Origin of the sequence: Chryseobacterium sp. WX (assembly GCF_029542485.1) — a bacterium.
GTDB classification, from domain to species: Bacteria; Bacteroidota; Bacteroidia; order Flavobacteriales; family Weeksellaceae; genus Chryseobacterium; species Chryseobacterium cucumeris.
On the sequence record NZ_CP120710.1, the window covers coordinates 2,478,123 to 2,708,808 of the forward strand.

Annotated in this window: 199 protein-coding genes, 9 tRNA genes, 1 other RNA gene, 1 pseudogene and 1 riboswitch (2 of these 211 only partly in view); of the genes and pseudogenes, 97 read left to right on the top strand and 113 right to left on the bottom strand. The window is 35.7% G+C overall.

Translation table 11 applies throughout. The annotated features are described in order from the left end of the window. Positions 1-354, top strand: the final stretch of a protein-coding gene (locus tag PZ898_RS11155) for a mechanosensitive ion channel family protein (RefSeq protein WP_062676268.1). Its footprint begins 531 nt before the window's first position; 354 of the gene's 885 nt are visible here — the last part of the coding sequence; its start codon lies beyond the left edge, outside the window; its stop codon occupies positions 352-354. A gap of 55 nt (positions 355-409) precedes the next feature. Here PZ898_RS11155 and PZ898_RS11160 read toward each other — a convergent pair whose 3' ends face one another. Then, entirely contained in the window at positions 410-2,611 is a 2,202-nt protein-coding gene (locus PZ898_RS11160) for a reprolysin-like metallopeptidase (protein WP_277695516.1), read from the bottom strand. Positions 2,612-2,992: 381 nt separating this feature from the next. Continuing rightward, entirely contained in the window at positions 2,993-4,183 is a 1,191-nt protein-coding gene (gene sucC / locus PZ898_RS11165; RefSeq protein WP_062676270.1) for an ADP-forming succinate--CoA ligase subunit beta, read from the bottom strand. 456 nt (positions 4,184-4,639) lie between these two features. On the opposite strand from sucC, the gene PZ898_RS11170 reads away from it, so the two are divergent. From PZ898_RS11170 to PZ898_RS11180, 3 genes are read left to right on the top strand one after another with little or no spacing between them, the layout of a single operon-like run. Beyond that, positions 4,640-6,310, top strand: a complete 1,671-nt coding sequence (locus PZ898_RS11170; RefSeq protein ID WP_277695517.1) for an ABC transporter ATP-binding protein — start codon at positions 4,640-4,642, stop codon at positions 6,308-6,310. Positions 6,311-6,314: 4 nt separating this feature from the next. After that, positions 6,315-7,628: an HlyD family efflux transporter periplasmic adaptor subunit gene (locus PZ898_RS11175; RefSeq protein ID WP_277695518.1), complete on the top strand. Its 1,314-nt coding sequence runs from the start codon at positions 6,315-6,317 to the stop codon at positions 7,626-7,628. After that, positions 7,612-9,015 (top strand): TolC family protein, encoded by a 1,404-nt coding sequence (locus PZ898_RS11180; protein ID WP_277695519.1) that lies wholly within the window; start codon positions 7,612-7,614, stop codon positions 9,013-9,015. The genes PZ898_RS11175 and PZ898_RS11180 overlap by 17 nt, the downstream gene beginning before the upstream one ends. A 221-nt stretch (positions 9,016-9,236) precedes the next feature. On the opposite strand, the gene PZ898_RS11185 is transcribed toward PZ898_RS11180, so the two are convergent. The 3 genes from PZ898_RS11185 to PZ898_RS11195 all read right to left on the bottom strand — a co-directional run bounded on the left by PZ898_RS11185 (position 9,237) and on the right by PZ898_RS11195 (position 12,190). Further along, the gene (locus PZ898_RS11185) at positions 9,237-9,623 is read right to left on the bottom strand and encodes a DUF423 domain-containing protein (RefSeq protein ID WP_277695520.1); all 387 of its coding nucleotides are present in this window, start codon (positions 9,621-9,623) and stop codon (positions 9,237-9,239) included. A gap of 1 nt (position 9,624) precedes the next feature. After that, a complete protein-coding gene (locus PZ898_RS11190) occupies positions 9,625-10,632 on the bottom strand; it encodes a hypothetical protein (protein ID WP_277695521.1) in 1,008 nt (335 codons plus the stop codon). A gap of 229 nt (positions 10,633-10,861) precedes the next feature. After that, positions 10,862-12,190 (bottom strand): hydroxymethylglutaryl-CoA reductase, degradative, encoded by a 1,329-nt coding sequence (locus PZ898_RS11195; protein ID WP_062676276.1) that lies wholly within the window; start codon positions 12,188-12,190, stop codon positions 10,862-10,864. Positions 12,191-12,346: 156 nt separating this feature from the next. Here PZ898_RS11195 and PZ898_RS11200 point away from each other — a divergent pair, with 156 nt between their 5' ends. Continuing rightward, a complete protein-coding gene (locus PZ898_RS11200) occupies positions 12,347-13,606 on the top strand; it encodes a putative DNA modification/repair radical SAM protein (RefSeq protein WP_277695522.1) in 1,260 nt (419 codons plus the stop codon). Positions 13,607-13,758: 152 nt separating this feature from the next. Beyond that, on the top strand, positions 13,759-14,517 hold the full coding sequence (locus tag PZ898_RS11205) for a TIGR03915 family putative DNA repair protein (protein WP_120232870.1): 759 nt from the start codon (positions 13,759-13,761) through the stop codon (positions 14,515-14,517). A 323-nt stretch (positions 14,518-14,840) separates the two neighbouring features. Here PZ898_RS11205 and PZ898_RS11210 read toward each other — a convergent pair whose 3' ends face one another. Beyond that, entirely contained in the window at positions 14,841-15,641 is an 801-nt protein-coding gene (locus tag PZ898_RS11210) for a DNA alkylation repair protein (RefSeq protein WP_277695523.1), read from the bottom strand. Positions 15,642-15,735: 94 nt separating this feature from the next. Between PZ898_RS11210 and PZ898_RS11215 the strand changes: the two genes are divergently transcribed. The 4 genes from PZ898_RS11215 to gap all read left to right on the top strand — a co-directional run bounded on the left by PZ898_RS11215 (position 15,736) and on the right by gap (position 19,134). After that, positions 15,736-16,086, top strand: coding sequence for a helix-turn-helix domain-containing protein (locus PZ898_RS11215; protein WP_277695524.1), 351 nt, complete (start codon positions 15,736-15,738; stop codon positions 16,084-16,086). Between the two features lie 62 nt (positions 16,087-16,148). After that, positions 16,149-17,027, top strand: a complete 879-nt coding sequence (locus PZ898_RS11220) for a DUF4846 domain-containing protein (RefSeq protein ID WP_277695525.1) — start codon at positions 16,149-16,151, stop codon at positions 17,025-17,027. An 83-nt stretch (positions 17,028-17,110) separates the two neighbouring features. Next, entirely contained in the window at positions 17,111-18,097 is a 987-nt protein-coding gene (gene pfkA / locus PZ898_RS11225; protein ID WP_120232866.1) for a 6-phosphofructokinase, read from the top strand. A gap of 32 nt (positions 18,098-18,129) precedes the next feature. Then, on the top strand, positions 18,130-19,134 hold the full coding sequence (gap, locus tag PZ898_RS11230) for a type I glyceraldehyde-3-phosphate dehydrogenase (protein WP_047096698.1): 1,005 nt from the start codon (positions 18,130-18,132) through the stop codon (positions 19,132-19,134). Between the two features lie 59 nt (positions 19,135-19,193). On the opposite strand, the gene PZ898_RS11235 is transcribed toward gap, so the two are convergent. After that, positions 19,194-20,513, bottom strand: coding sequence for a hypothetical protein (locus PZ898_RS11235; protein WP_120232865.1), 1,320 nt, complete (start codon positions 20,511-20,513; stop codon positions 19,194-19,196). Positions 20,514-20,664: 151 nt separating this feature from the next. Between PZ898_RS11235 and PZ898_RS11240 the strand changes: the two genes are divergently transcribed. Continuing rightward, a complete protein-coding gene (locus PZ898_RS11240; protein WP_277695526.1) occupies positions 20,665-21,855 on the top strand; it encodes an oxygenase MpaB family protein in 1,191 nt (396 codons plus the stop codon). 497 nt (positions 21,856-22,352) lie between these two features. After that, on the top strand, positions 22,353-23,354 hold the full coding sequence (gene recA, locus PZ898_RS11245; protein ID WP_062676286.1) for a recombinase RecA: 1,002 nt from the start codon (positions 22,353-22,355) through the stop codon (positions 23,352-23,354). Positions 23,355-23,662: 308 nt separating this feature from the next. Here the strand turns inward: recA and PZ898_RS11250 are convergent, their stop codons facing one another. Both PZ898_RS11250 and PZ898_RS11255 read right to left on the bottom strand, forming a co-directional pair. Further along, positions 23,663-25,096 carry a hypothetical protein gene (locus PZ898_RS11250; protein WP_277695527.1) on the bottom strand — a complete coding sequence of 478 codons (1,434 nt, stop codon included), beginning with the start codon at positions 25,094-25,096 and terminating at the stop codon, positions 23,663-23,665. Positions 25,097-25,237: 141 nt separating this feature from the next. Further along, positions 25,238-28,132: a prolyl oligopeptidase family serine peptidase gene (locus tag PZ898_RS11255; RefSeq protein ID WP_277695528.1), complete on the bottom strand. Its 2,895-nt coding sequence runs from the start codon at positions 28,130-28,132 to the stop codon at positions 25,238-25,240. 158 nt (positions 28,133-28,290) lie between these two features. On the opposite strand from PZ898_RS11255, the gene htpG reads away from it, so the two are divergent. Together htpG and PZ898_RS11265 are read left to right on the top strand one after the other, a co-directional pair. Then, complete coding sequence (htpG, locus tag PZ898_RS11260; RefSeq protein ID WP_123279527.1) at positions 28,291-30,183, top strand: molecular chaperone HtpG; 1,893 nt, start codon at positions 28,291-28,293, stop codon at positions 30,181-30,183. Positions 30,184-30,575: 392 nt separating this feature from the next. Beyond that, positions 30,576-30,968: a helix-turn-helix transcriptional regulator gene (locus PZ898_RS11265; protein WP_062676291.1), complete on the top strand. Its 393-nt coding sequence runs from the start codon at positions 30,576-30,578 to the stop codon at positions 30,966-30,968. 89 nt (positions 30,969-31,057) lie between these two features. On the opposite strand, the gene PZ898_RS11270 is transcribed toward PZ898_RS11265, so the two are convergent. Continuing rightward, the gene (locus PZ898_RS11270; RefSeq protein ID WP_062676292.1) at positions 31,058-31,354 is read right to left on the bottom strand and encodes a methylated-DNA--[protein]-cysteine S-methyltransferase; all 297 of its coding nucleotides are present in this window, start codon (positions 31,352-31,354) and stop codon (positions 31,058-31,060) included. A gap of 73 nt (positions 31,355-31,427) precedes the next feature. Here PZ898_RS11270 and PZ898_RS11275 point away from each other — a divergent pair, with 73 nt between their 5' ends. Continuing rightward, positions 31,428-31,574, top strand: coding sequence for a hypothetical protein (locus tag PZ898_RS11275; RefSeq protein WP_183037440.1), 147 nt, complete (start codon positions 31,428-31,430; stop codon positions 31,572-31,574). Positions 31,575-31,722: 148 nt separating this feature from the next. Here PZ898_RS11275 and PZ898_RS11280 read toward each other — a convergent pair whose 3' ends face one another. From PZ898_RS11280 to PZ898_RS11300, 5 genes are all read right to left on the bottom strand, one after another. Continuing rightward, entirely contained in the window at positions 31,723-32,697 is a 975-nt protein-coding gene (locus PZ898_RS11280; protein WP_047097747.1) for a deoxyhypusine synthase family protein, read from the bottom strand. 307 nt (positions 32,698-33,004) lie between these two features. Further along, positions 33,005-33,385, bottom strand: a complete 381-nt coding sequence (locus PZ898_RS11285) for a GreA/GreB family elongation factor (protein ID WP_123279149.1) — start codon at positions 33,383-33,385, stop codon at positions 33,005-33,007. A 296-nt stretch (positions 33,386-33,681) separates the two neighbouring features. Next, on the bottom strand, positions 33,682-34,323 hold the full coding sequence (locus PZ898_RS11290) for an outer membrane beta-barrel protein (RefSeq protein WP_147367615.1): 642 nt from the start codon (positions 34,321-34,323) through the stop codon (positions 33,682-33,684). 48 nt (positions 34,324-34,371) lie between these two features. After that, positions 34,372-34,764, bottom strand: a complete 393-nt coding sequence (arfB, locus tag PZ898_RS11295) for an alternative ribosome rescue aminoacyl-tRNA hydrolase ArfB (protein WP_120232933.1) — start codon at positions 34,762-34,764, stop codon at positions 34,372-34,374. 30 nt (positions 34,765-34,794) lie between these two features. Next, entirely contained in the window at positions 34,795-35,823 is a 1,029-nt protein-coding gene (locus PZ898_RS11300) for an AMP-binding protein (RefSeq protein ID WP_277695529.1), read from the bottom strand. Positions 35,824-35,923: 100 nt separating this feature from the next. Here PZ898_RS11300 and PZ898_RS11305 point away from each other — a divergent pair. Continuing rightward, positions 35,924-35,994, top strand: a tRNA-Gln gene (locus PZ898_RS11305). 314 nt (positions 35,995-36,308) lie between these two features. On the opposite strand, the gene PZ898_RS11310 is transcribed toward PZ898_RS11305, so the two are convergent. The 9 genes from PZ898_RS11310 to PZ898_RS11350 all read right to left on the bottom strand — a co-directional run bounded on the left by PZ898_RS11310 (position 36,309) and on the right by PZ898_RS11350 (position 52,540). Further along, a complete protein-coding gene (locus tag PZ898_RS11310; RefSeq protein ID WP_062672529.1) occupies positions 36,309-36,800 on the bottom strand; it encodes a hypothetical protein in 492 nt (163 codons plus the stop codon). Between the two features lie 4 nt (positions 36,801-36,804). Then, positions 36,805-43,659, bottom strand: coding sequence for an RHS repeat-associated core domain-containing protein (locus PZ898_RS11315; protein WP_277695530.1), 6,855 nt, complete (start codon positions 43,657-43,659; stop codon positions 36,805-36,807). Between the two features lie 96 nt (positions 43,660-43,755). After that, positions 43,756-44,241 (bottom strand): hypothetical protein, encoded by a 486-nt coding sequence (locus PZ898_RS11320; protein ID WP_277695531.1) that lies wholly within the window; start codon positions 44,239-44,241, stop codon positions 43,756-43,758. 4 nt (positions 44,242-44,245) lie between these two features. After that, a complete protein-coding gene (locus tag PZ898_RS11325; protein ID WP_062672535.1) occupies positions 44,246-45,232 on the bottom strand; it encodes a hypothetical protein in 987 nt (328 codons plus the stop codon). Positions 45,233-45,718: 486 nt separating this feature from the next. Then, positions 45,719-46,351, bottom strand: coding sequence for a DUF308 domain-containing protein (locus tag PZ898_RS11330; protein WP_062672539.1), 633 nt, complete (start codon positions 46,349-46,351; stop codon positions 45,719-45,721). A gap of 225 nt (positions 46,352-46,576) precedes the next feature. Continuing rightward, positions 46,577-47,995 carry an amino acid permease gene (locus tag PZ898_RS11335; protein ID WP_034696101.1) on the bottom strand — a complete coding sequence of 473 codons (1,419 nt, stop codon included), beginning with the start codon at positions 47,993-47,995 and terminating at the stop codon, positions 46,577-46,579. A gap of 386 nt (positions 47,996-48,381) precedes the next feature. Further along, positions 48,382-48,996 (bottom strand): response regulator transcription factor, encoded by a 615-nt coding sequence (locus PZ898_RS11340; protein WP_062672558.1) that lies wholly within the window; start codon positions 48,994-48,996, stop codon positions 48,382-48,384. After that, entirely contained in the window at positions 48,993-51,959 is a 2,967-nt protein-coding gene (locus PZ898_RS11345; protein WP_277695532.1) for an ATP-binding protein, read from the bottom strand. Before PZ898_RS11345 ends, PZ898_RS11340 begins: the two co-directional genes overlap by 4 nt. A 287-nt stretch (positions 51,960-52,246) precedes the next feature. Further along, positions 52,247-52,540: a helix-turn-helix transcriptional regulator gene (locus PZ898_RS11350; RefSeq protein ID WP_123279143.1), complete on the bottom strand. Its 294-nt coding sequence runs from the start codon at positions 52,538-52,540 to the stop codon at positions 52,247-52,249. A gap of 184 nt (positions 52,541-52,724) precedes the next feature. Here PZ898_RS11350 and ccoN point away from each other — a divergent pair, with 184 nt between their 5' ends. From ccoN to PZ898_RS11375, 5 genes are all read left to right on the top strand, one after another. Next, positions 52,725-55,004 carry a cytochrome-c oxidase, cbb3-type subunit I gene (gene ccoN / locus PZ898_RS11355; RefSeq protein WP_216443869.1) on the top strand — a complete coding sequence of 760 codons (2,280 nt, stop codon included), beginning with the start codon at positions 52,725-52,727 and terminating at the stop codon, positions 55,002-55,004. Positions 55,005-55,023: 19 nt separating this feature from the next. Beyond that, a complete protein-coding gene (locus PZ898_RS11360) occupies positions 55,024-55,911 on the top strand; it encodes a cbb3-type cytochrome c oxidase N-terminal domain-containing protein (RefSeq protein WP_062672552.1) in 888 nt (295 codons plus the stop codon). A gap of 290 nt (positions 55,912-56,201) precedes the next feature. Then, positions 56,202-61,235 (top strand): translocation/assembly module TamB, encoded by a 5,034-nt coding sequence (locus PZ898_RS11365; RefSeq protein WP_277695533.1) that lies wholly within the window; start codon positions 56,202-56,204, stop codon positions 61,233-61,235. Further along, complete coding sequence (locus tag PZ898_RS11370) at positions 61,235-63,562, top strand: BamA/TamA family outer membrane protein (RefSeq protein ID WP_123279141.1); 2,328 nt, start codon at positions 61,235-61,237, stop codon at positions 63,560-63,562. Before PZ898_RS11365 ends, PZ898_RS11370 begins: the two co-directional genes overlap by 1 nt. Position 63,563: 1 nt before the next feature. After that, positions 63,564-64,505 carry a YihY/virulence factor BrkB family protein gene (locus PZ898_RS11375; RefSeq protein WP_277695534.1) on the top strand — a complete coding sequence of 314 codons (942 nt, stop codon included), beginning with the start codon at positions 63,564-63,566 and terminating at the stop codon, positions 64,503-64,505. A 96-nt stretch (positions 64,506-64,601) separates the two neighbouring features. Here PZ898_RS11375 and argS read toward each other — a convergent pair whose 3' ends face one another. The 6 genes from argS to PZ898_RS11405 form a co-directional block, all read right to left on the bottom strand. Further along, positions 64,602-66,359 (bottom strand): arginine--tRNA ligase, encoded by a 1,758-nt coding sequence (argS, locus tag PZ898_RS11380; RefSeq protein WP_062672545.1) that lies wholly within the window; start codon positions 66,357-66,359, stop codon positions 64,602-64,604. Positions 66,360-66,487: 128 nt separating this feature from the next. Next, positions 66,488-67,852, bottom strand: a complete 1,365-nt coding sequence (locus PZ898_RS11385) for a SusD/RagB family nutrient-binding outer membrane lipoprotein (RefSeq protein WP_277695535.1) — start codon at positions 67,850-67,852, stop codon at positions 66,488-66,490. A 2-nt stretch (positions 67,853-67,854) separates the two neighbouring features. Continuing rightward, on the bottom strand, positions 67,855-70,773 hold the full coding sequence (locus tag PZ898_RS11390) for a SusC/RagA family TonB-linked outer membrane protein (protein ID WP_082798743.1): 2,919 nt from the start codon (positions 70,771-70,773) through the stop codon (positions 67,855-67,857). Positions 70,774-71,104: 331 nt separating this feature from the next. Continuing rightward, positions 71,105-71,554, bottom strand: a complete 450-nt coding sequence (locus PZ898_RS11395; RefSeq protein WP_062675907.1) for a lipocalin family protein — start codon at positions 71,552-71,554, stop codon at positions 71,105-71,107. 57 nt (positions 71,555-71,611) lie between these two features. Then, on the bottom strand, positions 71,612-73,072 hold the full coding sequence (locus tag PZ898_RS11400; RefSeq protein ID WP_062675906.1) for a SusD/RagB family nutrient-binding outer membrane lipoprotein: 1,461 nt from the start codon (positions 73,070-73,072) through the stop codon (positions 71,612-71,614). Positions 73,073-73,075: 3 nt separating this feature from the next. Then, positions 73,076-76,033 (bottom strand): SusC/RagA family TonB-linked outer membrane protein, encoded by a 2,958-nt coding sequence (locus PZ898_RS11405; RefSeq protein ID WP_062675905.1) that lies wholly within the window; start codon positions 76,031-76,033, stop codon positions 73,076-73,078. Positions 76,034-76,733: 700 nt separating this feature from the next. Between PZ898_RS11405 and PZ898_RS11410 the strand changes: the two genes are divergently transcribed. Continuing rightward, positions 76,734-77,318, top strand: a complete 585-nt coding sequence (locus PZ898_RS11410; protein WP_120232847.1) for a ribonuclease HII — start codon at positions 76,734-76,736, stop codon at positions 77,316-77,318. A 135-nt stretch (positions 77,319-77,453) separates the two neighbouring features. Here PZ898_RS11410 and yidC read toward each other — a convergent pair whose 3' ends face one another. The 3 genes from yidC to PZ898_RS11425 form a co-directional block, all read right to left on the bottom strand. Next, positions 77,454-79,253: a membrane protein insertase YidC gene (gene yidC, locus PZ898_RS11415; protein ID WP_062675903.1), complete on the bottom strand. Its 1,800-nt coding sequence runs from the start codon at positions 79,251-79,253 to the stop codon at positions 77,454-77,456. A gap of 178 nt (positions 79,254-79,431) precedes the next feature. Continuing rightward, positions 79,432-81,039, bottom strand: coding sequence for a CTP synthase (locus PZ898_RS11420; protein WP_110008139.1), 1,608 nt, complete (start codon positions 81,037-81,039; stop codon positions 79,432-79,434). Positions 81,040-81,263: 224 nt separating this feature from the next. After that, on the bottom strand, positions 81,264-81,833 hold the full coding sequence (locus PZ898_RS11425; RefSeq protein ID WP_062675901.1) for a YceI family protein: 570 nt from the start codon (positions 81,831-81,833) through the stop codon (positions 81,264-81,266). Between the two features lie 138 nt (positions 81,834-81,971). On the opposite strand from PZ898_RS11425, the gene radA reads away from it, so the two are divergent. Continuing rightward, positions 81,972-83,321 (top strand): DNA repair protein RadA, encoded by a 1,350-nt coding sequence (gene radA, locus PZ898_RS11430; protein ID WP_062675900.1) that lies wholly within the window; start codon positions 81,972-81,974, stop codon positions 83,319-83,321. A 122-nt stretch (positions 83,322-83,443) separates the two neighbouring features. Then, a complete protein-coding gene (locus PZ898_RS11435; protein ID WP_062675899.1) occupies positions 83,444-84,037 on the top strand; it encodes an ACP phosphodiesterase in 594 nt (197 codons plus the stop codon). A 5-nt stretch (positions 84,038-84,042) separates the two neighbouring features. On the opposite strand, the gene PZ898_RS11440 is transcribed toward PZ898_RS11435, so the two are convergent. Continuing rightward, positions 84,043-84,558, bottom strand: a complete 516-nt coding sequence (locus PZ898_RS11440; protein WP_277695536.1) for a DUF6702 family protein — start codon at positions 84,556-84,558, stop codon at positions 84,043-84,045. An 80-nt stretch (positions 84,559-84,638) separates the two neighbouring features. After that, a complete protein-coding gene (locus tag PZ898_RS11445) occupies positions 84,639-87,854 on the bottom strand; it encodes a S8/S53 family peptidase (protein ID WP_277695537.1) in 3,216 nt (1,071 codons plus the stop codon). Positions 87,855-88,005: 151 nt separating this feature from the next. Between PZ898_RS11445 and PZ898_RS11450 the strand changes: the two genes are divergently transcribed. The 4 genes from PZ898_RS11450 to PZ898_RS11465 all read left to right on the top strand — a co-directional run bounded on the left by PZ898_RS11450 (position 88,006) and on the right by PZ898_RS11465 (position 91,833). Next, positions 88,006-88,584 carry a HupE/UreJ family protein gene (locus tag PZ898_RS11450; RefSeq protein ID WP_120232843.1) on the top strand — a complete coding sequence of 193 codons (579 nt, stop codon included), beginning with the start codon at positions 88,006-88,008 and terminating at the stop codon, positions 88,582-88,584. 67 nt (positions 88,585-88,651) lie between these two features. Next, a complete protein-coding gene (locus PZ898_RS11455) occupies positions 88,652-91,039 on the top strand; it encodes a M1 family metallopeptidase (protein ID WP_277695538.1) in 2,388 nt (795 codons plus the stop codon). Positions 91,040-91,325: 286 nt separating this feature from the next. Continuing rightward, the gene (locus PZ898_RS11460; RefSeq protein ID WP_167348788.1) at positions 91,326-91,463 is read left to right on the top strand and encodes a hypothetical protein; all 138 of its coding nucleotides are present in this window, start codon (positions 91,326-91,328) and stop codon (positions 91,461-91,463) included. Between the two features lie 235 nt (positions 91,464-91,698). Continuing rightward, a complete protein-coding gene (locus PZ898_RS11465; protein WP_262486832.1) occupies positions 91,699-91,833 on the top strand; it encodes a hypothetical protein in 135 nt (44 codons plus the stop codon). 56 nt (positions 91,834-91,889) lie between these two features. Here PZ898_RS11465 and PZ898_RS11470 read toward each other — a convergent pair whose 3' ends face one another. After that, positions 91,890-92,588, bottom strand: a complete 699-nt coding sequence (locus PZ898_RS11470; RefSeq protein WP_062675894.1) for a LytTR family DNA-binding domain-containing protein — start codon at positions 92,586-92,588, stop codon at positions 91,890-91,892. Further along, positions 92,581-93,549 (bottom strand): histidine kinase, encoded by a 969-nt coding sequence (locus PZ898_RS11475; protein WP_277695539.1) that lies wholly within the window; start codon positions 93,547-93,549, stop codon positions 92,581-92,583. Before PZ898_RS11475 ends, PZ898_RS11470 begins: the two co-directional genes overlap by 8 nt. Positions 93,550-93,845: 296 nt before the next feature. On the opposite strand from PZ898_RS11475, the gene PZ898_RS11480 reads away from it, so the two are divergent. The 18 genes and pseudogenes from PZ898_RS11480 (at position 93,846) to PZ898_RS11565 (ending at position 108,676) form a co-directional block, all read left to right on the top strand. Then, positions 93,846-94,538: a DUF2490 domain-containing protein gene (locus tag PZ898_RS11480; RefSeq protein ID WP_120232840.1), complete on the top strand. Its 693-nt coding sequence runs from the start codon at positions 93,846-93,848 to the stop codon at positions 94,536-94,538. A gap of 75 nt (positions 94,539-94,613) precedes the next feature. Continuing rightward, entirely contained in the window at positions 94,614-95,849 is a 1,236-nt protein-coding gene (locus PZ898_RS11485) for a citrate:proton symporter (RefSeq protein WP_277695540.1), read from the top strand. A gap of 46 nt (positions 95,850-95,895) precedes the next feature. Next, a complete protein-coding gene (locus tag PZ898_RS11490; RefSeq protein ID WP_277695541.1) occupies positions 95,896-97,107 on the top strand; it encodes a cation:dicarboxylase symporter family transporter in 1,212 nt (403 codons plus the stop codon). Further along, positions 97,094-97,885 (top strand): TerC family protein, encoded by a 792-nt coding sequence (locus PZ898_RS11495; RefSeq protein WP_277695542.1) that lies wholly within the window; start codon positions 97,094-97,096, stop codon positions 97,883-97,885. Before PZ898_RS11490 ends, PZ898_RS11495 begins: the two co-directional genes overlap by 14 nt. Before the next feature lie 116 nt (positions 97,886-98,001). Then, positions 98,002-98,280: a co-chaperone GroES gene (locus tag PZ898_RS11500; protein WP_002976538.1), complete on the top strand. Its 279-nt coding sequence runs from the start codon at positions 98,002-98,004 to the stop codon at positions 98,278-98,280. A gap of 103 nt (positions 98,281-98,383) precedes the next feature. Beyond that, the gene (gene groL / locus PZ898_RS11505; protein ID WP_062675889.1) at positions 98,384-100,009 is read left to right on the top strand and encodes a chaperonin GroEL; all 1,626 of its coding nucleotides are present in this window, start codon (positions 98,384-98,386) and stop codon (positions 100,007-100,009) included. Between the two features lie 198 nt (positions 100,010-100,207). Next, positions 100,208-100,822, top strand: coding sequence for a hypothetical protein (locus PZ898_RS11510; RefSeq protein ID WP_277695543.1), 615 nt, complete (start codon positions 100,208-100,210; stop codon positions 100,820-100,822). Between the two features lie 68 nt (positions 100,823-100,890). After that, positions 100,891-101,091: pseudogene (locus PZ898_RS11515) on the top strand (TCP-1/cpn60 chaperonin family protein); the annotation flags it as partial. Positions 101,092-101,295: 204 nt separating this feature from the next. After that, positions 101,296-102,231 (top strand): restriction endonuclease, encoded by a 936-nt coding sequence (locus PZ898_RS11520; RefSeq protein ID WP_277695544.1) that lies wholly within the window; start codon positions 101,296-101,298, stop codon positions 102,229-102,231. 521 nt (positions 102,232-102,752) lie between these two features. Beyond that, a complete protein-coding gene (locus tag PZ898_RS11525; protein ID WP_277695545.1) occupies positions 102,753-104,111 on the top strand; it encodes an ATP-binding protein in 1,359 nt (452 codons plus the stop codon). Continuing rightward, positions 104,104-104,742: an HNH endonuclease gene (locus PZ898_RS11530; RefSeq protein WP_277695546.1), complete on the top strand. Its 639-nt coding sequence runs from the start codon at positions 104,104-104,106 to the stop codon at positions 104,740-104,742. The genes PZ898_RS11525 and PZ898_RS11530 overlap by 8 nt, the downstream gene beginning before the upstream one ends. A gap of 105 nt (positions 104,743-104,847) precedes the next feature. After that, positions 104,848-105,102, top strand: a complete 255-nt coding sequence (locus PZ898_RS11535) for a hypothetical protein (RefSeq protein WP_277695547.1) — start codon at positions 104,848-104,850, stop codon at positions 105,100-105,102. A 501-nt stretch (positions 105,103-105,603) separates the two neighbouring features. Then, positions 105,604-106,014: a helix-turn-helix transcriptional regulator gene (locus tag PZ898_RS11540; RefSeq protein ID WP_088584448.1), complete on the top strand. Its 411-nt coding sequence runs from the start codon at positions 105,604-105,606 to the stop codon at positions 106,012-106,014. A gap of 27 nt (positions 106,015-106,041) precedes the next feature. Beyond that, positions 106,042-106,209, top strand: coding sequence for a hypothetical protein (locus PZ898_RS11545; RefSeq protein WP_277695548.1), 168 nt, complete (start codon positions 106,042-106,044; stop codon positions 106,207-106,209). After that, entirely contained in the window at positions 106,206-106,490 is a 285-nt protein-coding gene (locus tag PZ898_RS11550; RefSeq protein ID WP_277695549.1) for a hypothetical protein, read from the top strand. Before PZ898_RS11545 ends, PZ898_RS11550 begins: the two co-directional genes overlap by 4 nt. 75 nt (positions 106,491-106,565) lie before the next feature. Next, positions 106,566-107,261 carry a hypothetical protein gene (locus tag PZ898_RS11555; protein ID WP_277695550.1) on the top strand — a complete coding sequence of 232 codons (696 nt, stop codon included), beginning with the start codon at positions 106,566-106,568 and terminating at the stop codon, positions 107,259-107,261. 82 nt (positions 107,262-107,343) lie between these two features. Next, a complete protein-coding gene (locus PZ898_RS11560) occupies positions 107,344-108,018 on the top strand; it encodes a tetratricopeptide repeat protein (protein WP_277695551.1) in 675 nt (224 codons plus the stop codon). A 151-nt stretch (positions 108,019-108,169) separates the two neighbouring features. After that, complete coding sequence (locus PZ898_RS11565; protein WP_123279126.1) at positions 108,170-108,676, top strand: hypothetical protein; 507 nt, start codon at positions 108,170-108,172, stop codon at positions 108,674-108,676. A gap of 183 nt (positions 108,677-108,859) precedes the next feature. Here the strand turns inward: PZ898_RS11565 and PZ898_RS11570 are convergent, their stop codons facing one another. Continuing rightward, a complete protein-coding gene (locus PZ898_RS11570) occupies positions 108,860-109,288 on the bottom strand; it encodes a CBS domain-containing protein (protein ID WP_277695552.1) in 429 nt (142 codons plus the stop codon). Between the two features lie 451 nt (positions 109,289-109,739). On the opposite strand from PZ898_RS11570, the gene PZ898_RS11575 reads away from it, so the two are divergent. From PZ898_RS11575 to PZ898_RS11695, 25 genes are all read left to right on the top strand, one after another. Beyond that, on the top strand, positions 109,740-110,096 hold the full coding sequence (locus PZ898_RS11575; protein WP_277695553.1) for an SMI1/KNR4 family protein: 357 nt from the start codon (positions 109,740-109,742) through the stop codon (positions 110,094-110,096). Positions 110,097-110,355: 259 nt separating this feature from the next. Next, on the top strand, positions 110,356-111,288 hold the full coding sequence (locus PZ898_RS11580; RefSeq protein ID WP_277695554.1) for a kelch repeat-containing protein: 933 nt from the start codon (positions 110,356-110,358) through the stop codon (positions 111,286-111,288). 146 nt (positions 111,289-111,434) lie between these two features. Beyond that, the gene (locus PZ898_RS11585) at positions 111,435-112,367 is read left to right on the top strand and encodes a kelch repeat-containing protein (RefSeq protein WP_277695555.1); all 933 of its coding nucleotides are present in this window, start codon (positions 111,435-111,437) and stop codon (positions 112,365-112,367) included. 31 nt (positions 112,368-112,398) lie between these two features. Continuing rightward, positions 112,399-112,947 (top strand): hypothetical protein, encoded by a 549-nt coding sequence (locus PZ898_RS11590; protein WP_277695556.1) that lies wholly within the window; start codon positions 112,399-112,401, stop codon positions 112,945-112,947. An 89-nt stretch (positions 112,948-113,036) separates the two neighbouring features. Beyond that, on the top strand, positions 113,037-113,687 hold the full coding sequence (locus PZ898_RS11595) for a DUF4919 domain-containing protein (protein WP_216443849.1): 651 nt from the start codon (positions 113,037-113,039) through the stop codon (positions 113,685-113,687). 156 nt (positions 113,688-113,843) lie between these two features. Beyond that, positions 113,844-114,518: a hypothetical protein gene (locus PZ898_RS11600; RefSeq protein ID WP_277695557.1), complete on the top strand. Its 675-nt coding sequence runs from the start codon at positions 113,844-113,846 to the stop codon at positions 114,516-114,518. A gap of 35 nt (positions 114,519-114,553) precedes the next feature. After that, the gene (locus tag PZ898_RS11605) at positions 114,554-115,150 is read left to right on the top strand and encodes an SMI1/KNR4 family protein (protein WP_277695558.1); all 597 of its coding nucleotides are present in this window, start codon (positions 114,554-114,556) and stop codon (positions 115,148-115,150) included. A gap of 97 nt (positions 115,151-115,247) precedes the next feature. Then, the gene (locus PZ898_RS11610) at positions 115,248-115,907 is read left to right on the top strand and encodes a DUF2461 domain-containing protein (RefSeq protein ID WP_123279114.1); all 660 of its coding nucleotides are present in this window, start codon (positions 115,248-115,250) and stop codon (positions 115,905-115,907) included. 97 nt (positions 115,908-116,004) lie between these two features. Next, complete coding sequence (locus PZ898_RS11615) at positions 116,005-116,517, top strand: hypothetical protein (protein ID WP_277695559.1); 513 nt, start codon at positions 116,005-116,007, stop codon at positions 116,515-116,517. Positions 116,518-116,549: 32 nt separating this feature from the next. Then, positions 116,550-117,098 (top strand): hypothetical protein, encoded by a 549-nt coding sequence (locus PZ898_RS11620; protein ID WP_120232823.1) that lies wholly within the window; start codon positions 116,550-116,552, stop codon positions 117,096-117,098. A gap of 104 nt (positions 117,099-117,202) precedes the next feature. Then, positions 117,203-117,844: a hypothetical protein gene (locus PZ898_RS11625; RefSeq protein WP_277695560.1), complete on the top strand. Its 642-nt coding sequence runs from the start codon at positions 117,203-117,205 to the stop codon at positions 117,842-117,844. Between the two features lie 73 nt (positions 117,845-117,917). Beyond that, positions 117,918-118,676: a hypothetical protein gene (locus PZ898_RS11630; RefSeq protein WP_277695561.1), complete on the top strand. Its 759-nt coding sequence runs from the start codon at positions 117,918-117,920 to the stop codon at positions 118,674-118,676. A gap of 29 nt (positions 118,677-118,705) precedes the next feature. After that, on the top strand, positions 118,706-119,359 hold the full coding sequence (locus PZ898_RS11635; RefSeq protein WP_062675866.1) for a hypothetical protein: 654 nt from the start codon (positions 118,706-118,708) through the stop codon (positions 119,357-119,359). Positions 119,360-119,547: 188 nt separating this feature from the next. After that, the gene (locus PZ898_RS11640; protein ID WP_277695562.1) at positions 119,548-120,171 is read left to right on the top strand and encodes a phosphodiester glycosidase family protein; all 624 of its coding nucleotides are present in this window, start codon (positions 119,548-119,550) and stop codon (positions 120,169-120,171) included. Between the two features lie 91 nt (positions 120,172-120,262). Beyond that, a complete protein-coding gene (locus PZ898_RS11645; protein ID WP_062675865.1) occupies positions 120,263-120,802 on the top strand; it encodes a dihydrofolate reductase family protein in 540 nt (179 codons plus the stop codon). A 21-nt stretch (positions 120,803-120,823) separates the two neighbouring features. Then, a complete protein-coding gene (locus PZ898_RS11650) occupies positions 120,824-121,615 on the top strand; it encodes a hypothetical protein (protein ID WP_147367608.1) in 792 nt (263 codons plus the stop codon). A gap of 124 nt (positions 121,616-121,739) precedes the next feature. After that, positions 121,740-123,350, top strand: coding sequence for a serine hydrolase (locus tag PZ898_RS11655; protein WP_277695563.1), 1,611 nt, complete (start codon positions 121,740-121,742; stop codon positions 123,348-123,350). A gap of 131 nt (positions 123,351-123,481) precedes the next feature. After that, entirely contained in the window at positions 123,482-123,865 is a 384-nt protein-coding gene (locus PZ898_RS11660; RefSeq protein ID WP_277695564.1) for a 5-carboxymethyl-2-hydroxymuconate Delta-isomerase, read from the top strand. A 36-nt stretch (positions 123,866-123,901) separates the two neighbouring features. Beyond that, on the top strand, positions 123,902-124,405 hold the full coding sequence (locus PZ898_RS11665; RefSeq protein ID WP_123279107.1) for a DinB family protein: 504 nt from the start codon (positions 123,902-123,904) through the stop codon (positions 124,403-124,405). Between the two features lie 57 nt (positions 124,406-124,462). Then, positions 124,463-125,236, top strand: a complete 774-nt coding sequence (locus tag PZ898_RS11670) for a hypothetical protein (RefSeq protein WP_123279106.1) — start codon at positions 124,463-124,465, stop codon at positions 125,234-125,236. A 623-nt stretch (positions 125,237-125,859) separates the two neighbouring features. Continuing rightward, positions 125,860-126,690, top strand: coding sequence for a hypothetical protein (locus tag PZ898_RS11675; RefSeq protein WP_277695565.1), 831 nt, complete (start codon positions 125,860-125,862; stop codon positions 126,688-126,690). A 130-nt stretch (positions 126,691-126,820) separates the two neighbouring features. Next, entirely contained in the window at positions 126,821-127,597 is a 777-nt protein-coding gene (locus PZ898_RS11680; RefSeq protein WP_277695566.1) for an alpha/beta hydrolase, read from the top strand. Positions 127,598-127,606: 9 nt separating this feature from the next. Next, complete coding sequence (locus PZ898_RS11685) at positions 127,607-127,960, top strand: DUF2200 domain-containing protein (RefSeq protein WP_062675857.1); 354 nt, start codon at positions 127,607-127,609, stop codon at positions 127,958-127,960. A 147-nt stretch (positions 127,961-128,107) separates the two neighbouring features. Next, a riboswitch (FMN riboswitch) is annotated at positions 128,108-128,234 on the top strand. Between the two features lie 92 nt (positions 128,235-128,326). Beyond that, positions 128,327-128,974, top strand: a complete 648-nt coding sequence (gene ribB, locus PZ898_RS11690; RefSeq protein ID WP_277695567.1) for a 3,4-dihydroxy-2-butanone-4-phosphate synthase — start codon at positions 128,327-128,329, stop codon at positions 128,972-128,974. A gap of 134 nt (positions 128,975-129,108) precedes the next feature. Then, a complete protein-coding gene (locus PZ898_RS11695; protein WP_062675855.1) occupies positions 129,109-130,107 on the top strand; it encodes a T9SS type A sorting domain-containing protein in 999 nt (332 codons plus the stop codon). 116 nt (positions 130,108-130,223) lie between these two features. On the opposite strand, the gene PZ898_RS11700 is transcribed toward PZ898_RS11695, so the two are convergent. After that, positions 130,224-132,308, bottom strand: a complete 2,085-nt coding sequence (locus PZ898_RS11700) for an outer membrane beta-barrel protein (RefSeq protein WP_277695568.1) — start codon at positions 132,306-132,308, stop codon at positions 130,224-130,226. A 170-nt stretch (positions 132,309-132,478) separates the two neighbouring features. On the opposite strand from PZ898_RS11700, the gene PZ898_RS11705 reads away from it, so the two are divergent. Both PZ898_RS11705 and PZ898_RS11710 read left to right on the top strand, forming a co-directional pair. After that, a complete protein-coding gene (locus tag PZ898_RS11705) occupies positions 132,479-133,231 on the top strand; it encodes a DUF3575 domain-containing protein (protein ID WP_277695569.1) in 753 nt (250 codons plus the stop codon). Between the two features lie 112 nt (positions 133,232-133,343). Continuing rightward, the gene (locus PZ898_RS11710) at positions 133,344-134,636 is read left to right on the top strand and encodes an MFS transporter (RefSeq protein ID WP_277695570.1); all 1,293 of its coding nucleotides are present in this window, start codon (positions 133,344-133,346) and stop codon (positions 134,634-134,636) included. Between the two features lie 59 nt (positions 134,637-134,695). On the opposite strand, the gene PZ898_RS11715 is transcribed toward PZ898_RS11710, so the two are convergent. After that, entirely contained in the window at positions 134,696-134,911 is a 216-nt protein-coding gene (locus PZ898_RS11715) for a hypothetical protein (RefSeq protein WP_034696179.1), read from the bottom strand. A gap of 218 nt (positions 134,912-135,129) precedes the next feature. On the opposite strand from PZ898_RS11715, the gene PZ898_RS11720 reads away from it, so the two are divergent. From PZ898_RS11720 to PZ898_RS11740, 5 genes are all read left to right on the top strand, one after another. Further along, entirely contained in the window at positions 135,130-135,804 is a 675-nt protein-coding gene (locus PZ898_RS11720; RefSeq protein WP_062675853.1) for a DUF4919 domain-containing protein, read from the top strand. A gap of 216 nt (positions 135,805-136,020) precedes the next feature. Then, the gene (locus tag PZ898_RS11725) at positions 136,021-136,872 is read left to right on the top strand and encodes an alpha/beta hydrolase (protein ID WP_277695571.1); all 852 of its coding nucleotides are present in this window, start codon (positions 136,021-136,023) and stop codon (positions 136,870-136,872) included. Beyond that, complete coding sequence (locus PZ898_RS11730) at positions 136,872-137,342, top strand: sigma-70 family RNA polymerase sigma factor (RefSeq protein ID WP_123279098.1); 471 nt, start codon at positions 136,872-136,874, stop codon at positions 137,340-137,342. Before PZ898_RS11725 ends, PZ898_RS11730 begins: the two co-directional genes overlap by 1 nt. Further along, complete coding sequence (locus tag PZ898_RS11735) at positions 137,332-137,925, top strand: hypothetical protein (RefSeq protein WP_277695572.1); 594 nt, start codon at positions 137,332-137,334, stop codon at positions 137,923-137,925. The genes PZ898_RS11730 and PZ898_RS11735 overlap by 11 nt, the downstream gene beginning before the upstream one ends. Beyond that, on the top strand, positions 137,922-138,536 hold the full coding sequence (locus tag PZ898_RS11740; RefSeq protein ID WP_062675849.1) for a class I SAM-dependent methyltransferase: 615 nt from the start codon (positions 137,922-137,924) through the stop codon (positions 138,534-138,536). Before PZ898_RS11735 ends, PZ898_RS11740 begins: the two co-directional genes overlap by 4 nt. A gap of 93 nt (positions 138,537-138,629) precedes the next feature. On the opposite strand, the gene PZ898_RS11745 is transcribed toward PZ898_RS11740, so the two are convergent. From PZ898_RS11745 to truA, 5 genes are all read right to left on the bottom strand, one after another. Further along, positions 138,630-140,387: an ABC transporter ATP-binding protein gene (locus tag PZ898_RS11745; protein WP_277695573.1), complete on the bottom strand. Its 1,758-nt coding sequence runs from the start codon at positions 140,385-140,387 to the stop codon at positions 138,630-138,632. A gap of 131 nt (positions 140,388-140,518) precedes the next feature. Further along, positions 140,519-141,289 (bottom strand): alpha/beta hydrolase, encoded by a 771-nt coding sequence (locus tag PZ898_RS11750; RefSeq protein WP_277695574.1) that lies wholly within the window; start codon positions 141,287-141,289, stop codon positions 140,519-140,521. Positions 141,290-141,375: 86 nt separating this feature from the next. Then, positions 141,376-141,963 carry a Crp/Fnr family transcriptional regulator gene (locus PZ898_RS11755; RefSeq protein ID WP_110008193.1) on the bottom strand — a complete coding sequence of 196 codons (588 nt, stop codon included), beginning with the start codon at positions 141,961-141,963 and terminating at the stop codon, positions 141,376-141,378. 69 nt (positions 141,964-142,032) lie between these two features. Beyond that, complete coding sequence (locus tag PZ898_RS11760; RefSeq protein ID WP_277695575.1) at positions 142,033-142,374, bottom strand: hypothetical protein; 342 nt, start codon at positions 142,372-142,374, stop codon at positions 142,033-142,035. 29 nt (positions 142,375-142,403) lie between these two features. Further along, a complete protein-coding gene (gene truA, locus PZ898_RS11765) occupies positions 142,404-143,135 on the bottom strand; it encodes a tRNA pseudouridine(38-40) synthase TruA (protein WP_277695576.1) in 732 nt (243 codons plus the stop codon). A gap of 108 nt (positions 143,136-143,243) precedes the next feature. Here truA and lpxK point away from each other — a divergent pair, with 108 nt between their 5' ends. The 6 genes from lpxK to PZ898_RS11795 all read left to right on the top strand — a co-directional run bounded on the left by lpxK (position 143,244) and on the right by PZ898_RS11795 (position 149,161). Then, positions 143,244-144,269 (top strand): tetraacyldisaccharide 4'-kinase, encoded by a 1,026-nt coding sequence (lpxK, locus tag PZ898_RS11770; protein ID WP_062675845.1) that lies wholly within the window; start codon positions 143,244-143,246, stop codon positions 144,267-144,269. Further along, positions 144,253-145,068 (top strand): purine-nucleoside phosphorylase, encoded by an 816-nt coding sequence (locus tag PZ898_RS11775; RefSeq protein WP_277695577.1) that lies wholly within the window; start codon positions 144,253-144,255, stop codon positions 145,066-145,068. Before lpxK ends, PZ898_RS11775 begins: the two co-directional genes overlap by 17 nt. 216 nt (positions 145,069-145,284) lie before the next feature. Further along, on the top strand, positions 145,285-145,800 hold the full coding sequence (locus PZ898_RS11780) for a thioredoxin-like domain-containing protein (RefSeq protein ID WP_277695578.1): 516 nt from the start codon (positions 145,285-145,287) through the stop codon (positions 145,798-145,800). Between the two features lie 88 nt (positions 145,801-145,888). Further along, positions 145,889-146,344, top strand: a complete 456-nt coding sequence (locus tag PZ898_RS11785; RefSeq protein WP_277695579.1) for a GNAT family N-acetyltransferase — start codon at positions 145,889-145,891, stop codon at positions 146,342-146,344. A gap of 202 nt (positions 146,345-146,546) precedes the next feature. After that, a complete protein-coding gene (gene dinB, locus PZ898_RS11790) occupies positions 146,547-147,644 on the top strand; it encodes a DNA polymerase IV (protein ID WP_062675841.1) in 1,098 nt (365 codons plus the stop codon). A gap of 44 nt (positions 147,645-147,688) precedes the next feature. Beyond that, positions 147,689-149,161, top strand: coding sequence for an alpha-amylase (locus tag PZ898_RS11795; RefSeq protein ID WP_277695580.1), 1,473 nt, complete (start codon positions 147,689-147,691; stop codon positions 149,159-149,161). Positions 149,162-149,219: 58 nt separating this feature from the next. Here PZ898_RS11795 and PZ898_RS11800 read toward each other — a convergent pair whose 3' ends face one another. The 3 genes from PZ898_RS11800 to PZ898_RS11810 form a co-directional block, all read right to left on the bottom strand. Next, complete coding sequence (locus PZ898_RS11800; RefSeq protein ID WP_157885789.1) at positions 149,220-149,387, bottom strand: hypothetical protein; 168 nt, start codon at positions 149,385-149,387, stop codon at positions 149,220-149,222. 240 nt (positions 149,388-149,627) lie between these two features. Continuing rightward, complete coding sequence (locus PZ898_RS11805) at positions 149,628-150,968, bottom strand: carboxylesterase family protein (protein ID WP_277695581.1); 1,341 nt, start codon at positions 150,966-150,968, stop codon at positions 149,628-149,630. Positions 150,969-151,098: 130 nt separating this feature from the next. Continuing rightward, positions 151,099-152,001: a helix-turn-helix transcriptional regulator gene (locus PZ898_RS11810; protein WP_216443832.1), complete on the bottom strand. Its 903-nt coding sequence runs from the start codon at positions 151,999-152,001 to the stop codon at positions 151,099-151,101. 257 nt (positions 152,002-152,258) lie between these two features. Between PZ898_RS11810 and PZ898_RS11815 the strand changes: the two genes are divergently transcribed. Further along, positions 152,259-153,314 carry an NAD(P)-dependent alcohol dehydrogenase gene (locus PZ898_RS11815; RefSeq protein WP_082798841.1) on the top strand — a complete coding sequence of 352 codons (1,056 nt, stop codon included), beginning with the start codon at positions 152,259-152,261 and terminating at the stop codon, positions 153,312-153,314. Positions 153,315-153,366: 52 nt separating this feature from the next. On the opposite strand, the gene PZ898_RS11820 is transcribed toward PZ898_RS11815, so the two are convergent. After that, positions 153,367-153,795, bottom strand: coding sequence for a helix-turn-helix domain-containing protein (locus PZ898_RS11820; protein WP_082798840.1), 429 nt, complete (start codon positions 153,793-153,795; stop codon positions 153,367-153,369). A gap of 82 nt (positions 153,796-153,877) precedes the next feature. Here PZ898_RS11820 and PZ898_RS11825 point away from each other — a divergent pair, with 82 nt between their 5' ends. Continuing rightward, positions 153,878-154,756, top strand: coding sequence for an NAD(P)H-binding protein (locus PZ898_RS11825; protein ID WP_277695582.1), 879 nt, complete (start codon positions 153,878-153,880; stop codon positions 154,754-154,756). Positions 154,757-155,000: 244 nt separating this feature from the next. Here the strand turns inward: PZ898_RS11825 and PZ898_RS11830 are convergent, their stop codons facing one another. The 30 genes from PZ898_RS11830 to tuf form a co-directional block, all read right to left on the bottom strand. Then, positions 155,001-156,284 carry an ectonucleotide pyrophosphatase/phosphodiesterase gene (locus PZ898_RS11830; RefSeq protein ID WP_277695584.1) on the bottom strand — a complete coding sequence of 428 codons (1,284 nt, stop codon included), beginning with the start codon at positions 156,282-156,284 and terminating at the stop codon, positions 155,001-155,003. Positions 156,285-156,394: 110 nt separating this feature from the next. After that, the gene (locus PZ898_RS11835; RefSeq protein WP_277695585.1) at positions 156,395-157,240 is read right to left on the bottom strand and encodes a GNAT family N-acetyltransferase; all 846 of its coding nucleotides are present in this window, start codon (positions 157,238-157,240) and stop codon (positions 156,395-156,397) included. Between the two features lie 175 nt (positions 157,241-157,415). Then, positions 157,416-158,165: a T9SS type A sorting domain-containing protein gene (locus tag PZ898_RS11840; RefSeq protein WP_277695586.1), complete on the bottom strand. Its 750-nt coding sequence runs from the start codon at positions 158,163-158,165 to the stop codon at positions 157,416-157,418. A gap of 1 nt (position 158,166) precedes the next feature. Beyond that, positions 158,167-158,691: an ankyrin repeat domain-containing protein gene (locus PZ898_RS11845; RefSeq protein ID WP_062675833.1), complete on the bottom strand. Its 525-nt coding sequence runs from the start codon at positions 158,689-158,691 to the stop codon at positions 158,167-158,169. Next, complete coding sequence (locus tag PZ898_RS11850) at positions 158,688-159,233, bottom strand: YceI family protein (protein ID WP_062675921.1); 546 nt, start codon at positions 159,231-159,233, stop codon at positions 158,688-158,690. The genes PZ898_RS11845 and PZ898_RS11850 overlap by 4 nt, the downstream gene beginning before the upstream one ends. A 10-nt stretch (positions 159,234-159,243) precedes the next feature. Continuing rightward, entirely contained in the window at positions 159,244-159,591 is a 348-nt protein-coding gene (locus PZ898_RS11855; RefSeq protein ID WP_277695587.1) for a hypothetical protein, read from the bottom strand. Between the two features lies 1 nt (position 159,592). Further along, positions 159,593-160,435: a DUF5777 family beta-barrel protein gene (locus PZ898_RS11860; RefSeq protein ID WP_120232794.1), complete on the bottom strand. Its 843-nt coding sequence runs from the start codon at positions 160,433-160,435 to the stop codon at positions 159,593-159,595. Between the two features lie 125 nt (positions 160,436-160,560). Beyond that, on the bottom strand, positions 160,561-161,211 hold the full coding sequence (locus tag PZ898_RS11865) for a Crp/Fnr family transcriptional regulator (protein WP_277695588.1): 651 nt from the start codon (positions 161,209-161,211) through the stop codon (positions 160,561-160,563). A gap of 193 nt (positions 161,212-161,404) precedes the next feature. Continuing rightward, positions 161,405-163,591: a TonB-dependent receptor gene (locus PZ898_RS11870; protein WP_277695589.1), complete on the bottom strand. Its 2,187-nt coding sequence runs from the start codon at positions 163,589-163,591 to the stop codon at positions 161,405-161,407. A 23-nt stretch (positions 163,592-163,614) separates the two neighbouring features. After that, entirely contained in the window at positions 163,615-164,178 is a 564-nt protein-coding gene (locus tag PZ898_RS11875) for a hypothetical protein (protein WP_277695590.1), read from the bottom strand. A 13-nt stretch (positions 164,179-164,191) separates the two neighbouring features. Beyond that, entirely contained in the window at positions 164,192-164,662 is a 471-nt protein-coding gene (locus PZ898_RS11880; protein ID WP_277695591.1) for a hypothetical protein, read from the bottom strand. A gap of 3 nt (positions 164,663-164,665) precedes the next feature. Then, complete coding sequence (locus tag PZ898_RS11885; protein ID WP_277695592.1) at positions 164,666-166,372, bottom strand: T9SS type A sorting domain-containing protein; 1,707 nt, start codon at positions 166,370-166,372, stop codon at positions 164,666-164,668. Positions 166,373-166,534: 162 nt separating this feature from the next. Beyond that, the gene (locus tag PZ898_RS11890; RefSeq protein WP_277695593.1) at positions 166,535-167,503 is read right to left on the bottom strand and encodes a hypothetical protein; all 969 of its coding nucleotides are present in this window, start codon (positions 167,501-167,503) and stop codon (positions 166,535-166,537) included. A 261-nt stretch (positions 167,504-167,764) separates the two neighbouring features. Then, positions 167,765-168,070 carry a DUF3467 domain-containing protein gene (locus PZ898_RS11895; protein WP_027375539.1) on the bottom strand — a complete coding sequence of 102 codons (306 nt, stop codon included), beginning with the start codon at positions 168,068-168,070 and terminating at the stop codon, positions 167,765-167,767. An 87-nt stretch (positions 168,071-168,157) separates the two neighbouring features. Next, the gene (rpoC, locus tag PZ898_RS11900) at positions 168,158-172,423 is read right to left on the bottom strand and encodes a DNA-directed RNA polymerase subunit beta' (RefSeq protein WP_120232790.1); all 4,266 of its coding nucleotides are present in this window, start codon (positions 172,421-172,423) and stop codon (positions 168,158-168,160) included. A 122-nt stretch (positions 172,424-172,545) separates the two neighbouring features. Then, positions 172,546-176,367 (bottom strand): DNA-directed RNA polymerase subunit beta, encoded by a 3,822-nt coding sequence (gene rpoB / locus PZ898_RS11905; protein WP_062675824.1) that lies wholly within the window; start codon positions 176,365-176,367, stop codon positions 172,546-172,548. Between the two features lie 441 nt (positions 176,368-176,808). Continuing rightward, entirely contained in the window at positions 176,809-179,403 is a 2,595-nt protein-coding gene (locus PZ898_RS11910; RefSeq protein WP_277693429.1) for a T9SS type A sorting domain-containing protein, read from the bottom strand. A gap of 34 nt (positions 179,404-179,437) precedes the next feature. Then, the gene (locus PZ898_RS11915) at positions 179,438-180,571 is read right to left on the bottom strand and encodes a hypothetical protein (protein WP_123279080.1); all 1,134 of its coding nucleotides are present in this window, start codon (positions 180,569-180,571) and stop codon (positions 179,438-179,440) included. Positions 180,572-180,700: 129 nt separating this feature from the next. Then, positions 180,701-181,171, bottom strand: coding sequence for a hypothetical protein (locus PZ898_RS11920; RefSeq protein ID WP_277693430.1), 471 nt, complete (start codon positions 181,169-181,171; stop codon positions 180,701-180,703). A 273-nt stretch (positions 181,172-181,444) separates the two neighbouring features. Continuing rightward, positions 181,445-181,813: a 50S ribosomal protein L7/L12 gene (rplL, locus tag PZ898_RS11925; protein WP_062675820.1), complete on the bottom strand. Its 369-nt coding sequence runs from the start codon at positions 181,811-181,813 to the stop codon at positions 181,445-181,447. A gap of 46 nt (positions 181,814-181,859) precedes the next feature. Beyond that, positions 181,860-182,447, bottom strand: a complete 588-nt coding sequence (gene rplJ / locus PZ898_RS11930) for a 50S ribosomal protein L10 (RefSeq protein WP_062675819.1) — start codon at positions 182,445-182,447, stop codon at positions 181,860-181,862. Positions 182,448-182,464: 17 nt separating this feature from the next. Beyond that, positions 182,465-183,157 (bottom strand): 50S ribosomal protein L1, encoded by a 693-nt coding sequence (rplA, locus tag PZ898_RS11935; RefSeq protein WP_002976422.1) that lies wholly within the window; start codon positions 183,155-183,157, stop codon positions 182,465-182,467. Between the two features lie 11 nt (positions 183,158-183,168). Beyond that, the gene (gene rplK, locus PZ898_RS11940; protein WP_047435399.1) at positions 183,169-183,612 is read right to left on the bottom strand and encodes a 50S ribosomal protein L11; all 444 of its coding nucleotides are present in this window, start codon (positions 183,610-183,612) and stop codon (positions 183,169-183,171) included. 265 nt (positions 183,613-183,877) lie between these two features. Beyond that, complete coding sequence (locus PZ898_RS11945; protein ID WP_123279079.1) at positions 183,878-184,546, bottom strand: hypothetical protein; 669 nt, start codon at positions 184,544-184,546, stop codon at positions 183,878-183,880. A gap of 7 nt (positions 184,547-184,553) precedes the next feature. Further along, the gene (locus PZ898_RS11950; protein WP_062675817.1) at positions 184,554-185,201 is read right to left on the bottom strand and encodes a hypothetical protein; all 648 of its coding nucleotides are present in this window, start codon (positions 185,199-185,201) and stop codon (positions 184,554-184,556) included. 13 nt (positions 185,202-185,214) lie between these two features. Beyond that, entirely contained in the window at positions 185,215-185,835 is a 621-nt protein-coding gene (locus tag PZ898_RS11955) for a hypothetical protein (RefSeq protein WP_062675816.1), read from the bottom strand. 494 nt (positions 185,836-186,329) lie between these two features. Then, a complete protein-coding gene (gene nusG, locus PZ898_RS11960) occupies positions 186,330-186,872 on the bottom strand; it encodes a transcription termination/antitermination protein NusG (protein WP_002976412.1) in 543 nt (180 codons plus the stop codon). Between the two features lie 19 nt (positions 186,873-186,891). Continuing rightward, complete coding sequence (gene secE / locus PZ898_RS11965) at positions 186,892-187,098, bottom strand: preprotein translocase subunit SecE (RefSeq protein ID WP_002976410.1); 207 nt, start codon at positions 187,096-187,098, stop codon at positions 186,892-186,894. Positions 187,099-187,110: 12 nt separating this feature from the next. Further along, a tRNA-Trp gene (locus PZ898_RS11970) sits at positions 187,111-187,181 on the bottom strand. A gap of 63 nt (positions 187,182-187,244) precedes the next feature. Continuing rightward, positions 187,245-188,432, bottom strand: coding sequence for an elongation factor Tu (gene tuf, locus PZ898_RS11975; protein ID WP_062675815.1), 1,188 nt, complete (start codon positions 188,430-188,432; stop codon positions 187,245-187,247). Between the two features lie 327 nt (positions 188,433-188,759). Here tuf and PZ898_RS11980 point away from each other — a divergent pair, with 327 nt between their 5' ends. Continuing rightward, positions 188,760-190,259, top strand: coding sequence for a DUF4394 domain-containing protein (locus PZ898_RS11980; protein ID WP_277693431.1), 1,500 nt, complete (start codon positions 188,760-188,762; stop codon positions 190,257-190,259). An 80-nt stretch (positions 190,260-190,339) separates the two neighbouring features. On the opposite strand, the gene PZ898_RS11985 is transcribed toward PZ898_RS11980, so the two are convergent. From PZ898_RS11985 to rpsU, 15 genes are all read right to left on the bottom strand, one after another. Then, positions 190,340-193,438 carry a CusA/CzcA family heavy metal efflux RND transporter gene (locus tag PZ898_RS11985; protein WP_277693432.1) on the bottom strand — a complete coding sequence of 1,033 codons (3,099 nt, stop codon included), beginning with the start codon at positions 193,436-193,438 and terminating at the stop codon, positions 190,340-190,342. A gap of 69 nt (positions 193,439-193,507) precedes the next feature. Continuing rightward, positions 193,508-194,593 carry an efflux RND transporter periplasmic adaptor subunit gene (locus PZ898_RS11990; RefSeq protein ID WP_062675920.1) on the bottom strand — a complete coding sequence of 362 codons (1,086 nt, stop codon included), beginning with the start codon at positions 194,591-194,593 and terminating at the stop codon, positions 193,508-193,510. A 4-nt stretch (positions 194,594-194,597) separates the two neighbouring features. Then, entirely contained in the window at positions 194,598-195,839 is a 1,242-nt protein-coding gene (locus tag PZ898_RS11995) for a TolC family protein (protein ID WP_277693433.1), read from the bottom strand. A 220-nt stretch (positions 195,840-196,059) separates the two neighbouring features. After that, positions 196,060-197,424 (bottom strand): ATP-binding protein, encoded by a 1,365-nt coding sequence (locus PZ898_RS12000; RefSeq protein ID WP_277693434.1) that lies wholly within the window; start codon positions 197,422-197,424, stop codon positions 196,060-196,062. Beyond that, positions 197,425-198,105, bottom strand: coding sequence for a response regulator transcription factor (locus PZ898_RS12005; RefSeq protein ID WP_047435426.1), 681 nt, complete (start codon positions 198,103-198,105; stop codon positions 197,425-197,427). It lies immediately after the preceding gene. Between the two features lie 231 nt (positions 198,106-198,336). Continuing rightward, positions 198,337-198,408: transfer RNA gene (locus tag PZ898_RS12010), tRNA-Thr, on the bottom strand. A gap of 42 nt (positions 198,409-198,450) precedes the next feature. Continuing rightward, positions 198,451-198,523 (bottom strand) — tRNA-Gly (locus PZ898_RS12015). Positions 198,524-198,608: 85 nt separating this feature from the next. Further along, positions 198,609-198,689 (bottom strand) — tRNA-Tyr (locus PZ898_RS12020). Positions 198,690-198,707: 18 nt separating this feature from the next. Continuing rightward, positions 198,708-198,784, bottom strand: a tRNA-Thr gene (locus PZ898_RS12025). 87 nt (positions 198,785-198,871) lie between these two features. Continuing rightward, positions 198,872-198,944: transfer RNA gene (locus PZ898_RS12030), tRNA-Gly, on the bottom strand. An 88-nt stretch (positions 198,945-199,032) separates the two neighbouring features. Next, a tRNA-Tyr gene (locus PZ898_RS12035) sits at positions 199,033-199,113 on the bottom strand. Between the two features lie 18 nt (positions 199,114-199,131). Beyond that, positions 199,132-199,205, bottom strand: a tRNA-Thr gene (locus PZ898_RS12040). A gap of 109 nt (positions 199,206-199,314) precedes the next feature. Continuing rightward, on the bottom strand, positions 199,315-199,605 hold the full coding sequence (locus PZ898_RS12045) for an HPF/RaiA family ribosome-associated protein (RefSeq protein ID WP_047435429.1): 291 nt from the start codon (positions 199,603-199,605) through the stop codon (positions 199,315-199,317). Further along, the gene (locus tag PZ898_RS12050) at positions 199,602-200,489 is read right to left on the bottom strand and encodes a tyrosine-type recombinase/integrase (RefSeq protein WP_277695604.1); all 888 of its coding nucleotides are present in this window, start codon (positions 200,487-200,489) and stop codon (positions 199,602-199,604) included. The genes PZ898_RS12045 and PZ898_RS12050 overlap by 4 nt, the downstream gene beginning before the upstream one ends. A 78-nt stretch (positions 200,490-200,567) precedes the next feature. After that, on the bottom strand, positions 200,568-200,765 hold the full coding sequence (rpsU, locus tag PZ898_RS12055; RefSeq protein ID WP_034693154.1) for a 30S ribosomal protein S21: 198 nt from the start codon (positions 200,763-200,765) through the stop codon (positions 200,568-200,570). A gap of 270 nt (positions 200,766-201,035) precedes the next feature. Between rpsU and ssrA the strand changes: the two genes are divergently transcribed. The 8 genes from ssrA (at position 201,036) to PZ898_RS12095 (ending at position 209,370) form a co-directional block, all read left to right on the top strand. Continuing rightward, positions 201,036-201,437: a transfer-messenger RNA gene (gene ssrA, locus PZ898_RS12060) on the top strand. Positions 201,438-201,721: 284 nt separating this feature from the next. Beyond that, a complete protein-coding gene (locus PZ898_RS12065) occupies positions 201,722-201,904 on the top strand; it encodes a hypothetical protein (protein ID WP_056012959.1) in 183 nt (60 codons plus the stop codon). A 226-nt stretch (positions 201,905-202,130) separates the two neighbouring features. Beyond that, entirely contained in the window at positions 202,131-203,000 is an 870-nt protein-coding gene (locus tag PZ898_RS12070; protein ID WP_174514427.1) for a DUF3347 domain-containing protein, read from the top strand. Positions 203,001-203,012: 12 nt separating this feature from the next. Further along, complete coding sequence (locus PZ898_RS12075; RefSeq protein WP_056012966.1) at positions 203,013-203,534, top strand: DUF305 domain-containing protein; 522 nt, start codon at positions 203,013-203,015, stop codon at positions 203,532-203,534. Between the two features lie 39 nt (positions 203,535-203,573). Further along, a complete protein-coding gene (locus PZ898_RS12080; protein WP_056012968.1) occupies positions 203,574-204,233 on the top strand; it encodes a DUF3347 domain-containing protein in 660 nt (219 codons plus the stop codon). Position 204,234: 1 nt separating this feature from the next. Continuing rightward, the gene (locus PZ898_RS12085) at positions 204,235-204,705 is read left to right on the top strand and encodes a heme-binding domain-containing protein (protein WP_056012971.1); all 471 of its coding nucleotides are present in this window, start codon (positions 204,235-204,237) and stop codon (positions 204,703-204,705) included. An 85-nt stretch (positions 204,706-204,790) separates the two neighbouring features. Further along, on the top strand, positions 204,791-206,830 hold the full coding sequence (locus PZ898_RS12090; protein WP_056012974.1) for a copper-translocating P-type ATPase: 2,040 nt from the start codon (positions 204,791-204,793) through the stop codon (positions 206,828-206,830). Between the two features lie 2 nt (positions 206,831-206,832). Beyond that, a complete protein-coding gene (locus tag PZ898_RS12095; RefSeq protein ID WP_117590171.1) occupies positions 206,833-209,370 on the top strand; it encodes a multicopper oxidase domain-containing protein in 2,538 nt (845 codons plus the stop codon). Positions 209,371-209,643: 273 nt separating this feature from the next. Here the strand turns inward: PZ898_RS12095 and PZ898_RS12100 are convergent, their stop codons facing one another. Beyond that, on the bottom strand, positions 209,644-209,877 hold the full coding sequence (locus tag PZ898_RS12100) for a helix-turn-helix domain-containing protein (RefSeq protein ID WP_056012977.1): 234 nt from the start codon (positions 209,875-209,877) through the stop codon (positions 209,644-209,646). Positions 209,878-210,254: 377 nt separating this feature from the next. Here PZ898_RS12100 and PZ898_RS12105 point away from each other — a divergent pair, with 377 nt between their 5' ends. Continuing rightward, on the top strand, positions 210,255-211,070 hold the full coding sequence (locus PZ898_RS12105) for a sigma-70 family RNA polymerase sigma factor (RefSeq protein WP_056012979.1): 816 nt from the start codon (positions 210,255-210,257) through the stop codon (positions 211,068-211,070). Position 211,071: 1 nt separating this feature from the next. Continuing rightward, positions 211,072-212,166 carry a hypothetical protein gene (locus PZ898_RS12110; RefSeq protein ID WP_056075237.1) on the top strand — a complete coding sequence of 365 codons (1,095 nt, stop codon included), beginning with the start codon at positions 211,072-211,074 and terminating at the stop codon, positions 212,164-212,166. Between the two features lie 263 nt (positions 212,167-212,429). Here the strand turns inward: PZ898_RS12110 and PZ898_RS12115 are convergent, their stop codons facing one another. The 18 genes from PZ898_RS12115 to PZ898_RS12195 all read right to left on the bottom strand — a co-directional run. Continuing rightward, positions 212,430-214,481 (bottom strand): heavy metal translocating P-type ATPase, encoded by a 2,052-nt coding sequence (locus PZ898_RS12115; protein WP_056013324.1) that lies wholly within the window; start codon positions 214,479-214,481, stop codon positions 212,430-212,432. Between the two features lie 17 nt (positions 214,482-214,498). Beyond that, positions 214,499-215,755 (bottom strand): efflux RND transporter periplasmic adaptor subunit, encoded by a 1,257-nt coding sequence (locus PZ898_RS12120; RefSeq protein ID WP_056013321.1) that lies wholly within the window; start codon positions 215,753-215,755, stop codon positions 214,499-214,501. A gap of 1 nt (position 215,756) precedes the next feature. Continuing rightward, the gene (locus PZ898_RS12125; protein WP_082474556.1) at positions 215,757-220,121 is read right to left on the bottom strand and encodes a CusA/CzcA family heavy metal efflux RND transporter; all 4,365 of its coding nucleotides are present in this window, start codon (positions 220,119-220,121) and stop codon (positions 215,757-215,759) included. Positions 220,122-220,263: 142 nt separating this feature from the next. Then, positions 220,264-220,539: a DUF6660 family protein gene (locus PZ898_RS24345; protein ID WP_347176659.1), complete on the bottom strand. Its 276-nt coding sequence runs from the start codon at positions 220,537-220,539 to the stop codon at positions 220,264-220,266. Between the two features lie 225 nt (positions 220,540-220,764). Further along, positions 220,765-221,790 carry an ACR3 family arsenite efflux transporter gene (gene arsB, locus PZ898_RS12130; protein WP_056013313.1) on the bottom strand — a complete coding sequence of 342 codons (1,026 nt, stop codon included), beginning with the start codon at positions 221,788-221,790 and terminating at the stop codon, positions 220,765-220,767. Positions 221,791-221,793: 3 nt separating this feature from the next. Then, entirely contained in the window at positions 221,794-222,171 is a 378-nt protein-coding gene (gene gcvH / locus PZ898_RS12135; RefSeq protein ID WP_056013310.1) for a glycine cleavage system protein GcvH, read from the bottom strand. An 18-nt stretch (positions 222,172-222,189) separates the two neighbouring features. Then, entirely contained in the window at positions 222,190-222,963 is a 774-nt protein-coding gene (locus PZ898_RS12140) for a metallophosphoesterase family protein (RefSeq protein WP_056013307.1), read from the bottom strand. 27 nt (positions 222,964-222,990) lie between these two features. Next, positions 222,991-223,482 carry a GNAT family N-acetyltransferase gene (locus tag PZ898_RS12145; RefSeq protein ID WP_056013483.1) on the bottom strand — a complete coding sequence of 164 codons (492 nt, stop codon included), beginning with the start codon at positions 223,480-223,482 and terminating at the stop codon, positions 222,991-222,993. Between the two features lie 10 nt (positions 223,483-223,492). Continuing rightward, positions 223,493-223,966, bottom strand: coding sequence for a DUF6428 family protein (locus PZ898_RS12150; protein WP_027377091.1), 474 nt, complete (start codon positions 223,964-223,966; stop codon positions 223,493-223,495). A gap of 55 nt (positions 223,967-224,021) precedes the next feature. Continuing rightward, on the bottom strand, positions 224,022-224,348 hold the full coding sequence (locus tag PZ898_RS12155) for a metalloregulator ArsR/SmtB family transcription factor (RefSeq protein ID WP_002981116.1): 327 nt from the start codon (positions 224,346-224,348) through the stop codon (positions 224,022-224,024). Between the two features lie 190 nt (positions 224,349-224,538). Further along, on the bottom strand, positions 224,539-225,150 hold the full coding sequence (locus tag PZ898_RS12160; protein ID WP_056013305.1) for a hypothetical protein: 612 nt from the start codon (positions 225,148-225,150) through the stop codon (positions 224,539-224,541). A gap of 22 nt (positions 225,151-225,172) precedes the next feature. Beyond that, entirely contained in the window at positions 225,173-226,321 is a 1,149-nt protein-coding gene (locus tag PZ898_RS12165) for a relaxase/mobilization nuclease domain-containing protein (protein ID WP_277693435.1), read from the bottom strand. Further along, complete coding sequence (locus PZ898_RS12170) at positions 226,314-226,763, bottom strand: hypothetical protein (RefSeq protein WP_056075232.1); 450 nt, start codon at positions 226,761-226,763, stop codon at positions 226,314-226,316. The genes PZ898_RS12165 and PZ898_RS12170 overlap by 8 nt, the downstream gene beginning before the upstream one ends. Positions 226,764-226,911: 148 nt before the next feature. After that, on the bottom strand, positions 226,912-227,790 hold the full coding sequence (locus PZ898_RS12175) for a toprim domain-containing protein (RefSeq protein ID WP_056074846.1): 879 nt from the start codon (positions 227,788-227,790) through the stop codon (positions 226,912-226,914). A 265-nt stretch (positions 227,791-228,055) separates the two neighbouring features. Beyond that, a complete protein-coding gene (locus tag PZ898_RS12180; protein ID WP_056074844.1) occupies positions 228,056-229,294 on the bottom strand; it encodes a primase-helicase family protein in 1,239 nt (412 codons plus the stop codon). 74 nt (positions 229,295-229,368) lie between these two features. Next, on the bottom strand, positions 229,369-229,647 hold the full coding sequence (locus tag PZ898_RS12185; RefSeq protein ID WP_002976362.1) for a helix-turn-helix domain-containing protein: 279 nt from the start codon (positions 229,645-229,647) through the stop codon (positions 229,369-229,371). Positions 229,648-229,725: 78 nt separating this feature from the next. Further along, positions 229,726-230,460, bottom strand: coding sequence for a hypothetical protein (locus PZ898_RS12190; RefSeq protein WP_056013291.1), 735 nt, complete (start codon positions 230,458-230,460; stop codon positions 229,726-229,728). 14 nt (positions 230,461-230,474) lie between these two features. Then, positions 230,475-230,686, bottom strand: the 3' portion of a protein-coding gene (locus PZ898_RS12195) for a tyrosine-type recombinase/integrase (protein WP_277693436.1). It continues 1,030 nt past the right edge of the window; only the last 212 of its 1,242 coding nucleotides appear in the window; its start codon lies beyond the right edge, outside the window; the stop codon is at positions 230,475-230,477.

Here is a 230,686-nt window from a genome sequence, read left to right on the forward strand (position 1 = left end):
CCGTTTTATAATATTACGGCCTCTCCACAGCGAAGGATAATTTTAAACTTTGAAATTCCGGCTGATGAAGATATCACTAAAGCTCAGAAAGGAATTCTTGATGTGGTTAAAAACCTTGATAATGTGGATAAGCTTGACACTGTAGAAGTGATTTTTACAGATTTGAAGCAAGGTGCATTTAACCTCCAGGTAAAATTCTGGATAAAAGTAGGGGCTAATCTTGCGCAGGTAAGAAGCCAGGCTTATTTAGGGATTAAAGAACGCTTTGATACGGATAAAATTCAGCTGGTAACGCCAACGAGTATCAGTATTACCAATGGCGAGACTAACTTGCCGGAAAATCTCGACAAATAAAAGGTCGGAAGAATTTTTCCTCCGACCATGACACTTCCAGAAAGAAGTTTTCATTTTATTTATTGATAATAAGTTTCTCTGTATATTTCTTACCGTTTGTTGTATTGACAGTTACAAAATAAGTTCCTGCAGCAAAATCATGAACCAGAATTTTTGCGTAACCTTTCAGATTTCCTTTTTTCACAATCCTTCCTGAACTATCCATCAGGCTGTACAGAGCTTCACTATTTTCATCATCTAGTCTGATATTCACTTCATCATGAGAAGGATTAGGATAAACAGCAAAACGATTTGTCTTTATTTCTTTTTTAACCTGCGAAGCTGTTTTCGCTATGGAAAAATTAGTTGTATTCACAGCAAAATAAATATTTCCCACGGCTTTCACCATAATTCTTGCTGTTCCAATATTTTCATTAGGAAAATTAACTACAGCAGAGCCATTGTTAGGAACATTGGCTGCAAGAACAGTATCAAAATGATAGCCTCCATCTTTGGAAAGAAGAATGGTAACATACTTTGTGTTTACAGCTCCTGTATCCGTTCCTGCCACATTCCACTTTATGGTATGGGTACCCGGACTATATGAGTTTCCTGTATGCGAGGTTACTTTAAATGGTCCGGCATTCGTTACGGTTACTACCATAGCATCATGAGCCGTTTGATTTCCCGTTGCTCTATTATCATTAACAAGCAATGAAAAATTCAAAGTTCTTGCAACGTTAGGAGTAACTTCCCACATAGGAGTTAAGTTATTAGATAAAACAGCTGACAAATGCGGGAAATATCTCATATTCTCAGTTTTTGGTAATCTCGATCGGTATACGGGGCCTTGGACATTAGAAGGAAGTGGCGGCTGTATGTTATTCTTGTTGTCATATTGTTCCCATAAATAGGTAAGCGGATCATTATCCGGATCTGTTCCCTGACCTGTCAGTACAAATGCAGTTCCTTTAGGAATAGAATAATCCAGGCCTGCGTTAGCAGTAGGAACCCTGTTAACCATTCGTCTTTTAGCAGAGCAATCGATATCCCTTGATATAGTATAATACATTTCTTTTACGCTGGCAGCATGGAAATAAGCATCACTATGCGGCTGAATACTATTCCCTCCGCATATTCCTGCATATCCCATAATAGTACTGGCACTTCCCGGCTCATACGCTGTTCTGTTATTTACATTTCCTTTACAAGCTACGGTATTAGCCCTGAAGGTATGATTGGCTCCAAACTGATGTCCCATTTCATGGGCAACATAATCTATATCAAAAGGATCATTAATGGGAGTACCGGAACCTGTAACCCCCTGTGCTTTCAATTTAGAACATATAACCCTCAACCCTGCAACTCCGCCACTGTTGACTCCAAAAACATGACCTATATTGTAATGTGCAAATCCTATCACATTATTGATGTTTTTTACATTCTCATTAAGCATCTTATCCTCATCCCCATTGGTATAGGGGTCAGTTGCCGGATTTCTGTAAATAAGAAGATGGTTATTAGCCACCATCACCATGGTAACGGCTATCGTTTTTTCATATACTCCGTTTACTCTTGTCATTGTGGTAGCCATTGCGGCCATTGCACCATGAATTGTTCCGCCGTGATATTTGGTATACTCTCCCGTAGCTGCCAATGCCAGCTTATACGTTCTGAATACCCCGTCCGAAACCATAGGCCTGCCGGAAACAAAATTATCTGACAGCTGATCATTACCCAATAGCTGATCGGCATCTTCCTGTATGCTGCATCTGAAAGGCGTAGGATTTTCCGGTAAATCTTCTCTTTTATAATAGATAAAAGAAGTATTATCCTTGGTATAGGCATCCAGATAGCTGATGTTCCATCCATTGAAATACATTATACTGATTCCTGTTTCCGGACTGGTACTGAAACGTATTGTATTTTCCGGATGATTTTCTTCCCACCCGGTGTAAGAACGGATATCGGAGAATCTTTCCTGAAGCTCAGGTTCCATTATTGAAGCTTCCTGTACAATATAATCATGAAACTCTCCATCAGCATCCGGAAATTTCAGAACAAGGCTATGGTCATCAGAAAAGCGTTCGGGAGCTTTTTTCAGTTCTTCCTTAATCTTATCAAGGTCAAGATTATACAGGGAAAATGTTTTCGGCATTACATTTCTGGGAGCAAGCTCTTTTTCTTTCTCCCCATCCGTCTTTTTCCAATAGTTTTGTTGTCCAAAAGTTAATACTGCACCCAATAAACCGAAAAAAATAAATGTTTTGTTTTTCATAGATTTTCATTATTTGTGTTAAACATTGATATGCTCCGCAATAGAATTCAATACAAAATGAACCTCCTTTTTGCGTATCATAACTTCCCATAAATACAACATTTATTAAAAATAAAAGCAATTAAGAATAAAAAACTTTTTTTTCAAAAAATTGATTTAATTACACAATACATTTTTCTTTTTCTATTTTTATTTTTACAATAACATTTAATTATGATAAATTTAAAAATAGCTTAAAAACTACCCAATTTCCAGTTTTTATCCCCAAAAACAGTTATCAGCTCCTCATTTTTACATTGATTGCTGGAATTATAATAGATAAACACAAAAAAACCGCTCCAAAAAATGGAACGGTTTTCTTATTTTATTTAAAATTTTAGGTTACGCTAAAACTTCTTTTACTTTGTTTGCCGCTTCTTCTAAAGTAATTGCAGAGTGTACCGGAAGACCAGACTCGTCAATTAATTTTTTAGCTTCTACAGCGTTAGTTCCCTGTAATCTTACGATCAATGGAACAGGAAGGCTACCCATAGCTTTGTAAGCATCTACAACCCCCTGAGCAACTCTGTCACATCTTACAATACCTCCGAAGATGTTAATCAAAATAGCTTTTACGTTTGGATCTCTTAAGATGATTCCGAAAGCTGTCTGTACTCTCTGAGCATCTGCAGTACCACCTACGTCAAGGAAGTTTGCAGGGTTACCACCAGATAATTTGATGATATCCATAGTCGCCATTGCAAGACCAGCTCCGTTTACCATACAAGCAACGTTACCATCAAGTTTTACGAAGTTAAGACCTGCTTCACCAGCTTCTACATCCATTGGATCTTCTTCTCTTGTATCTCTCAATTCTGCTAAGTCTTTGTGACGGAACAATGAGTTGTCATCTAAAGTTACTTTAGCATCTACAGCGATAATTTTGTTATCGGAAGTTTTTAATACAGGGTTGATTTCGAAAAGAGATGCATCAATACCTGTGTAAGCATTATAAAGAGAACCGATGAATTTTACAAATTCTTTGAAAGCATTTCCTTCAAGGCCTAGGTTGAAAGCAATTTTTCTAGCCTGGAATCCCTGAAGACCTAAAGCAGGATCAATGATTTCTTTGTGGATCAAATGAGGAGTTACTTCAGCAACGTGCTCAATATCCATACCACCTTCAGTAGAATATACGATTGTATTTTTACCTTCAGCTCTGTCTAATAGAATAGAAACATAAAATTCTTTAGTTTCTGACTCACCTGGATAATATACATCCTCTGCAACCAAAACAGAATTTACTTTTTTACCTTCAGCAGAAGTTTGTGGAGTAATCAACTGCATTCCGATGATGTTCTGAGCGTTTTCTTTAAGCTTATCCATGTTTGGAGAGAACTTTACACCACCACCTTTACCACGACCACCTGCGTGGATCTGAGCTTTTACTACCCACCCTTGAGCGCCAGTTTCAGCAGTTAGTTTTTCAGCAGCAGCTACAGCTTCATCTACGTTGTTTGCAACGAAACCACGTTGGATAGCTACTCCATACTTTGATAAAATCTCTTTTGATTGATACTCGTGAAGATTCATATTATTTTTATTATTTTATTTTAATATTTAAAGGTTGACAAATTTACTAAAAATGAATAAGGTTAAAAAGAAAATTATAGAACTTTTAACGCATTCTGTAAGTTTATATGCGATCTTATCAGATTCAAAGCGGTGAATCTATGAATAATATGATAATGATCATAAAAAAACTAAATCTCACGATCATATTCTAATGACATTTTAATGTCATTCTAATGTAGATAAGAATATTAACAAATCCCATCTATTATCTTTGAAGCCCGGAAATAAAACATACCTATTTCATGAATTTTCAGATGAAATTCAATTCAGGTAAAAGTCCTTATTTCAGAAAAAGTGATCACCAAATCCTATCAATTTCCTGGAAAACAAAAGCTGTTTCCAGTGACAACAGATGATATTCAAAGGAAAATTCACAACTTAAAAAAACAGTTAATCTTTTACTAAAGAAGAAAAATGGAAATACCAGCTAATGAACAGGGAAAAAGGCTCATCCGCTACATTACAAAAGAAAAAAAAGATGTTACCAATATTTATTTCTATGCTATTCTGAATGGTTTAGTCTTGCTGAGCGTACCTTTAGGAATACAGTCTATTGTAAGCTTTGTGATGGGAGCTACAATGACAACTTCCATTTATATCCTCATATTTTTTGTCGTAATCGGAACCTGGCTTGCCGGATATTTCAGATTAAAAGTGATCCAGATAATTGAAAAGATACAGCAGAAAATATTTGTAGAATTTTCCATCGCCATAGCAGACAAAATCCCCAAAGCAGATCTTTCCTACACCAGAAAATACTACCTTCCGGAACTTGTCAACCGATTCTTTGATATTCAGAATCTTCAGAAAGGAATTTCAAAAATATTACTGGAAATTCCTACTGCTTTAATACAGATTGTTTTTGGGATTCTCTTGCTCTCTTTTTATCATCCTTGGTTTTTAGCATTCGGAGGTCTGGTTATTCTCTCTGTTGTAATTATTTTCAGATATACAATGGAAAGCGGAATCAAATCCAGCATTGAAGAGAGCAACAAAAAATACGATACAGCAGCATGGATAGAGGATATCGCCGGTTCTGTAAAAACATTTAAAATGCATTCTGAAGATGATTCTCATTTAAAAGGAACCGATGAAAGAGTGATAGAATATCTTAAGCACAGAACAGCTCATTTTAAAGTACTCGTTTTTCAGTATAAAACAATTATTGCTTTTAAAGTCATCATTACTTTAGCAATGCTGGCCATTGGAACCTATCTTCTGATTAATCAAAAGCTGAATATCGGAGCATTCATTGCCACAGAAATTGTTGTTCTAAGCATCATGTCTGCTGTAGAAAAGCTTATTGTAAGCCTTGAAAGTTATTATGATCTGATTGCGTCTTTTGCCAAACTCTCTAAAATCACTGAACTTAAAGAGGAACCCAACGGAGAAATCACATTATCTCAGAAAGAAAAAGGGACAGAAATTGAATTTAAAAATGTAAGCTTTTCATTTAATGATAATACTCCCATCCTTTCGGACCTTAATTTCAAAATCAAAGAAAACAGTCTGAACATTCTAACAGGAAAACTGGGAGCGGGAAAAACCCTTCTGCTTAATATGATCACAGGATTCTTCGAGCCCAGCTCAGGAGCAATTCTGATTGATAAAATTCCATTAAAAAATATAGAGAAAAAACACTGGAGAAATAATGTTGGACTTTATCTGGAAAATATGAAGATCATTCAGGGAACCGTTAAAGAAAACATCCTATTAGGAAGCAGCCAGAGCCACACAGAAGATATTCTTGAGCTTTCTGAAAATATGGGTATAGAAAATATTTCAAGTATGTTCAGTAGCGGATTCTTTACAGAAGTAAGTGAAACTGATCCTGAAATCACATTCAGTTCAAAGAAAAAAATACTGCTGCTTCGTGCTCTCCTCGGTAACAAAAAACTTATCATTCTGGAAAATCCTTTTGCAGGAATCCGTGAAGAATATCAGGACAAAATGATAAAATATCTCCAGAAAATCAAGGAAAACACAACTATTATTATTGTTTCTCAGGATACAGAACTGCTACAATATGCCGATCAGCATTTTCATCTGGAAGGAGGAACATTAAAAACACTTCAAAACAATTAGTAAAATGAAACTACAGTCGTTTGACAATATCTATCATATTCATAAAAAGTCACGGGTAAAAAGATGGTTTCTGTTTATCTTCATAGGCGGTATAATTACCTTATTTCTCCCTTGGACACAGAATATTAAAGTGAAAGGAAATGTAACCTCTCTTTATCAGGAACAGCGTCCACAGCAACTTCACTCTCCTATCCCGGGAAAAATCATCAAATGGTATGTTAAAAACGGAGATTATGTAAAAAAAGGAGATACTTTACTGCAGCTTTCCGAAATAAAAGATGATTATTTAGATCCGCTTTTGGTACAGAGAACACAGGAACAGGTAAATGCTAAAAAGGGAGTAAGAAATTTCTATGAAGCAAAAGCAGGAACAGTGAAAACCCAGCTTGAAGCCTTACATTCAGCCAGAAACTTAAAACTGAATCAGCTCAAAATAAAAATAAGCCAGCTTAATAATAAACTTACCGGTGAAGAAGCAGAACTCACCGCAGCCACTAATGAACTTAAGCTTTCAGAAGACCAGTTTGCGCGGCAGAAAAAAATGTATGAGGAAGGTTTGGTTTCTCTTACCCAGTTTCAACAGAGAAGTATTTCTTATCAAAATGCTGTTGCCAAAAAAACAACATCAGAAAATAAAGTGGCTCAAACCCGTCAGGAAATTATCAATATAGGAATTGAACAGAATTCTGTGATTCAGGATTACACAGAGAAACTCAGTAAAATAGAAGGAGACCGTTTTCAAAACATGGGGCAGATTGAGGGCAGTGAAGGTGAAATTGCCAAGCTCGAAAATCAAGTGGCCAATTACAAAGCAAGACAGGGCTTATATTTCATTATTGCCTCACAGGACGGTCAGATTGTACAGCTTAATAAAACAGGAATTGGTGAAGTTTTAAAAGATGGTGAAAATATTGGGACAATTGTTCCCACAGCAGTAGATTATGCAGTTGAGATTTATATAAAACCTGTGGATCTCCCGCTTGTGAAAGAAGGTCAGCGTGTGATGTGCATTTTTGATGGATTTCCTGCCATTGTATTCTCGGGATGGCCCAATTCCAGCTACGGAACATTTGCAGGCAAGGTGGTTGCCGTGGAAAGCAATATCAGTGCAAACGGACTTTTTAAAGCATTGATTATTGAAGATAAAAAGGAAAAAAGATGGCCTCCAAAAATTAAAATGGGAGGAGGTGTACAGGGAATTGCCATTCTTAATGATGTTCCTATCTGGTATGAACTATGGAGAAATATCAACGGTTTTCCACCAGATTATTATGAAGTAAAAAATGATCAAACTGCTAAGTATGAGAAAACAAAGTAAACTTCTTTTTATATTGATCTTTCTTTTTTTCCAGTATCATAAAGCACAGGATTCTCTCATGATTTCAGCAAATGAATTTCTAGCGGTGGTAAAAAATTATCATCCAATGGCATTGAAATATCAACTGCAAAACAAAATTGCGCAATCTGAGATTACTAAAGCAAGAGGAAATTTTGATCCTATTTTAGGAGGAAAACTGGGCGAAAAGAACATTGACGGTGTACAATATTACAGACAAAAAAATATTGAACTGGGTATTCCTACCTGGTACGGAATTGATCTTACGGCAGGATATCAATATCTGGATGGTGAAAAACTCAACTCCAGTGAAACCAAAGGTGGCATTTACAGCATGGGAATTACTGTTCCTTTAGCTAAAAATCTTTTGTATGATAAACGAAGAGCAGCATTGGATCAGGCGAAATTTGCTTCGAAAATGACGGAAGCTGAACAGACTGTACTTACCAATGAACTTCTTCTTGAAGCAGAAAACACCTATTGGGAATGGGTACAAAGTTTCGAAATTTACAAGCTGCAAAACAAAGCGGTTGAGGTCAGCAAAAAACGTCTGCAGCTCACCCGGAAAACTTTTGAATATGGAGAAAGAGCAGCTATCGATACTGTTGAAGCAGCTTCTCAGCTACAGAGCTTTGAACTTCAGCAGAAAGAAGCTTATTTAAATTTTGTTAAAAACACCCAGCAGCTGCAGTTATTTTTATGGAAAGAGAATCGTGAAATTTATGAAATCTCACAACTTATTTATCCTGCAGATCATCTTTCAGATCATACCGCCTACTCAGATTTTGAATTTCTTCTGCAGGAAATTAAAACAAAAGAAACCACCAACCATTGGTCTGTACAGTATTATACTCAGAAACATCATATTTTAGAAAGTGAACGGAAGCTGAAATGGCAGAGCTTTCTTCCCAAGTTTGATTTTACTTATAATTTCTTCAACAAAGAGAATTATCAGTCAGATTACCTTCCTCTTTTTGACAATAATTTTCAATATGGATTAAAACTTGAAATACCGGTATTTCAAAGGGAAGCCAAAGCCAGTTATCAAATGGCCAAAATTAAAATAGAACAAAATAAACTTGATACTGAATTCAAGAAAAGAGAGCTTACCACGAAAATTGAAACCTATAAAAACGAACTTTTAAATTACCATACCCAGATAGCCCTTTCACAAAATAATCTTGTGAATTACCAGCAACTTCTTACTGCAGAAGAAATAAAGTATGCGAACGGTGAGAGTTCTCTTTTCCTGATCAATTCAAGGGAAAATAAAATGATTGAAGCACAGGAAAAATTCATTTCCATCAAAGCGAAATTTCTTAAAAGCTTTAATAAACTTAAATGGATGAATGAAAATTTCTCTTTATAAAACCAAAAAAGTTCAGGAAACTCCCTGAACTTTTTTATTGATATTCTGGTCTAAAAATACACCAGAAATTGTTTTATAAGTCAATATTACTATTACCGCCCACCAGACCAGTCACAGCCCACATAAAAAAGTGCGGCTGAATACAAACGGATTGAATCTGATAGGTTGATCTCAGAGATTGAATGTTCGTATTAACCGTCTTCTTCTGTTAATCTTCATTCTTATATTCTGTTTTTAACAAAATATAAGATCAGCATTCCCCAGCTTAAGATCATCATCAGACCTCCAAGCGGAGTGATGGGGCCTAAGAATTTAAGATTCATTCCCAGATAATCCTGCATGCTCAGGAAGTAAATGCTTACTGAGAATAAAAGAGTACCTGCAATCATTAAAATGGAAGTCCATTTTTCAGCTGAGGTTTCAAATTTTAAGATATACCCGATGATCAGCAGGAAAAAAGCTGCATACATCTGGTATCTTACGCCTGTTTCAAAACTTTCCAGTCTTTCCACAGCTAATATTTTCTTTAAAGCGTGCGCTCCGAATGCACCCAGGATTACAGAAACCATTCCGTAAACTGCTCCAAAAACTAAAGTAATTGTTTTCATTTTATAACTCTTCTAATTCTAGGGTTAAATATTTTTTTGTTTTCTCATCCTGCCAGGTTCCTATAATTTTTCTGCCTTGCAGATCTGCTTCCACCAAGGCTTTGAAAATCCATTGGTTGGTTTCTTCACTATAATAATCGTTTTCTATGATGGAGATATGATTACCTTTTATCTTTCCGTTCCACTCAATCAGTTTTTTATTTTTATCATACCAGTATTTTGCAGAAAATGAACCATCATCATATACCTCATTGATCAAAACAGTAATAGAATACTTTCCATCGATCTTTCCCTTATACAATTTATTAGTAAGACTGGTCATCTCTGTTTTTTCAGAATCGGAAATTAAATTTCTCGCATAAGGACTCCAGTATTTTTCCAGCTCTTTGTAGGAAAATTCTATTTCATGACTGCCCAGGTCGTCCAAAGCTCTCATGGCATGGTTGGAACATCTTCCGGCAACAAAAGTCAGCTTGTCTTTCCCAAAGAAATATCGGATACCGTCCAAAGTATGTTCCGTAAAACAGTCTTCATACATAGCGATCTGATCTTGAGTTTCCTCTGCCGGGTTTTTCTCAGCTTTCAGTGTAACAAGAAAATCAGAAATTCTTTTCTTTACTCTTTTCTGAATAATTCCCTCAACAGTTTTCACTGAACCCGGTTGAAATAAATCTTTGGCATTGATAAAGTTTCCTGTTCTCAGATCAAAATTCTTCCAGATCAGAAAACCCTCCGGATAAGCGCCCGAAGCTTCACCATCTATGGCAATACTCAGAATATTCTTAGGCGTTTCAATCTTATCCCAACTATAAAAATAAAGATAGTTTGAATAGGAATTGGTGGCTGTAGAAGCCAGTTTAAAAGGATTTCCGCCAGATCCGGGAACATATTCCAGCTGATCTACCTGAAGAAACGTATTGATTTTATTTTCTACCCGAGGATTTTCAGAATAAGAAACAACCGGAAAAACGGTATCTTCAGTTTTAGGCTGCAGATTACTTATTTTCACTTTTTGCTGTTGTGAAAAACTTAACCCCGAAATCAATAAAAAAAATACAATATTCCTTTTCACCATTTTGATTTTAAGTACATTAAAATGAACTTGGCCACCAATGTAGAAATCCCCAGTATGATAAACATATTGGCAAATCTCTTGGAACTTCTGAAACCTTCATGGTTTGTTTTCTTTAGAAAAAATCCAAAAAGAAGAAATACTATGGGCAAAATGATCTGTAACATTAGTTTCCTCTCATTCTGTTAAACTCGTTGATCACCTCATGGTGGCTCACCGTTTTATCTTTAAAATATGTGACAAAATGCTGTTTTTCTTCTTCAGTGGCTCCCAATTGATTCAGAATGTTCAATAAGTGCATTTTCATATGTCCTTTCTGAATTCCAGTGGTTACCAGAGAACGTAAAGCTCCAAAGTTTTGTGCAAGACCGGAAACAGCAAGAATACTCATCAGCTCCTGTGCAGAAGGTTTTCCAAGAAGAGCCAGAGAGAATTTTACCAAAGGGTGAAGATTGGTAAGCCCTCCTACTACTCCTACAGAAATAGGAAGATCAATCCAGAATCTGAAAATACCGTTATCTGTTGTACAGTGTGTTAAAGATCTGTATTGTCCGTCTCTTGCAGCATACGCATGTGCACAGGCTTCTGTAGCTCGGAAATCATTTCCGGTAGCGATTACAACAGCATCTACTCCGTTCATTACTCCTTTATTATGAGTTGTCGCACGGTAAGGTTCTATTTCTGCAATGGTAACGGCCTGTTTGAATTTAGAAGCAAATTCTTCAGGAGAAATTCCACTGTCATCTTTTAAATCTTCCATTTTACACGAAACCTCAGCTCTTACGATACAGTCAGGCGTAAAGTTGGAAAGAATATTCATTACAATCTGTAGTGAATTCTTTTCTTCCTGAGTAAAATCTTCACTGGTAGCAACTTCCTGTCTCAAAGTCTTTCCGAACTGCTCAAGACATGAATTGATAAAGTTCGCTCCCATTGAATCTACGGTATCGAAGCTTGCTTTCAGCTGGTAATAATTCGGCATTTCTGCTGTTTTATCCACTAGGCTGATATTTAAAATACCTCCACCACGTTTTCTCATATTCGCCGTGATATCTTCTGTAGCTTCAAATAGTTTTTTCTTTAAACTGAAATTAAAGAAATGCAATAATTTGTGCGGTTCTACATTAAAAATAAAGTGGGTATGTCCCAGCTTTTCTGTATTGATAATGGTTGTTTTAAAACCTCCTTTGTCGATCCAGAATTTTGCGGCTTTAGAAGCTGCAGCAACTACAGAACTTTCTTCAACTGCCATTGGAAGCGCCAACAGTTTTCCATCGATTAAAAAGTTTGGAGCAATTCCGTACGGCATATAAAAATTGGAGATGGTATTTTCAGAAAATTCTTCGTGAAGCTTCTGAAGATCTGCATCATCATTCCAGTATTGTTTTAATATATTTTGATATTCCTGGTTTCCTTCAAGATATTCGTTTACGAGCCATTCGATTTTCCCCTGCTTTGGAAGCTTGGAAAAACCTTCGATTGGTTTATGATTCATGATATAAACTTTAATGAGCCGTAAATATAATGATTTTGAGACTCTTTTTTGTTGATAACTTATATGAAAAAAGATTGACTTTTATCAATTTTGGAACTAAATTTGAACAAAATTAAATTACATTTTTGATACAAAACAGATCAAATCTATTAAAATATGAATTTTGACCGTCTTAAAGAAAAGCTGGAAATCCTTGCTGATGCAGCGAAATATGATGTTTCCTGTTCATCAAGCGGAGGTACAAGAAAAAATAAAAAAGGAGCATTAGGAGATAGTTCTGCAAGCGGGATCTGTCATACCTATACAGAAGACGGCAGATGTGTTTCTTTGCTTAAAATCTTAGTGACCAATCACTGTATTTATGATTGTGCTTACTGTGTTTCCAGAAGTTCCAATGATATCAAAAGAGCTGCTTTTACGGTAGAAGAAGTGGTAGATCTTACCATCAATTTTTACCGTCGAAATTATATTGAAGGGTTATTTCTAAGCTCAGGAATTTTCAAAAATGCAGACACAACCATGGAAAGGCTTGTAAGAGTTGCCAAAAAGCTACGTTTGGAAGAGAACTTTAACGGGTATATTCATTTGAAATCTATTCCCGGGGCAAGTGATGATCTGATGCAGGAAGCCGCGTTGTATGCAGATCGGTTATCCGTAAATATTGAAATTCCTACAGAAAGTGGATTAAAATTGCTGGCCCCTGAAAAAAACAGACAGGATATGATCAGCCCGATGCGATATATCCAAAAAGGAATTATTCAGTATAAGGATGAAAAGAAAATTCTGAAAAAAGTTCCCAAGTTTGCTCCTGCCGGACAATCTACACAGATGATTGTAGGGGCAACTAATGAAAACGACCTTCAGATCATTAAAGTTGCTGATCATTTTTATAAAAATTTTAATCTGAAAAGGGTGTATTATTCCGGATATGTTCCGGTGTTGGAAGATCAGAGACTGCCTTCTTTAACGACGGAAGTTCCAATGCTTCGGGAAAACCGACTGTATCAGTCGGACTGGCTGATGAGATTTTATGGCTTTAAAGCGGAAGAAATTTTAGATCCGAATGTTCCTTTTCTTGATCTGGAAATGGATCCTAAATTAAGCTGGGCATTGCGGAATCTGGATCAGTTCCCGGTGAATCTCCAGACTGCCGAATACCGGATGATTTTAAGAATTCCCGGAATCGGAGTGAAAACAGCTCAGAAAATTGTGAGTGCAAGACGTTTTCAGATTTTGACCATGGATCATTTGAAAAAACTCGGAGCAGCTGTGAACCGGGCAAAATATTTTATTGATTTTACTGCGGGAAATGCCTACCTGAAATATTTGACGGATAAAAATTTCAGAAAGCTGCTCATAGGCGGAAGCTCATCCAAATTTCATAACCAGTTTTCGCAACAGCTGACTTTGTTTTGATTTTAAACACAAATGACACCAATATTTTCACAAATGGACACTAATTTATAATACAGCACGACTGTCATTCTGACGAAGGAAGAATCTCTAGATTCTTCACTTCATTTTATTTCGTTCAGAATGACAAGCACATGCAAATTTTAATTCAACACATGACAACCCTACTCTACGATGGAAGTTTCGATGGTCTTTTCACTGCAATATTTGAAGTTTTCGAATACCGTTATAAAGATGTGGAGATTGCAAGCAGTGAAAGATTTCATCAGGAAAACATTTTTGCAGAAATTCACGAAGTAATTACTCAACCAGACAAGTCTGAAAGGGTTTTGAATAAACTGGAGCAGAATATTGGTAAACAGGGCGTTTACAAACTTTTAAAAGTTTTTTTATCTGAAGATCCGGATCTGGAAAACCTCATCTTATCCGCAGTAAGGCAGTCGGTGAAAAAACCTGAAATTAATATTCTTGAAAACTTTGCCGATTCTGATGTTTTAAAAATTTCAAAAATCTGCAAATCGGTAGACAGGGAAAGGCATAGGATGACTGCATTTGTCCGCTTTGAAAAAATGCAGGATGGTGTTTTTTTCTCCAAAATAGATCCCGATTTCAATGTTCTTCCTTTAATCAGAAAACATTTTAAAGACCGATATCAGGATCAGAAATGGATGATCTACGATCTTCGAAGAAACTATGGCCTTTTATATAATCTGAACGATTGTGAATTTTTCTACCCTGATGAAAAACTTGATCTTAACCATTATCAACAGAAGTTCCATGATGAGGAAAAGAGCTATCAGCTACTTTGGCAGCGTTATTTCACGAAAACCAATATTGTGGAAAGAAAAAATATGAAACTGCATATTCAGCATGTTCCGAAAAGGTACTGGAAATATCTGACTGAAAAATGGTAAGTAAAATCCCACATTGTGGATAACTTTTTTTTCAGCGAAGAAAAGACTGTAATTCCAGCTTCTATTTTTTAATTTTTATGTAAATCATTATTTTACTGCAAGATAGAATCCACATTAATTGAAAACTCATATTGTGGATAACTTTTTCCAGTTAACATATAGTTAACATTGAAAATATATCAGTGTTCTTTTTCATACAGAAATTAAGCAAATAAAGACACTTCCCGGGAAAAAAGGAATATATAAATATGACATAAAGCCATGTAAATCTGTGACCTATATAATCAAAAACTAAATCAACATTTTTATTTTGTGGATAACTCTTACTTTTTAAGGGTTCGCAGAGCTTTCTTTACGATATACTGTGTTTCTTTTGTCGGACTTTCCCGAAGCCATTCATCGCAGATTTCCACTACAAATTCGGGTTGAGATTTGCTGGCATCATTCAGCCAGTTGCCAACACTATCCTGTACATATCTGGAGGAATCAGATCGTAAAGATTCCAGTATTCCCAGTCCAAGCCCTGGATTCTGTTTTAAAGCATCAATATGTTCACACCACACACCTCTTGGCCTTGTGGATTCGCTGGCAAAACGTCTTACATTCTCATTATCATGCGCGGTCCACTTTGTTAATATAGATAAACTTTCGTCCAGGTTTTTGGAAATATCCGGACGCACCGTCATCCAGCAGATTTCCCTCACTCCAAAATGAGAGTCAGAAGCAAATGGCTGAATTTTGTTTAATTTTTCCTTAAGTTGTAAATCGTTATTTCTTCCAATCGTATAAGCTGCCCAGCAACGTACCAGATCTGCGGGATGAACTGACAATTTCAAAAGAAATTCGTTATCCTTATTTTTCACAGCCAGATTAAGTAAGCCAATTCCTATTGTTTCATTAATGGTATTGACAGTTTGCTTTTTCAGCTGGTTTACATTTTCTAAAACGGGTGTCATATATTCCGTACGATCATTCTGTAAAAGCAGATTTTCCAACAGCAGCCTTTGATCTACTGCCAACCATTCCGTAAGATTGGCGGTTTCAATTTCTCCTCTGTTCAGCTGTTCCAAAATATCCGTTGGAATATCTTTGATGGAGCGGGCTCCTTTTCGTTTTTCTGTCATACTATTTAATGATTACCTTTACAAAAGTCTGAAAGTGGGCGGAGAAAAACAATACCGCACATTTTTCCCCCATTGGGATAAAAAAGTCAATTTTATGGAAACAAAGGAAAGAGCTGAAGAAAATAAAATATGTCCGTTGGAAGTTGCTGTCAATACCATCAGTGGAAAATGGAAAATTCCCATTGTCTGGCAGATCAATGAAGGGAAAAAACGTCCCAGTGAATTTTTGAGAGGTATTGCTAAAGTGGACCGCAGGGTTCTCAATCAGCAGCTGAGTGAAATGGTGGAAGGTGGTATTTTAACGAAACAGTCTTTCAATGAACTTCCTCCAAGAGTAGAATATACTTTGACAGAACTTGGGGAAAAACTGGTGAAAATCCTCTGGCAGCTGAATGATTGGGGGAAATTGTTGATTCCTGGAAAAGAGGAGTCGTTGAACCGATAAATTTTCAAATAAGATATTGGCGGATAGGTGAAAAAAAATGATATTTGTGCTCACTAAAACGCATGAAAAAAGTTATCACAGGAATCATTGTTATTCTCATTTACATAGGCTGTACAAAAGAAAAAGTATCAGACCGTTTATTACCTGAACCAGATAAAAATGAGCATTTAATTGCTGAAAATGCTTTAAAAATCAATAAAGGTAAAAATACCATCAGGGAAAGATTTTCACCTCCGGAAGGTTATGAGTGGATGGAAGAAAAACCTGGCTCTTTCGGGCATTTCATTGAGAATTTCAAACTCAAACCTTACGGCAGCCAGATTGTAAAATATGACGGAACACCTATTTCTACCCAACATCTTCATGAAGCAGTTTTTGATATTGATACCGGAAATAAAGATTTGCAGCAATGTGCTGATGCCGCCATCCGAATGAGAGCTGAATATCTTTATAAGGCAAAAAAATTTAACGAAATTAAATTTCATTTTACAAGCGGTGATCTTTTCAGCTGGAATGATTATAAAAACGGAACGAGAGCTTTTGTAAGCGGAAATTCAGTCAGCTTTAGAAAAACCATGCCTTTTGATGATTCTTACCAAAGTTTCAGAAATTATCTGGACCTGATTTTCAATTATGCAGGAACAATTTCATTAAATAAGGAAACCAAACCGGTCACAAAAAATTCAGATCTGAAAACAGGAGATATTTTAATCACACCGGGAAGTCCCGGACACATTGTTTTTATTTCCGGTGTCTGCCGGAATAAGGAAGGAAAAAGATTATTCTTATTAAGTGAAGGATTCACCCCGGCGCAATCGGTTCATGTACTTTCAAATCCGTTTAATCCCTATTTTACACCCTGGTACGACCTTGATATCCATGCTGAGGAGACGAAAACTGCACGATATTTTTTTAAACCCACAAACTTCAGAAGCTTTTAATAATTTATATTCAAAACTATTGGAAACTTACTACGATAATCTGAACTTGTTTTTGTAAATTTGTGTTCGAAATTTTTTACTTGATGAAAGAGAGTGCTGTAAAAAAAATTGCAGTTCTTACTTCAGGAGGTGACTCTCCGGGTATGAATGCGGCATTAAGAGCGGTAGTAAGAACCGCCAATTATTATAATATCGAATGCTACGGAGTAAGAGAAGGCTACAATGGTCTTATCAACAATGATTTCCTGAAAATGGGAGCTCGTTCCGTAAAAAATATAATCAACCAGGGTGGAACCATTCTAAAGTCTGCCAGATCTGCTGAGTTCAGAACTAAAGAAGGCCGTCAGAAAGCTTACGACAACTGTATAAAGCTGGGAATTGACGGATTGGTATGTATCGGAGGTGACGGAACATTTACTGGTGCCAAAATCTTTAATGAAGAGTTCGGAATCAGAGTAATCGGTATCCCGGGAACTATTGATAACGATATTTTCGGTACAGACAATACCATAGGTTACGACACTGCTTTGAATACTGCAATGGATGCCATTGACAAAATCCGTGACACAGCAACTTCCCACAACAGGGTTTTCTTTGTGGAAGTAATGGGTCGTGATGCTGGTTTTATTGCTTTAAACAGCGGATTGGCAACAGGAGCTCTGGATATCTTAATTCCTGAGAAAAAAGACAGTATTGATGAGCTTTTCACAAAATTCAGGGATGCTGAAAAAACCGGAAAGGCATCAAGTATTGTGGTGGTTGCAGAAGGTGAAAAACTAGCCAACGTTTATGAGCTTGCAGAAAAAACCAAACAAACCTTCCCTGATTATGACATTCGTGTAGCGATTTTGGGACATATGCAGAGAGGAGGTTCTCCAAGCTGTGCAGACAGAGTTTTGGCCAGCAGACTAGGTTATGGTGCTGTAACCGGATTAATGGAAGGACAAACCAATGTAATGGCAGGAATGCGTTCCAACGATCTGACGTATACGCCAATTGAAGAAGCCATAAAAAAACATAACGAAATCAATAAAGATCTTTTACTGATTTCAGAAATTTTAGCAATCTAATTATTTTTATAATCTAATAAAAACAAACTATTATGTCAACAATTAAAGTAGGTATCAACGGTTTTGGTAGAATTGGACGTCTTGTTTTCAGAGCAATGACTGAAAGAGACAACATTGAAGTTGTAGGAATCAATGACCTAATCAATGCAGAATACATGGCTTACATGTTAAAATATGACTCTGTACACGGTATTTTCCCAGGTGAAGTTTCTGTAGAAGGAAATGATCTTGTAGTAAACGGAAAAAAAATCAGAGTAACTGCTGAAAAAGATCCAAGCAACCTAAAGTGGAATGAAATCGGTGCAGATTACGTAGTAGAATCTACTGGTTTATTCTTAGATAAAGAAAGCGCTGCAAAACACATTACTGCAGGTGCTAAGAAAGTAATCCTTTCTGCTCCGTCTAAAGATGATACTCCAATGTTCGTAATGGGTGTAAACCACAAGGAACTTACTGATGATATCAAAATCTTATCAAATGCTTCTTGTACTACAAACTGTTTAGCTCCTTTAGCTAAAGTAATCCACGATAACTTCGGAATCGTAGAAGGTCTAATGACCACTGTACACGCTACAACAGCTACTCAGAAAACTGTTGACGGTCCTTCAATGAAAGACTGGAGAGGTGGTAGAGCTGCTCTGAATAACATCATCCCTTCTTCTACAGGTGCTGCTAAAGCAGTAGGAAAAGTAATTCCTTCATTAAACGGAAAATTAACCGGTATGTCTTTCAGAGTACCAACTGTTGACGTTTCTGTAGTAGATTTAACAGTGAGAATTGAAAAGGCTGCTTCTTATGAAGAAATCTGTTCAGTAATCAAAGCTGCTTCTGAAGGTGAATTGAAAGGTATCCTAGGATATACTGAAGAGGCAGTAGTATCTCAGGACTTTGTAGGAGATAAGAGAACTTCTATCTTCGACAAAGATGCAGGTATCATGCTTTCTCCTAACTTCGTAAAACTTGTTTCATGGTATGATAACGAAATGGGTTACTCTAACAAGTTAGTTGATATGCTTGTACACGCGGCTTCTTTATAATAAGTAATAAGCGATAAATAATATAAAACCTTCCCGATGGGAAGGTTTTTTTGTTATCTTTAAAATAATTGGTTAAGCGGAACTCCAAATTTTACACCCCAAAAACTTTCATCTAGTCCTGTATCATAATTATCAAAAGATGTTGATCTCCAAAAAGGTTCAATATTTATAGTAGTTTTACCTTCTTTATCTCTTAATGGGAACATAATTCCAACACTATAAATATTTTTATTACTTGTAAAAGTTTTAGTGCCTGGAGTGATAAATTCTTTATTTTGATATGCTAAATCTAAACCTACTAAATTTCTTTGACCTATAGGAACAAAACATAACATTTGTATTGATACATCTTTTTTATATTGTTTTTCAAATTTAGTAAGATCTGCAATATAAACACTCTGTTCCCCTATATCATAATACACTGTATTATTTGTTCCACTACCATATTGAATCTTATTCCAATCTACTGTTGAAAAGATCTCTGACAGAGAAGTTTTTCTTGAATATGAAAGTTGGGCGTTCAAGTAAAATCCCCATCCATTTCTCAAACCATAAAAAACACTTCCTGACAATGAGAAATAACCACCTCTAATATTTTTATTAATAGGTTCTAAAACTGAATTTTGAATATTAATGCTATCTATTATTTTTAATTTATCTTCAGCATATCCAACATCAAGTTTCGTCCAAGCAAGAAACTTTGCACTCCATACATTTTTATATGCTTCTAACTCATATCTCTCAACTTCTTGGTGATATAATTCCTCATAACTTTTAATATCTATTGTACTACTCTCAATTTTTAGTCCGTTAATATTATTAACTTTCTTCATGACATTTGCTTTCGCTAAATCATAAATTTTTGAATACTTTTCTTGTTTGCGTGGGAATGTATGGTAGTATTTTGAAAACCAAAGAGCAGTCCAACTCCCTCCTACTTGTAATTTTTTTCTATTTGAAAAATCAAAAAAGCCATCATTATTAAGTTTTCCACTTGTGTTTATCCCTAACATATGCTTAAATTTCTTTGTACCATCATTTCCATTGATAATATAATTAATTGGACTAAATGAAAAGCTTTGTTCTTCCTTATCTACAGAAAGAGCTGCATAATTTCCAACTTGAGCATTTTCCGAAGATCCCGTAATTAGCATAGAAAAATCTTTCTTGACAAGTTGAGTAAATGTATAAGAGCTTACTAAAGCTCCTCTATCATTATTAGCATCATTTAATCTTTCCTTTGTATATTCTTTATCTATTCTTATTAATTCATCTAATCGTTCAGATAGTTTTTCTAAATCTGTTTTAACAATATTTTTCTGCCCAGTTACCATTCCCACACACCCAAGCAGAAACAGTAGTAATAAATAAGTTTTCATGGTTATTAGTTTTGTTTTACACAAAGTTTCAAATTATATAGACACAAGTAAATTACCCGTTTGTGGTATTTTTCATAAAAGTTTTCCTGAATAGCTGATAAATCTCACCGAAGAACTTCAGCATAAAACTTGTACTTTTATAGGTAAAGGAATGAACATGATACAACCCCGTTTTAAAGACGCCCCCCATTTCAGAGACTTTTGGGAACATGGTAACGGAAAGCAGCTTATTGAATTTTCCGGAGCTAAAGTGAGCTTTGAAAAATTTGAAAAATTTGCGCCGTATTTTTATCATACGGATGAAACGGGAGATGAGGTAGTAAAAGATGTTTATTTTACTAAAAAATTTCATGAGGCTTCAAGAGAGATTGAACACTATATCAGAAATGGAGTTTCGGAAAATGATGATGTTCCTGAAAGTGTAAAAAAATTGTTCAGCCAAACTCAAAAAGTTCCTGATTGGCTCGATTATAAACTTCTTAAAAGCGGTGCTGAACTTTGTATGAGAAGCAATTTGGATTCTCTGATCTCCCTGAGAGACTATTGTCTGATTGGCGGCTATGATTATGCCTACCTCAACAAACCCCTTATTGTCACAGAAGCACTGAAAAAAGGTGCAGTGAAGCGTCTTTCGGAAACATTGGATTTCTGGGTAAATGCAACCCGATACAGTGCGCTGGAAGTTCATGCAAAAGGATATGAATTTGCGATAAAAACCCGTCTGATCCATTCCTACGCAAGACTTTCCATTAAAAAACATTATAAAGACTGGGATACAGAAAACTGGGGAGAGCCTATCAATTCATGGGATATGATGGCAACGTATATCGGGTTCAGTCTGGTATTTCTTCATAGTCTTCAGAAATTAGGAAATCGTTTTTCTGTTGAAGAAGAACAAGGAATTTTTCATCTCTGGAAATACGTAGGTTATCTTTTGGGAATTCCGGAGCAGCTTCTTCCTGACGATAAAAAACAGGCAACGGAATATTTTTATTTATGGACTTCTGTTCAGTCCCCTTCAGATAAAGATTCTGTTCTTCTGGCTCATTCTCTCCTGGATGAATCACTGGAAAATCCCATTTTAAAATTTGAATTCCAAAGAAAAAACTTAAGATATCTGCACATCTGCTGTACCTGGTTTCTTTTAGATGATGAAGTTTGCAAAAGATTACAAATTCCGGAAGTTCCTTACAGAAATCTGTTTCCAAAATCAAAAATACTTTTCAATACAATTTATGATCAACTGGTCAGTCGAGAATCGAGAATAAAAAGAGGAAACAAGCACCAGATGAAAGTACTGGAAGATTATCTTGCAATTACCAAAGGTTCAAATTTTCATTAAAATGTTATTTGGTTTGAAAGCGCAAATAGTGCAAAGAGTTTTCATGTACTATAGAAATTTTTAAGGCACAAAAACATTTCGACTCACTCAATATTATATTTTCAGGAAGGAGAAAGTTCATTTTTTTTTTAGAATATTCTCGCAGATCAAACAGATAGTGCAGATTTTTATGAGTATCTGCGTAATCAGCAAAATCAGCGTGAGGTAAAAAACATATACACTACTCAATTTTATCGGGGATAAAATCCTTGCGCCTTAAAGCATAATCTATATTAAAAGAATGGCGCCTTTGCGATTTCAAATAAAAACAACTTCTCTTACTTAAGTAAAAAACATTTAAAAACACTTTAGATATTACATTCCGCATGTGCTTCGTTATGAATGAGATCAGCCGTAAAAATTTATCATTTTTTAACTCTAAAAACAGCTTTCAGGAATAAATAATATTAGCTTTTGATATATAAATTATGTATTTTTGAGAAATTATTTTAATAGAGATGAGTAACATTGATGATAAGAAAAAAGCACTCGCTTTAGTGCTTGACAAGCTAGATAAAACATATGGAAAGGGAACAGTAATGACTTTAGGTGATGAATCTATAGACAATACTATCGAAGTAATTCCTTCCGGTTCTTTAGGTTTAGATATTGCTTTAGGAATAGGCGGATACCCAAAAGGGAGAATCATAGAGATATATGGTCCGGAATCTTCAGGTAAAACAACGTTGACCCTTCATGCTATTGCTGAGGCTCAAAAAGCAGGTGGTATTGCAGCATTCATTGATGCTGAACACGCTTTCGACAGAACATATGCTGCGAAATTAGGAATTGATCTTGAAAACCTGATCATTTCTCAGCCGGACAACGGTGAGCAGGCTTTGGAAATTGCAGATAACTTAATCCGTTCAGGAGCTATTGATATCGTTGTAATTGACTCTGTTGCTGCTCTTACACCAAAAGCAGAGATTGAAGGTGAAATGGGGGATTCCAAAATGGGTCTTCATGCAAGATTGATGTCTCAGGCATTAAGAAAGCTTACCGCTACGATTTCAAGAACAAAATGTACCGTAATCTTCATCAACCAGTTGAGAGAAAAAATCGGTGTTATGTTTGGAAACCCTGAAACGACTACCGGAGGTAACGCCCTTAAGTTCTACGCTTCTGTAAGAATTGATATCAGAAAAGCAAGCGCACCTATCAAACAAGGTGATGAAGCTATCGGTAGCCGTGTGAAAGTGAAAATTGTGAAAAACAAAGTAGCACCTCCTTTCAAGCAGGCAGAATTCGATATCATGTATGGAGAAGGAGTTTCTAAAGTAGGAGAAATTCTTGATACTGCTGTAGATATGGGAATTGTGAAGAAAAGCGGATCATGGTTCAGCTACGAAGAGACTAAATTGGGTCAGGGACGTGATGCTGTAAAAGATGTTTTAAGAGACAATCCGGATCTTGCTGAAGAATTGGAAGCTAAGATCAAGGAAGAAATGAAAAACAAATAATTTTTCATAAAATATAGAAAAGGCAGTCTTCGGATTGCCTTTTTTGTTTTCAAAATAATGATTTTTTAACGCAAAGGTTTCATCTGTATGCTGTTGTAATACTTTTAGGGGAGCAAAGAGTAGAATCAATTTCATTGATTCGAACTAAGCAAACGCCTCACTCCTTTAGCAACAAAGTCGCAATCTTTTGATCCCCTATAATCAGCTTTTGAATCATATACTCTTGGTGATTAAATTAAATGAAGGATCAGAAAATAAAAAAGAGGTTATTCCGTAGAACAACCTCTTGAATTTTATCTTTTTTAAAATTATCCAGCAATTTTACCCTGAAGCTGAAGGGCTCCGGTAACCTTCATTCCTTTTGTAAGCGTTTCCATTCTCATGTTCTCTTTGTTCACAAAAGCATCAATGGTGAAGAAATCTTCATTCTCTTCATTGGTGATCAGCTTCAACTTCAAAATATATCCTTTAACACTTCTATCTTCAAGCAATTCAGTTTCCTTAAAGTCTACCACCTGACCAATAAAATCAAAACATGCATAATTAGGAAGATCCTGACTTGGTGCATAGGTTGTGAAATCTTCACTCATTTTCGTCCCGTCAGGTAAATCTGTATTGGTATGAATATCAAGGATGAAAACAATTCCACTGATATTTACCTTCAGATGAGGCTGTGTCATGTAGGTATTTTTGTTTTCAGCATAATCTGTCGCAAAGAACCAAACACCAAAGGTTTCTCTGGCAGGTCCTGCTACAATCGCCTGTAAATTCAAGGCATTTTCCCATTCCCTGATTGATCTTGTTTCAAAATCCAATGTATAATCCGTTGTTACTTCCGGAATAATAATGCTTAATTCCTCCGTTAAAGTAGTTTTAAATGTTACCCCATCAAATTCTGTTTTGCTCTTAATATCCACTGGTGGATCAGAAGATTCAGACTGTGTAAGAATAGCATTCAGATACTGACCGTAATCTTTAGTCTGGAAATTCTGATGACCAAAAATTCCACTCCATGTATTCATCATGTTATGAACGTTCGATTTTCTGATAATGATTCCTGCTTCATTCGTCATTTCAGGAGCTGCAATTCCTTCTGTATTCTGGAAATAATTTTGTCCCTCAATCAACTGATGATTCATGATTGCATTATTTTCTTCATGAGAAAACTCTGCAAAACCTTTGTAAGTAATATTCTGGTTTTCGAAAATATAAGGCAACCCTGTTTTCTTCTTTTCCTCACCAGCAAAGTGATACGCAAGTGAAATTCCCTTGAACTCCCCTTCCTGAATGGCCGGAGTGTGATTACCGTTATGATCAAACTGAGAATGATACAGGATTACATAAGATTTAATCTTTCCTTCCTGAAGTTCACTTTCGAACTTTTCTTCCATTTGTGCAATCGCCTGTTGTGGAGAAAGTGCATAAGCATCTTCAGTAACCATATAGGCAAAACCTTCTACCTCCCCGTTTTCTTTTTCAAAAGCAGAAATAGGCGTATACTCTCCTCTTAGCTGAAGGGCAATAGAATACACGATATAATCATTATAAATCCTGATTTTTTCATATTCTTCATTTACTTTCGGTTCTTCTACCGGCTGCGAAGAGACTTCCGGTATTGTTTGCACAACTTCTTCCACCACTTCCTCTACTACTTTTTCTTCCGGCATTTCCATTTCCTGAACCGGAGTACTTACATTTTCCTGACTGTTATTTTTCTTCTTAAAAAAATCAAAGATTCCCATACTGTTATTTATAATTGGCGGTAAATATAATAAAAGTGCTCAACAGACCCAACATAAAAAAAATGCCATTGTGTCAGTGTGCTCTTTATTGTTTTGAGAATAAAAAATTCCGGCGGAGCCTTTGGCTCCGCCGGAATTTTATTAATTAGGTTTATCATCTGTAAGCTCAAATCCCCAATCTTTTCCTTTTTGGGTTGCCGGGATTCCTTTTGTCATCCAGACCGGAGCTTTAGCACCTTTAAGATAGTAATCAAAAAACTGCTGTTCCCGGATTTGAATATCTTTTCTGTTCTGGCGTTTCATAAGGTTATGATCATCACCATTATAATTCAGAAGCCATACCGGTTTTCCGAGACGGCGTAGTGCGGTAAACATTTCAATCCCCTGATACCATGGCACAGCTCCATCTTTATCATTACTCATAATAACTACCGGAGTCTGAACTTTATCAATGGTAAAAAGCGGTGAATTTTTAATATAAAGATCCGGTGCTTCCCATAAGTTTTTGCCCAATCTGCTTTGTGATTTCTCATACTGGAACTGTCTGTTCATTCCTGAAGTCCATCGGATTCCTCCATAGGCAGAAGTCATGTTAACAACAGGAGCCCCACTCCATGCAGCCGCATACATATTGGTGTGAGCAATAAGATAGGCTACCTGATAACCTCCCCAGCTTTGTCCCTGTATTCCGATTTTAGTACCATCTACCCAGGAATTTTGCTTTAGCGTTTCAACTCCTGAATTAATGTATTCCATCGCAGATTCTCCAGGAAAACCATCTGTATATGAAATATCAGGTGTGAAAACCAGATATCCGTTGCTCACAAAATAAGAAATATTTAATCTTGAAGGCGTGGGAGCTGGTGCAACATAACGGTTCAAATTGTCCGAAAGTTTTTCGTAGAAATAAACAATCATCGGATATTTTTTATTCGGATTGAAATCTTCCGGCTTGTATAAAACTCCTGTGGAAGTATTTCCTTTTGGTGTTGTCCAGTTTACCAATTCATCTGTTCCCCAGTTATATTGATTTTGCTGAGGATTAGTATTGCTTAGTTTTTGTTGTTCTGAGAAATCTGATGTTGCAAAAATATTGGGAGAATCTGTGTACGATTCTTTTACCAAAATATATTCCTCAGCATTTTTTGCTTTTTGAAGGGTTCTGTATCCCCAGACATTTTCCATCTGAATTTTTACAGGATCAGAATTCTTCCGAATGGATGTTTTAAAAATACCGTTCGCCTTAGTTGTATTATCAAACGCTGATAAATAAATAGTCGATTTTCGGTTTAAGCTTTTAATATCTTTATCCAAATCGTAAGTATCGAATGTTATTTTATTCTTACGTCCAAATCCATTGGTAATATTTCTTGGCTTTTTTGAACCATCCAGGAAAAATTCCCAAAGATCATAACGGTCTCTGATAATTACAGATTCATCATTATCTGTCCAGGATGCAATCCCGTAAGAATTTGGAAAATCCGGCATATCAAATTCTTCATCAACGAAGGAAACAGATAGGCCTGTATTCAATGGCAGGGTTTGTTTTGTCTTCACATTATAGCTCAACCATTTCCCTTTTTCTCTGTCAAAGATCACAACAAATTTACCAAGCGGAGATACAGCTGCTGTTCCATTCAGGTTTTGAATAATTTCGGTTCTGTCTCCCGTTTTATTATCGATCAGAAAATACGTTTTCTTTGTTGCCCCTTCCCATTGTGAAGAAATCCGGTTGTTGATACTGGTAATTCCCAATGCAAATTCTGCATTTCCTTCATTCACCAATCGTAAAGTATCTAAGTCTTCACCATCAATATTTCTGAAGAAATCCGGTTTTTCTGTTTGCATTACTGCTGCATATGATTTCTTCAGATCATTTTTTAATTCTTTTAGCTGTACTGTTTGCAAATAGTCATCTCTATAGTTCCAGACATCTACTACAGCATGGTCATTCGCAATCAATGCCGTATCTTTTGTAACAGGTTTTGGAGCAACACCAAAATACAGCTGTTTTCCATTTTTACTGAATAGAGGTAATCGATTTTCAGAAATCACCCAATTCTTTTTCATCTGAGCATTCTCATTGGTGACAATTTCTTTTTTGTTTCCTTTAAAATTAAAGTAATACAACTGATACAATTTCACCAAATCATTCTGTGCAGAAGAAGTACCTACATAGGCCAACTGATTTCCATCTTCGTCAAAAGATAACTGGGAAAAGTCACCTTCCATTTCAGAAATTTTATTTACAGTTCCTTTTTGCAGATCTACTACCTGTACGGTTTGCAATGCATATTTCTTCGGCTTTGATTTGTCAGTATCTTTTTTATCCGCAGATTTTTCATCTGTTGATTCTTTTCCTTCTTTTTTATCCTTTTTTTCGTCTGGCTTTTTTGTCACAAAAACAAGCTGCTTTCCATTTTTACTGAACTCGTAGCGTACAACATTATCATAGGTTGTACTTTTTCCATCCAATAGATTTCGCACTACAAGCTGTAAAGGTTTTACATTTTTGTCTTCGTCTTTATTTTCGTCTCCGTCTTCTTTATCAGAAGCATCATCCGAAGATTTGTCTTTTATATTTTCCAAAAGATAAGCAACATAAGAACCCGCTTTTTCGGGAATTTTAAATCCCTTTACATTAGGAATTTTCTCTGTTTTATCATTGATGAAATCAACAATAGCCAGACTGTCTTTCGTTAATTTATTTTTCTTTAATTTTTTATCTTTTACCGCTTTTATATCTTTATACTGAGGTCTGATTTGAAACACAGCAAACCTGGAATCATTGGTAAAATCTACTTTTGTAGCTCTTTCAAACTTCTTTGTTGTTTTATTTTTTACAGAAAATAAAGAAAGGATAGAATTTCCTTCCTGAGCATCCACAGAATAGGCAACCCATTTACCATCATTTGAGATTTTTCTCGAGCCGATATTTTGCCAACTGTCATAAACAGAATGGTCTAAAGGCTTTTTCTGCGCATACACGAAACAAGTCATGATGAGCAGAATAAAAACTGTACATTTCAACTTCATTTTTAAAATATTTTAAGAATTAAAAATAAGGTATTTCTTTGAAAAATCCATAGGATATCCCTATTGGGCTATAAATTGGAAAAAATGTCAATCTGTCACATTCCTCCGGATGGTATTTTTTTTGAGAAATATTTGAAAATTAAAAATTATAAAATATGATGACTAAAGGAAATATTAATGTATCTGTGGAAAACATTTTCCCGCTTATTAAAAAATTTCTTTACAGTGACCACGAAATATTCTTAAGAGAATTAATCTCTAACGCAACGGATGCTACTCTAAAACTGAAGCATTTAACAAGCATTGGGGAAGCAAAAGTGGAATATGGAAATCCAAAACTTGAAGTTAAAATTGATAAAGACCAGAAAACTCTACGCATCATCGACCAGGGAATTGGTATGACGGCTGAAGAAGTTGAAAAATATATCAACCAGGTTGCTTTCTCAGGTGCTGAAGAGTTCCTTGAAAAATATAAAGATTCTGCTAAAGATTCGGGGATTATCGGACATTTTGGTCTTGGATTTTACTCTGCATTTATGGTGGCAGAAAAGGTAGAAATTCTTACAAAGTCTTACAAAGATGAACCGGCAGTACGTTGGATCTGCGATGGAAGCCCGGAATTTACTCTTGAAGAAACAACAGATAAAACAGACAGAGGAACGGAAATCATTCTTCATATTGCAGAAGATTCTGTAGAATTTTTAGAAGAAGCAAAAATCCGTGAATTGTTATTAAAATATAACAAGTTTATGCCTGTTCCGATTAAATTCGGGACTAAAACCCATACACTTCCATTACCTGAAGATGCTCCTGAAGATGCTGTGGCTGAAACAGAAGAAGTAGACAATATCATTAACAATCCGGTACCGGCATGGACGATTGCTCCAAGCGAACTGACCAATGAGGATTATATGAAGTTCTACCACGAGCTTTATCCGATGCAGTTTGAAGAACCCTTATTCAACATCCACCTGAATGTTGATTACCCTTTCAACCTTACCGGAATTTTATTCTTCCCGAAACTGAGCAACAATTTGAATATTGATAAGGATAAAATTCAATTATATCAAAACCAGGTATTTGTAACGGATGAAGTAAAAGGGATTGTTCCAGACTTCCTGATGTTGCTGAGAGGTGTAATTGATTCTCCGGATATCCCATTGAACGTTTCCCGTTCTTATCTTCAGGCAGACGGTGCTGTAAAGAAAATTTCATCTTACATCACGAAAAAAGTAGCCGATAAAATGGCTTCTCTGATTAACGAAAACCGTGAAGATTATGAACAAAAATGGAACGACATCAAGGTAGTTATTGAATATGGAATCGTTACTGAAGAAAAATTTGCTGAAAAGGCAGACAAATTCACATTGTATCCTACCACAGATGGCAAATATTTCCTTTGGGACGAATTGGTAGAGAAAATCAAACCTAGCCAAACCGATAAGGATAACAAACTGGTTGTACTGTACGCTACCAATGCAGACGAACAGCATAGCTACATCCAGTCTGCGAGAGATAAAGGATATGAAGTTCTGTTATTAGATTCTCCTATTATTTCACATGTGATTCAGAAACTGGAAACTTCAAAAGAAAATATTTCGTTTGCAAGAGTAGATGCTGATCATGTTAATAATTTGATCAAAAAAGACGAGCCGGTAATTTCAAAATTGAATGAAACGGAAAAAGAATCATTGAAAAAGAATGTAGAAGAAGCTATTCAGGATTCAAAATTTACGGTACAGCTTGAAGATCTTGACAGCAATGATGCTCCGTTCACTATTACCCAGCCTGAATTCATGAGAAGAATGAAGGAAATGCAGGCTACAGGCGGAGGCGGTATGTTCGGAATGGGAGGTTTCCCGGAGATGTACAATCTTGTGGTGAACTCCAACAGTGAGCTTTCCAGTCAGATCTTAAAGACTGAGAATGCTGAAGAGAAGGAAAGTTTAATCAAATATGCTCTGGATCTTGCCAAGCTTTCACAAAACTTACTGAAAGGAAAAGACCTGACAGATTTTATACAGAGAAGCTATAAGCAACTTGAAAAATAATTTACAAGAGACTGTTTCATTTTGAAGCAGTCTTTTTTTATCTGAAGAAAGATTGGAAAAATGCAAGGGTGCTGGTTTTTTGAATACTAAATATTTTAGCACGTAAGGATTTTGTTTTTGACAAAATTGTGTGCTGCTAATCCAAAACTTATTGGATTTAGAAACCTATAAGGTTTAAATACCAACTCTTACCCATAATCTTTAATTAATCGGAAGTTATTGTGAAATAAACGGCTAGCACTAAGAAAATTTTCAACAATTACATCAGATAATATTGGTCTTTTTAAGTCTGGTTTCCTTTTATCGTTAATCTTATTCTTTATCACATATTTTTTTCTACTTTCTATTGTATAGCTTCTGCTTTTTTGCCATTTTTGTATAAAATGTCGGTCATGCAAAAAGAAAAATTACGCGTCATCAGAAAGCAAAAAGGCTATACTCAGCAACAGGTAGCTGACTTTATCGCAACAGATGTTTCCAATTATAGCAGAAAAGAAAGCGGTGATGTAAGAATTGTAAAAGATGAATGGGACAAACTTGCCCGTTTTCTGGATGTACCATTTGAGGACATTTATGAAGAGGATGAACCTGCAGTAATTATCAATAATGATCATCCTGTATTTAATGACAGATCATCTTCTGCGGGAGTAATTACTAACCAGAATAATTATGATAATATTCCGGGAGCGATTATTGAAAATCTTCAAGGCTATATCACTTTGCTAAAAGAGGAAAATGAAAGACTGAAAGAAGAACTGAAAGGTCTCCCAAGAGGAAGAAAATAATACAGTTTCAAACTGTAGAAAATATTGATGTCACTTCATATTAATGTATGGAGTGACATTTTTTTATAATGAGATTAAATTTCATCAAATTACAATTCCTCCAATGGATCCCAGAACAGTTTTTTGAAATTTTTTATTCTGAGATTTTCCACAGTGATCCCTTCAGCTTCCAGCTTAGACTGAAATTCCGGAACAGACAGAACTCCTGAACTGGAAATTACCCGGTGAGCTGGAACATCCTTCGGACATCCTCCCATAGCTTTTCCTACATGTCTGGAATGATTAGGGTAGCCAACAGCCTTTGCTATAGCGCCATAAGTGGATATTCTTCCTTTGGGAATAAGTCTTGCCACTTCGTAGACCTGTTGTTTAAAAATCTCGTCCATATTTGTTTTCTATATTTTTGCATCATTTTTGAATTCTATCAAACTCGATGATGTTTCATTAAAAGATAAAGATATGAAAAAATCATTTTTCAGGCTGTTGAATGCAGTTAATAAAAAAGTTCTTCCAAAACTGAGTCATAAAGATCCTAATCATCTGACTAAGATGGAAAAGGGAATTCTGGCGTATCGTTATTTTGTACTGGTGAATTCATTAGATTGACTTATTTTTATGCAGATTCCACAGATTTCCACAAATAATCTTAATTGTTTTTAGTTTTTAAAACATATCTATGTTTCACTTCTAAAATAAAAAAGCGCTCCAATAAATTGAAGCGCTGATATTGTAATCTCTTAGGAGATGTTTATTCTTAAGCGTTTTCTAAGATATAAGAGAACATCAATGGTGCACAGATGGTAGCATCACTTTCAACGATAAATTTCGGTGTAGTGATATCCAGTTTACCCCAAGTGATTTTTTCATTTGGAACAGCTCCTGAATATGAACCGTAAGATGTAGTAGAGTCAGAAATCTGGCAGAAATAAGACCAGAAAGGAATGTCATGCATTTCCATATCCTGATACAACATCGGAACTACACAAATTGGGAAATCACCTGCAATACCTCCACCAATCTGGAAGAATCCAACTCCTTTTCCTCCTGAGTTTTTAGTATACCAGTCAGCAAGGTAAGTCATATATTCGATTCCTGATTTCATTGTAGTAGCTTTAAGCTCTCCTTTGATACAGTAAGAAGCGAAGATATTACCCATTGTAGAATCTTCCCATCCCGGAACTACGATTGGTAAGTTAGCTTCTGCAGCTGCAATCATCCAGGAGTTTTCTCTAGGAATTTCATAGTACTGCTCCAATACTCCTGAAAGGATCATTTTGTACATGAATTCGTGAGGAAAATATCTTTCTCCTTTAGCTTCTGCATCTTTCCAGATTTCTACGATATGTTTTTGTAATCTTCTGAAAGCTTCTTCTTCAGGGATACAAGTATCTGTAACTCTGTTAAGACCTCTTTCCAAAAGATCCCACTCATCCTGAGCTGTTAAATCTCTATAATGAGGAACTCTTTCATAGTGAGAGTGTGCTACAAGATTCATTAAATCTTCTTCAAGGTTAGCACCTGTACAAGAGATAAAATCTACTTTTCCCTGACGGATCATTTCAGCAAGAATCTTCCCTAATTCAGCAGTAGACATTGCTCCAGCCAAAGTAATCATCATTTTTCCGCCATCTTTAAGATGTGCAACATATCCTTTAGAAGCATCCACCAATGCAGCTGCGTTGAAGTGCAGGTAATACTTTTCTATGAATTCAGTTATCGGTTTGCTCATTTTTTAAATTTTTGCAAAGATAAAACTTAAAAACGGAATGTAATCAAAGCACTTGAAGAAAGTGTGATAGAGGAGTCTTTTTTATCATTTGTTAAATCCTAAAGCTGTTTTGTTGGATACATAAATGCGCAAGAGCATTCAAATTCGAGCAGTATTAAATGTTCAGCAAGGATGAAGTTTAATTTTTATTGAAATATTCCCGCAGATCAAATATTTGCTCCTTATAACATATAGTATTCAAAAAAATGCGCAGCCCAAATTGAGCCACGCTTTCATTATCATTGAACTTAATAATATTCACAGAGATTTATCCTTCCCAGCGTTCCACTTTCAGGATCTCAATTTTTCTTTCTCCGTCTTTGAAAGGCCAGTTGATAATATCTCCTACTTTATACCCTACTACTGCAAGCGCAATATCCGACAGGATGGAATGTTTATTTTTTTTAAGCTTTTCTTTGGTAGATGCCACAAAAATATATTCGTGCTCAAAATCTAATGTATGATCTTTTAATGTTACTTTTCTTTCAACCGTTACAATATCGGCAGGAAGATCTCTTCTCAGCACTTGTTTTGCCTTTCTAAGCTCTTCAGCTAATCTTTTCTCTTCTCCGATACTCACTTTTTTTCTTCTGAGTGTATCTTTTATAGCATCATAAATTCCGGTAGTTACAATAATATGATTGGACATTTTTCATTATTTTTTTAAATTAAAATGCAGTTATTCTCTGACGATCCAATGTAGAATACAGACGTATGACAGCCTTCTTCTCTAGAAAACTGCAAAAAAGTGATATATAAAATCCGGATTGATTCCCTGTCTTGGATCCTGACAGGGCTTAGATAATGAAGTCCTTAGAACTTTTCAGAAAAGAATCTTTATGAAGGTAAAGTAAAGACAGCAGCAATCCTGGCCGGCGGTGTTCTGCAGATAAAAAGATTGTTGCTGTCATTATCAATTATTATTAATTCAAACAAAGATACAGCTTAAAAACGGAATGTAGCGGCTGCACTTAAAGAAACCCTATGTAAACCTTCTTTTTGGTCATCATCAAATTTGTAGGTTACTCCGTTAAACTTCATTTTGTTCAGAGTACCACCACTTAAACCAACTTTTGGTCCAATAAGGAAATTTTTACTGATCTGATATCGGTAACCAAAATCAATTTCTGCCCCGAAAGTACTTCCTGTGCCTTTTACATCTCCAGTTTTGGTAGTATAAGAAAGTACTCCCAATGCAATATCTGCAAATACTTTATGTCTGGTAGTCGAATTATCATTTGAAATAAGTCCGGAAACTCCAAAAAATGTAATATTATCCTTTGTAGTCACAGGAACAGATACAGGCATTCCATTTACATAGCCAAGCAAAAACCCGTCACTGGATGCACTATAATGAGAGTATTTTAACCCAAGTCCAAAACCGTTATTTACCTCATAATGGGCAGCTATATCAAAGTTCAGTCCGTTTTTAAGGCCTTTTACATAGTCTTTTTCTTCCTTGCTAAGTCCGGAAATTGTTTTTGCTGTTCTCCATGCATATCCTACGGAAGGTCTGATAGAAAATTTCTGAGCGAAAGACATGGCGGAGATTGAGAACACTCCAGCTACGATTAATTTTTTTATCATGGTTTTAAAGTTTTCAGCAAAAATAAAATTTTCTACAGAAGAAACCAATTAAAACCTGAAACGTCTGTTTTCTTTTTTGTCAGAAAGTTTTTTCTTATTATCCAGTCTTTTTTGTTTCTGCCCTTTTGAAGGCTTGGTCGCTGTTCTTTTTTTCGGAACAATGAGTGCTTTGTTTACCATTTCAAGTATTTTTTCAATGGCTTTATTTTTGTTCATCAGTTGTGTTCTGCTTTCAGATACTGAGAGGAATAAAAAACCGTCTGCATTGATCCTGTTTTTCAGTTTAAGCTGAATCAATACTTTTTCGTCTTCATTAAAAAATTCTGATGCATCTACTTTCCAAAGTACGGTAACGGCAGTCTCGACTTTATTGACGTTTTGTCCTCCTGCACCGCTGCTGCGTGAAGTTTTGAAACTGAGCTCTTTTGAAAAGTCTTTCATTTTTTTAAGATTTTGAGATACCGGAATCAACTAGAGATCTCTATTTAAATTTTTATACAAATCCAATCTGTTTACCTTCCCGTTGGGAGTTCTCGGAATTTCCCTGATGAAAATAATATCTTTCGGCCTGTGGAAATTTTTCTCAAATGGTACTTCTGAAACTTTCCTTTTCACCTCATCAGATTCATCTCCTTCTATAATCAATATCAATTTCTGACCCAAACTTTCATCCGGAAGCCCTACAAATATGGCTTCGTTCGGGAGTTCTTTTTTTACCAAAGCTTCAAGGGCTTCAGGAAAAATCTTTGCACCACCGGAATTAATCACATTGTCAATTCTTCCGAGAAATTTAAACTGTTTTTCATTCTTAATGTTAACTAAGTCATTAGTTTGCAATTCTTCAGCATTTATATTCGGAGCAAAGATCTTCAGACAACCTCTCTCATCCAAAGAAATAGATACATTTTCAAAAACGGTAAAATAATCTTCCTGCTCAGGCATCAATTGTTTCAAACCAATATGAGAAAGGGTTTCAGACATTCCATAGGTTTCAAAAATCCGGTTGGAAGGACTAAGGTTCATCTGCAGAATTTTACTTTTCAGGCTTTCTGAAACGGCGGCACCACCAATAATCAGGTTTTTAATCAGGTGAAGTTTTTCCAGTGAGTTTTCTACCTGAAGAGGCGTCATGGCACAAAAGTCTATTTCTTCTTCCAGATTTTCAACAGGGTTTAGAGAAGGATTGGTAATTATTAATTTTAATTTTCTTTCTATAGAACGGACAACCATCATTTTACCGGAAATGTATTCTACAGGCAGGCAAAGCAATGCCGTATCTCCTTCTTTTAATCCTAAAAAATTACAGGTCATCACTGCTGAATTGACCATTTTCTTTTTTTCAATTTCAAAAATTTTCGGCACTCCTGTAGAACCAGATGTCTGGACATTTACTCCTGTTTTTTCTGAAAACCATCCTTCCAGAAAAATTTTCACTTTCTTTTCAAATTCAGTATCGAATGATAATTGATTAATATTGAGATTATTGAAGTCTATCAGCATGTTTTCCGTGAATAAATTCTACAGTAAATTTAAAAAAAAATTCAAAAAGTTCTTGTATGTAAAGAAAAAAGCTGTAAATTTGCACCACTAAAACAAACACAGACTCATGGTGTAGCGGTAACACTACTGATTTTGGTTCAGTCATCTGGGGTTCGAATCCCTGTGAGTCTACAAACCACTCTTTTTTAAGGGTGGTTTTTGTTTTTTTAAATCAATCGCAAAAGCTGGAGGTTAAACAAAAAGTTTAACTGATCTGAAAAGAAAAATGTTCCGTCTTTCACCTCTTCTGAACTAGATCGCATCGGAAAGCGTTTTCTAGTTTAATAATCTATCTTTTAAATTAAGATTATAAAGTTGAAATTTCATTTTCAGTAGGCAAAAAAGCTATAAAATAAAAAAAATAAGAGTGGAATTTCTTCCACTCTTATATAATTTGATGAAAAAAGTCTATGTGTAATACATGGTAGGACAACTTACCTTTTCTTCTAGGAATTTGAATATTTTTTACTAATAATCAATAATATAATACCACTAATAATTGCAATAAAAATATATTTATAATTAAAAAAACTATGAAATATCGTACTTCCTATTTCTAATTTTTGTATTTCTACATCTTTATAATTTTTAAATTCATCGTTATCAACCCAAATTTTTATTTTAGTTCCTTTTAAAATATTATCCTTGATATTATTCAAATAAGAACTGTCATTATCATTTCCTACATTTTCATATATATAAAATCTTTTACTGATTGATTTCAGTTCAATATACAGGTATAAAACATTTAAATTTGTTTCACCATATTTGAATTCACCTTTTTGTTTCTCTTTCTCAATATAAACATTTTGACTGCTATCAGTTATTATACTAATATTTTTAAACTTATAAATATTATAAAATATTAAACTAATTGATCCTACAATTAAAAATGTTCCCAATGTAGAAATTTTATTTTTAAAAAGAAATTGCATCATTAGACTATCTCGCAAATTTAAGTTGATTACTAAAATTATTCACCTTTTGTTGCATAACTGGTTTAACATATTGATTAAACTGATCGTATAGTAATTCCGCTGTCCCAAATATTCCACCTACAACTGCACCTGCTGCAGAACCGTATCCAGGAAATATAGAACCTACTTCTGCTCCAACTACTATCGAGGTCCCTACGCCTACAGATCTATATGATAAACGCTGACCACTTATATCTCCATTTGAATATTCCATTACATTTGATGTTGTTTCTAATACCGGGAATGCTTTACCTGCGGACTTACCAGTCAATTTTAATAGTTTTCCACCTCCTGGCATATCACCTACAACATCAATTACAGTTGCTACTTGTGCAGCTTTTTTCACTAACGGCTGTATATTCTTTGTTGTAGCTGCCTTTTTTTTCACATTATTCTTAGATTTGGGATCATCTCCAGGACCATATGAAGCATGTGCTAAATGATTTAATCCTGCAACAACTCCCCCAATCACTGCACCTTGCCAGAAGTTTCCTCCAGCAAATTCAGCTCCAATACCTCCTGAAAGAGATCCTAAAACTAAAGTTCCTATTACTCTAGGGGTACCCGTTTTTACAATCTCTCCAAAAGCGGCAGCTCCTAAGCTACCAAAGAAGCCTCCTGCTGCCCCACTTAAGAAAGTATCTCCTTGTACTACACTCAATATTCCTTGAGATATAGCATGAGTACCCGCCTGTACTACTGCCAAGCCAAATCCTCCTACAGCTTCTTTAATACTATTACCAAGAGCAGTTAAAGTTGTCGCTGCTTGTCCAGCCACAGTAAACAAACTTCCTATCCCAAAAGTAACAGCTCCTGAAACAGCACCTGTAAAGGTTGCTTTAAAGGCTCCCAATAAATTCCACTGGTCAAAATTACCCGTTACTGCCAGACTTAATGTATAAGCAGCTAATCCTACAGCAGCACCAATAATTACAGCTTTTACAAGAGCAGCTACAGTAATAGCAGCTAATGTAAAAGGTTCCTCTCCAGTTGGATCATTAAACATGAGAGGGTTATTCATCACATACCCATATTTATTATAATTCTGAGTATTTGTAGGATCCGGAATATTTTCATCTGCATTTAAAAATCTTCTTAGTAGTGGATCATATAATCTTCCATTCATATGAATAATTCCTACTTCTGCAAAATGTTCATGGCTGGTATATCCTCTTTCTAATAGTAATGCGGTGCTGTTAATACTATTTTTATCTGTAATAATTTGCCCGCTGCCAATCTGAAGATGTGTAAAGTTACCCCACGCATCAAAATGCCTTTGCTCCAGTTTATTTCCTGCTTCATCGCTAATAGCTAAGATACTGCTTAAATAATCCTTGTGCAAGAACTTATATGAACCTCCAGATTCTTCATAGTTCTTTATATAAACAATATTACTTTCATATGGAGATCCGCCTATATAAAGAACATGTTTCTCCTTACCAGATGTATTATCTTTTATAATTTCAAAACTTCCGTCTTCACTATAAAACTTTGTGAATTTCCCTTCTTTATCAGCATCAAAATTTCCACCATAGGTAACTTTCTGCCTCATGCTTGTCAATCCATACTGGAAAGCCACATCTCCTTTTTCACCATCAATAAAGACAGGATCGTTATTCTCATTATAAGTAATGCTTTGAATAAGATCGTTATTATAGTTTTGAGTTCCTGCAGCATTCAGGGTCATACCTGTAGGCTGATAGATCTTAGATGAGTTTTCATATTTTATGGTTCCCACCTGATCATTTTGTATTATTCTTCCCTTAGCATCATAAACGTTTCTATTAGGAGGAGTAATACCTGTAACAGGATCTGTCCAGCTTACAAGCCTATTATTATCGTCATAATTAAATGATTCTAAAATATTAAAGTCTCCTGAAGTTCTTCTGCTTTTCAGCTCATTCTTCACTCCATCAAAACTGTAGCCCAGATCCAAAATCCCGGATTTAACTTGTGATGAATGATTAACACTCATTAGAAATCCGTTACCATCATAGGCATTAGTAATATTAGCAGCTCCAAGTTTGGAACTAAGAACCTGTCCTCTTGCATTAATATCTTTTATTTCCCATAATACTTTACCGGAATTCTTATCTTTTATCTGGGATAACGTTCCATTCCAGTCATTATAAACATTTTCGATGTTTACTTTTGTAAATACACCTAATGAGTAAAGACTTTTTTCATAAGTAATAACTCTTCCTTTATCATCATAGGTAATTCCTTTCTGAATAAAATATTTACCATTACTGCTTTCTGAAGACGACAGTACTCTTCCCTGCTGGTCAAAAGAAATATTTGAGCTATAAGGTTTTCCTTTTGAAGTTCCGTTTTTGGCGATTACTCTTCCCTTATTATCATAAGTATAGGTAATTGTTTTATCAGTGGCCTGACCATTATCTACAGTTGAAATTTCTTTCTGGCTAATCAGTTGGCCTAAATTATTGTAAACAAACTCTTTTGTTCCTTTAGGGCTGATTGTTTTCTTTGGCTGGCCAAATCCGTTATATTCATATTTATATAATCCATTGGACGGATCGTTAAACTCTGATTTTCGTCCCCAACTATCATATTTAGTAGTAACAATATTCTCTGCATATTGCGCTTTCACCTGTTCACCTGAAGCATTATATGAAAAAGATATGTTTCCGCCCTTATCTGAGGTGGAAATAACATTTCCTAATGCATCAGTTGTTTTGGTGGTAGTTCTTCCATAGCCGTTTACTTCCACTACAGAGGTAATATTACCTGAAACAGAAGATTCCATTTTTTTCCCTGTAAAAGAGGTAATAAGCCCTTGGGTACTAATTTTCGCCAATCCTGTAGTGGTTACTTTAGCAGGGAAAACCGTATCATCATAAGTATTAACATTCCACTGGAGATCACCTGGTATTTCTTCAGAAGCCTGCTCAAAATAAGGTTCACTCTCGCGGATTTTTCGCCCTAATATATCATATACAGAATATACTGTAACATATTTACCTTGTCCAAGGCTTTTGGTTGCTTTCTTATATTCCTGACCTATTTTATTAGTATATTTTTTTGAAATATTTCCATCAGCATCGTATTGAATCAAAGTTATATTAGAATCAATATCTCTTAAATACTGGTACGTTGTAGTACCTCCTAAATTTGTTTTTGATTTTAAGAGTTTACCCCAACCGTCATAAATATTTTCAAGGGTGTTCCCTAAAGGATCGGTCTGGAGTTTTATTTGTCCCCAATCATTATAGTCAATATTGGTTTCAAGTCCCAGATTATCTGTTTTCTTTACTACAAATCTTCCTTTCAGATCATATTTAGCTATTTGTGTTTGTGTTAATGCATCTACACTATTACTGGTGACTGTTTTTGTTACATTCCCAAATCCATCATAATCATAAGTTTCTAATAAATAACCTGAATTGTCTCTATTCCATGTTTTCACAGTTTTAGTTAAGTTACCATCATAGGAATATTCAACTTTTGCAGACTTCACATCACCATACGCCTGTACTGTATTGGTTTGCGATTTTAATCGGCCAATAAAATAATCAGAACCAGAAGCTGTAGGATTATGATTATAATCAAAGGAGGATGTTGTTATTGCATAATCATTATTAACATTAGATATTGTTTGCGCGAGAAGATAATACGCTCCGTAAACAATACTATCTGCTGTAAGTGTATTGGTTAAAAAATCTTTTGTGATTGTAGATTTTGGCAGCAGAGCCGTTACAATTTTTGATTTATCTACTCCTGCAGTATTGGTAATTACCTGTCCATTTAAAAGTTGATCTTTCTGATAATTTATAGATTTATAATTTAAAAGTTCGTTATTATTTTCAGAAATAGTTGCCGGAAATATCTTATTCTCATCATTGGTTTTGATAGACCATTCTTTAAGAGTTACTCCTTCATTTAAGGGATCTATTTCAGCTCCTGACCATATTTTTGTATTTTCAAAACCATCTGCATACCATGTAGAACGGGCAGCTTGCCTGTACCCCATAACTCCTTTACCATGAAGGTTAACAATCAGATCTCTGTATTTGAAATCCTGTTTTCTTCCTTCTTCTTTAAGCTGAGTAACAATAAAGCTTTGAGGCATATGCTCTACCTGAACATATGGATAAGTCTGAATCGTAGTTGGTTTATAAAACTTAGCTGTAGTCGCATCATTGGCATCTATTTCATTATATACAATTTCGGTTTTTATTCCTCCTTGATTAATTGCATAGATTCTCTCTCTGTTTTTTATATCATAGTAGGTATAACGAAATAAATGATTTTCAACTTTTACAAAAAAGATATTCTCTTCTTTATTGATACGAAGTGAAACATTCATTGGAATCCAATGAGCACCAATCTGAGAAATCATGCTCCATGGATCTTCATCATATTTTGTCTCAAATTTGATATTTCCATTAATATCCACTCCCGCTGATTCAAGAACCTTGAATCCTCTTCTTGAGTCCAAATCCTTGCAACATTTATGAGCTTGAAAAAGTTGTGATTCGAAACGAATCAAATCACTTTTACCATCACCATTCAAGTCTTTAGCAAAATGTGAGATAGCTACTGTTCTATTGTAAGTTTTATCAACAAGTACAGGCTCTTTAGTATAATATGAAAAATTATCAAAATTCTGAACTGTAAAGGAAAGATTATCATTTCCCGAAACAGGTGTTTTACCAGAATTCATATATAATTTCCAATTGGACGTCTCCGTCCCTTGAGGAACCATGAAGTCCATTTTTCCATCTCCATTAAAGTCTCCAAAAACCATTCCTGTCTTTTCTCCGTAGTAAAGTACAGAATTTGATTTCATTACGTATTTCCCAGCATCATTAATTACGAAAGAGTTGCTGCTAACCCAATCTTTCAAAACCTCAACAAGATTCTCTTTTCCATCTCCATCAAAGTCCATTGCTATTCCTTCTTTCAAAAGATCTCTTACACCAGATCCTACCCAATACGCATCGTTTTGTGATGTGTTTGGATTCACAATATAATAATCAAAACTGCTATATGATTCTACAGGTCTGTGGATGGGTACAGTAGGATCACCCACTATTACTTCAGGATCATCAATCGGACCATTGTATGGATAAATTGTAGTAATATTTTCTACTGAAAACAACACCTCTGAAAGCCCGTCTCCATTTGCGTCTATGTCTCTGAACTCCCTTACATAAGATCTGATCGTTATACGGTCAGATTGAGGATTATCGCTAGGAGAATCATATTTTTTATCATACAATGATGATGGTACTGTTTTGGACTGATTAAGAACATATTGTTCATTTTCCAATACATACTTATCAAACTTTATCTGATTAGATTCTGCTTTATGAGTATACAAGGATTTTACAGGTCTCATTTTGTCATTAACCAATGTTGCATTGATTGCCAAAGCACCTGTTAAATTAATATCAGAAACCCTTACCTTTTTTGCCCCAAAGAAGTTGTTATAGGTAATATAGGTACCCGCTACCGTAGGCTGTATATAATCTCCTTCCCTCTCACAATGCCCATAATCATCATATTGCACACATTCATAATAACCGTCTGCCGAAGTTTGATAAGTTAAAAGGTCCAAATATCCATCTCCATCAAAGTCTGCAATATTTTTACTATCTAAGTTTAAGTTATTGGAGATTTCAGAACTTTTAATTGTTGAACTATCTGCTTTTCTATCAAATTTTATAGGATTTGCAGATTCTCCATTTGCATTAATTTCAGTAATAGTATCAACAAACTGATAACTTGTATTATTATTGGTATATTCTATCTTATAACTTTTAAAAGCACTTGAGTTGGCTTTAACAACAATTTCATTAAGAAGTTTATCCTGATTATAGTAATACCCCTGATGATAAGAGAGTTCTTTTACAGTTCTCTCAACATTATAGTTAAACTGAATTTCATTAAAATGAGGTTTACTCAATTTTTCATTTCCTCCCCATTTAATTAATTTAATTTTACTTACTTCTCCTGCAATAGTTGTCTGCGATGTTATATTGGCATTTTTTTCATACTCATAAGTAATATAATTCCCCTGAACATCCATCCATTTTACAATATTGTATTCCATAGAGGTTCTGCCTGCACTTGCATGCCCAGGATCGTCATGTACTGTATCTCCATACCATGCCTGAGAGCCATCTTCAAATGTGACATGAAAAAGCATTGGCCCCTGAATTCCATTTCTGGAGCCTAAAGACTTGATTTTAAGATTTGAATATTTTTCGGTTACATATTCTGCTCCGTTTTTACCATATTCACCAGATTTTAAAATCAATCTTTGCCCATTAAAGCTATAATAATCGGAATAATCCATCATTATTTCTTTTGCTTCCTTATCCTTATCTATGTTTCGTCCCATTCTGGAAATGGAAGTAATACCCGTTAAATTCCATCCGTATCCGGCAATCCCATTACCAGCACCACTTGTGTAAACCAGGTTGATCTGAGGAGCAACTGTTCTTATTCCTGGAGGTAAGGCAATAGGTAAGGTAAACTGTAACTGTCCACCTCCATTGACCTCCATTTTTCCTTTTGTATCATGAAAACTCTGTTTATCTGGAGCTGTTGCTCCACTTGGATTACTTTCTCCCGCATTTGAATTAGCAGGACCACCTCCAGAGTTTTCCGTAGCAGGACCAATTTTTGCCACAAAGGAATTTGAAACTCCTGCTTTAGCATGGAATCCCTGAGCCATTACCACTGTTTGTGGATCCTGAACCGTCCGGGATACCGTTTCTGTCTGATACAGTATGGTTTGTGAAAAAACCAATACTGAACACAAAGACAGTATTAATGATGAAAAAAATTTCATTTTAGTGTTTATAATAATGTTTTAATAAATTAGATATAATATCCTGAGCACAGAATAATAATTCCGTACTCTTATCTTTGAGAATTTTCTGTAAGTCTATCTTTTTGTAACATTTCTACCGAAGACTCTTCCGTCTTTTAAAGTGAAACGGAGAATATAAACGCCCCAATCATATCCGGTCATATTGATTCTAACTTGACGATTTAGTTCTGGAATATTCTGTTGCTGAAATTTCCAATGAACAGTACTGTGCTGGTAGAGAGAAACGGATTCTATAAGCCCATCTACTTCTTCAGTCCAGTCAATGGTTAAAAAATCATTTACCGGAACCGGATAAAGTCTTATCTGTTTCCAGAATGTTTTTTCATCCATAGCAGGTATTTGTTGAACTGCAGCGGCTGTTCTTGCTTGCTCCTGTAGGTTAGTTTCATTCAAAGCTGTTTCTTCAACCTTTTTTCCTGCTATATCAGTTCCTCTGTATCTCTGGTTTCCTGCCTCATCATATTTAAAGTAAACTTCAGTTTGTGAAAAACCTAAAAAACCAATTAACAGAGAAAATATAGAAAGTAATTTTCTTTTCATTATTTTATTTTTTCATGTTTAAAAGCATTTGAACCTGTTTTTTCAGTTCTTGAATTTCTTCTGATTGAGATTTCAAAATTTTATTTTCTTGCTGAAGTGCTTTTAGTTGTTTGTTTTGTTCGATCGAGTAAAGGGTAAGTTCTTCTATTTTCTGTAAAAGTTTTATTTGAAATTCACCAACATTTACCCCTTCTTTTTCCATTACTTTAGCAGAAGCTATTTCAGGAAGGTGTTTTTTCTCTTTGATATGTTTTTCAATATCTTCTAATTTTGGGAGATCATAATTTTCGGCAAAGACAAAATCAGCAGTAGGACTTAAAGTCACTTTTATTTCTTTAGCTTCAAATTTACCCTGTAATAAAGCATTTCCTGAAGCCGAAACCTTCAGGATTTCAGGCATCGTTACAGGCGAGTCTATTGCTACTTTCTGAGAAGACGAGGCAAGCAGTCTGAAACCTCCATCATCAAGCGTAATTGCTGTTTTTACAAAGCTGGTATCTCCACTGCTAGAAAGCCACCCTGCATTTGTACCACTGGCTTTGACCCCATAACTCATATAAGAAGAACCAGTACTTCGAAGCGATCCCCAGTTACATATTGAGCCATTAGCATATGGTATAGAAAATGCATTTACTCCCGTTACAGAGTCACCTGCTCCTGCCATAATAGTTCCCGCAACATGTAGTTTACTTAAAGGGCCAACTGTTCCTATTCCAACATTTCCGTTTTCATTAATAAGAAATTTGGCATCATTATGATCTCCTTTGGAAACCACCCAATAGGTTCCATACAAATCTCCAAAAAACCAGCCATTTCCTCCATTTTGGTACTGGGTTTGAATTCCTCGGATAAATCCTCCGTCATTAACACTCCTTTTTAAATACAAAAGAGGAGAATAGTTTTGTATAGTAACTTCAGAAAATGTCTGTGCCTGCTGTGAAAAGACAAATGATGAAGCCAATAAGGCCATCGATAATAATTTTGTTTTCATATTTTTTAAGTTAATTTTTTTAAATTGAGCCGATAGACTATATCTTTTTTAGATTTTTATTATTGATTTAGATTGATGATAAAAGAGTCTTTTAAATTCACGATAGTAACCTCCGAAATTCTAAAACATATTTTTATGTTTCATAAATTTCATGAAATTGTTTTCTTTAAAATATTTTTGTTGGCAATATCCTCTTTAAACAGTACGTTCTATGGCAACGAAAAAGGTACTTTGGGAATTAATTTTTCTCTTCACGATTTGAGTTTTCAGATGCAAATTTAACATTTACTAACATACATTAAAACTATATTAATAATCATTAACATGAATTTTATCACTTGTATACAAAGATATTGGTACAAAACGACAGGACTTGTCGTAATAAAATTCAGGCGGATATAATTATAATTATTTAATCACTCTTTTAAAATAGTAAACAAAAAAGACCTTTTTCAAGGTCTTCTATATTTAAAATACTGCTATTCTTTATTTTTTTAGCTCATCAATTTCTTCCTGTATAGATTTGATCCTGTCTCTCAATTCCTGACTTATTTTTCCCGGAATCTTTTTGACTTTTCTTAAATCTAAGGCCAGCATAATAGAAGCAATTCCCATGAAGATAAAAGCAACACCGGTAAGGGTAACCAGTGAGAATCCTGTAAATACCGGATTAAATATCAGCAGTAGAGAAAAGATAATTCCTCCGACACTGGCAAGGGCAACATTTCCCCAGCTCATTATTCTCATACTTTTCAGGTCAAAGGCAAAACCTAATAGCTGAAAAGAACGGAACAGCAAGGTAAATCCGATTACAAACGGAAGTACCGCCATGGAAATCTGAGGATTTGCGATAAGATAAATTCCTATTGCAGTGGTTAATAATCCACTCACAAGAAACCAGCCCCAGCCCTGCAGGGATTTACTGTTTTGTAAAGAAAAGAATATCTCTGTAATTCCTGAAAATAAAAAGGAAACACTGAAAAAAATGGAAAGTGTAACATACGTTGCCAGTGGTACGCTGAATACGTAAAAACCACAGATAAGGAAAAGAATTCCAAAGATTAATGGAATATACCAATGTTTTACGGTATTGGTAAGGGTTTGAAATAAATTGGCCATAGGTGTCTTTTTTGATAATGCCTACTTTTTTATAACGGTTTTCGGCTTCTCCGCAGGTATTGCAAACAGATTGTAATTCTCACCTTAATTTGAAATATAACCTCTTACTAATATACGAAAAATAAGCGGAAATCTAAAGCATCTATCCTATGAAGAAACAAAAAAAGGTGAAAACCATTTGATTTTCACCTTTCCAAAACATGTTGAAATATGTTTTTAATATTGTTACTTCGGTTTGTACAATTTGTACATCACGAACAAAAATCCAATCCATATAGGAATCAGAATCACCTGAATCTCCATTCCTGTAATGCTCATCAATCCTAAGATCAGGATTAAGAATGCAATACAGATATAGTTGGATATCGGATAAAATATAGACGGGAATTTTGATTGAATTCCTTCTGCATTAATTGATTTTTTAAACTTTAAATGGGTGTAGCATATCATCAGCCAGTTGATGATCAGTGTGGATACTACTAAAGCCATCAGATATTCAAAAGCTTTTTCCGGAACTAATTTATTGATGATAATACAGATCCCTGCAAAGCATGAAGATATAATGATTGCATTGGTAGGCACTGAGTTTTTATTCAGTTTTTTGAGAAATTTTGGAGCATTTCCCTGCTGAGCCAATCCGAAAAGCATTCTACTGTTACTGTAAACACTACTGTTGTACACTGATAAAGCAGCTGTTAAAACAATCAGGTTAAGCACATTTGCGATCAATGTATTGAACTGAATGACTTTACCAAAAAGGCTGAATTCAAGACCATTCAGATTTTGAAATACCATTACAAACGGGCTTGATCCTTCCGTAATATCTCTCCAGGGACTTAATGAAAATAGAATAACCAAAGCTCCTACATAGAAAATAAGGATTCTGTAGATTACCTGGTTGGTTGCCTGTGGAATCGTTTTCTCTGGATTTTTTGCTTCTGCAGCTGTTATTCCGATAAGCTCAAGGCCTCCGAATGAGAACATGATCATTGCCATGGCTGCAAATAGTCCTGAATATCCGTTTTCTGTTTTGTTAAATAATCCTTTTGGAAAAAAACCTCCGTCATTCCAAAGATTAGTAATTGTCGCTTTTTCTCCTCCTGTACCACTTATCAAAAGATAGACTCCGAAAATAATCATGGCAATAATAGCAACTACCTTGATGATGGAAAACCAGAATTCTGTTTCTCCGTAAACCTTTACAGAAGCCAGGTTAAGTGCATTAATGACTATAAAGAAGAATAAACTGGAAACCCAGAGTGGTATTTCCGGCCACCAAAAATGAATATAATGTCCGATAGCGGTAAGTTCCGCCATACTTACCAGAATATAGAGAATCCAGTAATTCCAGCCAGAAGCAAATCCTGGAAAATTCCCCCAATATTTGTAGGCGAAGTAGCTAAAACTTCCCGAAACAGGTTCCTGAACCACCATTTCACCCAGCTGACGCATAATAAAAAAGGCAATAATTCCTGCCAAAGCATAGCCTAAGATTACAGAGGGTCCTGCCAGTACCGCAGCGGGTCCAATTCCCAGAAACAACCCTGTTCCTATGGCACCACCAAGCGCAATTAATTGTATATGTCGATTTGTTAATCCTCTAACTAAAGTCTCGTTTTGTCCTGTTTTATTTTCGTTGCTCATTGAATGAATTATTCGGTCGCTAAATATATAAAAACTTTTCAGAGAAATTCACATTCCATGGGGTAAATTGAGAATCTGCTATTAAGCAGACAAGAAAAAACCTTAACAATTTGCTAAGGCTTTTTTTGCACATAAATAATAAAATCATTGTTCTACTTCTGGAAGAGCTTTTAAATCAGTATCAATTGTTTAGTTTGTTGGTACTGCATAAATGATATTTTCTGAATTGTTATCTTAGTTTGAAAAGTACTTTTCTATTAGCTTCTTCTGTTTAACAGAAGTTAATGAGATGCTAACTTACCGCTCAAAACAACTACTTAACGAACATATGCTGTAGGTATTTTTCCACAGCATTGTAATGATGTTATGACTTTAAAGAGACGGTATTAATGAATTTCACTGTAGATCTCCAGCAGTTCAACCAAATTGGTAATTTTTAATTTCTGATAAACCCTTCTTTTATAAGTTCCTACGGTAGACTCCTCAATGTCAAGAGCATTTGCAATCTCAAGGTTTCCATTTCCTTTTGCCAGAAGATTAAAAACCTGCAGCTCTCTCTCGGATAGATTTTCAATTGCTTTTCGCTTTTTATTTCCTTTGAGCAATTCATTCATGATCTCCGGTGTGTAATAATGGCCGTCTTTGAAAAGAGCTTCCACCACTTTGACAAAATTTTTGGGATCACTCTGCTTATTCAGAAACCCATTGGCTCCTTCTTCAATGTATTGCAGTGCAATATTTTCTTTGTAAGAAGTGAATATGAGGATAAGAGTATCCTCAGAGATTCCTTTGATCTCTTTGACCATTGATTTGAAAAGACTTCCCGGAAGTTCAATATCAAGAATGACCAGATCATATTTTTCGGATTCAATTTTCTGTTTTGCTTCGCTATAAGTTTCTGCAAAATCAACTTCAAGGTGAGTAAAGTTTTTCTCCAGAATCATAGCTGTTCCGATTCTTACCACATGATGGTCATCTGCAATGAGTATTTTTTTTGTCATATTTTAATAAGGATTTTAATGAGGGTTCCATGCGGAGTATTTTGATGAAAAGTCATTTCGGAATTCATCTTTATGAGCAGCTGAACAACCATATGAAGACCTAAACCATAATTTTTAAAAATCATATGCTCATTCTCTTTTTTCTTAAATAACCCGGAATAATACATCATCTGTTCATCGGACATTCCGGTACCGGTATCAGCAATATGGATTTCTACATGTGATCCTGTAAAAGCTGATGTGATGGTAATTTCTCCATTTGAAGTATTCTTTACTGCATTATCTATGATGTTGTGGAAAACTGCGAGGAGAACATTCTTATTAAGTTTAATCTTAAGTTGATGGTCACAAAAATTGTAGATAAATGTATTTTTCTGAGCTGCAATTTCTTCGAATAATAATCTTTTGGTTTCAATAAGATCATAAATGGAATACTCTTCTTCCGCACTATTTTGTTGTTTGTATAATTCTGTATATTCTTTAAGACTCAATGTAAATTTATACAGCTGTTCTGAAGTTTTATAAATGCTGTCAAAATATTTTTTCTGAGTTTTGGGATCTTCAGACTGATTGAGTTCCTGTGAAAGAAGGGCAATAAATTTTACAGGGGTGGTAATGTCATGGCTGATGCTTTCGACCAGCTTTTTTTGATAATCGGATTCATTTTTCAGTTTATTATTAGTTTCAAGCAGTTCTTTATCTTTATGATCAAGGGTATTTTTCAGGACTTTATTTTTTAGTCTTAAAAAATTTGTCCTCATCTGAACAATCACCAGAATAATAAAAATGATACTCCCTGTAATCAGGATTTTAAAGAATAAAGTTTGATAGAAATAGGCTTCCACTTCTACAGGGAATGTTTTATAAACGAATTTCCCGGTTTCGGAAGATAAAAATCTAACGAGAAGATTATAAGTACCAGGTTCAATAGTAGCTATTCGGAATGTTTTATCATTTTTGATATTTACCCATGAACTGTCTTCAGTATCAAGTTTAGCCTGTAAATAGACATTTTCCAGATCTGAATAGTAAGGAATGTCTATATAAACTTCTGCGTTTTTATAACCGCATTCAAGAAACAGACTATTTTTCAGCTGAATCATCTTCCCTTTTACTCTTGCCCTTTCCAGATAAAAATCCTCACTTCCGGGATAATAGGTTTTGATATTTTCAGGATTAAAAAACACAAAACCTTCCATGGAAGGAAATACAAGCTGCCCATCTTTCAGCTCATGAGCAGAGGGATTCGCACTTCCGTTGAACTCATTATTCGACAGTCCCTGCTTTTTGGTGTAACGGTAATAACTAATGTCTCCTTTCGGAGTTTTCATGTGTTGCAAAAGAATATTTTTATTGACTTTAAATAACCCATTATTGGAAGAAATCCATAAATTGGAATTCCTATCCTCCATCAAAAAGTGAGCATTCGCCAGAAAATCATTTTTATCGGATGGAACTCTGACCGCTTTTTGATCTTTTATCAAGTAAAGTCCTCTGTTGTATGTTGTAAACCAGATATTCCCATCTTTGGTCCGGATGATTTGTTTTACAGGAAGGCCTTTCCCAATCAGTTTCTCTGTTTTATTTCCGATAAGAGAATAAACATAGATTCCGCCGCTGCTTCCCAGGTAAAGCAGATCTTTGTTATATCTTAAAACAGAATCAATATTATCTTTACAAGGAATAATTCGTTCGATTTCTTTAAAACGATCCTGCTTAAACATATAGAGATAAGATTCTTTTCCACTGACCAGTGATGCCATATACAGCCCTCCACTTTTATACAGGCCATCAATTTCCTTATTTTGAAAAGAAATGGAATCGTACTTTGTAAATCCTGTATTCTTATACCTTATATGAATGGTATTATTCTCCCGATAAATCAGATTTCCGGTGTTATCCTGCAAAATGTAGCGCTTATCATAAGATTGAGAAGCCGGAAATATTCTTTCTGAAGTATTGGAATAGTATCTGATCCCTTCCTGAGTCAGAACGGAATTACCACCATAAGAAATCCCTGCATAACAGACCTCATCCTGATACGGTAATTTTTTCCTGGAAACAGAGAAATCGGACAGACTTAAGATTTTAAGACCATTAATAGAACTCCCGAGGTATAATTTGTTCATTGCTTCATCATAAAACATCGCTCCGGAAATTTCTTTATCAATATCCTTATAATCCAACAGGTAAGTAAGCTTTAACTTTTTATCTAAAAACTCACTTCTGTATATTTTGCCATGACTGATTATGAATACCTGTCCGGTGATCTGCTGCCAATAGATTTTAGTATCAGCATCAGTATACATTGACGGAGTACTGATATAGGAATATTTTCCTTGATACAACTGAAGTATTTTTTTATTCTCAGCATCAGCAACAAAAACGTAATCTCCATGAATGAATAACCTTCTTAGTTTACTACGGGGAAAATTCAGATTAATTTTCTTACTTTTCTTACTTTTCTTATCAACATAAGTAATTCCGTTATCTTCAAAATAGTAAGAGCCACTTTTCATCCTGATAAAATAAGAATCGACGTAAGAAATAAATCTTACAGTAAAATTATTTTTAACAAGTTGTTTATAGACTTTCTGATTGGCTGTTCCCCCAGGCTTAGTAATCTGAACGGATGATACTGCCATCGGTTTTCTTTGAGAAACCAGAAGAAGATCTTTTTCGGAAGCATTAAAAACGGCAATACTATCCTTTTTTATATTTCCGAAAAAATCACCGAAGCTTAAATTTTTAAGTTTGAAATTATTATACTGAACAAAGTTGCTTCCATCATACCGTACAATTCTACCTTCCATAGAAAGCCAGATGAATCCATATTTATCTTTTACAATATCCTTGATACTGTTTTGAGGAAGGCCATTATCCGTGTTATACCATTGGGTAGTATAGTTTTGCCCGTTGACACTTAGAAAAAACAGAAATGAAATAAAGTAGAGAAGCTTCATTCAGTAGGGCAGCGTTATATTTAAGGCAAATATATTATAGAAAATTAAATTTATTGTAAACATTTATCCACAATTATGTGAATTTTTTTCTACATAATTAGATATGAATAATGTATTCATTATAATAAATTTGAAAAACCAAACATTTGTTCCCTCATCAATGTCATGGTCATCAGGCATACTGAAAACACAGTCTTTTTTGTTCACAAAAAAATGATCTCCTTCTGTCCGGGGAGATCATTATTCTATGATAGTTAATATGTAAGTAAAAGTGAAATTCTTATAGGCTATAAAAATTCTTTCGGAACAGAAATATTATTCTTTTTCATGTATTCCAAAAGGTTTTGGTATTTATCTTCATATTCATCATTTCCACACTTATGCGAAATACTACAGATGTCTGATGGTTTGATGTCTAAAATATCGGATATTTTAGTCAGTATCTCCAGGTTGATCTTCACCTTGGAATTCTCAATATCGGAATATGCCTTTTGGGAAATGCCCATTTCAAAGGCCATGTACTCCTGCGTAAGATCTCTGCTCCTACGTATTTTCCTGATATTTTGTCCACATACTTTCATCGTTTTTGTTTTAGTAGTTTTCGGTATATTTTAGAAGATTAGCTATTAGCCTCTAACAAAGTTAATAAATACCTTTGGCAAAACATTACACACGTTACATGATATTTATTTTCAGCATAAAAAAGACTTAAAAATACGCCTTTTTTCAGAGAAAATATCACTTCGGTAAACACTATTGGAATTTATGGAGACGCAAAAATTTAATTATGACAATAATATTGTCAGAGCATTCCTCTATGCGACTATCGCATTCGGACTTGTAGGATTTCTGCTGGGGCTTACAGCTGCATTGATGCTTTTTTATCCTGAATTACCTGAATTTTTATTCGGTACGGATGATACAACTATTAAAAGCTTAGCTTCGGGTAATATTCAGGGGCTGATCAATACTCAGGGAGCCATGGGCTTCGGAAGAATCAGAATGCTTCATACCAGCGCTGTAATTTTTGCTTTCGTATGTAACTCTTTTTTCTGCGGTGCTTACTACAGTATGCAGAGACTTCTTAAAACCAGAATGTACAGTGATACCCTTTCATGGATTCACTTCTGGTCATGGCAGTTGATGATTGTGAGCGTTGTTATTACTTTCCTTATGGGAATCAATACTTCTAAAGAATATGCCGAACATGAATGGCCAATCGATATCTTAATTGCATTCTCATGGATCATTTTCGGAATCAATATGTTCGGAACTATTGCTAAGAGAAGAGTAAGACATTTATATGTGGCGATCTGGTTCTATCTGGCAACCTGGATTGCTGTGGCAATGCTTCACATCTTCAATAATCTTGAAGTTCCGTTATCTTTCACAAGCTGGAAATCTTATTCTGTATATGCAGGTGTAAAAGATGCATTAGTACAATGGTGGTATGGGCACAATGCGGTAGCATTCGTATTAACCACCCCTGTATTAGGTCTGATGTATTACTTTATGCCAAAAGCAGCTCAACGACCGGTCTTCTCATACAAATTATCCATTATTCACTTCTGGTCGTTGATCTTCGTATATCTTTGGGCCGGGCCTCACCACCTGCAATATACAGCTTTACCGGCATGGGCTCAGGCGGTAGGAACAGGATTCTCTATAATGCTGATAGCTCCATCATGGGGAGGAATGCTGAATGGTCTTCTAACATTAAGAGGAGCCTGGGATAAAGTAAGAGAAAATCCGATTCTTAAATTCTTTGTAGTAGCAGTTACATGTTATGGTATGGCTACTTTCGAAGGACCTTTATTAGCAACAAAATCATTAAATAAAATAGGTCACTATACCGACTGGGTTATCGGCCACGTACACTTAGGAGCTCTTGGATGGAATGGTTTCATGGCATTCGGAGTGGTATATTATCTGGTTCCGATCATGTGGAGAACATCCCTTTGGTCTAAAAAATTAGCCAACTGGCACTTCTGGTTAGGAACTTTAGGGATCATCTTCTATGCAGTACCTATGTATATTTCAGGATTTACACAGGGATTAATGTGGAAGCAATTCAATCCAGACGGAACTTTATTATGGAAAAACTGGCTGGATACAGTAACTGCAATTATTCCATACTTTAAAATGAGATTCCTTGGAGGTGTTCTTTATTTATCTGGGGCAATTTTAATGGTAGTTAATGTTATCAAAACAATTAAAGCTGGTTCATTCCAGAAAAACGTTCCTGCAGAAGCACCGGCATTAGCCAACATTGGAAGCACAAGAAAAGAAGGCGAAGGCGTACACCTTTGGTTGGAAAGAACGCCTACTCTCCTTTCTGTATTAGCTTTCATCACTATAGCAATTGGTGGATTGGTGGAAATTGTTCCTACCCTGTCACTGAAGCAGAGTGTTCCGACAATTACCGCAGTAAAACCTTATACACCATTAGAACTGGAAGGAAGAGATTTATATATCCGCGAGGGATGTAACTCATGCCACTCACAAATGATCAGACCGTTCCGTGATGAGGTTGTAAGATTTGAAGGAAAAAACGGACAGTATTCCAAAGCGGGAGAATTCGTATACGACAGACCATTCTTATGGGGATCTAAAAGAACAGGACCGGATCTTCACAGAGAAGGAGGAAGAAACCCGGATTCATGGCACTTCAAACATATGTATAACCCAAGAATTACTTCTGCAGGTTCTATTATGCCTCGTTTCCCATGGTTAATCACCAATAAGCTGGACAAAACCCAAATGGTGGACAAAATGAAACTGATGAAAAATGCCTTCGGTGTCCCTTATACAAAAGCTCAGATTGATTCTGCTAACCAATGGGCGGATAACCAGTCAAAAGCAATTGTACAGAGAATTTACGCAGAAGCAACAGATGTAAAAGATCAGATGGTAAAAGAAAAAACAGCAAAAGGATCCACCTATGTACCACTTGAACAAAGAGAAATTGTGGCAATGATTGCTTACCTGCAAAGATTAGGTACAGACATTAAAACAACACAGGTACAAACCGCAAGCGTAGAGTAACATTTAAAATTAAACTGCAATGAAAACGAGAACCCCCATTTCAATATATATCGCAACTACGATAGGTTTAACGATCATGGCCTTTGAAATGTTCGCCGGAGATTCAGGATATTTTTCTTCTCCTTTTTTCTGGGCGCTGATATTAATTGCCACTATCCTATTGCTGATTATGAACTCTATTGGAGACCTGGTAGAAAATGAAAGTTTCAACAGATTATCCGAGGAAGAAAAGAAACAATATCTGGAAGAAAAGAAAGTTCCTTATTACCAGAAATTATGGAATTCAGCCTTCAAAAAACAAACCGCTACGGAAGAAAAAGATATTCTTATCGACCATGGTTTTGATGGCATTACAGAACTTGACAACTCCCTTCCGAAATGGTGGATCGGTCTGTTCTGGTTCGGATGTATTTTCTGTGCCGTGTACCTGTTTGCTTTTTCTTTCACAGATTATGCTCATCCGGAAGCAGAATACACCAAAGAGACAAAAACGATGTTAGCTTCCATTGCTGAGTATGAGAAAACTGCACCTCAGATCAATCTGGAATCTGCGAAATACAGTGCTGATAATATTGCAGAAGGACAAGAATTGTTTAAAACAAATTGCGTTACATGCCACGGTGACGGAGGAAAAGGTGGTATAGGTCCTAACCTTACCGATACCCACTGGATTAATATTAAAGAAAAAAGCTTATTTAAAAATGTATTCTGGATGCTTGAAAACGGCTCACCAAATAACCCTACCATGAGACCTTTCATCAAGGAAGGAACCATTACCGGAAGAGATGCTGAAAAGATTGCCGCTTATATTTATCACATCAACCAGGAAACTGCTCCTATCACTACAGCACAAGGCGGTGCCGCTCCTCAGGGGGAAGAAGTGAAATGGGAAAACGGAAACAACTAAATTATTATTATCTATCATATAAACCATGCCACGCCCCCTTCAACACTACTAACATTTGAATTTCATTTTTGCTAACTAACCTTTTCAACATTAAAAAAATGATAAAAGGGGGCGTTTTTTACAAATAACAATCCTAACTTTGGCTGTCTTACTCAACTATTCACTTGACAACTACAAACTAGAAATTCCATAAAAAGACAGCCAAGGCAGGATTTTTGCATTCGCAAAGGGTACCACAACAAAGACCAAATAAAATAGTATTATTATCTTTGTTAGAAACCTCATCGCATTTGAAACTGAAAATCAACACCACCAAACTTTTAAGGCGTATTGCAATAACCTTTATTTCAATATTGGTTCTTCTTACCCTGTTGATCCTAAGCTTAAGGCTTCCTGCCGTCCAAAATTTCATCAAAGACAAGCTCATTGTTTATCTGGAGAAAAAAATCAAAACTCCTGTAAGCCTTGAAAGGGTTTACATAGGATTTCCCAACAGCCTTGTCATGGAAAACCTCTACCTCAAAGGACAGGATGTAGACACTCTTCTGGCCGTCAAAAAGCTGGATGTAGGACTGCACATGATGAAGCTTCTTAATTCTACAGCAGATATTACTTCAGTCAATATGGAAGGTGCACGTGCTAATGTAGTACGGAAACCGGATGGTAAATTCAATTTTGATTATATTATTGATGCTTTTGCGTCCAGTGATAAGGAAGAAAGTCCTTCTAAGCCATTTATCATTTCTCTTGATAAAATCAATTTAAAAGATGTTGGGGTAACATTTAACGACCAGCAATCTAAGAATGATATTCAACTTTATTTTAAATCGTTTGATACCAGAGTCAAAACTTTTGATCTCAGCAAAAACAAATATGCCGTTAATGATATCAACCTTGACGGATTAAAATTAAAGTTAAAGCAGGGACTGGTAGAAGAAGTTGCAGAAAAGGTAGAGAAAAAAGTAGATTCCCTCAATGAAAAGAAGCCTATGAATATTGGCTTAAGAGGAATAAAACTTACTCATTTCGACATTGATTACGGTGATGAAAATACCAAAACATTTGCAAAAGTTATCTTCAAAGAACTGAGTACAAAGGTCAATAAACTGGATCTTGAAAACAATGCTTACAATGTAGCCAATGTATTCCTTTCCGGCGCAGATATTAATGCCAACCTTTATCTTCCGGCTCAGAATGCCAATCCTAAAACAACAAAAGAACCTGAAGTTTCCAAAACCTCTGATAAGGATAAAGCCATGAAACTTCTCTTAGGAAAACTTGTTTTGAACGATGTAAAAGTCAATTATAACAATACTGCCATTGCTCCAACTAAACAGGGAATGGACTTCAATCACCTCAATTTTTCAAAAATGAATGTTGAGGTAAGAAGCTTCAAAATGGAGAACAATACCTTTGCAGGAACCGTGAATTCGGCAGAAATCAAAGAAGGCAAAGGACTGGATATCCAGAAATTCAATACGGATTTTGTGTACGCAGAAAAAGAAGCCTATCTCAAAGATCTTTATCTTCAAACTCCTAAAACGCTATTGCGTGATGAGGTTATTTTAAACTATAACTCCATTGATCAACTTAGCAAAAACTTAGGTGCAGTCAAGATTTCAGCCAATATTAAAGATTCAAAAATAGGGTTTTCTGACATTCTGAATCTGGCTCCGACTTTAAAAAATACGGTTCCGTTCAACAAATATCCGAACGCTATTCTCAATGTCAATGCAAATGTAAAAGGAAGTGTTAATGATCTTCTAATTCAGGATCTTAAAGTTTCCGGGCTTGATCAGCTAAGGGTAATGGCTTCTGGAAAGATCAAAAATGCAATGAACCCAGATCAGTTGTATTATGATCTGAGAATCGGGGAATTTTCTTCCAATGCCAAAACGATATTTAATCTTATCCCTAAAAATACAATTCCTTCCAATATTTCCCTTCCTTCCCATTTCAGCATTAAAGGAAATGCGAAAGGAACAACGAAAGTAGTGAATACAGATCTCAACCTCTACTCTACTTTGGGGAACGCTGCGATCATCGCACAGGTAGACATGCGAAGAAAAAATCATGAATTGTATGATGTAAAAGCCAATCTTCAGGGTATACAGGTTGGAAAAATTATTCAGAATAAAGATATTGGTCCTCTCACAGCCCAAATTGCTGCGAAAGGAGAAAGCTTTGATTTTAAAAATGCCAATGCAGACTTAAAAGGTCATGTTGCTTCCGCAGTTTACAAAGGATATCGTTATCAAAATATGAACCTTACCGGAAAGATCAAAAAAGGAGCTTATCATGTGATTTTGGATTCAAAAGACCCGAATGCCAGTTTACAATTGACCGCTTCGGGCGTTTATGATGAAAAAAATCCTACGGTAAAAGTGAATGGAGAAGTTATCAAACTGGATGTCAACAAACTTGGCATCTATGAAAAACCGATGATTATTGCCGGAAAAATTGATGGAGATTTCACCAGCTTAGATCCCAATAATCTGAATGGATATTTAAACCTTCAAGATTTTGCTTTCTCAGATACCAAAGAGGTTTATCCCGTACAGGAAGTCAATCTGAAAGCTTCCTCTACTACAGATTCTACTCAGATCATTTTCAATTCTCAGATTGCAGATGTGGAGTTGAAAGGCAAATATAAATTGACTCAGATTTTTGGTGCTTTAACGAAAACCGTGAATCAGTATTACCAGTTCCAGAAACCGGATAAAAAACAGAAAATTGATCCTGGGCAATATTTTACTTTTACAGCAAAAATTAAAAATGATGATCTGATCAGAAAGTTTGTGCCGGATCTGAAAGATTTTGAAACCATCAATATTGTCGGGAATTATGATGCAGATTCTCAGAAAATTGAAATTGACGGACAAATTCCACGATTATTATATGGTGAAAATACCATTGAAAAAGGGGCTTTAAAAGTAACGAATGAAAATCAGGCATTACAATACAGCCTGAATGTTGCTGCCTTGAAAAGCTCAAGTTTTTCTTTAAACAAAATCAATATTGACGGGGATGTTGCAGACAATACCATCCGATACAACGTCACCACAAAAGACGAAAAAGATGCTACCCAGTTCCTGATTGCAGGAAGTGCAAAATCGTTGAATGATATTACTGAAATATCTCTGAACCCGAACGGATTGAAACTGAATTATACAGATTGGAATGTTGCAGAGAATAATAAAATCCAGCTCAGCAACAAAGGTATTCTGGCAGATAACTTCATTCTCTCCAATGGAAACAGCCAAATTGCGGTTCAGTCTGAAAGCAGTAATCCAAGCAGTCCTTTGAATATTTCGTTGAAAGATTTTAAAATCGAAACCATTACGGAACTGATTAAAAAAGATACGGTTCTGGCAAGAGGAACCATTAACGGAACAGCGCAGCTTCGTGATGTTACTAGAAATATGACATTCACTTCCGACCTGAATATTTCGGACTTAATTGTGTATGGAAGTCCTGTCGGAAATCTTGCGGTAAAAGTGAATAATGCCTCACCGAAGATTTTAAATGCAGATATTGCTCTTTCCGGAAATAACAATGACGTAAAAATCCTTGGAGATTACAATACTTCGTCCAGTACTTTCGACCTGAATATGGCGATCAACCAGCTTCAGATGAAGAGTATCCAAGGGTTTTCTATGAATGCCATTACCAATACGGAAGGTTATCTATCAGGAAACTTAAAGATCACCGGAACTACAGATAAACCAAATATTTTAGGAAAAGTAAAATTCAATGATGCAGGGCTGGAAATTGCCAAAACAGGAAGTGATTTCAGACATCTGAGTGATGAAATAGATTTTACCAGCCGTGGAATTGAGTTTGATCAATTCAAGGTCAAAGATAAAGACGGAAATGCTCTTGTTGTGGACGGGCAGGTTCTTACCCAAACGTACAGAGATTTCGCTTTTAATCTGGATGTAAATGCCAAAGACTTTAAAGTTGTCAATTCAGAAAAGACCAATGACGCGATGATGTATGGTATTCTGGCTATTGATGCCGGCCTTCATATCCGTGGAAATCTGGATCTCCCTAAAGTAGACGGAAAACTGAATGTGGCAGACAACACAGACTTCACGTTCGTACTTCCTCAATCTTCCCCATCTTTACAGGAAAGAGATGGAATTGTAGAATTTGTGGATCAGGATCAGGTAGTTTTAAATAAAACAATTAAAGCAGATTCTCTTGACTCCAAAAGCCGCATCAAAGGAATGGATGTGAATGTCAACATTGAAGTCAGCAGAGAAGCCAAACTTTCTATTATTATTGATAAAGTAAACGGTGATTTTGTCAAACTTCAGGGAGAAGCAGAATTGACCGGTGGAATTGATCCTTCAGGAAAAATGACATTAGTAGGCGTTTATGAAGTTGAAAAAGGAAGCTACGATCTTTCTGTAAGTTTGCTTAAACGTAAATTCGATATTCAGAAAGGCAGTACGATCACCTGGACTGGTGAGCCAACGATGGCCCAAATGGATATTACAGCAGTTTATAAAACGGAAGCAGCACCTATTGATCTTGTAGAACAACAGGTGGGCACAGATAATGGCGGAACTTCTCTCATGAATCAATTTAAACAGAGAATACCATTCAATGCTTTATTGAAAATGAAAGGAGAGCTTCTGAAACCTCAGCTTACGTTTGACATTACTACGGAAGAAAAGAATAATTCCGTATCCACGAATGTAAAAGATGTTGTCGATCAGAAACTTGCCCAGCTCAGAACCCAGGAGTCTGAAATGAACAAACAGGTATTTGCCTTATTGCTTCTGAACCGTTTTATCGGGGAAAATCCATTTGAAAGCGGTGCCGGAATGTCTGCGGAGACTATGGCAAGACAGAGTGTAAGTAAAATTCTTTCTCAACAGCTGAATAACCTTGCTTCCGGACTGATTAAAGGAGTAGATCTTAACTTCGGTCTTGATTCTACGGAAGATTATTCCACTGGAGAGAAAAATACCAGAACCGATCTGAATGTAGATATCAGCAAAAAATTATTGAACGATCGCCTGAAAGTGACGGTAGGAAGTAATTTCGGACTGGAAGGCCAGGCTCGTCAGAATGAAAACATGACGAATATTGCAGGGAATGTTTCTGTAGATTACAGCCTTTCCAAAGACGGAAGGTATATGCTTCGTGCTTACCGTAAAGATGAATATCAGGTAGCTCTTCAAGGACAGATCATAGAGACCGGCGTCGGATTTATTATTACATTGGATTATGACAAGTTCCGGGAGATTTTTCAGAAATCTAAAGAGAAGAAACCGAAAAAAAATCAAAATAACCAAGTGGTAGAATTTAAATAATGAGTAATAAGTTCCATATATATTGTAAGTATCTGTTGGTTTCCGGAATGGCATCCACAGTAGTCTCGTGTAGCAATACCAGGTTTTTGAAAGAAGGCCAGATGCTCTACACAGGCGCCAAAGTAAAGATTGAAAACGACACAATTTCCAAAAAAGAAAAAAAAGATCTTCAGACGGCACTGGAAGAGAGCCTTACGCCAAAACCCAATTCTACATTTTTGGGGATGCGTCCTAAACTTTATTTTTATAATATTGCTAAAGAGCCTAAAAAGGATAAAGGTTTTAACTACTGGCTTAAATATAAGATAGGTGAAAAACCCGTATTGTTAGGTGATGTAGACCGTGAGTTCAACAAAAATATCATTGAAAATTATTCTGAAAACAAAGGCTATTTCAATGCTAAGGCTTCTTATGATACGGTTTCAAAAAATAAAAAAGCTCAGGTTATTTATACCTTAAGACCTGGTTCCAGATATCTGATTGACGGTGTAAAGTTTCAGAAGGATTCTACATTGGTGAACCAGGAAATTCAGGGTCTAACAAAAAGAACGTTACTTAAAAACGGAAGACCATTTGATCTTGATGTCATCAAAGCAGAAAGAGAAAGAATTGATAATGGTTTAAAGGAAAGAGGTTTTTATTACTTCCATCCTGATAATATTATCGTGCAGGCAGACAGTACAGTAAGCAAAGATCATAAGGTAGAGCTTAACGTAAAACTGAAAGACAATACTCCGGATTTAGCAACGCAGCAATTCAGCATTAATAACGTTATTGTATTTCCTAATTATAATATCCAGGATGTAAAAGAGGGAAAATACAGTATCCCAATGGATAAAGATTCTCTTTCCAAATATGCTTTTGATGATATTTACGTTATTGATCCTCAGCATAAATTCAAACCGAAAATTTTTGACAGAGCATTATATTTCAAAAAAGGTGATCTGTACAACCGTTCCAATCACAATCTTACGCTAAACCGACTGATCAGCCTTGGTGTTTTCAAGTTTGTAAAAAATGAATTCATTGTATCGGATTCGTTAAGTCATAAGTTTGATGCGTATTATTTATTAACGCCAAGACAAATCCAGTCGCTTCGTCTGGAAGCATTGGGAAGAACCAATTCTGCCAACTATGCAGGTAGTGAGCTGAATCTGAACTGGACCCACCGAAACTTCTTCAGAGGCGCAGAACAATTCAAAGCAGCGATCTTCGGAGCTTTTGATTTCCAGATGGGAGGTGCTCAGGATGCCAATAATATTTTCCGTGCTGGAGCGAATGCACAACTTTCCATTCCAAGAATTGTGGCACCTTTCCGTTTTCATTCTTCAAGTGAGTTTGTTCCGAGAACGAATATTACTTTGGGCTATGAATTCCAGAACAGAACAAAATATTATACCTTAAATAACTTCACCGGATCATTCGGATATCTATGGAAAGAAAATGCGAGAAAAGAACATGATCTGAAAGTGATTGATATTACATTGGTATCTCCGGCAAATGTTACAGATGAATATAAAGTTAAATCTTCCAAAAATCCAGCTATGCAGCGAATTGTTGATAAACAGCTAATTTTTGGACCAACGTATTCTTATACCTATACCAATACCATGCTGCCAAAGACCAATACCATTTATTATAAAGGGACGCTTGATCTTGCAGGAAATATTACAGGTTTGGTAACAGGAGCAGATGTAAAAAAAGATAAGGAAAAGAAAATATTTGGTATTCCTTTCAGCCAGTATGTAAAGATGGAAAATGATTTCAGATTCTATCATAAGTTCACTGAAAAATCTTCATTGGCTACAAGATTTATCGGAGGAATCGCCTATCCATACGGAAATTCAGAATTTGTTCCTTTCTCTAAACAATTTTTCTCAGGAGGAAGCAACAGTATCAGAGCATTCCGCGCAAGAACATTAGGCCCGGGAAGTTTTGATCCGAGAACTCTGGAGCCTGGTACTTATTTTGACCAGTCTGGAGATATCAAATTGGAATTAAATGCTGAGTACAGAGCCAATCTTTATAAATTTTTAAATGCTGCCGTTTTTGTAGACGCCGGAAATATCTGGCTGCTTCACGATGACAAAGACAGACCGGGCGCTAAATTTTCAAAAGACTTTTTAAATGAAATTGCGGTGGGTGCCGGAGTAGGTCTGAGACTGGATTTTTCAATCCTGATTCTAAGACTGGATCTTGCAATGCCACTGAGAGTTCCTTACTATCAGAAAGGAGACAGATGGGCCTTCGATAAAATCAATTTCGGAGACTCAAGCTGGAGAAAAGATAATCTTGTTTTAAATATTGCCATCGGATATCCATTTTAATATGATCAATACTGTTAAATTTTTCTGGGAAGTTCTGAAAGACACATTCACTGAATGGAACAATTCTACTGCATCAAAAGATTCAGCAAGTCTTGCGTATTATGCCATCTTTTCTATCCCGGGATTATTGATCATTATTATCTGGGTTCTTGGAAATTTCTTTGGGGAAGAAGCTATTCGTGGGCAAATCAGTAGCCAGATCAGTGGTATTATGGGACCGGATGTAGCGAAAAGCATTGAAGGTATGCTCGCTGGTGCTCTTATTGATAAAAAGAATATTTTTATGAAGGCGGTTGGAGTCGGATCATTGGTTTTCGGTTCTACTACGCTCTTCTTTCAGCTTCAGCATTCATTAAATACACTTTGGGAAGTAGAAGCTGCACCCAAAAAAGCATTACTCAAATTTTTACTGGACAGAGCCAATTCTTTAGGGATGATTCTTATCCTGGGATTTCTTCTGATGATTACCATGATTTTATCTTCTCTGATCAGTCTGTTTAATGCGATTATCACCCAATATTTTGGTTTTGAAACCTATATGTTGGTAGAAACCGTGAATTTCGCTGTAGGCTTTGGACTTGTCATGCTCTTATTTGCTTTAATGTTTAAAGTTCTGCCTGATATTTTGGTCAGCTGGAAACCGGTATGGAAAGGAGCTTTTCTAACTACTGTTTTATTTACCCTTGGAAAATTTTTATTAAGTCTTTATTTCAATCAGGTAAAACCTACTTCAGCCTTTGGTGCTGCCGGAACAGTTATTCTGATCATGATGTGGATCAATTATTCCTGTATGCTAATATTCTTCGGCGCAGAATTTACTAAAGTATATACTTACAAAAAGGGATATAAAGTAGTTCTTTCCAAACATGCACGTTGGACTCCTGCTAAGTTGTATGCGGATAGTTTGAAACAGATGCACGGTGAAAGTAATGATAAAAAGTAGATTCGGGTTGCGGGCTTCGAGATTTTTGAGATATTCCTGATACGTGATTATTGATATAAAAAAACCTCCTGGAAAAATTCAGGAGGCTTTCTATTTTTACATTCTGTTTACGGTTCCGATTCCCAGCAATTCTAAAGATTTTTTGATCGTCTTTGCTGTGATATCTGAAATATTCAAACGGAATTGTTTTACATTTTCATCTTCCTGATTCAGGATTGGATTATTCTGATAGAAAGAGTTGTATGCTTTCACAAGGTCATAAACATAGTTGGCAACTAAAGCAGGGCTTAATGTTTCCGCTGATTTAGCCACTACAGTTTTAAAGTTGGTCAACTGCATAATCAATTCTTTTTCAGATTGATTCAATTCAATATCAGCAGTTTCAGACTGTAAAGCACCTGCTTTTGACAATAATGACTGAATACGTGCATAGGTATACTGAATAAACGGACCTGTATTTCCATTGAAATCAATACTTTCTGCAGGGTTGAAAAGCATTTTTTTCTTAGGATCTACTTTAAGCATGAAATATTTCAATGCTCCTAGTCCTACCGTTTCATAAGATACTTCTTTATCTTCTTCCGAAAGGTTTTCTAGTTTTCCTAATTCCTGAGCTTTAGATTTTGCTGTTTCATACATTTCCTGCATCAGGTCGTCTGCATCTACTACAGTTCCTTCACGGGATTTCATTTTACCTTCAGGCAATTCAACCATTCCGTAAGAAAGGTGGAACAACTGATCTGCCCATTCATATCCTAATTTTTTCAGGATTTTAAATAAAACCTGAAAATGATAATCCTGCTCGTTTCCTACAGTATAGATCAGTTTCTGAATATCATTTTGCTTAAAACGCTCAACTGCCGTTCCAAGATCCTGAGTCATATAGACTGAAGTACCGTCTGAACGAAGTAACAGCTTCTGATCAAGCCCTTCATCTGTAAGGTCACACCAAACAGAACCGTCTTCTTTCTGATACAGAACGCCTTTATCCAACCCAGCCTGAATAAGATCTTTTCCTAAAATATAAGTATTGCTTTCATACTGAACCTGGTCAAAGTCAACACCTAATCTCTTATACGTTTCATTGAATCCTTTGTAAACCCATGAGTTCATTTCTGCCCAAAGTGCTCTTACTGTTTCATCTCCATTTTCCCAATCCAACAGCATCTTCTGAGCTTCCTTCATTACCGGAGCGTCCTTTTTAGCCTGCTCTTCTCCTACCCCTTGTTCTACAAGCTCTGCAATTTCTTTTTTATAGTTTTTGTCAAATTCTACATAGTAGTTTCCAACAAATTTGTCTCCTTTTGTATTGGTAGTTTCAGGAGTTTCTCCTTTCCCGAATTTCTCCCAAGCCAGCATAGACTTACAGATATGAATACCTCTATCATTGATGATCTGAGTTTTGATTACATCATATCCAGCTTCTTTTAAAATTTGAGCAACTGAAAATCCTAATAAATTATTTCTTATATGTCCCAAGTGCAATGGTTTGTTGGTATTCGGTGAAGAATATTCTACCATTACCGTAGCATTTTTCTTTTCTATAGTGGAGAAATTCTTGCTTACAGATCTGAAGTTATCCACAAACAATTGATTTTTCACCTTCACATTAAGGAAGCCTTTTACTACGTTAAAGCTTTCAAAAAGATCCGTTTCTGTCAAAGCTTCACCTAATTCAACCCCAATGCTTTCAGGGTTTTTCTTCAATTGTTTTACCAACGGAAAAGTAACAATGGTAAAATCACCCTCAAATTCCGTTTTATTTTCCTGAACTTCCAGCTTGATGTCTTTTAACTGATATACATTTAAAATGACCTCCGAAAGTTTTTGTTCTATAATATCTTTAATATTCATGTTTCTAAATTCTCTTTTTAATGCTTATCGCTGAAACATTTTTACAGTGTGTTTCAGCTCAAAATCTGAGTTACAAATATACGGAAATAAAAAAACCGCCCGAAGGCGGTTTAAAAATTTAAATGGTCCTAGTTATCCCACCAAACGGGTATACTTACATCACTCACGACTGCTGCGTTATTATTTAATGTTCTTTCAGCTTTAGGAGTTATTAACCTCAAAGGTATCTTTTTAGATTGGCTATTCTGATTAGGCGTTAATACAGGGAAGCCTGTACGTCTCCAATCATTATAAGGTTCCATTGTAGTAAACAGGGAAGAATATTTTTGAGTAATAATATTCTGTAATGTTACTGCAGCTGAAGCTGTAGTAGCAAAGACAGGATTATCAGTACCAGTAACATCTATCAAAGATGCACTTACAGCAGTTTTCAGGGCAGCTTGAGCACCTACAGTATTTCCCAGTCTGAATTGTGCTTCTGCTTCTATGAATTTAATTTCACTATAGCTAAATATTATATTCGATGTACTTGCACTTCCTGCAAAGTAACTCCCAAAAGGAGAAGCATCTGTGTTACTATCTTCCGGAGCTGACCCAGAATATCCCCCGGATGCATCTAATCCTGCATAATGAGGTAGCCTTGGATCACTACTATTCTTTAACAGATCTATAAAATATTTTCCCATAGACATATAACCTGATCTTTGATTATTAAATGCAAACCAAAGATTTTGATTATTTCCTCCATCAAACCGAGCCACCAAGTTATCTGAACTGGAAGTAAACGAGTTTTGCAAGTAGTTTAAAGCCTTCTGAGCTGCTACAGTACTTCCTTCTCTTTGAGTTAGTCTTAATGCATATCTTGCTTTAATGGCATAGGCTAATTTTTTCCATTTATCTATATTTCCTGCATAAAAGATATCATCACCTGCCGGTAACCCTAAATTAGCATTTTCAGGTTTTGATAAATCTATTATTGCACTATCCAAATAACTTTGAATCTGAGAAATGACATTTTGCTGAGAATCATACTTTGGAGAGAAATTATTGACTCCTTGAAACGCTTCTGAAAAAGGTACATCACCCCATGTATCAGTAGCATACCCCATATTTAAGGCTAATAAAATCTTAGCCATACCTGAATAATAAGGATATTTATCCCCAAACTGAGTGATAATCTGATGAAGATTTACTCCAGTCTTATAAATATTAGACCAATCTGTTTCATTATCCAATTCTGTTAAAAAATAATTGGTATAATCTAATGACTGAAACAGATTACCATTGGTTTGCTGAGTCAACAAACTTATTTGTCTTGTCAAGTTACCTGTTGAATTATTAATTGTTCCTACTGCTGCACCGGTAAATAAAGTTTTAGGAGATGTAACTTGTGTAGGACTATTGGGATTTTCATTAAATGTATCTAGCTCATGCTGACAAGAATTGAGAAATGATCCGGCAATAATTATAGGTATGTATATTATTTTTTTCATAATTAAAAAGTAAATTTAAATGATAGTGTATAACTTCTTGTCCCTGGATTATTGAAATAGTCAAATCCATTAGTATTTGAATTTGCACCGGCAATAGATGTTTCCGGGTCTACACCTTTGTAGTTAGTAATTAAAAATAAGTTTCTAGCAGAAAAAGTAATCTGAGCATCTCTTATAAAAGATAGAGTTTGAGTATTAGATAGCATTTTACCAAAATTGTATGATAAACTTACATCTCTTAGCCTAAGCCAATTTATATCTCTTTCCATCTGTTGTTCATTTGCACTACCAGATCCATCTCCTAAAAAGCTTGAATAATACAGTTTGTTATCAATTGCTTTCGTATTAGAAACACCAGTTTCAGTAACGCCAGGTATTGTATACATAGCTGATCTGTCGTCAGCAGAAGCTTGTGTCATCCCTAATCTATTTAATCTTGCTAATGTTCCGTTCCAAATGTCTCCACCTTTACGTACATCTAACAAAAAGCTTAATGACAAGTTTTTATAACTGAAATTATTTCTGATTCCTCCTAACCAGTCCGGATTAGGATTTCCAATAATTTGAGATTCTGCAGAAACTAATGGTAAACCATCAGATCCTATAATTAAGTTCCCAGCCGAATCTCTTTTCCAAGCTGTACCATAAAACACTCCTAAAGGTTCACCTTTAATGATGGCAGGAACTACATTTCCTGAAAAGAAATCACCTCCCTCACTGGAGAAATTTAAATTGTCTTGTATTTCAACGACCTTATTTACGTTTTTAGCCCAGTTAAGATTTATACTCCAATTAAAGTTTTGATTTTTAAGAATATCATATCCTAATTCTACTTCTATACCTTTATTTTCAACTGTAGGACCGTTGGTAAAATAATTCTGAAATCCCGAAGATGGTGCAACAGGAGCTTGGATAAGCAGGTCATAGTTGGTTGATTTGTAAGCACTCGCATTTAAGTGTAACCTTTTAAATAATTCTAATTCTAAACCGACTTCAAATTCGTCATTTCGCTCAGGCTTTAAATTTGGATTTTTCGCAATGGTAGTTAGCCCATAGGCTCCAACTCCCAAATATGGAGAAGTTAATTGTGGACCAAATGTATCAAAATAGTTTGGAGTTCCATAAGTGTTAACAATATTGTATGGATTAGCAGATGCAAAAGTTTTTGCATAAGCTACTCTTACTTTTCCTAAGTTAACCCAGTTTGGTAAATTTAATGTCTTATTAAACAGCCAAGATCCTGAAACTGAAGGATAGAAATAGGAACTATTCTGTTTAGGCAATGTACTGCTCCAATCATTTCTACCTGTTAATGTTAAATAAAACTGATCATAAAATCCGAATTCTGCCGAAGCTAATATCCCTCTTTTAATTTGTTTGAAATCTGTATTATTGGAAACAAAAGTCGTAAAATTAGAAAGGTTGAATTGATTAGGTTCCAACATTGTAGATCCTTGAGTATATTGATCATTTCCAAATTTAGAAATTATCTGCCCCCCAAAACTATAATTCAAATTAATATTATCAGTAAAGTTAACTAACCCACTAAAGATTAAATCTAAATTATATTGACTTTGAGTATAAGTGTCTACAACGACCTGTCCTGTTCGGTCAGCTGTTGAATTACCATTACTTGAGAATGAATAATTCTGCTGAGCATGAGTTGTATAGGTATCAACCCCCGCTCTCAACAGTATATTCAAGGCTTTATTATAATTATAAGTTAAATAACCACTAATAATGGATCTGTTTGTCTCGTCTTTATATGGATTATTGTATACTGTATAATATGGATTGTCATATGCTGCAAAATAATTTTTATTATATCCTTGTACAGTCTGATAATCTCTAAGGTCATAGGTTGCTGGTGTTCTCAATAAAGACAACATGACTCCTGCAATATTACTCCCTTTCTGAGCTCTTAACCCATTTGTATTTGAAAACTTCACATCAGCTCCAGCTTTTAGCTTATCGGTTAACTTAAATTCAGAATTCACTCCAAAACTTGTCTTTTTAAGCGATGTATTTGGAATAATCCCCGTTTGATCAATATGTCCAAATGAAGCTCTGAAATTACCATAATCCCCACCTCCTGAAAAAGCCAGATTATAATTTTGTGTAACACCTGTTTCAAAGAAGTTTTTAGTATTATCATAAGCCTTCAAACCAGTTACGCTTGAAATTAATGGTCCCCAACTTTGATTGGTTCCTGATGTGGTAGCAAAACCATCAGAGCCATATTGAGCAGGTGCAATATAGGTAGCTCCGTTAGTTCCAGCGGCATAGGTTTTTTGAAGTTTTGGTAAACGAGTAATCATATCAAAAGATACAGCTGTAGAAAAATCAATTCCAATTCCTTTTCTTTTTCGCCCTTTCTTACTTGTATAAATAATTACACCATTTCTAGCATTTTCTCCATATAACGCTGCTGCTGCACCACCTTTCAAAATTGATACACTTTCAATATCATCAGGATTTATATCAATAGCTCTGTTCGAGTCATCTACTCCAGCCAAATTACTGCCCTGCCCCGCATTATTATTAACAGAGTTATCAATAATCTGCCCATCTAAAACTATAATAGGTTGGCTTGATAAATTAATCGACTTTTGCCCTCTAATCAGAATTTTACTTGAAGCTCCTGGCGTACCAGAAGAGCCTGTAACTTGAATTCCCGCAGCTTTTCCTGCTAAACCTTGAATAATATTTGCTTCCCCTGATTTTTTTAAATCATCTCCATTGACTTGTGAAGTAGCATATCCTATTGTCTTTTTCTCTTTTTTAATCCCAAGTGCAGTTACTACTACACCTTCAATCTCTTTTGTCTGTGTAATGGTATCTTTTTTCTTCTGTTGAGCGTTTACAATAGCCACAGAAGAAGTTAATACCACAACAAGCAGACTCATTGTTAGTTTCTTCATATCAAAATTAATTTTTACTCAACAAAATTGTAATTTTATTAACAATTCAACAAGCGAAACTTAAAAAAAACAACAAAAGAGTAATAAATAGAAGTAAAAACAAATAAAATAATTAATAAAATACATTAAAAATTAAATATTTAATAAAAAAAATAACATCAATTTTCTAATTGATATCATTTAAAATCACTTTTCAACACGACAGATAAAACACTGATTATAAGATCAATATAAACAATAAAGCCAGTTTTAATTCACAAAATCCTATATAAAAATGATTACAAATAAAAAAAACCGCCAAATGGCGGTTTTTTAGATAAATAAGAAATATTTATTCTTTTCTGAAAACAAGGATAGCTTCGTCATTTCCAGGCGTATTATCCAGGTTTTTACTATTGTCATTAATTCTGAGCTCAGTATTGGAATAGGAATCAATTTCTTTTTTCATTGTTTTGGAAACTCCAGCTTCTGTATAGGTAAGGGTTAATGTTTGATACATTTTATCAAAGGCCCATTTTCCTCCAAAAGAATCAAAAAGATTACAGTTTCCGGAAGAAGAAGACAAATCATATCTTTCATAAGATCCCGAGAAATCAGGATTTATAAATATAACTCCTTTCTTTTCACAGTCACTCAACATGACATCTTTACCTCTAAACTCATATTTATATGGTTTCCAAGTCCCATTAATACTTACACTTTCATTTTCAACTGCACGGTCGTCATCATTGGAACATGATGCAACACTTATTAAAAGAACAATTCCTATAAAAAATCTCATATAAATGTTTTTATATTCCTCAAACCTACTCCTAGGTTTGAGGAATTATTATTTAATTTAAAATTTATCCCAAAATATTTTTGTGGATACTTTGTCACCTCCAATCTTTGAAGCTGCAGCATTCACATTCTTAGCGTTAAGAAGATATTCCTGATCAGAATATTTCATTCTTACTGGTACAGATTCTACTACAGATCCCCCAGGATTTACAAATACAGGGAAGTCCAGTCTTCTTGCAAAATTCCATGCTTGGAACCCTTTATTGAACATTGCTATCCAAGCTTGCTCACCAACAGATTTTTTCCAGTTGGCAGCATTATATGGATTGGCAGCTATAAAAGTATTTGCAGTAGCTTCAGTAATACCATACTCAGCCATTGATGCTTTAATTGCAGATTGATATAGATTAGCGGCAGTATCACCAACACTAAATCCTCTTGCAGCGGCTTCAGTTCTTAAAAACTGAATTTCAGAAAAATCTAATAAAAAGCCTTGTGCATTTTCACCTGAAATAAGATTTGTAAAGTGAGAATAACTACTAAAGATGTTCTGATCACCATATACCCCACCAACATAATTACCATTAACAGTTGTAAACCATGCAGCTCTTCTTGGATCAGATGTATTATTCATAAAGTCCACAAGAACATCCGAAGGAATAAAGTCATTCCTACCTGATTGAATTACATCCTGATACACTGGATTAGACAATAATCCTGAAGGAAATGTCTGAAGGCCGAAATTATCTAACTTGTCAGTAAATAGCCCCGCATTATATGCTGCTTCAGCATAAGTTTTAGCCAATGCAGGATCACTATCTGCCAATGTTACCGCCATTCTAAACTTCAAAGAATTACCCATTTTTTTCCATTTAGTCATATCTCCTTTGTAGATCAAATCCTTGTCATATCCACTACCAGAAGTATTAATCATAGCAACAGCGGCATCAATTCTTTTGATAAGATCCAGATACACTGTTTTTGCATCATCATAAGGAATTTCCGCACTTCCCGGATTTTCAGCGGTAGCTTTCAATGCTCCGAAATAAGGGATATCACCATATGTGTCAACCAAATTAGCCCATGCGTAAACATTTACTAATTCAATCATAGCAATATTGTTATTTTTAGTAACGGGATCTAATCCTTCGCTCTCAAGAAACCTCCTGGCATCTCTTAATGCAGATAATACTCCCGGAGAATTAATTGTAGCTGATGCAGATGCCATCATACGGTTATAATGATTCCTTGGAATTGGTCTCGTCACCATATCATAGTTCGTCTCATCAGTATAAGTAGTTTCTGACCACTGTTGGGTAAAAAACCTGGTAATGTTACGGTTTACATTGGCAGACAATAGCTGGTCAAGAAGTGCATGTTCAGCACTGGCAAAAAGTACTCCTGAAGGGACTTCAGTTGGGTGTTTAGGGTCTTCGTTCAGTGACGTGATGTCTCTTTCACATGATGTAAAAGTTAACGATAATGAAGCTAAACCTATAATTAAAAATATTTTTTTCATTTTCTAGAATTTTAAAGTTATATCAATTCCAATGTCACGAGTAGTAGGGAGTACTCCAATAGAATTACCTTTAGATGCTAAACCATTTCCTGTACCCGCTTCCGGATCTGCATAAGGTAAGTTTTTGTGGATAATCCAAAGATTTCTCCCAACAATTGAAATTTTTGCATCACGAATAGCTGTATTAGCCAAAACAGATTTAGGAAGGTTATAACCTATACTTGCTTCTCTAAGTTTCACATAAGATGCATCATAAACGAATCTTTTATTTGGCATTCTTCTATATCCATCTACGTTACCAAATGATCCCGGATTAATAGTAGGCGTTGTATTTACATTACCATTTGGATTAACACCCGGATGTACGAATCCACCTTCTCTATAGTCAGCAGTTTCTGCATAAAGACCAGTTGCTAATCCGTAATACATATCAGTGGAGAATACATCTCCTCCTTTTTTCACATCAATAAGGAAACTTACTGAGAAATCTTTATAACGGAAGCTGTTTCTGATACCACCTACCCAATCTGGTGTAATATTTCCAATAACCTGATTATTATTTCTTAAATAACGGCCTGTAGCTGGATCAATTACTTTATCTCCGTTTGCATTATATACATAATCTGATCCTACCAAAGCGCCAAAAGATTCTCCCACACGTGCGTTAAGAGAAACCCCACCTTGATAACTCGCCATTAAGTAATTCTGGGAATCACCATTTAATGCAATAACTTTATTCTCATTTTTAGACCAATTCACGTTTACATCCCATGTAAAATTATTTGTTTTAAATGGAGTACCGTTTAACTGTACTTCGATACCTTTATTATCAATCTGTCCTGCATTTACAAGGAATGTTCTATATCCTGTTGCAGAAGAGACTGGTAAATTGATAATCTGATCAAATGTTCTGGTTTTATAAATTGCAACATCAAAACCTAATCTGTTTTTGAAGAATTGTGCTTCCATACCGAATTCAGTTTCCTTAGATCTCTGAGGTTTCAAGTTTGGATTAGCAAGGAAATAAGGTTGATCAAACAGACCTTCACCTCTAGCTTTGAAAGTATTTACCAATCTGTAATTGTTAGTAGAAGAACCTACTTCAGCGTAGTTTGCTCTCAATTTCCAGAAACTTAACCATGGTTGTTTTACAAACTCTGATAGAATAACAGCTCCTGTAACTGAAGGATATCCATAGCTATTATTACCTTTTGGTAAGTTAGACGATTGGTCTACACGGTAAGTTCCATCAACAAACAAGAAGTTTTTATATCCAAATGATGCTGTTGCATATAAACTGGAAGTAACCCATTTTGCATAATTCTCATCTGGCGGAAGTATCGTTCTTATAGAGTTGGATATAGCAAAAAGCCCAGGTTTAGATAAACCACCTTCTGTACTCATAAAAATGTTATCCACAAGATTTCTTCTAACATTCCCACCTGCAATACCGCTAACACTTAGGTCTGAAGTAATATCAACCTTGTAGTTAGCAAATAAATCAAAGTTGATCTCAGTATTTTTCACATTGGTTCTTGCATATCCCGAACTTACATTAAGTCCGGATGCACCAAATGCCTGAGGAAGTGATCCATTCATTAATCTCTCTTCTACAACCATTTGCAAATCATCATAAGATAATTTACCGGTAATTCCAAAATTTTTGGAAACATCATATTTTAACTGTGCATAACTGAATATCCTAGTCCTGTCATCAGACTGATAATTCTGATATCTCTGGAAATATGGATTGTTCCAATATTGAGGAGTTCCATCAGCCGCTGTAGATCTGTTCCAAGAAAAGTTGCTATTTCCATTGTTAGCATAAGCATCTCTTAATGCCAATACATCTACGTTGGTCTGCCACCACTGTCTGAAGCCAGTAACTACGTTATCAGAATATCCTGTTTCATTACGTCCTTTTGTGTCTTGCAGAGTTAAAGTTGTAAAAACAGAAGCATGTAATTTATCCGTAAAATCGTGATTAAATTTCGCTGAAATTGTATTCTTTTTAAGTTCAGAGTTAGGCATCAAACCATTAGAAAGCATATTGGAATATGATAAGGAAAGATTCGAAGTCTTGTTTCCTTTTTCAATGGTAATCGTATTAATATATGTGACTGGTGTTTCAAAGAATTTAATAGGGCCGTTTTTCGCAGCAACCCAAGGTGTAGCTTTTCCATAATTTGGAGAAGAAGGATCAAATGAATCCCATTGGTAAACCAATTGGTTGGGATTAAATGCAGGTCCGTAAGATGCGTCATCTACAAAGTTAGCATAATTGTAACCTCCAGGTCCCGGATCTTCGTTCCATGACTGGCCACCGTATCCTGCTCCATACTTTTTCTGATAGGTAGGGAAAGTAGATTTATCAATGAATCCAGCTGTAATTCCTGAGTTTAAAGTAACCCCCCAGCTTCCGTCATTATTTCCTCTTCCACTTTTTGTTACAATAAGGATTACACCATCACTTCCTCTTTCACCATATAAAGCTGATGCAGCAGCACCTTTCAATACGTTGACAGATTCAATATCTTCCTGATTGATATCCGAAAGGAAGTTACCATAATCGAATGTAGATCCGGTTACCGTATTATTGTTAACTGGTGAACCATCAATTACAATAAGTGGAGAACCTCCTGACAAAGATTTATATCCTCTGATCAAAAGGTTTGCAGATCCGCCAAAGTTGTTATTAGTATTTACCTGTAGTCCGGCTACCTTACCTGAAAGAAGAGATGCTACGTTTCCGGTATTAGTAGTTCCACCAGTTAATTCCGCAGCTTTAACTTCTTCAGAAGCATAACCAAGAGATTTTTTCTCTCTTTTAATCCCGAGTGCGGTTACAACCACCCCCTCAATTTCTTTTGTTTTAATAGTGTCATTCTTTTGCTGGGCGTTAGCGACAGCTATCGAAGAAGACATTACTAGAACAAGAAGACTTGCTGTTAGTTTCTTCATATCAAATTAATTTTTGTGACCTTACAAATTTGTAAAACTTTCTTAATATCACAAAGCAAAATGTGAAAAAATTACAACTTATTCAATATTTTCAAAAAAAACAAGACAATAAATTATTAAAATAAGTTAAAAACAAAACATTTAACAAAAACGCAACATTTAAAACTTATTTTTTTTTAAGAAATAATAACAATCGATTAAATTGATATAATCTATATTACAAATTTAATTATGAATAAAAATAAATTGAATATCAATAAATTAAAGATTTAAGATATAGAAATGAAAGAAGATCAATAAACGATACTATGCAAAGCATATTTCTACAAGTGAAGAAATATTTCATTTTTTAAACAAAAAAAATGCATAAAAGCGATAAAATGTATTAAAGTTTCTTTACCAGAGCTAGATAAATTTTTCTGTTTCAAAATAAGATTGAGTTCCAAATTGAAAAAATAAACCTAAACCCAATTTAGCCAATATCAATTCGAATCCACTTTTCTCCTCATCCTAATAATTAAACCTAAACTTCTAAAAATCATCCTATATATAGTATATCGGTTATTTAAAGCAGACTACAGTCTTCTCTGTACATTCTACATAATCACAATATTATCTTTTGTTGAAGTAAGAATAAAATAAAAAACATCCAAAACCTCTTCCTTCAAAATTTTATATTTTTGCAGTATAGATACAATTCATGGAGCTAATAAAAAACTGGTCAAATCTTTATATTGAGGCCGGATGTGATGAAGTAGGAAGAGGATGTTTAAGTGGTCCGGTGGTAGCTGCAGCGGTAATTTTAGATGATGACTTCAAACAAAACCTGGTGAATGATTCCAAAAAATTAACGTTCAAAACGCGTATGGAACTGGATAGTTACATCAAAGATAATGTGAAAAACTATGCTATCGCAGAATTACCACCTTCCTTTATTGACGAACATAATATTCTTAATGCAAGTATTCATGCAATGCACCGTGCTTTGGATCAACTGACAATAACTCCTGAGCTTATTTTGGTGGATGGAAATAAATTTCATCCTTATAACTACATCCCGCATCAATGCATTATCAAAGGAGACTCCAAGGTTTTATCTATTGCTGCAGCCTCTATTCTTGCCAAAAATTATAGAGACAAGTTGATGATTCAACTTCATCAAGAACATCCTGAATATGGTTGGGACACCAATTTTGGCTATGCCACAAAAAAACATCAGGAAGCGCTTATTAAACATGGACCGACCCGATATCACAGACAGTCTTTCAGACTTAAATATGATTGAAAAACATCTATTTTCAATTATTAAATGAGCAGATGTCGGATAGAAATTGAAAATCTTTCTAAAAATAATTTCAAATAAAAAAAAAGAGAAGCAATTATTAAAATTGCTTCTCTTTTTTAGCTTATAGCTTAAGAATTATTTCTTCTTATTTCTTTGTTGTTCCTGAGCTTTTTGCTGCTCCTGAGCCTTCTCCATCATTTCTCTCATTCTCTTCTGGAATTTGCCTTCTGCTTTCGGTTTTTCCTTATTAGACTGAATCTGGGCATGGATTTTCTTTTCATCCAGGATCAAATACTTAATAACAAGGATGATTAGGATGTTAATCGCATTCGATACAAAATAATACCATGAAAGTCCTGAAGCCGAAGTATTAAGGAAGAACAGGAATGTAATCGGGAAGATATACATTAACACCTTCATATTTGGCATTCCTTCCTGTTGAGGCTGTTGCATATTTCCTGAAGTCATAACAGTATAGATTAAAATAACAACTGTACAGGCTAAAGCGAAAATACTTAAGTGGTCTCCAAGGAAAGGAACTTTAAACGGAAGCTTGATCAAATCATCATACGCTGTCAAATCTTTGGCAAACCAGAACCCTTGGCCTCTAAGATCAATAAAGTTCGGGAAGAAACGGAACAAAGCATAGAAGATAGGAATCTGAACTAATGCCGGTAAACATCCAGCCATCTGATTCACTCCGGCTTTTCTGTACACTTCCATTGTGGCCTGCTGTTTCTTCATTGGATCTGCATCCTTAAATTTGGCATTCACTTCGTCAATTTCCGGACGGATCACCTTCATCATTGCACTTAGCTTGTGCTGCTTATACATAATTGGTGAAAGGATCAGTTTCACAATGATCGTCATTACAAAAATTACCCAACCTGCTGATAATCCCCATGCAGCAATAATGCTATATAACCACATGAAGAAATAACGGTTCATTGCTCCGATAAATGACCAGCCTAAAGGAAGAATTTCATCAAAATTCTTATCGTAAGATTTAAGCAATGGCAAATCCAATGGCATAAAATACCATGTGAAATCCTGGTTCAGCTCACTTCCAGTCATCTGAACGAAACCTTCATAGTTGAATTTCTTCAAATACTCTCCTTCTTCAACATTTTCCTGGTTTCCTTTACTTTGGGTAAATCCGTTTTTAGCTTCGATTACTGAAGAGAAAAACTGCTGCTTTACACCAATCCAGTTAAGGGTTTCTTTTTCTTCTTCCATTGTGGTTCTCCCATCATAATCATAATCTTTATAATTATTGAAAGCATAAGAAAATTCTGAGTGAGACTGCTCCTGAGCTCTACCTTTTTCCAGATTTCTTACATTATAATCCCAGATAAAATCTGCTTTATTATCAGAAGTAATTTTAGAAAGCCCCTGAGTTCTTACTTTAAAATCCAGAGTATATTTGGGTAATAGCGTGTAAATGAATTGAATGACAGCACCATTGTAATCTGCAGTTAAGGTTACCGCATTTCCATTAACAGCTGGTGAGAAAACTAAATCTTTAGTATTAACGATTTTTCCTGTTTTATCTTTAAACTGAAAACCGTAGTTTGAGTTATTCTTAGTGATCAGATAAAGCGGCTGATCTGCATTGTCTGTTTTGTGGTTGTAGGCTTTATAATTTAAAAGTTCTACTTTGGAAACCTGTCCTCCTAAGCTTGAAAATTCAAGTTTTAATTCGTTATTTCCAAGACTTGCTGTCTGGATTGCATTAGGAGTTACATTTGGATTGATATTGCTTGCCTGAGTTTGCTTTACGGCATTTTTTGCCTGTTCCGTTTTCTGCTCCTGAGCTTTCAACTCCGCTTCTTTTGTTTGTTTGTTCTGGAAATAGAACATAAAACCGAAGAGAACAAGGCATAAAACCGCGAAACTAATCATTTGCTTCTTATCGATTCCGTTGTTTTGTTGCATTTTATTTTATATTAAAATTTTAAATTTAAAATGTACGTATGGGTGTACATAATTTGAGCTGACAAAAATACTGTTTTTTTATCAAAACTCTATGCTTTACGTTGTTACTATATAATAAACTCAAGCTGAGAATAATCAGCCTGAGTTTATGGGTAGACGTTTATGATAAAATTTTACCTTATTTCTTTTCGCAAGCTTTGATGAAAGCTCTGAATAGCGGATGCGGTGTTGCTACCGTACTCTTATATTCCGGGTGATACTGAACTCCCACATAGAATGGATGATCAGGTAGTTCCAGCGCTTCTACCAAACCTGTTTCAGGGTTGGTACCTGTAGCAAGGAAACCATTCTTTTCAAATTCCTGAAGATAATCACTATTGAATTCATAACGGTGACGGTGTCTTTCAGAGATATTTTTGTTTCCGTAGATATCGTATAATTTAGAACCGTTTTTCAATGAGCACTTCCATGCTCCAAGACGCATTGTTCCTCCTTTATCTACTACATTTTTCTGTTCTTCCATCAAAGAAATTACAGGATCAGGAGTAGCGGTATCAAATTCCATAGAGTTTGCTTTGGTATGTCCTAAAACATTTCTTGCAAATTCAATCGTCATAATCTGCATTCCTAAACAGATTCCCAACATTGGAATTTTATTTTCTCTTGCATATTTTGCAGTAAGAACTTTTCCTTCAATTCCTCTGTCTCCAAAACCTGGAGCTACAAGAATACCATTCACACCTTTCAGTGTATCTTTGATATTTTCTTCCGTAATATCTCCACTGTATACCCATCTTACTTTTACTTCAGTTTCAAGGTCAGCACCTGCATGTTTGAATGCTTCAGCAATAGAGATATAAGAATCCTGAAGGGAAACATATTTTCCAACCAATGCAATTTCAACAGTTTTCTTAGGGTTCTGGAATTTTTTAAGGAAACTCTTCCAGTCTTTAAGATCAGCATCTTTATCACTTTTCAGATCCAGTTCTTTCAAAACTACATCATCGAAATTCTGCTTCTGAAGATACATTGGAACTTCATAGATCGTTTCAAGATCTTTACATTCGATAACGTTATCTAAAGGAACGTTACAGAACTGAGCTAATTTTGCTCTCTGATCTTTAGGAATTTTATGTTCTGTTCTACAAACTAAAACATCTGCCATAATTCCGCTTTCCATCAACTGACGAACGGAGTGCTGGGATGGTTTTGTTTTCAATTCTCCACTTGAAGCCAGATAAGGCAGTAAAGTAAGGTGAATCACCATAGAATTGCTCTCTCCCAATTCCCACTTCAACTGACGAACAGTTTCAATGTATGGCAAAGATTCGATATCCCCTACAGTTCCTCCGATCTCAGTAATAATGATATCGTAGTTCTGTTTTGAAAGGATTTTAATTCTACGTTTGATTTCGTTAGTAATATGAGGAATTACCTGAACTGTTTTTCCAAGGAAGTCTCCTTTTCTTTCTTTTTCAATTACAGTCTGGTAAATTTTTCCTGTAGTAACGTTATTGTTTTGGGATGTAGGAGCATCAAGGTAACGCTCATAGTGGCCTAAATCCAGATCCGTCTCTGCACCATCTTCAGTCACATAACACTCTCCGTGCTCATAAGGATTCAAAGTTCCTGGGTCGATATTGATATAAGGATCTAATTTTTGGATCGTTACATTAAAGCCGCGTGATTTTAGTAGAAGTCCCAGAGAAGCAGAAACGATTCCCTTTCCCAAAGATGAAGTTACACCTCCTGTCACAAAGATGTACTTTGTATTCTTTTTACTCATTAGATTAGGTTTGTGCAAAGTTAGGGGAAAAAGAAATACAAAGCAATCTTTTACATTTTGAAAATGATAAAACATCCCTCAAACAACTATAAAACCAGATAAAAATTTTTATTAAGATTGATATAAACAAATGAAACAAAGCCATAACCAAAAGGATTTCATCTATCAGCAAAAAAGGTTTTCCACTCACATGGAAAACCTTTTATATTTTATACGTTGAAATATTATTGCTTTACAAGCTCAAAATAAGCAGTTACCTCAACATCTTTCGCGATACCTGCTCCTGATGGGTCATATTTGATTCCATAATCCAGACGGTTTACTGTAAATTTCGTCTGAATTCCCATGACCTCTTTTCCATCTTTATTTTTTGTAATCCCACCCAATGTAACCGGAGCAGTGATTTCTTTCTCTACTCCCTTCATGGTTAGTTTCCCTTTAACGATATAGTTGTTGTTTTTATCTTTTGTAACGGAAGAGCTCTTAAATTCAATCGTAGGATATTTGGCAACATCGAAAAACTCTTCGCTGATAAGATGTCTGTCTCTCATATCCACTCCGGTATTAATACTAGGAACACTGATAGAAAAGTTTAAATCAGCATTATCCAGATTAGCACCACCAGTGGCTGCTTTTCCGTCAAATTTATCAAACCTTCCCTGTACAAAACTAATCCCCATATGCTTGATATTAAAGTTAACCGATGAATGCATCTGGTCTACCTGCCAGGTTCCCTGTGCAAAAGCTACAACACTTAACAGCACAAACACGAAAGATAAAAATACTTTTTTCATTGTAATGATATTTTACATTAATATTTTAATTGAATCAGGCTAAGATATGAAAGATATTTCTATCGCAGACGTATTAGTTTTTTTATATTAAACTCATTTACATTCTGAAAAAAAAAAGCTTTTTTATAACTTCGCAGTATGGCAAAACTGAAAACAGCATATTTCTGTCAAAACTGCGGAACCCAGTATCCTCAATGGCTGGGACAATGTAAAAACTGTGGAGAATGGAACACTTTAGTAGAAGAGGTTGTAGAGAAACCTTCTCATAAAACTCCTCCTTTTTCAAAAACGAAACAACATGTTATCAATATTGTTGAAGTAGAAACCAGCGAAGAACCTAGGATAAAAACCCCTTCTGAAGAACTGAACCGTGTTTTAGGAGGCGGCATCGTTTTGGGGTCTGTAACTTTGATTGGTGGCGAACCGGGCATCGGAAAATCTACCCTTCTGCTTCAGCTTGCTTTGAAAATGAAGAAAAAAGTTTTCTATGTTTCTGGTGAAGAAAGTGCTTCTCAGATCAAAATGAGAGCAGACAGGCTTACGGATATTCAAAATCCGAACTGTTTCCTTTTCACAGAAACATCATTGGAAAAAATCCTTCATGAGGCCAAAAAACTGGAGCCGGATTTCATGATTATTGATTCCATTCAAACGCTGCAGTCTCAATTGATAGAAAGTTCCCCGGGAACCGTATCCCAAATCCGGGAATGCTCCAATGAGATCATCAAATATGCCAAAGAAAACAATACGCCTGTCTTTCTTGTAGGACATATTACCAAAGACGGCCAAATTGCCGGACCAAAAGTACTGGAGCACATGGTAGATGTTGTTCTGAATTTTGATGGAGACCGAAATCATCTGTTCAGATTATTGAGAGCTAATAAAAACCGTTTTGGTTCTACCTCCGAAATTGGAATTTATGAAATGATTTCTCAGGGATTAAAAGAAATTAAAAACCCTTCGGAAATACTGATTACCAAGAAGTTTGAGGAACTTTCAGGAAACTCTGTTGCGGTAACTCTGGAAGGAAACAGGCCGATGCTTCTTGAAATACAGGCATTGGTAAGTACTGCCGTTTATGGTACTCCTCAAAGAAGCAGCACCGGTTTTGATTCCAAAAGGCTGAATATGCTTTTGGCCGTACTGGAAAAAAGAGCTGGTTTTCAATTGGGAGCAAAAGACGTTTTCCTGAATATTACCGGAGGAATAAAAACAGATGATCCGGCACTGGATCTGGCGGTCATTGCTTCTGTTCTTTCTTCCAATGAAGATATTGCTATTTCTGAACATTACTGTTTTGCCGGAGAAATCGGATTAAGTGGCGAAATTCGTCCGGTAGCACAGATTGAGCAGAGAATTACTGAGGCTGAAAAATTGGGGTATGAGAAAATATTTGTATCCAATCTTAATAAAATCCCGAAAAGAAAATTTGGAATCAAGATTGAAGAAGTGAGTAAAATTGAGGATTTTCATGAGAGACTGTTCTAGAGTGAATGGTCAATTTTGCTTCGCAAGTCAATGGTCAATTAATATCACGATAAAAAATTCACAAGCGAAGCGAATTCACTTTTCACCTTTCACTATCCACATTTAATTCATACCTTTAAATTATGAATTATCTGGCTCATTCTTTTCTTTCTTTTACTGACGGGCAGATCGTGGGGCAATTTCTCGAAGATTTCATCCGCAACAGAGATCGTTTTTCTTTCCCGAAGGAAATTCAGGACGGAATTACCCTGCACAGAGCTATTGATACTTACACTGATTCTCATCCTGCCATTCATGAAGCCAAAAAGGTATTCGCTCCATTGGTAAGGCTGTATGCAGGTGCGTTTGTAGATGTCTCGATGGATCATTTTGTAGCCAAGGATCTTTCTCTGAATTCTCTTCCGGAATGGAAAGCGCATTCCCTTAAAGTTTATCGTGTTTTAAATGCCTATGAACAATGGCTTCCTGAAAATTTCAAAAAGATGCTTGTAAAAATGGAGCATGATGACTGGCTTTATAATTACCGTGAAGACTGGGGAATTAAATTCAGCATTCAGAATGTTTTGAATAAAGCAAAGTACCTCGATAAGGATATTCCCGTTTTTGAAGCTTTTTTAAAGAACAAAGATCATCTTCAGCAGTGTTACGATGATTTTTTTCCTGATCTGCTGGCCCACGCAAAAGGAATTAATACGTTGCTTCAGCTGGAAAATTAATATTCTCAGAACTGTTTATACAGATAGCGGTTAGGATAGGTAAGTTTTTCACTGTTTCTTTGTCCGTTTACAATAATATGAACAATATTGATCTGATCATCAAAAAGATTATACAGAAAACTTACGGCAGTTTCTACTTTTTTAGGAGTAGCTACAGGTTCTGACTCAAGAAAGATATCTACAGATTCCTGATCTTCTTCATAACCGATATAATTTACTTTTAAAAATTTATTATCAGCCTTTAGCCTGAAATATTCTGAACAGTATTTCTGCAGGGCATCATTCAGTTTCGCCTTATATTTTTCGTCATTAAAATGAAAAGCACCTCCATATTTTTTCCCCAGGCCATTTTCCATGTCATCAAGAAAGAATCTTCCGGTTACTTCAAAGGTTCTGGATTTTGAATTATAATTAATTTCAACAGATCCTACGTGATAGGGGTGAAAAGTCCCACCCTCCGTAAAACTTTGAAAAGTCATTGTTAATAATAAAAGAAAACTCCAAAAAAACTTACCTGACATGAATCTTATTTTACAGCAAATATAAAAAAAGCAGCAATTATAAAAACTGCTGCTTTTCATTGAATATCATAGATGAAGATTTATTGCTTCATTACTTTTTTTGTGATTTTTGTGTTATCCTCCAATGTAATGGTAAACAGGTATGTTCCTCTTACAAATTCAGAAACATCAATTCTACCGGAGTTCTTATCTACATTAACGGTTTTAATCAGTTTCCCAGAAACATCATAAACACTTACTGCACCTTTAGAATATCTGCCTAACGACACGTTTACAAAATCTTTTGCAGGATTCGGAGTGATGTTCACTTCTGAATTTATTTTAACATCCGCTGTCCCTAATGTTGTTCCTGTTTTAACAAAATATCCGCCAAAACCAGTCGTCTGAAAACTCACTTCCCAGTATTGGTAGGTATCATTCCAGATAATATCTGCTATATCAGGAGTAATAACTGTGGCGGTTCCTCCAAAAGAAGCTACGGTTCCTGTAGTACTTGTTCCGCTATATTTTTCAATAAGAAGATTGGCTTTGTTAGCAACATCAGTGGGTGAAGTAGGTAATTTCACTCCATTAGTCAGATTATAAGCATCAAAATCACTCTGTTTGAAATATAAGGTTACTTTACCGGTTGCTGTGGTAGTGTTTGCATCCGAATTGATTTCATATCTTCTTGCTACATAGTTGGGCTGTGCATTATCAACCCACACTTTGGCTGTTACATTTCCTGTTACGGTACTGGCTGTTTCTTTTTCTAGCCTTGAGATAAGCTGGCAGGAATTTGTAAAGTAGTTATAGCCATTCGCCACCGTACTGGTTTTCGTCTGGTTAGAAGTTGCTAAATTCTTTACTTCAGCAACATTTTCATAGATTACCGCTCTCATTTTAAGATCAAATGTTCTTGAAGTCCATGTAGTACCGTCAGTAGAAGTTTTAGATCTGCTATTCAGTACAGCATTCTCTGCTTTCATGGCAATTCTTCCTCCTAATCCATTAACAACAATATAAAATTCTTTTCCGGTTACCATCTGTACATTCAAATCTGAAAGATTGATGTAATTCCAGGTATATCTCTGAATATTATTAAGCCATGAAGTAATGGTTTTAGTAGCAATAATATCTCCGGGATTTCCGTTAGCATCTACCTTTCTGATCTGAATATCCACCGGGATATCTGAAGGAATTGAAGACCCTGATACAAATGAGAACCCTCCCAGTTTCCCTGTTAATGTAGGCGTATATCTTACCGCAAGAGCCATATTATCAAAATAATAATTAAATTCTGTATTGGCTACAATGTATGGCTCATCGTAACTTACTGTTTCAAAATTGGATTTCACACATCCTATTTCATCAGTAACAGCTTTATAGATATCCAATTTACCATATCCCCATCTCATATTCGGAACGACACCGGTGGCACCATCCATTCTTGCATTAGCTGTAAGACGGGCTTTCACCTGTGCTGCCGTCAATGAAGGATTAGCCTGCAGTAATAACCCTACTGCTCCAGCTACTCCCGGTGAAGACATACTTGTCCCCTGGTTTTTCACGTAATAATTGGTGCCTGAAATAATGTCTGTTGCTGCGGGAGCAGAATTGCTGGATCTTGATGAAATAACATTCTGGCCTGAACCTGCGATATCCGGCTTTTGAACCCCATCCACTCTTGGTCCCTGTGAACTGAATGAAGAGATAGATTCCTGTGGGGTTGTGGTAGAATAAGCTCCCGTACTATACCAACTTGGTCTTCCCATATAAGAAGCTACCGTGATGGCGTTGGAAGCATTCCCCGGGCTTCCTACAATATATTCATTATCTCCGTTTTGTAAGGTGGTTTGCACTCCCTGACTATACAGCCAGCCGTGGGCTGTGATCTGCTGGGTTCCGTTGTTGGTAATTTCCAATGAATAATTCCCTTGGACATTGGTGGTTCCGGAGGTTCTGGTCACTACCAACTGTACATATCTTTTATTGTTGTCGTTACTCCAATAATTATACATAGTTGCGGTAAGACCTCCTCCTAATATAGTATGAGCGGTGTTTGTACTGATATTCTGCGTATACTGCTGTCCGTCCGGAGTGGTTAATTTTGCAGTAACGGGAGTATTGTCATTGGCATACATAATGAATGAGAATACTGAAGCTGCGGAAGTGTTGCTTGCTACAGTAAAGTTATATGTCTGTGCCGCACCGGCTGCAATATCAACTTTTCTGTGAAGATTAGCTCCGTAATCATTACCTGCTGAAATCACAACAACTCTTCCCGCTCCTGAAGTGGTAAAGCTATTAACCGCTACTTCATGGCTTGAAGTTCCATCATGAGCACTACTCTGGCCACCAATACTCATATTGACAACAATAGGTTTATTAAGTGCCGTTGCCACATTTTTAAAATAGGTTAAAGCATTAATGGTATTTGTTGTAGGAAAAGATCCGTTTCCTCCTTTCACAAAAACAATATCTGCATCCGATGAAAATCCTTTATGTCTTTTATCGGTAAAAGCAGAACCATTTCCAGCTGCTGTACCTGAAACATGGGTTCCATGGCCGTTGGTATCATTTTCACGAACAAACCCCGTGGGTGTCCCATCCAGTTCATCTTCGATCTGTGCTTTCGTATATTCTACGCCAGTAGCAAACCCTGCCGGGGCAGTTTCTCCCGCCTGGGCAGTTAAAGTCTGATCCCAAATGGAAACAATTCTGCTCTTGGTCTGATCATCAGATTTTCTGAAATCCGGATGTTTCCAGTCTATTCCACTGTCATAAATTCCTACCAACACTCCTGTTCCATTATAAGCTGTGTTATTGAAAACACCATCCTGCAAAAGACTTGCTCCGGACTGAGCTCGGCTCACATCATTATGAAGTGCATCAAACTCCGGTCCCATTACAGAGGTTACATACGGAAGCTGAGTCAGTCTTTCAATATCTTCAATGGTAACCAAAGCTGTGGAAAAAGCAGGAAATTGGCTTTGTATAAGAAATCCGTCTGCTTTTAATTTTTCAGGCTCTTTAGTATAAACTATACATGAATACATAGTCTGTGCTCCTTTTGAAGTCACCACCAGGTGCTGATCAAGTTTCATATCAGGACGTTCCAGTTCTTTTACAGCTCTTCCGTTAGCAATACTTTCTTTATTTTTCAATAAAAGATCAAACCGGGAATCCAGTTTCTGTACCTGCCCGTAAAAAGCGTAGGAATACAATCCCAAAAAGGCTGCTGTAGCATTTCTAAGAAGCTTCGCTCCTCCACGTGAAATGTTTACATTTGTAAAAAATAATTTTTTGATATCCATATTTCATTTTTAAGCAATACAATTATACAATTTTTATTTAAAACATAAATAATGCAAAATATCAATAAAGATTAAGTGTAAAAATTAAATCAAATAATAAAATTAACAATATTTTAACAATATATTCAAAATATAAAATTTTTTAATCAAAATGCAGGATTTCATTTTTTATTTAAACCTTGGATGGGAACATATTATTTCTCTGGATGCACTGGATCACCAGCTTTTTGTTTTAGCTTTGATAGCTGTGTACTCTTACAGTGACTGGAAAAAAATCCTGATTCTTGTTACCGCATTTACAATCGGGCATTCTATTACCTTAGCTTTAAGCATTCTGGATGTTTTCAGAGTTCCTTCTGACTGGGTGGAGTTTTTAATTCCTTTAACGATTGTTCTTACTTCCATGGATAATATTATCATGAAAAATCAGAAACAGACTTTGATGCGGGCTAATTATTATCTTGCACTGATCTTCGGCCTGGTTCATGGAATGGGATTCGCCAACACAGCAAGAGTAATGATTGCTAAAAGCCAAAGTATTGCGTTACCTCTCCTTGGGTTTAATATTGGTTTGGAGCTTGGCCAGATTGTAATTGTTGCTGCAATTTTAATCATCCTGTTCATTTCACTCAATCTTTTTAAAGTGAATAAAAAAGACTGGATACTCTTTGTTTCTTCCGGAGTATTTGCTTTATCCTTAAAAATGACTTTGGAAAGAATTCCTTTTTAAAAGTTAAATATTCTCATTAATTCAACAGGTAATTACTATCTTTGATCATTAAAAAATCATTTCGGTTATGAAACTAAAAGTTGTTATACTTTCACTTTCTGTATTTGCATATACAGGTTTCACCGCACAAAATATTCAGAATAACCCGGGCAGCAATCACGGCAATAAGTTTGAGCAGCTGGGAACTATTCTGCCAACACCCAACATCTACAGAACAGCTTCAGGAGCTCCCGGTCACGGATACTGGCAGAACAGAGCCGATTACAACATCACTGCTTATCTGGATGAAGATAAAAGAAATCTGAAAGGTTCAGAAACGGTGACTTACTACAATAATTCTCCCGATGAGTTGGATTATATCTGGCTGCAGCTTGATGAAAACGAACACTCAAGCATCAGAAATGCAGGATATGACACTTCATCTGTACTTCGTTCTTCCACTACGGACCAGCAGCTTAAAGTTTCTGAACTTCCTGTAAAAGATAACGGTTATGGTGTAAGTCTTGAAAAAGTAACAGATGCTTCAGGGAATCCATTGAAGTATACGGTGAACAAAACGATGATGCGTATTGATCTTCCAAAAGTTTTGAAAAAGGGAGAGAAATTCGTTTTCAAAGTAGACTGGAACTACAATATCTCTGACAGAATTAAAATGGGAGGCCGAGGAGGTTTTGAAAACTTCCCTGAAGATGGCAATGACCTGTATACTATGGCACAATGGTACCCAAGAATGTGCGTGTATAGTGACTTCCAGGGCTGGCAAAACCACCAGTTTACAGGAAGAGGTGAATTTGCCTTGGTCTTTGGAGACTTTAAGGTTTCCATGAATGTACCTGCCGATCATATTGTTGGCGGAACAGGAGAATGTAAAAATTATGATCAGGTATTAACTTCTGATCAGCTTTCAAGATACAGAAAAGCAGAAAATGCTTCTGAACCTATAGAAATTGTAACGTTAGACGAAGCTAAAAAAGCGGAGAAAAATCATTCAAAACAAAGAAAAACATGGGTTTTCGAAGCGAAAGATGTTCGTGATTTTGCATGGACTTCTTCCAGAAAGTTTGTCTGGGACGGAATGCGTGTAACGATTCCTGAAAACAACAATAAAGTAATGGCTATGAGTTTCTATCCAAAAGAATCTTACGGCCTTTACAGAAAGTTTTCTACAAAAGCGGTAGCTCATACCATTAAAACGTACTCAGAATTTACGATTCCTTATCCATATCCTGTAGCACAATCCGTAGAAGCAGCCAACGGAATGGAATACCCGATGATCTGTTTCAATTTTGGCAGAACCGAAAAAGACGGAACCTATTCTGAAGGAACCAAAAACGGAATGCTCGGAGTAATTATTCATGAAGTTGGACACAACTTCTTCCCAATGATCATCAATTCTGATGAAAGACAATGGGCATGGATGGACGAAGGCCTGAATACCTTCACAGAATATCTTACAGAAGAAAAGTGGGATAATAAATTCCCATCCAAAAGAGGACCGGCATGGACGATCGTAGATTATATGAAACTTCCGAAAGATCAGCTGGAACCTATCATGAGTAACTCTGAAAATATTGTTCAGTATGGTCCGAACGCCTATTCAAAACCTGCTACAGGGCTGAATATTCTTCGTGAAACAATCATGGGAAGGGAACTTTTCGACAAAGCATTTAAAACCTATGCCAAAAGATGGGCATTCAAGCATCCTGAACCCGCAGATTTATTCCGTACCATGGAAGATGCCAGTGGTGAAGACCTTGACTGGTTCTGGAGAGGCTGGTTCTACGGTACAGATCCTGTAGATATTGCTATTGATAAAGTAACGGTTGCTGTTCCTAATCTTGAGAGTGATCCAAAAGCTGCTGCTGAAGTACAATATCAGGTTGAAAAACCATTGGTAAACAGTTTTGAGGATCTTTCAAAAATCAGAAACAGAGAAGATAAGAATATCAAATTCTATGTAGATGGTGATAAAGATGTTCAGGATTTCTATTACAAATATGACAGAGGTCAGGAAAAGATTGATAATAATAAGCAATACACCATCAAAACAGAGGCAGGTCTTCCTTTAGATGCAAAGGATAAAGAGAAATTCAAAAATATTACAGGATATCAGATCGATTTTGTGAACAAAGGTGGTCTGGTAATGCCAATCATTCTTGAATTCACGTTTGAAGACGGATCAAAAGTATATGACAAATCTGCAGCACAGATCTGGAGACTGAATGAACAAAAAGTTTCCAAGACGTATTATTTTGATAAGAAATTAAAATCTATTCAGCTGGATCCAATGAGAGAAACTGCTGATATTGATACAACCAATAATTTCTGGAGCAGCACCGGAACGGGTACTGAAACTTCAAAATTCCAACTTTTCAAACAAAAACAGGGAAGAGGTTCTGTAAGAGGAGGTTCAACCGGAAAGGTTAATCCAATGCAGGCCGCAGGAAAAAGTTAAAATCAAAAGGTTGTAACTTTTAAGTAATACAGCACTACTTCATATTAAAAGGGCAAAGAATACTTCTTATAACCTTTTTAATATGAAGTATTTTTTTGTTTAAACCTTTTCATCCCAAGTTCATTCATCCATTGAACTACCTTACAATACCAACACCTTTCTTTCGTCTATAAAAAATATAACAACCTGACTTAAAAAGTTTTATATTTGAATCACCATAACACCAAATGTCAAAAACCTGATTGACAATAAATGCTCAGGGTTCAAAAAAAACAAAATATTACTTATGAAAAATGCCAAATTACTAAGCAGAGATGCTCAGAAAACCATCAATGGCGGGCTTGCTGCCAGACTCGTATGCTGCGAACGCGACGACAACGGAAAATGTACTTTATGGATCGGACCTGGACAAAACTGTCCTTAGTTCTGTCATCTGATAACAATTTTTATAAAGCCGGAAATTTCCGGCTTTATCTTTTTTCTTATCATATATTTTACTTACAACCTGATAATCAAAATTTTATTATAAAAAAAATCAACTATAATATATCACACAATAAAGAAAAATACTATCTTTGATTCACTTCTTTTACACCAAATGTCAAAATCCTGATTGACTTTAAATGTTCAGGGATATACAAACCAAAATATTATTAACTATGAAAAACGCTAAATTATTAAGCAGAGATGCTCAGAAATCAGTCAATGGCGGAGCAGCAGGACGTATTTGCTGTGAGTACAATTACAAAGGACAATGTATCCTGTGGATAGGACCGGGACAATATTGCCCATAGTTCCAATCCTTAGATAACAATTTAAGATAAAGCTGGAAATATTCCGGCTTTATTTTTTAACTTAAATGTTCTTTTACATTCTTTTTATAAGTTCTCCCTAACGGAAGCTCATCGCCGTTTTTCAAAAAAACATGGCTGGAATTATACGAATTGATATGTTCTGATAACACAATATAAGACTTGTGAATTCTGATAAAACCGAAATGTTGAAACTTCTCTTCAAAATTGGACATTCTCTCCAGAATCATATACTTTTTCAACGGCGTCATCAGGACAATATATTCTCCGAATCCCTGTATCCAGAGAATATCTTTTAGAAAAACTTTATTCATCACATAATTGGATTTGAACATAATAAAGTCTTCCTGCTGCTGACTGCTGGCTGAGCTTTTAAACTGAACAAAATCCCTTGCTTTATGGACTGCTTTTTTAAATGTTTCAAAATCCACAGGTTTGATAAGGTAATGAACAACATCCAGCTCAAAGGCTTTCACTGCATATTTTGTTTCCAGGGTAAGAAAAATACATAGTGGCGGATCAGGAAGCTGCTGCAAAAGCTCTACTCCATTAATACCAGGCATATTGATATCGAAAACAACAAGATCTACTTTATTGGTTTTCAGAAATGCCAGCGCTTCTTCCGGTTTCTGAAATGAAGCCAGCAGTTCAACCTCTTCAAGCTGATCGCAATATTGTTTTACAAGCTGCAATGCAGGATATTCATCATCTACATTTACGATAGTCAGATTAGCCATTGATAGTAATTGTTAAAGCTATTTTATATTGATCATTTTCTTTCGGGCCGGAATAAAACTCATACTGATCCGGATAAAATTTTTCCAATATATGAATAATTGCTTCGTTACCCAATCCGTGATAATCAGATTCAGCGACAAGAGTTCTATCTTTCCCGACAGAATTTATAATTTCAAAATACAGTTCGGAGCGCTCAATATGACAGAATAATTTTATAAAAGCGTGAGCATCTTCTCCTATTGCTGAATGTTTTAAAGCGTTTTCAAATAAAGTCAAAAGTATAGCAGACGGGATTTCCGCAATGTCAAATTCTTCCTGGTCTTCAATATCCATGACAATATCAAGCTGATTATTATATTTAAGCTGATACAACGTAGCAAGTGCTTTTAATGAAGAAAATTCCTGAGAAACGGTTACTTTTTCTTTCCCGCTGTCATAAATAATATATTTCAAAAGCTTGCTCAACTGCAAAATAGAATCAGATGTTTTCTCTGAATGGGTAAAACTGTTGGCATATATATTATTAAGGGTATTCAGCAAAAAATGAGGGTTCAATTTAGACTTCAACAAATCAAGATAAAGCTGATCTTTTTCTTCTCCAAGGCTGATCACATCCTGTTCTATTAAAAATTTGTCTTTGGTAATTCCCAAAAAAGAGCCCACCAGAATGATGATTCCCTGTGAGATATACACGTTATATAAAAAACCAACGTGGTAGCCTTTTCCAATGAAATCCATCTGAAAAACGGCAGGTTCCCAAAGAATTCTGAAAAGACTGGACCCCAGAAAGAGGATCAAAGCATAGAGGATAAACTCCGGGTATTTATTGGACAAATAGAACCGGGGAACCAGATAATAGTACACCAGATAGTAAATTCCCACATTGAAAATGGTGTTCAAAATAATACTTATCACCAACTGATTTGAATCCAGGAAGTAGTTTTCGGTGAAATAAGTCATCAAAATGAAGATAAAAAGGAAAAAAATGTGCTGAAACCTCAACAAAAATTTCCAACGGTATTTCATAAGACTTTCCAGAATCTTACCACTAAATAAAATTCTGATAATCAATAATATAATAATAAAATTAATGATTAAAAACATAGTCTATACCTTATTTTGAAACGCCTCAAATATAAATATCTTTTTGCCTCAAAATGCAGTTCGTTGAGAAAAACTGTCATTGATTGAAAAATTACAGAGCCGCTCTTTCTAATAAATATATTTGAAAAAGTACAATATTAACCCAATATTATATGAAAATCAATATAAAATTAACCCTTATTTTATCATTATGTTTATTCAACGGACTTTATAGTCAGAGTAAAGATAATTACAATATGTGGTTTCAGTACCTAATGTCGGCAAAGCTTACCGATAAAAGTACTTTAACTGCACTTACCCAGTACCGTTCCTTCGATCTGGCTTATGACACAAGACTTTTTCTGGTAAATGCTTATGTAGATTATGAAGTAGCTGAAAATATAAGACCTGCCGCAGGAGCCATGTTTCTGATCCTCGAATCTTATAATGCCGACGATTCTAAAAAGATAAGATATGAAAAAAGACCTTTCCAGCAGGTAACTGCGGAGTATTTCATCGGGAGAACCTCCATCTCTAACCGCCTTAGAGTGGAAGAACGTTTCCTCAGCAATCCCGATGAATTTGAGGTAAGAATCCGGTATCTGATTTCTGTGAGAATTCCTTTCAATAAAAAAGGAGAAAAAGAAAAACTCTATGGTATTCTTAAAAATGAAATAAGAATGAATGTGGATAAAACAGAGCCTTTCGACAGTAATCGTATTACCGCAGGCCTTGGAATAAAAGTGGGAAAAAATTCTGCTCTGGAACTGGCCTTTATCAATCAGATGGAAACCGGAAAAACAAGTAACTACGGATTTATAGGCTTCAGAAACAGTTTTGACTGGAGAAAAAAGAAACAACAATAACCTCATTAATATTTATAGATAACTATGCTAACATTTCTTGGTTTTTTAATGATTTTCATCTTCATGATTCTCATCATGAACAAAAAGATGACTCCTCTCACCGCTTTGGTCATTGTGCCGGTAACCATAGCCCTTTTTGCAGGCTTTGGTCCTCAGTTGGGAGACATGATGAAAAACGGTGTCAAAGAAATAGCTCTGACCGGTGTTATGCTGATCTTTGCGATCCTTTATTTCAGTTTAATGATAGATACGGGACTTTTTGAACCGCTAGTGAATATAATTTTAAAAGCAGTTGGAGACAATCCCATCAAAACAACAATAGGAACTGCTGTTCTTACAGCATTGGTTTCATTGGATGGTGATGGTTCATCTACCTATTTAATTGTCGTGGCTGCTATGCTTCCGTTGTATAAAAAACAAGGGATGAATCCGCTGATTCTTACCTGTATTATTATGCTTGCCGGGCAGATTATGAATATTCTTCCCTGGGGAGGACCAACAGCAAGGGTAATGAGTTCCCTGAAGCTTGGCCACACTGAAATATTTGTGCCTATGATTCCTATTATGGCTATAGGTATCCTGTGGGTTATATTTGTTGCCTATATTTTGGGCAGAAGAGAAAAAATACGAATTGCAAAACATGGTAAGTTTACAAACTACAACAGCAATGATATTATTGGTGAAGCAGATCCTTCACTCCGCCGCCCGAAACTGATTCTAATCAATCTTGCTCTTACCATAACCCTTTTGGTAGTCATGATTCTTGATATTGTTCCTTTAGGGATTGCCTTTATGATTGCTTTCTGTATCGCTTCCATCATCAATTATCCCAAATTAAAGGACCAGCAGAAAATCATTTCCAAACATGCAGGAAATGCCCTATCAGTGGCCGGAATGATCTTTGGGGCCGGAATTTTTACAGGAATCCTGAACGGATCGGGTATTATGCAGGCAATGGGAAACAGTATGATAGAAATAGTTCCTAAGAGCTGGGGCGGTTATATGAATATTGTGACAGCCTTATTCAGTATCCCGTTTACTTTTTTCCTGTCTAATGATGCCTACTACTTTGGAATATTGCCTATTATCGTTGCTACCGGTCACCAATTGGGAATTTCACCGGAAATATTGGGAAGAGCAAGTCTTATCGGGCAGGGTTCTCACCTTCTCAGTCCATTGGTTCCGTCTACTTATCTGTTGGTATCGCTGGCGGGTGTGGAGTTTTCAGATCATTTGAAATATACATTAAAGTGGGCCTTGGGATCATCAGTCATCATGTTGCTGAGTGCATTGGTTCTTGGTATTATATAAGGTTATATCTTTGAATTTCGTAATCTTATTATCTATAAAAAAGTGAATGATGAAAACTGTTAAGCAAAAAACATTTACAGACTCCTACTTAAGGAACCTTACGCTTTACGTGTTCACGGCGATTATCTGTGGCGCATTAACGGGTTATTATTTTCCGGAAGTCGGTAAACAGCTGGAAACGGTAAGCAGTTACTTTTTTATGCTTCTTGAAGTGTTGATCATTCCTGTTATTTTCATTGCGGTGACCTATGGCGTAAGCTATATTTTCAGCACTAAAAATGCTTTTAAAATTGTAATCCAGATGGTTCTGTATTTTTTAATCATCACTTCCATAAGCATTGTATTGGGAATCGGGTCCGGTCTTCTTTTAAAGCCGGGAGCCAACACGGGAATTATTATTTCTTCGCACAAGGCACTTCCGGAAAGATTTTTAACAACGGCCAGCAACCCACTGCATATCAGCAACTATGTGCTTTTTCTTTTCATATCCATATCTGCGGGAGTTGTGATTGGTATTTCGAAGAAGAGAAATAACATCTTTAAAGCTTTAGACGCAGGAAGAAATCTGTTTTTCAGGCTCATCAAATATGTGTATCTGTTTCTACCAATAGTCATTTTCTGTAACATCGCTTATGGCATTTCGGTATATGGAATCAATACTTTGCTGCCCTTAAGTAAAATTGTGGCCACAGTGTATCTTACCAGTGTATTTTTTATTTTCGGGATATTAGGCGTTATAACAGCTTACTTTAAAATTAATCTCTGGGATTTTCTGATCAGCATCAAAGAAGAAATCATTCTTGTAGTGGCCACTTCTTCTTCGAAAACTGCCTTCCCAATGATCTTTGACAAAATGGAATCACAGGGCTATGACCGGAAAATTCTTCGTCTTATTATTCCTCTTGGATATAATTTCAATCTGGCAGGAGCTTGTATTTATCTTTCTATTTCATGTATTTTCCTCGTTCAGCTTTACAATATTCCCCTTACACCAATGGATTATTTCTGGCTTTTTATCACCATTTCCATTGCTTCCAAAACGGCTTCGGGAGTACCGGGATCAGGCTTTCTTGCGCTGATGTTTACCCTAAGCAGGTTTGGAAAAATTCCCACCACGGATCTTGCGCTTTTATATAGCATAGACCGCTTTATGAACGAAGCGAGATCGGTTACCAATTTCATCGGCATTTCAGTTTCTGCTGCCATTATTTCAAAACTTAATCAAAATTCTATTCCTTTAAAAAATGATATTTCCTGATTTTACACACCTTTTCAATGACATCGTAGAAAACCCGGCAAAATCCATTGCTATTATCGGCAATCTTATTCTGATCGAAAGCCTTCTTTCTGTAGACAATGCAGCAGTACTGGCCACCATCGTCATGGATCTGCCCGAAAACCAAAGAAAAAAAGCCCTGAAATACGGAATCCTTGGAGCTTATGTATTTCGCGGGCTTGCTCTTATTTTTGCTTCCGTCCTGATTTCCGTATGGTGGCTGAAACCATTGGGAGGATTCTATCTGATTTATATTTCCTTTGACTGGTTCATCAAAAAAATTAAAAACACAAATGATGAAGAAAATCCTGAGGAAAGCCCGAACAAAGAATCCAGCTGGCTGTATAAAAATTCCATCGGATTGCTGGGTCAATTCTGGGCAACGGTTGCTATTGTGGAAGTGATGGATCTTGCTTTTTCTATAGATAATGTTTTTGCAGCAGTGGCTTTTTCAGATAATTTACTTCTGATTACGTTTGGGGTTTTTATTGGAATTTTAGCGATGAGATTTATTGCGCAGTGGTTTGTCCGTTTGATGCAGGTATTTCCTTTCCTGGAAACGGCAGCTTTTATTGTCATTGCCATTTTAGGAATTAAATTAAGTCTGTCCTTATACGAGCACTTCTACCCTGCTACGGCATTCGCTCATTTCTTAGGCAGTCATACCATGGAAATTTTAGTTTCCGCCCTTACCGTTCTGTTGTTTGTAGTACCGGTAACAACCAGTTATCTTTTGGGATTTCCGGCCCGAAAAAAATAATTTTTCTGCCAAATTTTCACATTCAAAAATAAAAATCTGCCATTTCAGCCATCAGCGTCTCATGGCATACATTTAGAGACTTACAACACAGAAATAATTAAAAAATTAAATATATTATGTCAGTAAACTTTAAACCATTGGCAGACAGAGTTCTGGTAGAGCCAATCGCAGCAGAAACTAAAACAGCTTCAGGAATCATTATCCCGGACACTGCAAAGGAAAAGCCGCAAGAAGGTACTGTAGTAGCAGTAGGTCCTGGTAAAAAAGACGAGCCTACAACGGTTCAGGTAGGTGACAAAGTACTTTATGGTAAATATTCAGGTTCTGAATTGAAGTTGGAAGGTAAAGATTATTTGATCGTAAGAGAAGCTGATTTATTGGGAATTATTGGCTAAGATTTCAGATCACAGACATCAGATTTCAGATTAAAAATCAAATTAAAAAAACTTTTGTTAGTTGTCTAATATCTGACATCTAACATCTAATATCTAATCAAAAATGGCAAAAGAAATAAAATTCGATATTGAATCAAGAGACGCTCTAAAAAGAGGGGTTGATGCATTAGCAAATGCAGTAAAAGTAACTTTAGGTCCTAAAGGGAGAAACGTAGTAATCGAAAAATCTTTCGGTGCTCCACATGTAACTAAGGATGGTGTTTCTGTAGCAAAAGAAATCGAACTTGAAGATAAGGTAGAAAACATGGGAGCTCAGATGGTAAAAGAAGTAGCTTCCAAAACCAACGATATCGCAGGAGACGGTACTACTACCGCTACTGTATTGGCACAGGCTATCGTAAGAGAAGGTCTTAAGAACGTAGCTGCAGGTGCTAACCCTATGGATCTTAAAAGAGGGATCGACAAAGCAGTAACTGCTGTTGTGGAAAACCTTAAATCTCAATCTCAGGAGGTTGGAGATTCTTCAGAAAAAATCAAGCAGGTTGCTTCTATCTCTGCCAACAACGATGATACCATCGGTTCTTTAATCGCTGAAGCGTTCGGAAAAGTAGGTAAAGAAGGAGTAATCACTGTAGAAGAAGCTAAAGGTACTGATACAACCGTAGACGTTGTAGAAGGTATGCAGTTCGACAGAGGATACCAGTCACCTTACTTCGTGACGAACCCTGAGAAAATGTTAGCTGAACTTGAAAACCCATATATCCTTTTAGTAGAGAAGAAAATTTCTTCCATGAAAGAATTGTTACCTGTTCTTGAGCCAATTGCACAAGGTGGTAAGTCTCTATTAATTATCTCTGAAGAAGTTGAAGGAGAAGCTTTAGCTACTTTGGTAGTCAACAAACTAAGAGGTTCTCTTAAAATTGCTGCTGTAAAAGCTCCAGGATTCGGAGACAGAAGAAAAGCTATGCTAGAAGATATCGCTATCCTTACAGGTGGACAGGTGATCTCTGAAGAGCAAGGTTTCACTATGGAAAACATCTCTTTAGATATGCTTGGAACTGCTGAGAAAGTAACGATCGACAAAGACAACACAACTGTTGTAAACGGTGGTGGTGACGAAGCGAAAATCAAAGGAAGAGTAGCTCAGATCAAAGCTCAGATGGAAACTACAACTTCTGACTACGACAGAGAAAAACTTCAGGAAAGATTAGCTAAGTTAGCTGGTGGTGTTGCTGTACTTTATGTAGGTGCTGCTTCTGAAGTAGAAATGAAAGAGAAAAAAGACAGAGTGGATGATGCCCTACACGCTACAAGAGCAGCTGTTGAAGAAGGTATCGTTGCAGGTGGTGGTGTTGCTTTGGTAAGAGCCATCTCTGCACTTGACAATCTTTCAGGATCTAACGCTGACGAAACTACAGGGATCAAAATCGTGAAAAGAGCAATCGAAGAGCCATTAAGACAAATCGTTGCGAACGCAGGTGGTGAAGGTTCTGTAATCGTTGCTAAAGTAGCAGAAGGTTCAGGAGACTTCGGATACAACGCGAAAACTGACGAGTATGTTCACATGCTTGAAGCAGGAATCATTGACCCAACTAAAGTAACAAGAGTTGCCCTTGAAAACGCAGCTTCTGTATCTGGAATGCTTCTAACAACAGAATGTGTTATCACTGAAGTGAAGAGCGCTGAACCAGCTATGCCAATGGGTGGTGGAATGCCAGGAATGATGTAACAGCGTGTCGCTGAGACAAATTAATATACTAACCGCTTTGCTTTTGTAGGGCGGTTTTTTTATACAGAAAATCCAATGGACTTTCTACTTGAAATTTTATTTGTAATTGCACACATTATATATGGGCGTAATACGTAAATTTGAATGTTATCGGCAATCCGATAAACTAATGATATACAAAATTTAATAAAGAATTGAATGACAAAAAAAATAGTAGTTTTGATAATAACCTGGTTAGTTTTTGTTTTTGCTGACTACTTTTGTCTCCCCTATTTTGTTCAACCATTTTCTTGGCTTTTAGTGTGTATAATCTTGCTAATTTTAACCGTAAGACAAGTCATAAAATTAATTAAAGAAAAGAAAAACATAAAGGCAAACAGAATAATAAATCTTTCAGTAACATTGAGTTTATTTGTTCTAACGTTTTACAATTTCAACAAAATCCCCAACTCCATTATTGAAAAAATTGACTGGAGTATTTCTTACAATAAGCGCAATCAAATAGTAAAAGATGTTTTAACAGAAAAATTGAAACCCAATACAAAAATGAATAATGGCATTTGTAAACTTTCATGTGACTTCCCCATTATTTCAAATGGCGGAAATGATATTTGGGTTTATCAAAATAAAACAGAAGGTACGAAAACTATCAAATTCTGGATTTCTCGGGGCTTTTTCGAAGCACCACAAACCTATTTTATATTCACAAATGATAATGAGACACAAAAACAATATGAAGAACTAATAAAAGTAAAACCTGAAAATAATTGGAAGTTAGAGAAAAATTGGTACCGGATAATGGAACGAGATTAAAATTTCTTTAATCAGAACTATCTCACTCGACAAAGCTGCTAAACTACAACATTAAAGTAAATCAATACTTCGGGTACAACGCGAAAACTGACGAGTATGTTCAAATGCTTGAAGCAGGAATCATTGACCCAACTAAAGTAACAAGAGTTGCCCTTGAAAATGCAGCTTCTGTATCTGGAATGCTTCTTACAACAGAATGTGTTATCACTGAAGTGAAGAGCGCTGAACCAGCTATGCCAATGGGTGGTGGAATGCCAGGAATGATGTAATAGCGTGTCGCTGAGACAAATTATATAGACCGCTCTGCTTTTGTAGGGCGGTTTTTTAGTGCAATATGGTTTCCCGTAAGAAATGTTATTTAAAAAACTTAAATTAGTAAACATTAATAAATCTATAAAAGTATTCATATAATTAAATTCTTATGATATTAATAATATGACTATTAGTATTGTACAATACACTAAATCAAATTTATGATAGAAAGACAGCCAGAAAAAAATGAGAAAGATGCATTAGAAATCTTATCTAAACAATTATCACAAATTGGTTTTAATGTAAAATTTAGCGACAATGTACAAAGGCTTAGAGGTCCTGACTTTATCGCAAATAAAAGAATTAATGGGATAGAATATAAAATTGCAATTGAATTAAAAAGTAATAAACAAATTACGGAAGCGATAAGAAATGGCATAAATACCTTAAAAGAAGTCAATAAAAAAAATCATTTCGATAAACTATTGCTACTTCTCTTAAATAAAAATAGTAAAAATTTTAACAATGCTAATTTAATAAAATATCAAAATGAAAATCCTACAAATCTTGAAATAATTAATCTTGATGACCTAGAAAAATGGTCACAAAATCTGTCTGATGAAATATCACCAAAAGAACAAAATGAAGTATTCTTCTACATCAGACAAATAAGTAAAAAGTTTATAGAATTAGTGGGTAAGGATATTGAAAATCTTAAAGACTTAGAATGGCGCGATTTAGAAAGAATGGTCTCAGAACTTTTTGAAGGAATTGGATTTAAAACAACATTAACACCAAGTAGCAAAGATGGTGGAAAAGACATAATCTTAGAATGTTTAATTAATGATATACAAAAGACTTTTATTATTGAAATAAAACATTGGAGAAGTGCTACAAAGGTTGGGCAAGCTGCAGTTAAAGAATTTACTCAAGTAATAATAAATGAAAAAAGAGATAAAGGGCTATTCCTTTCAACTTATGGATTTACAAATAATTATTATGAAAGTCTTAGTGAAAAACAGAAATCAATAGTACATTTTGGAGAAAAAGAAAAAATAGTAGAGCTATGTAAAATTTATGAAAAAATAAATAATGGCATCTGGAATCCCATTTATACTTTAGAAGATATTTTATTTGAAAATACAACTGGGATTTAGATTTATAATATACCCCGTTACCGCGCGATTGCATTGTGTGACTTTGTAACCACGAAAGGATTCGTGCAGTAGCAGGGAATGAATTTATAAGTCTATTTGACGATCAAAATAGAAAAATCGCAACGTTAAAAGTAAACATATATTCTAATTTACCTGAATTTTTAGAACTTTACATTGTGAACATACTGGATATGAATTAACCTCTCTACAAACTGTAATTGAGAAGATTAAAAAACTTTACAAATACATAAAAAATCATTCAATATCAATTATGCCTCTTACAACAGAATGTGTTATAACTGAAGTAAAGAGCACTGAACCAACTATGCCAATGGGTGGTGGAATGCCAGGAATGATGTAACAACGTGTCGTTGAGACAATTTAATATACTAACCGCTCTGCTTTCGTGGAGCGTTTTTTTGTAGAATATGGTTTCCCGTAAGATATTTCTTTCACAATGTTTTAATTTTATTAATAAATTTCAAATAAAAAATATTTAATCTAAGAAGTAAAATTTAAAAATGATATTTAAATACACAAAAGGAAGTAAATCATTCAATTTCTATGATTCAAAAATAGACAACAATCATAACATTTTTACAGTGATAGTTGGAAAAAATGGTACGGGAAAAAGTCGCTTATTAAATGACATTATCAGTAAATTTGTCCCAATTAGCCAAGTAAATACTACAACTTTTATCAGTCAAAATTATCGAAAAATAAATACAGATATTGATTTAGAAATATCAGAAAATCCTAATAAAGTAATAGCAGTCTCCACAAGCCCATATGATAAATTTCCTCTTCCAAGATTTCATTTAAGTAAATATAATATTGATAAATTTTATTCATATGTTGGTATTCGGGATCTAAGAACAACTAATTTTTCATTAGGGTTTATGTCCAAAATAATAGGACAATTATTGATGATAAGAAGCCAAAATAAAGATCAATTTGCTAAAATAATCAACGTCTTAAACTATTTGGGATATTCTGATGAATTTCATATAGCTTTTGAGTATAGAATACTGAGTTCTGAGCTAGAAGCTCTATTAAAGAGTAAACAAGCTGAAGAAACATTTTTTGAAATATTTTCTCAAAGGAATATTAATCGTCCACATCTTCATTTCTTTAGAACTGAGGATGACAAATTGGATATTGATAAGTTCAATAAATTAAAAAATATCTTAGAACAAATTAAAAACAGAAGACGGATCATATATAACTTAGTACTTGATTCAAATACTATTGATTCTGAAATTGATATTGAAAATATTTCATTTTTGATAGAAGCAGGAGTTGCTAGATTACGTGATGTTGGTCTACGTAAATTAGCTAATAATAAAATTTTTAAAATTAGTGATGCTAGTTCTGGTGAGCAATGTATTTTTACAACTCTTGTTGGTATAAGCTGTAACATAACTGATAATGCACTAATTCTAATTGATGAACCAGAAATTTCTCTTCATCCTGAATGGCAAGAGAAATATATTCAACTTTTAATTGAAACTTTTAAAAAGTTTAAAAATTGTCACTTTATAATTGCTACGCATTCGCCTCAATTAATTTCTAAATTGTCAACCGAAAATTGCTACATATTACAGATGGATAATAAAGAACTTATGAATGCTAAATATTATGCCAACAATTCTATTGATTTCCAACTAGCGAATGTTTTTAATCATCCAGGTTTTAAAAATGAATACCTCCTTCGTATTGCTATGAATATCTTTTCTAATATTTCTAAAAATAAAAAATTCAAAAAGAATGATCTTGAAAATTTAAAAATCTTAGAAGATCAATCAAATTATTTAAGACAGAATGATCCTGTATACGATTTATATAAAACAATAGCTCAATTAAGGAAAATTTATGAGTAAAATTATGAATGCCTACAATTATAGTGAGGAAGAAAAAAAATTAATCAAATCTATCTCAAAAGAAAGCGATATTTGGAGTCTTGATGAAATAATAGATTTGAAAAAGGAAATCAGAAACTTTTATAGAAAGGAACAAAAAATTCTCTGCGCTTATTGCAGAAATCCGGTATCATTAGTTTATCCAGACAATTGTCATGTTGAACATATAGCCCCTAAATCTTTATATCCAGAATATATTTTTGTGTCTAAAAATTTATGTGTAATATGTGCGGATTGTAATAAAATAAAAAGGAATCAAGAAACAATAGATAAAGTACCTGATACTATCAAGAAAAAATTAAAAACAAAATACCCTGATAAATCAGAGCACTTTAATATTGTACATCCACATTTTGATAATTATGATGACCATATACATATTGAAAATGGCTTTTATATAGATAAGGCATCAAAAAAAGGGAACTTTACTATTGGGGCATGTTTATTAAATAGAAAGTTTTTATTTATGGGATGGGAGCCGCAAACAGTGAACAATACTGAAATGATTAATAAAATTACGAAAATATATAAAGAACCAAAACAGGATAAAAGAGATGATATGTTACAGAAAATAATTAAAGAACTATCATAAAAATATCTCATGCTAAGCAAAATTTACGACTTCGGAAAATAAGCACAAGTAAGTAATGTTGCTACGCGAAGACACTATTGGTTTTATCTAACTATTAAAAACTAAATGAAAACTGAAATAAGTAAAATTATAAAAGACAACAATCTTAGAGATTTAATGACTGACATTAATGAAGTTGTTTTAGACTCATTTTTAGAAGATGGAATAGTAAAAGATATACCAATTTTAGGACTAGTCTCCAAAGCAATTAACTTTGGTAACACAATTCAAGAAAGACTTTATACAAAGAAATTATTAACATTTTTAAAGCAACTTGAAAATACTAAGCAAGAGGATAGAGAAAAGAAATTAATGAAATAGATGAGAATAAAAACTATAAAACTAAAGTTGGTGAAAAACTACTATACATAATAAACGAAGCTGATGATTGTGAAAAAGCAGGATACATTGGAATTTTATTCAAACATTTTTTAGAACAAACACTTTCTTATGTAGATTTTATTAGATGTGTAGATTGTATCAATAAAACTAACATTATTGATCTAAACTTTTTTATTAAGGAAAGCTTTCTTGAAAGCTATATCAATTCTAACGTTGAAAATTATTTGAATAGCGGCTTAATCACACAAGAATATAAAAATCCTTTGAATGAAGATTATAAAAAGGGAAGTTTTTATGGAAAGGCACATATAAAGTATAATATTTCTAGAGCTGGAATGTATATTAGAAGATATTTGAGATAAAACAAAATCCGAAGTCTCTCACTTCGGATTCTTTATATCCCATCATCTAAAATACCCCAACTCCCCATTTCCTATCCCCCAACTTTTACTTATATTTGTTTCTATAACGTACACAAATATGCAAAACAAAAAAATACATCAGGGGAGAAATATCAAGCGTTTTCGGGAGATGTTGGGCATCAAGCAGGAGGCTTTGGCTTTTGATCTTGGGGAAGACTGGAACCAGAAGAAGATTTCGCTTTTGGAGCAGAAGGAAACTGTAGAAGAGGATATTTTAGAAAGGATTTCCCAGATTCTGAAAGTTCCCGTGGAAGCTATTGAGAATATGGATGAAGAACAAGCAGTTAATATTATTGCTAATACTTTTCATGATTCTTCTGCTTTTGCTTATACCGCAAATATAAAACCTACTTTTCATCCACTTGAACAAGTATTAGAACTACATAAAGAAAAAATGGAGTTGTACGAAAGAATGCTGAAAGAAAAAGATGAAATGATGGCCAGACTGGAACAGTTGATTCAGAAATAAAAAAACAAAACTAATAACCAACCCTTCATGAAACTCTATACTTTCATAGCAGTATTATTCTTGCTGTCCTTCAGCTGTGCAAAAAAAGACCAATACAGTGTCGGCCAGCAATGGAACTACAAAACCCGTCCTACGGAAAAAAGCTCAACACTTACCATATTAAAGATTGAGGAATACCCTGAAACCGGAAAGTGATTCATATTTCTGTCAGCGGTTTGAAGATGAAAAACCCTGCCAGCCCTACTGGATATGCAGAAAACCTCAGCCATCTTCCCATATCAGAAGAAGCTTTAAACAAAAGTATAACCACCCTGAAAAACGAAACCGGCAAAAAGCCGGATTCTCTTGAACTCGACGGATATTCTTACTGGAAAAAAGAATTCGATAAAGGAAATGCCGGGATATTTACGATTCCTGTTTCTGAGATTGTAAGTACAATGGAAAAATCTATTGTTGCAGGGGATTATATTAAGTAAAACTTTATATATTTTCATCCCCTCTAGCACGATTGTATGCTCCCTATTTAAATTTGAACATATAGATGTTCTCAAATGTTAATTGAATATCTAAATTTGGATGTTTGTAACAAAAAAAACAAATTAAGAATGAAAATGAATTGCAACAAATGTAAAAATGAAGTTATTATTCTAAACTTTTCTGAAGAACAAAAGCTTGATCTTTATATTTTGATGCAAAACGATTTAAAAGTATTTGCTGAAAAAAAATTAATTGACGAATTCAATTTGGACAAAAATGAAGCAAGAATTATTATTCAACATGTAAACAATAGAAATGGCAGATGTGCAGAATGTGAGTTTGAAAAATTGAATGGAGAATATACTGAATGTCCCAATTGTGGTGCTTTTAATTATAATCTTAGTGAACCAGTGTTTAATTTAGAATTTTGCAGTCATTTAGAATGGTCTCTGGATTTTAAAAACATTGAAAATGAAAAGATAAAATATTATGCTAAGAGTTTTTGGTGTGATGGTATACATCATTTACCCGAGGACACAAAATCTTTACTTTATCATAATATTGAAAACAACAAGCAAATAATAACAAAAGCCTGGATTGGATATGGTGGCAATGAAATTTATGAAATGAAAATCAAGTTTGGGGAAAAAGCTATAGAAAATTATAAAAATAATAAAAGTTTAACCGAATGCATTCCAGGAAATAATGAAGTTCCGAATTGGATAAAGTTATTTATGGAAGATAAAAAGATTGAAATTCAATTAAAATAATAACTGTTGCTAACCTGAGTTTACACCCGCTCCGCAAAATCTCAGATACGACGGACAATTTATTGTGATTAAGAATATTGTTATGAACAGAAGAACATTGATAAAAATAAAGCTATACATGAAAAAAAAATTACTCTTAGGAATATTGTTCTCTGTTTCAATTTCTTTTCACATTAAAGCTCAGGATTTTCCACAAAAATTTGAAAAGGAGTTTTGCACTTGTTTATCTGGTAAAACAAATTATACTGATGAAACATTTAAAATTTGTTCCTATGAAGTAATGTCAAAACTTCAGAAAGATTTTGAAAACTTCCATAACAGCACAGCTAACAAAAACAGAAATGATTTCATGAAAGACCTTATGATCAGATTAATAAATAATTGTGATCCTTTCTATATTCATATGGCTGGTGTAAAGAAAACAGGAATGGACAAGTTTAGAAATGATTACAAAGAAATAAGTATCGATTCTCTAAAAAATAAATTTACTGAAACAAAGCTTTTAGCTGATTATTGGGAAATAGCCAACTGGTATTTTGCACATAATGAAAATGAACAGGCTGAAAGGATGTATAAAGAAATTTTAAAAAATGAACCTGATCAAATAGAAGCTGCTTATATGTTAGGAGCACTTTATGATGAATTGGGAAAGTACCAAGAGGCAAAGGTATTATATGACAAAGTGTATGAAAGTACAGGAAATATACAATATAGATTATATTCGGAAATGGACTTGAAAAAGGTAAATAATAATTAAATTCATCAGAAATAAAACGCAGACCTTTTCATTTTCCTTATAAATTCGGATAGAATCATAATATATTACTGGATAATTTGAATGCTTTACAAGAATTTATATTAAATTCTTTTTTGATATTTTCGTAGCAATCAATACAATCACAACATATATGGGAATAACAATTCATTTTGAAGGACGACTTAAAAATGAAGAAAGCTACAATACATTAGTAAAAAAAGTAATTGAGTTTTCATCATTTCAAGAATGGGATCATTTTCAATTTGAAAATGAATCTGTAACTCTGAAAAGAGTAAAAGACGAAGAAAATGTAAACTATGAAGGTCCTACCAAAGGTGTTCATATACAACCTCACGAAAATTCAGAACCCTTAATTTTCGAGTTTGATAAAGATTTGTACATTCAGGAATTCTGCAAAACCCAATTTGCATCCACTGAAATACACATAAAAATAATTGAATTACTTGAGATTTTAAAAGAATATTTCGAATGTCTCAATGTTGTTGATGAAGGAGAGTATTGGGAAACAAAAAATTATGATCAACTAGAAGAACATTGGGAAAACTTCTATATAGCTATGGATAGAACAATTCAGGAAAATAACAGTTTGCAGGGGCCATTCAAACTTAAAAGTGGCAGAATCATTGACCTGATGTAACCCAATATTATAAGCACAGAAGGATTCTTGCAGCAACGGGGATATTCAGCAGCCTCTAAAAAAATAAAGAAACCCGAAGTCTGGACTTCGGGTTTCTTATACGTATATAATCTCCAATTACTCTGAATTTGGAAATATAAGGTATTCAGTATAAATGGGCATTTAAAGTGAATACTGGGCCGTTTAATACTGCTGCAATAAATACTTTAAAATATCTGTAGTAGTCACAATACCTTTTAGCTCACCATTTTCGACCACCGGAACAGAATGAAAACTGTGTTCGGATAAAATCTCTGCCACTTCTTTTATGGTAGTCTCAGGATTTACTGTGAGAGGAGCTTTTGTCATCACCTGCGAAATAGTAAATACGTCGTATACCACTGCTGATACAGGAACATCTTCCGCATCATCCGATTGTTCTACATCCGCATAGCTGATTTTCAATAAATCACTATAACTTAATACGCCTAATAACTTTTGATTTTCGACAACCGGAATATGCCTGATTTTATTTTTTTTAAATAAATTTTCAGCCTCATACAATGATTGTGTAAGATTGAGTGTAATCAGGTCTTTAGTCATAATTTGGGAAATTGGAACTCTTTGTTTCATAGCATTTTTGTTTAGATTATTGTGAAAATTAACAATGAAAAACGAACCATAAATTCCTTTTTCATACTCAAAGTTAGCGAAGAAACACCCGCCTCATCATACTATTACAGCTGATATTTATCAATTTTCTCCGCTGTATGATATGTTAAATATCATGGTTTCATTTTTGTATTTTTTCAAAGAAACTTCTAACTTTAGTATTTAATTTTCAATAACTTACCAAAAAAACAACTTATCTTTTGCAGACAGACAAGCAGATAATAATTTTGTAGAAAAATATCTTTGCTTAACTAAAAGCATTTTAGAAATTCTCCCTGTTCCCCAAACTCTCCCGACTTTGGGGAAATAAAACAAAATCCACCCACACTCTAATTTTTATCCCCAAACTTTCTCTTATCTTTGTTTCAATAACGATCTGAACAATGCTGACGATGTAACACCAAAACAAAATATGGCAACAAAAGAAGAATTCTGGGATAGGAAAAAGAAATTAAATGATGATTTCTTCGTGATGGGCTCTGTGGCCAAACCTGCGACCGAAGAACAAATTAAAAAATATGAAGAAAACACAGGGTTTACCTTCAGTGAAGATGTTAAGGATTTTCTGACCTCATTTGGTTCCTTACTTTTTGAAGTCAAGGAAGAGATCTGGAAACGTCCTCAGGAGTTTGATGTTCTTCCAAGCTGGAAATTCGGGTATGGCTTTTTTGTGTACGGACTTTCGCAGGATGAAGAGATGCCTTCATGGATGGGGTTTGAAGAAACACATCAGGAAGCCCTTGAATATAAGCAAAAGCCACTGGGATAACTATTTTTTAAACGCAGTGGAAACCTCTACAGAGCCTATACCGACAACGGAATCATAAAAATTGAGTATGACAAATACGATGAGGAAGATTATGAAGTATTTGAAGGAAATATTTACGATTTTCTAATTGAAGAAATTAATAATTTAGAACAGGATTATCTGGAATATATCAACGAAGGAAAATCCTGATGAGTTTTACACAAGTTTATACCTCCTGATTTTAAGCCTATAAAACAAAAACACTAAAAACTTACTACCCTTGAAAACAACATTATTATTCCTGTTATTTTTGGGTTCATTGCTGGCCCATGCACAAAAGCTTCATTTCCAAAAACTCGCCGGTATGTCAGCAGGCAGAGGGGCCATAGCAAGTGTAATAGTGAATGATAATATTTATGTGTCTAATGGCTATACAGCAGATAAAGAAGCCAATTATATTGAGAAATATAATATTACCGATGACAGCTGGAGTATTTTCAATGCTACTCTAAGTCCCAAAAGATTTGCTAATTCTGAGGCTTACCATAATAAGATCTATATTTTTAACGGTTTGGGGAACTGTCATCTTGAAATTTTAGATCTTGCAACCAATACCGTAACCGAAGGAGCCATTAATCCTTATTATGCCGGCGGTTCCGGTTCTGCTATATATAATGGGAAAATATATGTGTTTGGAGGCAGCGGATTAAACGGCGCGCCTATATATTCTGATAAATTTCAGTATTACGACATTGCTTCAGATACATGGCATCCATTACCGGATATGCCTATAGCCAAAGAAACAAAAGGTAAAATTGTTAATAATAAACTGTATGTCATTGGTGGTTTTAACGAAGCTTCTTCTAATCTGATCGATGTTTACGACCTTACTACGAATCGTTGGACCGATCAGTATAAAATGCCTGTTGGGATATCCGGCCACTCATTGGCAGTAGCCGATAATAAGATTTTCATTGTAGGTGATTATAATAATCAGGATTTTCTGGCCTATTTTGATACTACCACCCATAAATTCTACCAGCTATCATCCAATATGAGTCCCCGAAGACACGCAGCTGCAGAAGTATATAACAACAGATTATACATCATTGGAGGAAATACAAGTACCCTTCCATCATCCTCTATTAAAAGTACACAAGTTGCAGAGATTAACGAAATAATGTTCAATCTGAATATCCCGTTATCTCCATAGACGACAAAACTATCAGTACCCAGCTCCGCAAAGTCGGGAGACCTGACGCCATCAAAAAATAAAATTCGAATCTCCCACTTCAGATTCAGCTTTTACATATATTTGTTTCTATAAATAGGTAAAACAAACACGAAATCTTACTACCATTGAAAACAAAATTATTATTCCTTTCATTTTTGGGTTCACTGCTCACCTATGCACAAACGCTTCAGTTTAAAACTCTCGCTAATATGTCTGCAGGCAGAGGTGCCATAACAAGTGTCATCGTGGATGATAATATATATGTGAGCAATGGATATCAGCAAAACGGAGGCAACGCCAATTTTATTGAAAAATATAATATTACCGATAATAAATGGAGTGTTCTCAATGCGACTCTAAGTCCCAAAAAATTTGCGAATTCGGAGACGTACGATCATAAGATTTATATTTTTAACGGCTGGGGAAACAGCCATCTTGAAATTGTAGACCTTAAAACCCAGAAAGTAACGAAGGGAGCTGTTAACCGTTCCTATACTGGAAATGCTGGTTCGGCTATCCATAACGGAAAAATATATGTGTTCGGTGGCAGCGGACTCAACAATGCTGCAACCACTGTATTTTCTAACAGATTTCAATATTATGATATTGCTTCCAATACCTGGCATCCACTACCGGATATGCCCAACGCCAGAGAAGCAAAAGGTAAAATTGTGAATGATAAATTGTATGTCATTGGCGGTTTTAACGGTACTTCATCCCGTCTGATCAATGTTTTCGATCTCAATACTAATCGCTGGACCGATCAGTTTATAATGCCTGCCGGAATATCCGGACATTCATTAGCGGTATCCGGTGATAAGATTTTTATGGCAGGAGGTTATAATAATCAGGCTTTTCTGGCTTATTTTGATACGACAACCAACAAATTCCATCAGTTATCCTCCAATATGATCCCAAGAAGACATGCAGCAGCAGAGGTATATAACAATAAATTATACATCATCGGAGGAAGTACAACGTCATCCACCAAATCAGCTATTAAAAGCTTACAAGCAGCTGATATTACTGAAAGTGCACAGGATACAAAAGAAAATTAAGTACACAACATTCTCAAAATAAAAACACTTGATGATAGACGAAATTTTAGTACAAAAAATGATTGAAGATGAAATTCATCCTGATTATACCATCTTCAAATATTATGAAACAGAGCCTTATATTTTTATTTTCTGGAAGCATAAAAAATATGATAAAGATGATGAAAGAGGAAAGTTAATTGGAGTCGGACCTATTGTTTTTGATAAATCACAAAAGAATTATACCATTTTGGGTTCCGGATCAAACAATGCGCATTATTACAAACATTTGCCGGACAATCTGTTTGATGAATACAGAATCATCAATACTTTTGAAAGCATTAAAGCCGGAATTGTAAGGAGAAAGTATGTAAATACTGATGATGTTGACAGATTATGCCAAATTATAACTAATGGTTGGGCCAGTGTTGATTTTGACATGTATTATTCTAAAGACTATGATGTAGAAATTCATATTATAGCTGTTTTGAAAAACAAAGAACAACAAGATATCATCATCAACTTCTGGAATGAAATAGATTATCAATATAAAGTATTGAATGATACGGAAATACTACTTTGGAAAACAAAAGACGAATAAAAAATTAAAAATCAGAAAAGATGGAATTCCTTATGATAAACAAAAACAATAACTAACACAGGCTGACAATCAAATTTAAATAAAAAACAATGAGAAAACATATTATTTCAGGGATTCTAATTCTAATATTCCAGGCATTATCTGCACAGATAAACACTGACCTTATTAAAAAGAATGTCTCTGAAAACCCGCAGGAAAATTTTTATAAACTTTTAGACGTATTCAAAGTAAATCCTTCTGAACTGACGCAGGAGCAGTTGAATCAATTGTATTACGGAAGTAAATTCATAAAAAATGATTACACCATTGGAAATTATAACAGTGAATCCGGAACATTCTGGAAACCTGCCCAAAAAAGACTGTCAAAAAGTAAAGCAGAAAAAATGGTGGCTGAAGCAGAATCAAAATACGCCATCAATCCTCTCAACAAAGATTTACTGGATGATATGATGAATATTTATAGTGCACTTGATGACCATAAAAAAAGAGAATTATGTGCCAAGCAAAAAGATCTCATCATTCAAACGATAGAAAAAAGTGGTGATGGGAAAAGTGAAGAAACAGCAATTTGTGTGTTAACTCCTGGAGAAGTTTTACAACAACTTGAAAATCTCGTTACCGAAGGACCGAGAGCAGACTTTAGTCAAAAAATGAGACAACTTTCAGACGGAAGCATTCTAACCATTTATAAAATTGGAGACAGAGAAGTATTTGTAAAATTGGTTGGCGGATATTTTTAATAACTTCCAATGATGTAAAAATAGGCAGCAATTACATACTTTTCTGCAACATCCCTTCCTATCAATTCACATACTAATGTACCATATTAAGGTAAGCTGCATGGCATGGATAAGATATTATGCTAATTCGTAGATTTGAAAACCAATAACCATACTATGAACGCTCAGGAACTTCAAACATTACTCACCGAAAGAGCAGAAAAATTTCATCTCAAAAATGAAGCGTTTCACACGCTCCAAAAAATACTTTCAGAAGATCCTGAAGAATTGATAGGAGGCTTTGCCCGCCATGAAATTACTTTTGTATTTGAGGGATACCAATATCTGATTGAACAGCGATACCAGGAACCCATTATCCGGGCAAGAATAAGTCTTTGTGTGGAAAAGGAAACGTATGTTGAAAATTTAGAACCCATCGGGTATTATGATCTTGAAATGGATTTTGATGGCGAAATAGTGGACGACTGGTTTGTAATTGAGAAGGAAAAATACCTGAAAGATATTGGAATCATATCCTATTTTCAGGAGATGAATAAAAAGATGCCTCCTCAATATTTACGTAGAAACCACAGTGAATATAAATTTGTTTCTTACATCTCTCTGATTGGAACACTCTTCATCAGCAAAGAATTTGAAGGGGCCGGAGTATTTATCAACAGAGCGAACACTTATTTAAATGACATCGATAATGTTTTACCGGATAAAGATTATTTAAAGAAATGCCGGTATTTTCTGAAAATGATGACCCACTACTTACTAGAAAACAATTTATTATCTGAAAGTTTAAAACAAAGATTGATCGATAATAAGAATAATAACCCACGGCTCTAAACCCCGGACCTTGTATCAATATTAGAAGAAATGTTATGAAAAAAAGACAATTTAAAAAACTTGACAATTCAATTTCAAGCTTTCAATGGATAAAAAAGAAAAGTGAAAGATATTGGCAGAAAGTAGATATGATGGAATGCTGGGGATTCCAGATTCAGGAAGGAAGCAAATGGAAAAAAGGATTGTCAGAGCCTGAATTAGAAGATTTCCAGAAACAACTGAACATCACCTTTCCGGAGTCATTAAAAAACTATTACAGAACGATGAATGGTCTTGATAAACCGGGAATAGATAATAATGGTGGTGAAGGAGAAATTGATTTTGGTCCTATATTTTATTCCTATCCTGATGACATTCCCATCATAAAAGCAAGAATTAAACTGACCTTGGAAGCCAACCGCGTGACTGAAGATATTATGAAGAACCAAAATGTACCTCCAATTATCCCCTATTTAGGACATCGGTTTTTAATACTGGATCATGAAGAAACTGTTCTTTCAATGTTTGGTGATGATATTATATTCTGGGGTGGCAATTTATCAAAAGGAATTGCACAAGATATTTTTCCAATTCGTCATGCTGAAAAAAAGAAAATTGATACAAGCTCATTCTGGAACAAAAAAATAGGATAATTTAACTCAATCGTTCTACTTAGCTACTCCAATCATTACATTACAAGAAGCTGGAAAATTTCTGTAAATATTCAGAAGTAAAAAACATCTATACAACATGAAAAAAGCATTTGAATTTCTCACCCATTTAAAAGAAAATAACAACCGGGAATGGTTTACTCAGCATAAATCTGAATATGATATCATTGTAAAAGAAAATAAAGTTTTTTTTAATCAGATCTATCAGGAACTTCAGGAGTATGATCAGCTTAAAGGAATTCACATTTTTAGAATTTACAATGACGTACGTTTTTCCAAAAACAAAACGCCTTATAAAACCAATTTTGGCGTTGGATATTCCCGCTCGAAGCCCATGTTGAGAGGCGGATATTATATTCAGCTGGAACCGGGCAACAGTTTTGTAGGTGGTGGATTCTGGGGGCCTGAAGCCAAAGATTTACTTCGCATCCGTAAAGAATTTGAAATCAGCAGCACAGAAATTGAAAAAATTATTGCTGATAAAACTTTTATACAATATTTCGGAGAACTTAAAGGAGACTCTGTAAAAACAGCACCGCGGGGTTTTGATAAAAATCATCCGGCTATTGATCTGATCAGGAAAAAACAATTCCTTGTGATGCGGAAATTTACAGATACGGAGGTTTTATCAGACAATTTTCAAAAAGAAGTCCTCCTGACTTTACTCGCCATGCGGCCTTTTTTTGATTATATGAGTGAAATTCTGACCACGGATATGAATGGGGAGCCTTTATTTTAAAACCGGAAGTTTTTTATGTACTCTTTATAAGAACAGGAAAATTCAGTATCTCATTCTGAACCTAACAGTCCAATAAAAAGTAATATTATCTTTAAAAATGAAACGAATCCTGCAAATTTTAATTTTATCCATCATTGATTTTCTACTCATCTGGATCTGGTTCTACGATATTGATCCTGATCCCAGTATTTCTATTGCTGTTGTAATAATGTATCCTTTATTATTTTTTATTAATCTGCTGGCCGGAGGTATTTTGTGGATAACAAAGAAAAAAAATTTATCTAGGTTGTTTATCATCAATTCTGTTGTTTCTGTTGCGATCGCCAGTTTTCTTTGGCCAAATGCTATCAGAAGACACCAAAATCAAATTTGGATCAGCTATAGCTTTCATCACAATGCAAAAAATTACAATATTAGTATTCACAAACCCGATCATACATTTATGATGACAGAATCTGTAAATCCAGGAAGTTCGACTTCATTTCTGGAAGGAGTTTGCAACTATGAAAACGGAAAAATAATTTTAAAAACAGATTCTACCCGATATAGTATTGAACACAATGTATTAATAGGATTTACAAAAAATAAAATACCGCTAAAAAAGGAATAACAACCCTTTATAAAACATGTTCCAATAAAGCTATGAAAAAAGCATCTTTATTCATTTTCGCTTCATTTATACTATTGAGCTGTTCCGAGAATTCAATACGGTCACTAGATTTTGGTGATTTTAGATTAAAGGCTCCAGGAAGTTGGAAAAAATTGAAACCGGAAGCTTGTGATAGTAATGCCGGAATTATCATCACGAAAAATAATGATTCGATTTTCTACGATTACGGACCTTATTCCTATTCATTAGAAGAAAATGTAACGATTATTAACAGAAAAGATCTCAACGAACTTCTAACCGTGAATCCAAAGGCTGATACAACAGAATTTATTGTCATTGATAAAAATGCTAGTAGAGAAGATTTCATCAAAAGTAAAATATCCTATAAAAAAATTGATGGATATAAAGCAAAAATAGTAGAGCCCAAACAAGTAGGCAAAGGAATGACAGGAGTTTATATCGACAGCCTTAAAACTGAATCAATAGGAAATATCAAGTTCAATTTATATGGCATTAATCTGAAGAAAGAAAGTCAGGTAGAACTTTTAAAGGCAATTCAGACATTACAATTTAGAAAATAATATAACTGAGAATTATTTTCTATGGTATTGAATAAAATCTCTCTAATAAGGATTTCCCATTAAGTTTTTTATATTTTTGCTCTGCCAAAAAATTAACAACACCCATGAAACTGTATATTTTATTTGTTCTTCTTTTTATTTCCGGCATAGTAGCTGCACAAGAAAAAGAATATCCATCCATCAAAAAAGGAGATTTTCCGGAAGGCATTTATATGACTCTGGAGGATGTTTTAAATAAAAAACCATCTTCAACCGAAGAGGTCTATTTCAAAGCCTGTGAAAAATGTGATTCTCTTACCATGCCGGAAAAAGCATTCTTTTATTTCAAACAAAAAAATAAGAGGGTAAAAGTTCCATTAGCTGTTTCGCATAAAGGAGAAATGTATTTTCAGACCTATCGAAAATATACCAATAAGAAAGACAATGGATATGATCCTGACCAGTATTCGAGATTTTGCAAAGTTTTGAACTATGGAAGATTCATTTATTTTGAAGAAAACATGAAAGGCTTATGGTCGAAGGCACTCTTAGGAGCATTAACTCCTCTAGCCTACTCTATCAATGGAAAAACCAAAGGAATTGTTTTAGATTTAGACAATAAAGAATTCAATATTCTGCAAAACTGTGATGATTTAAATGACTTTCTATCCAAACATGACCTTCCTGAATTTCAATGTAATTCAGAAACCTTCACTATTGGAGATTTGAGAACAAAAATTGAAGAAATTAATCTGCCTTATCGCTAAGCTGATGTTGACAATATATTGAAAGCCGTTCCGTTGTAAGAACGGCTTTATTCCTTTATAAAACTTTTAACCGATGAAAAAATATATCACAGTGTATCTAATTCTTTTCTCCTGTCTGCTATGGTCACAGGAAATGATTTATCCTAAATATATTTACGAAAAAGATTTAAATAACATTACCATAGAACAAACGGAAGACATCAATCTTTTTAGATATAAACAAATACAGTACATAGGACAGCCTGAAAAAAAAATCACACTCAGCTATACGGATAATGAATGGTATAGTGAAATTTTAAAAAAAAATTATCGGAACAAGGATTTTATTGCTCTTAATCAAGAATTTAATAAACGTCAGTATAAGGATCTCCGAATTTTTGTGGATACATCTCAAAAAACACCCTTAATTAAAACATATACTGACACTACAAAAATATCAAATCTAGACTATGATATCAAAATGGATAGTTTAGCTGCTGGTTTAAAATTATCAAAAGAGATTCCATTCATTATAACGTATTACGATGGATTTCCTGTTACCATTTATAATATGGAAGAAAGAGAGCGCATAATCGGTTTTGGCAATAATGTGATACTAGAACTTGAAGGTTTAGATAAAAATCATCAATGGAAAAAAATAGATAGCTTCAGAAGATATACTTGCGGAGTTGGTATTAAGTTTTTCGTTTTAGAACCCAAAGAAATTGCAACTGTATTTGAGCCTCGTTTAACCGGTAATTTTAAAACAAAATTCAGATATAGATTGGGAAATATCCTTTCTAATGAATTTGACGGAAGCATCAATGATAAATATTTTGAACAATTAGACTAATTTCTTCAATCAAGAAAAAAACAAGCCTCATGACATTCAGGATTTTCTTACTCTTTCTTTTATTTTCTGCGAAAATTGCTGCCTGTAAATGCAATGGTACTCCTACTTTAAAATCTTCTTTTGAAAATGCTGATTTTGTTTTTATTGGGGAAGTATATGATATTACAGAAGTTCCATCTGGGTTTAAAACGGTCCAGAATATTCTAAGTAAAGTAAAAATCAATAAGACCTACAAATCGGATTCCTATGATGGATTTTATACACACAATGCTACCCTTTTCGGATCTCCGCTGCATTCCTGTGATGTTCTTTTTACCCAGAAAGGGGAATATCTGATTTTTGCATATGATGAAAAAGATACCGGATTTCTCTACTCTGACCAATGTTTTATTCAAAAAAAACTGGATGAGCTTTCTCCGGAAGAATTAAAAGAACTGGAATCTTTAAGTTCTCAGTATAAAAAATTATCTGAAAACTCTGATACATCCAGTAATCCTGAACTTACAGATTTGATTGTGGATGATTTCAACCATTCCGATAGAAAGGTCAATGAGCAAAAAATAGAAATATCATCACTCAACCAACAAAATAATAGATATAAAATCATTATTTATATTTCTATTTTTGTGATCGTTATGTTTCTTATAACTCTAATCTTCCTGCGCAGAAAAACACAGCATTGAAATCAATAAGAAGAAAGCAATATATTTGTTCTGAAAACTACATCATGATTAATATTTTCTTTCCCAAAATAAAAAGCCCACGCAGTAGTTTAAAAACAATCTGGTATTTTCTTCTTTTCATTTTGCTCTTCTGCAGTTTTTGCTGTAAAGAAAAAGTAAAGGATAGCAGTCGTTTTATAACCTATCAGGTGAATCCTCAGAAAAAAAACACACAGCTGTATTGGAAAAGTGACAAAGGTGAGCTCCTGAAAAGTCTGGATCATCTGATTACTGATGTTCAGTATAAAAATAAAAAATTAGTATTCGCTATGAACGGAGGAATGTTTGAACCCGACAACTCTCCAAAAGGTCTTTATATTGAAGATTTTAAAATACTAAAATCCATAGATACATTGCAGGGCAGCGGGAACTTTTATCTTAAGCCTAATGGAATATTTTATTTAACCCGAAATAACCGGGCAGGAATCGTAGAAACTAAAAAATACGTACAAAATAAAGAGGTCAGATATGCCACACAATCTGGCCCCATGCTTATAACAAATGGAAAAATCAACTCGATCTTTCAGGAAAATTCTAAAAATCTGAATATCAGAAACGGCGTAGGAATTCTGAAAAATGGGGATCTCCTTTTTGTGATGTCTAAAAAAGAAATCAATTTTTATAATCTGGCAGAGTTTTTCAAAAATTCGGGTTGTAAAGACGCTCTATATCTTGATGGATATGTTTCAAGAACTTATCTTCCGGAAAAAAAATGGATCCAGAAAGATGGAAACTTCGGTATAATGATAGGAGTCACGGAATCTAAAAAATAAAAGTTATCCTCATTTCATAATGAAGAGGTAAAATATACCTATCTTTCCTCTCATTTTAAGAAACTCAACGCCTAAATCAATCTTATTCAACATGAAAAAAATAATACTAGACCTTGCCACTACATTAGACGGATTTATTGAAGGACCCAACGGAGAAACCGACTGGTGTATCATGGATGATGATATGGATTTTGATGGGTTTCTTTCCGGCATAGACACTATTTTCTACGGAAGAGTAAGTTATGACGCTTGGGGAAATTATCAACCGGAAGAAAATGCAGGTTTAGAAGAGCAAAAACTTTGGGAAGCAGTTCACTCAAAGAATAAATTTGTCTTTTCCAGTCAGAACCGAGAAGATGAGAATGCCGTTTTTATCAGTTCTGATATTGTGGAAAAAGTTTCAGAAATAAAAAAACAGGGAGGAAAAGACATCTGGTTGTATGGAGGAGCAAGTCTTATTAAAACATTTATTCAGGAGAATCTTATTGATACCTACAGAATATCTGTTCACCCAATTGCTCTGGGAAAAGGAAAGCCTCTTTTTGAAGATTTAAAAGAAAGACTGAATCTAAAATTGGTCAAAACCAATGTTTTCAAATCCGGTGTAGTACAGCTTATTTATGAGGTTTAAATAAAAATAATCAAACAAATCATGAAAAAAATAATAGGAATCTTTTTTTGTCTGGTGACTTCCTGTACGATGTCCGGACAAAATATTTCTGTCATTGAAAAAAAACTTAACCGTTCTTTTCAAAGGATTCAATACTGGTATGATACAAGCCGCAAGAATATCCTCACCGAGGACTCTCTTTACGCAGCCAATAGAAAGTTTGAAAAATTATTACATCACTATACATCATCCAATCCTCAAACCCTAAAGCATGATTTTAAATCACTTACGAAAAATGGGTTATCTATCAGTTCCTCGGAAGATGGTAAATTTAGAATCTATTCGTGGAATACGCTAACCGGAGGAACAATGCGTTTTTACAGAAGTGTTTTCCAGTATGAATCCGGTAAAAAAGTACAGAGTGAAACGTTGAAAAGCGATATGGAGCAGAATGCAGAATCCAATTATTATCAGATTAATGATATTGTATCACAGAATAAAAAATACTATCTGGCTCAAAACATTTCTGTATACAGCACTGCCCTTTATTACTATAGAGTAAAAGTTTTTTCTATTGACAATGGCAAGTTAAACAGCAATGCTAAACTTATAAAAACCGCTTCCGGAATCCAGAATGAGCTAAGTTATGAATTAGATTTTACCGCTTCTTCTAACACCAGTAATTCAATCAAAACCAAAACATTTGAAAACCTGGATATTCAATATGATCCTAAAAAGAAAATCATCAGTATTCCTTTAATTCTTGATGATTCTAAGATTACAGAAAAGAAAATCCGTTATCAGTTCAAAGGGAAGTACTTTGAAAAAATATAATAGATTTATGGTGTTAAGACATTAATTCAAATTAAATAATCCTCTACCCTTCTTCAATAAAAACATTTTTTAAACACCATGTAATATTATCACACTCAAAAGTGTCTTATTTAAAAAAAATTACATGAAATCTATTCTCACCTGTATCGCTTTAATGTTTGCGATGCATCCTCTTCTTTCACAAAAATCCCAAAAACTGGAACAGTTATTTTCAACGTATGAAAAAGCAGGATTGTTCAGTGGTTCTGTTTTGATTGCCGAAAAAGGAAAAATTATTTTTGAAAATAGCTACGGCTATAGAAATGCTCCTAAAAAAGAGAAAAATACCAATAATAGTCTTTACAGAGTTTTCTCCACTACAAAAATGTTCACGGCAACTGTTATTTTTCAGTTGGAAGAACAGGGAAAATTATCTCTGAATGACAAACTTTCCAAATACTATCCTGACTTTCCGAAAGGTGACAGCATTACCATTGCCCAGCTGCTTTCCCATACTTCAGGAATTCCCAATGATACCAACTCTGAATACACTCTAAATGAAGAAACATTTTTAAAATATATTGCTGCAAAACCTTTGAATTTCTCCCCTGGTAAAGATTGGGATTACTCCAATTCAGGGTATTATATTCTCGGTTATATCATTAAGAAAGTTACAGGCCTGAATTATGATCAGGTCATAGAAAATAATATCCTGAAACCTCTGAAAATGAATCACAGCGGATTCAACTTCAATAATGTAACGGATGAAAACAAGGCATTTGGATATGAATTTTTATCAGCTAAAAGGTCGAACGAAGCGTTGCGTTTCAAAACCGATCATCCTTTTGCTGCGGGAGCGATGTACTCTACGGTGGAAGATATTTTTAAATTTAATGAAGCGTTAAAAAACTATACCCTTCTTAAAAAAGAGACCACAGACAAAGCTTTTACACCTTATCTTAAAGATCATTATGGCTTAGGTTTCCAGATCTCTATGGATTTTGATAAAAAAAGGATTGGCCATGATGGTGGCGGACCTGGCTACAGAAGCCGATATTACAGAGTTCTGGATGATGATATTTGTGTGATTCTAATTTCCAATTCAGAGCTTTCTCACTCCGATTTTATTATTCCTCAAGTAGAAAAAATACTGTACAATAAACCTTATAGCATTCCGTCCATTGCAAAAGTGAGTGCAGAGGATTTAAAAAAGCTGGAAGGTGTTTACTCTACAGAAAATTCAAATTTTTATATCACCAGTAACGATGGACAACTTGTTTTCAAAGAAGGAAGCTATCCAAGAAATGCGTTGTTACCAAAAAGCAAAACATCTTTCCAGCTGGATGAAAAATTCACCTGTACATTTCAACGGGATCAAGACGGAAAAATAAATACTCTTGTCATTCATTTCTGGGATGGAACTGTAAAAACAGCAAAAAGAAAGACCAATACTCTTGCGTGGGGAATTATTGGAAATGCTACTCCGAATGGTTGGGACGGAAAAGATATACTGCTACAAACAGATCCTAAAAATCCGAATATTTATTTTCTGAAAAACTATACATTAAAAAAAGGTAATTTAAAATTCAGGTTTAATAATGACTGGGGATACAACCTCGGTCTGAATAATGACAATAAAAGTATTGCCTTCGATGCTTATGATTTCCCAATCCATGAAGATGGAATTTATGATATTGTTCTTGACATGACCAACGCTGTACAACCACAATACAGCATTAAAAAATCAAATCTATAAAACCAGTATTCACAAAGTAAAAAATACATATTTTAAAGCCGTTTTGTTTTCAAAACGGTTTTTATTTTTAATTTCCATTACTATTTTTTATTATTTTTATCTCACACAAAATCAAACACAAAATAGAATCTATGCCCCATTTTATAATAGATTGTTCACAGGATATTCTTCAGCAGAGAACACCCGATGAATTGATGGATGCCGTTTATGAAGCGGCAGACGGAACAGGACTGTTTGCTCCAAATGACATCAAAGTAAGACTTCAACCCTATCAGTATTACAAATTAGGCACAGGTAAGAAAAATTTTCTACATGTGTTTGGGTATATCATGCAGGGGCGCAATACAGAACAAAAAGCAGATCTTTCGAAGCAGATCTGTAACCAGATTTCAGAATTGCTGCCTGATATTTCTTTTCTTTCTGTCAATATCAATGATTTCGAAGCAGCGACATACAGCAACAAAGCACTCATTAATCCTGAAAATTCAGACCAGGACAGGCATTTTGGTTTATAACATTCACCTTTACACACACAACTAAACATTAATAATATGAGCTTAAAAACATTAGTCAGCAAAAGTGCGCAGTACAACAATTGGGTAGTCAATAAATATATCGACTGGTTATCCACAAAGTCTGATGAGCAGCTTAACCAGGAAACTATTTCCAGTTTTCCGACTATTTTAAAAACACTACACCACATCTGGCAAACTCAGGAATATTGGTGGAGCCACATTTCAGAAAAAGATGATTTTGATTTTGTAAAAACAGCAGAAACTACCAGCAAAGAGGATGTTTTCAATGCCATAAAAAACAATTCGCAGAAACTTGTAGATTATGTGGAAAATTTATCTGAAGAAGATCTTTCAAAAAATGTAAAGATAGAATCCCAATGGTTTCAGTGTGATTTTTCGAAATACGAGTATATCCAGCATGCTATTCTTCACGGAACGTATCACAGAGGACAGATCGTAACAATGGGAAGAAATATAGGAATCACTGATGCTCCTATGACGGATTTTAATTTCTGGAATATTTATAAAGACAAACAATAAAGCTATATCTTTTCTGTCACTTAAAAAGATAAAAATGTATAGTTTGACCCCATCATTATGACCACTACAACCATAGAACTCGATTTATTTCAGGAGAACATCAAACACCTTTCAACTAATGAGATCGGAAATTTTATTGCTATCACCTCCAGGAACAGAGTTATAATCTCTGGCGCAGAAACACCATTAGAGCCAGGAGTTGATATCTTAATGGCTAGAATCATTGATGAAGAAAAAATTTTAATTGTACTTGATCGTCCAACCTCTATAGAAAATGCTTTAATCATTGATTATACAGGGAAGCCTTTTGTAAAATTTAATATTGGAACTTCAATTAACGATATTAAGATAAATGGTAAAAAAATAATAGTCTCGTATTTTGATGAAGGTGTTTTACAAGGTGATAAACCTGACTGTGATGCATTGGCTGTATTTAATCTTAATGGGAAACAGGTTTTTGGTTTTAATTCAAGTAATTTACAAGACCAGCTTATCGATTGCTATTGTGTTGCCAATTTGGGAAATGGGAAAATAGTTTTTAATGGTTATGGAAATTTTTCTTTGCAGGAATTGGATGTAGGCACTTTCAATCTTGTCAGTTATGAAATTCCATCTGCTTGCAGAGGTGCTCAATCTGTATCTGCAAAAGCGGACAATATTGTATTTCATTCAACCTATAAAGACAAAACTAGTTTTCTTGTCTGGAATCTACACTCGGGGGAGCTCAGTCAAATAAGTTCTGAATTTAAAAATGCTCAGCCTACTGAAAATGGATGTTTTTACCAAGTCTATAAAAAATCATTTATAATCATTAATCCATTGGAATTTTAAATTTTGTGGATAAGTCTTATACTGTATTTCAGAGAATCCACAGAACAACTATTAAATTATTGATTTTAAATAATTTAAAATAATATCATTCAGTTATCCACATCTTTAAATAGTTGTGGATAACTTTTAACAATCCAATTTACCCTTGTGGATAAAGTATGGATAAGTTTTTTCAGCTAGTAAAAAAAGCTTATAACTATCTATATCTCTATAATTTACAATACTTATTTATTTTTTAGGGGTTTCCAGAATAGAAAACCATGTGGATAAGTTCTGTGGATAAGTTATCCACAATTTTTAGGTCTTACTTTTCATTAATTCCATCTCAATAATTCTAAATAACAAATATTTATTCATCAATTATTATGAATATTTTTTTATAAATTGCATTATAAACAAATCACCAATGAAAGAAATAATTTACATAAGTGAATTAAATTCAGTAAATTAAAAACATATTTACAAAAAACAACATTAATGTAATGAAAATATAATCTACCATTTCTGAATGCTCACTTAAAAATCAACAAACACAAAAAGTATAAACCTGAAAATAGTATTATACATCATGATGAAAAAGTTATCCACAATGAAAAATACAATAACCCAATACCCTCATTCAAATGACAACAACAGACATCATGGAAAACATCATCCCTTACCTTGGGGAAGCAGCACCGTACATTTCAATTCCTGAAAACTGTATTTTCAGAAATCATAAGATCGAGACAGAAATAAGTGAATGGAATTTTGAGAATGAAAATTATGCCCAACTGATCAAATTATTATTTTCATTAGGAAGTCTCAGCCTGTATAAAGCTCTTAATGATGAGAGTAAAGAAAAAATTTATTTCCTTGGCGAAAAAATCAGGATCAGAAAATTATCATATGATGAACCAAAATCAGTAATTATCGCCAGCGAAAGCATTCTTGAATCTGATAGAAAAGGCAAATCTCACATTCATATAAGAGACAACTATTCCAAAGAGCTGCTTTATTCTGCAGAGCTGGATTACTATATTATCACCCGTGAAGCATTCGAACTTTTTTATAAAGATCTGCTTAGTACGGTTCCGGTAGAATATCATGACAAAAATCTTCCCGAGAGTAAAATAATCAATACAGAAAAGCCTCATCATTTTACGATTTTAACAGAACCTTTTACTCCTAATCAATGCAAAGGGCATTTTGAAAATCATCCCATTGTACCATTTGTGTTTATAACTCAATGTATTTTAAATGAAATATTTAATTTTCTAGGTAAGGAAATGTCATACGAAATAGAAAGTTTTGAAGGGTACGCCTCTAATGCACTACCAACAGGAATCATTTTCCTGACCGAAGTCTTTCACCAACGATATTTAAAAAATCTTTTTTATTTCAAATGTGAGGTCAGCGACACTTCCGGAAATCCGTATGGAGTGGTTATTTTTACTATCAAATCGAAAAAATAAACTATCAGGTAAAACTGCATCATGGTAGTGTTTACTTATTCGTCGTTTATGACTGATAAAAACATTGTCTTTATAAGCCTTTTCGTACATTAGACTTTACAATACAATAGACCAATACACTCAATTTCATATGGAAAAATACACAATATCATCGGACGCTCAGAAAATTCACTATAAAGAATCCGGAAGTGGAAGTACTACGTTAATTTTCATCCACGGATGGCTCGGGAATACAGAATGGTGGGCAGGCCAGCAAAAATATTTCAGCAGTCAATATCATATTGTACAATTGGATCTTGCGGGGCATGGAAAATCAGATGCTTCAAGGCAGGAATGGACAAGTGAAAGATATGCTGATGATATTAAAGCGGTCGCTGATGCTGTTAACACACAGGAAATAATTCTTGTAGGACATTCTATGTCCGGAGCTTATGTTCTGGAAGCTTCATTAAAAATATCAAAAGTAAAAGCTATAATTCTGATCGATACATTGAAAAACCTGGACGAATCCTTTACCAAGGAACAAACCGAAGAGGTACTTTCCCAATACAGAAAGGATTTCAAATACACTGTTGAAAACTTTTTGCCTCAATTTTTGTTTGCTGAAGGAACACCTCGTACTGTAAAAGAAAGGGTACAGCATGAATTTCTTCATAACGAACCTGAATTGGCAATCAATGCGCTCCGGCCTTTATATAAAACAGACTTCAAGGCTTTCGCAAAACAGGTTCAAGTGCCCGTTATAGCCATCAATTCTGATGCTTCTCCTACTGATATTGAAGCTAACCGCAAATATTTAAAAGACTATGATTATGTTACCATTGAAGGTGTTGGACATTATCCTATGCTGGAAAAACCTGATGAATTCAATACTATTCTTAATGGAGTTATCCAAAAACTAATATAATATTTAAAGATGCAGAATACCAGAATCTTTACAACAGCATTCTCCAGTGTTTATCCCCATTACATTCAAAAAGCCGAAAAAAAAGGACGTACCAAAGAAGAGGTACATGAAATCATATTCTGGCTGACCGGATATAATGAAAATAAGCTGCAAGAAATATTAGATCATAAAACTGATTTTAAAACTTTCTTTGAGCAGGCTCCACAGATCAACCCCAATGTAGCTTTGATAAAAGGTGTCATTTGTGGATATCGTGTGGAAGAAATAGAGAACGAACTAATGCGAAATATCCGTTATCTGGATAAGCTGATCGATGAATTAGCAAAAGGGAAGAAGATGGAAAAAATACTAAGAACAACCTAAAGATATCAATTCAAAAAGAATCATTTTATAAATATGACTGAAACACTTCCCCATTTCAAAAAACTTCCCGAAATTAGCGGTCTGTGCGTTAAATACTATTCAATGAAATAAAAATTTAAATTACAACATACAGTAAAACTTAGTATAAGTTTTCTTCGGGGCAGGGTGAAATTCCCTACCGGCGGTTACAGTCCGCGACTCCTTTCTTATGAAAAGGACTGATCTGGTGAAATTCCGGAACCGACAGTTAAAGTCTGGATGGGAGAAGAAAATGAGATGACCAATAAGATTCCTTATGGACTCTTGTTGTGTTGTATTTCATTTCCATGTACCGAAGAGTATTTTAACTTTTAAAAGTAAAATAACATGGAAAAATTATTAGAACAATTCGGAGCTACCTCCAGAGAACGTGTAGAAAAAGCACTTCAGACATTACAACAGGGAAAAGGTATTCTTTTAGTAGACGACGAAAATCGCGAAAACGAAGGCGATATCATCTTTCCCGCTTCCACTATTACAGAACAGGACATGGCACTGCTGATCCGCGAATGCAGCGGTATTGTATGCTTGTGTATTTCTGAGGAAAAAAGCCGACACCTCAACCTTCGTCCGATGGTGGAAAACAACAATTCAAAAAATCAAACTGCATTCACCATTTCTATTGAAGCCAGAGAAGGTGTGGAATCAGGTGTTTCTGCAAAAGATCGTGTAACAACAATCAGAACAGCTGTAGCATCAGGTGCACAGGCAGAGCATATTGCAAGCCCCGGACATGTTTTCCCACTGATTGCAAGAGAAGGTGGAGTATTTGAAAGACGCGGCCATACTGAAGGCAGCGTAGACCTTGTAAAAATGGCCAACCTGGGTGACGATGCTGTACTTTGTGAACTGACGAATGAAGACGGTTCTATGGCAAGACTTCCGGAGATTGTTGATTTTGCCATCAAAAAAGAGATGAGTGTAGTGACTATCGAAGATATTTACGCTTACCGTAAAATGGCAATAAGCAATTAAACATAAACTTTTTTAACGCACAGACCGCCTGTTGATCCGATCAACAGGCGTTTTTGTTAAAAATTTAACTAAAAACTCATTAATTTGATAATTGAATACTATTTTTTATTTACTTTTAACAAAAAATTTTGACTATGAAAAAATCTTTATTCCTTTTATTAGGAGCATCTGCGATGTTTTCTGCGCAGATCACACTTACAAAAACAGCCAATGACCCTATTTCAGGAAACGTTGTCAATTATAATAACACAGCTGGCACCGTAGACAACTCTGCAACAGGACCAAACACAACATTTTCAAATGGAGGTCTTACGATGGGAGCAGCATCACAAACAACCTATTCAACTCCTACTGCCACTGAAATAGCAACTTTCCCGGGTTCTACTCTTAAAATGGTAGATGGCGCAACAACAGTTTACTATAAAGCCTCTTCAGCTAAACTGGAAATCACAGGAATGGTAAATCCACAGGCAACTTTAAACTTTAGTGTGGACAACGGTACTCATATTAATTACCCAACAACTTACGGACCGGCTCAAAACGATACTGCCAAAGGTACTTTCTCCTCATCTTCTGCGAGTGGACTGTTTAGCGGTACAATGACTGCCATTGCTGATGCATACGGAACTTTAATTATAGGTAATCAAACATACAGCAATGTTCTTAGAGTAAAATTCACACAGAATCTTAATCTATATTCATCACTGGATGTTACTTATTCTAACCCTATCGGAGCAATAGTCAATACAGCCTATTCTTATTACGATGCTTCTCACAGATATGCACTGCTTAATTCTACAAGTGGAAACATCAGCATTCCACTATTAAGCATCAACCAGAATGTAAAAACTACATTTGCATTAAGTGAAACATTCCTGGCCGTGAACAATGCAGTGAAAAAAGAAAACTTAGTGGTGTATCCAAACCCTGCTCAGGATTTTATCGGTTTCAAAGGAAATACGGATAATTATTCTAAAGCAAACATTTACAGTCTGGATGGCAAATTGGTTAAAACTTCAGATGTAAAATCTGGAAACATACAGATCTCAGATCTTCCTCCAGCATCTTATTTCATTGAGATCAGTGGAAAAAATGCCGCAGAAACAAAGAATACAAAATTCATCAAGAAATAATACAAACAAATCCCCGCTCCAATGAGCGGGGATTTGTTTTGTAAGGAAGCAGGAGGATGGAGGTTGGATATATACTCCCATCCTCCTGCTTCCCTCTTTCCACCTAAAACCAACTCTTAAAAAGTAGCTGCGGGAGCAGTTTCGTTATTAAGCTTCCGTTGAATTTCTGTCTTTTTTCCTTTTGAGAAATCATAACTCAGCCCTAATACAAACATCGACTTATTGTTCATAATCTGTGTATGAATTTTATAGTCTACCAGACTTTCCGGCAAACTTTTCGTTTTGTATTCTGAAGGCATTCCTATCCAGTACATTCCTGTCGAAAATGTCCAGTTTTTATGTTTATAGCTTACAAAAATATTATTCTGATTTTCATTCGTATTAAGGAATGCGCCATTGAGACTATATACCGGGATATTGAACTGATACTGAACGGAAAAAGATTTGTATTCTGAAGAAAGCGAGAAATAATTTCCTAAATAATTATTTTTTATCAAAGCACCTTTACTTGTTCTTACAGTTTCAGAAGTAGGTGTGATCACTGCTTTTATGACCAATAAACTGCTCCCAAAAGGTTTATAAGAACCGGTAAGCTGTACTCCATATCGCTGTCCGTTTTTTCCATTTTCATAAGTAAGTGCATATCCATTCAATGCCTCATCCTGAACGTAATACTGGTTGATTACCCTGTTGGTATATCGGTAAAATAAACCTGCATTAAAATCAAAATACTTATTATTAAAAGAATAGGTCAGATTATTAGAAAAGATTTGTTGGGATTTTAAAAAGGGATTTCCCCGTTGAACAATATTAGGAGCCAATTGCACCACATTACTACTTAAAGCGTTACTCCAGGGACTTACAGGATTATAACTTGCTGTAAAACGAACGTTCTGATTATTTTTAATCTGATAAGCTAAAATAACCTTTGGAGTAAAAGTCCATTCATCAAAAGTATTTTCTGCACTTTTGTTGTGAATATTGGTAAGACCTGCGCCAATACGATAGCTTAATTTGTCTGCTTTCCCTGCAAATTCGGTGTAAAAATACTGTTCCAGATAACTGACACTGTATTGGGAATATCCGGCAAGGTTATTCAGATCATTGGAAATAGAAGACCTTGAAATTCGGTATCCCGATGAAAGTTTTCCTGCAGTAAAATCATGAGCATGTGCCAGTTCTCCTACCAGACTCGTCTGCTTGGCTTTCAATACCATATCATTATCATATACCGATAATCCTGAACCTACAATCCATTCTCTGGCCGTTTCTGTAGTATTGGCAGTATAATGAGAGCCTACAACATTAATACTCAACTCATCTTTTTCCCCAATCTTTTTAGAATAATAAAGATCCAGCTTAGGAATCACATAATCTGAACCATTATTTTTGAACATATTGTGCTCTTCCTTCAGATTATCCTCAGTAAAAACACTCTGCCCCACGCCTTTTGAAAACCTGTTGAAGACATCCATATTCAGTTTAGCCTGAAAAGCGTAATCATCAGCAACAAGTCTGGTATATCGTAACGCAATATTCTGGAAAGTATATCCGAAATGATCTTTTCTATTTTCATCAGACCGGTAATGCTTCCCGTTCAGCTGATAATCATAGATACTATTGACCCTTCTGTCATTATAATCTCTAAGATTCAGGGAATATTCCAGTCCGAAATTATTCTTTCCCTTTGTATAATCCGCATAGGCAGAACCATTCACAAATCCTGTATTCAAAGCTGTGGAAACATCAGCTCCGAACACATACCCTGTTTCTGTAGACCTTGTCAGAATATTCACTACCGTATCTGCTCTTGTTGCCCATCTTGCAGGTGGAATATCATAATACTCTACCTTTACAACCTCACTGGGTGCAATACTTCGGATCTGCATATCAGTAGCTTCAATCCCGTTGATAAGAAATAGCGTAGTTCCCCCTTTCGTACTGGTAATGGTATTAGCTACCGGATCCAGTTGTAATTCCGGAAGGGTACGGAGCAAGTCTTTTGCGTATCGTGCTTTTTCCAGTGCTTCTTTATCAAAGGTATAAACAGCTTTATCTGCAAACTGTTTTTTACGTTGTGATTTCAGAATAACTTCCTGAATCTCTCTAATAGCCACTGCATCAACTGTATCATTTTTCTTCTCCTGTGAAAACATAAAGACGCCGCAAAGAAAGAAGATGGTATATATAGTTTTTTTCATATCTGAAGATGAATTATACAATTAAAACAATCAATTCTCAATGTTTGTTACATTTGTAATGGCAAACCGATCAAAAAATGATCAATCTGTTTTCTTTAAAAAACTTTAATTATTATGTTAAATTCAGCCCGTTTTTTGCTGGTATTTCTTACATCACAAAATATAGAGTTATGAAAAAAGCAGTCCTATTAATTCCATGCTTCCTGTTTTCTTTTCTGAGAGCTCAGGAAATTCAGAGCAGCCAGGCAGAAAAGATGAATATCATCAAGACCAATGTCACGGCTTATGCATTCAGAAATATCAATCTGTCTTATGAAAGAGCTATCAACCAATGGTTTTCTGTGAACATTGGCTTTGGAACGATGACAGAAGGAAAAGTACCTTTTATCAATGCTTTTCTGAAAGATGAAGATGAAAAAAGATTCCAGAATATAAGAGTAAAAGCGACTAATTTTACCATAGAGCCAAGGTTTTATATTGGACAAGGTTATGGAAAAGGTTTTTATTTTGCTCCTTATTACCGGTATTCAAGTGTGACGTCCAATACTTTTGATTTTTATTATGATTATAATGGTCCGAATGGAGTGACTTATCCAATCCCACTTAAAGGACATGGAGATACCAAAGGAAATAGTGGAGGTTTAATGGTTGGTGTACAGTTCTTTCTGACCAGAAGCAAGAATCTTGTATTGGATTTCTGGATCGCAGGCGCCCACTACGGAAGCGGAAAAGGAGATTTTACCATGACCTCAGATTATGTATTAACCCCGGATATGCAGGCACAGCTTAAAAAAGAAATTGAAAATCTGGATATTCCTTTTGTAAAATATACGGTAGAAACCAATGCCAATGGCGCCAGAATAAAAGTAGACGGACCTTGGGCAGGCTTCAGAAGCGGGCTTTCGATTGGATATAGATTTTAAAGACTCACTTTTATACACTATGAAACCGCTCTTTTCCAGAGCGGTTTGCTTTTTCCTGAAATTTGTATCTTGGATCCCATTATTAAAAAACTTTTCAGGAAAACAACATTGTATGGACTCAACAGCTATTACCACAGGTCAAAGAATCAAAGCCATTATAGGTGGATCTATCGGAAATCTTGTTGAATGGTATGACTGGTATGCATATGCAGCGTTTGCCATTTATTTCTCCCATTCATTTTTTCCGGATTCTGATTTGAATGCACAACTGATGAATACCGCAGGAATATTTGCTGTAGGATTTCTTATGCGTCCTATCGGCGGATGGCTGTTCGGAAGTATTGCAGATAAAATAGGAAGAAAAAAAGCTATGACACTTTCTGTTTTGTTGATGTCTTTCGGATCTTTACTGATTGCTCTTACTCCTACCTATCAATCCATAGGTATTCTTGCTCCTTTATTGCTTTTACTGGCAAGATTACTTCAGGGATTAAGTGTGGGTGGTGAATATGGAGTTTCCGCAACTTACCTCAGCGAAATGGCGACTCAGGACAGAAGAGGATTTTATTCAAGTTTTCAATATGTCACTTTGATTGGCGGACAGCTTATAGCATTAGGAATTCAGCTTATTTTACAAAAACTATTACTCACAGAAGCTCAGCTGGAAGAATGGGGCTGGAGAATTCCTTTTGTAATTGGGGCACTCCTTTCTATTATTGCATTATATCTTCGGGCGAATCTTCACGAAACAGAAGCTTTTGAAAATAAAAAGACAGTCAGCGAAAAGAAAAAAGGAACCGTAAAAGAACTTCTGAAACATCCAAAAGCTCTACTTACCGTTGTGGGGCTGACTTTAGGAGGAACGCTGGCATTTTACACCTATACAACTTATATGCAGAAATTTCTGGTGAATACGGTACATCTTACCAAGGAAGAGTCTACTTTAGTTTCTTTCATTTCGTTATTTATTTTCGCCTGCCTTCAGCCTGTATTTGGTGGATTATCCGACAAGATCGGAAGAAGGCCGCTTCTTTTAGGTTTTGGTATTCTGGGAACCTTATGCACCGTTCCGCTTCTTACAGCATTGAGTGCAACGACGTCCATTTGGACTGCATTTTTCCTGATTATGGCAGCATTAATTATTGTCAGCGGCTATACATCCATTAATGCCGTCGTAAAAGCTGAGCTGTTTCCTTCCGAAATCAGAGCACTGGGTGTAGGTTTACCTTATGCCATTACCGTAGCTGTATTTGGAGGAACTGCAGAATATATTGCACTTTGGTTTAAAAAGATTGGTTCTGAAGAATATTTTTACTGGTACATTACCGGTTGTATTCTTTTTTCTCTGGTTGTTTATGTTGGAATGAAAGACACCAAGAAAACTTCTACACTGGATAAAGACTAATATCAGAAATACTATAAAAATCGAGCGCCACAGAAAATCTGTGGCGCTCGTTCTATTTTTTAATGATAGGCCTGTTTAAATTTTTCAATCATACTATCCAGATTGTGACGCTGGACGTAGATACTTTTTACCTCTTCATACCTCGGTGATTTGTAGAAAACCTCGTGGAAATCCATACTACCGTTTCCTACTTTTACAACTTTCTGTACTTCGATATTCAACTTTCTTAATTCGTCTTTGAAGACTTTAAATTCATCTTGGATACTACTGCTCATTAATATTTATAGTTTTTTAGTTAAAAATTCCATTCACCCCTTCAAATGTTAGGGGTAACCTCTCAAATTCCGAATAAAGTTAGTAAATTTATTGACACAAAGTAACACTTTGATAATATTTTATTATTTTTTTTACAAATAGTAAGTCGATATTATTCGATTGATGCATATTTCGTATTTTTAACTTCAAAAAAAATTGTAACAACCTTATACAAACCATGAATAATAAAGCATTTTTCTCTTTATTCTTTTTACTACTGCTTACTTTCCTGCATGGTCAGAAAATGGAATTTAAAGCACCGGATTATGTGGAAATTCAAAAAAATATTGAGGATAAAAATTCAGAATTTTATTATCCGAAACTTTTAAAGAGGTTAAAACAGAACGATACCCTTCTTACCAGCAATCAATATCGTCATCTTTACTTCGGATATACCTTCCAAAAAGAGTATCAGCCTTATAAAACGGGAAAGAAGTCTGAAGAAGTTGCCAAATATTATCGTGGAGAAGGTATTTCACAAAAAGATCTTTCGAAGGGAATCCAGTTATTTTTGGGCGCGCTAGATGAAAATCCGCTGGATCTTAGGGCCATGAATTATCTCGCCTATTTGTATCATTTAAACAATGATGACGCCACTGCTGAAAAAATTGCAGGAAATTTCCACGGATTATTAAATGCCATTCTTACCTCGGGTGATGGATTGACCTGTGAAACAGGCTTTCATGTAATTGCCGTAACAGATGAATATGTCCTTTTAAACAGATTTCAAATGGAAACAAAATCACAAAGTCTGAAAGGAAAATGTGACTATCAGGAATTTGAAAAGGGCAAATACAAAGTTCCTGGATTTTATTTTGACATCAGCAGATTCTATGGAAGGATATTAGATTAATAATTTCCTGATATTGTATTCATTATTTCATCACGTTTTACTATTCAAAAATAATCGATATCAATTTTTATAAAAATAAATTTCATATGATTTTACCCTAAACAAAAGGGGTTGGAAGGAGGAGAAATATTTTTTTCAAAAAAAATTTAAATCTTGTGTAACATTTTTTTAAGGTTCGTCTCTAAAAGACAAATAAACTTTAAAACTTTAGAAATCATGAAAAAATTCACATTCCTTTTGATTATCATGTTATTTTTTTTAGCAGTATGCAATATATTCGGTCAACAAACAACTTATTCTTTTGAAGTAAAGAAAACCGGAAAAGGAAATCAATCTTTACTATTCATTCCGGGATTTGCATCTTCGGGAGATGTTTGGAATGAAACCACTGCAAAGTTTGAAAAAGATTTCACCTGTTATACTTTAACGATGGCTGGATTTGCCGGAACAAAACCACAGGCAGATGCCAGCTTTAAAGACTGGGAAAAAGAAATAGCTGCTTACATCAAAAATAATAAAATAGACAAACCTATTCTCATCGGACACAGTATGGGAGGCGGTCTTGCCTTAGCTATAGCAGCCGACTATCCCGAACTTGTAGGCAAAATTATTATTGTAGACACACTACCCTGCCTGGCAGCCTTATCTGATCCTAATTTTACTTCTAAAGAAAAAAATGACTGCTCGGCTACTATAACTCAGTTAACAGCTATGAATGATGAACAGTTCCGAAAAATGCAGGCTCAGGCTATGCCACGTCTCTTAGCAGATACTTCGATGCAGGAAACCGTGATCAATTGGAGCATGAAATCTGACCGAAAAACATTTGCTAAAATGTACTGCGATTTTTACAATACCGATCTCAGAGAAAAAATAAAAACCATCCAATGTCCTTCTCTTATTCTTCTGGAATCCTTTTTTGTTAACCTTAAACCCACTATTGAAGGGCAATACAAAAATTTAAAGAATGCCAATATGCAGTATGCTTCAAAAGGATTACATTTCATTATGTACGATGATAAGGATTGGTATTTTAGCCAGCTTAACAACTTTTTATCTGCGAAATAATGGTTTTCGAAGAGATATACGAACTCTACTGGCAAAGGATATTCCGGTTATGTATGGGATATGTGAATGATACTGAACTCGCTCAGGATCTTGCCCAGGAGACATTTATTATAGTCTGGCAGCAGCTCCCGAAATTTAGGAATGAATCCAGCATAGGGACATGGATTTTCAGAATAGCTTCTAACAACTGTCTCCGGCAGATTGAAAAGGAAAAGAAATTTGCCAAAACAGATTTACCCATCAACCTGGAAGAAAAAAAACAGGAATCTATGGAACCTCAGATTCAAATGCTCTATCAGTTTATTTCAGAGTTGCCTGAAACAGACAGAATTATTATTTCATTGGAACTGGAAGAGATAAGACAGGCTGAAATAGCCCATATCGTAGGACTTTCAGAGTCTAATATCAGAGTAAAGATTCACAGGATAAAAGAAAAACTAACGCAAAAGTTTAAAGACAATGGATACTAATATCGATTTCAAAAATATATGGAAGCAGCAAACTTCAAACAAACCCAATCTGGAAGAACTTCTCGGAAAACTGAAAAAATTCAGAAACCAGAACCTTCGCAAATTGATTCTCGCCAATGTAGCTTTAATCACCACCTCCATATTAATTGCTTTTATCTGGTACATTTACCAGCCTCAGATGATCACTACAAAAATTGGAATTGTACTTGTTATTCTGGCTATGGTCATCTTTCTTCTGGCCTATAACAAAATGTTTATGATATTTTATAAGATTGATCAGACCCAAACGAACAGTGAATATCTTCAAAGTTTATACGTGGTAAAAAGCAAACAGAAATGGATAGAGACTACGATACTCAATCTGTATTTTATGATGCTCTTTCTGGGAATTTGTTTATATATGTATGAATACACATCGAGGATGTCCTTTGGTTTTGGTATTCTAACCTATGTTATAACATGTGCATGGATCGCTTTCAACTGGTTTTACCTGAGGCCACGAACCATAAAGAAACAGCAGAGAAAACTTAACGAATTAATTAATAAATTTGAAGAGATCAATAATCAATTAAAAGAATCATGATTTCTTCTGACAACAAAAACCACTGGGAAAATGTATATGAAACCAAAAATCCTGATCAGGTAAGCTGGACCCAGAAAAAACCACAGACCTCGCTTGACTTTATTCTTTCTTCAGGATTGGGAAAAGATGCCAGCATTATTGATATTGGTGGTGGAGACAGTAACCTTGTTGATTTTCTTCTTGAAGAAGGATACGAAAATATTACAGTGCTTGATATCTCTGCCAAATCTCTGGAAAAAGCAAAGAAAAGACTGGGAGATGCAGCCGGTAAAGTAAAATGGATTGTCACAGATATTACGGCCTTCGAACCTACAGAAACCTATGACATATGGCATGACAGAGCTGCTTTTCACTTCCTGACAACTTCGGAGCAGGTCTCAAAATACATCGATATTGCAGAAAAGAATGTGAATAACTTTATGATCCTCGGAACTTTTTCGAAAAACGGTCCTACGAAATGCAGTGGATTGGATATTCAGCAGTATGATGAAGAATCATTATCCGAAAAATTTGAAAAAAGTTTTAAAAAAGTAAACTGTATTACTGAAGATCACACCACTCCTTTTGACACTGTTCAAAATTTTGTATTCTGCAGTTTTAAAAAGCAGTAATGAATTGTATATAGTTAATTAAATAAAAAAAAGAGAGTCATTTCTGGCTCTCTTTTTTGTTTATCTCATTTCAAAGGAATGGTTTCTCTCTGATTATGACTCTTTTTCTTCTTGCATTTCCACTTCATGGCGAAGCTGAGCTTTGTAAAGCGTCGCATAATATCCGTTCTTATCCAGAAGTTCAAGATGCTTCCCTTCTTCTACGATTTTACCATGTTCCATTACAATAATCTTATCAGCTTTTTCAATGGTAGAAAGTCTGTGGGCAATAATAATGGAAGTTCTGTTTTTGGTAATTTTTTCCGTTGCTCTCTGAATAAGCTTTTCACTTTCATGATCAATGGAAGACGTAGCTTCATCCAGAATTAAAATTTTCGGATCTGATAAATAGGCTCTCAGAAAAGACAAGAGTTGTCTCTGTCCTAAAGAAATAGACGAACCTCTCTCGCTCACTACATAATCATATCCGCCAGGAAGCTGCTGAATGAAATCATCAACTTCAATTTCTCTGGCTCCTGCTTTTATTTTCTCCAAGGTAATACTGTCGTCCCCAAAAGCAAGGTTTTCAAAAATACTTCCGTGGAAGAGGAATACATCCTGCAATACTACTCCGATATGACTTCTGAGATTATAAAGCTCATAATCTTTTAAATCCACATCATCAATCAGAATATTTCCGGAGTTGATATCATATAATCTTGTAATCAAACTGATAATAGTAGATTTTCCGGCACCTGTTGCTCCTACAATCGCTATAGTTTCTCCCGGGTTTACTTTGAAATCAATTCCTTTCAGCACCTCCTGCTTTTCATCATATGCAAAGTGTACTTTCTGGAATTCAATTTTTCCGGCAAAATGATCTTTCTTCACCGTTCCGTTATTAGGCATTGAGTTTTCCTCATCCATTAATCCCAATACTCTTTCTGCTCCTACAATTCCTCGCTGGATATTATTAAAACGGTCTGCAATCTGTCTCAAAGGACGGATCAGCATTGAAATATACTGGATAAAGGCAATCACCACACCGGCACTGATCGTAATATAGCCTCCGTAGAAAAGGATAAAACCGATGAATAGTGAAGAAATAAGTTCTACTACAGGAAAGAACAGTGAGAAAATAAACACAGTTCTCAGCAATGCTCCCTTCAGCGTAATATTAATATCATCGAACTTTTTGAACTCAGATTCCTGTCTGTTGAAGACCTGAATGATCGACATCCCTGCCAGTCTTTCCTGAACAAATGAGTTTTGATTGGCCGTCCAGTTTCTTTCATCGCCGAAAGCTTTTTTCAGTCTTTTCTGAAAGAATCTTGTAATTACCACCATTAAAGGTAAAATAGCTAACGTAATATAACTCAGGTGAACATTGGTGCTGAACATCATCACCAATACAAACAGAATTCTCAGAATATCTCCGAATACCATCAGGAAACCGTCTGTATATACTGTTGCAATGGTTTCCACATCTCCTACGGCACGCGTCACCAACTGCCCGATAGGTGTTTTGTCAAAAAATGAAGTTTTGAAATAAATCAGTTTAGCATATAAACGCTCTCTGATATCCCTGATCACATTTTGCGAGATAAAATTTGAAAAATAAACCAGGAAAAAGTTTAATACAGTTTCAGCAAACACCAATCCCACAAGGAAGTAGATGTGTTTCATCATCAAAGCTTTATCGTGCAGCTTTGTAATATCATTATCCACCACCTGCATGGTAAGATAAGGTCTGTAAGTAGAAACGATGGAAAGGAATATGGAAATGATAAGGGTAAGGATGAACCAAGAACGAAATTTCATTCCGATAAAGAACAGCCTTTTTATAATTCCCCAGGTATCTTGTTTTTTCATTGTACGAATCGAAAGAAAGAATTAAAATAAAATTCTATGCAAAAATAAGACATTATAATCGGACTGCCTTTACAACTTTTGCAAATCGTCATAGAAAATATCAGATACTTACCATTTACAATATGAATAGATTAAGTATTCTTTTGTATCCAGCCTAAAACATATTCTGCTACTTCTTCCCAATTTTCCTCTCCACAGATGAAATGACTTCTCCCTGCAAACTCTTTAAAATCTACAATGCTTCCCGGATCTTTGTAAGCCCCTGCTATTTTCTTTGAAAATGCTGCCGGGAAAATATGATCATTAGAGCCTGCAATGAACAGCAGCGGTTGATGGGGTTTCTTTAAATCTAATTTTGCAGAAGCTTTAAACAAAGGATCTTTTGCCAATTTTCTACTTTCAGGAACTGCTACTGTCTCGTAAAGCCTGTCACTTTCTTCCTTTGAATAATTATTGAAAAAAGCTTTGTGATACCATTCTTTTGTTCCCATATATGGACTGTTTCCTTTGAAGAAATTCACTACAGGCCAAACAATTTTAATGGTAGAAAAAGGAGCCATGATATTTTTCGGAGGAGCACCGTCAATACTTATACCAGCTGCTGCTTTTCCCATGTCAATCAGCTTCTGAACCATAAGTCCTCCAAAAGAATGTCCGATAACAATAGGCTTTTCGGGAAGACTGTCAATCAGTTTCACAAGATTGTCCACGGTATCGTCAAAACCGACATGTCTTAATTCTCCGGGAATATTATTTTTTAAGTATACGGGATCCCCTCCATGTCCCGGATTTGAGGGTGTATGTACAGTATATCCCTGCGCTTCAAAATAAGTTTTCCATTCTTTCCAGCTTGTATTATTCACAAATAACCCATGAATGAATACGATCGTTTTTGTTTTCATAATTTTCACTTTTTTGTTTTGTTAAATTGATGAAACAAATTTCTGCAGATAAAATGACGAAAACTTTAACCCAGGTTAAAATCGTACTATTTGCCTGAAATTCTTTTTCTTATCCTGCTCAGAGAAGGTCCCTGAATCCCTAGATAAGAAGAAATATGATACAGCGGAACATTACTGAAAATATCCGGATGCTCTTTCATCAGATCCAGATAACGTTCTTCCGGAGACTTTAATAAAAATCCTTCTACCCTTGTCATGGTAACGTTAAATGCTGCCTGTGCCAGAAGTCTCCCAAATTTTTCCCATTGATGCGACTGCTGGTAAAGAGAAATAAGATCTGCATGCCGGATAAAAATAATAGAAGCATTCGTAAGGGCCTGTGTAAAATAATCACATGGGATCTGATTGAGAAAACTTTTAAAAGAAACTACAAAACCATTGGCCGAATAAAGAAAAACATTCTTTTCTTCACCCGTATCTCCATTGATGACATAAGAACGAAAAACTCCATCGACAATAAATCCTAAATAAGAACAGACGTTTCCCTGAAGATTATAAAATTCTCCTTTTTTATATTCTTTTGGAAACCAAAAATTTTCAGACAGTCTGAAATCTTCTTCTGAAAGTCCAGCAAAATGATATAATGCGAAGGCTAATTTATCAATTTCAGTCATGGCTATTTTTTTAGTATTTCTTACAGTATTTAAAAATAATCTTAATTTCCGATACTAAAAAAAGAAATCTTACTGATCAATAGTCTTCCCTATTTCTTCAATTTCGATGGTTTTTGCCGGTCTTTCTTTTATAAACTTATTTTCAAGGAATTTATAAACTCCCCAAACGGCAACAATAGAGATGAGCCAACCTACAATATTCACTCCGGAAAAGCCTGTATAATTTACATTATCTACGGACTCAGGATCTGTTATTCCCAAATACACACCGTAACCCATACCTAATACAATCTGGGTTCCCAGATAAATTCCAATAGCTAAAACACCGTATTGCCATTTTGTTTTTCCAAATCTTTCTGCCAGCTGGGCATAATATCGATAGGCACCGATAAGAATAAAAATTGATAACATGATTATTATTTTGTTTTTAGTTTTTTTATTTAAAATTCATACCCTACATCTACCAGATACAGCCCGTGTCCCGGCGCTGAGGTACCTGCAGCATTGCGGTTTTTGTCTTCAATTACTTTACGAAGATCTTCCGGTTTCAGTTTTCCTGTTCCTATTTCTACCATCGTTCCGACAATTGCGCGAACCATATTCCTCAGAAAACGATTGGCAGAAACGGTAAATTTCAATTCCGTTCCGTTCTGTTCCCACTCTGCTTTATAAATTTTACAGATATTGGTCTTGTTGTCTGTTTTTAACTTGGCAAAACTGGTGAAATCTTCATATTCAAAAAGAATCTTACAGGCCTCATTCATTGCATCCACATCCAGACTTCTTTTCCAGTGCTGCCATGCAGATTCCTGAGTGAAGGGATTTTTTTCCAATGAGATAAAATATTCGTAGGTTCTGTACGTGGCATCAAAACGGGCATGAAAATCATCTTTTACCGGAAAAATTTTTTTAATGGAAATATCAGGAGGAAGAAAACTGTTCAGTCTTCTTACAAGCTGATCATCCAATTCTTTTTCCGTATCAAAATGGGCAAATATTTTTTTAGCATGAACGCCTGTATCCGTTCTTCCTGCTCCTGTAGTTTTTATCTCTTCGCGCAAAATGGTAGACAGCGCTTTTTCCAGTTCTTCCTGCACAGAAATGGCATCCGGCTGTATCTGATAGCCGAAATAATTCTTTCCGTTGTAAGAAAATTCAATAAAGTATCTCAATGTATTGTAATAACTCCACAAAAATACTTTAATTTAACGAAATATTTGTCGAAAAGTCTTCGAGAATATTACATCAATGCTTATGAAAATTCCTATTTTTGCAATCGTATGAAAAGATGGTACCTTTATCCTTTTTCCCTCGGTTATCATTTGGTAACGGGTATCCGGAACACAATGTATGATCTGGGAGTTTTTAAGTCGACAAAATTCAAGACACCGATAATCAATGTCGGAAACCTTTCTGTGGGCGGAAGCGGGAAGTCACCCATGGTGATGTATCTTGCTCAATTCTTATCCAAACATTACAGAACAGGAGTACTTTCACGTGGTTACGGAAGGCTTACCAAAGGTTATGAAGTAACAAATTACGAAAGCAACTACAAAATGGTGGGTGATGAAGCAATGCAGCTTTTTGAACGTTTTAAAAACCGTTTCGTAATTGCCGTTTCCGAAGAACGTGTTCCCGGAGCCAAAAAAGTAATTGACGATATGGATCTTGAAGTTCTTGTATTGGATGATGCCATGCAGCACAGAGCCATCAAAGCCGGATTCAATATTCTGATGACCGATTTCAGTGATCCTTTTTTCAAGGATTATCTTCTTCCTGCCGGAGATCTTAGAGAATCAAGAGCCGGATATAAAAGGGCCGACATCATCATGGTCAGCAAATGCCCTGATGAACTGACGGAGGAAACAAAAAGGTATTATATATCAAGAATACGACCTTCTTACGGACAGAAAGTATTCTTTTCATCCATCGGTTATGACGAAAATGTATACGGAAAAGATAAAATGCTTCCGGATAACAACCTGAATTATTATGATATTTTACTGATCACCGGAATTGCCAATCCTAAACCGCTTCTGGAACATCTGGCTAAATTCTCAAAAAGAGTAAAGCATTTAAAATTCAGAGATCATCACAATTTCACGGATGATGATATTAAAAAAATCCTTGCCGAGTATAAAAAATTAGGGGAATATAAACTGATATTAACCACAGAGAAAGACTATGTACGTCTGAAAACTTTTGACTATCTTAGAGAAATTGTTTACTACTGGCCTATCAATGTATTGATTGATAAGAAAGAAGAATTCAATCAAATCATCTTAGATTATGTTAGAAAAAATTAAAGAAACTGCAGATTTTATTAAAAATATTATTCAGCAAACCCCTGATTTTGCAGTTGTTTTAGGATCCGGACTTGGTAAATTACAAAATGAAATAGAACCGATCCATGTTTTAGAGTACAAAGACATTCCTCATTTTCCACAGACTACAGTGGCCGGACATACCGGAAAACTGATTTACGGAATTCTGGAAGGGAAAAAAGTACTGATGATGAGCGGACGTTTCCACTATTATGAGGGACATTCTATGGAAACGGTGACATTCCCCATAAGAGTTTTTCATTTGCTGGGAATTCAAAACCTTATTCTTTCCAATGCCTGTGGTGGTGTAAACCCAGCTTACAATGTTGCAGACATCGTTATTCTGAAAGATCATATCAACATGATGCCTGAGCATCCTTTACGTGGAAAAAATATAGATGAGCTCGGGCCACGTTTTGTGGATATGAGCGAGCCTTACAACAAAAAAATGATTGCCACAGCGGAAAAGGCTGCTGCCGACCACCAGATTAAAATTCATCAGGGAGTTTATGTAGCGCTACAAGGACCAACTTTTGAAACTCCTGCCGAATATGGAATGATTAAAGCCATCGGCGGTGATATGGTAGGAATGAGTACCGTTCCCGAAGTTATTGTTGCCAGACATATGGAAATGGATGTTTTCTGTATCTCTGTGATCACGGATCTTGGCGGGCCGGATGTAGCTTTTGCCGTTTCTCACGAAGAGGTTCTGAATGCAGCCAACAAAGCAATGCCCAACGTAATTGCCGTTGTGAAAGGCTTGGTTAAAAACTATCATTAAAAAACTTCAATCAGAAATATTACAACTGAAGGCGTAACATTCCCCTCCCACGCAGGGTTGGCAAAAATTTAAAGAATTTTTGACGGGGTGGTTTTCATACTCCCACTCTCCCATCCCATAGAATCCATCAATATTATAAATTTTTCCTAATTCCAGGAGAAATCAATATCAGATTGCAATTCATTGTTTAGATTTGTACAAATGAAATTGTACGAGATGAGAAAGTTGATACTAATTTTTATGATAGGTATTTTTGGAATAAGCTATTCACAAAAAGTGCCTGCCGTCCTTAAAACGGGATTTTCAAAAGAAGCTTTACAGCAGAAACTGAAAGATGAAAATGGAAAAACCATTACCATCAAACAGATTTTGGCTCAGCATAAAGGAAAAGTTTTAGTGATTGATTTTTGGGCAGGATGGTGTAGAGATTGCTTAAATGCACTTCCAAAAGCCAAAGAATTAGAAGAAAATAATAAGAATATTGATTTTGTATTTCTGTCATTGGACCGTTCAAAAGAAGGGTTTGAAAAAAGTCTGGAAAGATTTGATATGAAAGACAAAGAAAACTATTGGTTTTCTACAGGCTGGAAGAACGATTTCAATAATTATGTAGATCTAAACTGGATCCCGAGATATATGGTGATTGATCAGAAATCTTCCATTGCAAAATATTATGCAATATCTCCTGAAGACCCTGAACTTCAACAAACCATAGACAAGCTTTTAAAATAATTATTATTTATCTAATCCGAAAAAACATAAAAAACTCATTGAAAACCAAAAACTTTCAGTGGGTTTCAAATTTTATACCCATAGCACCATGATTACAAGAGAAGCCACAGAACAGGATTTAGCAATCCTTTTAGAATTTGAACAGGGAGTTGTTACTGCCGAAAGACCGTTCAACAGTACATTGATTGAAGGAGAGATTCATTATTACGATTTAAAACATCTGATACAATCTCCCGAAGCAACCGTAATTGTTGCCGAAGAAAATAATGAAATCATTGCATCAGGATATGCTCTGATTAAGAAAGCGGCAAAAGATTATTATCAGTTTAAAGAATATGCCTATCTCGGTTTTATGTATGTAAAGCCAGAACACAGGGGAAAAGGAATCAATAAAGTCATTACTGACGAACTCATTTCCTGGTCAAAATCAAAGGGAATCAATGAGGTAAGACTTGATGTGTATGCACAAAATGAATCTGCCATAAAAGCGTATGAAAAGGCAGGTTTTGAACCTCATCTTCTTACCATGAGACTGAAGGCTTAAAAGGCGGAAGAAAGAAGATGGGAGATGGAAGTAATCTTAGTACGTTGAATAATCTGTTATTTTTTTAAATTAATTTTCAATAAACAGGTCATCAATTTCCATATCATACTTATTAACCTCCGGCCTCCTGCTACAAACTTTTATAAAAAACTTACCTTCTACAAAAAATTTACCGTCAATAAAGGAATCCATATCTTTGTATATGGATTTTTCTTTGCCTCTTCGTAAAATTATTCATGTGGATATGGATGCATTCTATGCTTCTGTGGAGCAACATGATAATCCCACACTGAAAGGCAAGCCCATCGCCGTAGGAGGACAACACCGTGGTGTAGTGGCAGCCGCAAGCTATGAAGCCAGAAAATTTGGTGTTCGTTCTGCAATGCCCAGCAAAACAGCCAAAGAAAAATGTCCGCAGCTTATTTTTGTTCCTCCCCGATTTGCCCGATACAAAGAGATCTCCAAAAAAATCCGGGAAATTTTCTATGAATATACTGATCTGGTAGAACCTCTGTCTCTGGATGAAGCTTATCTGGATGTCACCGAAAATAAAAAAGGTATGGAATCTGCGAATCTGATCGCCAAAGAAATCCGTCAGAAAATTTTTGAACAGACCGGATTAACAGCTTCTGCAGGAATTTCCGTCAATAAGTTTTTAGCTAAAGTAGCTTCCGACATTAATAAACCGAACGGCCAGAAAACCATTCATCCTGATAAAATGGAGCATTTTCTGGAAGAGCTGCCTGTAGAAAAATTTTACGGCGTTGGAAAGGTTACGGCTAACAAAATGTTTAGTTTAGGAATTTACAAAGGAAAAGATTTAAAAAAGAGATCACTTGAAGATCTGATAAGACTTTTTGGAAAATCCGGCCAGCACTATTATAATGTGGTTCGCGGAATTCATACTTCTGAAGTAAAACCTCATCGGATTCAGAAAAGTGTGGCTGTAGAAAGAACTTTTTTTGAAGATCTACTGGATGAACAACAGATCAATGAAAAACTGGAAAGTCTTGCAGAAGAAATTCATCAAAGGCTACAGAAAAATAATATTCTGGGTAGAACTTTAACGTTAAAAATAAAATACAAAGATTTCTCTCTTTTCACAAGAAGTATCACAAAGGAAGATTATTTTTCATCACCGGAACAGTATTATAACACCGGAAAAAAACTTTGGGAACTTCGTCCTTTTGATAAAGCTGTTCGTTTGCTCGGATTATCTCTCTCTCACCTGAATACAGAAGAAAAAAAGCAGGTTTCGGTTCAACTAAAAATTCCGTTTGAGGAATTTGAAAATGATTAAATCATATTTTTTTGCTACCTTGTATCAACCAAATCAGCAAATTTATGAACCCAACCATGATCCAGTTTTTCCACTGGTATTCTGAAGGAGACGGAAAATTGTGGAAAGAAGCCGAAAAACAGGCCGGATATTTAGCAAAACTTGGAATTACTTCTGTATGGTTTCCTCCTGCCTACAAAGGGACAAATGGCGGCTATTCCATCGGTTATGATCCCTACGACCTGTATGATCTCGGAGAATTTGATCAAAAGGGAACTCTTCCTACCAAATATGGTACTAAAAAAGATTACACAAAAGCCATTAAAGCCTTAAAGAAGCAAAATATACAGATCATTGTAGATATTGTTCTGGGACATAAAGCCGGAGGTGATGAGCTGGAGAAATTCAAGGTTGTCAAAGTAGATGAGGAAAACAGGGAAAAGGTGATTTCCGAAGTGATCGAAATAGAATCTTACACGAAATTTACCTTTCCGGGAAGAGGAAAAAAATATTCAGATTTTGAATGGAATTTCACCTGTTTCAGTGGTGTAGATTATGCTGAAGGGATGGATTCCCATATCTTCAAAATACAGTCAGAATACGGAAACGACTGGGAGGAAATGATTGATGATGAAAAAGGGAATTACGACTACCTGATGTATAATGACATTGAGCACCGGAATCCTTTTGTACGGGAAGAACTTAACACCTGGGCAAAATGGTATTTTGATCAGACCGATTTTGATGGGGTAAGGCTTGATGCTTTAAAACATATTTCTTTTGATTTTTATAAAGAATGGCTCACACTGCTCCGTTCCAATTCCGGAAAAGATATTTTTGCTGTAGGAGAATACTGGGCTCCGGGATATCTTCATCTTCTTCAAAAGTATATTGAGGTCACGGAAGGCTGCATGAGTCTTTTCGACAGTTCTTTGCAAAATAACTTTCATACAGCTTCCAGAGAAGGTGATTCTTATGATCTCCGAAGAATTTTCGATGAAACTCTTACTCAGGCAGATCCTATGCATTCTGTAAGTTTAGTAGCCAATCATGATACTCAGCCATTACAGGATCTTGAAGCTCCCGTAGAACCTTGGTTCAAGCCAATTGCCTATGCCCTTATTTTATTGAGAAAAGACGGTTATCCCTGTGTATTTTACCCCGATCTTTATGGTGCTCATTATGTGGACAAAGACAGAGAAGGTAATGATCAGGAAATATTTATGCCAAAAGTAGATGGTATTGAAGAGCTATTAAAAGCGAGGAAGGATCATGCTTACGGTGAGCAGCATGATTATTTTGAAGATGCCAACTGTCTTGGCTGGGTACGTACAGGAGATGATGAACATACCGGATGTGTCGTAGTTTTAAGTAATAAGGATGCTTACAATAAGCCTATGGAAGTGGGAACGCTTTACGCTGGGAAAAAATTTAAAGATATTTTGAAACGATTCAAAGAGAAAGTAATGATTGATGAAAACGGCTGGGGAGATTTTCCTGCTCCGGCAGGAAATGTGAGTGTCTGGATTCCTGAATAAGATTAATTTATCAGAAACCCCTGTCAAGGCTTGGAACGTTGACAGGGGTCTTTAAGATTTAGCAGTAAATATATCTACAATTCCAAACATCTATAGCCCATTCACAGCATTGTCCATCTTCGTTGGAAGTACAGCATACTTTTCCCCAATTTAAATCTCCGGCTTTTAAACTCTTTAATTCCTGACGGTTCAATTTTTTTACTTTGATTTCTTTGTACGTTTTCATAATTGTTATTTTTTATGGTTTAGTTATTAAATATACATTAAAAATCACAATTATGAATAAACATTCAATACCAACTACTTGATTAAGTATATATAATATTAATTATTAAAGATAAATTTTGAGAATATGATGAAACACCCCGGCAAAAGATCAAAGAATTTTTGCCACCATTCCAAGGGAGCCGAATTCTTACGTCTTTAGTTGGGATATTTGTTAAGATTAGATGAGCTTGATCTCTACTTACATTTTTCGGAGTTCAAGGATTTCCGGTCTTTCGGAGGTATCTGATATTTTTCCGGTGCGGGCAAATTCAGCCCAGAGCGCTCTCAGTTTTTTACCATTTTCATGAATACGGCTCCATGGAATATCTTTCAGCAATTCGGAAGATTTCCAGGCTGATTCATTCCCGAAAATTAAAGGAAGATCAATACAATGCGGTGCTCCGATATGGTTGTCTTTCAGTTTTGAATGAATTCTGAATAGATAGACATTTCCACCGGCATCCGCCAGATTCCGGGCAAACTGTCTTGCCGGATTTCCATAGATCAATGCTGTAGTTTTTTCAACCGTTTTATCCATGATTTTTAAACCTAATCCTTTTCCGAAATATTTATTTAAAGCTTCTGAGGTTTTAAGATAGAATGCCGTTTCATCATTATTTAAACCAATCAGGACATCAAATTTCTGAGCATTTTTTTTCCACATTTCCACAGAATCTTCTTCTTTACACAAAGGAAAATGTCCGTATTGAGTTCCGAAAGGCATCGCAGCTTTCAAACCGTATTTTATTACGGAAGGCACAAATGCTTTGTACTCATCCATCATTTTTAAAACATCGGTTTCCTCTTTCAGCACTTCTGTTTTTTTCAGAAATTCTGCAGACATTTTTTGTCTTTTATGACGTAATCCTAATGGAGCACTCTGGATGATCAAGCGCTGGAACAAATCCTCCACTCCTTCTGATATCATTAAATGGGCAATAGCATCACCTCCTGAAGACTGCCCGAGAAGGGTGATATTTTTTTCATCACCTCCCAGATCTGCAACATTGTTTTTAATCCACTTTAAGGCTTCAATGATATCCAGCAATCCAAGATTGGCAGGCCTTTTTTCATCACCACCTAAAAAACCAAATAATCCTAAGCGATAGGAAACGGTAACTACAATAATATGTTGCTCTTTCACCCATTCTGCAGGATCAGCAGTGGCCAGATCTCCACAGCCTATTTCATGAGAGCCTCCATGGATCCAGACAACAACAGGGAGTTTTTCATTTTCAGATATAATTTGCGGCCGGGTTATGGAAAGATACTGGGTAGATTCATCTGCTTCAAAACTTTCAACAGGTGTCGCTCCGATCATTTTTTCCACAAGCGGACTTAAAGCCTGCGGGCACACCGGAGTTTTTCCCGGAGAAATAATGATTGAAGATAAAGAAGCTTCTACGGCGACTGGTTTTTTAAATCTTTCAGAATGGGCGTACCGGATACTTTTAATCCTTATAATTCCTTGTTCATTTAGTGCTGTAATTCTCCCGAATCTGGTATTAAAAACAGTAGTGTCTTGGTGATTTGGTGTCATCTTAAAACTGTGAAAACTTTTCTCTTTAAATTTAATTATTTAAACACTAATTCCACAAATGAGTACATAAATATTCACTATTAATTATGGTATCATTGGTGAAAAGATTAGTGTTATTCGTGTTAAAAAACTAGTTGAGGGTTTTATATTCGCTGGGAGAAATTCCTACTTTGGTTTTGAACAGCCTTGTAAAATGCTGTGGATATTTAAAGCCCAGATCATAAGAAATTTCACTGATTGTTTTTGCCTGATCCAGAATCTGTTCTTTGGCAATATCAATAAGTTTATTGTGGATAAATTCCTGTGCGGAAATTCCCAGTTCTTTTTTTATCAGATCTCCGAAATAATTGGCAGAAAGATTTAGCTTTTCCGCAAAATAGTTCACCATAGGAAAACCTATATTCTTCGGATTTTCAGATTTTAAATAATCATCTACCAGATTTTCAAATTTACCTATGACACCCTGATTGATATGATCTCTTGTAATAAACTGACGGTCATAGAAACGCATACAGTAGTTCAGAAAGAGTTCAATATTATTAACAATTAAAGATTTACTGTGTTTATCAATAGACTGTTCCAGTTCCAGTTTAATATTTTTAAAGCAATCCAATACTACTTCTCTTTCTTTTTCTGACAGGTGAAGGGCTTCATGTACATCATAGGAGAAAAAAGAATAATCTTTCATATTCTTTCCTAGATTGGTTCCTTTTATTAAATCCGGATGAAAAATCAGGGCAAAACCTGCAGGCTGAACAAATCTGTCTTTATTATAAATTCCATAGGTCTGGCCGGGAGCAATAAAAACTAATGTTCCTTCCTGATAATCGTAGCTGTGTTTTCCGTATTGCATATCACCACACATGACGTCTTTCAGAAAAACGGTATAAAATCCAAATTTTCTTCTATACTGACAAATAGGATCAGACTTGGAAAAATCAATGATACTTACCAGCGGATGCAGGGTTTCATGATTCGCCATTTTATTATACTCTGAGACCGTGTTATAAATTTCAACCTCCTGATTTTCCATGAAGTATATTTTTATTGCTATTCAAAATTACCACTTTCATTTGTAACTGAAATGGTGCCTGTAAAATTGGTAAGTAATTCGGTAATCTGTATAAGTTTTGTTTACAGGAAAGTTTCGACTTTTGTATCGCTATAGAAACTTTTAATACGGACATTCCTCAAAAAGGGAAAAGCTTTTTCAGATGAGTTCTCTTAAGGAACAGCATAGGTTCATATTGAATATCATAATTTATAACCCTAAATAAACTAAATATAAAAATGAGTACAATCACAGTAAAAGCTTATGGTGCAGCGTCTACCACAGCAGATCTGAAAGAAATGAATATTGAAAGAAGAGAGGTAACCGCAAAAGATGTAGAGATTGAAATTCTATACTGCGGAGTGTGCCACTCTGACCTTCATACCGCAAGAAACGACTGGGGTGGATCTTTGTATCCTGTAGTTCCGGGACATGAAATTGTAGGAAGAATTACCAAAGTAGGAAGTGAGGTTTCCAAATTTAAAGCGGGAGATCTGGCAGCAGTAGGATGCATGGTGGATTCATGCGGACATTGTGACAGTTGTCAGCACGATCTGGAGCAATATTGCCAGAATGGATTTACAGGGACTTATAACGGAAAAGATAAGCACCTTGGAGGTCATACTTTTGGAGGATATTCTCAAAAAGTAGTTGTTGATGAACATTTTGTTTTAAGTGTTCCTGAAAATTTAGATCTGGCAGCAGTAGCACCCCTTCTGTGCGCAGGAATTACCACATGGTCACCGTTAAGACACTGGAACACTGGTCCGGGTTCAAAAGTAGCCGTTGTAGGATTAGGCGGTTTAGGTCATATGGCTATTAAACTAGCAAAAGGACTGGGAGCAGAAGTTACTTTATTCTCAAGAACTCCGGGAAAAACGGATGATGCGAAACAACTTGGAGCAGATCACGTTGTAATCTCTACGGATGATTCCCAAATGGATGCTGTAAAAGGTAAATTTGACCTTATCATTGATACGGTACCTTACGAACATGATATCAATCCTTATATGCAGACTCTTTCTCTGAACGGAACTCTGGTTCTTGTAGGATTCGTTGGTGAATTCCAGGAAACGCAGGTAAGTACAAGACCTATGATCTTCCAACGCCGTTCTGTAGCAGGATCTTTGATCGGAGGTATTGCAGAAACCCAGGAACTGTTAGATTTCTGTGGAAAACATAATATCGTATCTGATATCGAGCTGATTAAAATGCAGGATATCAACAATGCATATGAAAGAATGCTTAAAAGCGATGTAAAATACCGTTTCGTTATTGATATGCAGTCTTTATAATTCTTCTATAAAATAGTAACAGAAACAGGTTCTTCAGATTGAAGAGCCTGTTTTATTTTTTCAGGTTTTGGCTAAAAGCATTTTGATCCTGATTCGTTATATATCTGTTTCCTTCAGCACATTTATTATCATTTCTTTCCATATCCTGAAAAGCCCATGCTGCCATGGCATCAATCACGGGAGCCAGTTCATTCCCTGCTTCACTCAGTTTATAGGTCACATGAGGTGGCACTACAGGTTTTGCTGTTCTGATAATGAGTCCGTCTGTTTCAAGCTGTTTCAAATGCTGAATAAGCATTTTTTCTGTTACGGCAGGAATTGCTTTTTTCAATTCACTGTATCTTTTTTCTCCTGTGGAAAGATTGAACAGGATAATCGGTTTCCAGAATCCTCCAATTCTTTCCATAACGTACATTACAGGACAATCCTGCACTGTTTTTTTATTCTCCTGAATGGTTGAACTTTCTTTAATCGCTGTCATATCTACATACTTTAGGGTAAGTACTTGTATAAAAGTAAGTACAAATATAACTTTGTTCTCAGAAATAAAAAAATATTTACATATGAAAATTATAATCACAGGATCACTAGGAAATGTAGCTAAACCATTAGCACAAAAGTTAATTGCCGACGGGCACAATATTACCATAGTAAGCAGCAGCGATGCCAGAAAACAGGATATTGAATCTCTGGGTGCAACTCCGGCCATTGGGTCTATCACAGACGTTGATTTTTTAACGCAAACATTTGATGGAGCGGATGCAGTTTTTGTGATGACCCCTCCAGCGATCAGCCCGGATAAAATTGTGGAAAACACGACCAATGCAGGAAAAAATTATGCTGAAGCTTTGAAAAATACGAATGTAAAAAGAGCCGTCATGTTAAGCAGTGTAGGTGCAGAATCTCCGGTAGAAAACGGTCCTATTGCGGGTCTTCACAATATTGAAAAAATATACAATGAAGTAGAAAACACTTCTTTTACTTTTTTAAGAGCCGGATATTTTTACAATAATTTTTTCAATGATATTCCTTTAATTCAAAATGCAGGAATCATTGGAGGAAATTATCCTGCAGATATTGAAGTACCTGTAGTACATCCCAATGATATCGCCAAAGCTGCCGCTGAAGAATTGGTAAAAGATGAAAAAGCCAACAACATCAGATATATTGTAAGTGATGTAAGAAAAGCTTCTGACTTTGCAAAGGTTCTGGGAACATCTGTTAATAAACCTGAACTTCCATGGGTAGAGTTCTCTGATGAAGATTCTTTAAACGGAATGCTTCAGGCGGGATTACCTGAAGATATGGCTAATTTGTATGTTGAAATGGGAAGAGGAATAAGAACCGGTGTTGTACAGAAAGATTTTATTGATCATGGTTCCCCGGTTACAGGAAGTGTTAAATTAGAAGATTTTGCAAAGGAGTTTGCTTCTCAATTTTAATTTCTTTTGTCTTGAAACAAAAGAAACAAAAGTTCAAGACTGGAATTAAAATGCTAAAAATAATTTTTGTTCTCTAAAAATTCTAAACTCGCGCGGTTTCACTATTAATTTAGTATCGAATTTAATTCCCGCGCTTCAAACAGTAGAATTTTCTTAACGATTTTAATTGCTAAGTCAATTTATAAACAAGATTCGGCGCACCAAAGGTGCGCCGAATCTTGTTTATAATATCTTTAATTCAATACTATTTTTTGTTTTTTAAAGTTCTTTTTAAAACTTTCAGTTTCCCGTCAATAGGCTGATCAATTTTTAATCCTAAAACCTCAGCCACCAAAGGATAAACATTGATGTTCGCAAATTCATCAATCACCAGATTGTTTTTAAATTCCGGTCCCCAGGCAAAGAAAGTAGCTTTCATTTCCGGTACCACTTTAGGATTATAACCATGTTTCCCCACTGATGTTTTCTTACCTTTTTCCAGGAAAATCTTTGGTGCTTTCGGAATCAGAAGAATCTGCCCTATTCTGTTGTACTGGTCATCTCTTGTAGCGAAATGCAGGTATCTGGGAAGTTTTTTATCAAGATATACTTCGTAGTCGTCTGTTTTATTGGCTTTCAGTTGTTTATAAACCGCTTTTACTTCATCAGGGTTTTTAACATAAACTCTTAATAAAGTCTGAGAATTGTAAAAATCAAATCTGTTTTTATCAAAAAGAAGAGCCGGAATTTCCAACGGTGTACCTCCATCTACTTTAATCATTCCGTGATCGGAAACAAAAACAAAGTTGACATTTTTTAATCCTAAACCATTTACTTTCTGAACAAGATCACCAATAGCCTGATCTATAAGATGAACAGCAGTTTCCGTTTCTTTGGTATCCGGACCATAATGATGTCCGCTTCCATCTACTTCCGGGAAATATAATGAAATGAAGTGTGGTCTTTTATCTTCCGGTAATTTCAGCCAGTTGACTACTTTTTCTACTTTTTCTGAAGGGGTAAATTTTTCGTGATAAGGATAATAATAAGTAGGTCGCATTCCTCCGGCGTCACTCGCAGATCCTACCCACATTAAAGAGGCAGATACCATTCCTTGTTTTTCAGCAAGCCCCCAAAACGGAGTTCCTCCATACCAGCTTCCGTCCTCAGCATTTTTCTTACTGCTCATCGCATAGCCTTCTTTTCTCTTGTAATCGTAGAAAAAGTTATCAATCAAACCATGATGAGAAGGATAAAGCCCGGTAATTAAACTCCAGTGGTTTGGAAAGGTAATACTTGGATAGCTTGGAATCATGGCTTCAGCCTTTACACCACTATTAGCTAGTTTCAAAAGGTTTTCAGCATTGTATTTCTGAGCATAATCATAACGGAAACCATCCGTTGATATCATAATCACATAAGGTTTCGACTGTGCTTCAGTACTGTTTTGTCTTCCTGGTATTACAACCTGGGCAGTATCAATATTGGCCTGCTGGGCAAAAGCCGTAAAGGAAATGAGCAGCAGTAAAAAATGGATTCCTCGCTTCATTATTTTAAAAATTTTCGGCAAAGTTACATCCTATCCTTCTCCCTGAAAAGTTTAAGAGATTAAAAGTATATTAAAACCTCTTATTTTGTTTGAATCAAAATTAATCGCTGTTAAATAGACCTTTTCATTTCAAACTGTGACAACCAGTTGTTCAGTCCTACTCTTTCGCTAAGAAACTTATCTGTACTTTCTGAAGAATCATCCACATTGTTTAACGCTATCGCCTGCCCGTGATTTTTTTCTCTGATAGCATTAAAGAGCTTTGTACCAATTCCCTTATTTCTGTAATTCTTATCTACAGCAAACTGGTATACTTTTTTCGATGCAGGACCATAAACAATATATCCGACGAGCTTTTCCCCTTCATAAGCCCCTAAAGTCACATAATTTTCAGGCATCGGTTCCAATACGTAAACAGATCCCTGCCATGAAGGTTCAATATCCCAGAAAGAACATAACAACTCCCATTGAAAGTCTTTCAAATCTCGTATGGATACTTCAGTATTTCCTTTTTCCTGTTTAATATTCCCATTAAAGCAAAGCAGTCTTCTGACAATTGTAAAACCTAAATTTTCATAAGCCCTGATAGCAGGCTGATTTCCTTCGATAACTTCTAGCAACAGTGTATTTGCATTTCTTTCTTTTAAAACAGGAATGATAAAATCATACATTTTTCTTACCAAGCCTTTACCTCTGCTTTTCGGAACTACTCCTGTACCGCCATTGTAAATAATTTTCTCCCCGTTTTCAATTTTTTCGGACTGAAGGATAAAGCCAACCAGTTTCCCCTCTTCAAATGCTCCCGCAGACAAACTCAGATCTAATTTTTCTGCTGCAATTTTTGAAACAAGCACTTCTTTTGTCAAGTGAAAAGGAACAACATAATCAGAAAATGAGTAATTGAATACTGATAAAAGTTCATCTATTGTGATATCAGCTAAGGTTTTGAATTCCATAGGATCGTAAAAATTATAAGGTCAAAAAATTTTCCTTTATTAAGAATCAGGATACATACAAATATAAGAATTTTAAAGCAATCACCCTGAAATTGGGACTTTAAGAAAAAATGATACCCCTGAAAAATCAGAGGTATCTGTTTAAAAAATATTGAGGTGTGTTTTTTCTGAAAAATTATTCTTTGATCAGTTTTTCATAAGATGTACTTCCGTCTTTAAGCTGAATTTCAATATAGTAACTTCCTGATTTCAGATTTTCAATACTGATGCTTTCTCCATCCGGTTTTACTGACAGTACTTTTCTGCCCGTTGCTTCGTAGATATCAACGGATTTTATTTTGTCAGAATTTTTGAAATTAACGGTTGATTTTGCCGGATTAGGATATAGGTTTACCTTATTGCTATTGGCTGTAATTTCACTGGTAGATAAAGAGGCAGCTGTCATCGTCAATGTTGCATATCCTCTTCCTGCATCATGGTATCCTAAAGAAGTTCCTCCACTTTTACGGGCATAGAAGATATTGATTGTTCCAGCTGCATTGGCAATAGCAAAATCTCCTGTTCCACCTGTAAGTGACCTTGTTGCTACTACAGTTCTTGTAGATCCGGATACGGTGTTCGAAGTTTCTGTCCAGTCCTGAGATGCATCGGCCGAAGGTGCATTAGGAACATTACTGAACGAATAGTCTCTATTGGCAGAAGAGTTATAAATAAATCCGTCTGATCCAGCAGCCATCCCGGTAGTTCCAAAACCTATTCCCATCATAGAGTTGCTGTCACCTGTTACCGTAATCGTTACTCCTGAAGGAGTTGTATCTAATTTCACCGTCATGGAAGTTGCCGGTAAGTTTACCGTTCCTGACGAAAACTGTGCCAATGCGAAATTGGCAAGAAGTACGCTTAGCGCTAGTAGAGTTTTTTTCATATCAATTTTTTAAAAGATTAATAATTTCCTTGTTATTGGTTTGTAATGCATATTCAAAAGGGGTCATTCCCATTGAATCTTTCTTTGTTTTATCTGCTTTATACTTCAGCAGCTGTTCTACCAGATCTTTATTTCCGGATTTTACAGCCCAGAATAAAGGGGTGTATCCTGTTTCATCTGCAATATTGGGATCTGCTTTTTTCTTAAGCAGATGTTCTACAAGATCTTTGTTGTATTTAATCGCAAGACCTGCCAATGCCGTTCCTTCACGGCTTTTGTAATTGACATCTTTTACATTTTCAATCAGAAAATCGGCAACGTCTGTATTTCCTCTATAACATGCTAAAATAAGGGGTGAAAATCCGTGTTCATTGGTCTGATTAATCACATCCGGATTTTGCTTCATCAACTCCTGTACTTCAGTTACAGTCCCATTTCTTGCAATATCAAATATTGATTTCGCTTTTTCCTGAGCAGATACTACTGAACTCAGGAACAGTCCTAATATTAAGATGAAATGTCTCATTGTTTTATCATTACATAGTTGTATTCAATATTGACATTTTCAGCCACTTTCTTGGTAACCATTTTCGGAATAGTCACTTTATAATCTACAGGTCTTGCTACAAAACCTCCCTGCATATAGATTTTACCGTCTTTGGCATATAAAGTGGCAGCAGAGGTAACGGCTTTATCTACTCCATGAAAGTTTAATGTTCCCTGCACCGTATATTTCTGAGGACTTGTGGTAAGCTTTGTTTTATCAAAGTTGACAATCTTTCCTTTGAAAGTGGTTTTCGGATATTTTGCAGATTCAGCATAGCTTTCATTGAAATGCTCTTCCATTAATTTTGTTTTAAAATGAAAGTTTTTGACATTTGAAACTGACGCCATTTCACCATTGTCTGCATTGAGAATGACAACATTGTTGTCATCCTGAGCAAAAATATCATCAAACAGTGGTACCGAAGCTTCAAAAGTTACTTTCCCTGTTTTGGAGCTATATTTTTGTGCTGAAGCGTACCCTGCAGAAAGAAGTAATACGCTTAATAATGCTAATTTTTTCATATCATTTTTTTTAATTTTCATTTAGTCCGTCAGCTTTCCATTTGATAAACATATTGATTTGAGCTGCGGACATAGATCCTCCCTTTGGCATTTTCTCCGGATCACCATTAGGTCTCTGGATACGATCCAGAATTCCGTCAATATTACTTTTTACCTGATCATATGTAACTAAAGGTTTAAAACTTCCTGCAGAATGACAGCCTGCGCAGCTGTTATCCATAATGGGTTTTACATCTGCTGTATATTTTACAGATGCCGTTATCGGTGTGTTATCAGAAATCTCTTCATACGTTCTGCTGTCACAAGCCGTCAGTATGATTGCTGACGACAATATCAATAAGGATGTTAGCTTTTTCATATTAAAAAACTCTATAAAGATTAAACCCAAAGAAAATATGTCCCTTTCCCCATGCTCCTGTGGCATTGGTAAGATATCCGATATCAGAATTGATCTGGGAGTTTGTGAGTAAAAGCTGGAACACGTGTCCTCCTGTTTCTATATCTACGCCCAATGATAAAGGGTTTTTATAAAAACTGTGATCGTCAAAATTCACAAAGTATTCTGCATTTAAAGAAACTCTTTTTGAGATTTTATAGCGTCCTCCCAAACCTGCCAGAAACTGATTTTTGTTTTCAATGGTCGGTTCGTAAAGGTTTTTATGAACAAAGGAAGGTGTAAGCTGTACTGAAAGCTTATCACTGAATCTTCTTGAGATCAATGCCTGGGTAAGATAAGAAAGCCTGTCACTGAATGTAAGGTGTGGATAAGTATCTTTATCCAGTTCAGTATTAGCCCCCATTACATTATACCCCACAATATCCACCGGAAAGTTTTCACTTTGTTTTACCAGCCTGTACTTCACTGCTCCTTCAAAGGTTTTCATATTTGTTTCTCTGGACAGGCTTACCGAAACAGCATCTGAAATACCATAGATAGCACCTAATTTGGTTGAGGCATTATCCAGTCCGAAGAAATCTTTAAATCCTGCACTTATGTCACCAAATCTGTGGGCAACAATCATGTACCATTCTTTTTTGGCGGCTAGTTTCGTAGATTGTCCTGTTACAATCTGAAGGGCCTTGAAGGCCGGTTGTGAGGTTTCTGTATTGGTTTTAACAGTGTCAATATCTTTCAGCAGATCTTCCTGTGCAAAGACAAGACCTGAAGAAAACATTGACAAAAATAAGAGAGTTTTTGTCATATACAATTTGAATTAAATTATGATACAACAAACTTATTGAGTTCTCAATTCAAAAATAGGTGATAAAAGTCACCAGTCAAATTGTTTTTATCAATGACAGAAATAAACTTTTCAAACAATTGAAATTAGACAATTCTAACATTTTCATTTACAGGAACTTTTATTCCCTCTTTAGTCTGAACAATTTCACCTTCACTTTCAATTTTTTTTAAAACTCTGCTCACCACTTCTCTGGAAGTTCCCAAACTATTGGCAATTTCACGATGGGTAATCTTAATAGGATTGTTTCCTGTGGATGAAATCTGTTGTTTAATATAGTTCAGAACCCTCTTATCCAGCCTGTGGAAAACAGCATCATTAACCATGTTCATCACTTCTGAAAATCTTCGGTCATATTCATGGTAAAAGAGTTTATTAATCTCCGGAAATCTGGTAAGCCATTCGTGCATAATAGAAACGGGAATAAGAATCGCTTCCGAATCTTCTTCTGCAACGGCATATACCCTGCTGATATAATCTGTCAGAATAGATGAAAAGGTCATCAGACAACTATCTTTCGGTTTAATATAATAGTAGATAAGTTCTCTTCCATCATTAAGGGTAAAAACCTTGATAGAACCTTTTATTAAGAAAGGAACAAATTTATTTTTCTGTCCTTCTCTAATGATTTCAGTCTTTGCTTTTATATCAATAGCAACAGCATGTTTTTCAAGCTCAGATAAAAATTCAGCACCTAAAAAACCAAATTTATTTACAGCGAACGAGTTATCAATCATATCTTATATTTTCTGCTTTTTCTTAAACAAAGATATAAAATTGATATATCGTTACTATATATTTTCATGTTATTAAATAAAATTAACAATTAATCCATATTAACATCTTTCTTTACATTCATCCAAGAAAAAGACCCTGGCAAAAACCAAGGTATTTTATTATCAAACAAGCTTGTAGAGTAAGCTTTTGAATTTAGAATCTGTACTTAACATTGAATCCGTAAAAGAAATATGCTTTTCCTGGTCCCGGATTAAGATCTGTACTTACTCCTTTGGGATAACCATTTCCTGTATCAGAATCATTGATGCTGTTTCCTAAGAACAGGAAGGTATAATTGATCTGATTGGTAAGGTTATTTCCCATCACATATAAATCAAGATCAAAATTATTGAAAGATTTTTTAAATCCTAGCTTGGAATTAAGAAGTCCGAATCCTTTTACGAGATTTGTATTATTAAAATCAGAATATACATTTCCAAGATAATTATAGGTATTTACAAGATAGAACCCCGGTTTGGTAAAGATATCCAATCCAACAGCGTACTTATTTCTTGGCACTCCTACTACTGTCTTATGGTCGTACACCATTAGTTTTCCTACAGTTTTCCCTGTAACAGGGTCTTGATATTTAGGATCATAGATTGAAAAATCTTTATATTTTGTATCGTAATAAGAAAGATTTACAAAAGGAACAATTCTCTCAATAAATGAGTTCTCTGTTCTGTACTGATATCCTACACTAAACTCAAGTCCTGTATTTTTCTGACTTCCGGTATTAGCCCAGTACGTTTGCCCGCTTGTATTACCTGGTAAAAGCAGCTGTGTAAGTTTATTGGAATAGTCTATTCTGAATGCAGAAATACGGTAATCCAGCTTTGTATTCAGTAAAAGGCCATGTACACTGAAATCAAACATTTTTGCACGTTCAGGTTTTAAATCATCATTCGTTGTATTTGTAGCTGTAATAAATGAAGAAGCTGCCGTAGGAGAATTATAGCCTTCACTGTAGCTTAGATTAAAGATCTGATGCTTCCATTCTTTTTGCAAGGCAAAGTGAGGAGTATAGGCCATGTCATATTTCTTATTGAAAGACTGGTCCTTACGTCCCGCTACCAATCCTGGCAAAGCAAAAAGATCTTTCCTGTCATAGTTGGTTCTGTTACTACTTATTCCGGCTAATAATGTAAGTCCCCAAGGTTTATAAGAAAGATAATCGATCACAAAATAGGTGGATTGATTATTATTATATTTAAAATATGAGGCACCGCTCATGCCTGTTGTCTGCAAAGGTTCTGTTTCTGAGCCTGTAAACCTGTAACTTGAAGTAGTGGAAACAGAGTTTTGTATTTCTGCTCCAAAATCCAATCGGTTTTCAAAATCATTAAACTCGTTCTTTAAGGTAAAAGTGGAACGCAACCCTACATTCGGAGAACTTGTAATTCCATAAGCTCCTGCTGAAACACTTTCTGTATTTGCATTGTAATAAAACAGGGTTGTATAGTTTCTTAGGTTTGAAGTAAGACTTACTGTATTACTCAATCCTACTCTTGTTGATTTTATTTTTGTTCCTGAATTTTTACGGATATATGCTGGGTTTCCGTTATCTATGCCTGCATAATAATCGTCATATGAAATTTGTCCTGAAGTGTGCTCGTACGAGTAAGCCTGGCTTGCAAAGAAACTTAATTGATCTTTTTTGCTTAATTTCACGGTACCATTTACATTGAAGAAATTTTTCAGTCCTCCTCCATTAGGCCTGTATCCGTCTGTTTCAAGATGTCCATACGCTGCACTTATCGAGTAATTATCATCTGCAACATTCAACTGTGTTCTGGACTGGAAGGTTTTGAAAGCCCCAAACATCGCATTTTCTGAAACCGATGCTCCTTTTGTAAAATCCGGACGGGTATAAAAGCGGACTGCTCCACCTACGCCTCCACCGTACATAGTAGCTGCTGGACCTTTGATCACCTCAACATTGGTTACATAAGCAAAATCCACATCATCCAGTACAGTAATCCCTTCAGCGTTTGTTAAAGGTATATTATTCCAATACGCTTTTACTCCCCAATTATTAAATTTCTGATCATTCCCGTATCCTCTCAACACAAGTCTCTGCCCTCCGAAATTTGTTCGTTTATCCACCTGAAGTCCTGGCATGGTAGATAACGTCTGATCTATTGCCGCAGGGTTATTTCTATTAAGATCTTCTTCAGAAAGAGTTTCTACAGATTGTGCATGCCTTTTGAATTCTGCCCGTTCCTGTTTAATTTTTTTTCTGCCAAGGATATTCACCTCATCAATTGATCCTTCCTGTGTCTGCTGAGCATGTGCAATAGTACAGCCTAGCAAAGCTGCAATGCATATATATTTTTTCATTATTTATTTTTTTTCCATTAATACTATATTCTTTTTATCGCAAAGCTCATTTCCGGTGGAGGAAAAATAATGGCTAAATAATGAGTGTTTTTTTGTTGATTGTAATATTTTGAAATGGTTTCTAAGAAATGATTTGAAAAAAAACTGAATTCTTTTTCATCAAAAACGGCAAAGGAACCTGGTATCTTAAGTATATTTTTGTTGTGACCGGGAAGATCAATCTGTAGTTTTAAGTATTTTTTTTTGAATGCAAATTTTTTCGAAAAGCTCAACAAAGAATTGATGATAATATCTTTTTTATCAATATAACATAAAAAATATTTTTCACCATTAACCATACTTATTTTGATAATGTCATAAGAAGCTCCGTGAAGGCTAAATTCGTTTACTTCTTTCCATTCTGCTTCTGCCAGGTCTCTTTCAGTAAAACATATGGTTTCGTACTTTCTGAAATGATTTTGCGCAATACAGTATTGCGTCTTCTTATATAATTCTTTTTTAACATGAGCAACTACAGAATACATCACATTACTGAATAATATGATTACCGGAATACATAGAAAAATAAAAAGTAGTTTTTTGTTCAAAAAATGGAAAAATTTAAGGGGCAGGTTCTTCTGAAGACACCACAAAGGTAAATTTTGAAATATTAATTTTATACGGTACCTGAGATCCCTGGACAGTATACTCTATCCAATTGTCTTTTGGATTTAATTTTTGCGGAACAGAATTTTCTACAGGTACTCCAGCCTGCATTTGATCAGCAGTCTTTGTATCTACACCATTTTTGTAAGGAAGATTTCCTCTTATTATGATCGTACTGCCTGAATTATTCTGTACAAACGGAATGGTATTTCCTTCCGCTCTAAAAGCTTTTACAGTGATGACACTGTTATTGTTCTTCTTCAGTTTAACAATATATACAGCTCCTCTTACTCCTGCTCTTCCTCCTATCCATTCTGATTTTTCAGCAGAGATCACAGATATTTTCTTATCCTGGTATAAAGAGGATACCGGCGTCCCGCAGGAAGCCAGCATCCAAAATAATATTAAATACAATTGATTATTCATTTTCTAATCATCATCACCTCCCGTCCGTCCTAACACAAGGAAGTTACCACTATAAACGATTTCACCTTTAAACTCCGCTTTCAAAATATAATTTCCAGGAACAAGTTTTTGTCCGAATTCTTCATCAGACTTTACATTTTTCTTACTGTATACTAATCTTCCTGAGCCATCCACTATGCTTATATCCACACTGCTGTATTTAGCAGTATCAAATCTCAGATGAGAAATTCCTTTTGAAGGATTCGGATATATAATGTTCATGTTTTTTCTTGATTTGGTTTCAGCTGTTGATAAAGCAGGTAGTGTATTCTGGGTTGTCCATGCTCCTCTACCATATGTAGAAACCAAAACTGTTTTGGTAACAGGTCTGTAATCTAAGTTGGTAATTCTTACATTTCCTATATTTCCTGTTACTGAAGCCCATTCCGGAGTTGTTGCAAGGAAATTAGTTGTTCCCCAAACTCCCATTTCTGTTCCTACCAGCACTTCATTTGGATTGTCGGGATTCCTTAATACAGTTCTTACAGGCATATCAGGAAGGTTCCCTTCTTTGTTCTGCCATGTAGTTCCTCCGTCTGTAGAGTAGAAAACACTGGTAAGGTTATAATTGGATAAGGTTACGATAATTTCATTTTCGTTGGCGCCAAATTCTATATCAGAAACAGTTCCTGTTATGGGTGATGTCAGCAAGGTTGCTGCATATGCAGTAGTGTTGGCATTTGTTACTTTAAATATTCTCCCCAGGTTGGTTCCTACAAAAAGTGTTGTAGAAGCTGTAGTATAGGGAGATACTTTCATCCATGAAATCTGCTCATTTGTTTGTGCGGTTCCTACTGTCACCACATTATTGGTAAAAGATGTTGCTGATGCAGAAAGTCCACTTGTTCTGAAAAGGGTAAGACCGGAACGGTAAGAATAGAAGACATCATTGGTTCTGTCAAGCGCTATTTCGTTCACAAAGTGCCCTAAACTTCTGTTAGCACTGGTAGTAATAAGGTTATATGCGTTATTTGTCAATAAATAGTGGTTATTGTTTGTATAACTTGCAATTTCGTAGTTATCCTGATCATCATATTCTGTGTACATCCCGTCACCACCTGTAGCCGATTGGCTGGTAAGGAAATTATTAGCCTGTGGTACTCCATACAGCCACCATGAGCCATTATCCTGTGCTCCTGCTAATAGTTCTTCATCTGCCGGTGTTTTTGTGGGGTTCAGCATGGCAGAATAAAACTGCGTTACATTGTATCTGGTATTTCTGGAGGCTAGCCCACCAACAGCTCCGACATTAGCTTTATTGGCAGCATAATAGATTCCTCCATCATTACCAAACATCATTTGCCCTGTTGCATAATTATTATAAGGATTGAATACAATTTCATGCTGGTCAGCATGTACCTGTGAAACCTGTAGGGCTGCCATGTTATTATTATTGGACCACTTTGAGATCTGTGTCCAGCTTGTTCCTCCATTGGTAGATTTATGCAGATCAATACCACCTATATACAAGGTATTATCGTCCAGAGGATCTGTTGCAATGATCAGGTCATAAAAAGATTGTCCTCTTGTAAAGTCATTAGCAGGAATACTAGTATCGGTTGCAGTAGGCAGCGACAAAACAGGCGCAGCGTCATTTGTTGCCTGCCAAGTTGCTCCGCCATCTGCAGATTTTGCTATTCTGATAGGTTCTGCAGAAGATGCACCCTGCATAAATGCATATATTTTGTTGGCATCTGTTCTTGAAAGAGTAAAGTTAACTCTCGAGCCACTGCTTCCTACATTATATACCTGATTAAAAGTATTTCCATCTGTGGATTTAAAAATTCGTCCTCCGGAATCTATATTGGAAAATCTGGAAGATCTGGTAGAAACTCATACTGCATTGTCTGCTCCAATTTCTATCTGTTGAATAGAATATCCTGTTGTGCTGGTCACGCCAGTAGTTGTATTAAGAGCTAATAAGCTGTTATTTTTTGTAAATGTTGTTCCACCATCTGTAGACTTGTACAATCCAGCCTGGCTTAATCCCTGCCATCCGTCATTAAACGAAATTCCTACATAAGCACCGCTTACTCCGGCATATACTTCTGAAACGCCGTTATTATTCCTTACTTTAATATCATTGATATAGAAATTACCATTTCTTACTCCGGAAGAAGAATAAGTTACCGGAATGGTGAAAATCTGTGTCCAGGTGGTTCCTCCGTTCGTTGATTTCCATATTCCTGATCCTACTGCATCACCGGTTGGAGCTTCTCCTGTTCCTACATAAAAAATTTGTGGATTATTGGGGTCATACGTAATACTTGAAACAGAGGTATTGGCCCAGAATGTACTTAATGGCTGCCATTCATTGGCTGCCACTGAAGGGTCCTGATTTACCCAAAGCCCTCCTGAAACGCTTCCTGCAAAAACTCTTTTCCCTGTAGGATCATTTGGGTCATACATAATTGCTCTTGTTCTTCCTCCTACACTATATGGTCCTCTTTCAATCCAGGGCTCGTCTACTATTTTGCCCGTAGTAGAGGTATTGTGATTAGAAATAAAAGACATAGGTTGTGAAGGCTGATATTTACCTGTTAAGATGTCCTCATTTACCTTTGCCAGTCCTTCAAAGTTGGTTCTCCCTGTTACAGGATCCATTGTTCTTTTGTAATCCTCTTCATTGTATAAATTAGGAGGTATTCCTGCTGCTTTTGCAATTTTATGAGCCTTTTTAAGGTTTTTGTCATATTTAGCATAAAGTTCCTGTAGGTGTTTTTGATTGTCCTTAAGTGTATTTTGCTTTTGTGCATACACATTCATACAGAGTAGAACCGCTGCAATAGGATATATTTTCATTTCATTCAATTTTTTTACAAATTTAATAAAGAAAATTAATTATTTAACCAATTTAAATTAATTATCAATAATTTACAGCAAAAATTAACATTATACATTAAATTGAATAATTTGTGTTTTTTTAATATGTTTTTTAAATAAAATTGCGAAAAATATAAAAAAAGAAAAAAAGAAACTGATTAGTGAATTATATGCAAAAGCAGGTAACAAAAAATACCCTGGTAAAAACCAGGGTATCCTTTATTTTATGTAAAAGAAATCTTACGCTTGAACGTTGTTTCCTCCTAATACGAAAGGCTCAACTTCTTTGATTTCTCCGAACTGCTGCTCGTAGTTAGCGATGTTCTGTTGAAGAGCGCTTAATACTCTTTTAGCGTGAAGTGGAGCAAGAATTACTCTTGATCTTACTTTAGCCTGCTGAACACCTGGCATCAACTGAATAAAGTCTACTACAAATTCAGATGGAGAGTGGTTTACTAAAGCTAGGTTAGCATAGATACCAGCAGCTACCATTTCGTTTAATTCGATGTTGATGTTTCCGTCTTGTGGATTTTGATTGTTGTCCATTGTTATAAATTATGTTTTTAAAATTCGAAATTTGAGATTGTGAAAATATAAAAATAATTTCAAATCCCAAATTTCAAATCATTAATTTTAGTTAAGGTCTTCGAATTCTTTCTTAGAACCTACAATAACGTTCTGATACTCTTTAAGACCTGTACCTGCAGGGATTCTGTGTCCTACAATTACATTTTCTTTAAGACCGTTAAGATCGTCTATCTTACCAGCAACTGCTGCTTCGTTAAGAACTTTAGTTGTTTCCTGGAATGATGCTGCAGACATGAATGATTTAGTCTGAAGGGCAGCTCTTGTAATACCTTGCAGTACAGGAGTTGCAGTAGCAGGAAGAGCTTCTCTTACTTCTACCAATGCTAAATCTTCACGCTTCAACTTAGAGTTTTCATCTCTTAATTCTCTTGCAGTAATCATCTGACCTGGTTTGAATTCTTTAGAATCACCAGCATCTACTACTACTTTAAGACCAAATACTCTGTTGTTTTCTTCCAAGAAATCATACTTGTGCTCAAGAGCTCCTTCAAGGAATTGAGTATCACCTCCATCTACGATAGATACTTTCGTCATCATCTGTCTTACGATAATTTCGAAGTGCTTGTCGTCGATTTTCACCCCCTGTAGACGGTAAACTTCCTGAATCTCATTTACTAAGTATTCCTGAACGGCTGTTGGGCCTTTAATTCTTAAGATATCTTCCGGTGTGATAGAACCGTCAGAAAGTGGAGAACCTGCTCTTACGAAGTCATTCTCCTGAACAAGAATCTGGTTAGAAAGTTTTACCAAGTAAATTTTTCTTTCTCCAGTTTTAGCCTCAACAATAAGTTCACGGTTACCTCTCTTGATTTTTCCGTAAGAAACTACCCCGTCGATTTCAGTAACAACCGCTGGATTTGAAGGGTTTCTTGCTTCGAATAATTCGGTAACTCTCGGAAGACCTCCGGTGATATCCCCTGCTTTTGCAGATTTTCTTGGGATCTTGATTAAGACTTTACCAGCCTTAATTTTTTCACCATCGTTTACCATTAAGTGGGCTCCTACCGGTAAGTTGTAAGCTTTTTGCTCAACTCCTTTAGAGTCTACCACTTTCAAGGTAGGTACGGCTTTCTTATTTCTGGATTCAGAGATTACTTTCTCTTCGAATCCTGTTTGTTCGTCAATTTCAAGCTGGAATGAAATACCCTGGATGATATCCTCGTATTCTACCTTACCTGAAGTTTCAGCAATGATAACCGCATTATACGGATCCCATCTACAGATTGTATCACCTTTCTTCACTTTATCACCTGGTTTTACAGATAATATAGATCCGTAAGGTACGTTAGCTACCATTAATGGAGTTCTTGACTCATTATCAGCAACTAATCTGAATTCTGTTGAACGGGAAACTACAACCTCAGCTGTATTACCGTTTTCATCTTCAGAAGTAATGGTTCTTACTTCATCCATTTCTACGATACCATCTCTTCTTGCAACGATAGATGGGTTTTCTGATACGTTACCTGCAGTACCCCCTTGGTGGAAGGTTCTCAACGTAAGCTGAGTACCTGGCTCCCCAATGGATTGTGCTGCAATTACACCTACCGCTTCACCCATGTGGATCACTTTACCTGTTGCTAAGTTTCTACCGTAACATTTTGCACAGATACCTTTCTTAGCTTCACAAGTTAATGGTGAACGAACCTCCACAGCTTCTAATCCTGCTTCTTCGATTCTCTTCGCCAAAGATTCAATGATCACCTGATCTGCGCTTGCAATAAGTTCGTCAGTTTCAGGATCGTAAATATTATGAAGGGATACTCTACCTAAGATTCTTTCAGAGATTCTTTCAACGATCTCGTCATTTTTCTTAAGTGCAGTAACTTCTGTACCTCTCAATGTTCCACAGTCGTCTTCTGTAACGATAACGTCCTGTGCAACGTCTACCAATCTTCTCGTTAAGTAACCGGCATCGGCTGTCTTAAGAGCGGTATCCGCAAGACCCTTACGAGCACCGTGGGTAGAGATAAAGTACTCTAGAATCGAAAGACCTTCCTTAAAGTTGGCAAGGATCGGGTTTTCGATGATCTCCGCTCCGGTAGAACCGGCTTTCTGCGGTTTTGCCATCAAACCTCTCATCCCTGATAACTGACGGATCTGTTCTTTAGAACCCCTCGCTCCAGAGTCAAGCATCATATATACAGAGTTGAAACCACCTTGGTCAGTTTTCATTCTGCTCATGATCATTTCAGTTAACCCAGCGTTGGTATTTGTCCAAACGTCGATTACCTGGTTATAACGTTCTGTATCGGTAATCAGACCCATGTTATAGTTGGCTCTAATTTCGTCTACAGTTTCAATTGATTGTGCAATCATCTGTTTTTTCTCAACAGGAACTACAATATCCCCAAGTGAGAAAGAAAGACCACCTTTGAATGCGTTTGAATACCCTAGGTCTTTCATTGCATCAAGGAACTTCACAGTTGTAGGGAAATCTGTATCAGCAAGGATCTTACCGATAACGTTTCTCAATGATTTCTTCGTAAGAAGTTCATTGATATATCCTACCTGCTTAGGTACAATCTGGTTGAACAGGATTCTACCTACAGAAGTTTCGATTAATCTTGTAACGATTTTTCCATCTTCTTTGATAGGTAGTCTACATCTTACTTTAGCATTTAAAGATACTCTACCTTCAGCGTAAGCAATTTCTGCTTCTTCAGGAGAATAGAATGCAAGACCTTCTCCTTTTACTTTCATCGTCTCAGTAGAGCTTAATTCTTTAGTCATGAAATAAAGACCAAGAACCATGTCCTGAGATGGTACTGTAATTGGAGAACCGTTTGCAGGGTTCAAGATGTTTTGAGAACCTAACATCAATAACTGAGCTTCAAGGATCGCTTCTGGTCCTAGTGGCAAGTGTACTGCCATCTGGTCACCATCGAAATCGGCGTTGAAGGCCGTAGTTACTAACGGGTGTAGCTGGATTGCCTTACCTTCGATCATCTTAGGTTGGAAAGCCTGAATACCCAGTCTGTGAAGAGTAGGTGCTCTGTTCAATAGAACAGGGTGACCTTTCATCACGTTTTCAAGGATATCATAAACTACCGGTTCTTTTCTGTCGATAATTCTCTTTGCAGATTTTACTGTTTTTACAATACCTCTTTCAATTAGTTTTCTAATGATGAACGGTTTGTAAAGTTCAGCTGCCATATCTTTAGGAATACCACATTCGTGAAGCTGTAAGTTTGGACCTACAACAATTACCGAACGCGCAGAGTAGTCAACCCTTTTCCCTAGTAAGTTCTGACGGAAACGACCCTGCTTACCTTTCAATGAATCAGAAAGTGATTTCAATGGTCTGTTTGATTCAGATTTTACTGCAGAAGATTTTCTTGTGTTATCGAATAATGAATCTACTGATTCCTGAAGCATACGCTTCTCGTTTCTCAAGATTACTTCAGGAGCTTTGATCTCCAATAATCTCTTCAAACGGTTATTTCTGATGATAACTCTTCTATAAAGGTCATTCAAGTCAGAAGTAGCGAAACGTCCTCCATCCAATGGAACCAATGGTCTTAGTTCTGGTGGGATAACAGGAAGTACACGCATGATCATCCACTCTGGTCTGTTGATCATTCTTGTATTAGCACCTCTTAATGCTTCTACAACGTTTAATCTCTTAAGAGCTTCTGTTCTTCTTTGTTTTGAACCTTCGTTGTGAGCTTTGTGTCTCAAGTCGAAAGACAATGCATCAAGATCGATTCTTTTTAATAGATCTTCTACAGCTTCAGCACCCATTCTGGCGATGAATTTGTTTGGATCAGAATCATCAAGATACTGGTTTTCTACAGGAAGAGTTTCCATGATATCAAGGTACTCTTCTTCTGTAAGGAATTCCATATTTTCAAAATCAGAACCGTCTAATTTTTTAGCAATACCCTGCTGAATCACTACATATCTTTCGTAGTAGATGATCATATCTAATTTCTTAGAAGGAATTCCTAAAAGGTATCCGATTTTGTTTGGTAATGAACGGAAATACCAGATGTGTGCAATTGGAACTACAAGGTTAATGTGCCCTATTCTCTCTCTTCTTACTTTTTTCTCAGTAACTTCTACTCCACAACGGTCACAAACGATCCCTTTGTAACGAATTCTCTTGTATTTACCACAAGCACATTCGTAATCCTTTACAGGACCAAAGATTTTCTCACAAAATAGCCCGTCTCTTTCAGGCTTGTGAGTTCTGTAGTTAATAGTTTCCGGCTTTAAAACCTCCCCTCTTGAATCTTGTAAAATAGACTCCGGTGAAGCTAGACCGATGGTTATTTTATTAAATCTACTTGATTTATTTTTATTTGACATAATTTTTTTTAGATTTTAGATTTCAGATTTCAGATTTCAGAAGAAATCATCATTCCAAATTCAAGGATTATAAAATTGTTAGAGTGTCGTAGTCTGACATGTTGTGTCTGACATCTGATATCTTACTCCTCCAATCTTACGTCTAATCCAAGACCTTGTAACTCGTGAAGTAATACATTGAATGATTCCGGAATACCTGGTTCAGGCATAGATTCACCTTTTGCAATGGCTTCATAAGTTTTTGCTCTACCAATCACGTCATCCGACTTCACAGTAAGGATCTCTCTAAGGATGTTAGATGCACCGAATGCTTCAAGTGCCCAAACCTCCATCTCTCCGAATCTCTGACCTCCGAACTGAGCTTTACCTCCTAACGGCTGCTGAGTAATCAATGAGTAAGGACCAATAGAACGTGCGTGCATCTTATCATCTACCATGTGTCCTAGTTTCAACATGTAAATGATACCTACTGTTGCAGCCTGAGTAAATCTTTCTCCGGTACCACCATCATAAAGGTGAGTGTGACCGAATTTAGGAAGACCTGCTTTCTCAGTATATTCAGTAATCTGATCAAGACTTGCTCCGTCGAAGATTGGCGTAGCGAACTTCAATCCTAATTTTCTACCAGCCCATCCAAGAACGGTTTCGTAGATCTGACCAATGTTCATACGAGAAGGTACCCCTAGTGGATTCAATACGATATCTACTGGTGTTCCGTCTTCAAGGAATGGCATATCTTCTTCACGAACGATTCTTGAAACGATACCTTTGTTACCGTGACGTCCTGCCATTTTATCACCTACATTCAGTTTACGTTTCTTAGCGATGTAAACTTTAGCCAACTTCATGATCCCTGCCGGAAGCTCATCTCCGATTGAAATTGCGAATTTCTCACGGTTTTTAACTCCCTGGATGTCGTTATATTTGATTTTGTAATTGTGAATCAATTGTTTGATCAATTCATTCTTGTCAGCGTCAACTGTCCAGTCTGAACCGCTAACGTTTACATAATCTTCAACTGAAGTTAATAACTTGTGAGTGAATTTCACACCTTTACCGATGATTTCTTCGTCCAGGTCATTTTGTACCCCTTGAGAAGTTTTACCGCTTACCAGTGTGTTTAATTTTTCAATTAAAGTATTTCTCAACTCGTCAAACTTAGCCTTGTAAGTGTTTTCAATTTCTTCAAGTTTAAGTTTTTCTTCAGTTCTTTTCTTTTTGTCTTTAATGTTTCTGGAGAACAATTTCTTGTTGATAACAACTCCTCTTAATGAAGAGTCAGCTTTCAATGAAGCATCCTTCACATCACCAGCTTTATCACCGAAGATTGCTCTAAGAAGCTTTTCTTCAGGAGTCGGGTCAGATTCACCTTTTGGAGTAATTTTACCAATCATGATATCTCCAGGCTTCACTTCAGCACCGATTCTGATCATACCGTTCTCGTCAAGATCTTTAGTAGCTTCTTCAGATACGTTTGGAATATCTGCTGTAAGCTCTTCCATACCTAATTTAGTATCACGAACTTCAAGAGAATATTCATCCACGTGGATTGAAGTAAACCAGTCTTCACGTACAACTTTTTCGTTGATTACGATGGCATCCTCGAAGTTGTATCCTTTCCAAGGCATGAACGCTACCACTAAGTTTCTACCAAGAGCTAATTCTCCTTTTTCAGTAGCATAACCGTCGCAAAGTACCTGTCCTTTTTCCACTACATCACCTACTCTTACGTTTGGTCTTAGGGTAATGGTTGTACTCTGGTTAGTTTTTCTGAACTTAGTAAGGTTGTATGTTTTAGTAGCAGACTCGAATTGTACTAAATCTTCGTCTTCGCTTCTTTCATATTTAATAACGATTCTGTCAGCATCTACGTACTGTACTGTACCTGTACCTTCAGCGTTAATTAAAATTCTTGAATCTCTTGCAACTTGTTGCTCAAGCCCTGTACCCACGATTGGAGCCTGTGGTTTCAATAGAGGAACGGCCTGACGCATCATGTTAGATCCCATCAATGCACGGTTCGCATCATCATGCTCAAGGAACGGAATTAATGATGCAGAAATACCAGAGATCTGGTTTGGTGCAACATCAATAAGGTTAACCTGAGATGGCTCCACTACAGGGTAGTCACCATCTAATCTTGCAATAATTCTATCTGTTAAGAAATCACCGTTATCGCTCAATTCAACGTTTGCCTGAGCAATTACTTTGTCTTCTTCGTCTTCTGCATTAAGGTAAATAGGATCAGCATTAAGATTAATCTTACCTTCTTCTACTTTTCTATATGGAGTTTCGATGAAACCTAGTCTGTTGATTTTAGCATAAATACCAAGGGATGAAATCAAACCGATGTTTGGTCCTTCCGGAGTTTCAATCGGGCAAATTCTTCCATAGTGAGTATGGTGAACGTCTCGAACCTCGAAACCTGCTCTTTCTCTTGATAAACCACCAGGCCCTAGTGCAGATAATCTTCTCTTGTGAGTAATTTCTGATAGAGGGTTGGTTTGGTCCATGAACTGAGAAAGCTGGTTGGTACCAAAGAATGAGTTAATTACAGATGTTAATGTCTTAGCATTTACAAGGTCAAGTGGAGTAAAGATTTCGTTATCTCTAACGTTCATTCTTTCCTTGATTGTTCTTGCAATTCTTGAAAGACCTACCCCGAACTGTCCAGCTAATTGCTCACCAACAGTTTTAATTCTTCTGTTTGATAAGTGGTCAATATCATCAACCTCAGCCTTAGAGTTTACAAGCTCGATTAAGTGTCTTACGATAGCAATGATATCTTCTTTTGTAAGAACCTCAGTTGTCGTTGGAATATTAAGACCTAGCTTTTTGTTCAATCTGTAACGTCCTACCTCACCTAATGAATATCTTTGCTCAGAGAAGAATAATTTTTCAATAATTCCTCTTGCAGTTTCCTCATCTGGTGGATCTGCATTTCTTAACTGACGATAAATATACTCTACTGCTTCTTTTTCAGAGTTAGTAGGGTCTTTTTGTAATGTATTCTGGATGATAGAGAATTCGTTGCTGTTTTCTTTGTGAATCAGGATTGATTTCACACCAGCATCAAGAATAAGATCCAAGTGTTCTTTTTCAAGAATAGTTTCTCTATCCAAGATGATTTCGTTTCTTTCGATAGAAACTACTTCACCTGTATCTTCGTCTACGAAATCTTCGAACCAAGTGTTCAATACTCTCGCAGCCAATGTTCTCCCTTCTACTTTTTTAAGGGCAGCTTTAGAAACTTTCACTTCTTCAGCAAGGTCGAAGATCTGAAGGATGTCCTTGTCAGATTCATAACCAATCGCTCTTAATAGAGTTGTTAATGGTAATTTTTTCTTACGGTCGATATACGCGTACATTACGCTGTTGATATCTGTTGTAAATTCCATCCAAGATCCTTTGAAAGGGATAATTCTTGAATAGTAAAGTTTGGTTCCGTTTGCGTGGTAAGTTTGTCCGAAGAATACACCAGGTGAACGGTGAAGCTGCGTAACAATAACTCTTTCAGCACCATTGATGATAAAAGAACCACTTGGCGTCATATAAGGAACCGGACCTAAGTATACGTCCTGAACCACTGTTTGGAAATCTTCGTGTTCCGGGTCAGTACAATACAATTTAAGTCTAGCTTTTAGAGGAACTGAATACGTAAGTCCTCTTTCCACACACTCATCGATTGAATAACGTGGAGAATCTACCAGATAGTCTAAGAATTCTAATACGAATTGGTTTCTTGAATCCGTAATTGGGAAATTCTCTTGGAAAGTCTTGTAAAGAGCTTCTGTCTTTCTGGCTTCAGGAAGTGTATCAAGCTGGAAAAATTCTCTGAAAGACTCAATTTGGATATCCAAAAAGTCCGGAGTGATGATTTTTCCTTTCGCTGATGAGAAATTAATTCTCGGATTTCCTTGAGTTGTTGATTTTGTTTTACTCATAAAACTTTTAAGAAAGGGTTAAAAAATATTTTGATTCATTAAAAAATATCAGAAAAGAACAACAAACAAGATAAAAGTAAAAGGTAAAAGTGTTTTTGGCGCTCACAAAGGACCTTAAGCTCTTTTAAACTTTGTACATAGTTCTTTCTAACTGCAACACTGGTATATCTTTTCACAGCGTAATGCAAAATATTTTTATTACTTTTGAGGCAGTATTACCGCAGTATTTATATACACGAAATCCCTTCCATGTTTTACACAATGAAAGAGTTGATTTTCAGTATTTTATAAATTTACAAACAATTTTTCGCGCCAAAAGAGGGGCAAAGATACAAAAAGTTATCCACAATAACAAATAAAACCTCTCATTTTGAGACTCTTAAAACAAGAGAGGCTGCCCAAATATGAGCAACCCCTCCACAACACAAGCTAATCCTATGATTATTTCACAATAACCTTATAAGATTTTATTTTTGATTTAGTTTCTATTTTAATAATATACACTCCTGTAGGAAGTGAAGAAGTATCAATACCTGTATGAGCATTAAAACGATCTGTCTTAACAACCTGTCCTTGTGCAGAAAACAAAGTATATACACCTTCCTCTCCTGATATAATTCTAAGATTTTCTCCTGCTTTTACAGGATTCGGATATACTTTTACATCATTCACTGCATCGATAATTTCTGCGGAGGTAATTTTTGCCGTATTGGATGCATTTTTCAATAATGAAGCATAAGGTGAAAGTGGGGAATCCGGAGATCCTCTTTTTACAAGATCTGTATCTACAACAGCCTGAATCCCATCTTTTTCTTTATCATTAATTATTGAGATAAAACCTCCTCCTAATGTATCAAGGTTTGCTTTTCCGATCTGATAAAGGTCAGGATCTGAACCATTGGAAGTAATATCCAGAAAGTCCGGTTTATCATCTCCGTCTGTATTTTTAAGTGGATATTTCAATATGCCTGAATCAGGGGAAGTTTCCAGAATATCTGCAATTCCGTTTTTACCTACCGAAACATTTGCATCAATAATACCGTTATGATCAGAATCAATCTGATTGATGACTGAGGTCGGAATTCCAGACTCAAATAAATCCAGGATACCATCATTATCAGAATCAAGATCAAGATAATTAGGAACAGAATCTCCCAATACCGGCGTCAGCAGAATATCTCCTTCATTATCATCATCCTGGAACTTGCCGTTTTTATCAAAATCTTCTACTGCATCCGGAATTCCGTCATTATCAGAATCCAGATCACAGGCATCTACAATTCCGTCACCATCTGTATCGAGTGCAGGAGATTTGTCATTTACGGCTGTACATCCTTCCGCACAGTCAGGAATCCCGTTTCCGTTATTATCTATGCTGTCATCTCCTCCCTGGCATTGATCAAAACAGTTCGGAACTCCATCATTATCATCATCTCTGCTTGCAAAAGCATTGTAGATATAATAGTTTTGAGGAATACGAATAGCCGTTCCGCTGTTGAAAGTGATTTTAATACGGTTAAAAGGTTTTGTTGATTTCCCTCCAACATAAAATTTATTAGAATCCGTTGTGAAGAAATTTCCACTGATAAGACTTCCTGAACTCGTAAAAGTATCTGTCAAGATATTTCCGTTGTACAATGTCACAGTGATATTTTCCAGAACACTTACTCCAAGAAGATTACCTGCTTTTTCTACAGTAAATCCAGCCATTGTATTGGCAGGAAGCACTGCATTAGTTCCTACCGTAGCAAACGCTGAGAAAAGACTGAAAATAGAGGCAGCCGGAACAGTAGCCGTAGCATAATTGGAAGGATTATTATCTACAATCGCTTCGGGACTGGTCATTTTAGCTAAAATAAGACCGAGGAATCCTGGTCCGGAAGTCCATGGAGTACCTGCAACTAGATTTCCCGGTACAGCAGAACCACTGGTCTGGATTTTATCATCACAATCACAAGTAACAGGTTCTTCGAATGCATAATATACTTTCAGGGCTCCTAAATTAAATCCTAGGGTTTGAGTAACTTTTAACCTTACTTCATTGAAAGGTTTAGTAGTAGTCAAGGTAACCTTTTGTTTTCCTGAGCCATAACCTAATACTTTGATATTAATCAAGCCTCCTCCGTCGGACAACTGTTTTGAATCCTGAAGCTGTCCAAAAAGATAAGTTTCTATGGTAATATTTTTTAAAAACTCTGCACTTAACAGTTTACCCTGATCATCCGGTTCTATTACAAAACCTGTTCTGTTTCCTGCCGGGTAGGTCTGATTTTTGTCTAAAACGCCTACTGAATAAGAACCCAATAATCCCACTGGCAGAACAATTGATCCATAAGAATTTTTGTTCCCATCACCTATTTTTTCTTTATTCTGAACATAGGAAAGCGGAGCAAGAAAACTGCTGCTTCCGGATACATTTCCATCCACACCGCTTCCCGCAATGATATCATCACAAATACCATTGTTATCCGTAGGTACTTTTGCAGAATCAAATGCAAATGCATAATATACATTCATTGCACTGAATATAGAAAGAGCATTGGTCTGATATAATCTTACTTCATCAAATTCTTTTGAAGTTTTAAAATGAAGAAATATTCTGTTTTTACTTCCTCCGAATGCAGGTACTGACAAAAGCGTACTGCTGGTAGTTGTTTCCTGAAGAATCCCATTTTTATAAGTACTGATTCTTAAAGAACTCAAAAGATCTATCGTGATAAAACTTGTTCCAATATCTACATTGAAACCGGTAATATATCCCGCAGGATAAGTTGTATTTTTATTCTTTACGGAGATTCCGTTTCCACTTAAAAGAGAAGCGAAATTACCCATACTTACATTATTATCAAGGCTGGCATCCACGACGGGATTCATACTTCCGTTATAACAGGCAAGACATATCCCTGAATTGTTGACAGGTTTTGCTTCTACACCCATCCCACGGATTGGTTCATAGCCCTGCTGTGCCCAAACTCCTGCAGACATCATCAATGTCATGAGCAGCACAGCTAACTTTTCGAATAATTTTCTGGTCATTTTTTATTTTTTTAAGGTTTGTGTTTTTATTGAGTTAGTAAAGCGCCTTCCAGTTGGAACCGTTACAGCCTTCATGAACTTTAGCGGTTGTATTATATCGGATTGCACCTTCTTCCGCTGCTGTACATACCGCATTGGCGCCGGAAGCAATTCCTTTCATCTGAAGGGCGGCCCCTGTAGAAGTAGCCGCTGTAGGAGCCATATTAATTCCCAGTATGGTATCTGTTCCGTTTCCTTTATTGAAGAAAACATGTTGCTTATTGGCATACACCATTTGTCCCGCAGCAGCTTGAGCTGAAAATCCTATAGCAAAAGCTTCAGTCCCTGTCGCTGTATTTGCTGAGCCAACAGCTATATTGTTTAATGAAGTGGTATTTCCGCTCCCAATGGCAATCCCACCATTGTTATTGTGATTATTTCCGATGGTCAGCCCTGTGAGTCCTGTTACTGTATTCAGATTTCCAAAGACAAGGTTATTAGCGCCTGTTGCTGTATTATTATTTCCTATTACTTTAGCTCCATTGTTTGCGGCATTGTTTAATCCAATAGCTACAGCCGGAAAATTTCCCTGTGCAGAAACGGTATTATCTTTTCCCAGTGCAATATTTGAGGAAGTACTGTTGGTAAGGGTATTGTTTGATCCCCATGTTAATGAAGCATAAGGACCTGATGCAGAATTAGAATTTCCTCCCTGCAAGGTTCCGTTAATATCCAGAATTCCTTTTACGTTTTTCTGGGTTGCTAAAACCAAGTTCTGACCGTCATTTGTTCCCAGATAATTTCCAGCAGTGATGTCAGTTCCTAAGTTTGCAGTACTTGCTGTTGTGCCAGTATTCCCTACTAGCCGCCAGCTACCGCTTAAGCTGCTCCATTTTGAACCGTCAAAATAATAGTAGCCCGATGAAACAACATCCACAGTTTGTCCTGTAGGTGCAGTCTCAGCTGCTGTAACATATACTATTGCTCCGGTTTGGGCTGCAGTATAGTTTTTAGCTTTCAATTGTATTCCTGTAAGTCTTGGGGCAATCACACCGTCAAGTTTGCCCGGATTAGAAGGTGATCCTACGATATCAAAAGTTGCCTGTGGTTGGTTAATATTAATCCCTACCTGAGCGAATGTTGGAAAACTTAGTGATAACAGAGCGATGGTTAATAATTTGTTTTTCATTTCTAATGATGTTTGCTGTTTTTATGTAAATGTGTTTTTTTTAAAGGGCAATTCTCAGGCATTCTCATCTAAATCATAAATGAAATAACAGCTTATGCTGTAAGAAGGTGCTTAAAATTGTAAGGAATGTTATGGAATAAGGGAAAGAACTGGTTTATCAGGAATTTTGATGATAAATTTAAAACCGTCAACCAGTTTTATGGAATTGCTGTAGAACTTTTTAATGCCTTTAAATATTGGGCAAACGTCCTCCGTATATTGCTGATACGAATAGCTCCATTTATTTGATATGGCTACAAGTTTTGTAGTATTAAAGATAGGGAGTTTAGACTGAGAATCTTCATCATAAAATATATGAGTTTCCTTTTGATGAGCAGAGAGACATTCGGAAACAGGCCCGTCATTTTTGGTTTCAGAGCACAGATGAACAGAAACATCGGCTAAGTAATCCTGCAGATGATTTTTAATATCTGTACGATATGATAACTCAGGTTTTGTTCTCATTACAGATATCAACTTAGTGTTTAATTTTCCTACAGCTGCCAGAAGCAACAAAAGTGCAATCTTATGGCCGTAGGAAAGAAAATAATTTCTATCCAATTATATTGTGTTTTTTTCGATACAAATATAATATTTTTTCAACCAAAACAATATTTTATTAATAAAAATTCACACAAAATAACCAATATTAAAAATACTATTAAAATATTATGTTAATTATTAAATAATATTCAACCGTAAAAAGATATATTAAAATCAGAAATAAAAATATTGAAATACTGTTACAAAATAAGAATCACATTTACAATTACTTACATATAAAAAAAAGCCCAGGCAAATGCCCGGGCTTCTATATTTATAATACAATTGAAATTATTTCAATTCTACTTCAGCACCAGCTTCTTCTAATTGCTTCTTAAGAGCTTCAGCTTCGTCTTTAGAAACACCTTGCTTAATTGCAGCAGGAGCTCCGTCTACGATATCTTTAGCTTCTTTAAGACCAGCACCAGTTAAATCTTTTACTAATTTAACGATAGCTAATTTAGAAGCACCTGCAGACTTAAGAATTACGTCGAATTCAGTCTTTTCTTCAGCAGCATCACCTGCACCACCTGCAGCAACAACTACAGCAGCAGCAGCTGGCTCAATTCCGTACTCATCCTTAAGGATAGCAGCTAATTCGTTTACGTCTTTTACAGTTAGGTTTACTAGCGTTTCAGCTAAATTTTTTAAATCTGACATTGTTGTAATGTTTTTGTTGATTATTTATTTAATTTTTTGAGTGTAATTATTCAGCACTTGTTTCTTCAGTGCTTTCTGCAGCAGCTTCTGGAGCTTCAGCAGCAGGAGTTTCTTCTACTACAGGAGCAGCTTCTTCAGCTTGAGCTTCTACAGTTTCAGATTTGTTTTGAAGAGCAGAAACAACTCTCTGGATTGGAGACTGAAGTAATCCGATGATTTCACCGATCATTTCTTCTCTAGACTTGATGTTAGCCAACATATCTAGGTTATTGTCACCAACGTAGAAAGTTTCTTGAACAAAAGCAGACTTTAAAGCTGGCTTTTCTTCTTTCTTTCTGAATCCTTGGATCAATTTCGCAGGAGCGTTTGCTGTTTCAGCAATCATTAACGCTGAGTTTCCTTTGAAAGATGGGAACATTTCAGAGTAATCTACTCCTTCAATCTGCTCCATTGCTTTTTGTAAAAGTGTATTTTTTACAACTTTCACTTTGATATTTTGTTTGAAAGCTTGTCTTCTGAAATCTGAAGATTTACCAGCGTTCAAACCTTCTAAATCTGCTACGTATACTACTTTTGCATCCTGAAGCAAATCTTTGATCTCTTGTATTGCTACAACTTTTTGGTCTTTTGTCATTGTCTTAAGGATTATTATTAGTTAACAGATTTAGTATCAATTGCAATACCTGGGCTCATTGTAGAAGACAAATAGATGCTCTTCACATAAGTTCCTTTAGCAGCAGTTGGTTTCATTTTGATCAATGTCTGGATTAATTCCTGAGCATTTTCTTTGATCTTAGCAGCATCGAAAGATACTTTACCAATACCAGCATGGATAATACCATACTTGTCTACTTTGAAATCAATTTTACCTGCTTTAACTTCAGTTACTGCTTTACCAATTTCCATTGTTACAGTTCCTGATTTAGGGTTTGGCATTAAACCTCTTGGACCTAATACTCTACCTAATGGACCTAATTTACCCATTACAGCTGGCATTGTAACGATTACGTCAACATCTGTCCAACCTTCTTTGATTTTTTGTAAATATTCGTCAAGACCTACATAGTCAGCACCAGCAGCTTTAGCTTCTGCTTCTTTATCTGGAGTTACAAGAGCTAATACTTTAACATCTTTACCAGTACCGTGAGGAAGAGATACAACACCTCTTACCATTTGGTTTGCTTTTCTTGGGTCTACACCTAATCTTACAGCGATATCTACTGAAGCATCAAACTTTGTAGTGTTCACTTCTTTTACAAGAGCTGAACCTTCTTCAAGGTTATAGATTCTTCCTTTTTCTACTTTGCTTAAAGCTTCCTTTTGCTTTTTAGTTAATTTTGCCATTTCTTTAAGTTTTAAGCGTTAGTTGGTTTTGTTCCTGTTACTCTTAATCCCATAGATCTGGCAGTACCTGCAACCATAGAAAGAGCAGAATCCATTGTAAAACAGTTAAGATCCGCCATTTTATCTTCAGCGATTTTCTTTACTTGTTCCCAAGTTACAGAACCTACTTTGTTTCTGTTTGGTTCACCAGAACCTCCCTTGATCTTAGCGGCATCCATTAACTGGATCGCTGCAGGTGGAGTTTTAATAACGAATTCAAAAGATTTGTCTTCGTATACTGTAATTACTACAGGTAAAACTTGCCCTGGCTTATCTTGGGTTCTTCCGTTAAATTGCTTACAAAACTCCATGATGTTCACACCTGCAGAACCCAATGCTGGACCTACTGGTGGAGAAGGGTTAGCTGCGCCACCTTTCACCTGAAGCTTTACCATTTTAAAGACTTTCTTAGCCATTGTTTGTTTTTTAAATTTGAATAATTAATGAGTTTGGAAGCATTTATTATTCAGTAGGTTATGCACTCACATAACAATAAACCTACTTTTTGGACTGCAAAAGTATAAAATATTTTTGAAATAGCAAACGGAAATTGCTGATTTTTAAAAAGTTTTAGAAAAAAAAATCATTACCCATTATTGTATAATTTAAAATACAGCCAGAAAAATAAAAACGGTTATTTGCATTAAATAACCGTTTTTTATTTTTAAAAGGAAAGATTGATTAAAAACCGGAAGGTTTATTAATTGTTTTTGTAGAACCGTCATTTCCTCCAAGATCATCATTGATGTCGTTAATATTTTGTTTTTCAATCAATCTTCTATAGGCCATCAGGTAAAGGTCAACCGTAAAGTTGTTATAAGTTCTTGATGGTGTACTTGTATTGGTTGCAATCATTCTGCTATCCGTAAATCTTGCTCTTATATGCCATGTTCCGTTACTTTTGAAGGCTACTACATCCGGTGAGCCCTGTTTATTGTCATTCACACCATTATCTCCGTAATCAAGCATTACGCTGGTATTTCCATCATTCAGCTTAAATGAGTAGTTGTGAAGTATAACCAAAAAGTTGGTGGCATCAATTTTAGTATCATAATCTGTAATTCCTGTCCCAGGTACACCAGTAAGAGTAAGCTTAAGGTAATTGAACAGTCCGCTGCTTTCCAGAGCCGGATCATACAACTGTAAAGCATTCTGAGAAGTTGCTAAAAAGCTACCTCCTGTCATGGTAGGCTCTCCCGGATTTCTCAAGTACAAAGAATTCGTATAGGTCTTTCCGTTAACATCAAGTGTTTCTGTAGGATTAGCTGTATTCACCCCTACTTTTCCTTTTTGGGCATTCAAAAATATCCCAAGGCACATGATTATTGTGATATAAATTTTTCTTTTCATAGTTTTTTTATTGAAGCCCTAAAGGCGTATTGGTTGATACTCCAGAATATCCCGGTGAAGCAGATGCAGAAACAGAACCGTTAAAAGTTCCCCAGTCTTTCACTAATGATTTTTCAAAGACATTTAAGGTAAGTGTCCAGGTTCCATTGATGGAGGAAACAGTTCCTGCTCCTTTAAAAGCTAAATTAATAGCATGGTATTTTTTACCTCCACTGGTTACCTGTGTAATTTCAGTGGCATAGGAACCGTACGATTTTGGGCTGGTGGTGGTATTCGCTGCCGAAACCGCTCCAGTAAAAACAGCACCTGTAATAGCCACCACATATTTACTTGCATCTAATCCTGTATTGAGATTCACAACTTCATCCTGTCTCACATTTTTCAATACAACATTATACATATTTACAGGTGCTACATTACGGAGCGATATATCCAGCAGCTTTACCTTACCTACCGGCGAAGAATCTTTTGATCGGGTAAGAAGAAGATAATTTCCGCCTGCCTTTGTATTTTCAGTATCTATTAAATAGGATTCTACTAATGTTTCCCCTTCAACATCCAAAGTTCCTTTAGGTGTTGCAGTATTGATTCCTACTTGTGCATTTATGCTTAAAGCAGCAAAACCCGTGAAGAGTATCGCAATAATTTTTTTCATAGAGTTTATGTTTTTATTGAATTAATGGAGCTGTTGCAGCACCAGTAGCTGCCCCACTAAGGCTTTGTGTTGAATTAAAATCTTTAGCATACGATCTGTCAAACACCAATAAGTTCAGTGTCCAGACACCTGTAGGAAAAGAATTATCAGGGGCGAATCCCTGGTAATCTGCCTTAAGCTTCCATGTTCCTCCTGAAGAGTAGGCAAAAATCTGAGGCATTGGTGTAAGCCAATCTGCAGAATACGTTCTTGTAGGCTGTGTAAATCCAAAGGAAGAGATTACCACCAAAAACTTACTGGAATTGATCTTTGTGTCAAATTGATTCACCCAATCCTTATCTGTAGGATCACAGGTAATTTTGAACTGAATAAGATTAATAGGTGCCGGTGAATTAGGTACAAAAGAATCATTGTACGCTGTAATTTTGTTTTCCGGAGCCGGAGACTTAATAATGAAAGTGTAATTCTCGTCCGCTTTCAATTTTTCCAGAGGTTGCTTGAAAACAATTCCTGATGTCTTCATAGTACCATTCACGGTAAGTTCCTTTTCCGGTGTCGTAGTATTGATACCAACCTGCGCACTTATGAGCACAGATGTACCCACCAGAGTGATCATCGAAATAATTTTTGTCATTGGGTTATGTGTTTATATAAAAGCTTGTGTTTTGAATAACTGATCCGAATTTTATATTTATTTAATAACATAAATTACCCATACCTCTGTTACCAGTGCATGAAATAAAAAATATAAAATTTTATGGATTAGCTAACAGCTTGGTTGCAAGAAGTATGCCATCTGAAGGTGAAATAAGCAATTAAAAAAAACTCAATGCTTAAAAAGAAAATATGATCACTGAATGGTGATAATTAAATTAAAGCAAAGTACACTATAGAAGTAACCCACAGAGTTGCGAAATTTGAGAATCAACAAAATAATATAAATAAACTTAAAAAAACTCTAACAATAGGGAAAAAATATAAAAACTAAGTTCCAATATTTCATTATGAATTAATAGGATTACAGAATTACTAAATAATAAGCAATTCATCACCAAAAAAAATTTGAAAAGAATATATATAAAAAAAGACCGCTTTAAAGCAGTCTTTTTATATTTTATAAGTAATGTATTATACTTTTTCTACTTGCATGTAGCTTAATTCCATTGGAGTTTTTCTACCGAAGATCAATACAGAAACTTCAATTTTCTTTTTGTCTTCAAGAATCTTCTCAACTGTACCATTGAATCCATTGAAAGGTCCATCGATTACTTTAACGTTTTCACCTACTACATAAGGAATTTCAACATCGCTTGCAAATTCTGAAAGTTCATCCATTCTTCCAAGCATTCTGTTCACCTCTGATTTTCTCATTGGAACAGGATCACCTCCTTTTGTTAAACTTAAGAAAGAAATAACTCCAGGGATATTTTTAATAACGTGAGGAATCTCTCCCATCAGGTCAGCTTCAATCATCAAGTATCCAGGATAGTAAGGCCTCTCTTTAGGAACTTTTTTACCGTTTCTAATTTGGATTACCTTTTCCATAGGAATAACCACTTGAGTAACGTACTGTTCAAACCCTAGACGTTTGATTTCTGTCTCAATATAGTTTTTCACTTTATTTTCCTGTCCGCTGATTGCTTTCAGCACATACCATTTCAATTCGCTCATTATGGAAAATACTTAATTATTAATTGAACAAGTTGATTAGCATTCCTATTATGTTGCTGATTGCTTTTGAAAACAATTCATCAACTCCAAAGGTAAATAAAGCCAGAATAACTGTCGCAATAGTCACTACAATTGTAGAAGACTGAAGGTCAGCCCATTTTGGCCATTCAACTTTATGTCTGAATTCGTTATAAGAACCTTTTAAAAAATCGACAAATGAACTCATAATTTATATTTGCACGGGCACAAGGATTCGAACCCTGATCAACGGTTTTGGAGACCGGTATCCTACCATTGGACGATGCCCGTAGTTAAAAAAGCTCCGTAAAGAGTGTTCCTTACGGAAGCTTTTTATATTGTTTTAGATGTGGATTAGTCGATGATTTCAGTTACCTGACCTGCACCTACTGTTCTACCACCTTCTCTGATCGCGAATCTAAGACCCTCGTTAAGAGCGATTGGCTGAAGTAATTCAACAGTGATTGTTAAGTTATCACCAGGCATTACCATTTCTACACCTTCTGGTAAGAAGATCTCACCTGTAACGTCAGTAGTTCTTACGTAGAACTGAGGACGGTACTTGTTGTGGAATGGAGTGTGACGTCCACCTTCTTCTTTAGAAAGGATATAAACCTCAGCTTTGAATTTTTTGTGTGGCTTAACTGAATCTTTCTTAGCGATAACCATACCTCTCTTGATGTCAGTTTTTTCAATACCTCTCAACAATAGACCTACGTTATCACCAGCTTCACCTCTGTCTAGGATTTTTCTGAACATCTCAACCCCTGTAATAGTAGAAGTTAATTTTTCATCACCCATACCTACGATATCAACTGGATCACCAGTGTTGATAACACCAGCCTCGATTCTACCAGTTGCTACAGTACCTCTACCTGTAATAGAGAATACGTCTTCGATTGGCATTAAGAATGCTTTATCTTGATCTCTAACAGGCTGCTCAATCCATGTATCAACTGCTTCCATTAATTCTTCAACAGTCTTAACCCACTTCTCGTCTCCGTTAAGAGCACCAAGAGCAGATCCTTGGATCACTGGAGAGTTATCTCCGTCATATTCGTAAGTAGATAATAAATCTCTAAGTTCAAGTTCAACAAGCTCTAAAAGCTCAGCATCATCCACCATATCAACTTTGTTCATGAAAACAACGATTCTTGGTACATTTACCTGACGGCAAAGCAGGATGTGCTCTCTAGTTTGAGGCATTGGTCCATCAGTTGCAGCACATACTAAGATCGCTCCATCCATCTGAGCAGCACCAGTTACCATGTTCTTAACATAGTCGGCGTGACCTGGACAGTCAACGTGTGCATAGTGTCTGTTTTCAGTTTCGTACTCGATGTGAGCTGTATTAATAGTGATACCTCTTTCTTTTTCTTCTGGAGCAGAGTCAATAGCAGAGAAGTCTTTTTTCTCAGCAAGACCTTTGTTAGCTAATACACTACTGATAGCTGCAGTAAGTGTAGTTTTACCATGGTCAACGTGACCAATAGTACCAATGTTCAAGTGTGGTTTGTTACGATTAAACGTTTCCTTTGCCATGATTTAAAATTATTTATTTATTGTTTTTCAAATTTTCGGTGTGCAAATATAATGAATTTTTAAATACCAAAAACTTTTTATTAAAAAAACTTTCAATATTCTCATCCAGTGAAGGACAAACCTTATATTTAACGTATTGAGACTGCAAATTTACACATTTTTCCGAATAGAAAAAATCCTTAGAAACGTTTTATTTAAAATATAAACTATCTCGTTAATTATGAACAGGATATACAGACAAAAAAAAATATTGATCATTACCCGTATCCATAAATCCTAGTGCAGTTTTTTCTCGTACATATAAAGATAACAACTAAAATTAATATTATGAGAAAACTATTACACATGTATTTAGCCTTGTTTGCTATTACAACATTATTTTCATGCGATCATTCCGATGAAAACAGTATGTCAGAAAATATACCTCAAGGCCCGGATCTTATGGTATATGGAATAACGGCAATGAACGAGCTTGTTTATTTTAATGCCAGCAATCCCAAAATTTTTACTTCAAAAACAACCGTAACCGGTGTCGCCTCAGGAGAAAAATTATTAAGTATAGACTTCAGACCTGCAACAGGTGAATTGTATGCTTTATCCAATGCAAGCAAATTATATATCATCAATACCTCCAATGCTTCAGCAAGAACAGTAAGCTCAACAGCATTTACGCCTATGATCTCCGGAACAATAGCTTCTATTGATTTCAATCCTACAGTTGACAGAATTCGTCTGGTGAGTAATTCGGGACAAAATCTGCGTTTACATCCGGAAACCGGAGCTGTTGCTGCTACTGATATTACTATTAATGGAACAGGAAGTCCTTCCATAACAGGATTAGCCTATACCAACAGTAAAGCAGGCGCTGCTACTACTATTTTATATGATATTGATCCGATGCTGGGAAAATTATATAAACAGGATCCTCCCAACAATGGAACTTTGGTAGAGGTTGGAAGTCTTGGAACTACTTTTACAGGACAGGCAGCTTTTGACATCAAATACGATAACAGTACTGCTCTTTTAGCTTTTAATGACAAACTGCATATTCTGGATCTGAATAATGGAAAAGCAACTTCCATAGGATCACTCCAGCAGGGAATAATCGATATGGCTATCCCTACAGAACCGGTAGCTTATGCCATTGACAATTCAAATAATCTCCAGATTTTCAATCCCAACAATCCTGTGCCTGTTTCTAAAACAGTGGCCGGATTACAAAGCGGTGAGAGTATTTTAGGAATAGATTTCCGTCCTGCGAACGGACAATTGTATGCTTTGGGAAGCTCAAGCAGAATCTATACAATTAACTTAGGTACAGGTGCCGCTACTGCTGTGGGAGCATCTCCATTTTCTACCTTGCTTTCGGGCACGGATTTCGGATTTGACTTCAATCCAACAGTTGACAGAATAAGAGTAGTAAGTAATACAGGACAAAATCTCCGCCTGAATCCTAACGATGGAACAATTGCTGCTGCAGATCTCACACTGAATCCGGGAAGTCCAATGATAAGTGCAGCGGCCTATACCAACAACTTTGCCGGAGCTACCTCAACTACCTTATTTGTAATTGATCATAATACTGATAAATTATATCAGCAAAATCCACCCAATAACGGAACTTTAGTCGAAACAGGTTCTTTAGGAATCAACATTACCAATGCTAATGGTTTTGATATTGGAAGTATGAGCCAAAAGGCTTACTTAATAGCATCAGTAGGTTTATCTACAAGAATTTATTCTATTAATACAATGACAGGAGCAGCCACTTCTGTTTCCGATTATCCCAATAGTGTAAAAGCTTTTACGCTGGGATTAGGATTTTAAACTCATTCTTTATTTCAATAATCGAGAAGCGCGGAAAACTTTGTTTTCCGCGCTTCTTACTAATATAAATGAAAGATAATTTAAATCTGACTGAGCTTTTTTGTCCTGTTAAAGATCCAGAAAATAATTGGAAAAATAAGCAGGGTAAGTACTGTAGCTGTAATCAATCCTCCGATAATAACAATGGCCAGAGGTTTCTGAGACTCCGATCCGATTCCTGTAGACAAGGCTGCCGGCATCAATCCGATGGAAGCCATAAGCGCTGTCATAATGACAGGCCTTGTCCTGGATTTTACTCCATTTAATATAGCGGTATCGATATCCATTCCGTCTTTAACATTCTGGTGGAATTCTGTAATAAGGATTACCCCGTTCTGGATACAAATTCCCAGGAGAGCAATCATTCCTACTCCGGCAGAGATTCCAAAATTGATTCCGGTAACATGTAAAGCGATGATTCCTCCAATCAAAGCAAAAGGTACGTTCGCTATTACCAGAAGAGAATCTTTCATATTGCCGAACAGAATAAACAAGAGGAAGAAAATCATCAGAATACTCACGGGTACTACCTGCGCCAGTCTGTGTGAGGCACGCTGCTGGTTTTCAAACTGACCTGTCCATCCTATTGAATAACCGTCCGGAAGTTCAATCGTTTCTACTTTTTTCTGTGCATCCGCAATCGTACTTCCCAAATCCCGGTCACGGATGGAGAATTTAACCCCGATGTATCGCTTGATATTGTCTCTGTAAATAAATGCGGCTCCGTTATCTTTAACAATGGTGCTTATTTCTTTTAAAGGAATCTTTGCTCCATCCTGTGTAGGAACCATCAAAGCAGCAATGTCATTTTCATTGGTTCTGTATTCCTGAGAATACCGAAGACGGATCGGGAACTTTCTTTCCCCATCAAACATTTCAGAGGCTGTTTTTCCTCCAAATGCCATTTCCAGCACAGCTTGTGCATCCGCAGGCATTACTCCATAAGCAGCCATCTTATCTCTATTCAGAACCACGCTCACTTCCGGTTGTCCGATATTTTTAATAATTCCCGGATCTTTTACGCCTTTCACATCTTTAATTTTCAGTAAGACTTCATGGGCTAATTTATCCAGAGTTTCCAGGTTATCACCATAGATCTTGATTCCATTTTCAGCTTTAAAACCCGCCACAGCTTCAGCTACATTATCGGAAATCGGTTGCGAATAGTTGAAGGTAATTCCCTGGTAACTTCTAAGCTTTTTATCTATTTCATTGATCAGTTCATCATAAGTAATTTTACGCTTCCATTCTTCTCTTGGCTTAAGATTTACCGCAAACTGTACAAATCCGAATCCGTTGGGATCTGTTCCATCATTACTTCTTCCCGTCTGGGCAAGCACATCTGTCACTTCTGAAAAGCTCATAATGTCCTTCTTTAAAAGATCAGCTGTTTTCAGAGATTCTTTTAATGAGGAGCTCATCGGCATTTCGGCTGTGATCCACAATGAACCTTCATTCAACTGAGGCAGGAACTCTGTTCCAAGGAATTTACCCGAAAACAGTGTAACAGCCAGAAAGGAAATCGCTACAATCATGCTCATCTTTTTATGTCTGAATGTTAAATTAAAGCCTTTCAAAACGATTCTGTCCCAGAAGTTCACAAACGGGTTGCTTTTTTCTCTTACATTTTTATTTAAAAGAATATGGGAAAGAACAGGAACTAATGTTAATGTAAATATCAATGCTCCCATTAATGCAAACCCTAATGTAAATGCCAGAGGAGAAAACATTTTTCCTTCTACTTTCTGAAATGAGAAAATAGGAATCAAGGAAGTAATGATGATTAATTTTGAAAAGAAGATGGCTTTTCCCAGTCCTGTTCCGGTTTGCTTAATCCATCCTCCCTTGGCGAGTTTATTAAACTTCTCCGTCCCATACTTATGCGCTTTATGATCCAGCATTACGAAAAGGCCTTCCACCATGACGACGGCTCCATCTATGATAATCCCGAAGTCTACAGCACCTAACGAAAGTAGATTAGCACTCATCCCGGCCAGTTTTAAACATAAAAAAGCAAATAGCAAGGACAGAGGAATGATGATGGAAACAATCAGCGTAGTTCTCCAGTCTGCCATGAAGATTAAAACGATTACCGTTACCAGAACAATTCCTTCAATAAGATTATGCATTACGGTATGGGTTGTGAAGTCCATCAGATTGTCGCGGTCATAGAAAGTGACCATTTTGACATCTTTTGGAAGTACTTTTTCGTTAAGCTCTTTAATCTTAGCCTTCACTCCTACCAGTACTTCTCTTGGATTCTCCCCTTTTCTCATCACAACGATTCCTTCCACGGTATCATCATGATGATTCAGTGCAGCCTGTCCCACTCTAGGCATGGAGCTTTCATGAACTTCCGCCACATTTTTTACCAAAACAGGGTTTCCACTGTCATTCTGAATGGTAATATTTCCAATATCCGCAACAGATTTTACCAAACCAATACCTCTTACCACATAAGCCTGACCATTTTTTTCAATCACATCACCTCCTACATTCAGATTGCTCTTGGTAACGGCATCATATACCTGAAGCGGAGTCAGGTTATATTTATCCAATGCTCTCGGATCAATACTGAGTTCAAAAACTTTATCCTGTCCTCCGAAAACGTTGATATCCGCCACACCGGGAACACCTCTTAGAGCACGGTCTATTACCCAGTTTTGCAGGGTAAGCAATGCACGGGAATCTTTTGTTTTACTTTCCAGTGTATATCTGAAAATTTCACCGGTTGGCCCGTAGGGTGGCTGTACTTCGGGATCTACCTCATCAGGAAGGCTAATGGTTCGTAACTGGTTATTGACCTGATTTCTGGCAAAAGTATCGTCCACCCCGTCGTCAAACAGAATTTTAACAATAGAAAGCCCAAACATGGTGGTACTTCTTACACTTGTTTTTTTCTGAACCGGGCTCATCGCCAATTCAATGGGTGTCGTGACAAAACGCTCTACTTCTTCTGCACTACGTCCATTCCATTGGGTGATGATGACAATCTGGGTATTGGTTACATCCGGAAAAGCTTCAATAGGCATATTTTTGAAACTGATAAAACCGGAGATGGCTAAAATCGCTACCCAGATAAAGGTAAATGCTTTATTTTTTAATGAAAAAGCGATTATATTTTTTATGAATTTATTCATGATAGATACATTGATGACCTAAAAAAGCCGTTAAAGAAAAATGCAAACATTCTTAATGGTTTAATAAGACTAGCTGTTCAGCGAGCGGTATATCAGCAGCTGGTTGTTGGTAATCACTTCTTCTCCTTCTTTCAGACCGTCTGCAATATAAGTAACATCACCAACCTGCTTTAACACTTTGATTTCTCTGATCTTTACATCTGTTCTGGATTTAAAAATCACCACAAAGCTTTTATTATCATCAAAAATCACAGCTTTTGATGGAACGGTAAGCGTAGCGTTGCTCTCCAGACTGGAAACTTTTATTGTGGCTTTACTTTCCGGGATTAAAAGTCCGTTGGCATTGTCCAATACTACTCTTGCCTGCATGGCGTTGGTCTGTGGATCAATAATTTTGAATATTTTATCAATTTTTCCATCAAAAACTTTGTCCGGATAAGACAGTGTGGATACCTGGGCTTTCATTCCAAGACTAATCTTATCGATATCAGATTCATTGACATTCATAATCGCCCATACATTGGTAGTATTGGCCACATCAAATATATTATCACTTCTGTCACTTCTCAGCTGCATATCTTTATTGATACTTTTCTGAACAATATAACCGCTGATAGGTGCTACAACACTGTATATATTTCCGGTCTTCACATTATAAACCGTACTTACAGCCGCTGCTCTCTGCAACTGATCTTCTGCTTTTTGTAACTGGCTTTTAGCTTCCAGGACATCTCTTTCCGTATTAAGCTTTCCTTCGTAGAGTTCTTTTGCAACACGGAGGTTATTTTTTGCCACTACAAGATCTGTTTTTGCATCACTTACATCCTTTTGAATTTCTGCAAGCTCAGTACTTCTGATGGTTGCCAGTACCTGCCCTTTTTTCACATAGTCACCCAATTCTACATTGACACTCATCACATTTCCTCCAACCAATGGGTATACATCTATATAGCTGTTTTTGTCTGCAGAAATCTTTCCATAAAAGCTGTATTCATCTTCTATATTCTTTTTTTCAACTTTTGCCAGGGAAATAGAATTCAGCATGGTATTACTGAGCTCAAACCCTTTTTTGGGGTGAATATTTTTCTCTTCCTCTTTTTTGGAACAGGCCATTAATGAAAGGACCATCAATGCGGGAATAATATATGTTTTCATCATTTTAATAGAAGATTTTCGTTTGTACTAGTTGATTAAGCTGTTCTGCGGACTGCATGATTTCATTTTTCATATCATAGATCTGAAGGGCTGTCTCCCTGTAACTGTCCATAAAGTCTGTAAATTCAATCAGGCTGACATTTCCTTTTCTGAAATTGATCAGCATTCCGTTGTAAACAAGTTCCATATTCTGAAGGTCAGTCGTTTTCACATCCAGAAGTTGGTCATATTGTGCTTTCCAGGTTTTATAGGCAGATTGAACTTTAGTTTCCAAAGTCAATTTTTGAAAGTCTGCATTTTTCTGATTCTGCTGGATAGCATAGTTTGCTTTCACTACATTTCCCTGATTGGCTTTCCATAGCGGTAAAGGAATTCCCAAGGTAAGATTCGCTTCGTTATTGAAGGTTCCGCCTGCCTGGTCCCATGCAGCACCTACGGTAACATCCGGTACATTCAATGATTTCTGCCATTGTGCATACAACTTACTGTTATCAATAAGTTTCAAATTATATCGGTAATCCGCATTATTTTCCAGGGCTTTGCTTTTCAGTTCTTCTTCATCACCGAAAGGCTGTGCCACCAGAGCTTCTTTAGCTTCGGTTTCAGACATCGTAGGCTCTATTTCTTCAGTAACTCCTGTCAGAACTTTCAAATTCTGTTCAAAATCAAGAATATTTTTATTGATCTCCAGTTTATCATGATTCAGCTGGATCACAATACTCTGCAGTCTTACAGCGTCTTTAAGGGAAACATTTCCTTTTGCTGACTGCACACGATAGGCATTTAAAAGATCATTCATATACCCCAGCTGCCTGTTGGTATTCTCCAGTTTTAGTTTTTCATAATAAAGATTGAAATAGGTAGAACGGAGCTGAGATCTTAAATCTACCAGCAATTGTGAAAACTGAAGTTGAGCAAGTTCTTTATTGGATTTGGCAAAAGCGATTTCGTTTTTCTTTTTTCCCCCCATATAAATCAATTGAGTAATACCCGCTCCTTTAGAATGTCCTACATCAAAAAACTTCTTGTCCTGAGGATTATAAGCATTGAACTGCCCGCTTAATTGAGGTAACTCCCAGATTTTAGCCTGCAGAATATCCGCATCAGCCATATTGATATTGTACTGTTCGGCGAGCAGCTGGAGGTTGTTCTTCTGGAAAGCTTCTTCACAATCCAAAAGAGACATCTGCTGTTGTGCTGCCATGAATGAGGAAACGGCTAGGCACAGCACTGCAATTCTGTTCATTATTTTTCTTTTTAAATTACAAAATTGCTTTGATGCTATTAAAAGAAACTTAAATGACGCTTAAAAAAATATTAAAATAGGCCTGAACAAGCTGTTTATGCAATAACCGATCATACAAAAAGCAGTGAATTTTTCTCTAACCATTGAATTTTTATTAAAAATTTCAATCAGGAGTTTAACAAAAAAAAACAACTGTTTTTCATATCAGTTGCTTTTCATTTTATTTTTTAAAAAATAAGGTAAACTTATTCATGTACTCCTCAGGTGAAGAATATACAATATCTGAATCATGATATTCCAGAATTCTTTTGACGATTCTAAGACCTAATCCTGATCCTGCTATATTCTGTGCATTATTCCCTCTCGTGAAAGCTTCAAACAGTTTAGCCTGCTCATCTTCAGAAATAGTATTACCATGGGAAATAACTTCGATGGAAAGATTATCATTGGTTTCAGTGATGAGAACATTCACTTCTGTATTATCTGAGTACACCGCTGCATTTTTAAACAAGTTGATAAATACAATTACCAATAGTGACTGAATTCCTTTTATAGTCAGAAAAGCATTTTCAGAACTTTCTTCATTAATCAGAAAATCCAGCTTAAGTTGCGGATAACTTTTCTCCACCGCTTCAAAAGCTTCAAAAATAACTTCGTCAATCCTTACTTCCTCATAAATACTCTGGATATTTTCTTTATCAAATTTTGTAAGCAGTAAAAGTGAATTTGTCAGATCTGACAGCTGATAGACATCTCTCTGAATTTGTTTTAAAGAAGACAGAGTTTCCGGAGAATGCTCTTCAAACTTGATAAGGTTTTCCAGCTGAAATGCCATTCTTGTTATAGGAGTTCTGATCTCATGTGAAGCACTGGCCGTAAAATCTTTTTGTGACTGAAATACATCATCCAGCCTCCCAATCATTGTATTAAAAGATTTTGCAAGAACACTTACTTCATCATTAGATTGTTCTACCGGAATCTGTGTGGTGAGCTTATGAGCCGTAACTTCAGAAATTTCTTTGTTCAAATCTTCAAGAGGACGTAGGAACTTTTCCACAAAATAATAGCTAAAGAACCCAATAAGCATAGTGCTCATCACATAAGCTGTAATCAAAAGATATTTAAGATATCCCAATTTGGATTTCCCATTGGTATCAAAAGCACTTGTAAGGATATAATAATTTTCACCGTTGATATTCCTGAGGGCTGCATAGATTTCGGGAACGGTTTTTTCGGTATAGATAATCTTCTTTTTATCCAGCTCTTTAAGCATTGCACTGTCCCAGATAACATTTCTGTCTTTGATCGTACTGTAGATCAATTCTTTTTTTTCATTGAAAATTAAAATCTTTTCATTCAAAAGAATGTTATCTGAATTTTCATTGAAAAAAACGGGTGCTTCCTCTTCAAAGTCTTTGGATTTTGAGATGAAATGAGAAGTAAACTCAAGTCTCTGCCTGAATCTTTCTTTAAACTCATCTCTTCTGAAATCATTAAAAGATAAATAAATGACCGCCATCACCATTCCAAATAATAATGAAAAGGCAATACTTATTGTTAAAGCGATCTTTCTTTTTAAAGACATTTATAATGGACTTAGGTAATATCCGAAACCTGAACGGGTGTGGATCAGTTTTATTTTAAAATCTTTATCGATCTTCTTCCTCAGGAAATTGATATAAACTTCCACCGTATTGGTATTTGTATTGAAATTGTGTTCCCAGACATGTTCTGTGATCTGTTGCTTGGAAACCGTTCTTCCCTGCGCTTCCGCAAGATAAACCAACAATTGGAATTCTTTTAAGGTAAGGGTTATTTCATTTCCTCCACGATAAACCTTCTGCTCTGTTTTGTTGATAATAAGATCATCAATTCTTAAAATATCCTGATCAGAATTATCAGAAGGTGCTTTTCTTCTTAATAGTGAATTGATTCTTAACAGAAGTTCCTCAAACTGGAATGGCTTTACAAGATAATCATCAGCCAGCCTAGTGAAGGCATCTTTTTTATCAGAGATATCCCCATAAGCAGAAATGATAATGATAGGAGTATTTTTATCAAAAGAACGGATCGTCTGACAGACATCAAGTCCATTTATTTTAGGAACATTAATGTCTAGTAAATACAGATCATAAGTACTATTTTTTATCTGACGAAGAAAAGTCTCCCCGTCATAGATCTTATCACAGTTAAAATTATTTGATTCTAAAAATCTGCACAATTCCGCAGACAGAATGAGATCATCTTCCAGTAAAAGAATATTCATCAAAAAATTATTTTACACGAATTTAAAGAAAATTTTATGATTGTGATTCTAAAGATGAAGTAAAAGTTTTCATGATAGCGCTATCATCAAGAAACGAATCTAAAAAAAAAATTGAAGAAGGAAATAATTTTAGGATTTATCTAAGCAGATGTTTAACTGTAAAATGATCAGATAGTAAAATTAAATTCTTTTGGGCATAAAAAAATCCCGAAGAGATTCGGGAAAATCGAGAGCCAACTACGGGACTTGAACCCGTGACCTCTTCCTTACCAAGGAAGCACTCTACCGCTGAGCTAAGTCGGCATCAACTAAAAAAATCATACTAAGCAGCATGATTTTTTGTTGAGCGGAAGACGGGGGTCGAACCCGCGACATTCAGCTTGGAAGGCTGACGCTCTACCAACTGAGCTACTTCCGCAATTTTGTTTCCAAAACTATTGGTAAACGCTGTGCAAAACTAAGAAAATTTATTTAATCTTGCAAGTTTTTGATAATATAAAATGTGGGGAGAGCAGGATTCGAACCTACGAAGCCGAAGCAACTGAGTTACAGTCAGTCCCATTTAGCCACTCTGGAATCTCCCCAGATATTTTATATTAAAATGGAGCCTCCAGAGGGATTCGAACCCACGACCCCGAGATTACAAATCACGTGCTCTGGCCAACTGAGCTATGGAGGCATTTTAATAAAGGACTGAAACTGATCGAGAAACTCTACTCTACACATTTCAGTGTTAAAAAGAATCACTTTTATGGTGATTTCTTTGAGCGGAAGACGGGGGTCGAACCCGCGACATTCAGCTTGGAAGGCTGACGCTCTACCAACTGAGCTACTTCCGCAATTTTGTTTCCAAAACTATTGGTAAACGCTGTGCAAAACTAAGAAAACTTATTTAATCTTGCAAGTTTTTTTTACAAAAATATAAAGTGGGGAGAGCAGGATTCGAACCTACGAAGCCGAAGCAACTGAGTTACAGTCAGTCCCATTTAGCCACTCTGGAATCTCCCCAAAAGTTTATATTTTATGAGCCTCCAGAGGGATTCGAACCCACGACCCCGAGATTACAAATCACGTGCTCTGGCCAACTGAGCTATGGAGGCAAATATAAAAAAGAATTCAAAAGATCGCTGTTCCTTTTTTGCGAGTGCAAATATAGAACGGATTTTTTGAATTCTCAAATATTTTATAAACTTTTTTTAACTTTTTTTTCTATGCCATTTCTTTTTTCTTGATTAATAGCTTTTTAGCAGTATCAACACAAAGGTCCAAACTTTCTTCAAAACTTGTAGATGTCTTCTTTACTACGATATCGTCTCCCGGAACCGCCAAAATAATCTCGGCTGTTTTATTTGCTTTGTCAGCATTATTTTCCACTTTCAAAAATACCTTACACTCCTGAATCTTGTCATAGAAGGTATCCAATTTGCTAACTTTTTTGTCGATGTGTGACTCTAGTGGTTCGTGTGGTGTTAAACCGATTGATTGAACTGAAATCTTCATAATTCTTCTTTTTTTGATGCTCGAGGGTGAGCCTGATTAAACACTTTTTTCAATTGTTCAATATTAGCATTCGTATAGACTTGAGTACTGGCAAGACTGGAATGCCCTAATATTTTTTTCACTTTGGAGATCTCCGCCCCATTATCCAAAACGTGAGTAGCAAAGCTATGCCGAAGGATGTGAGGACTTTTTTTTTCTTTCGTTGTTACAAGACTAAGGTACTTATTAACTACCACATAAACAAATTTTTCACTGAGTTTTTTCCCTTTCTTATTCACGAAAAAATATGATTTAAATTCTGTCTGTGGATTTCTTATTTCCAGATAACTTTTTAGAAGTTCAGACAGTTCATCGGAAATAGGAATTACCCTTGCTTTATTCCCTTTTCCTATTACTTTTAATTCATTTTCATATAAGTCAACATTCTCAAATATCAGGCCACAAAGTTCAGCTTTACGCATTCCTGTCTGATAAAGAACTTCCATAATGCATTTTTCAAGCACACCATGTACCTGTTCGAAAACCCTTTCATTAAGTTCTTCCATTTCCTCTTTAGACATAGGAATCTGTTTTTCAGCATAAAACTTCAGAGAAGAAATACCTTCGGTAGGAGAGACTTTAATCTCCCCTATTTTTAAATGAAAAAGATAGAAACTACGGAGCGAGGATAATTTTCTGTTAATACTTCTTTTGGAAATGTCATTTTCACTGAGTTCAACAATAAAATTCCGGATAATCTTTTTGTCTGCCTTGGCTAAATTGTCGGAAGATTCCGTTCGGAGAAAGAAATGGGAAAAGTCTTCAAGGTCTTTTTTGTAGCTTGTGATGGTATGAGGAGAATATCTTTTTTCGAATTGTAAGTATTCTAAAAACTTTTCCAGCATCATAGGTATAAAAATAAAAATTCACTCCTCAAATATAAGAATTTAAGAAGTGAATTAATATATGGTTAAGAAAAAATCTTAAGCCTGCTCTTCTTTGCTAAGCGCTCTTTGTTTGTAAGCCGCTTTTAGTCTAGCTTGTCTCAAAGTTACAGAAGGCTTAATAAACTGTTGTCTAGATCTTAATTGACGAACAGTTCCTGTTTTATCAAATTTTCTCTTGTATTTTTTTAAAGCTCTGTCGATGGATTCACCATCTTTTACTGGAATTATTAACATATTTTACATCTCATTTTGGATTGCAAAACTAGACAATTTTTATGAGAACACAAAATATATTGCCATAAACAATCACTACTCCACCCTATGACTGTTAAAAAACCCCGTATTAAAGCCTGTTAGCAAACAATAATATTTTTATCCACAATTACTGGATATTCAATTCTTACTACCTTCAGGTTACTCATTTTATTTCCTAATTTCTATTAAAACCATCTACATTAATGAAATGTAAACAAAAAGCATTATCTTTGCATTCACTTTATTCATGGGGTTGACTGGTTTCGACAGCAAGACCAATGGGTAAGTAAGCATGCAGAGAACCGTAGCGCGATCTCTATAATCCCTTGCTACAAAATTTTAACTGGCAACGAAGAGTTCGCTCTTGCAGCTTAATATCGAAGTATAGTAGATCAAGCGTTTTCCCGAAGATTTCAGTAGGGAAGCAAGATATTCCACAAATGCTCTGTTCTGCGGCGTTTGATCCTGGGATATAGGAATGCAGAAATAAGGCTTTAGAAGCTTTGGCTAAAGCTCGAAAATTTCAGAAGATAAGCTGGTAGTTGGGTGTCTATCCTCTGCTTCCAGTCGAAAACCAATGGTAGAATAAGCATGTAGAAAGCTTATGTATTGCTTGTTTGGACGAGGGTTCGAATCCCTCCAACTCCACTTAAAACTCTGTAAATTGCTGATTTACAGAGTTTTATTTTTAAAGGTGCTAGTGTAGGTGCTATATTAAATTCTATTTTATTAAGAATTATCAAATAATTACCATCATACTTTGCCAATGATAACAAATCCAGCTCTCTTATTGCATTTACTTAATTAAAATAATCATATTATAACTATCAAAAAGAAATAATTTCATAATTTTGTTGTGTTGAAAACTTTTAGTAAACATATCAGCTTTATTATCTTACTATGTTTGGGCTTTTTTCTAATTCCAAGCTTAAGCTATGCTTGTGCAAAAAAAACAGCTAATACAGAACAGAAAAGTTGCTCTAAAGATCAATATTCAAAATCAGAACATAAAAGCAGATGTAAGGATAAGTCCTGTACTAAGTGCAACGATGGTCACGACTGCAACGGTAAGTGTAAACACAGTTCTTGCAAATGTAGCACTTCTTCATCTCCATTAAGTTTACCTATACTTGTAGATATAAAAACAGAAAATCACTTTGCGGAAATTAAAACGCAAAAATTCGGTTTCAAACAAACCTATTATTCTTCGGGTTACCATTCTTTTTGGCAACCGCCTAAAATAGGATAAAACTATGGCTTGCTAGCCACAGTTACGTCTTGTCGAAAACTAAATCCGGTTTTCGCAACCCTTTTATAAATCTTATTAATTTTAAAATTTTCAAATTGAAATCAATATCAAAAATATTGATGGTAATCACCGTATTACTATCAGCAGTAAACAGTTTTGCACAAATCAAAAATGCAAAAACAGAAACCGTAAAAATATATGGCAACTGTGATATGTGTAAAACCACAATTGAAAAAGCAGGAAACGTAAAAAATGTAGCCACAGTAGAATGGAATAAAGACACCAAAATGGCTACACTTAAATACGATGATAAAAAAACAAGCCAGGATGAAATACTGAAACGTATTGCTTTGGCAGGTTATGACAGCGAGAAATTTTTAGCTCCAGATGATGTATATGCTAAACTATCCGGATGCTGCCAATACAACAGAGAATTAAAACCAGTTGCAAAAGTTGAAGTTGCAAATATGGATATGAAAGCAGAACACGGTAACCACAACTCAAAAGAAATGGCAACTACCCAATATGCACCACAACTGAAAGCAGTTTTCGATAATTATTTTTCTGTGAAAGATGCTTTGGTGAAAACCGACGCAGGTACTTCATCCGCAAAAGCTTCTGAACTGATAAAAGCAATTAAAGCAGTAGAAATGACAAAACTTTCCAACGAAGAACATACCGTTTGGATGAAAGTAATGAAAGATTTAACTGCTAATTCAGAAAAAATTGCAGTAGCAAAAGATGTTACCAAACAAAGAGAAATTTTCGCTTTACTGGCTAATAATATGTACGAATTAGCCAAAGTTTCAAAACAAGAAACACCTGTTTATTATCAGCATTGCCCAATGTACAATAATGGTAAAGGAGCAAATTGGCTAAGCAAAGAAGAAGCAATTAAAAATCCGTATTACGGCTCCAAAATGCTTACTTGCGGAAGCGTACAGGAAACTATTAATAACAAATAAAACGCAATTGTTATGGAAAGTATGGAAAACCAACACGAAATACAACACAATCATAAGAATGAAAAGCATAATACTAATCATTCTTTAGCAATGTACAAACGCTTTACTGTAATGGCTGTTGCTATGTTCATAGCTATGTACTTCATTATGTATGCTATGATTGACGGCTTACAGAACCTTATCCTGAACATCAATAATTTATATATGACATTGCTGATGATTTCTGCAATGTTGATCATAGAACTATTGATAATGAAAGGAATGTATGAAAACAAAAAAATCAACTGGGCAATCATAACGGTTTCCTTTGCGATTGGCATCTTTTCTTGGTTTGGTATTCGGGAGCAATTATTTGTGGGCGATAAGGAGTTTGTAAAAGGTATGATACCGCATCACGCAGCAGCAGTATTGATGTCTGAAAAAGCTAAACTTACCGACCCCGAATTGATACAGTTACAAAAAAACATACTGGAAACACAGGCACAAGAAATCGAATTTATGAAGCATAAGCTAAATGAATTTGAAAACAAATAAATAAGATAAAGTTCTTCAATAATATCAAAAGTAAATAAAATGAAAAATATAATTTTCTCAATCATTACATTAGTAACAATTGCAACGGTAACAATTTCCTGCAATCAATCTTCAAATAAAAATAGCGACCAGCAAGCTAATGATAGCACAACAATTGCTGCAACTCCGGAGTTACAATCACCTATACACAATGATACGGTAGCAACTGTTACTTCAACGGATACGTCTTCTCAAGAGGCAGAAAAATCCGATGTGAAGCAAACTCAAAAGTTTACTATCGCACCTATAATTAAGGATTATTTGGCTTTAAAAAATGCACTTGTTGCAGATAATGACAAAACAGCTGCTAATGCAGGAAAGCAATTGTTTACTACCTTAAAAAATGTGGATATGAACGCTATCCCAGCAAATAAACATAAAGAATATATGGAAATAGCTGAAGATGCCAAGGAAAATGCAGAACATATTGGCGACAACGCAGGAAAGGTAGACCACCAAAGAGAACATTTCGCATCCTTAAGTAAAGATGTCTCCGACCTTATTACCTTGTTTGGAACTACACAAAAGCTGTATCAGGACTTCTGCCCAATGTACAATGACGGCAAAGGTGCTATTTGGATTAGCGAAGCTAAGGCAATTAAAAATCCTTATTACGGTAGCCAAATGCTTACCTGCGGTTCTGTGAAAAAGGATTTATAAAATGAAAAAAGTAATAAAGATAATTTTGGCAATAGTACTGTTTTTTTTTATTGCTATACAATTATATCAGCCTGCCCTCAATGTAAATAAGGGGCAGGTTGACAAAACCTATTTTGCAAAAGTTTATACCGTTCCGGAAAATGTGCAAAACATTTTACAAAATGCCTGTTACGATTGTCATAGCAATAATACCAAAAATACGTGGTATTCCAACATACAGCCTATGGCGTGGATGATGAAAAGGCATATTGATAATGGCAAAGAAAAATTAAACTTTAGTGAGTTTGGCAGTATTAGTAGTCGAAGGCAAATAAGTAAATTGAAAGGAATAGCAAACCAAATTAAAGACGATGAAATGCCTTTAGCTTCATATAAAATAATGCACAGCTACGCAAAGCTCTCAAAAGAGCAAAAAAGTTTGATAATGGATTGGATGAACAAAAAAGCAGACAGCCTTTCAATAGAAAATTAAAAGCAGTGCACAAAAAAAATATTAATCACCATTCTTAAAACAATCTATATTCGCAAAAAGGATTGTTGCAAATAAAATTATTTATATGGAACATCAACATACAGAAAATAAAGAAATCCATACAGGGCATGACATGAGCAATATGCAGCATGGAGCAAACCCATCAATGGGCATGGCAGGACATAACCACCATGCCATGATGATTGCCGATTTTAAAAAAAGGTTTTATGTTGTGCTCATCCTAACCATTCCAATCATGTTGCTATCAACCATGATACAACATTTTATGAAAGTTGATTGGCAGTTTGCAGGTTCGCAATACATACTCTTTGCATTGTCAACCGTTGTGTTTTTTTATGGCGGCTTTCCATTTTTAAAAGGATTGGTTGACGAAGTAAAAGCAAAGAACCCCGGCATGATGTTTTTAATCGGGTTCGCCATAACAGTTGCTTACATCTACAGCGTTGCAATTGTGTTTGGGTTACAGGGTATGGATTTCTTTTGGGAATTGGCAACCCTAATACTCATAATGCTTTTGGGGCATTGGATAGAAATGAAATCTGTTGCAGGTGCGTCAAAAGAATTAGAATTATTGGTACAGTTAATGCCAGCCGATGCACATATGGTAATGCCCAACATGGTGCATGATGTAAAAACCGAGACATTAAAAGAGAACGACATTATTTTAGTAAAGCCAGGCGAAAAAGTGGCAGCCGATGGAATAATATTAGAAGGCGAAAGCTACCTGAATGAAAGTATGCTTACCGGCGAAAGCAAACCAGTACAAAAAGTAAAAGGCGATAAAGTAATTGCAGGCGCAATCAATGGCAACGGTTCTATAAAAGTTACCGTTTCCCATGCAGCAAAAGACTCTTACTTATCACAGGTAATTAAATTGGTGGACGATGCGCAAAAATCAAAATCACAAACGCAGCTATTAGCAGACAAAGCTGCAAGATGGCTTACGATTATAGCAATGGTTACAGGCATTGCCACATTTTTATATTGGTATCTCACAGGGCAATCATTGGCTTTTGCAATGGAAAGAATGGTAACCGTAATTGTTATTTGTTGCCCTCATGCTTTGGGTTTGGCAGTTCCATTGGTTGTTGCAAAATCTACAGCCTTATCAGCTAAAAGCGGATTGCTTATTAAAAACAGGACAGCCTTTGAAAATGCAAGAAAAATAACCACCGTAGTTTTTGACAAAACAGGAACATTGACCGTAGGAAAATTTGAAGTATCAAAAGTCGTTTCGTTGCAAAAAGAGTTGGACGAAAATGAAATCATTCGCCTTGCATCAGCATTGGAACAAAAATCAGAACATCCAATTGCAACAGGCATATTGCGAAAAGTAAAAGACTTATCAATCACAATTCCTGCAACAGAAAATTTCAATGCCATCACAGGTAAAGGCGTTGAAGCAACTGTTGAGGGCAAAAAAATATTGGTGGTTAGTCCGGGATATTTAAAAGAAAACAATGTAGCAATCCCCGAAAGCTTTACTGCCAACGACACAGAGACAGTTGTGTTTCTAATCGTCAATAATCAGTTGGCAGGTTACATTGCTTTGTCAGATGAAATCCGCCCTGAATCAGCAGAAGCAATCAAGACCTTAAGAGAAAACAATATCAGATCCATTTTGCTTACCGGCGATAACAACAAAGTAGCAAAGAGTGTAAGTGACACTTTAGGCATGGATAGTTTTATTGCCGAAGTATTGCCACATCAAAAATTAGAAAAAATAAAAGAACTGCAAAGCAAAGACGAATTTGTTGCAATGACAGGCGATGGCGTAAACGATGCACCAGCTTTAGCAGTTGCCGATGTTGGTATTGCAGTTGGTAGCGGGAGCGATATAGCAGCCGAAACCGCAGGTATTGTTTTAGTAAACAGCAATCCAAAAGATATAGTAAGCCTCATTTTATTTGGCAAAGCCACTTACCGAAAAATGATACAGAATTTAATTTGGGCAACAGGTTATAATGTTATTGCGTTGCCTTTGGCAGCAGGTGTTTTATATAAACAAGGCATCTTATTAAGTCCGGCAGCAGGTGCGGTTTTAATGACGGTTAGTACAGTTGTAGTTGCAATCAATGCAAGTTTTTTAAAAATAAAAAAATAAAAATGAAAAAGATAACATTAGTAATATTCATCCTTGCCATGTACACCTTTGCACAAGCACAGGATATGAAAGGTATGGATATGAGTAAAAACGAAAAGGTGCAACAGGCAACTTATACTTGCTCGATGCATCCCGAAATCCACGCCGCAAAACCAGGCAACTGTCTAAAGTGTGGTATGAAATTGATAAAAGAAAAGGCTAAAACGGTAAAGCAGTCATCAAACAAAAAGAACGATGAAATGCAGATACCTCCAAAAGAGCAGCCGAAAATGGTGGACAAAATGAACAATATGTCTATGCCAAAAGAAAAGCCTCAAACCGTAAAAAGAATTGTAAACACAAAACCGCCAAAAACAGTCCGTTACGAACTGTTTGTAAAAGATACTCTAGTAAATTATGCAGGTGAAGAAAAAAGAGCCATAGCAGTAAATGGACAAATACCGATGCCCACGCTCACTTTCACAGAAGGTGATACAGCCGAAATTGTTGTACATAATCAATTAAAAGAAAGTACATCACTACATTGGCATGGCGTTTTTTTACCCAATAAAGAGGATGGTGTGCCTTGGCTTACTCAAAAACCCATTCCAGCAGGTTCAACTTATACCTATCGTTTTCCGATTATCCAACACGGAACGCACTGGTATCACTCACATTCGGGTCTGCAGGAGCAGATTGGTATGTATGGCAGTTTTGTAATGAAAAAGCGTGAGGATGATAAAACTTTTAGAGAGGGAATTGATGATTTGCCTACCGTACCCATCATTTTAAGTGAGTGGACAAACCTTAACCCGGATAACATTAACAGAATGTTACATAATGCCAATGATTGGGCGGCTATTAAAAAAAATGCAACACAATCTTACGCAGAAGCCATTAGAGAAGGTTATTTTAAAACAAAAGTAAAGAATGAATGGAAGCGGATGCTGGCAATGGACGTAAGCGATGTGTATTATGACAAAATATTAATTAACGGAAATCATTCTACTGATTTAAAAAAGGTTGATGGTAAAACGTTAAAAGCAGGAGATAAAGTAAGATTACGAGTGTCAAATGGTGGGGCATCCTCTTATTTTTGGTTGCGATATGCAGGAGGTAAAATTACTGTAGTAGCCAATGATGGTAATGATGTAGAGCCAGTAGAGGTAGATAGATTAATCATTGCAGTTTCCGAAACTTATGATATAGTAGTAACAATTCCTAACGATGGGGTTGCCTATGAGTTTCTAGCCACTACTGAAGACCGAACACAATCTGCAAGTTATTTTGTGGGCAATGGTATTAAACAGCTTATTTCTCCGCTTCCTCGCCTTAAATATTTTGAGGGGATGAAAATGATGAATGATATGATGAAGATGAATGGCGATTTGGACGATATGGGAATGAAAATGAGCTTGAACCAAATGGATATGAATGTGGTAATGTATCCCGAAATCACAGGAGATAGTAAGCAGAAAGAAGATCATAGTCAACACAATATGAATATGGAAAATGATCCCAACCGTTACAATGCAAATGCTTTGGGAGAAATCAAAACGCTGAATTATGCAATGTTACAATCTCCTTCCAATACGGAACTTCCTAAAGATGCTCCAGTAAAAGAATTGAAATTTACCCTTACAGGAAATATGAACCGCTATGTGTGGAGTATGGATAACAAAATCCTATCAGAAGTTGATAAAATCCCTGTAAAGAAAGGAGAAATCTTACGCATTACCCTTTACAATAACTCAATGATGCGACATCCGATGCACCTGCACGGTTTTGATTTCAGGGTAATCAACGGTAAAGGCGAAAAATCACCACTTAAAAATGTATTGGATATAATGCCAATGGAAACAGATATCATCGAATTTTTAGCAAATGAAGAAGGAGATTGGTTTTTCCATTGTCATATACTTTACCATATGATGTCGGGGATGAATAGAGTTTTTGCAGTTGACGATTATCAAAATCCGAATTTACCTGACAAAAAACAAGCATATAATATGTTGCAGCGAGAGAGTAATATGCCACACTTTATGGCGCAGAATGATTTCGCTACCAATGGGAATGATGGTGACGCAATGCTTCAGAATGCAAGATGGAGTTTAGGTACAGAATGGCGTTTAGGCTATAATGATATGCACGGGTATGAAGTAGAAACGCACTTAGGACGATACATAGGTAAAATGCAATGGTTTATGCCCTTTATTGGTTTTGATTGGAGATATCGTAAAATGGGTATGGATGAACACGAAACCAATTTATTTGGACAAAAAAATGAAAAAGATACACGTAGAGCCATTAGTTTAGGTTTGATGTACACTTTGCCAATGTTAGTAAACTTTCAGGCAGAAGTATATCACGATGGTATTGTACGATTGTCGTTGATGCGTGAAGACATTCCGATTACAAAAAGATTGAGGGCGGGTTTTATGGTAAACACCGATATGGAATATATGACTGAGCTAAAATATATTATCAATAAAAATGTGGGTATTCGTACACATTATGACAGTGATATGGGATGGGGATTTGGTATTTCGCTTAATTATTAATTTCAACGAATTATGTAAAGAAATTCGCACAAATTTTATTCTACATTAAAACAAAATCCATCTTTTTGAGATGGATTTTGTTGCTATAATTTATATTAACCATTAATAATCCTTTTTTATATAATCTCGACATAATCAAGTTAAACCTAAATTTCACAATTTTCATTGTAAATAAACCTCTTCTTTTTTTTAACTGCGTGACGAATATTCTAACCAAACGATAATCTTAATACAGATTTTTATAATAATAAAATAGCAACTATTGTCGGTATTTTATTCGTTAATGAGGTTGAAAAATTGTTCAAGAGTAAGTTTTCTTGCTTTACAAATTCTATAAAGTGTTTCAACAGGAATTCTATATGTACCATCACTCTTGATTTTCCGTACAGTACTTTCTTCAATATCGTGGCTTTTAGCAAACGAGTTCTGTGACTTATTTTCTTTAAGCCAAGGAATCAACCAATTTTTAGTTATATACGAACAGATTTTCTCGTTTATGTCAATCATATAACAAAAGAAATATTTTGTTATTGAAATTCTACGGTCGTTCGACCGTAATTAAATTATTTTTGTTATCTTTGTAATACAAGTTACAAGAGTGTAACTTTGCGATAGTTCAAAGAAATATAGAAGCTATTGCTTAGATTCTCGCATTAGAAAACTGGTAATTTTATGTGTACGAGGAGATAAGTAAATGTGCCCACGACTTCGGCGTGGGCTCACTTATCGTACACAGGTATACCAGTGCCTCTAATGCTGTAAGCTGAGTTCCACGCCTTTTCTTTTAGGAAAAATGTAGTAAGTATTTTCAATGATGCAAAGGAATTCACCTTATTTATCTAAGCAGTTACTTCCAGCAATAATTTAGATAAAATAAGCTGCTTATGAAAAGAACAGAATCATTGCCTAGAAAGTTGACCGATCTTCAGTTGTACGAACTGTTGAAAAAAGGCAATCCAACCGCTTTGGAACATATTCATCTGCGTTACAAGAGACTTCTTTTCTGGGTTGGATGGCAGGTGCTTAAGGATGATTTTGTGGTGAATACTATCGTTCAGGACACCTTCCTTAAATTGTGGCTGCATCGTGACACCATTGAAACGCCTAATCATATTACTGGCTTTTTACGGTTTGTGATGAAAAGAGATTCTATATCGTATGTAACCGCTCCAAGAAATAAATTCAGCCGCTTAATGGCTTCTCTTGAAAGTTTTGAGAATTATCAGGATTATCTTGTGGGTTATGATCCCCTGACTGATAAAGAGAATCTCCTCAGTCACGAGTCGGATCAGAAAAATTTCGATGAAGTCAAAAAAGTTTTACCCGTTCTGGATCCCAAAAGAAAACACCTGATCGAGCTTTGCTTGGTATATGGCTTTCAGCACAAACCAATCGCAGAAGCAATGGGAAGTAGTGTGAAAGACATCAGCAATGAGGTAAGCAGAGCTATAAATGATCTTCGAAAAATTCTTAATAGAAGTTCTTTTGAACAGCCACAGGAAAAAGCTTTCGATAACAAGGAACAGTCAGAAAAACTCAGTAGTCAACAACTCGATATTTTGAAAAGAAGGTTTGAGCAGAAATCTTCATTTACAGTTATTGCCCGAGAACTCAAATTACCTGAAAAGGAAGTACATCGGGAATTTCTGTATGCATATCAATATTTACAAAATCAAAACACTTCTGAAATACCTCTTTGAAATGGAAAAATCCACGATGACATTGACCCGAAGAATTCAGTTGCTGATCGATCTTCCTGCAAATGAACAAAAAGAGATGTGGGAAAAACTCTACCGGTATCAGAACCGCTGTTTCCGAGCGGCTAATTTTATCGTTTCCCATCTGTATGTTCAGGAAATGATTAAGGATTTCTTTTACCTTACAGAAGAAATACAATACAAGCTGGCGGATGTAAATAAAGATGAAATGGGAATATTTACAAGATCAAAAACACACACAACTGCACGGATGGTCTTCGATCGTTTCAAGGGAGAAATACCTACTGATATTCTGGGAAGCCTGAACAATACGATTCAATCGACCTTCTCTAAAAACAAAGCCGACTATTGGCAGGGAACAAAATCATTGCGAAACTTTAAGAAAGATATTCCAATTCCGCTTCCGGTCAAATGCATCAGCAAAATGAAGTATGATCCCGAAAAGAAAGCATATAGCTTCAATATGTTTGCTATTCCGGTTAAAACTTATTTAGGGAAAGATTTTACCGACAAGCGATTGATAATGGAACGTCTTTTAAGGGGAGAGATAAAGCTTTGCACATCACAGATCCAGCTGAAAGCCGCAAAGATCTATTGGCTTGCAGTATTTGAATTTGAAAAAGAAGAACATAAATTAAAACCCGAAATCATTGCAGAGGCTTCCCTGTCTTTGGAACACCCGATAGTGGTAAAGGCCAACAATGTGCGAATCAATATTGGCTCGAAAGAGGAGTTCCTGTATCGCAGGCTTGCGATCCAGGCAAGTCAGAAAAGGATTCAAGACGGTATCGCCTATGCCCGTTCAGGAAATGGAGTTAAACGCAAACAGAAAGCATTGTATAAGACAGAGAATCTGGAAAGCAGATATGTAAGTCATCGGCTTCACCTTTATAGCCGAAAACTTATCGATTTCTGTATCCAGCAAAAGGCAGGCACATTGATACTTAAAAATCAGGAAGACAAGATAGGTATTGCTAAAGAACAGGAATTTGTGCTTCGCAACTGGAGTTATTATGAATTGCAGACCAAAATAAAATACAAAGCAGAAAAGGCGGGTATAGAATTGATCATTGGATAGGAAAAAAATAACGAGGGTGCTTGTACACCCGCAGGGTGAGGTGTTGAACACTCACTAAATACTCAGTGAGTATATACAACGGCGTGGGCTCTTTTTTTACTTATGTTTTAAAATACTTCAAACGCTCATTAATAGATTAAACGATTACTTCAGGATAATAACTTTTATATTTAAGGCTCAACCATCTAGTTGAGCCTTAAATATGAAGTTGTAAATGTACTTTTAAAGCATCTCTGTTTTTTTAATACTTATAAATAGCATTATTAAAAAGTCATTCTTTGAATTCTGACAGCATTTAATATAGCTAATAGAGCAACTCCTACGTCCGCAAAAACTGCTTCCCACATTGTTGCTAATCCACCAGCTCCCAATACCAGTACAATCGCTTTCACAGCAAAAGCTAGAAAAATATTTTGCCAAACGATCTTCCGGGTTTGCTTTCCGATATTGATCGCCATCGGTATTTTGCTTGGCTTATCGTCTTGAATGACTACATCTGCGGTCTCAATGGTTGCATCACTTCCCAATCCGCCCATTGCAATACCTACGTCGCTCAAGGCAACAACAGGGGCATCATTGACGCCGTCTCCCACAAAGGCAACTGTTTCATTTTGTGATTTGATCTCTTTTACTTTGTTGACCTTATCTTCCGGTAACAGATCGCCAAAGGCGTTAGTTATTCCCAGTTGATCTGCAACAAATTGTACAACAGTGCTCTTATCTCCACTTAACATCGTGGTTTTTACACCTAAGGCTTTAAGTTTATCAATGCTCAGCTGTGCATCCGCTTTTATACTGTCTGCAATAGTAATGTAGCCTGCAAATTTTCCATCATATGCGATTGCAATTATTGTATAAACGATTTGCGTAGGGTCAAGATCATATTTGATATTGAACTTATCCATCAATTTAAAATTTCCCACAAGTAGATCTTTTCCGTTGATACTGGCTTTCAATCCGTGCCCAGCGATTTCTTCTGTATTTTCTAATTGTATAGAATGGTCAATTTCGCCGACATATTGATGGATTGCCGTAGCGACCGGATGGGTACTTTTGCTTTCTAAAGCATTTACCATCTTCAGAATTTCATCTTTATCAAATTCAGATTTTAAAGTAACTTCCTGAACTTTAAAGACGCCCTCGGTCATTGTCCCGGTCTTGTCCATCACCACATTTTTAATATTGGCAATAATGTCTAAAAAATTACTTCCTTTAAACAGTATACCGTTCTTTGAAGCTGCGCCAATTCCGCCGAAATAACCTAGAGGAATGCTAATAACCAAAGCGCAAGGACAAGAGATAACCAAGAACACTAATGCCCTGTAAAGCCAGTCACGGAAAACATAATTTTCCACGAACAGATATGGTAGTAGGCATATCAGTACTGCGAGTCCGACGACAATGGGTGTATAAATCCTTGCGAATTTTCGGATAAAAAGTTCAGTAGGTGCCTTCTGAGCTGTCGCATTTTGTACCAATTCCAGAATTTTGCTCAACTTACTGTCTTCGTAAGCAGTTGTCACTTTTACCTGAGCAATAGTTTGTAGATTGATCATTCCGGCAAGCACGCTTTCACCTTTGTTTTTGGTATCAGGCTTACTCTCACCAGTTAATGCCGCAGTATTGAACGATGCGGATTCACTTACCAACTCTCCGTCCAGAGCCAGCTTCTCTCCTGATTTTAGCTGTACAATATCTCCAATTTTCGCCTGTTTGGCAGGGATGGTCTTTGGTTGGTTACCTTCCAGAATGGTCACCTCATCAGGACGCTGATCCAACAATGCTTTGATATTATTCTTTGCTCTCGAAACAGCAAGTGTCTGGAAAACCTCTCCTACACTGTAGAATAACATAACAGCAACCCCTTCCGGATATTCACCGATTGCAAATGCGCCTACAGTAGCAATGCCCATTAGAAAAAATTCCGAAAAAACGTCACCTTTGGCAATGCTTTCATACGCTTCTTTTAGAACGGGTAGACCCACAGGCAAATAAGCCACCGCATACCATACGATCCGTACCCAGCCTTGAAACCACTCCTGCGGAAAAAAGTTATCCAGTACGATGCCTATCAACAGAATAACCAGAGAAACAATTGCTGGTAAAAACATTTGAAATGTATTTTTCTCACCAGTGCTATGGTCGTGGTCGTGCCCGTCGTCCTCGCTGTGCGTTTCAGCTTTGTTATTTTTGGTAGAACAGCATTTGTCATCCTCAAGTAATTTTTTGGCGCCAGCATCATTGTAGATTTTGCCTTCCTGAGGTGTGCAGCAAAGCTGATTTCCTTCCTTGTCGTAAATATGTTTGTGTTCCATTGTTGTAGATTTTAAAATTAATGTTCGTGTTCCCCGGAATTACTCAGTTTAGCATTGACAAAAAATGCACCTTTAATAACAACTTCCACATTTGCAGAAATTTCATTAACGGTTGTAATTGCAGTATATCCCATATCGGAAGAACCTTTTACAACTTCTATTTTTTCAAAATTTGTCATTTTTTCTTCTTTCTCAGATATCTTCTTCTCATCTAAATGTTCACCTTCCGCCTCTTCGTGATGTTCTTCAGCTTTTTTGTCTGTTCTGACAAAAATGAAATATTTGCTGTCGGCTTCTATAATGGCTTCGTTTGGAACTGCGGGTGTTGTACTTTTATCCAGGCTGACAATTCCTGTGATATTCATTCCGTCGATCAGTCCGGATTTGTTTCCGGTTACAGAACAGTGAACCGAAATTGTTTTGCTGTCGTTTTCAAAGGATGAACCAATGCTGTAGATTTTTGCATCGTACTCGGTTTCAGGATTATTTGTTAATTTAAAATGGACGATTTGCCCAACTTTCATTTTTGGCAGATCCTTTTCAAAAACCTGCAAATCGAGATGCAGGGAACCGTTATCTATGATTTCTGCAACAGGTGATGAGATGTCAACGTAACTTCCAATTTGTGCAGAAATAGTACTGACCGTTCCACTGATTGGTGATGTGATCACTAAACCGGATCGCAAATTTCCATTATTGACATTGGCGGGATTGATGCCCATAATCTGAAGCTGTCTCTGCACAGAAGATCTTTGTGTTCTCAGGGTTTTCAGTTCAGCATCTGAACTTTGAAGGTTCTTCTTTGCGCCGGCATCATTATCAAATAATTCCTTCTGTCTCCTGTATTCCTGTTCTGCAAATGCAATCCTACTTTTCACAGTCAGGTATTGCTCTTGCAACTGAATGTATTCCGGATTTGAAATGGAGGCAATTACCTGTCCTTTTCTTACAAAATCCCCGATCTGCACATTCAAAGTTTTAATAATCCCACCATACATTGATGTGACGGTCGCTTTATTATTGTTCGGAACTCTAAGTGCTCCATTGGCTTTGATGGTAGAAGTCAGTTCTTTCATCTCGATTTTGCCCAGAGTGATGCCCACCGCTTTCATTTGCTCTCCAGTCAAGCTAGCGATAGTCTGTGGGGCTTCTTCGCCGTGCTCTTCGGCTTGTTCGGTTTTCACTTCGCCCTCCACTTCAGTTGAAGCATCCTTTTTTCCACAGCCTACGAAAAAAACCAAGACAAAGGCGATGTAGATGATATGTTGTTTCATATTATTTATTGATTAAAGAGTTAATGTTGATCACAGACTGATTGACCTGCTGAATTGATTCCAGATATTTGAGCTGAATATTGGTTGCGGTCTGCAATGCAAAAAGGTATTCAACGTAGGAGATTTCTCCTGTTTTATAACCGAGCTGACCAGCTTTCACAATTTTTTCGGCATTTGGCAAAGCCTGACCGACATAATATTCATATTGCAGAATATCCTGTTTGTATTGGTTCAATACGTTTTCAAGTTGGGCGGACAATTGTTTTTGCTGAAGTTTCGCATTGGATTTTGCCATTTGCTTTTGATAATCCAAGGACTGAATTCTTGCTTTGGTTGCTCCAAACGTCAACGGTATTGATATCCCAATGTTGGCAACGTTAAAACGGTTCCCTGCATTGTAATATTTTTCCTGCCCATTCACGGTATGAAAACCAATGATCGATTGATTCGTATAACCCAAACTGAATTCAGGTAAGCCCTGGGATTTTTCTACATTTTTATTTTTCTCGGCAATTTCCATTTCCTGATAGAATGCTTTGACGGTTGGATGATTGGCAATTGTAGTGCTGTCCAATATATATTCAAATTTCAGTGGCTGATAATTTTCACTAAGCGGAATCTCGATTTGATCATCTGTATTTAAAAGCGTTTTCAAATTTTTGTAAGCATTATCAAGATAGATTTTATTCTGATTTAATAATAGATTGATCTCACCTTTCTGCGTTTCCGCTGTACTGATTTCTATCTTCTTGATGTCACCTGCATTAAATCTGACGGTTGCAATCCTGATAAAATCCTGATACAGACTATCGAGTTTCATTAGTTTCTTCTGATTGTAGTGTAAATATTCAATCTGATAAAAATACGTTCTGACCTGTTTTGCAAGCTCATTAACAGTTAGTTCTCTGCTGATCTGTTTCCCTTTGATTTCCTGAGCAATAAGTTCCTTTCTTGCCTTAAACAAAGTCGGGAAAGGAATACTTTGAGAAATGGAAAACGACTGGTCAAACTTCGGACTGTTGTATTGTCCAAGCTGCGCACTAAAATTCATTTTTGGAAGTTCATTGGCTGTAGGTTTTAAGGCTTCAGAAACTTTAATATCCAGATCCTTCGTTTTTACTGAATAATTATTACTCAAAGCCATTTCTGTCGCCTGCTCCACCGATAATGTTTTTATATTTTGAGCATTTAAAGTTTGCCCTACAAGTAAAAATCCTACAACGACAATCGTTGTCAAAGATTTCATTTTAAAATGATTCTTTCTGAATTTTGTATTGAAAATAATGTACAACATTGGCAAAACAAATAACGTCAAGAAAGTCGCAGTGATCAAGCCACCTATAACCACTGTTGCCAACGGTTTCTGAACTTCCGCTCCGGCTCCTGTTGAAATGGCCATCGGAAGAAAACCAAATGAAGCTACGGCTGCGGTCATTAAGACTGGTCGAAGTCTTGTTTTGGTTCCTTCAAAAACACGTTTGAGAATATCGGTTTCGCCATCTTTTTCCAATTGATTGAAGGTTCCGATAAGAACAATCCCATTAAGAACGGCAACGCCAAACAAAGCGATAAAACCAATCCCAGCGCTGATACTAAATGGCATATCTCTTATCAATAATGCGAAAATTCCGCCAATTGCACTCATCGGTATCGCAGTAAAAATTAATGCAGCCTGCTTAAATGAGCGGAATGTGAAGTATAACAAAAAAAATATCAGGAGTAAAGAAACCGGAACCGCAATCATCAGTCTTTTGCTTGCGGCTTGGAGATTTTCAAACTGACCGCCATAAGTAAAGTAATACCCTGAAGGTAATTTTACTTGCTTATCCAACTTAGTTTGAATATCTTTTACTACACTTTCAACATCACGGTCTTTCACATTAAATCCAATCACAATTCTACGTTTCCCTTCATCACGGCTGATCTGAGATGGGCCTAGTTTATAGCTGATATTCGCTACCTGGGAAAGTGGGATCTGGTTTCCGGTACCAGTTGAGATCATCAAATTATTGACGTCATCGATATTGGTTCGGTGAAGACTGTCGAGTCTGACAACCAGGTCAAAACGTCTTTCGTTCTCAAAAACCTGACCAGCAGATTTACCTGCAAAAGCTGTACTTAAAGTATTGTTAACATCCTCAATACTCAACCCATAGTTTGCCATTCTTGTGCGGTCATACTCTACATTGATCTGTGGTAGCCCGCTGATGCGTTCAATTTGTGGAGCAGTAACCCCATCAACAGATTGAATGACTTTACCGACCTGATCTGCGTAAATTGTAAGGGAATCCAAATTTTCACCAAAGATTTTCACCGCCACATCCTGACGGATTCCAGTCATTAGTTCATTAAAGCGCATTTGTATAGGCTGGTTCTTCTCGAAAAATACACCGGGAATCAATTCTAATTTTTCTGAAATTTCATCTGCCAGCTCATCATAAGACTTTTTACTCTTCCACTCATCCTGTGGCTTTAAAACAATGATCAGATCAGTCGCTTCCGGAGGCATTGGGTCAGTGGGAACTTCGGCAGCCCCTGTTTTTCCCACTACCATTTTCACTTCATCAAAACCTTTGATGATTCGGGATGCCTGCATAGACGTTTCAATACTTTGCGACAGTGAACTTCCCTGGGGCAATATGCAGTGAAAAGCAAAATCTCCTTCCTGTAATTGCGGGATGAATTCTCCTCCCATCCTGCTAAAAATAATGAGGCTCAATGCGAATAAAGCAATAGTCACTGAAACAATCACTCCTTTAATTTTTACCGCTTTTTGCAATATTGGCTGGTAGATACCTTGCAGTTTATCCATCAACTTATCAGAGAAACTTGCTTTTGTCGAAATCTTTTTAGATAAGAACAAGGCGCTCATCATAGGAATATAGGTCAACGATAGTATCAAAGCTCCTAAAATTGCAAAGCCAACTGTTTTTGCCATTGGCGTGAACATCTTACCTTCAACACCCACCAAAGTTAGAATAGGAATATAAACGATCAAGATAATAATTTCCCCAAATGCAGCACTGTTTCTGATTTTAGAAGCGGAAAGGAAAACTTCTTCATCCATCTCTGACTGTGTCAGTCTTTGAGTAGATTTTCTAAGACCCAAATGATGGAGTGTAGCCTCCACGATGATCACGGCACCATCAACGATCAATCCAAAATCTATCGCGCCTAAACTCATCAAGTTGGCACTGACTCCGAAAACATTCATCATCCCTAATGCAAAAAGGAGTGATAGTGGGATTGCAGAGGCAACAATCAATCCTGCTCTGAAATTTCCTAAGAATACGACCAGTACAAAAATTACGATGAGTGCACCTTCAATAAGATTTTTCTCAACCGTATTAATTGCTCTTCCAACAAGATCTGTACGGTCCAGGAACGGCTCTATAATCACATCATTTGGGAGTGACTTCTGGATCGTCGGAATTTTATCCTTAATTAAATTGACAACTTCATTACTGTTTGCTCCTTTCAGCATCATAACAATACCACCAACAGCATCTACCTGACCATTATAGGTCATTGCTCCATAGCGAACTGCACTGCCGAGACGGACTTCCGCAACATCTTTGACAAAGATGGGAACACTGCCAGTTTTATTATCAATGGCAATATTTCTAATATCCTCAAGCGAAGTTACGACGCCGATTCCACGAATGAAATAGGCATTTGGTTTTTTATCAATATAAGCCCCTCCTGTATTCTGATTGTTCTTTTCTAAAGCGGTGAAAAGGTCTGTGATGCTGATTCCCATTGCCCTAAGACGGTTGGGATCGACAGCTACTTCATACTGTTTCAGTTCTCCTCCAAAACTATTGACTTCTGCGACACCGGGAGTTCCGTTCAGCTGTCTTCTTACGATCCAATCCTGCATTGTTCGCAGTTCTTTGGAGGAATACTTTTTCTCGCTACCTTTTTTCGGATGGAGAATATACTGGTACACTTCCCCTAAACCAGTGCTGACTGGCGAAAGCTCAGGCGTTCCAACGCCTTTCGGGATTTCTTCGGAAGCTTCCTTCAGTTTTTCAGTTATGAGTTGACGTGCAAAATAGACATCAACATTTTCCTTAAATACAACGGTAATAACCGATAGACCGAATCTTGAAATACTTCGGGTTTCTTCGATATTGGGAATATTGGCAATGCTCTGTTCAATTGGGAACGTTACCAACTGCTCTACTTCCTGTCCCGCCAATGTCGGGCAAACTGTAATGATCTGAACCTGATTATTGGTAATATCAGGAACTGCATCAATGGGCAATCTCGTTGCACTCCACGAGCCCCATATAATCAACAACAAGGTCATTACGCCAATAACAATCTTGTTGTTGATGCTAAATTTTATGATTTTATCTAACACAGAATTTTTAATTTAACTTTTTATAGAAATTGCTGTTGAATAATAGGCAGAACCTGTCCGAATATCAATAATAATAGTACAGCAAACATAATATTGAAGACAATGCATCAATTACAGTGTCTTTCAAAAAATCGGTAAAAAATTAAATTTTGGGAGGTTGCCAAATGTGGTCATAAACCTGATAGGCAATATTATTCTTGTGAAAAAGAATCTTTTTTGAAAAATAGAAGGAAATCTTTGTTGGAATTTCTAATAAAGGTTCAACCTTAAATGCAATAACCGTGATTTGGCAACAGCTACAAAAACAGAAAGGAGAACAGGTATCATCACTTTCGTCAGAATGAGTATCCTCCGCCTGCATCGAAGTTTTGGAAGAATGATTTGATAAAGACTTTGCATTGATATCACTGCAAGGCATTACCAATAATGCGATGAAATAGAATGTCAATATGAGTCTTAAAACTTTCACTTTACAAAAGTATTAAATATAATTTTATTATTGTGTCTTTGGTTGTAACGAAAAATTATCGTAGGACTACATTATGTCAAGGGATAAATGAGATGGATAAACACTTTAGAAAATCATCAAAATGGTAAAAATAACTATTTCTGTATTACGAGCTGTTTACAATTAAGATGAATTCTAATATTTTTGTTTCAGCCACAAACTAACCCTTACCAATAAAATTAAAACAGGTACTTCCACAAGAGGGCCGATGACCCCAACAAATGCTTGTGAAGAATGGATTCCAAAAACTGCTATAGCAACGGCAATCGCTAGTTCAAAATTGTTTCCAGTTGCCGTAAAAGCAATCGATGCGTTTTTATCGTAAGGCACCTTCAATGCCTTACTAATGAAAAAGCTGATGAAGAATGTGAGAACAAAGTAAATTACTAATGGGATAGCAACTTTAACAACGTCCATTGGTAGCTCTAAAATTTTGTCTCCCTTCAAACTGAACATCAATACTATAGTAAACAGCAAAGCATACAAAGTAATAGGTGAAATAGCCGGAATGAATTTTCTATTGAACCACTCTTTTCCTTTCAATTTAATCAAGAAATAGCGGCTCAAAAATCCTGCAATAAATGGGATCCCTAAATAAATGAATACACTCTCGGCAACGTCTTTCATTGGTACAGCAACATTGAAATTACCTAAGCCTAGTTTTTGTGGTAGTACATTAATGAAAAGCCAGACATAAAAACTATAGAACACCAATTGGAAAATACTGTTTAATGCGATTAGCAGTGCTGCGTACTCCCGATTACCTTTTGCCAGATCGTTCCAGACAATGACCATTGCAATACATCTTGCCAGACCAATCAAAATTAGACCAATCATATAGTCCGGCTCATCTCGTAGAAAAATGATAGCTAGAACAAACATTAAAATAGGGCTGATAATCCAATTTAGAAGTAATGATACCGACATTACTTTCTTGTCTTTAAAAGCCATTGGTAAAAGAGTATAATCCACTTTTGCCAACGGTGGATACATCATCAAAATCAATCCTATTGCTAAAGGAATATTAGTTGTTCCGACAGACAAAGAATTTGTGACAGTAGAGATATTAGGATAGAAATATCCCAACCCAACGCCCAAAAGCATTGCTAAAAAAATCCATAAGGTAAGAAAGCGGTCGAGGAATTTTAATTTTGGTTGCATCGTCTAATTATTGAGTTGAGCGTATTGTTCCGCTGTTAATAAATTTTCAGTTTCTCTTAGGTCTTCAATTTCAATTTTCACCATCCAGCCATTATCAAATGGATTAGAATTTACAATCGTTGGCTCTTTTAAAAGTTGCTCATTGGTTTCAATTATTTTCCCTGAAAGAGGCATAAATAGGTCGCTGACGGTTTTAATGGCTTCTACAGAACCAAATACTTCGTCTTGTTTGAAGTTATGATTAACATTCGGCAAGTCAACGTATACGATTTCTCCCAATTCTTTTTGAGCGAATGCTGTAATACCGACAGTTGCAATTTTGTTCTCAATACGAACCCAAGTATGTTCTTTAGAATAATATAAATCTTTTAAAAGTTCCATTTTTTAGATTTTTGAAGATTAATAGCCACGTCTTAGATTTTCTGCATACTCGTTTGGAAGAGGGCTGTCTTCCACTGCCTTTGCTGCCTTTTCAAAGTCATAGTCAAAACGGATAAATTCTACACTGATGCTTTCTTTGTTCAAAATAGAACTGTTTTCATCAACTGTCAACATCACATAACCACCTCTGATATCATTGTCTTTCGGCTTCCCAACCGAACCGATATTTACTGCGTGACGAAAATGATCTTGACCATCAATACCCGAATTTAAAACTCTGTGATATGGTTTGTGTGTATGTCCGAAACACATAATGTCGGCATCGGCCTGTTCCATAATGCGGAGCATACTTTTTTCTTCACGGTCTTCGAAAAGATATTCATTTATTTTTCTCGGACTCCCGTGTACCAAAAGCAGGTTTAGTTTGTCTTCATTCAATTGAAATTCTACTTTTATATGTGCTGGAAGTGTACGCAGGTACGCACGTTCGTCGTCTTTCATCAAAGAATTAGTAAAAGAAATGGAAATGTTTCCGTTGTCCTTCTCAGCGTCTGTTTTGTAGGCGCAACCGCATTCATTGCTCATTCTCCCAATACCAAAATCGTAGTTGCCTGCAATAGTTGGTATTCTTCTTTTACGGATTTCATTGACCACTTCGTTTGGCCAGATATTGTAACCTACTAAATCTCCCAAACAATAAATGCTGTCGGGATTTCTTTTTTCAACATCTGTAAAGAATGCTTCCAATGCAGGAAGATTAGCGTGAATGTCGCTGAATAATGCAATTTTCATTTTTTGTTGATTTTATAATTTTTATTTTTAATCTATTCCAGTAATTTTACTCCTGCATTCCATCAAGACAGTGTCTTTCCAAACCCCATTCTTTCTTCCAATTTTTTCCCTATAGCCGATGATCCTGAAACCACATTTCTCGTGTAATCTTATGCTATTTTGGTTTTCTGCAAATATCCCGGATTGTAAAGTCCATATTTCATTTGACTCACTTTGTTTAATCAATTCATTCAACAACATTTCACCAATCCCTTTCCCTCTTGCAATTGTTGCTACATAAACACTTACTTCAGCTACGCCCGAATAAACACATCTGCTGGAGACAGGAGATAATGCAGCCCAACCAAGCATTTCTTTATTTTCATAAATACTGATCCTGCAAAAATTAAGGTGTCCTTTATCCCAATCTTCCCATATTGGCAAATCATTTTGAAAAGTGGCAATATTGGTTTCTAATCCCTGACCATAGATTTCTACCAGCTCTGGAAAATTTTCTTTGGTAATAGGCTTTATTTCCATAGCAACTGAATTAGCAACATCCGCCACCTGGTGTGCAAGAATTGTTTTGATTTACATTAAGTTCAGATAAGTTTTTCTTTTCTTTTTCTGATGGAATTCCACAAGCGTCCTGTGCTAAACAAGCTGTAGTCTTATTTTTTAGAATAAATGTTTTCCCGTTAAATTCCAGATCATATTTACCGATTGTCTCACTTTGATATTCAACTTCAATATCAAAATCTTCTATTCCTAATTTATCTTCAGAAAGTTTGATAATGTTGAGTAATTTGTTAGGTTTCAAACGATGTTCAAAATCGTCTGCATTCCAAAGCTGAAAATTGACAACCTTCTCTGAACGGATGACACCGCCACAATCAATAAAGTTTTTATTGATCATTCCTACTTCCGTAACGTGAAAATGTTCAGGAACAAAAGCACCATTCTCTAATTGGAATTCAACATTTTCTAATGTTGGCAAAATTTGTTTGACTTCTGATAATTTCATAATTGAATCTTTATAGTTTAAATGCAATATTGCGATATATTTTGATAAAAAAATGCTAACAGCATTTTGATTTGGTAACGGTTTGTACTATTGCGGAAAAATAAGTGTTTAAAATTTCGATAGTCTTTTCGTCTATACAATAGCAGATAGCGTTTCCGGAAATGTTACCTTTTATAATCCCTGCGTTTTTCAATTCTTTCAAATGTTGGGAAACTGTTGGTTGAGCTAATGGTAATTCATTCACGATGTCACCACAAATACACTCATTAACTTTCATCAAATACTCAATAATAGCAATTCTGGCAGGATGCCCCAATGCTTTTGCAATAGTTGCAATTTGATTTTGTTTGTCTGTAAAATGTTCTGTTTTAGTAGCTCCCATAATTCCAAAAATATTATATCGCAATATTACGATATAATATTTACTTCGCAAAATATTTTTTAATAAATTGTCTAAAGAGAAGCTTAGGGATCCAATTCAAAAAGAATTCAAATAGTAGAAAATATATTCACCGAAGGTTTTTACCTTAATTTTCACCTCCAAAGTAATTTTCCAGCTGATTGATAATTCTTTAATGATTTTCCTTACTTGCGTTATATCCATCTTTAAACCTCAGAAAATCTTCCGCTTTTTTAGGATTATTTTTAATCCATAATTGCATTATTTGAGTGTTTTCTCTCAAAATTGTTATCTCATTTTCATCGTAGATTTTTTTTCCTTCATCAGCAATTTCATTTAAAATATCTTGGCGTAGTTCACTTTTAGCTTTGATGCTTTCTTTGTACCAATTGGTTGAGAAATTAATGGAGGCGATCAGTACTAAAACCGCAAAGACAAAAACTCCAATTCCGCTCCAAATAAATTTCTTCTTCCATCGTATATCCTTTCCTAAACCCTCCAAATAATCTTTAGTTTCTTTTGAAAGAACCATTTCTGTCTGGGTAGGAATACTGGCAAGAAATTCAGTTATTTTGGCTTGCATTAATTTGAAAAAGACCACAGTTTCATTATTGAGTGACTGTCCGTCTTCCAAGCAGATCTTTAAATCATTCAATAGAGTCGTATGATCTTCAATGGCAAACTGAAGTTTGATATTTTGTTCAATATTTTCCATATTTGATTTGATCACGTTTTCTAAAAGTTCCATTGCGTTACTTTTAGATTCTTTATTTTCACTATCCATATTTATTGTTTTATATTTTTAATTATCTTCTTAATTTTCGCTTCTTTTTCCAGAGTTCATCTTCGTCCTGAGAAACATAGGTTGGATTAAGGAAGTCGCCTATTAACTCGCCTGCAATATCTATTAAGCTTTCATTTGGGTCTGATTTCAGATGATTACTTGCATCATTATTTACACTATTTTGACTTAATGATTTTACCAGATCATCAAGACCAGGATCTATTGCCGACAGAGAGAATCCGACATTTTTCCGGAAGAAGAATCCGCTTTTCTGTTGATTACTATCAACTTTATTGATCCATATATCTTGAATTTCATTTTTTTGATTGGCTTTAAATTCTCCATTGTATTGCATCTTTACAGAAAATCCTTTTTGTTGTATATTTTCCCGAAATTCCTTTAAGTTGCTAGCGTATTTTTGTACTTCCTTAACCGCAGTTTTAACTTCAAAAAAAGATTTTATTTCAGAGATTTTCAATTGATTTGAAATTTCAGACAATTTGTAACCAGCTATATAAATCCTTTCAGTTTGAAAATTTTTGTCTTTTTCCATCACAATTCGCATTCCCGAAATCCCGTCTTTGACATTTGAAGACAATTGAACTTCGTAACCTTTTTTCTTCATTGATAAGATCAGATCATCAAAATTATCTTCTGCCCTGATAGTTTCGGTCAAGATTTTCAACATCTCGGCTTTTTTTTGCACTCCAATTTCAACATCGGTTAATAATCCTTTCTCTTTACAAACTTCTCTGACAGCTTCACCAAATCTCTTTCCGATATCGTGTGATTTCACGGTGCACTTTCCCGAAATATCAATCCTGTTCACGATAAAATGAATATGCTTATGTTTCGTACTATTGTGAATATCCAGTCGGTACTGATTTTTGTTTGTCACACCAACTTTTGCAAGAGTTTCCATCGCAATCTGTTTTAATTCCTCATCTTTTAATACTCTGCCTATCTCGTCTGGTTGAGAAATATAACCCGTCAATGCCCATTTCTTCACTTTGAGATTTCTTTCAGCTACGGTCTTCATTTCGTTAAATTGACCTTCAGCAGTGTCACTCAAAAGATAATTCGAAGCCACCATTTCTGCTGTTCCTTTATCGTTTGCATTGTATTCCAAAGCAATTTTTGTAATGGTTCTTGTGGTTGCCGAATTATTCATTTTTCTGAGTTTTAGAATATAAATATTGATGAATTAATTGGATCAGATTTTCAATTTTTACTAAAATATCTTTCTTGTTTTCAAAAACATTCCATTCCCGATTTCTTAAAAGATTAGTGATTTTTTTGAAATGATTTCCATATTGAAGCAACACTTCATCAGTTTGGAATTCATTAATTTTAAGTTCCTTTTCGAACAAAACATTCCGAATATAAGTGGACAATTTCAGCGGATGTTTTTCTTGTTTTTTAAGTAGAATTTCATATTCAGCATTGGTCATTCGTATTGAAATAACTTTGTCCAATTTTTTATTTTCTTTGGTTTTTAAACCACCTTTACGACCTAATTCCTGAAAATATTTTTTTCTCTTTTCCTGAGCAATTTTGACTTCATTTTCTTTGGTGGCTTGGTTTATAAATTCTTGTAAAAAGTCTTTTTCCATTGTGTAAATTTTATTGCATTTAAAAAACATTTCTGACGATAGGAAGAAATCAAAAATCCCAATTTTGCAATCAGCGGGTACGCTTATTGTAAACTTTGGGTACTTTTTGCACTAACATACCACCATATTTTACCTGTATTTATTTTACTCACCTTCGTCTTTGCTTCACTTGCCTTTCAGGTGATGGATTTTTGTGAATCATCCAATCATTTAAATCTTTAAAATCTGAATATAAAACCCGACAATCTTCTGCGTTTTTGTTTTCATTTTTAATCATTTCAACGGCACGATTTCCTGCTTCGTCATTATCAAAATAAAGCTCAATATTTTTATAATTTTCAAGTGAATTTTTAATCTTAGAAATCATCGAAACGGAATTCAAAACGAGATAATCGACAGGTTCTTTTTCTAAAAAGTTCTCTACATTTTTAAAGGAAAGAAAATCGAAAAAGCCCTCGAAAATCCGAAGCGATTCTGATCCGTTTTTTATGGTTGAAATATCTTTTTTGCCCAAACAAATTTTCGAATATTTATTGCGGATTTCATAACCGCCAGAATAGTTCTTGAAGCCAATTCCGAAATAGTTTTTATCTTTCATTCGGTAATGAATTTCGTCTAAGAACTGAGTTTGATTTCCAACTTTTCTTTCTCTTAAATATTCCAAAAGTGCAGGATGCTGAACGTTTTTAATTTCAATGATCTCATAGTGTTTAGATAAATTTTCTGCTTTCTGATTTGAAATACTTTGCTGATGAAATGAAGAAAAATTTTGATTTTCTGCCCATACTAAAACTTCATTGACCGAAGCGTTCAGGTATTTCTTCATAAAGTCGGTATTCGTTCCTCCGATCCCTTCTGAAAATAAATACCAATAGTTTAGACTTTTATTGATTTTAAAAGAGGCTTGGGATTCGTTGGCAAAAGGGTTGAGATACCAAGCTTCTTTTTCATTTTGTTTCGTTGGAAGGTGTCCGAGAGAAAGGAGGACTTCTTCCAACGATATGCTGTTGAATTGTTTGCAGTTCATTGTTGTACTTTTTAATGTTTTTAGTAATAAGCGTATGAATTTTGATGGGTAAAGTAGACGGATTTAGTTTTGTCTAATGTTTGATGAATTGATGAGAAAGCCTTTTAAAAAATTGATTAACAATAATTTAAACTCTCATCAAAGTCTCATCACCTCATCAAAGTGGAAATATTCTTCTCATCATCCTCTCATCAAAAATCAAGGTTTAAAAGTTTGATGAGGCTTTTGATGAGAGATAACACATTGATTTTCTTTTTATTATCTATTAATTCATCATTTCATCAAATTTTTGGAGAATAAAATTCCTTTCTATTGTAAAATACCGCCCTGTTTTATTCTGTTGAAAAAAACTTAAGCCATAATCTAGGTCGTATTTGATATAGGCTAATGAATTGTTTTGAGGCTCGAGCTTCCAGATTTCTTTCAGCAGTTTCCGTATATCGTTTACTGTCCAATATTGTTTGCTGAACATTTTACCAAGCATATTGAAAATATCTTGCGGAATACAGTTAATAATCTTGTCTTCGGTACTTTGGAAAAACTCATATAAAAGTTCGATGATCTTAGATTCCAGTTTATTGTTATTTTTCCAAACCAATCTTTGAAGAGCCTTTGTTCTAATCTGTGAATCTGTGAACCACATTCTTGTCTCCTTACGGCTGTGAAAAGGTCTTTGGATTAGGTAACGAAGGAAATAGGGAATCTCCTTGTTTAGATTGTGTAGAAATTCAGTGTTCTCGCTTTTGATTGATCTAATTTTGATAATCCAGAATCGGATCTCATTTTCATCAATCTGGATGAAGTTGTCTTCATTATTGGAACAGAGAATGAATTTTCCAAAAAATTCCACTTCTTCACGATCTTTTCCTTTTGCCTCTTTCTTATCTTTATCAGTCGTGGAAAGATATTTTAAACGTTCTGTAATTTCCTTTTTATCAAAGAATACTTCATCAATAGCAACGATCAACATAGATGTCCAATCCGAATTGAACTGACTGCTAAATGAGTCACCTTTGATATAGGTCATATTAAGTCCAAAAATAGATTTCAGCCATTTGATGAAAGTGGATTTTCCTGTAGACCTTTCTTTGCTTACAAGACAAAGAATAGGGAGTATCTGTGTTGGATATTGCAGTAAGATCTTGATGTAATCCAATCCTAATTCCAACTGTTCTCCAAAAATATGCTCCATAAATCTAAGTGAAAATGGAATCTTTCCTAGTAGGGTTGTTTGCTCCAGTGTCTCTTTAATCGGCTGGTAAGGAATCTCATTGTAAACATTATAGAATCCTTGGATAATTTGTTGGTATTGCAAATGGGATGGTATACAACAGAAACCGTCATACTTAGGAACTTTTGAGACGTATATCTTTCCGTGATCGCTGATAATGGTTTCACGATTCCATCGAGTTAGTATTGAGATCTTATCTCCTGAGATTAATGGTTTCTCAATAGTTTTATAGTAGGTTGTCCCTACTCTTAGATATGGGATTTTTTCGCTCATATTTTAAAGTTTTGATTCCGTACAGGAAATACGGAAGGGTGAATTGGAATGCTTGATAAATAAAAAGTCTCTATCTATCTTCTATACTTAAGCGACTTGACTTCGTTTAAAGCATCCATAAGATCAAAATGGTTGACTCTGTAGAATCTTCCAATTTGTTCCGCCTTAATGTTACCTTTTAAAATATGTGAGCGTACGGTTTGATAATCGAGTTTTAGAATTTCTGAACATTCTTTGATAGAGTATAGTTTCTTTTTCAACTCAATTTCAGGTTCTTTTTTGAGAGAATAGAGTAAGTCTTTCACTTCCCCTAATTCGTCGAGAATGGTTTGGAATGGGTTTGTTGTCTGCATAATCTGTGATATTTATTTGCAGACAAAATTGTATGATTGGAATAACTAATAATGCAATTCTACTCAATTGCGTAAAGTTTAATGCCTGATATTAAACAGCTTAGATATTTCGTGATAGATAGTTTCCTCAAAATCATTAGGTTTCACAGTTATTGCCCGTGAAAATGTTCCTTTGTCAAAATTGGAATTATATTCGTTTTCCATAGCCTCAATAATAGTGGTATCTTGAAAATCCGGATTTATAATATGATTGTCTTTTAAGAATCGGTGGATTCTGATGAAAGAAGATTTCTGATCCACGAGCAGATTGTGATTTTCATCGATGAATTTTTTATCTTTTAAAAAAGCGATGAAAATTTTAGAACTATTTTCACCAATCATAATATCTGATAAATGAATTTCTCTATTTGTTTTGCTTTGTAAAGCAAAATATAGAAAAAGCGTTGTTTCGGCGCCACTTAGAAAATTGCCTTGCAACTTCATTAAATTACTTGAACTTATCAGGCTGTTTGATTCTTTCTTATATTGATCTAAGCAATACTGGATCTTGTCTTCAAAATTATGATTTCGTGATGTATCAATATCTTTAAAATGAAAACTGAAGAAGTTATCTAACTTTTCATATCTAATCAAATACTCATTCCTCAATTTTTCATTGAGTACAACTTTAGAGGATTTTTGCTTGGCTTTTTCAATTCTCCTTTGAAACCGCTCCTGAATCTTTTCTCGTTTTATCAAATGATAAAGCATCATCGGATAGCCGACAAATTCCTCCCAAAAATTCCAACGTCCGTAAAGTTTTTTATGATCCATAATTATAATAGTGATTATTTAAAAACCTCATTCATATAGTTGATTTTATCATCTTCGCTTGGTCTGTAGTAGGCATTAAACACTTCTAAGCTGGTATGACCCGTGTAGCTCATAATTACCTTATCCGGAACTCGTTTGTTCTTCATTATAGTAATAAAACTTCTTCTTGCAGTATGCGAGGAAATTCTCGTCCAAAATTCAGCTTTTTGGTCTACCAGCTCATCAC

Coding starts and splice junctions, on each gene's coding strand:
- PZ898_RS11345 (WP_277695532.1), bottom strand. CDS start 51,959: ATGAAGCTTCTCTACTTTATTTCATTTCTGTTTTTTCTAAGTGTCAAC.
- PZ898_RS12095 (WP_117590171.1), top strand. CDS start 206,833: ATGAAAAAGATAACATTAGTAATATTCATCCTTGCCATGTACACCTTT.
- PZ898_RS11620 (WP_120232823.1), top strand. CDS start 116,550: ATGAAAAAAGCATCTTTATTCATTTTCGCTTCATTTATACTATTGAGC.
- PZ898_RS11265 (WP_062676291.1), top strand. CDS start 30,576: ATGCAAAAAGAAAAATTACGCGTCATCAGAAAGCAAAAAGGCTATACT.
- PZ898_RS12110 (WP_056075237.1), top strand. CDS start 211,072: ATGGAAAAATCCACGATGACATTGACCCGAAGAATTCAGTTGCTGATC.
- PZ898_RS12160 (WP_056013305.1), bottom strand. CDS start 225,150: ATGGATAGTGAAAATAAAGAATCTAAAAGTAACGCAATGGAACTTTTA.
- PZ898_RS11220 (WP_277695525.1), top strand. CDS start 16,149: ATGAAAAAAGTTATCACAGGAATCATTGTTATTCTCATTTACATAGGC.
- PZ898_RS12105 (WP_056012979.1), top strand. CDS start 210,255: ATGAAAAGAACAGAATCATTGCCTAGAAAGTTGACCGATCTTCAGTTG.
- ccoN (WP_216443869.1), top strand. CDS start 52,725: ATGGAGACGCAAAAATTTAATTATGACAATAATATTGTCAGAGCATTC.
- secE (WP_002976410.1), bottom strand. CDS start 187,098: ATGAGTTCATTTGTCGATTTTTTAAAAGGTTCTTATAACGAATTCAGA.
- PZ898_RS11985 (WP_277693432.1), bottom strand. CDS start 193,438: ATGAATAAATTCATAAAAAATATAATCGCTTTTTCATTAAAAAATAAA.
- PZ898_RS11870 (WP_277695589.1), bottom strand. CDS start 163,591: ATGAAAAAATATATATGCATTGCAGCTTTGCTAGGCTGTACTATTGCA.
- PZ898_RS11335 (WP_034696101.1), bottom strand. CDS start 47,995: ATGAGCAACGAAAATAAAACAGGACAAAACGAGACTTTAGTTAGAGGA.
- PZ898_RS11470 (WP_062675894.1), bottom strand. CDS start 92,588: ATGGCTAATCTGACTATCGTAAATGTAGATGATGAATATCCTGCATTG.
- PZ898_RS24345 (WP_347176659.1), bottom strand. CDS start 220,539: ATGCCTTGCAGTGATATCAATGCAAAGTCTTTATCAAATCATTCTTCC.
- PZ898_RS11655 (WP_277695563.1), top strand. CDS start 121,740: ATGAAATCTATTCTCACCTGTATCGCTTTAATGTTTGCGATGCATCCT.
- PZ898_RS11730 (WP_123279098.1), top strand. CDS start 136,872: ATGGTTTTCGAAGAGATATACGAACTCTACTGGCAAAGGATATTCCGG.
- PZ898_RS11815 (WP_082798841.1), top strand. CDS start 152,259: ATGAGTACAATCACAGTAAAAGCTTATGGTGCAGCGTCTACCACAGCA.
- PZ898_RS11675 (WP_277695565.1), top strand. CDS start 125,860: ATGACAACAACAGACATCATGGAAAACATCATCCCTTACCTTGGGGAA.
- PZ898_RS11185 (WP_277695520.1), bottom strand. CDS start 9,623: ATGAAAACAATTACTTTAGTTTTTGGAGCAGTTTACGGAATGGTTTCT.
- PZ898_RS11570 (WP_277695552.1), bottom strand. CDS start 109,288: ATGAAACAAAGAGTTCCAATTTCCCAAATTATGACTAAAGACCTGATT.
- gcvH (WP_056013310.1), bottom strand. CDS start 222,171: ATGGAACTTTTAAAAGATTTATATTATTCTAAAGAACATACTTGGGTT.
- PZ898_RS11850 (WP_062675921.1), bottom strand. CDS start 159,233: ATGAAAAAATTAGCATTATTAAGCGTATTACTTCTTTCTGCAGGGTAC.
- PZ898_RS12045 (WP_047435429.1), bottom strand. CDS start 199,605: ATGAAGATTTCAGTTCAATCAATCGGTTTAACACCACACGAACCACTA.
- PZ898_RS11405 (WP_062675905.1), bottom strand. CDS start 76,033: ATGAAGAAACTAACAGCAAGTCTTCTTGTTCTAGTAATGTCTTCTTCG.
- PZ898_RS11795 (WP_277695580.1), top strand. CDS start 147,689: ATGAACCCAACCATGATCCAGTTTTTCCACTGGTATTCTGAAGGAGAC.
- sucC (WP_062676270.1), bottom strand. CDS start 4,183: ATGAATCTTCACGAGTATCAATCAAAAGAGATTTTATCAAAGTATGGA.
- PZ898_RS11895 (WP_027375539.1), bottom strand. CDS start 168,070: ATGGACAACAATCAAAATCCACAAGACGGAAACATCAACATCGAATTA.
- PZ898_RS11865 (WP_277695588.1), bottom strand. CDS start 161,211: ATGATTGATAACTCGTTCGCTGTAAATAAATTTGGTTTTTTAGGTGCT.
- PZ898_RS11465 (WP_262486832.1), top strand. CDS start 91,699: ATGAAAAACGCTAAATTATTAAGCAGAGATGCTCAGAAATCAGTCAAT.
- htpG (WP_123279527.1), top strand. CDS start 28,291: ATGACTAAAGGAAATATTAATGTATCTGTGGAAAACATTTTCCCGCTT.
- PZ898_RS11735 (WP_277695572.1), top strand. CDS start 137,332: ATGGATACTAATATCGATTTCAAAAATATATGGAAGCAGCAAACTTCA.
- PZ898_RS11180 (WP_277695519.1), top strand. CDS start 7,612: ATGAGAAAACAAAGTAAACTTCTTTTTATATTGATCTTTCTTTTTTTC.
- PZ898_RS11360 (WP_062672552.1), top strand. CDS start 55,024: ATGAAAACGAGAACCCCCATTTCAATATATATCGCAACTACGATAGGT.
- PZ898_RS11890 (WP_277695593.1), bottom strand. CDS start 167,503: ATGAAAATATATCCTATTGCAGCGGTTCTACTCTGTATGAATGTGTAT.
- PZ898_RS11240 (WP_277695526.1), top strand. CDS start 20,665: ATGAACATGATACAACCCCGTTTTAAAGACGCCCCCCATTTCAGAGAC.
- PZ898_RS11510 (WP_277695543.1), top strand. CDS start 100,208: ATGACAAAAAAAATAGTAGTTTTGATAATAACCTGGTTAGTTTTTGTT.
- PZ898_RS11750 (WP_277695574.1), bottom strand. CDS start 141,289: ATGAAAACAAAAACGATCGTATTCATTCATGGGTTATTTGTGAATAAT.
- PZ898_RS11235 (WP_120232865.1), bottom strand. CDS start 20,513: ATGAAAACTTATTTATTACTACTGTTTCTGCTTGGGTGTGTGGGAATG.
- dinB (WP_062675841.1), top strand. CDS start 146,547: ATGGATTTTTCTTTGCCTCTTCGTAAAATTATTCATGTGGATATGGAT.
- PZ898_RS12180 (WP_056074844.1), bottom strand. CDS start 229,294: ATGAGCGAAAAAATCCCATATCTAAGAGTAGGGACAACCTACTATAAA.
- PZ898_RS12100 (WP_056012977.1), bottom strand. CDS start 209,877: ATGATTGACATAAACGAGAAAATCTGTTCGTATATAACTAAAAATTGG.
- groL (WP_062675889.1), top strand. CDS start 98,384: ATGGCAAAAGAAATAAAATTCGATATTGAATCAAGAGACGCTCTAAAA.
- PZ898_RS11425 (WP_062675901.1), bottom strand. CDS start 81,833: ATGAAAAAAGTATTTTTATCTTTCGTGTTTGTGCTGTTAAGTGTTGTA.
- PZ898_RS11720 (WP_062675853.1), top strand. CDS start 135,130: ATGAATAATAAAGCATTTTTCTCTTTATTCTTTTTACTACTGCTTACT.
- PZ898_RS11390 (WP_082798743.1), bottom strand. CDS start 70,773: ATGAAGAAACTAACAATGAGTCTGCTTGTTGTGGTATTAACTTCTTCT.
- PZ898_RS12170 (WP_056075232.1), bottom strand. CDS start 226,763: ATGGAAAAAGACTTTTTACAAGAATTTATAAACCAAGCCACCAAAGAA.
- rplA (WP_002976422.1), bottom strand. CDS start 183,157: ATGGCAAAATTAACTAAAAAGCAAAAGGAAGCTTTAAGCAAAGTAGAA.
- PZ898_RS11280 (WP_047097747.1), bottom strand. CDS start 32,697: ATGAGCAAACCGATAACTGAATTCATAGAAAAGTATTACCTGCACTTC.
- PZ898_RS12175 (WP_056074846.1), bottom strand. CDS start 227,790: ATGAACTGCAAACAATTCAACAGCATATCGTTGGAAGAAGTCCTCCTT.
- PZ898_RS11725 (WP_277695571.1), top strand. CDS start 136,021: ATGAAAAAATTCACATTCCTTTTGATTATCATGTTATTTTTTTTAGCA.
- PZ898_RS11840 (WP_277695586.1), bottom strand. CDS start 158,165: ATGAAAAAAACTCTACTAGCGCTAAGCGTACTTCTTGCCAATTTCGCA.
- PZ898_RS11885 (WP_277695592.1), bottom strand. CDS start 166,372: ATGCAGGGTGCATCTTCTGCAGAACCTATCAGAATAGCAAAATCTGCA.
- PZ898_RS11800 (WP_157885789.1), bottom strand. CDS start 149,387: ATGAAAACGTACAAAGAAATCAAAGTAAAAAAATTGAACCGTCAGGAA.
- PZ898_RS11785 (WP_277695579.1), top strand. CDS start 145,889: ATGATTACAAGAGAAGCCACAGAACAGGATTTAGCAATCCTTTTAGAA.
- PZ898_RS11375 (WP_277695534.1), top strand. CDS start 63,564: ATGATCAATACTGTTAAATTTTTCTGGGAAGTTCTGAAAGACACATTC.
- PZ898_RS12145 (WP_056013483.1), bottom strand. CDS start 223,482: ATGGAAATAAAGCCTATTACCAAAGAAAATTTTCCAGAGCTGGTAGAA.
- rplJ (WP_062675819.1), bottom strand. CDS start 182,447: ATGACAAAAGACCAAAAAGTTGTAGCAATACAAGAGATCAAAGATTTG.
- PZ898_RS11635 (WP_062675866.1), top strand. CDS start 118,706: ATGACATTCAGGATTTTCTTACTCTTTCTTTTATTTTCTGCGAAAATT.
- PZ898_RS12085 (WP_056012971.1), top strand. CDS start 204,235: ATGAAAAAAGTAATAAAGATAATTTTGGCAATAGTACTGTTTTTTTTT.
- PZ898_RS11995 (WP_277693433.1), bottom strand. CDS start 195,839: ATGAACAGAATTGCAGTGCTGTGCCTAGCCGTTTCCTCATTCATGGCA.
- PZ898_RS12150 (WP_027377091.1), bottom strand. CDS start 223,966: ATGAAATTATCAGAAGTCAAACAAATTTTGCCAACATTAGAAAATGTT.
- PZ898_RS11315 (WP_277695530.1), bottom strand. CDS start 43,659: ATGAAATTTTTTTCATCATTAATACTGTCTTTGTGTTCAGTATTGGTT.
- PZ898_RS11495 (WP_277695542.1), top strand. CDS start 97,094: ATGATATTTCCTGATTTTACACACCTTTTCAATGACATCGTAGAAAAC.
- PZ898_RS11710 (WP_277695570.1), top strand. CDS start 133,344: ATGGACTCAACAGCTATTACCACAGGTCAAAGAATCAAAGCCATTATA.
- PZ898_RS11780 (WP_277695578.1), top strand. CDS start 145,285: ATGAGAAAGTTGATACTAATTTTTATGATAGGTATTTTTGGAATAAGC.
- PZ898_RS11200 (WP_277695522.1), top strand. CDS start 12,347: ATGAATTTTGACCGTCTTAAAGAAAAGCTGGAAATCCTTGCTGATGCA.
- PZ898_RS12190 (WP_056013291.1), bottom strand. CDS start 230,460: ATGGATCATAAAAAACTTTACGGACGTTGGAATTTTTGGGAGGAATTT.
- PZ898_RS11540 (WP_088584448.1), top strand. CDS start 105,604: ATGCAAAACAAAAAAATACATCAGGGGAGAAATATCAAGCGTTTTCGG.
- PZ898_RS12075 (WP_056012966.1), top strand. CDS start 203,013: ATGGAAAGTATGGAAAACCAACACGAAATACAACACAATCATAAGAAT.
- PZ898_RS11825 (WP_277695582.1), top strand. CDS start 153,878: ATGAAAATTATAATCACAGGATCACTAGGAAATGTAGCTAAACCATTA.
- gap (WP_047096698.1), top strand. CDS start 18,130: ATGTCAACAATTAAAGTAGGTATCAACGGTTTTGGTAGAATTGGACGT.
- PZ898_RS11835 (WP_277695585.1), bottom strand. CDS start 157,240: ATGGAATTCAAAACCTTAGCTGATATCACAATAGATGAACTTTTATCA.
- PZ898_RS11205 (WP_120232870.1), top strand. CDS start 13,759: ATGACAACCCTACTCTACGATGGAAGTTTCGATGGTCTTTTCACTGCA.
- PZ898_RS11340 (WP_062672558.1), bottom strand. CDS start 48,996: ATGACAAAAAAAATACTCATTGCAGATGACCATCATGTGGTAAGAATC.
- PZ898_RS12080 (WP_056012968.1), top strand. CDS start 203,574: ATGAAAAATATAATTTTCTCAATCATTACATTAGTAACAATTGCAACG.
- PZ898_RS11560 (WP_277695551.1), top strand. CDS start 107,344: ATGAACAGAAGAACATTGATAAAAATAAAGCTATACATGAAAAAAAAA.
- PZ898_RS11980 (WP_277693431.1), top strand. CDS start 188,760: ATGAGAAAACTATTACACATGTATTTAGCCTTGTTTGCTATTACAACA.
- PZ898_RS11525 (WP_277695545.1), top strand. CDS start 102,753: ATGATATTTAAATACACAAAAGGAAGTAAATCATTCAATTTCTATGAT.
- PZ898_RS11490 (WP_277695541.1), top strand. CDS start 95,896: ATGATGAAAACTGTTAAGCAAAAAACATTTACAGACTCCTACTTAAGG.
- PZ898_RS11440 (WP_277695536.1), bottom strand. CDS start 84,558: ATGTCAGGTAAGTTTTTTTGGAGTTTTCTTTTATTATTAACAATGACT.
- PZ898_RS12165 (WP_277693435.1), bottom strand. CDS start 226,321: ATGAATAATTCGGCAACCACAAGAACCATTACAAAAATTGCTTTGGAA.
- rpoB (WP_062675824.1), bottom strand. CDS start 176,367: ATGAGTAAAACAAAATCAACAACTCAAGGAAATCCGAGAATTAATTTC.
- PZ898_RS11695 (WP_062675855.1), top strand. CDS start 129,109: ATGAAAAAATCTTTATTCCTTTTATTAGGAGCATCTGCGATGTTTTCT.
- pfkA (WP_120232866.1), top strand. CDS start 17,111: ATGAAAGAGAGTGCTGTAAAAAAAATTGCAGTTCTTACTTCAGGAGGT.
- ribB (WP_277695567.1), top strand. CDS start 128,327: ATGGAAAAATTATTAGAACAATTCGGAGCTACCTCCAGAGAACGTGTA.
- PZ898_RS11255 (WP_277695528.1), bottom strand. CDS start 28,132: ATGAAGTTGAAATGTACAGTTTTTATTCTGCTCATCATGACTTGTTTC.
- PZ898_RS11310 (WP_062672529.1), bottom strand. CDS start 36,800: ATGATGCAATTTCTTTTTAAAAATAAAATTTCTACATTGGGAACATTT.
- PZ898_RS11610 (WP_123279114.1), top strand. CDS start 115,248: ATGAAAAAAGCATTTGAATTTCTCACCCATTTAAAAGAAAATAACAAC.
- PZ898_RS11300 (WP_277695529.1), bottom strand. CDS start 35,823: ATGCTGATAGACTTCAATAATCTCAATATTAATCAATTATCATTCGAT.
- PZ898_RS11565 (WP_123279126.1), top strand. CDS start 108,170: ATGGGAATAACAATTCATTTTGAAGGACGACTTAAAAATGAAGAAAGC.
- PZ898_RS11330 (WP_062672539.1), bottom strand. CDS start 46,351: ATGGCCAATTTATTTCAAACCCTTACCAATACCGTAAAACATTGGTAT.
- PZ898_RS11410 (WP_120232847.1), top strand. CDS start 76,734: ATGGAGCTAATAAAAAACTGGTCAAATCTTTATATTGAGGCCGGATGT.
- PZ898_RS11775 (WP_277695577.1), top strand. CDS start 144,253: ATGTTAGAAAAAATTAAAGAAACTGCAGATTTTATTAAAAATATTATT.
- PZ898_RS11915 (WP_123279080.1), bottom strand. CDS start 180,571: ATGAAAAACAAATTATTAACCATCGCTCTGTTATCACTAAGTTTTCCA.
- PZ898_RS11275 (WP_183037440.1), top strand. CDS start 31,428: ATGAAAAAATCATTTTTCAGGCTGTTGAATGCAGTTAATAAAAAAGTT.
- PZ898_RS11545 (WP_277695548.1), top strand. CDS start 106,042: ATGAAACTCTATACTTTCATAGCAGTATTATTCTTGCTGTCCTTCAGC.
- PZ898_RS11160 (WP_277695516.1), bottom strand. CDS start 2,611: ATGAAAAACAAAACATTTATTTTTTTCGGTTTATTGGGTGCAGTATTA.
- PZ898_RS11665 (WP_123279107.1), top strand. CDS start 123,902: ATGAGCTTAAAAACATTAGTCAGCAAAAGTGCGCAGTACAACAATTGG.
- PZ898_RS11500 (WP_002976538.1), top strand. CDS start 98,002: ATGTCAGTAAACTTTAAACCATTGGCAGACAGAGTTCTGGTAGAGCCA.
- PZ898_RS11450 (WP_120232843.1), top strand. CDS start 88,006: ATGCAGGATTTCATTTTTTATTTAAACCTTGGATGGGAACATATTATT.
- PZ898_RS11350 (WP_123279143.1), bottom strand. CDS start 52,540: ATGAAAGTATGTGGACAAAATATCAGGAAAATACGTAGGAGCAGAGAT.
- PZ898_RS11475 (WP_277695539.1), bottom strand. CDS start 93,549: ATGACTTATTTCACCGAAAACTACTTCCTGGATTCAAATCAGTTGGTG.
- PZ898_RS11555 (WP_277695550.1), top strand. CDS start 106,566: ATGTTAATTGAATATCTAAATTTGGATGTTTGTAACAAAAAAAACAAA.
- PZ898_RS11685 (WP_062675857.1), top strand. CDS start 127,607: ATGCAGAATACCAGAATCTTTACAACAGCATTCTCCAGTGTTTATCCC.
- lpxK (WP_062675845.1), top strand. CDS start 143,244: ATGAAAAGATGGTACCTTTATCCTTTTTCCCTCGGTTATCATTTGGTA.
- PZ898_RS11520 (WP_277695544.1), top strand. CDS start 101,296: ATGATAGAAAGACAGCCAGAAAAAAATGAGAAAGATGCATTAGAAATC.
- PZ898_RS11680 (WP_277695566.1), top strand. CDS start 126,821: ATGGAAAAATACACAATATCATCGGACGCTCAGAAAATTCACTATAAA.
- recA (WP_062676286.1), top strand. CDS start 22,353: ATGAGTAACATTGATGATAAGAAAAAAGCACTCGCTTTAGTGCTTGAC.
- PZ898_RS11950 (WP_062675817.1), bottom strand. CDS start 185,201: ATGAAAAAAATTATTGCGATACTCTTCACGGGTTTTGCTGCTTTAAGC.
- PZ898_RS11575 (WP_277695553.1), top strand. CDS start 109,740: ATGGCAACAAAAGAAGAATTCTGGGATAGGAAAAAGAAATTAAATGAT.
- PZ898_RS11250 (WP_277695527.1), bottom strand. CDS start 25,096: ATGGGAATCTTTGATTTTTTTAAGAAGAAAAATAACAGTCAGGAAAAT.
- PZ898_RS11955 (WP_062675816.1), bottom strand. CDS start 185,835: ATGACAAAAATTATTTCGATGATCACTCTGGTGGGTACATCTGTGCTC.
- tuf (WP_062675815.1), bottom strand. CDS start 188,432: ATGGCAAAGGAAACGTTTAATCGTAACAAACCACACTTGAACATTGGT.
- PZ898_RS11910 (WP_277693429.1), bottom strand. CDS start 179,403: ATGACCAGAAAATTATTCGAAAAGTTAGCTGTGCTGCTCATGACATTG.
- PZ898_RS11215 (WP_277695524.1), top strand. CDS start 15,736: ATGGAAACAAAGGAAAGAGCTGAAGAAAATAAAATATGTCCGTTGGAA.
- PZ898_RS12000 (WP_277693434.1), bottom strand. CDS start 197,424: ATGTCTTTAAAAAGAAAGATCGCTTTAACAATAAGTATTGCCTTTTCA.
- PZ898_RS11420 (WP_110008139.1), bottom strand. CDS start 81,039: ATGAGTAAAAAGAATACAAAGTACATCTTTGTGACAGGAGGTGTAACT.
- PZ898_RS11745 (WP_277695573.1), bottom strand. CDS start 140,387: ATGAAAAAACAAGATACCTGGGGAATTATAAAAAGGCTGTTCTTTATC.
- PZ898_RS11385 (WP_277695535.1), bottom strand. CDS start 67,852: ATGAAAAAAATAATATACATACCTATAATTATTGCCGGATCATTTCTC.
- PZ898_RS11625 (WP_277695560.1), top strand. CDS start 117,203: ATGAAACTGTATATTTTATTTGTTCTTCTTTTTATTTCCGGCATAGTA.
- PZ898_RS11595 (WP_216443849.1), top strand. CDS start 113,037: ATGAGAAAACATATTATTTCAGGGATTCTAATTCTAATATTCCAGGCA.
- PZ898_RS11460 (WP_167348788.1), top strand. CDS start 91,326: ATGAAAAATGCCAAATTACTAAGCAGAGATGCTCAGAAAACCATCAAT.
- PZ898_RS12185 (WP_002976362.1), bottom strand. CDS start 229,647: ATGCAGACAACAAACCCATTCCAAACCATTCTCGACGAATTAGGGGAA.
- PZ898_RS11320 (WP_277695531.1), bottom strand. CDS start 44,241: ATGAAAAGAAAATTACTTTCTATATTTTCTCTGTTAATTGGTTTTTTA.
- PZ898_RS11530 (WP_277695546.1), top strand. CDS start 104,104: ATGAGTAAAATTATGAATGCCTACAATTATAGTGAGGAAGAAAAAAAA.
- PZ898_RS11325 (WP_062672535.1), bottom strand. CDS start 45,232: ATGAAAACAAAATTATTATCGATGGCCTTATTGGCTTCATCATTTGTC.
- PZ898_RS11700 (WP_277695568.1), bottom strand. CDS start 132,308: ATGAAAAAAACTATATATACCATCTTCTTTCTTTGCGGCGTCTTTATG.
- PZ898_RS12115 (WP_056013324.1), bottom strand. CDS start 214,481: ATGGAACACAAACATATTTACGACAAGGAAGGAAATCAGCTTTGCTGC.
- PZ898_RS11705 (WP_277695569.1), top strand. CDS start 132,479: ATGAAAAAAGCAGTCCTATTAATTCCATGCTTCCTGTTTTCTTTTCTG.
- PZ898_RS11660 (WP_277695564.1), top strand. CDS start 123,482: ATGCCCCATTTTATAATAGATTGTTCACAGGATATTCTTCAGCAGAGA.
- PZ898_RS11590 (WP_277695556.1), top strand. CDS start 112,399: ATGATAGACGAAATTTTAGTACAAAAAATGATTGAAGATGAAATTCAT.
- PZ898_RS12050 (WP_277695604.1), bottom strand. CDS start 200,489: ATGCTGGAAAAGTTTTTAGAATACTTACAATTCGAAAAAAGATATTCT.
- PZ898_RS11880 (WP_277695591.1), bottom strand. CDS start 164,662: ATGAATAATCAATTGTATTTAATATTATTTTGGATGCTGGCTTCCTGC.
- PZ898_RS11650 (WP_147367608.1), top strand. CDS start 120,824: ATGAAAAAAATAATAGGAATCTTTTTTTGTCTGGTGACTTCCTGTACG.
- PZ898_RS11990 (WP_062675920.1), bottom strand. CDS start 194,593: ATGAAAACATATATTATTCCCGCATTGATGGTCCTTTCATTAATGGCC.
- PZ898_RS11175 (WP_277695518.1), top strand. CDS start 6,315: ATGAAACTACAGTCGTTTGACAATATCTATCATATTCATAAAAAGTCA.
- PZ898_RS11170 (WP_277695517.1), top strand. CDS start 4,640: ATGGAAATACCAGCTAATGAACAGGGAAAAAGGCTCATCCGCTACATT.
- PZ898_RS11600 (WP_277695557.1), top strand. CDS start 113,844: ATGAACGCTCAGGAACTTCAAACATTACTCACCGAAAGAGCAGAAAAA.
- PZ898_RS11370 (WP_123279141.1), top strand. CDS start 61,235: ATGAGTAATAAGTTCCATATATATTGTAAGTATCTGTTGGTTTCCGGA.
- PZ898_RS11395 (WP_062675907.1), bottom strand. CDS start 71,554: ATGAGATTTTTTATAGGAATTGTTCTTTTAATAAGTGTTGCATCATGT.
- nusG (WP_002976412.1), bottom strand. CDS start 186,872: ATGAGCGAATTGAAATGGTATGTGCTGAAAGCAATCAGCGGACAGGAA.
- PZ898_RS11480 (WP_120232840.1), top strand. CDS start 93,846: ATGAAAATCAATATAAAATTAACCCTTATTTTATCATTATGTTTATTC.
- rplK (WP_047435399.1), bottom strand. CDS start 183,612: ATGGCTAAGAAAGTCTTTAAAATGGTAAAGCTTCAGGTGAAAGGTGGC.
- PZ898_RS11740 (WP_062675849.1), top strand. CDS start 137,922: ATGATTTCTTCTGACAACAAAAACCACTGGGAAAATGTATATGAAACC.
- PZ898_RS12005 (WP_047435426.1), bottom strand. CDS start 198,105: ATGAATATTCTTTTACTGGAAGATGATCTCATTCTGTCTGCGGAATTG.
- PZ898_RS11860 (WP_120232794.1), bottom strand. CDS start 160,435: ATGACAAAAACTCTCTTATTTTTGTCAATGTTTTCTTCAGGTCTTGTC.
- PZ898_RS12120 (WP_056013321.1), bottom strand. CDS start 215,755: ATGAAACAACATATCATCTACATCGCCTTTGTCTTGGTTTTTTTCGTA.
- PZ898_RS11760 (WP_277695575.1), bottom strand. CDS start 142,374: ATGTTATCAATTTTTATTCTTATCGGTGCCTATCGATATTATGCCCAG.
- PZ898_RS11810 (WP_216443832.1), bottom strand. CDS start 152,001: ATGGAAAATCAGGAGGTTGAAATTTATAACACGGTCTCAGAGTATAAT.
- PZ898_RS11670 (WP_123279106.1), top strand. CDS start 124,463: ATGACCACTACAACCATAGAACTCGATTTATTTCAGGAGAACATCAAA.
- PZ898_RS11830 (WP_277695584.1), bottom strand. CDS start 156,284: ATGAAGCGAGGAATCCATTTTTTACTGCTGCTCATTTCCTTTACGGCT.
- PZ898_RS11945 (WP_123279079.1), bottom strand. CDS start 184,546: ATGAAAAGAAAAATTTATATCACAATAATCATGTGCCTTGGGATATTT.
- PZ898_RS11270 (WP_062676292.1), bottom strand. CDS start 31,354: ATGGACGAGATTTTTAAACAACAGGTCTACGAAGTGGCAAGACTTATT.
- arsB (WP_056013313.1), bottom strand. CDS start 221,790: ATGCAACCAAAATTAAAATTCCTCGACCGCTTTCTTACCTTATGGATT.
- PZ898_RS11805 (WP_277695581.1), bottom strand. CDS start 150,968: ATGACACCAAATCACCAAGACACTACTGTTTTTAATACCAGATTCGGG.
- PZ898_RS11715 (WP_034696179.1), bottom strand. CDS start 134,911: ATGAGCAGTAGTATCCAAGATGAATTTAAAGTCTTCAAAGACGAATTA.
- arfB (WP_120232933.1), bottom strand. CDS start 34,764: ATGAAAGACTTTTCAAAAGAGCTCAGTTTCAAAACTTCACGCAGCAGC.
- PZ898_RS12090 (WP_056012974.1), top strand. CDS start 204,791: ATGGAACATCAACATACAGAAAATAAAGAAATCCATACAGGGCATGAC.
- PZ898_RS11535 (WP_277695547.1), top strand. CDS start 104,848: ATGAAAACTGAAATAAGTAAAATTATAAAAGACAACAATCTTAGAGAT.
- rpsU (WP_034693154.1), bottom strand. CDS start 200,765: ATGTTAATAATTCCAGTAAAAGATGGTGAATCCATCGACAGAGCTTTA.
- PZ898_RS12155 (WP_002981116.1), bottom strand. CDS start 224,348: ATGGGAGCTACTAAAACAGAACATTTTACAGACAAACAAAATCAAATT.
- rpoC (WP_120232790.1), bottom strand. CDS start 172,423: ATGTCAAATAAAAATAAATCAAGTAGATTTAATAAAATAACCATCGGT.
- PZ898_RS11435 (WP_062675899.1), top strand. CDS start 83,444: ATGAATTATCTGGCTCATTCTTTTCTTTCTTTTACTGACGGGCAGATC.
- PZ898_RS11195 (WP_062676276.1), bottom strand. CDS start 12,190: ATGAATCATAAACCAATCGAAGGTTTTTCCAAGCTTCCAAAGCAGGGG.
- PZ898_RS11645 (WP_062675865.1), top strand. CDS start 120,263: ATGAAAAAAATAATACTAGACCTTGCCACTACATTAGACGGATTTATT.
- PZ898_RS11445 (WP_277695537.1), bottom strand. CDS start 87,854: ATGGATATCAAAAAATTATTTTTTACAAATGTAAACATTTCACGTGGA.
- PZ898_RS11855 (WP_277695587.1), bottom strand. CDS start 159,591: ATGAAAAAGCTAACATCCTTATTGATATTGTCGTCAGCAATCATACTG.
- PZ898_RS11285 (WP_123279149.1), bottom strand. CDS start 33,385: ATGTCCAATCATATTATTGTAACTACCGGAATTTATGATGCTATAAAA.
- PZ898_RS11455 (WP_277695538.1), top strand. CDS start 88,652: ATGAAACTAAAAGTTGTTATACTTTCACTTTCTGTATTTGCATATACA.
- PZ898_RS11485 (WP_277695540.1), top strand. CDS start 94,614: ATGAACAAAAAGATGACTCCTCTCACCGCTTTGGTCATTGTGCCGGTA.
- argS (WP_062672545.1), bottom strand. CDS start 66,359: ATGAATATTAAAGATATTATAGAACAAAAACTTTCGGAGGTCATTTTA.
- PZ898_RS11290 (WP_147367615.1), bottom strand. CDS start 34,323: ATGATAAAAAAATTAATCGTAGCTGGAGTGTTCTCAATCTCCGCCATG.
- PZ898_RS12140 (WP_056013307.1), bottom strand. CDS start 222,963: ATGAAAATTGCATTATTCAGCGACATTCACGCTAATCTTCCTGCATTG.
- PZ898_RS11845 (WP_062675833.1), bottom strand. CDS start 158,691: ATGAGACATTTCATCTTAATATTAGGACTGTTCCTGAGTTCAGTAGTA.
- PZ898_RS11400 (WP_062675906.1), bottom strand. CDS start 73,072: ATGAAAAAAATATTTTTAATTATAGGTTTAGCTTCATTATCGTTAACT.
- rplL (WP_062675820.1), bottom strand. CDS start 181,813: ATGTCAGATTTAAAAAATTTAGCTGAAACGCTAGTAAACCTAACTGTA.
- PZ898_RS11615 (WP_277695559.1), top strand. CDS start 116,005: ATGAAACGAATCCTGCAAATTTTAATTTTATCCATCATTGATTTTCTA.
- PZ898_RS12065 (WP_056012959.1), top strand. CDS start 201,722: ATGCTTGTGCAAAAAAAACAGCTAATACAGAACAGAAAAGTTGCTCTA.
- PZ898_RS11605 (WP_277695558.1), top strand. CDS start 114,554: ATGAAAAAAAGACAATTTAAAAAACTTGACAATTCAATTTCAAGCTTT.
- radA (WP_062675900.1), top strand. CDS start 81,972: ATGGCAAAACTGAAAACAGCATATTTCTGTCAAAACTGCGGAACCCAG.
- yidC (WP_062675903.1), bottom strand. CDS start 79,253: ATGCAACAAAACAACGGAATCGATAAGAAGCAAATGATTAGTTTCGCG.
- PZ898_RS11755 (WP_110008193.1), bottom strand. CDS start 141,963: ATGACTGAAATTGATAAATTAGCCTTCGCATTATATCATTTTGCTGGA.
- PZ898_RS11210 (WP_277695523.1), bottom strand. CDS start 15,641: ATGACAGAAAAACGAAAAGGAGCCCGCTCCATCAAAGATATTCCAACG.
- PZ898_RS11820 (WP_082798840.1), bottom strand. CDS start 153,795: ATGACAGCGATTAAAGAAAGTTCAACCATTCAGGAGAATAAAAAAACA.
- PZ898_RS11630 (WP_277695561.1), top strand. CDS start 117,918: ATGAAAAAATATATCACAGTGTATCTAATTCTTTTCTCCTGTCTGCTA.